Raw genomic sequence first — 230686 nt, 5'->3', positions numbered from 1 at the left:
TGAGAGGCAACATCTTCCAGACGTAGATCGTCTGATAAATGTGCATCAATATAGCGCAGGGCTTTTTTCATTTTACTGTCATGAGGGTTGGTACTACGGTTAGCGCGTACCGGCTCTGACTGCTGCGGGTTATCTTTGATAACAACAAAATTAAGTTGTTTCTTAAGGCAATTTTCGACGATGAGCTTGAGTAAATCCGCTGAAGCAATGACGCGAGAATAGTCCATTTCAGGTACATTACGGAACTCGTTTACCAGCTCTGGATCGGCTTGCCAGCGGTCATCGACGTTCAGAATATCAACGAGGCCTACATCGTTACTTAAGCGTACTTGTCCACAAAGCACGAACCCTACCAGGTGTCCCGCGATGACCAGCGGAATTGAGAAATCGGTAAGCCCGGCATGGCAGCGATAAATGCAGGGTTGATCGGATTTAGAGGCTTCCAACCCTCCACAGCGGTCGCTCATACGACAACGCGTACTATGCTGAGGATGCTGGCGCATCAACTGGCAAAAAGGAGTGAAATTAAAAAGCTCAGAAATTTCATCACCGTGAATATTGACAACCACAACAGCCAGACTGGTGGCCTGTGCAAAATCCTGTGCGATTTTATTAATGAGTTCTGAGTTCAGGGCACTCGCAGAAATCATGATAAAACCTCTCAGTTAATTTATTGTTATAAATAAAACATATTATTCACACATTCATTTTCATCTCGCAATCCAGCGCTCTGATGAAAGTCAGCATTGAACATAACAAAAGTCTCCCATTGTTGGGAGACTTTTTAAGCCGTTCAGGAAACCGGATCACGAAAACAGTTTTTACCTTTCAATAATAAACATCTTTCGTGAAGCTAGCTCTCGTTTTCCTCCAACTTACACGAATTACACGGTAAATTTTTGCCAATAAAATAACGATAAATTGCTGCGCCCGCACAGGCGCCGATGATGGGTGCCACAATCGGCACGATGAAATAAGGGATATCGCGCCCCCCGGTCATCGCAACATCACCCCACCCGGCCATCCAGGCAAACAATTTAGGACCAAAATCACGTGCCGGGTTCATCGCAAAACCGGTAAGTGGACCGGTTGATGCGCCAATAACAGCAACCAGAATACCAATCAGCAGTGGTGCTAACGGGCCTTTGGGAACACCGTTACCGTCATCCGTTAGCGCCATAATCATCCCCATCAGAATGGAGGTAATCACCACTTCGACCAGTGCGGCCTGCCAGACACTCAGTGCGGCGGCAGGATACGTACTAAAAATGCTGGCAAGTTGCAGGCTTTCCAGACTACCGCGTACCATTTGATGGGCTGATTCATACTCAATAAATAAGCTGCCGTACAACAAATAGGCCAGCATAGCGCCACCAAAGGCCCCCGCTATCTGAGCGACAGAATAAGGTAGTACCTTACGACCCGGAAAACAGGCAAACAACCAAAGTGCGATGGTAATAGCGGGGTTGAGATGGGCCCCAGAAATCCCGGCTGTCAGGTAAACTGCAAGCGAGATCCCCAAGCCCCATATGATGCAGATCTCCCACAATCCCAAACTGGCACCCGCGACCTTCAGGGCGCTCAGGCACCCAATACCAAAAAACAAAAATAGTCCGGTACCTAAAAACTCAGCAATACATTGCGCTCTTAGTGAATCGTTCATTGTGACACCTTCTAAGCAGAGTTCGTGTCTTTACCAGCGGACTCCTTGCTGGCAGGAAGATTACTTCAAGGCTTACTATAAAAATCTGTATCGGCAAATTGTTGGCAATCTGCAAGCGACATGCCCTTAAAAATCGTGTTGTGATAGCAAATTCTTGCTATCACCTTTATTAAAGCAGGCAGTAAAACGAGGATTTACCCTATTAAAAGTACATTTTCAAAATAATAAAATATTGCGAACAGCAGAATTCCATTTTCAAACGATCATCACAATTTCATTTTTCTCGCATAGCAAATGATATTTAAACTGTCACTCGGAAAAGTGTAAATATGGAATTAACACAACCAAATAGTCACATTACCCAAACTAAAAATAACCAACAAAAACAAATTGTTATGATGGCACATGGCAATTTTATCTCACCATAACCCCACTATTTTTTCACTCTTACTTTCAACTCAGCCATTCTTTTTCCTCGCTTCTTTTTATAGTCATGAAAATCGGGACAACCCAGGCGAGGTCTTTATGCAACAAGAAGCGTTAGGAATGGTAGAAACCAAAGGCTTAACTGCAGCCATAGAGGCCGCAGATGCAATGGTGAAGTCAGCCAATGTAATGCTGGTCGGCTACGAAAAAATTGGTTCGGGACTGGTAACAGTCATTGTCCGTGGCGATGTCGGCGCAGTCAAAGCAGCAACAGATGCAGGTGCCGCCGCAGCCCGTAATGTGGGAGAAGTGAAAGCCGTACACGTCATCCCACGCCCGCATACCGATGTAGAAAAAATCTTACCGAAGGGAATTAGCTAATGAGCAGCAATGAGCTGGTTGAACAGATCATGGCGCAGGTGATTGCTCGCGTGGCAACGCCGGAACAGCAGGCTATCCCTGAAAATAATCCTCCAACACGAGAAACGGCTATGGCAGAGAAAAGCTGCAGTTTAACGGAGTTTGTCGGTACCGCGATTGGCGACACCGTCGGTCTGGTAATCGCCAACGTAGACAGCGCCCTACTGGACGCAATGAAACTTGAAAAACGGTATCGCTCCATTGGCATCCTTGGCGCCCGTACTGGCGCAGGTCCGCACATCATGGCCGCCGATGAAGCGGTAAAAGCCACCAATACTGAAGTCGTCAGTATTGAGTTACCACGTGATACCAAAGGCGGCGCAGGTCATGGTTCGCTGATTATTCTTGGCGGCAACGATGTTTCCGACGTGAAACGCGGCATTGAAGTCGCACTGAAAGAACTGGATCGCACCTTTGGCGATGTTTATGCCAACGAAGCCGGTCACATCGAAATGCAGTACACCGCACGCGCCAGCTACGCGCTGGAAAAAGCCTTTGGCGCACCGATTGGCCGTGCCTGTGGCGTTATCGTCGGCGCGCCAGCATCCGTTGGTGTCCTGATGGCCGATACGGCCCTGAAATCCGCCAACGTGGAAGTTGTGGCCTACAGCTCCCCTGCCCATGGCACCAGCTTCAGTAACGAAGCCATTCTGGTTATTTCGGGTGACTCTGGCGCTGTTCGTCAGGCCGTTATCTCCGCCCGTGAAATCGGTAAAACCGTACTCGGGACCCTCGGCTCAGAGCCGAAAAACGATCGTCCGTCCTACATCTGATATCAGTGAGGCTGATTCATGAGATCGAAAAGATTTGAAGCACTGGCGAAGCGCCCTGTGAATCAGGATGGTTTCGTTAAGGAGTGGATCGAAGAAGGCTTCATTGCGATGGAAAGCCCGAACGACCCCAAACCGTCGATTAAAATCGTCAACGGTACAGTCACTGAACTGGACGGTAAATCCGCCAGTGAATTTGACTTAATCGACCATTTCATTGCCCGCTATGGCATTAACCTGGCGCGCGCTGAAGAGGTCATGGCGATGGACTCGGTCAAACTGGCCAATATGCTTTGCGACCCTAACGTGAAGCGCAAAGACATTGTGCCGCTGACCACCGCAATGACGCCGGCAAAAATTGTCGAAGTAGTGTCCCATATGAACGTCGTTGAGATGATGATGGCGATGCAGAAAATGCGTGCTCGTCGTACACCATCTCAACAAGCGCACGTCACTAACGTCAAAGATAACCCGGTGCAGATTGCCGCTGATGCCGCTGAAGGCGCATGGCGCGGGTTTGACGAACAGGAAACAACCGTTGCCGTTGCACGTTATGCGCCATTTAACGCCATTGCGCTGTTAGTCGGCTCACAGGTTGGACGCCCGGGCGTATTAACCCAGTGCTCGCTGGAAGAAGCTACCGAACTTAAACTCGGCATGCTAGGCCACACCTGCTACGCGGAAACCATCTCCGTCTATGGTACTGAACCCGTCTTTACCGACGGCGATGACACGCCATGGTCGAAAGGCTTCCTCGCCTCGTCCTACGCATCCCGTGGTCTGAAAATGCGCTTTACCTCCGGCTCTGGCTCAGAAGTTCAGATGGGTTACGCCGAAGGCAAATCAATGCTTTATCTGGAAGCCCGCTGCATTTACATCACCAAAGCTGCGGGCGTACAGGGCCTGCAAAACGGTTCAGTAAGCTGCATCGGTGTCCCTTCCGCCGTGCCGTCAGGCATTCGTGCAGTGTTGGCTGAAAACCTGATTTGTTCCTCTCTGGATCTGGAATGCGCCTCCAGCAACGACCAAACCTTTACCCACTCGGATATGCGTCGTACTGCGCGTCTGCTGATGCAGTTCCTGCCGGGTACTGACTTCATTTCTTCTGGTTATTCCGCGGTGCCGAACTACGACAACATGTTTGCGGGTTCGAACGAGGATGCTGAAGATTTTGACGACTACAACGTTCTTCAGCGCGACCTGAAAGTAGACGGCGGTCTGCGCCCGGTTCGCGAAGAAGACGTTATCGCCATTCGTAACAAAGCGGCACGTGCGCTGCAGGCCGTCTTTGCCGGGATGGGATTACCACCAATCACTGATGAAGAAGTGGAAGCTGCGACCTACGCCCACGGTTCGAAAGATATGCCGGAACGTAACATCGTTGAAGACATCAAGTTTGCACAAGAGATCATCAATAAAAACCGTAACGGTCTGGAAGTGGTGAAAGCCCTTGCTCAGGGCGGATTTACCGATGTCGCTCAGGACATGCTCAATATCCAGAAAGCCAAGTTAACCGGGGATTACCTGCATACCTCCGCCATTATCGTTGGCGACGGACAGGTGCTATCCGCCGTCAATGATGTTAACGACTATGCCGGTCCGGCAACAGGTTATCGCCTGCAGGGCGAACGCTGGGAAGAAATCAAAAACATCCCTGGCGCACTTGATCCCAACGAGCTTGGCTAAGGGGTGAAAAATGGAAATTAATGAAAAACTACTGCGCCAGATAATTGAAGATGTGTTGTCTGAAATGCAGACCAGCGACAAACCCGTCTCTTTCCGCGCATCTACAGCGGCAAGCGCACCTCAGGCTGCGGCGACACAGGGAGACAGCTTTCTGACCGAGATTGGTGAAGCCAAACAAGGCCAGCAACAGGATGAAGTGATTATTGCCGTAGGGCCGGCGTTCGGGCTCTCGCAAACCGTCAATATCGTAGGTATCCCGCATAAGAATATCTTGCGCGAAGTGATTGCCGGTATTGAAGAAGAAGGCATTAAAGCGCGCGTTATCCGCTGCTTTAAATCCTCCGATGTGGCGTTTGTCGCCGTTGAGGGGAACCGTCTGAGCGGTTCCGGGATCTCTATCGGCATCCAGTCAAAAGGTACCACGGTTATCCACCAGCAGGGGTTACCGCCGCTTTCAAACCTGGAGCTGTTCCCTCAGGCACCGCTTCTGACGCTGGAAACCTATCGTCAGATCGGTAAAAACGCCGCGCGTTATGCCAAGCGTGAATCTCCGCAACCGGTCCCTACTCTGAATGACCAGATGGCCCGTCCTAAGTACCAGGCGAAATCGGCCATTCTGCACATTAAAGAGACCAAATACGTTGTGACAGGCAAAAACCCGCAGGAACTGCGCGTGGCGCTTTGATAAAGGATACCTCCATGAATACCGACGCAATTGAATCGATGGTTCGGGATGTGTTGAGCCGGATGAACAGCCTGCAAGGCGAGTCTGCGACTCCGCCCGCGGCGAGTTCATCAGCACATACCGCGAAAGTCACGGATTACCCTCTCGCGAATAAACATCCTGAGTGGGTAAAAACTGCGACCAACAAAACGCTGGACGACTTCACGCTTGAAAATGTTCTGAGCAACAAAGTGACCGCGCAGGACATGCGCATCACCCCTGAAACACTGCGCCTGCAGGCGGAAATCGCCAAAGATGCCGGACGTGACAGGCTGGCGATGAACTTCGAGCGCGCAGCCGAGCTAACCGCTGTTCCTGACGATCGCATTCTTGAGATCTACAACGCGCTGCGCCCGTACCGCTCAACAAAAGATGAGCTGATGGCTATCGCCGACGATCTCGAAAATCGTTATCAGGCAAAAATCTGTGCAGCTTTCGTTCGTGAAGCGGCAGCGCTGTACGTTGAGCGTAAAAAACTCAAAGGCGACGACTAACTCAGGGAAAGGATCATGCGATATATAGCTGGCATTGACATAGGCAACTCATCAACGGAGGTCGCTCTGGCTACTCTGGATGAGTCTGGCGTGCTGAGCATCACCGGCAGCGCGCTGGCAGAAACCACCGGAATTAAGGGCACATTACGTAATGTGTTTGGCATTCAGGAGGCCCTTACGCTGGCGGCAAAAAACGCCAGTATCAATGTCAGCGATATTTCGCTCATCCGTATTAACGAAGCCACCCCGGTCATTGGCGACGTGGCGATGGAAACAATAACCGAAACCATCATCACTGAATCCACCATGATCGGCCATAACCCTAAAACACCGGGCGGCGTCGGGTTAGGCGTGGGCGTCACTATTACGCCGGAAGACCTTCTCAGTCGCCCGGCGGATACGCCCTATATTCTGGTGGTGTCATCGGCATTTGATTTCGCCGATGTTGCTACGATGATTAATGCCTCCGTCCGTGCTGGATACCAGTTGACTGGCGTTATTTTGCAGCAGGACGATGGCGTGTTGGTCAGCAATCGTCTGACTCACCCCCTGCCCATCGTCGATGAAGTCCTTCATATCGACCGTATCCCGTTGGGGATGCTGGCTGCCATTGAGGTCGCTGTACCAGGAAAGGTCATTGAAACCCTTTCTAACCCCTACGGCATTGCAACTGTCTTTAGCCTCAATGCCGATGAGACTAAAAACATTGTTCCGATGGCACGGGCGCTGATCGGCAACCGTTCAGCCGTGGTGGTGAAAACGCCGTCAGGTGATGTGAAAGCGCGAGCGATTCCTGCCGGAAATCTGGAGCTACAGTCTCAGGGTCGTACCGTACGGGTTGACGTTGCCGCGGGCGCCGAAGCGATTATGAAAGCGGTTGGTGAATGCCCAAAACTGGATAACGTGACCGGAGAAGCTGGCACCAATATTGGCGGCATGCTGGAGCATGTGCGCCAGACGATGGCTGAATTAACCAACAAACCCAGTCATGAAATTTTTATTCAGGATCTGCTGGCGGTCGATACCTCGGTACCCGTTAGCGTGACGGGTGGACTTGCCGGTGAGTTCTCGCTGGAACAGGCTGTCGGCATAGCCTCCATGGTGAAATCAGACCGCCTGCAAATGGCGATGATTGCCCAGGAGATCACGCAAAAGCTCAACATTGATGTCCAGGTTGGCGGGGCCGAAGCCGAAGCTGCCATTCTGGGAGCCTTAACAACTCCGGGCACAACACGACCACTGGCTATTCTGGATCTCGGCGCGGGTTCAACCGACGCTTCTATCATCAATCCTAAGGGCGAAATTATTGCCACGCACCTGGCAGGCGCAGGCGATATGGTCACGATGATCATTGCCCGTGAACTGGGCCTGGATGACCGTTATCTCGCTGAAGAGATTAAAAAGTATCCGTTGGCGAAAGTTGAGAGCTTGTTCCACCTTCGCCACGAAGACGGCAGTGTTCAGTTCTTCCCTACGCCTCTCCCACCAACGGTTTTTGCGCGCGTGTGCGTAGTGAAACCCGATGAACTGGTGCCACTGCCTGGTGAACTGGCGCTGGAGAAAGTACGGGCCATTCGCCGCAGCGCTAAGGAGCGCGTTTTCGTTACTAACGCACTCAGAGCGCTACGTCAGGTCAGTCCGACCGGGAACATTCGGGATATTCCCTTTGTGGTGCTGGTTGGCGGCTCATCTCTGGATTTTGAAGTTCCACAGCTGGTCACCGATGCTCTGGCGCATTATCGACTGGTTGCCGGGCGCGGCAACATTCGTGGTACCGAAGGTCCACGCAATGCGGTTGCGACAGGACTGATTCTCTCCTGGCATAAGGCATTCGCTCATGGAAAGTAATCTCACCACCCCAGCCATCGTTATCTTCACCAGTGCTGACTGTGCTGACGTCTGGAATGACGTACTGCTGGGTATTGAAGAAGAAGGGATCCCCTTTGTGATTCAGGAGAGTGGCTCAACTGACGTTATCCACAACGCATGGTTGGCCGCCTGCCAGTCTCCATTGCTGGTCGGTATTGGCTGTAGCCGCGAAAAACTGGTCGTGCATTACAAAAACTTACCCACGTCAGCACCACTTTTTACGCTGACATATCAACAAAATAGCCACGATCGCCGCAGCATTGGTAACAACGCTGCGCGGCTGGTTAAAGGCATTCCGTTCCGGGAATGCCACTCATAACCCACAGGAGAAAAGCAGTATGAATAACGCACTGGGACTGGTTGAAACAAAAGGGCTTGTCGGCGCTATTGAAGCCGCTGATGCCATGGTGAAATCCGCAAACGTGCAGTTGGTTGGTTACGAAAAAATCGGCTCTGGCCTTATCACCGTTATGGTTCGCGGTGATGTCGGCGCGGTGAAAGCAGCCGTAGATGCTGGAAGCGCAGCCGCAAGCGCCGTTGGTGAGGTGAAATCCTGCCATGTTATCCCGCGTCCGCACAGCGACGTTGAAGCCATTTTACCTAAATCCGCATAAGTCGTTGCAACCAAGGAGCACAGCGTGAAGCAATCACTGGGATTACTTGAAGTTAGTGGTCTGGCATTAGCCATCAGTTGCGCGGACGTCATGGCGAAAGCCGCCTCCATCACGCTGGTGGGCCTCGAAAAAACCAACGGCTCAGGCTGGACGGTGATCAAGATAATCGGGGATGTGGCCTCCGTCCAGGCGGCCATTTCCACCGGTGTCAGTTTCGCTGACCAGCGAGATGGACTGGTGGCTCACAAAGTCATTTCCAGACCCGGGGACGGGATCCTGTCGCATAGCGTTGTCCTGGAGCCTGAGCCAACGCCCGAACCCATACCAGCCGTACCGCATGAAGAGATATTTGTAGACCATGATGTACCCGAAGCCCCGCAAGATGCAGAGTTGATTAGCTGCAATTTGTGTCTTGATCCTGCCTGCCCTCGCCAAAAAGGTGAGCCGCGCACACTTTGTCTTCACTCTGGCAAACGAGGTGAAGCGTAATGGATAAACAGCAACTGGAGACCACTGTCGCTAAGGTTCTGGATGAAATGCGCGAGCGCCCGATTCCGCTGGGGATCTCTAATCGTCATATTCATCTGTGCGCTGAAGATTACGGTCGCTTGTTTCCCAATCACCCCATTAGTGAGAAAAAAGGGCTGCTGCAGCCAGGACAATATGCAGCAGAGCAGACTGTCACGCTGGTGGGGCCAAAAGGTCAGTTAAAAAATGTGCGTTTACTCGGCCCGCTGCGCAGTACCAGCCAGGTCGAAATTTCTCGTACCGACGCCCGCACGTTGGGAATTGCTGCTCCGCTGCGGATGTCGGGCAATATTCAGGGCACACCCGGTGTTCGTCTCGTCAGCCCATTTGCTGAACTGGACTTAGCATCTGGGGTGATCGTCGCCCAACGGCATATCCATATGTCTCCGCTCGATGCTCTGATTCTGCGGGTTTCCCATGGCGATAAAGTTTCGGTCGCCATTAATGGCGATGAACGTCGACTGATTTTCGATAACGTCGCCGTACGCGTTTCGCCGGATATGCGCCTCGAAATGCATATCGATACAGACGAAGCCAATGCTGCAGGCGCTGATAATCCCCAGACATTCGCCACACTGGTGACCTCACGATGAACAACGAACTGCTGCAACGCATTATCGAGGAGGTTGTTTCCCGATTAAAAAAACGCGCGGAAAGCACGCTCACTCTTAGCGTCGCGCAGTTACGGGAAATCGATTCACGGACAGTATGCTGCCAGTACTCGTCGCTCCATCTCCAGCAAGTGGATCTGCCATTACTGGAACAAATTGCCGAAGGCTGCCCAGCCAACATGTCGGTGGGAAAGATTCACGACGCGCTGGCATGCGGAGTCCGCGTGAAAATTTCACTACAACACCGATTGTTACCCGCAATCCCCGTGAAAAAACTCGCACGTCTGCCGCTGGAGTTCAATGACGAACGGGGACGAATCATCTTTTTGCATCCTGAGAAGCTTCTCAGCTATGCCGACGTCGCCCAATTAAGGGATGGCGTACTGGTGTTGCGCCGTCGGTGTGTCGTGACGGCTCTGGCTCAGGAAGCAGTCAGTCTGCGAAATGTCCAACTAATTAAGCAGGAGTGAGCTATGCATCTGGCCCGGGTTACAGGCGTTGTGGTTTCCACGCAAAAATCCCCATCACTGGTGGGAAAAAAACTGTTGCTGGTACGTCGGGTAAGTGCTGACGGAGAGCTTCCTGCATCCCCTGTGAGTGGAGATGAAGTCGCTGTTGATTCTGTCGGCGCAGGGACCGGCGAACTGGTATTACTCAGCAGCGGATCCAGCGCCAGACACGTTTTTTCTGGCCCTAATGAGGCCATCGATCTGGCTATCGTCGGCATTGTCGACACGCTTTCTCGTTAGGAGGAATTATGGCGATTTATACCCGCACTGGTGATGCCGGAACAACAGCCCTCTTTACCGGACAGCGCGTGAGCAAAACGCATCCACGCGTGGAAGCCTACGGTACGCTGGACGAACTGAATGCGGCGCTAAGTCTGTGCATTTGTGCAGCGAAAAACCCGCAGCACCGGCAGTTACTTGAGAATATCCAGCTGCAGCTTTTTTGGTTCAGCGCCGAACTGGCAAGCGAAAGCGAAGAACCAACGCCAGAGCAGCGCTACATCAGCTCGGAAGAAATTGCGGCACTGGAAGCTGCCATCGATACCGCAATGGGAAGAGTACCGCCCCTGCGCAGCTTTATTCTACCTGGCCGCAGCGAAGCCGCCAGCCGACTGCACTTTGCCCGTACGCTGGCACGCCGCGCAGAGAGACGACTGGTCGAGCTCTCCACCGAGATCTCCGTCAGACACGTGCTGATGCGTTATATCAATCGCCTGTCCGACTGCTTATATGCGCTTGCACGAGCAGAAGATCATGACGCCCATCAAAACGACATCATTCAGAAAGTGGCTGAGCGCTATCTCGCTGCCGTTCAAGCACCAGCCATAAAGGAGCCGACTATGTCTCTGTCTTTTCAGGAGCTCCACCAACTCACTCGCGCTGCGGTGACGAGAGCAGAAGAACTTCAGGTTCCGGTCGTCATTAGCATTGTTGATGCCAACGGGACCCAAACGGTGGTCTGGCGCATGCCTGACGCATTACTCGTGAGTAGCGAACTGGCACCCAAAAAAGCCTGGACTGCCGTGGCGATGAAAACCGCCACACATGAGCTGACATCGGCAGTGCAACCCGGCGCTGTGCTTTACGGTCTGGAAAGCCATATGCAGGGAAAAGTCGTCACCTTCGGTGGCGGGTACGCATTATGGCGTGAGGGTTTACTCCTCGGGGGTCTTGGCATCAGCGGAGGAAGCGTTGAACAGGATATGGACATTGCAGAAACGGCCATTGCGGCGATTAACGTGAGAACACATCAATGAATACTTCAGAACTTGAAACCCTTATTCGTAACATTTTGAGTGAGCAACTCGCCCCGGCAAAAGCAGAAGTTCAGGGTAACGGTATTTTTCCGTCCGTTGGCGAAGCTATCGATGCAGCGCATCAGGCTTTTCTGCGTTACCAGCAATGTCCATTGAAAACCCGCAGCGCCATCATAAACGCCCTACGCGAAGAACTGACGCCTCATCTTGCTTCACTGGCCGCTGAGAGCGCTGCCGAAACGGGGATGGGTAACAAAGAGGATAAGTTCCTTAAAAATAAAGCCGCGCTGGACAACACTCCGGGTATCGAAGATCTCACCACCACGGCGTTAACCGGTGACGGCGGCATGGTGTTATTCGAGTATTCACCGTTTGGCGTGATTGGTTCTGTCGCCCCCAGTACAAACCCGACAGAGACCATTATTAACAACAGCATCAGCATGCTGGCGGCAGGGAATAGCGTTTACTTCAGTCCGCATCCGGGTGCTAAAAAGGTTTCACTCAAGCTGATTGCCATGATCGAAGATATTGCTTTCCGTTGCTGCGGAATTCGTAATCTTGTCGTCACGGTCACAGAACCCACTTTTGAGGCTACCCAGCAGATGATGGCGCACCCTAAAATCGCAGTTCTGGCGATTACCGGTGGCCCTGGCATTGTTGCTATGGGCATGAAAAGCGGGAAAAAAGTCATCGGCGCAGGCGCAGGAAATCCACCCTGCATTGTTGATGAAACGGCCGACCTGGTTAAGGCGGCGGAAGATATCATCAATGGCGCATCCTTTGATTACAACCTCCCCTGCATTGCTGAGAAGAGCCTGATTGTTGTTGATGCCGTTGCCGAACGACTGGTTCAACAGATGCAGTCTTTTGGTGCGATGCTTCTCAATAGCGTAGAGGTAGACAAACTGCGTGCTGTCTGTCTACCAGAAGGCATAGCCAATAAAAAACTGGTGGGTAAAAGCCCGGCAACCTTACTGGAAGCAGCAGGAATACCGGTTCCGGCAAAAGCACCTCGACTACTGACAGGCATCGTCAAGGCTGACGACCCGTGGGTTACCAGCGAGCAATTGATGCCAATGCTCCCCGTCGTAACGGTGAGCGATTTTGACAGTGCATTAACGTTGGCCCTGAAAGTTGAAGAGGGATTGCATCACACCGCCATTATGCATTCGCAAAATGTGTCACGTTTGAACCTTGCCGCGCGCACGCTTCAGACCTCCATCTTTGTGAAAAATGGCCCCTCTTACGCCGGGATCGGCGTTGGTGGTGAAGGTTTTACAACCTTCACTATTGCGACGCCAACCGGTGAAGGAACAACATCTGCGCGCACTTTCGCACGCTCTCGTCGTTGCGTGCTGACAAACGGTTTTTCTATTCGCTAATGGGGCCGTTATGAATAGCTTTTCACTGCAAACTCGATTGTACAGCGGCCAGGGAAGTCTGGATGTACTCAAGCGTTTCACGAATAAGCATATCTGGATTATCTGCGATGGTTTTCTCGCACGTTCTCCCCTGATTGAAAAGCTGCGCAACGCTCTGCCAGCGGATAACCGCATCAGCATTTTCAGCGATATCACCCCCGATCCCACCATCGGCACGGTAGTTCAAGGGATTGCACAAATGCAGTCCCTGCAACCAGACGTCGTGATGGGTTTTGGTGGCGGCTCAGCACTGGACGCTGCAAAAGCCATCGTCTGGTTCAGCCGACAGTTCGGTATTGAAATTGAAACCTGTGTCGCAATTCCCACCACCAGCGGCACAGGCTCCGAGGTAACCAGTGCCTGCGTGATTAGCGATCCGGATAAAGGCATTAAATATCCATTATTCAATAATGCGCTTTACCCGGACATGGCCATCCTTGATCCAACGTTGGTCGTCAGCGTACCACCTGCCATCACCGCGAATACCGGCATGGACGTGTTAACGCATGCACTGGAGGCTTACGTGTCCACGAAGGCCAGCGACTTCACAGACGCACTGGCTGAAAAAGCGGCTCAAATCGTCTTCCAGTACCTGCCTGTCGCCGTCAGCAAAGGCGACTGTCTGGCAACCAGGGGGAAAATGCACAATGCATCAACGCTCGCGGGAATGGCATTTAGTCAGGCTGGACTGGGGATAAATCATGCGATTGCCCATCAGTTGGGTGGTCAGTTTCATCTGCCGCATGGACTTGCCAATGCGCTGCTGCTGACCCATGTCATTCATTTTAATGCCCGCGATCCGCGAGCTGCGAAGCGCTATGCCCGTTTTGCTAAAGCCTGCCACCTATGCCCGGATAACGCGAACGATACAGCGGCATTGAATGCGCTCATTCATCATATTGAGCTACTGAAAAAACAGTGTGCGTTGCCTTCTTTTGTTGACGCGCTTAAAGACGGAAAGCAAGCCTGGTCACAACGTATCCCATTGATGGTTCAGGCCGCGCTGGCTGACGTCACGCTGCAAACCAATCCTCGTGTTGCTGATGCCAGTGCCATGCAGGAACTGCTTGAGGAATTATTATGAAGACGGCCATGACGGCAGAGTCCACGCTTTATGATGCGCAGACCATTCGCGAACGCGTTCGCGCAGCGGGTGTTGTCGGAGCCGGAGGCGCAGGCTTTCCTGCTCACGTAAAATTACAGGCGCAGGTCGATACCTTTCTGGTCAATGCGGCTGAATGTGAGCCAATGCTGAAAGTTGACCAGCAGTTGATGGCCGTCCAGGCTGAGCGACTTATCCGCGGCGTTCAATATGCCATGACGGCGACCGGAGCCAGTGCCGGGATTATTGCGCTCAAAGAGAAATACCAGAAGGCTATCAATGCATTAACGCCCCTTCTGCCTGCCGGGATCCGCTTACATATTTTGCCTGATGTCTACCCGGCTGGTGACGAGGTTCTGACCATCTGGATGGCAACAGGTCGGAGAGTTCCGCCTGCCGCGCTGCCGGTTAGCGTCGGTGTGGTGGTCAATAACGTCCAGACCGTGCTCAACATCGCCAGAGCAGTTGAGCAGCAGTACCCCGTTACGCGTCGCACCCTGACCGTTAACGGCGCAGTCGCCAGTCCCATCACACTCACTGTCCCTATCGGAATGTCTTTACGTGACGTTCTGGCGCTGGCCGGTGGTGCAACCGTTGACGATCCCGGTTTTATTAACGGAGGTCCGATGATGGGCGGCCTGATTACTTCACTGGATACCCCCGTAAGCAAGACCACCGGGGGCCTGCTGGTTTTGCCTAAGTCTCATGCGTTGATTCAGCGGCGGATGCAGGATGAACGCACCGTGCTTTCTGTAGCAAAAACCGTTTGCGAGCAGTGCCGTTTGTGTACGGATTTGTGCCCAAGGCATTTGATCGGCCATGAATTATCCCCGCACCTGTTGGTTCGTGCGGTTAATTATCAGCAGGCGGCCACACCGCAGCTGCTGCTCACGGCCCTGACCTGTTCAGAATGCAACGTGTGTGAAAGCGTAGCCTGCCCGGTTGGGATTTCACCGATGCGCATCAACCGTATGCTGAAACGCGAGCTGCGGGCGCTCAACCATCGTTATGAAGGGCCGCTAAATCCTGAGGATGAAATGGCGAAATACCGGTTGATCCCGGTTAAGCGCCTTATTACCAAACTGGGTCTTAGCGACTGGTATCACGATGCGCCACTGGCTGAGACTGATTATTCCACAGATAAAACGACGCTGTTGTTACGCCAGCATATTGGTGCCAGCGCCATCCCATGTGTAGAACAAGGCGAACGCGTTGTTCGCGGTCAATGCGTTGCCGATGTGCCGTCCGGTGCATTAGGCGCGCCTGTTCACGCCAGCATTGACGGTATTGTCAGCGAAATCACTGAGCAATCTATCACGGTAATTAGAGGTTAATCATGTCTCAGGCTATAGGGATTTTAGAACTCACCAGCATTGCCAAAGGGATGGAAGCTGGTGATGCCATGTTAAAAAGCGCGAATGTGAATTTACTGGTCAGCAAGACCATCTGCCCGGGAAAATTTCTACTCATGCTCGGTGGTGACGTAGGTGCCGTACAACAGGCGATTGCCACTGGAACATCTCTTGCTGGCGATATGCTCGTTGACAGTCTGGTACTCCCCAACATTCATGCCAGCGTACTCCCCGCAATCAGCGGACTAAACAGCGTGGATAAGCGTCAGGCTGTTGGTATTGTCGAAACATGGAGCGTTGCTGCCTGCATCTGCGCCGCCGACCGGGCGGTTAAAGCCTCCAACGTCACGCTGGTACGTGTCCATATGGCATTTGGTATTGGCGGCAAGTGCTACATGGTCGTTGCTGGCGATGTATCCGATGTGAATAACGCAGTGACGGTTGCCAGTGAAAGTGCGGGTGAAAAAGGCCTGCTGGTTTACCGCTCGGTCATACCTCGCCCGCATGAAAGCATGTGGCGACAAATGGTGGAGGGATAATGGAAAGACAACCCACCACGGATCGAATGATTCAGGAATATGTACCAGGCAAACAGGTCACGCTGGCGCATCTTATTGCTAATCCAGGTAAAGATTTGTTCAAGAAGCTGGGATTACCAGATGCGGTTTCCGCAATCGGTATTCTGACCATTACCCCCAGCGAAGCCTCAATCATCGCCTGTGATATCGCCACGAAATCCGGGGCGGTAGAGATTGGTTTTCTCGACAGGTTTACCGGTGCGGTGGTTCTGACGGGTGATGTTTCCGCCGTTGAGTACGCGCTGAAACAGGTAACCCGAACGCTGGGCGAAATGATGCGTTTTACCGCGTGCCCCATCACTCGGACGTAATCTCATGAAACGTATCATGCTAATTGGCCCCAGCCAGTGCGGTAAAACATCGCTCACACAGTGCATGCGGGGAGAAGCGCTTCACTACCAGAAAACTCAGGCCATAGTCTGGTCTCCTACGACAATAGACACACCGGGTGAATATCTTGAGAACCGCTGCCTGTACAGCGCGCTGCTGGCCAGCGCCTGTGAAGCAGACATTATTGCGCTGGTACTCAATGCTGACGCGCCGTGGTCACCATTTTCTCCCGGTTTTACCGGACCAATGAACCGACCCGTTATTGGCCTCGTTACCAAAGCCGATTTAGCCAACCCGCAGCGTATTTCTCTTGTGGAGAGTTGGTTAGTTCAGGCTGGCGCGCAAAAAGTATTTGTCACCAGCGCGCTGGAGAATACTGGGGTCGATGAGATGTTCATTTTTCTGAATGCAAAGGAACCTTCATGTCTCACAAAATAATGGCCATTAATGCAGGTAGTTCCTCGCTTAAATTTCAACTACTGGCGATGCCGCAGGGTGAAATGATCTGTCAGGGGTTGATTGAACGTATCGGTTTGTCTGATGCGCAGGTCACCCTAAAAACACCAGCGCAGAAATGGCAGGAGACTTTGCCCGTAGCCGATCACCGTGAAGCCGTAACGTTGCTCCTGGAAAAACTGCTCAACCACCACATTATCAGCAGTCTGGAAGAGATCGACGGCGTGGGCCATCGCGTCGCGCACGGCGGGGAATCCTTTAAAGACTCTGCGCTGGTAACTGATGAAACGCTCGCAGAAATCGAGCGACTCGCGGAACTGGCCCCTCTGCATAACCCGGTAAATGCGTTGGGGATCGCGGTATTCCGCCAGCTATTGCCCAAAACGCCAGCCGTTGCGGTGTTCGACACTGCCTTTCATCAAACGCTTGATGAGCCTTCTTTCATCTATCCCCTGCCCTGGCGTTACTATTCAGAGTTGGGTATTCGTCGCTATGGTTTTCATGGTACCAGCCACAAATACGTTAGCTCACAGCTTGCTGAAAAACTGGGTGTACCACTCAGCGCCCTGCGCGTTGTTTGTTGTCATCTGGGCAACGGCAGCAGCATCTGCGCCATCAAAGGCGGACAATCGGTGAATACGTCAATGGGCTTTACGCCGCAGTCTGGCGTGATGATGGGCACGCGAAGTGGCGATATCGATCCATCCATTTTACCGTGGATTGCCCTGCGAGAAGGCAAAACACCGCAGCAGCTCAACCAATTGCTCAACAATGAGTCCGGATTGCTCGGTGTTTCTGGCATCTCACCTGACTACCGCGACGTTGAACATGCCGCAGATACGGGCAATCACCAGGCGGCGCTGGCGTTGACGCTTTTTGCTGAGCGCATTCGTGCCACCATTGGTAGCTATATTATGCAGATGGGCGGTCTGGATGCCCTGGTGTTTACCGGTGGTATTGGCGAAAACTCCGCACGGGCGCGCGCTGCGATTTGTCGTAATCTGAATTTCCTGGGGCTGGCCGTTGATGAGGAAAAAAATCAGCGTAATGCCACCTTCATTCAGACGGAAAATGCGATGGTCAAAGTGGCGGTGATTAATACCAATGAAGAGCTGATGATTGCGCAAGACGTTATGCGTTTAGCGATATCTGAAACTGTGACATTGGGCATTCCTGCATAATACTGCCGCACCGCAAATTGCGGCAAATCATGGTAATAGCGCGATCGCCATGACACTATGCGCCGAAGATTTCTGATCACATAGGTGAAGACGTGGCTGTTGCGCAATGTCCCGCATCGTGCGGAGAACTTATCCAGGGCTGGATTCTGGGCAGTGAGAAATTGGTCTCCTGCCCGGTTGAATGGTATAGCACCGTTGAGGTCACTTCAGGTTCACCGCTGACAGATGAACGTCCACTTTCGCGGGCGATGGTTGAGAGGTTATTGCTGCACTGGCAATACCCGGCACAAATGAGTCAGGATATTCGAATTGATGTCCAGTCAACCATTCCTGTCGCTAAAGGGATGGCCAGCAGCACAGCGGATATCGCCGCCACGGCAATCGCCACGGCGCAGTATCTGGGTCATCAGCTAGACGAATCCACTCTGGCGCAGCTTTGCGTTTCGCTGGAACCTACCGACAGCACCGTTTTCCGCCAGCTTACGCTGTTCGATCACAACGACGCCTCCACGCAAATTGCCTGTGAAGCCCAGCCTCAACTCGATCTGCTGGTTCTCGAAAGCCCGGAAACCTTGCTTACTGCTGATTATCACCGTACTCCACGCCAGTCAGGGTTACTGGCAGGCGCTCCAGCGCTGAAACGCGCATGGGAAAAGGTACAGGAAGCCTGTATCAGTCAAAATCCTTATCGGATGGGTGAAGCCGCCACGCTGAGCGCGATCGCCAGCCAGTTGCTGTTACCTAAACCAAATTTTGATTCACTTTTAGCGCTGGTAGAAGAATGTGATTTATACGGTGTCAACGTTGCGCACAGTGGCAGCGTAGTCGGTCTGATGCTCGACAGAAAGCGTCATGATGTGGACTACATTAAATGGATGCTGACGCAGAAAAAATTGACGGAACACTGGCCGGAACAGCATTTGTTGCGGATGGTAACTGGCGGGGTCGAACTGCAATAAGGGCCGCCGCTAAGCAGCGACCCGGACAAGCATAAAATCGTTACTCGGCTTTCGCTTCGCCGTTTTTCACTTCGCCCATCGCTTTCAGCTTTTTAGAGATGTCGCGGCGCTCTTTAGAGATCTCAGCGTTTTTGATGATGTAATCATCAACACGATCTTCATAATCGCTTTTCATGCTGGCGATAATGCCCTGAATCGCTTCCACGCTCATTCCAGGCTTGATGTAGTCGCTCAGGTTGTCCAGCAGCAGAACACGTTTCTGGTTGTCACGGATCTTTTTCTCAACGTCCTGGATTTCACGTTGCAGTTTGTTTTTACGACGGAACAGACGAACAAATTCCAGCACGTCCTGGAAAGAAGGCTTGGTAGTTTCCATTTTTACACCCCTGATAATGTGAGATTCGGATTCGTTAAAACAACGGCTAAAGTGGGTCAACATTACTTTCATGCCCGCCATACTTCAAGTTGCATCTGCATCGACCATGCATGGTTGAAACCTGAATTATCGAGGGTAAAGCCATTGCAGTTACCAATGGTTTTAGCCTTTTTCAGTATCATACCTCTAATCGTTGCTGAATCGAAGCAGCAGTAGAACCAATCCCCTCATCTGCTCTTTATTTGCGCAGCGCGCGACAGATCAAATGAGAGAGCAACTCCAGCTGTCGCGCCATTTCCATATTTAGCCAAACGTAGCCGTGAATGGGCGTTTCAGCGACATTATCGCCCTTATGCTCAGCAATAAGCTGACGTAACTCCACCACGGTGTCATTGAGTTTTTCCGTATTGGCAAGCACCGGTTGTGGATTACCTTCATACAATGCGTGGGTTATCGTCAGTAGCGCCTGTTGTGTCCTGAGCTGTGTTTCACGCAAAGTATGCGCATTCAACATAACAAAGTGGCTTGTACGGCTGGCCCAGAGCGCATTGATTTGCAGCTCAAGCATGCAGACCAGGTTACGATTAACCGTCTGAATAGCTTCAAAGATTGATTTTTGAATGCGGGTTTCTTTGCTGGCAGGAACGATGAGCCCACGCATTTTGACAACATCACTTAAAAGCTGTTGTAAATGCTTCTCCAGTCGCGGTTGCTCCAGCAGGTTGGGAGATAGCGCAGCCTGATACACCCGATTGTACCCCGTTACGCAATGCGCCAACTGAATTCGCCAGTGTATAAATGCCCGCTGCGGCCAGATACCGGTAAACAGCATAGCCAGTAATGAACCCAGAATAACATCGCCGCCGCGCCATAACGCTGTGTTCATATCACCAGCGGGGGCGCCCACAACGACCGCAAGCGTTATACCAATCAGCAACGCCTGATACGGCTTTTTACCCAGTGCCAGCCAGCCGCAGAGAAACATCGCTACCGCGCACCATATCAGCATTAGCGGAAGTGAAAAGAGTTCCAGACGCAGGGCCACCAGCCCAAGTACCGAACCCAGAATTGTCCCGCCAATACGCTCAAACGCTCTGGGGACAACGTTCCCCCAAAAGGAAATAGGCCCCATAATTACCACCAACGTAATCAGAGGCCATGTACCTTCAGGAATGTTCAACAGGCGAACCAACAGAAAAGTAAAAAGAAACGCCAGCGCAATGCGAACACCATGCACCACACGATAATGACGATACAAACGAATTTCAAAAGGACTCAGTGACTTATCTGCACGCACTCATGCACTCCGTCAGGGAATTGCAAAGAACAGAATTGTACCTGTTTTTTGAGTGAAAACATCACCCTGATGACCAGGACATTCATCCTGATTTACACCAAAAACAGTTACTTCGACTGTACCGGCACGTACATTTCAATGTCCCAGTAGCCGTCCTCCATGCCATTGTTCATATAAACTTCAAAGCAAGGTTTAGCGGCTATCGCATACGTCGAATCCTGCAGCAGGCGCTCAAAGAACTGATACCACGGCGTCGCGAAGTCATGATTTTCAACGCGCGCAACGGCGATAGCATAGTCGCCCCCCGCCAGTTCGGTCTGGATCACCCCTTCGCTGTTTTCTGGGATCTCAAAACCTTCAGGCACAGACACCACGGTATCACAACGCAGTTTTTCCGCCGGAACAACGTCAGGATTGTCGTAATAAACGGCTATCCATTCCAGCGGTACGATCTGCTTACCGTCGACCCACATCATTAACTGCTCGAAACCCTGCTTTACCGTTTGTTCCCACGGTCCAACCATATGGAAACCGGCAATTATGCGTTTCTCAACCTGCTTTATCTCGTACTCCATATAACCTCCGTTATTACACTGTATTTATATACAGTGTAATTTTTAGGTATGACGGCCACAAGGAATCAGTGATTATTATGTGAGCAGATTCGCACTCTTGCCAGTCAGGCACATTAGGAAAAACTACGCCTTGTGGTGGAAGTAATCGCTCAAACGCGAGAAGACGCCGCCTTCGTTGACAGACTCCAGCGTAACCAGAGGCCAGTGCGCCACCAGTTTATCCCGATCGTAGAGTTCAATTTCCCCCACACGTTGATGGGCAGCAATGGGGGCAACCAGTTCTTTCTTATCAAGAACATATTTTGCCTTGATATTAGCGACTTCGGCTTTAGGCAGGGCCATCCAGAAATCCTGCTCTGTGCCAAGGCTAATTTTTTCTTTATCGCCGTACCAGATCCGTTCAATACCAACCTGCTTACCGCTACGTAATACCTGCACAGTATCGAAGTTCTGTTGTCCCCATTGCAGCAGTTTTCGCGCCTGGTCTTCACGCCCTTTCGCACTCTCCGCCCCCATCACAACTGCAATCAGGCGGCGCTGCCCATCAACGGCAGAAGCAATCAGGTTGAATCCAGCGCCGGAGGTATGTCCTGTCTTCAGACCATCGACGTTCATAGTTTTATCCCACAACAAACCGTTACGGTTTTGCTGCGTGATTCCGTTCCAGGTAAGGCTTTTTTCACTGTACATATGGTAGAAATCCGGCTCTCCATGGATGATAGCTCTCGACAGCACGGCCAGATCGTATGCTGAGCTGTGCTGACCTGGCGCATCCAGACCATGTACCGTTTCAAAATGCGTGTCCCGCAGGTTCAGCTTTTGCACATAGTTGTTCATCATCGCGACAAACTGCGGCTGCCCTCCGGCGATGTAATCCGCCAGCGCCACGCAGGCATCATTACCGGAATCAACAATTAGCCCGCGACTCAGGTCGCGCACAGAAACGCGATCACCTTCTTTCAGGAACATTAAGGATGAACCGACGAATACCGGATTATCTTTCGCCCAGGCATCGCGCCCTACGGTGACAATATCTGTCGGACTAATACGCTTGCTGTCGATTGCGCGATCAACAACATAGCCGGTCATCAGCTTGGTCAGGCTGGCAGGGTTGCGCTGCTGGTGTTCATTTCCGGCTGTCAGGATTTGGCCCGTGGTGTAATCCATTAATACCCACGCACCGGCATTAATTGCCGGAGGCTGTGGAGCGAAACTGGCGACGTCGGTCGCGTACGCAGGCGAAAAACTCATCGCAAATAGTGAAGCGGCAATAAACAAACGGCGTTTCAACAGCATGTCCTCAGGAAATGGAGAAATAGCCGTTCTTTTTACGGAAGTTCTGGCGAACAAACATGGATAAATTGCAAGAAAATGTGACATAAGGCACATTTTCTTGCTGTAAGGAAAGGATTTCAGATATCGACCGCGTCTGACGTTACCCTTTGCGCGGTGCTGTCTCTGCGTGATGGCTGCGATGACGATGATAGCCATCTATCATGCTGCGGAAAATTTGCCCCGGTGTGTCACCCAGCGTGCACAGGTAAATATGTGCACAGATGAACAGTAAGCCGACAATCGCCAACACCATATGCAGCACCAGCATCAAAGGCCCAGCCCCTACCACCTGCGGGTAGAGGCATAACAACCCGGTGATGATTAGCAGCGGAATCAGCGCATACATGATGGCCAGATAAGCCAGCTGTTGTAGCGGGTTAAATTTACTCTCTGCCGTTGCGGCAAACGGGTGTGGTTCACCCTTCATGATGCCATACAGATAAAAGCGCGTTTGCAACAAGCAGCGTGATATCAACCCGTTAAACTTCACCCGGTAATGACAACCGTTGCCGCTGGTTGCGTTGATTAGCACAAAACCAACCCAGAAGGCCAACAAGGCGAAACCGCACCAGGTATGTACCTGCACCATCAATGCCACCGGTCCGACAGAGAAGTGACCAAACAGGCCACTCAGCAAAAGCAGGATAAAAAGCAGCGCATTACCCCAGTGCCAGCGGCGGACAGCCAGAGAATAAAGGTAATCCCGATGTTCTTCTCCGGTTGCTGTTTTGGGTGCCAGCATCCGACGTAACAGCGCGTGCATAACCAGGCCCGCAATCATCAGCACAATAACAACGCCTGCATAAATGAGCCACAGCGGCCAGTAGTCCGGCGCATAGTTAAGCTCTGCTCCCCAGATAGAATTCATACTTTACCCTCCTGATGGATCTCTTTACGCCGATAAACACTCACCGGACCGCTACGCGTATCCTGCTGGCGATAAACCTCTTTTTGATTTATCCAGTGCTGAATTTCCGGGTCGTCACGACGACCAAATTTCAGCGCATCCGTCGGACAAACGGAAACGCAGGCGGGCGATTGACCGCTCTCGAGTCGGGTATCTGCACAGAAGTTACATTTGTCGGCAATTCCCGTTTGCGGATTGAGATAACGGACATGGAACGGACAAGCAGCAACGCAGTAGTCACAGCCAATACAGCGAGACTTATCCACTTGCACAATGCCATTTTCGTCGCGAAATGACGCACCAGTCGGACAGACGCTGACACACGGCGCATCTTCACAATGCTGACAGGAAACGCGAACAAACTGGAAGTGGGACAGCACCTCGGGTTCATGTTCGGGTGAACGGATCTGCACCTGTAGACGGCTAAATCCCTCTGGCACATCATTCAGAACTTTGCAGGCAACCGTACATGCCTGACAGCCGATACAGCGTTTCTCGTCATGCAGCATGACATAAGGGTTTGTAGATTGATTCATGATGTTCTCCTTTCTCATGCCCGACGAAGCGTAACGCCAGCGGTGTGGACCACCGTACCGGAAACCGGACTGGTAACATGCGGAAGCAAATTACCGCAATGGATACCGTGCGTTGTCGCTGCGGTTTTGGCTCCCGCCTTGGCGCCAAATCCCATATAAACAAACAGCGTATCGGGCCGAATTCCGGCGGTGACCAGCGCTTTGCCTTTTTCCTTGCCGGTCGCATTTTCCAGCCAGATGTCATCACCGCTTTTGATGCCTTTTTCACGGGCCGTTTGCGGGTGGATCCACACCGCGTTATCCCACATCAACTCGCTAAGCAGTGGCACGTATTGCGTCGCACCGTTGGTATGAACCGCCACTTTTCCCTGGATAAAATAGAGTTCACTGTCGCCTTTAAGCGCAAAATTGCGCGCGCGCGGAATACCGTATCCAGGCAGGAGCGTTTCCAGCTCTTCGGAATAGAGTTCGATTTTTCCTGACGGAGATTTAAAGCGCAGTTGCTCGCCATAGGTACCGTCGCTGTCAACCGCCACCGCGCCCGGATAGCGTTCCACAAACTGACGCACCGCTTCAGGTTCACGCAGCAGCAACGGAACACCCCACTCCCGATACCCTTTCTGACGCAATTCAGCAGATAGCGCATGATCGCCATTAAGCTGGTATAACTGACGCGTTTGCATATCCTGCCATGGGTAGAATTGGCCAAGGCCTAACTGCACGGCCAGCTCTTTCCAGATTTGCCAGCTCGGACGCGCATCACCAATAGGTTCTACTACCTGCTGACGCAGGGCATAGGCTGGATTCAGACCCGACATGTCTGAAACTTCTTCATCGCGCTCAAGATAAGTACATTCAGGCAAAAGGTAGTCGGCATACGCCGCGCTTTCGCTTAGGTAGACATCACAACTGACCACAAGGTCGAGCTGTTCAACGGTTTTGACCAGATCTGGTCGACAGGTTACGGTTTGGAAAGGGTTGTGTCGGGACATAATCCATCCCTTCACCGGATAAGGCGTCTGGTTTAACACAGCATCAATGATGCTTTGCACCACACCACCGCCCGCCGCGATGTACTTAAACTGCGGGGCTACCAGATCGATACGCTGCGCCGTTGGCTTGGGTAATTTGACATCGGGTTTTGCCAGCACCGGAGCGACCTTCTCTCCAGCCAGCTTATTGTAAGTTGCCGCCGCTTTTTTCTGATACAAACCGCCTTCACGCTCAATATTGCCAAGCAGCACATTGAGGGTAAAAATCATGCGCCGCATATCAATTTCTTCTTGCGAAAACGTCGCGCGATGGCCCGGACTGACGATGGCATGAGGCGCGCAGGCGGCCATTTCGCGGGTGACCCGAACAATGACATCAGCAGGCACATCCGCGAGCTGCTGCGCCCATTCCGGCGTGGTCTCTTGTACCGCTTCTGCCAGTTGCTCAAACCCCGTGGTGTAGCGCGCAACGAAGTCCGCGTCATACAGATTTTCATTGATCATGACGTGACACATGGCCATCAGCACCGGTAAATCGCCGCCCGGCTTGAGCGCATGCCATTCATCCGCCTTGCTGGAGAATACGGACAGACGGGGATCGAAACTGACCATCTTCGCCCCCTTCTCCTGCGCGGTCATCAGCTCATGCGTATCAGCAACCTCGATCCCTTCATAGAGGTTATGGCCAAAAGAGACCATATAACGGGTATTGGCGATATCCATGGCTAAATCGCCACCCATCATAACTTTAGCGGCAATGGCTTTGCCGGCAGGACACGTTGATGCATGAGTAAAGGTATTCGGTGACCCGAAAGCTGTCGCGAGGTGAAATAAATGGCCAGACAGCGAGCCAGATTTAGACGAGAAGACGACTCCCTGGGGACCATATTGCGTTTTTATTGCCGTCATTTTTTCGGCAATTTCTTTATACGCCTGTTCCCAGCTAATCACCTGCCAGTCACCGCTCCCGCGAGGTCCTGTGCGTTTCATGGGTTTAACAATGCGATGAGGGTCGTTGACCAGGCTAACGCCGCTGCCGCCGCGAGCGCAGACACGTGTCCCCTGCTGTGGCGCATTAGGGTTTCCCTGAATAAAAACCGTTTTATTATTAATCACCTGAGCCTGAATTGGACAGCGAAAAGAACACATCTCGCACAAACTTGGCGTCAGGGATGTTTTCCCTTTGATGCTCTCTGGAGAATTTCGCGCCAGTGCCCCAGGCGGGAAACTGCCTATCGCACAGGCTGAACAGCCTATACCCACTCCTCGCAAAAAATTACGCCGACTAATGCTCATATAACCTCCTGTTATTAGATATATCCAATAATTATATGGCGTTTGGATTATTTATTTTTTACATCAATCACATTTCATTACAATGCATGACAGCGAATTGACATAAATAAAAACCCATTGTTTATAAAAGATTTTTAAAGTTTCCAGAACACAACTAAGAAGAGGAAAATAACAATAATGGTTATCAGTTAGATTATTTACAACCCCGCAACTTCAAGATGTTTTATTTCCGTAATTTATTTTAACAGTGCGGAATTTATTAATTAATTCCATTAATGTCCTGTTTATCTCAATTTTATTGCGTACACAATCCAGCTTCGATAATGCCATAGCTGATTATCTCGCTATTTTTTGGTATTCTTGAACCAGCGCTAAATTGATCCCGGACATAACTGAACAATGAATGACGGCAAGCAGCAACCTGGTTTTCTCTTCCACGATTACGAGACCTTTGGTACCCATCCGGCGCTGGACAGACCCGCGCAATTTGCGGCTATACGCACAGATAATAATTTCAACATCATCGGTGAACCAGAAGTCTTTTATTGCAAACCCGCGGACGATTATCTGCCGCAGCCTGAGGCGGTGTTGATTACAGGTATCACACCGCAGGAAGCACGTGAAAAGGGAGAAAATGAAGCCGCTTTTGCTGCACGCATCCACGCCCTGTTCACCGTGCCGAAAACCTGTATCCTGGGTTATAACAACGTGCGCTTCGATGATGAGGTGACGCGCAACATCCTGTATCGCAATTTCTACGATCCCTATGCCTGGAGCTGGCAGAACGATAATTCGCGCTGGGATCTGCTGGATGTGATGCGCGCCTGCTATGCCCTGCGCCCTGAAGGCATTAACTGGCCGGAAAACGACGACGGCTTACCCAGCTTCCGCCTGGAGCATTTGACCAAAGCCAACGGTATTGAGCATACCAACGCTCACGATGCGATGGCGGACGTATACGCCACAATCGCAATGGCGCAATTAGTGAAGTCGCGCCAGCCGCGTCTGTTTGATTACCTCTACAGCCATCGTAATAAGCACAAGCTGGCCGCGCTGATTGATGTCCCGCAAATGAAACCGCTGGTCCATGTCTCTGGTATGTTCGGCGCATGGCGCGGAAACACCAGTTGGGTAGCGCCGTTGGCGTGGCATCCGGAGAATCGTAACGCGGTTATTATGGTCGACTTAGCCGGTGATATTTCGCCGCTGCTCGAACTCGACAGTGACGCCCTGCGCGAGCGGCTTTACACGTCTAAAGCGGATCTGGGTGATAACCCGGCCGTACCGGTTAAACTGGTGCACATCAACAAATGCCCGGTACTGGCACAGGCTAATACCCTGCGTCCGGAAGATGCCGACCGTCTTGGCATTAACCGCCAGCACTGTCTGGATAATCTCAAAGTTCTGCGCGAAAATCCGCAGATACGAGACAAAGTGGTCGCGATCTTTGCCGATGCGGAACCCTTTACACCATCAGATAACGTAGATGCCCAACTTTATAACGGCTTTTTCAGCGATGCTGACCGTGCGGCGATGAAAATCGTTCTGGAAACCGAACCACGCAATTTACCGGCGCTGGATATCTCCTTTGTCGATAAGCGCATTGAAAAACTGTTGTTTAATTACCGTGCACGTAACTTCCCGGGAACGCTGGACGAAGCAGAACAGCAACACTGGCTGGACCATCGCCGCCAGGTATTCACACCGGAGTTTTTGCAAAATTACGCCAATGAACTGCAGTTATTGAGCCAGCAATATGCGGATAACAAAGAAAAGTTGATGCTGCTGAAATCACTCTGGCAGTATGCCGAAGAGATTGTATAAATCCCACGTATAAAAAAACGGAGAACATGTCTCCGTTTTTTTTAGTTAAATGCTGCTATTACGCGACATCTTCGTCGTACTGCGGTACCGGGTTGCGGAAGCTTTTGGTCACACAAGCCAGGTAAATCAGACCGATACCGGCCCAGATCAGACCCAGAACCATTGAGCTCTCTTCCAGATTCACCCACAGCGCACCAACGGTCAGCGCACCGCACATCGGCAGGAACAGATACTGGAAGTGGTCTTTCAGCGTCTTGTTACGCTTCTCACGGATCCAGAACTGGGAGATCACCGACAGGTTAACGAAGGTAAACGCCACCAGCGCACCAAAGTTAATCAGCGCCGTCGCCATCACCAGGTCGAAGTTGATTGCCAGCAGAGCAATCGCACCAACCAGAATGATGTTCATAGACGGAGTACGCCATTTCGGGTGTACATAACCGAAGAAACTTTTCGGGAACACGCCGTCACGCCCCATCACGTACATCAGACGCGCTACGCCAGCATGCGCCGCCATACCGGACGCCAGTACGGTAATGGTAGAGAAAATCAGCGCGCCAACCTGGAAGAACTTACCGGCGACGTACAGCATGATTTCCGGCTGTGAAGCGTCTGGATCTTTGAAGCGCGAGATATCCGGGAAGTACAGCTGCAACAGATAGGTGGAGACGATAAAGATCAGGCCACCAATCAGCGCAGTCAGGAAAATCGCACGCGGGATCACGCGCTCAGCGTCTTTGGTTTCTTCTGACAGGTTGCTGATACCGTCAAAACCGGTGAACGAGAAGCACAGGATGGTCGCGCCCGTGATCATCGGGATCACGTGTGCATCACCTGACCAGAACGGACGGCTGCTCGCCAATGTACCAGCACCTTCCCCTTCGAACACGCCATAAACGACCATGCCGAGGATCACTGCAATCAACACCACCTGCAACAACACGATTACGGTGTTGAAATTCGCAACGGATTTAAGGCTGCGCAGGTTGAAGGCGGTCATAAAGGCCACCAGCGCCACCACGAATATCCATGACGGTATCGACGGCACCAGGGCTTCAAAATAAATTTTTGCCAACAGAATGTTGATCATCGGAGCGAACAGGTAGTCCAGCAGTGATGACCAACCCACCATAAAGCCAACGGTCGGGCTAATGGATTTCTGGGCGTAAGTGTAGGCAGAGCCTGCAGACGGATAGCGACGCACCAGTTTACCGTAGCTCAGTGCGGTAAAGAGGATGGCGATCAGTGCAAAGGCGTAAGCTGTCGGGACGTGACCATCGGTCATTCCTGATACGATACCGAATGTATCGAACAGCGTCATCGGCTGCATATAGGCAAGGCCCATCATGACAACCGGAACCAGCGTAAGCGTTTTACGTAATTCCACGCGAGAGGTGTTTGGAGTAGCGTTATGCGACATGGTTATCCCCCATTACGGCGAAAACCGTCGCGTAAGCAAAAAATTGCCCCATTTTTTGTTAATCCTCAGCGACAACAACTGTCGATTTTTAAGTAAGTATCTATCCGGTACGAAGCCCGGCCTCTTTTATGAATGATTGGTTTGATGCAAAAAAATAACCGACGCGTATTAAAACGTCGGTTAATATCATTTTTTGCAAGCGGCGTATTTTGCCCTAAATTGGGGAGAAATAACAAGAGATTGAAGCGACCACAAAAGAATATTTTTTCTTAACTGATTGATTTGTCAGCAGCCGTTTTAACATACACCCCCGCAATAGCACTATTTGCTAAAATTTCATCCCGCCACCAGGCACTGGCCAACCCGGCGGTCTGTTCATTCCAGCCTATCCACACGGGTTCAAAGACAATTTGCGCGACCACTTTTTTCTCAATCAGTGCGCCGCTCTCCAGAAATCGCTGCGCCAGGTAGCGCGGAATATAGCCACATCCCAGACCGCTGATTTGCAGTTCCAGCTTGGTTTTGAAGTCAAAAACGGTAATGGCTTCTTGATCGTCCAGCACCTGGGAACCTGAGACGTTGGCATGCTGCGCATTGTCGCCCACCACAATGGCGCGAAAACGGCGAATGGTACGACGATTTAACGGTTCCTGTTCCTGCGCCAGCGGGTGATGCGGCGCAACCACAAACACCTGTTCCAAAACCCCGAGCCGTGCAAAGCCAAATTCACTCGCTGCAGGGGGTTCATGCATGGCGCCAACGATAATATCCGCCCGGCCCTGAGTGAGGGCATCCCAGGAGCCGCCCAGCACGCCATTGATAAATTTCAGGCGCGTCACGCTGTGGTGTTGATAGAAAGACTCGATGAGTGGGGCCAGCAGTGAAAAGGGAAACGTATCATCTACGCCAATAACCAGTTCATTCTCCCAGCCTTCGTGAAGTTTAATCGCCTGCTTTTCAAGTTCGCGAACGGTGTGCAGCACCTCCCGCCCCTTTTCCAGCAGCATCTGCCCGGTGCGGGTGAACTTAGCCCGGTGTCCGCTGCGATCGAGTAGCTGAATATTAAGATCGCTTTCCAGCTTATGGACGGTGTAGCTAAGCGCAGACGGCGTCTTAAACAATTTTGCCGACGCCGCCGCGAAACTGCCCTCTTTTTCTAATGCATCGAGGATGATAAGAACGTCCAGCAGTGGTTTCATACTCGCCCCCTGGCGGTATACAGCGGCACTCTGCTGGATTGTCACTCCATCGGCATCACCAGCGGGTCAGGATACTGGTACTCAAACCCAAGCTCATTACAAATACGGTTGCCATCAATGACTTTACCTTTACCGTTATCCGTACCGCCGCGAAATTCCGGCGGCTCCATCCCCAACTGGCGGGCCATCTGCGGATAGAACACGTTACGCGCCGGATGCATAGGCGCACATATATTATAGATGTGTCCCCCTTTAGGCGCTTGCAGCAGTAACGTGATGGCAGAAACCACATCGTCCAGATGCACCAGATTGACGCCATGATGTCCGTCTGGTGCCGTCTTGCCGGCAAAGAAGCGACCAGGATGTCTTCCCGGACCGACCAACCCGGCCAGACGCAAAATATCCACCGACGTGCCTGGCAAATTGTGCAACCAGTCTTCAAGTTCTTTCAGGACACGACCGCTCGCCGTGACCGGATTACGCGGCGTCCCCTCTTTCACTGTGCCTTGAACGTCACCATAGACTGACGTCGAACTGGTAAAAATAATTCGTGGGATCCGATACGCCAGCGCGCTGTCGACCAGCTCCTGCATTGCCTGCAAGTAAAATGCTTCCCCAGGACCGCTACGACGCGCAGGCAGCGTAATAACCAGCGCATCGGCGTCCATCAGTGCATCGAGATCGTCAGCCTCACAGACCAGTTCAGGTTCCAGGCGCAGCGAATAACTCTCAATACCGCTCATGCGGGCCGCTTCCACCCCATCCAATGTGGTTTTGCTGCCGGTAACCTGCCAGCCTCTCGCCGCCAGCGACATGGCTAACGGCATGCCTAACCAACCTAACCCGACAATTGCGACCTTTTTCATGCCTTCTCTCCTGACTTTTGGCCTATAACGCAAGGCTACGCCAGCCCACGGTGGCTGACAATTCATAGTATCAATATGAAATGAATTAATGATCAAAAAAAGCCCTTGCTTTCCGTAGCTAAAGTGGTTTAGGTTAAAAGACATCAAATGAATAAACATTCATCGAGAAAATTTATGACACGCGCTCAATTCAAACACCATCATCACCATCATCCTGACTAGTCTTTCAGGCGATGTGTGCTGGGAGACGTTTAAATCTTCCAGCGGTGCATGAGCGTATGAGAAAGCCCCCGGAAGATTTCTTCCGGGGGCTTTTTTTTGTGCGTGACCCAAACTGATTCAGACAGGATAACGAGGAATAAAGAATGTTAGACAACACCCGTTTACGCATAGCTATGCAGAAATCAGGCCGCTTAAGCGATGATTCACGCGAATTACTGGCCCGTTGCGGCATTAAAATTAATCTTCACACCCAGCGCCTGATTGCGATGGCGGAGAACATGCCGATCGATATTCTGCGTGTGCGTGATGACGATATCCCGGGTCTGGTGATGGACGGTGTCGTTGACCTCGGCATCATCGGGGAAAACGTTCTGGAAGAGGAACTGCTCAACCGCCGGGCACAGGGTGAAGACCCTCGCTATTTTACCCTGCGCCGTCTGGACTTCGGCGGCTGCCGTCTCTCGCTGGCTACCCCGGTTGATGAAGCCTGGGATGGCCCGGCAGCGCTGAACGGTAAACGTATCGCGACCTCTTACCCACACCTGCTCAAACGTTATCTCGATCAGAAAGGAGTTTCGTTTAAATCTTGTCTGTTAAACGGTTCTGTAGAAGTTGCTCCCCGTGCGGGTCTGGCTGATGCGATTTGCGATCTGGTGTCCACCGGCGCAACGCTTGAAGCCAACGGTCTGCGCGAAGTAGAAGTGATCTACCGCTCTAAAGCCTGTCTGATTCAGCGCGACGGCGAAATGGCCGAAGCCAAGCAACAACTGATCGACAAACTGCTAACCCGTATCCAGGGGGTTATTCAGGCCCGTGAATCCAAATACATCATGATGCACGCGCCGAGCGAGCGTCTGGACGAGGTCATCGCCCTGCTGCCCGGCGCTGAGCGCCCTACCATTCTGCCTCTGGCGGGCGACCAGCAGCGTGTTGCCATGCACATGGTCAGCAGCGAAACCCTGTTCTGGGAAACAATGGAAAAACTGAAAGCGCTCGGTGCCAGCTCAATTCTGGTGTTGCCGATTGAGAAGATGATGGAGTGATCTGATGCCTGATGGCGCTTCGCTTATCAGGCCTACAAGAATTGTCACAATCATTGATATTACGGGTCTTGTTGGCCGGATAAGGCAGCGCCGCCATCCGGCAACACCCGATGATGGAGTAACGACCATGAGCTTCAATACCCTGATTGACTGGAATAGCTATAGCCCTGAGCAGCAGCGCGAACTGTTGATGCGCCCGGCAATTTCCGCCTCTGAAAGCATCAGCCGCACAGTGGCTGAGATCCTTGAGAACGTCAAAAATAACGGCGACCGGGCGCTGCGTGAATACAGCGCAAAGTTCGATAAAACCGAGGTTGGCGCGCTGCGCGTGACCGAGGAAGAAATCCAGCAAGCCAGCAGTCGCCTGAGCGACGAACTGAAACAAGCCATGCAGGCGGCGGTGCGTAATATTGATACTTTCCACACCGCGCAGATCCTGCCACCGGTGGATATCGAGACCCAGCCAGGCGTGCGTTGCCAGCAGGTTACCCGCCCTATCGCTTCCGTGGGCCTGTATATTCCTGGAGGTTCGGCGCCGCTGTTTTCCACCGTATTAATGCTGGCGACCCCGGCGCGCATCGCCGGTTGCAAAAAAGTGGTGCTGTGCTCACCGCCGCCGATTGCAGATGAAATCCTCTACGCCGCGCAGCTGTGTGGCGTAAAAGAGGTGTTTAATGTAGGCGGCGCGCAGGCTATTGCCGCGCTGGCGCTGGGCACCGAATCTATTCCTAAGGTCGATAAAATCTTCGGGCCAGGCAATGCATATGTGACCGAAGCCAAACGCCAGGTCAGCCAGCGTCTTGACGGCGCGGCCATCGACATGCCTGCTGGCCCGTCCGAAGTGCTGGTTATCGCCGACAGCGGTGCGACGCCGGACTTTGTTGCCTCTGACCTGCTTTCTCAGGCAGAACACGGCCCCGACTCGCAGGTTATTCTCCTGACGCCAGACGCTACGCTTGCCGAAGGCGTTGCCAAAGCCGTTGAACGCCAGCTCGCTGAGCTTTCCCGCGCTGAGACCGCACGTCAGGCGCTCTCCGCCAGCCGCTTAATCGTGGCGAAAGATCTGGCGCAGTGCGTTGAAATATCTAACGCCTACGGTCCGGAACACCTGATTATTCAGACCCGCAACGCGCGTGAACTGGTTGATGAGATCACCAGCGCCGGTTCGGTGTTCCTCGGGGACTGGTCGCCGGAATCCGCAGGCGACTATGCTTCTGGCACCAACCACGTTCTTCCGACCTACGGCTATACCGCGACCTGCTCAAGCCTTGGGCTGGCTGATTTCCAGAAACGGATGACCGTACAGGAATTAACCCCACAAGGTTTCTCTGCCCTGGCCTCAACCATTGAAACACTGGCCGCTGCTGAACGACTGACTGCCCACAAAAATGCCGTCACCCTGCGCGTTAACGCCCTGAAGGAGCAAGCATGAGCACTGACAACTTTCTCAGCGTCACTGATTTAGCCCGTAAGAATGTTCGCGAATTAACGCCCTATCAGTCTGCCCGTCGTCTCGGCGGTAACGGCGATGTCTGGCTCAACGCGAATGAGTACCCAACCGCCGTTGAGTTCCAGCTCAGTCAGCAAACGCTGAACCGCTACCCTGAATGCCAGCCGAAAGCTGTGATTGAGAATTACGCGCAGTATGCTGGCGTCAAGCCGGAGCAGGTGCTGGTCAGCCGCGGCGCAGATGAAGGGATCGAACTGCTCGTGCGCGCGTTTTGCGAACCCGGTAAAGATGCGATTCTGTACTGCCCGCCAACTTACGGCATGTACAGCGTCAGCGCCGAAACGATTGGTGTTGAGTGCCGCACCGTTCCAACCCTTGATAGCTGGCAACTTGATTTGCAAGGCATCGCGGACAAGCTTGATGGCGTGAAAGTTGTTTACGTATGCAGCCCGAACAACCCAACCGGCCAACTGATCAAGCCACAGGATCTGCGTTCGCTGCTCGACATGACGCAGGGTAAAGCTATCGTGGTTGCCGATGAAGCGTATATCGAGTTTTGCCCACAGGCCACGCTGGCAGGCTGGCTGTCTGAGTATCCGCATCTGGTGATATTACGCACGTTGTCCAAAGCGTTTGCGCTCGCCGGTTTACGCTGCGGGTTTACGCTGGCGAATGAAGAGGTTATCAATCTGCTGTTAAAAGTGATTGCCCCTTACCCACTCTCTACGCCGGTGGCAGATATCGCCGCCCAGGCGCTGACGCCGCAAGGGATTTCCGCCATGCGTAAACGCGTAGAGCAGATCCTGGAAGAGCGTCAGTATCTGGTAGATAACCTGAAAACAATTCGCTGTGTAGAGCAGGTATTCGATTCTGAAACTAACTATGTTCTGGCGCGCTTCACCGCATCAAGTAGCGTATTTAAATCTTTGTGGGATCAGGGCATTATCTTACGAGATCAGAATAAACAACCTTCGTTAAGCGGCTGCCTGCGAATTACTGTCGGAACCCGTGAAGAGAGCCAGCGCGTCATTGACGCCTTACGTGCGGAGCAAGTATGAGCCAGAAGTATCTTTTTATTGACCGTGATGGAACCCTGATTTCCGAACCGCCAAGTGACTTTCAGGTCGATCGCTTTGACAAACTCGCCTTCGAGCCGGAAGTTGTTCCCGTTTTGCTGAAACTGCAAAAAGCAGGTTTTAAGCTGGTTATGATCACTAACCAGGATGGACTCGGAACCCAGAGTTTCCCGCAGGCTGATTTTGACGGTCCGCATAACCTGATGATGCAAATTTTCACCTCTCAGGGCGTGACGTTTGATGAGGTACTGATTTGCCCGCACCTGCCAGCAGACGAGTGCGATTGCCGTAAGCCAAAAGTGAAGCTGGTTGAACAGTATCTGGTTGAACAGGCCATGGATATGGCGAACAGCTACGTCATTGGCGATCGGGCGACCGATATTCAGCTCGCTGAAAACATGGGCATTAGCGGATTGCGTTACCATCGCGATACCCTGAACTGGGCGATGATCGGCGAGCAGTTGACCAAACGTGACCGCTACGCACACGTTGAGCGTAATACTAAAGAAACGCAGATTGACGTCAAAGTCTGGCTGGACCGCGAAGGCCGCAGCAAAATCAATACCGGCGTTGGCTTCTTTGACCACATGCTGGATCAAATCGCCACCCACGGCGGTTTTCGCATGGAGATTGCCGTCAAGGGCGATCTGTATATAGACGATCACCACACCGTTGAAGATACCGGTCTGGCGCTGGGCGAAGCCTTAAAGCTGGCGTTAGGCGATAAACGCGGCATCAACCGTTTTGGTTTTGTGCTGCCGATGGATGAGTGTCTGGCACGTTGCGCGCTGGATATCTCCGGCCGTCCACACCTGGAGTACCGCGCGGAGTTTACCTACCAGCGCGTTGGCGATCTGAGCACGGAGATGATCGAACACTTCTTCCGTTCACTCTCTTACACTATGGGCGTCACCTTGCACCTGAAAACCAAAGGCAAAAATGACCACCACCGTGTGGAGAGCCTGTTTAAAGCCTTTGGCCGTACGCTGCGTCAGGCGATTCGTGTAGAAGGCGACACGCTGCCCTCTTCAAAAGGAGTGCTGTAATGAACGTGGTGATTCTGGACACCGGCTGCGCCAACCTGCACTCGGTAAAATCAGCCGTCGCACGCCACGGATACGACCCGGTTGTCAGCCGTGACCCGGACCTAGTGCTGCGCGCCGATAAACTGTTTCTGCCGGGCGTCGGCACCGCGCAGGCGGCTATGGACCAGTTGCACGAGCGCGAACTGATTGAACTGATTAAAGCCTGCACGCAACCGGTACTGGGGATCTGTTTAGGTATGCAACTGCTGGGCCGCCGCAGCGAAGAGAGTAACGGTGTCTCCCTGCTGGGCATTATTGAGCAGGATGTCCCGAAGATGACCGATTTCGGTCTGCCGCTGCCGCATATGGGCTGGAATCGCGTCTATCCGCAGGCGGGAAATCGTCTGTTCCAGGGCATTGAAGATGGCGCCTATTTCTACTTTGTACACAGCTACGCTATGCCGGTAAACCCGTGGACCATCGCCCAGTGCAATTACGGCGAACCGTTTACCGCGGCAGTACAAAAGGACAATTTCTTTGGCGTACAGTTTCACCCGGAACGTTCGGGCGCGGCTGGGGCACAGTTGCTGAAAAACTTTCTGGAGATGTAATGATTATTCCGGCATTAGATTTAATCGACGGCACGGTGGTGCGTCTTCATCAGGGCGATTACGCTAAGCAACGTGATTACGGCAACGATCCTCTCCCCCGTTTGCAGGATTATGCCGCCCAGGGTGCTGAAGTGTTGCACCTGGTAGATTTAACCGGCGCGAAAGATCCGGCGCAGCGCCAGATCCCGCTGATCAAAACGCTGGTCGCTGGCGTCAATGTTCCGGTTCAGGTTGGCGGCGGCGTGCGTACGGAAGCAGACGTGGCGGCGCTTCTTGACGCAGGTGTGGCGCGCGTGGTGGTGGGTTCGACGGCGGTAAAATCCCCCGAGATAGTCAAAAGCTGGTTTGCCCGTTTTGGTGCCGACGCACTGGTGCTGGCGCTGGACGTTCGTATTGACGAGCACGGCAATAAACAGGTTGCGGTCAGTGGCTGGCAGGAAGATTCCGGGGTTTCACTGGAAGAACTGGTTGAGACCTATTTACCCGTCGGCCTGAAACACGTGCTGTGCACCGATATCTCCCGCGACGGTACGCTGGCAGGCTCAAACGTCGCGCTGTATGAAGAAGTATGCGCCAAATACCCGCAGGTGGCGTTTCAGTCATCTGGCGGCATTGGCGGAATCGAGGACGTAGCGGCCCTACGCGGGACCGGAGTTCGCGGCGTGATCGTCGGACGAGCCCTGCTGGAAGGAAAGTTCACCGTTGAGGAGGCCATTCAATGCTGGCAAAACGCATAATTCCTTGTCTGGACGTCCGTGATGGGCAGGTGGTAAAAGGCGTCCAGTTCCGTAATCACGAGATTATTGGCGACATTGTCCCGCTGGCAAAACGCTATGCCGATGAAGGCGCAGATGAACTGGTGTTCTACGATATCACCGCTTCCAGCGATGGACGCGTAGTGGATAAAAGCTGGGTATCACGCGTGGCGGAAGTGATCGATATTCCGTTCTGCGTAGCCGGCGGCATTAAATCCATCGACGATGCAGCGCGCATTCTCTCCTTTGGGGCGGATAAAATCTCCATCAACTCCCCGGCGCTGGCCGAACCGGAACTTATCACCCGTCTGGCTGATCGCTTTGGCGTGCAGTGCATCGTGGTGGGCATTGATACCTGGTATGACGCCGAAACCGGCAAATATCATGTAAATCAGTATACCGGAGATGAAAGCCGTACCCGCGTCACTCAGTGGGAAACACTGGACTGGGTGCAGGAGGTCCAAAAACGCGGCGCGGGCGAAATCGTCCTGAACATGATGAACCAGGACGGCGTACGTAACGGTTATGACCTGGAGCAACTGAAAAAAGTGCGTGATGTTTGCCACGTTCCGCTGATTGCCTCCGGCGGTGCGGGCACCATGGAACATTTCCTGGAAGCTTTCCGGGACGCCGACGTGGACGGCGCGCTTGCCGCCTCCGTCTTCCACAAACAAATTATCAATATTGGCGAATTAAAAGCGTACCTGGCAACACAGGGCGTGGAGATCAGGATATGTTAACGAAGCAACAATGCCGCGAGCTGGACTGGGAAAAAACCGACGGACTGATGCCAGTCATCGTGCAGCATGCGGTTTCCGGTGAGGTGCTGATGCTGGGTTATATGAACCCGGAGGCGCTGGATAAAACGATCGAAAGCGGCAAAGTGACCTTTTTCTCACGGACCAGGCAGCGCCTGTGGACCAAAGGAGAGACCTCCGGTCACTTCCTGAATGTGGTGAGCATTGCGCCTGACTGCGACAACGACACTCTGCTCGTTCTGGTTAATCCGATTGGCCCAACCTGCCATAAAGGCACCTCAAGCTGCTTTGGTGACGCCAGCCACCAGTGGCTGTTCCTGTATCAGCTTGAGCAACTGCTGGCCGAACGTAAAACCGCTGACCCAGCTAGCTCCTACACCGCGAAACTCTATGCCAGCGGCACCAAACGCATCGCACAGAAAGTGGGTGAAGAAGGCGTAGAAACCGCGCTGGCCGCGACGGTGAACGATCGTTTTGAGCTGACAAATGAAGCTTCTGATCTCATGTATCACCTGCTGGTGCTGCTGCAGGACCAGGACCTCGACCTGACGGTGGTGATTGAGAATTTACGTAAGCGTCATCAGTAAGTTGCAGACGTAAAAAAACCGGGCGCTGCCCGGTTTTTTGTTGTCAGGTTCAAACTTACTCAGCTTTGGCTTTGTAACCACGCAGAGCATTTCGCCCCAGCACCACACCGGCACCAATCATCCCACCGAGCAGAACCGCCAGCACGAGGGTTATCGCTTTTTTCGGGCTGTCACGACGAATCGGTAACGTTGGTTTCATCACATAGCGGTAGGCGTGTAACTCAGCCCCTTCAAGCTTAAGACTTTCGATATCCAACAGCTTTTGTTTGGTCTGGAAGTAGTTATCAGACAATATCAAAGGGCGTGTAGATTCGTGCTCAATCATGGACTTCAGGGCATCACTACCCAACAGGAACATACTGTCCTGTGTCACATCCTGCGTCTGCTGAATTTGCGGCTTAGTCACCCCGGCCTGCTCTGCATAACGCAGCGCTTCCTGAATTTGTTTAATTCGCAGATCTTTTTGCTCCTGCGCGACCACTTCCTGAGTTTTCAGAGAGTCTTGCAACGTGGTTGTTTGCAACTTGATATTATCAACCAGGTCAAGCTCCAGCTCTTTAGCAACCTTTTCATCTGTTTGTTGAATGTATTCGGCGAGCTGGCGCTGAGCGTCTTCTGGTGAGCTACCCACATAAGAAACCGCCAACGGCAGCGGTTGACCTTTAACAGACTGCTCAATTGACAGTTTCTGTGGTTCTTCCTGATTATCAAGCGTTTCAGCCAATGCAGAGAAAGAGGTACTGAAACGACCAACCACGTTTGTCTGCAGTTCAGTAACCTTGGGAGCGCTGACACCATACAACACATTGAGGGCGTTGTTATATGTGGCTATCTGACCAACATCCGGTTGAGTAATAATGGCTGTTGAGGTCCATTTCTCCTTAGCAACTGCCAGATAGCCCACAGCAAGCACTATGGCAATAACAATCGCGATAACGATTGTTACTTTCCCACGCCACAAGTGTACCAGTAAATCAATCAGATCAATCTGTTCCGGATCGTGACTGCGTCCGGACATGTTGTTATCACTTACAGACATAGAAACCCTAGATAAGGAAAGACTTAAACTGGAATTAGTTTAGCTATAAACTGAGGCAATGCCATAGGATTAATGATAAAAAAATCAAATTATTTGAGGGATTTTGATTGGTATTTCAATCACTACTGAAAATCGATACGATTAAATAAGAGTGTCAATACTCAAAGAACATCTTCATGTGCAAAAAACCATCAATAATCAGATTTCATCCCCGCTAATCGTTATACTTTACAATTCATTTTATTGAATTCACATCGTGAATGTTTTCAGTTTGACCAGTAAAATTGGTAAGCGTAAAAAAGATAACGATTAGCTTTTTCGCTATCTGGCGGTATCATTTCGCTTTTAGTAGCATCTGATGGTGCTTGGCTATCCTTTAGCCGAACAGAGGAATTAGAATGAATTATTTAGTTACTGGTGCCGCTGGCTTCATCGGCTTCCACGTTAGCAAACGCCTCCTTGAGGCTGGCCATCAAGTAGTCGGTATTGATAATCTGAACGAGTACTATGATGTTAGCCTTAAGCAGGCTCGTCTGGAATTACTGGCACAGCCTGGTTTCCAGTTTCATAAAATTGATTTAGCCGACCGCGAGGGTATGAGTGAACTTTTCGCATCCGGACATTTTGAACGTGTGATTCATCTCGCAGCACAGGCTGGCGTACGTTATTCACTCGAAAACCCGCATGCCTATGCAGACTCAAATCTCACAGGCTTTCTGAACATACTGGAAGGGTGTCGCCATAATAAAATTCAGCATTTACTCTATGCCTCATCCAGTTCAGTTTACGGCCTGAATCGTAAAATGCCTTTCTCTACGGATGATTCCGTCGATCACCCCGTATCTCTGTATGCGGCAACCAAAAAAGCCAACGAACTGATGGCCCATACTTATTCCCATTTGTACGGATTGCCCACAACCGGATTGCGTTTCTTTACCGTGTACGGTCCTTGGGGTCGTCCTGATATGGCGCTGTTCAAGTTCACCAAAGCGATGCTGGAAGGGAAAAGTATTGACGTCTATAACTATGGCAAAATGAAGCGTGACTTTACCTATATTGATGATATCGCAGAAGCAATCATTCGCCTGCAGGATGTCATTCCACACGCAGACAGCCAGTGGACCGTTGAAACAGGTACGCCAGCAGCCAGCATTGCGCCCTATCGCGTCTACAATATCGGCAATAGTTCACCGGTTGAGCTAATGGACTATATCCAGGCTCTGGAAGATGCTCTGGGTATTGAAGCGAAGAAAAACATGCTACCACTACAGCCAGGTGATGTGCTGGAAACCAGCGCAGACACTCAAGCGCTGTATGAGGTAATTGGTTTCAAACCTGAAACCACGGTAAAAGATGGGGTGAAGAACTTTGTTGACTGGTACCGTGATTTCTACAAAGTTTGATTACTGGCCTGATTAGAATAAAAAAGGCCTTATATAAGGCCTTTTTTATGGAGACGAGATTAATCACTACCAAACAAATCGCGGGTATACACTTTATGGGCAACATCAGCTAATTCTGACGTCATGCGGTTAGAAATAATAATATCCGCTTCATTTTTGAACGCATTAAGATCACGCACAACTCGGGAATGGAAAAATTCATCCTCTTCCATGACCGGTTCATAGATAATAACGGGCACACCCTTGGCTTTAATTCGCTTCATGATACCCTGGATCGATGATGCCCGGAAATTATCAGAACCACTTTTCATGATTAAACGGTACACGCCAACTACTTTAGGTTTTCGTGCCAAGATTGAGTCTGCAATAAAATCTTTACGCGTACGGTTAGCATCTACAATTGCGGAGATGAGATTATTAGGCACTGACTGATAGTTCGCCAGCAACTGCTTGGTATCTTTTGGCAAGCAATATCCGCCATAGCCGAATGAAGGATTATTATAATGGTTGCCAATACGTGGATCCAGGCAAACACCCTCAATGATTTGTCGAGCATTTAGACCTAAGCTTTCAGCATAGCTGTCCAGCTCGTTAAAGTATGCTACTCGCATAGCTAGATAAGTATTAGCAAAAAGTTTTATCGCTTCGGCTTCAGTCGAATCTGTAAATAAAGTTGGAATATTTTGTTTTACTGCACCTTCCTGCAATAACGCTGCAAATCGTTTGGCTCGTTCAGAACACTCGCCAATAACAATACGTGATGGATGAAGGTTGTCATAAAGCGCTTTGCCTTCTCGTAAGAACTCCGGCGAGAAAATGATATTATCTGTGCCCAAACGTTCTTTAATTGACTGGGTAAAACCAACCGGGATGGTTGATTTAATAATCATCACTGCCTGTGGATTCACTTCCAACACATCACGGATGACTGATTCCACGCTGGAGGTATTAAAATAGTTGGTTTTAGGATCGTAATCAGTCGGAGTAGCTATAATGACATAATCGGCATTTTTGTAAGCAGCTTGCTTGTCGGTTGTTGCTCGAAAATTAAGATCTTTCGTTGATAGATACTCTTCTATTTCTTTGTCAGCAATTGGTGATTGCTTCCTGTTAAGCATATCCACTTTAGACTGCACTATGTCCAGCGCGACCACTTCGTGATTTTGGGCAATCAAAATGCCATTTGAGAGTCCCACATAACCTGTTCCTGAAATAGTTATTTTCATTAGCTCTGACTTCTTTTGGTTAAGCATTAAAGAGTGAAAAAATCACCATCGTTAAACCCAACGTTATCGTATTGGATCAGTGTGAACACATTATATCGCGATTTAGTGCAGCTATGCCTACCAGACTTGACCGAATGTTTTTTTTGCCCATAAAAAAGCCCGGAGGAGTGCTCCGGGCTTGCACTTTCGCTTGGGTTAAATCAGATTAATCCAGCCATTCCGTATGGAACACGCCTTCTTTATCTGTGCGCTTATACGTATGCGCACCGAAGTAGTCACGCTGGGCCTGGATTAAGTTAGCCGGCAACACTTCAGCACGGTAACTGTCGTAGTACGCCACAGCGGCAGAGAATGTCGGTACTGGAATACCGTTCTGCACAGCGTAAGCCACTACATCACGCAGCGCTTGCTGATAATCGTCAGCGATATTCTTGAAGTACGGAGCCAGCAGCAGGTTCGCGATACCTTGGTTTTCAGCATAAGCATCAGTGATTTTCTGCAGGAACTGCGCACGAATGATGCAGCCTGCACGGAAAATCTTGGCGATTTCACCGTAATTCAGATCCCAGTTGTATTCGTTAGACGCAGCACGCAGTTGAGAGAAGCCCTGCGCGTAGGAGACGATTTTTCCCAGGTACAGCGCGCGACGTACTTTCTCAACGAACTCGGCTTTATCGCCAGCCAGTTGAGCCTGCGGGCCGGACAGTACTTTAGATGCCGCAACGCGCTGGTCTTTCAGAGAAGAGATATAGCGAGCGAATACGGATTCGGTGATCAACGACAGCGGTTCGCCCAGATCCAGAGAACTCTGGCTGGTCCATTTACCAGTACCTTTGTTCGCCGCTTCGTCCAGGATCACATCAACAAGGTATTTACCGTCTTCATCTTTTTTGGTGAAGATGTCTTTAGTGATGTCGATCAGGTAGCTGCTCAGCTCGCCTTCATTCCACTCGGTGAAGGTGGCAGCCAGCTCTTCGTTAGACAGGTTCAGGCCGCCTTTCAACAGGGAATAGGCTTCAGCAATCAGTTGCATATCGCCATATTCGATCCCGTTATGTACCATCTTCACATAATGACCCGCACCGTCAGCACCGATGTAGGTTACGCACGGTTCGCCATCTTCCGCAACAGCGGCAATCTTGGTCAGGATAGGCGCAACCAGCTCATACGCTTCTTTCTGGCCACCAGGCATGATAGATGGGCCTTTCAGGGCACCTTCTTCACCGCCGGACACGCCGGTACCGATGAAGTTAAAGCCTTCCGCGGATAGTTCACGGTTACGACGGATAGTGTCCTGGAAGAAGGTGTTACCACCATCAATGATGATGTCGCCTTTATCTAGATACGGCTTCAGGGAATCGATAGCAGCATCAGTTCCCGCCCCTGCTTTCACCATTAACAGGATACGACGTGGGGTTTCAAGAGACTCGACGAACTCTTTCACCGTGTAATAGGGAACCAGTTTCTTACCTGGGTTCTCGGCAACAACTTCTTCAGTTTTCTCGCGGGAACGGTTGAAGATGGAGACGGTATAACCACGGCTTTCGATGTTGAGCGCCAGGTTGCGCCCCATCACTGCCATACCGACGACGCCGATCTGTTGCTTGGACATTACATACTCCTGTCAGGTGTGGTCACCGCGCATGGACGCGGCTATACTAGGCGCTAGATGTTAACTCATAAACCGTATTAATTGATACAACTTCAAGTAGAAGATTACCCAAATAGCCACAATGGAGATCAACCTAGTGACTTAAAGTAATGACCTATACACTGAGATTGTTTTATTATACATTATATCAAAAGTGTACTTCCGTAAAAATGATTCTCTACCATTAACGCCTAGGTAATGCCTTAGGCTTTCATCCGTTAGAACTTTTATAAGTGCATTTGTTAACGTTTCGACGTCGCCTTTTGGCACTAGAAAACCTGTTTTACCATTTTCAACCGATTCATTGACACCACCGACCTCTGAAGCAATAACAGGTAGTCCTCCTCTCATTGCTTCCAAAATACTACGAGGGAACCCTTCCCAATTCGAAATTAATAAAAAAACATCACTAGATGCCAGTAAATTAGCTACGTCATTTCTTTCACCGAGAAAATCTATTCTGTCATAAATACCCAAAGATTTACTGAAGTTTTCATAGTGAGACATCAATGGACCTTTACCCACTAAAGTCAGACGCCATTTATAGTTAGTAAGGTTACTGAGTGCTAGAAACAATGATTTATGATCTTTTTGTTCAGAAAACCTTGCAATCGAAATTAACTTTATCAATTCATCATTTGTAGCCCTTGTTTTAAAGGAAGAAAAGTTAACTTCAGGCATTCCATTATGGATTACAATCTGAGACACATCATTGCTCACTTTGTATTTTATAGCTAAATCTTTATCTTGTTGTGATACAGTAATTATTTTCCTTGCTAGGCATGACAACATTCTCTCGATCAAGCAATATATAATTTGGCGTTTTTTACCAACCCCATTAGCAAATGACCAACCATGAGCAGTAAAAATAACGGGAATGCCAAGGCCAATCGCAGCTAAGCGACCAACAATCCCTGCTTTTGATGAGTGGAGAGAAATTATATCCGGCTTGATTTTCTTGAGAATAGAACGTATTTTAAAAATGGCTTTAACATCTTTTGGTAACGTAATTTCTCTTACAAGATCATCAACTATATAAACAGGAACATTAATTTTATTCAACTCGTCGACCAGAGCACCTTTTTCGCCTACAATAACGGATACGTTATTTTTCTCAATTTTAAGACGATTAGCAAGATCTCTAACATGTATTTGTGCTCCGCCAATTTCATTGGCTTTTGTAATTATATAGCAAACGTTCATTTTAACTTACCTGATTTATTAATTATCCCATGATAAAGCCCAAGGATAAAATACTTATTCCTGACCCAAAATTGCCCTTTAAATATGCCTTGAAGATTTATTACAACCGCTCGCTTGACTAGATATGGTATAGTTGATACGAATTTATCGCCACATCGCCTTGCACTTAAGATAATATTCCTTGCTTGATAGTAATGTCTAAATGGAGAAGACACTGGTGAAATATGTTTACCAAAAAGAGTTAGAGAGCTCTCTCCTATACGCTGGATGAATTTAGTATTAACATCTATAACAACAATCATATTATTTTTTATACATCGCCTACTAAAATCATTATCTATATGATCAATAAAAAAGTCATCATAAAAACCATTTAATTTATTGAGAACATTTAAAGGAACGATAGAAAAGCTACTAATCACTCTATTTACTTCGCGTAAATTTGTTGGAAGATTGAGTGAGCTTTTTTTTACACTATATCGATATGCTAGACCATCAACCCTAACAGGACAAGCACCAACCATTCCCAAATTATAGTTTTTAATTAAAAAATCATAAGACTGCCATAAGTTTTCTAATGTTTCATGAGAAACATCACTATCTTGATCTAAAAATAAGACAGCTTCAACTCCATCACATTTTTTATTTATTATTTCCACCCCTTCATTATATGCCCTTGACAATCCGATATTATCACACCCAGAATAAAAAATAGTTTCATTATTTACACAACTTTCAAAAATGCTATCTTTCACTTTCTGTCTTGTTATTTCTGACGGTGTATTGTCTATAATTATAATATAATCAACAATACCTGATATTATATTAACATTATGTAGCAAACCATTTATATCTGGATTATACAACACTATTATTGTTGCTTTTTTTCCCACAATCGCCCCCAAATATGTTTATTTTTTTCATAAATAAAAACCTAGTTAACTGAACCAATAAGGAAAGATAAAAATAATCCCAAAAAAAAGTCAATTGCACTGGAGTAAATTGATAACTAAAAAACAGCAGCAACAATGAAAATAGAGCATTAAAATTATAAAAAGAAACTCTTATTGTTAGCCTATACAAGTTATAAGAAATTAATAAACCAAATAAAATAGTGCATATAACTGAGCCCAAAAAACCACCATACAAGTAAGGAAGTAATAGTGAGGTATAGAAAGCATTAAAATAACCCGCATCACCAAGATATATAAATTCCTGAATCTTATCAAAAAAATCAATTTTATCATAAAAGAAAGAACTAAAAATCCCTAAAAAAGCATAAGGACTCCCAAGCTCCATCAATTTATCCACTAAACCAGTATCAATTGAATTTGAAAATAAGGAATAGCCAACAATAAGATAATTTCTAGCATTAGTAAATGCTGTATCTAAAGAACCATTACTTTTAAGCACAAACGCAAGTACTATCGGAGTAAATAAAAGAAGGATATAAAACACCACACGTTTTCTTGTCATTTTTATATCGAAGCAATATAGAAGCAATAGCATTGTCAAAAAAGTGGGGAATAGATAAAATCTTGAAACAAGTATAACCTCTTTTAGCGTTAGAAGAATAAGAGAAATGATTAATATTTTTTTATCACTGAAAACAATTTTTCTAAACACTCCATAACTTATGCCAAAAATAGGTATAATCGTACAATAGAAAAAAAGATATGCTGCAAAAGCACCATAATAGTCTTTTATAGATTTATCGCCAAATAAACTACTTCGATAAACTGAAATAGCAACACCAGTTTTTAAAACATCTATATAATTAGAGATTAAGTATAAAATTATGAAAAAGTTAATAGTTAACATTAGTTTAACTAACTTATGTAATATACTATACTTCGGAGGTGATAAATATGTATTTAATTTAGACAATGGGAAAGAGTAAAGAGAAAAACAAAACAAAATATTTAATAAAGTTATAAATATGAAACCTATGCCAATCTCATAATTAATACTAGACTGAAAGATCCAAAGCAATAGCAAAACCAACACATAAAGAATTAGATATAGTTTTATTGGCCTCAGAGTATACAAAAGAAACTCCTTTCCCATTATTTAGTTTATAAAGAGGATCTTGATATTTTATTTTTTTTAGTTATCGCATGTATAGATTCAAGATACGAATATTTATTTTTTTCATCTGGCTCTAGATATGTTCCTTCAGCCCACTCATTCCATGCATTTATAAAAATATAGGGACAACCACTTATACTTCCTTTGTTATATATTTTTTCAAAATAAAATGAAAATTTTTCAGGAGATGCCCCTGTCATCACAAGAGCACGAGTATTTTTTCGTGCACTATTATCCCAATCGACAAATGCGCCAGGATATTGAATTTCATTTATATCTTTTGCTAATATTTTACGCCACACAAAATCATAATTTAATTTGTTTTCTACAAATTTTGTACCAATTATGGTATTCAAAAATCTTTTAGCACGAGCAACTATTTTTTTAAATTTTTTATTATACCCCCCTAAGTCATGCCCCACTGTACACATTGGTTCAAAATATAAATTAGCATTAAAATCTAGCTTCCTTGTATCATTAATGAACGAAGTATGGCTATTTACGAAATGAATATCTTTAAATGAAGTGTTTTTAGCTAAACGACGCCAGCATGCAATCCATTGATCACATTCATCAAACCCTGCCGAACGATATAATATAAATATTGGTTTCCCATTGTGCTTAAGATAGCGCGGATCTTCAAAAAAAGGCCTGAGATAATTGAAATGTTTTTCCCAATCCTCGACTGTACCATATTCCTGAGCCATTAAAATATCTTTATGGCTTCCATCCCAAGTTCTTGTCCAAGGCTCGTTTGCCCAAGAAAATAAAAACTGCATATCAATATCTTTATTTGCAAGCAAAATTTCCGCAGGTTTTTCTAATAACAGCCTTCCTGCAAACCAATAATGATAAAAACACATCGCATCAATACCATAATTATTTGCCAAATCCGCCTGCCAAATTAATGTTTCTTTGTTGAGTAAATTATAATAATGACGATTTAAAGGCACCCTTGGTTGAGAATGTCCTTTAAATAAAGGTTTTGCTTTTTTAACATTCGTCCATTCTGTGAAACCTTTACCCCACCACTCATCATTTTCAGGAATTATATGATACTGGGGTAAATAAAAAGCTATAACTTTCAATTTTTTTCCTCATCCTAAAATTATACTATTTTATGCTTTAACGCGAACAACACCAATAATATCGATATAGATAATTCAGTAATTACAACTGAAATTGCAACACCGTAGCCGGGGATAAAGTACATTAATGAATATGCAATGGCTATATGTATAAAACTAGCAGAAAGATAGATGGCTCTAATTATTTTTGTTAAATTTTTAGCAATCAACCACCATTGTCCAAAAACAACACCAACGGCAACAATAAATGGCAATGGAGATAAAATCAACAATATATTAGAAGAAACATCATTACTTGAACCAAAATAAATACGTGAAAAAGGGACACCTATTAGCGCCGTACCAATTGATAGGAAAAGCCCAAAAAACATCATTTTGAAGCCATATGACTTTAAAATACTATCTAAGCTATAATCATCATGAACTAATTGACTTACCTTTGGAAAAATAGCTTGTTGCAACGGTGATAATAAACCTTGCACCGCCATCCGCAATTTATCCGCTGCAGAAAAATATCCTGCAATGGTTGGCCCGCCCATTATTCCCGCAAGTATTGTATTGAAAGTTGTATATAAGCTAATAGTTATATTTGAGATAAACATATCAAAGCTATTTTTGCAAAGTCCAACGATAAAATCAGTTTCAACTTTAACTAATTTCACATATTTATTACAAAATATTATATATATAGATATAATTCCAGATAACAGCAATCCTATCGAGTAACTCGCTATAGCAAATGCAATATCGTTTTCCGATTTCACAGTCGCAAATACTGTTATTAATGATATAAATTTGGCACAAGTTGAGCACAGCGCTATTTTATCCATTCTCCCAATACCTTGGAAGAGCCAAACTGGCAAAAGAATATTACCAACAACCCCTACCAAGCCAATTATAATATAATTTAAATATTTCATTTCCCTAGCAAATAGGAAATAACAGAATATTCCGACAAGACAAATCATGAATATAATTATCTTCAGTATCATTGTGGCTGAGTAGATAATATTGATCTTATCTTTATTATTGCTGTTAATTGAAATTAGTCGAGTGGACGTAAAGTTAAAACCAAAATCGACAATGATATTTATATATTGAATTATGGCTAAAACTATCGCATAAATCCCAAAAGACTCACTCCCCAAAACACGGATAAGATACGGCAATGTAATTAAAGGAAATAAATAATTTGTTGCTTGGATAAAGAATAAATAGAGAATATTTTTTTTCATAGCCGTATCAAACTATAAAGCATTATAGATATATGTTATACAAATACAACATGATTTATCTCAAAGATACTTCCGTATTTCACTTAGTCTAATACCCAACCTATCTTTCTCTGATAATAAAACCTTACCATCTAAAATAGGCCATTTAATATTGATATCACTATCATCCCAAGCAAGGCTTAATTCATGTGAAGGAGCATAGTAATCTGTTGTTTTATAAACAAATTCTGCACTATCACTTACAACGTAAAAGCCATGAGCAAAACCATTAGGGATCCAAAATTGTTTTTTATTGTCTTCATTTAAATAAACACCAACCCACTTACCAAAAGTTTTCGAATTCATCCTTAAATCCACAGCAACATCGAATACCTCGCCTTTAATACAACGAACTAATTTCCCTTGCCCATGCGGAGATTTTTGCAAGTGAAGACCACGAAGAACTCCTTGTTGAGAGCAAGAATGATTATCTTGTACGAAATTAGTTGAACATCCTATCGCACGGTCAAATATTTTTTTATTATAACTTTCAAGAAAAAAACCTCGTTCATCACCAAAGACCCTTGGCTCCAGGATCATTAAATCATCTATGGACGTTTTTACAATATTCATTGTTATAGACCTTTAATCATACTTATTAAATATTTTCCATACGCATTTTTGCTAAGCGGTTCAGCTAATCGCACTATATCAGCTGCACCAATAAACCCCTGTCTATAAGCTATCTCTTCTGGGCAAGATACTTTTAGGCCCTGACGTTCTTCTATCGTTGCTATAAAATTACTTGCTTCGATTAGACTTTGATGTGTACCTGTATCAAGCCATGCATAACCACGCCCCATCATTGCAACAGATAACCTTCCCTGTTCCATATAAATTCGGTTAATGTCGGTAATTTCAAACTCACCACGTGCAGAAGGTTTTAAGTTCTTTGCCATTTCAACAACATCGTTATCGTAGAAATACAGCCCAGTTACAGCATAATTACTTTTCGGCTCGAGCGGTTTTTCTTCAAGGCTAACTGCTGTACCACTTTTATCGAACTCAACTACACCGTAACGTTCAGGATCGTTGACATGATAGGCAAATACTGTTGCACCGTTTTCTTTATTTACGGCAGTATCCATTAATTTTGGTAAGTCATGTCCGTAAAAAATGTTGTCACCCAGAACTAGAGCACAATCATCATTACCGATAAACTCTTCACCAATAATAAATGCCTGTGCTAGGCCATCCGGCGTCGGTTGTACTTTATATTGTAAATTTAGTCCCCACTGGCTACCGTCACCCAATAACTGTTCAAATCGTGGGGTATCCTGAGGAGTACTAATAATCAAGATGTCACGAATCCCTGCCAGCATTAGCGTAGAAAGCGGATAATAGATCATTGGTTTATCATAGATCGGCAACAATTGCTTGCTTACGGCCATAGTGACAGGATAAAGACGAGTACCTGAGCCACCAGCTAAAATAATCCCTTTACGCGTTTTCATTTCATCATCTCTTTGTGTACAAAATGCCCTCTCACGGACATTAAAAAAGTTCAAATCGCCGTTGTCGTGAACAACTCATTCAGCATACGTTTTACACCAACGTCCCACTGCGGTAATACCAGATCAAAGTTATTCTGGAATTTATCAGTATTCAGGCGAGAATTTGTTGGGCGGCGTGCGGGTGTAGGATACGCACTGGTCGGCACCGCATTTAACTGGGTCAATGCCAGTTCAATTCCTGCCTTACGGGCTTCATCGAACACCAGTGCAGCATAGTCATACCAGGTAGTGGTTCCACCCGCGACCAGGTGGTAGAGTCCAGCCACGTCGGGTTTGTTCATCGCAACACGGATAGCATGCGCCGTACAGTCAGCGAGAAGTTCAGCCCCAGTTGGCGCACCGAACTGGTCGTTAATCACCGAAAGCTCCGCACGTTCTTTTGCCAGTTTCAGCATCGTTTTCGCAAAATTATTGCCTTTACCGGCATAAACCCAGCTCGTACGGAAAATAAGGTGTGTTGGACAATGTTCCTGTAGCGCTCTTTCACCCGCTAGTTTGGTTTCACCGTAGACATTAAGCGGCGCTGTAGCGTCCGTTTCGCGCCATGGTGTTTCACCGGTGCCAGGAAAAACATAATCCGTGGAGTAATGCACCACCCACGCCCCGATTTCTGCGGCAGCTTTGGCAATTGCCTCCACGCTGGTCGTATTCAGCAACCGGGCAAATTCTATTTCAGACTCAGCCTTATCTACTGCTGTATGGGCAGCTGCATTGACGACAACGTCAGGCCGAATACGACGCACGGTGTCTTCCACGCCCTGTGGATTACTAAAGTCACCACAATAATCAGTTGAATGTACATCTAACGCAATCAGGTTCCCCAGCGGGGCTAGTGCACGTTGCAATTCCCAACCCACCTGGCCCGTTTTACCAAACAGCAGAATATTCATTACTGGCGTTCTCCGTAATTCTGTTCGATCCACGTCTTGTAGGCGCCGCTTTTCACATTTTCAACCCACTGCGTATTCGACAGATACCACTCAACAGTCTTACGGATCCCGCTCTCGAAGGTCTCCAGCGGCTTCCATCCCAGTTCATCGCTGATTTTTGCCGCATCAATCGCATAGCGGCGATCGTGCCCAGGTCTATCCGCTACATATGTGATTTGCTCGCGGTAAGAGCCCTCTTTAGGCACAATTTCATCCAACAAATCGCAGATAGTATGGACAACGTCCAGGTTTTTCTTCTCGTTATGACCACCGATATTGTATGTTTCACCTACAATCCCCTGGGTCACTATGGTGTACAACGCTCGGGCGTGATCTTCGACATAAAGCCAGTCGCGAATCTGGTCGCCTTTGCCATAAATTGGCAATGCTTTACCTTCCAGCGCATTCAGAATCACCAGCGGGATTAGTTTTTCAGGGAAGTGATATGGCCCGTAGTTATTGGAACAGTTGGTGACAATTGTTGGGAAGCCATAGGTGCGCAACCATGCGCGAACCAGATGATCGCTTGAGGCCTTTGAAGCAGAATATGGGCTACTCGGCGCATAGGCTGTCTTTTCAGTGAACAGAGGCAACACATTACCGGCAGCCACTTCATCTGGGTGTGGCAGGTCGCCGTATACTTCATCTGTGGAAATATGATGGAAACGAAATGCCTTTTTTTTATCTGCATCCAGCCCGTTCCAGTAGCCACGAGCAGCTTCCAGCAGTACATAGGTACCGACGATATTCGTTTCGATAAACGCTGCTGGCCCTGTAATAGAGCGGTCAACATGACTTTCAGCTGCCAGATGCATCACCGCATCCGGTTGATGAGTGGCAAAAATACGCTCCATTGCCGCTTTATCACAGATATCCGCGTGTTCAAAATAGTAGCGATTATTTTCGCTGACTTCGGCAAGGGACTCCAGGTTACCAGCGTAGGTAAGTTTATCGACATTAACAACGGTATCCTGAGTATTTTTAATAATATGACGAACTACTGCAGATCCAATGAAACCCGCTCCACCAGTAACTAGTATTTTCACGTTTTAATTCCGAATATCGTTTATATGACTACTATTAACATGCTGGAAAACAATTCACATATCTGGGTATTACCCATGCTACCGCCCCTGGCCTTGCAGCAACCAGAGCACTACTTAATGATAGTGGTGTAACCAGCCCCGCCAGTTATCGCCCAGCGTTCTAAAACTCAAACGCTAATTGTCTTACCAAATGCATCCAGAAACAAGGAAAAATCCAACAAAAAACAGATTAAACCGAGCGGGCTAACCTATTGTAATTATTTACTTTTCATATAAAAAGCGACAGAAACATTCCGATGCATAACGCATAGACTCTGGGATGTTAGCTGCCGCTTTTTTACTAAATAATATTACAAAGACCTGAAAGCTATTCGCTCAGCAATTTCTCAATACCCTTACGAAATTTCGGCCCTTCTTTCAGATTACGTAGACCATACTTAACGAACGCCTGCATATAGCCCATCTTTTTACCACAGTCGTAGCTGTCGCCGGTCATCAGCATGGCATCAACAGACTGTTTTTTAGCCAACTCTGCAATAGCATCAGTCAGCTGAATACGTCCCCAGGCACCTGGAGCAGTTTTTTCCAACTCAGCCCAGATATCAGCAGACAGCACATAGCGCCCTACGGCCATCAGATCGGAATCAAGCGTTTGTGGCTGATCGGGTTTTTCAATGAACTCAACGATACGGCTGACTTTGCCTTCGTTGTCCAAAGCCTCTTTGGTTTGAATAACAGAGTATTCAGACAGATCGCCCTCCATACGCTTAGCCAGCACCTGACTGCGCCCGGTTTCATTAAAACGAGCAACCATAGCAGCGAGGTTGTAGCGCAGCGGATCCGCACTTGCGGTATCCAGAACAACGTCAGGTAATACCACGACAAACGGGTTATCACCAATGATAGGACGAGCACAAAGGATGGAATGACCCAGACCCAGCAACTGAGCCTGACGGACGTTCATGATAGTCACGCCCGGAGGACAGATAGACTGCACTTCAGCTAAGAGCTGGCGCTTAACACGCTGCTCAAGGAGTGATTCGAGTTCGTAAGAGGTGTCGAAGTGATTCTCAACTGCGTTCTTCGACGCATGAGTCACCAGAACGATTTCTTTGATACCGGCAGCTACAATCTCGTCGACAATGTATTGAATCATCGGCTTGTCTACGATCGGCAGCATCTCTTTAGGGATTGCCTTCGTAGCAGGCAACATGTGCATCCCCAGGCCCGCTACCGGGATAACTGCTTTCAAATTAGTCATTCTCTCTCCTACCTCCAAACGGCTGATAAAGTATAGACTTTAGCCGTACGTTAGCCAGTATTGCTGGCTCCATCCTCAACACGAAATAGCCAGGTTAAGGTAAACCGAATGCAAACTCTACACTTCACCAGCACCGAGGTGAACTCGGATTCCTCGGAAACGAACTAATCTCGTCAGTTTTATAGCATTTGCGAAAAATCGAAGTTAACTAAGCCCCAGGCACTCAACAAACAACAGTCACTCAGAGACAAACGTAATGTCATCTTTCTTATCGTGCAAAAATTCGTATTTTAAAGTGCGATCCAGTCCCTGAGACAATGTGTAAGGAGCAACAAAACCGGATGAGTGGACTTTCGTTGCATCAAACTGTGTGGTGGCACAGAACTTCTTCACGCGCACAGAGCTGACAGCATATTTTTTGCCGGTCACTTTACCCAAAATATCAAAGCAATAGCCACCTAACATGCCTAAAGCGTAAGGTAAGTGTGCTGAGGGGATTTTTTTACTTAAGCTCTGTTCAACTTCGGTAACCAGTTGGTTCATATTCAGATCAGGTTTATCAACGTAATTATAAACCTCATAACCAGCAGTCACATTCTTCAGTTTATACTTGATAAACTCAACAATATTACCCACATAAGCCATTGATTTATAATTGGCACCCGCCCCAACCATCATAAACTTACCGCCAGCAATCTGCTTCAGCAGATTATAAACGTTGCCGCGGTTGCGTTCGCCAAAGATAACAGTTGGACGAATGATAGTCAGCGAACGCTCATCAGGCGCTTTAGCATGCCATTCACGAAGAACCTCTTCCGCTTGCCACTTGCTTTTACCGTAGTGGTTGAAGGGATCGTGAGGATGATTTTCATCAGGGTTGGTTTTGTTCAGACCATAGACCGCAACAGAACTGGTGAAAATGATGTTCTTAACATCATTTTTCTCCATAGCGGCCAATACATTGCGCGTCCCCTGAACATTCACATCATAGTATAGTGAAGTAGGACTGACATCATCACGGTGTTCAGCCGCTAACAACACGACTGTGTCATAGCCTGAAAGCGCCTGATCCAGAACTTGTTGGTCGCGAACATCGCCGATTTGCGTGATTTGCGGATAGAAATGACTCTGCTGTTTATCCAGATTCTTGATATCAAAATCCGCAACAGCCGTCTCCAGGAGTCTGGTCCCCACGAATCCGGAGGCACCGATGAGCAAAACTTTATCGTTCATAAATCACTTTGTCTGTTCGTAACACAAGAAACATATGATAAAGATGAGCGTCTTCCCTGAGTAGTCAATGCTGCCCAGCCCCAGCTTTAACAGTAATTGAGTGATTATAATCTTTTAGCCAATGATATCCAGTAAGATTATAGTGGGGTTACCTTCCCTGCCCCGGCAGTCGAAAATTCACCGCTTCGACATTCACCACCTGATGGCTTACCCGGTCAATGTCAACTGAACTTTGCCCGCTTTCGTTTACCGCATGGATATTCGCCAGTGATAGCAAGGTGTCCTGCTTAGCCATAAACTTGCCGCGCACATCCTGGCGTAGATCGAATTGCATCTTGAGCGCGGGTCCTGTTGCGGATTGCTGCATCACTCTGATGTTACGTAAAAAAAGATGCTGCGGTTGGTTGTGCAACTCAAGCGTGGCTCGTTTCATCTCAACGTTGGTAATGGCCACGAACGACGTTGCATTACCTGATGAGATCTGAATGCCGCGTAATTTATATTCAAGTTTCGTGTTATCCAGATGGATATTATTTAACTTAAAGTTCTGCGGGATGGATAAATATCGTCCTTTAATAACACCGTAGCCAATGAGCATACCTGCGCTATTTTCCATATTGATATTATCAATCACGAAATTATCACAGCCATAAATAGCGACCGTCGCATTATCAATACCTGCTTTCTTACTAAAATCTGGGGTAATATTTCGTGCGGTGATATTACGAATGATAAAATGTTTACCGTTCTCTACATGGACTAACTGTCGACAGTCGGTGCCGGTGATATTCGCCACCACAAAGTTTTTTACCGCCAGCTCATCGGGATAGGTATTGTCATAGGTACTGCCCGCCAGTCCGATGCCGATGCCCCAATTCACGTTGCCATTGGTACAGTTGATACGTTCAATGACATGGTCAGAAATGAGGATGTTGCTGTCGTTGATCGCCACATTCCACTCAATGGCATCTCCCTGTAGATCGCTAAAACGGCAGTTTGTAATCTTTACGCCATCCATCCGGTTATGAAAGCCCTGACGCAGGATCCCATAGTTGGCGCGCGTGACGGTAATATCATCGATAACCAGATTGCGCATCAGCCTTGGTGTTTTGCCGCCGATATACATTTGCGTCACTGGGCCAAAACCACTCATGGCAATCCCTTTTATCACACAGTCAGAACCGCGCACATCGAGGGTAACATTCCTCAGGCTCCCCCTCTGCTCACCCACTACCTTACATCCATCCTGCAGAACAAAGCGACCACGGCCATTGCCGCTGATTCTGCCTTGCAGGTGTAGCGTTTTGCCAGGAGGAATAAGGATAGCGGTATTGAGATCCTTACATTCAAGTCCATTTGGTACGACTACCGTTTGTCCTTCTTTGAACGCCTGCCGGAAAGAAGCGACCCAATCCTTTGGGTTGTAATCCTGAATGTTAACACTGTCCGATGATTCAAGCGCCCGGACAACGGGAGAATGCAGTACGACAAGCGCAGAGCCTGCCGTCAGAAAAGTACGGCGTGAGAGTTTGTTCTCTGACATACAACCTCGATTTACATCGTTTGCAGCAGACTGGCTAACTGTTTATTGATCGCTAACTGATTAAATTCAGTTTCAATTTTTTCGCGCGCGCACTGCACAATCGGTTGTACCTGCTCACTGTCGAGTAGGCTAAATGCCGCTAATCTCTCTGCCAGTGCCTGCGCATCGTTTTCCGGTGCCAGCCAGCCAGACTTGCCCGACTCGACCAGCTCAGGGATCCCGCTGTGAACGGTAGAAATTACCGGGATACCTACCGCCATCGCCTCCATCAGCGCCACCGGGATCCCCTCCATATCGCCGTCTCTTCCGGTAATCGACGGCAGTAAAAATACATCCGCCTGTTCAAGCATCTCCTTTACCTGATGGCTGGGCTTAAAGCCGGGCATCTCAATCACGTCATCGAGTTGATATTGCTCGATCAGTGTGCGTAAACGTCGCTCCCAAGGGCCGATACCCAGGATGCGATAACGAAATGAGACGCCCTGCTCTTTTAACTGACGACAAGCTTCGATGGCGACGTGCAGTCCTTTTTTCTCGGTTAACCGGGCGACAGAGATAATTTCCAGCGGTGCAGCTTGTGCTTTCAGTTGGCGAGGGGTAAAACGCGTCATGTCGATACCCATACGCGAAACCGCGATTTTTTGCGGCGGGCATCCCATGTTTTTTAAACGTCCGGCCCAGAGATTGCTGATGGGTAACATCAAATCTCCACGTTGAAACAGCTGCTGATACTCAGGGGTATAGCGGGTAAGCACATCCCGATGCGAAACATCGACGCCGTGAAATACCGTGGCGATTTTTCCGCGGATCATCCCAAGCTCACGCAGCTTAGCGGCCGTTACGCCTGCTGGCCCAAAATGAGCAATAAAGACATCCGCTTCAAACGCCCGCGGATTCCCACCGCAAATGGCCGCCAAAATCAGATTGCGTGCCTCGTCGCCATAGTGTGCAACATTAAGCGCTTTCCAGGTCGCTGCGCGGGTGAGACCGTGCAGAGCCGCCGCCGCCCTATATTTCAGCTTCGCCAGTTTGCTTTCCGGTTCATTCAGCAACCAGCGCGTTTTTTCCCCCAGACGGTAGGTATTAAATGAGGCATGCGTATTTTCAAGATCGCCCTTCTGCAAAGCGACAATCTCCACGTCGTAGCCCATATCAATAAATGCGGTTATCTGATTGAGTACAAAGGTCTCAGAAGAGAGCGGAAATTTAAGCAGGAAAAAACCAATCTTCATTTTTCCCCCTCAATACGCGTTAAAACCGACTGCACCATGCGTACCCCGCGTTCGCGTTCGCGTGTCACAGCGTCCCCAAGTCGTATGTTCAGATCAGGTAACTGTCCGAGGGTATCGGCGACCTTTCCTTCCAGACTGCCATCGAGCAGATGACGAATATCGACAGCCATCTCCGGCAACCCCAACTGTTGCATGATCCCTGCCGATTTATGCTCGTAGTTAATGGCGATGGCCGGCGTCATAAAATTCATCGAGATGATGGCCGAGTGCAACCGAGTACCCACCGTCAGATCGCATGCCCCCAGAATCTTCCCCATCTCCAGATCGTTAAGTTCATCCATCACCACGTGATATCGGGACGAATCGTTAACATACTGGCGCAGGTTTAACGCCACCATGCGATCATCTTTGTTGTAACTATCAATACCAGTGCAGGTTGACAGCGCTATCACCTGGTAACCTTCATCAAGGATGCGGTTCACCACGCCGGCAAAGGCTTGCTCATAGGCCTGCTGCGTTGTCCCCAGACGCTTATCAAAAGGAGCCAGCTCGCGCAATGTAATGGCAACTGTCTTCTGTTTAGCCGCCATGTCTAACCAGTGCTGTACCGCATAACCTGGCTCAAAATCCTCATGATGATTGTCGACAAGCCAGGCCGTATCCACGCCTGTTTCGACTTTATCCGTGGTAATTGCGCTGCGTTTCATCAGATCCAGACTGACGGATTCACGTAAAATCAATGCATTACAGTGGCCAAACACGTAGTTCGCCAGTTGATTAAACTGCTCATCCTGGAATGGCCCCACGCTGTGACCAATCATGTACAACGGTTTTTTCGCCATAAACGAACACAACGCATGTTCAAACTGCGGCACACCATACAGATCGACAAAGAACGATCCGCCGACCTGGATGATGGCGTCATAGCGCGACAACAAACGAACAAAATCGGTAAAGCCCTGTGCGATAGCTATATTGCGCAGATTACCGGAGTCGGTAACACGCGAGAGCAGTACCTGGTGCTGATAGCGACGACGCAGCACCTTCTTCACGCGCCCCATAACACCCGCTGCGTTGTTGTGTTGCTTCATCTGCGAATACAGCGGATCGCCCATAACCGGGCGGTTCAGCAACCACGAAGAGCTCACCGGGTAGCGGCTCATAACATCCACTTCAGTCTCAGGACGCAACGCGTTAATGGCATCCAGCAAACCGCGCAGGATCGCGCTATCCCCTCGGTTCCCGCAGGTATGGTTGCCCAAAATTAATAGTTTCATTATGACCTCTTAAAGCGTTGTTCTTATCCTGCACGGAGCAAGGTTTTCATTTTTTCACTGCGACAGAGCTGGCGTTTTATTTCCACCACCAGCGGATGACGCGACAGCACCATCATTAGCGCAAACGCCAGTGCCCCTGCCGCTATCTGGCTCCCCAACAACACGCCCAACGACAGTTGCCCATGCAGCATTACGCCCAGCGCATAGCTCACCACAAGGGTTGGCAAGGAGAGATACAACGGCAGCCAAAGACTGAGCATGTACTGGCGGTAGCTGGGGCCAAGAACAGGTTTAATCATCACGAAATAGCTGAGGACTGTGTTAATCACCTGGACCAGCAAAAAGCCCAGCGTCACGCCAATTGCCCCGGCCAGATGTCCACCGATGAAAATGGCGGGAATAAACAGAAAGGTTTTGAACACATTGAATTTAAAGCTGATATCGACCCGCGCTTTCGCCATCAGCAGTGAACCGATTGGATTCCCCACCGAGCGCAGCAGCCCAACAATGCACAGCAGTTGCAGGATGGGGATAATGCCGTTCCACTTCTCACCGAATACCAGCGGCACCACGTTATTCGACACCACCATCAGTCCCAGCAGCGCCGGGAAGTTGAAAATCCCAACCACCGACAGCAGCTTGTAAAAATTCACTCGCAGCTTTTCACTGTCGTCCTGGATTTTGGCAAACGCCGGAAACAGCACGCGGGTGATAATCGGGTTCAGTTTGATCGGGGGGACAACCGCCACATTCCAGGCGAGATTGAATCCGCCCGCCACGCCAGCTCCCAACGTGCGGGCTAAAACCAGCGTGGAAAGGTTGGTATTGATGTAATTGATGATGCTGTCTGCCGTCAGCCACGCACCAAAACGCAGATTCGACGAAACGGATGCCAGCGAAAAATGCAGCCCCGGACGGTAAATCCGGCGACCAAAATAGCCGAACAGCAGCGTACGTAGCGTACTGTTTACCAGGTACCCGAGAATGGCCGTCAGTGCGAGCGGCCAGAAATGGGCGCTGACTACGGTAAAGGTAAAACCGGCCAGTACCGAACTGGTTTCAATCATGCCAATTTTGTTGAAGGCCAGCTCTTTTTGCATCAGCGCACGAAACTGCTGCCCGTGCGGTATCACCACAAACGCCAGCGATAACGTTTTGATGAGCGGTGCCAGTTCTGGGTTATTAAGTACGCTGGCAATCGTCTCGCTCAGCAAAAACATCGCTACGCATACCACGATACCCAGCCCCACGTTGAGCCAGTACAGCGTGGTCAGTTCAAGATAGCCAATCTCTTTGCGCTGAATAATTGAGTTGGCAATACCAAAGTCAGACAACGTATCGGCCAGCGCGATGATCACCAGCGCCACGGTTAACAACCCGAACTGGTGGTTATCAATAATCCGTGCCAGTACGGTCATCTGGATAAGACCCAGACCAATGATGATCACCGTGGCAATCGCCGACCACTTTGCGCCGTTCAGCGTTTTTTCTCGTAAGCTCATGTTAATACGCCGCTTTGTTGACAAAGCCTTTGAATACCGTCAGAAAAACAATTTTGATATCGAACCACACGCTCCACTCGCGAATGTATTCGAGGTCAAACTCCACACGTTTTTCCATTTTTTCCAGCGTATCGGTTTCACCGCGCCAGCCGTTGATTTGCGCCCAGCCGGTAATACCCGGTTTCACCTTATGGCGTAACATGTACCCCTCGATAAGCTGGCGGTACTGTTCGTTATGCGCTACCGCATGCGGGCGTGGCCCGACAATAGACATGCCCCCGGTCAGCACGTTAATAAACTGCGGCAGTTCATCGAGCGACGTTCGGCGCAGGAAATTCCCCACAGGGGTAACGCGCGGATCGTTTTGCGTCGCCTGCGTCACAACCGCGTCGTTTTCCATCACTTTCATCGAGCGAAATTTCCAGACTTTGATCGGTTTTCCGTCCATGCCATAACGGGTCTGGCGGAAAATCACCGGTCCTTTGGAGGTCAGTTTTACCAGTAGCGCTATGCCACACAGCACCGGAGAAATAAGCAGCAGGATCAGCGAAGCCAGCACGATATCTTCCGCGCGTTTCAACAGGCGATTGATCCCCGAGAGCGGCGTGTCATACAGCGGCACCACCGGAACGCCGTTCATCTCTTCAATCCGTGAATGCAGAATGTTGAATGTAAAGACATCAGGAATAAGGATCACTGAGCAGGTAGTGTCGGCCAGCGCGCGAACCAGTTTTTTGACGCTGGCGCCATCGCTCATCGACATGGCGATATAAACGTTATGAATACGTGAGGCTTTGGCGTCGTCCACCAGCTGTTGCAGATTACCGGCCCAGTCACGGGAGTTTTTTCCAGGGATAGGATCGTGATAGACCCCCGCCACTTCAAACCCCAGCCACGGTTCATGGCGAAAGCTGTCCAATAGCATTTGTCCGGCGGGCAGGTCCCCTGCCACCGCCACCCGGCGCGTGTTATACCCGCGATTACGCAGCCATCCCGCGCCGTAGCGAATAAACGAACGGCACAACACCAGGCCAACGCTGGATAGCAGATACCACGCCAGCCAGACGGCGAGACGGTTATCAAAATCGTTATTAAAGGCGATCAGACCTGCGCAAAAAATCAGGCTCAGCGTCCAGTTTTGCAGCAACAGCACCAGCTCAGTGGAAATTTTGACACCGCGCCAGGAGCGATAAAAATCCGTTATGCCACCGAGCATCTGAAAAACGACCAGCGTGATCAACGCCACCAGCAGGTGCATGTACAGGAAAGGCAAACCGCTTAATTCGCAGATTACCCACAACCCGCCAAACATGATGGTGATATCTGAAAAGCGTTGCACCATCGAAATTAACGACGCATTGGTTTTGGCGCGTTCGCGCTTCTTTAGATGTGTCATCGTGGTTCCTGTTAGTCACCCTTTGCCCAGAATCGGGCAAAGGAAGCACCAGCATTACTGATTCAGTAACGCCAGAAGAGTGCGCGTTCGCGCTTCCATCAACGGAATATCTCCGCGCGATTCCACGTTCAGGCGCACCACCGGTTCGGTATTGGATGAGCGTAAATTGAAGCGCCAGTCGACAAACGACATGCTGATACCGTCCGTTCTGTCCACCGACAACGCCTCACGGGAAAAATGCTGCTCCACGCGCGCAATCGCTGCCGTCGGCTCTGCCAGCGTACTGTTTATTTCTCCGCTCGCCGGATAGGCCACCATCCGGTCGCGGACCAGCTCGCCCAGCGACTGTCCTTTCAGACACAGCAGCTCCGCCACCAGCAGCCACGGGATCATTCCGCTGTCGCAATAGGCAAAATCGCGGAAATAGTGGTGCGCGCTCATTTCGCCACCATAAATGGCATCTTCGTGGCGCATCCGCTCTTTGATAAACGCGTGCCCGGTTTTTGACATCACCGGTTTACCGCCTGCCGCCGTCACCACATCCACGGTGTTCCAGGACAGGCGTGGGTCGTGGATAATTTTCGCCCCCGGATTCTTCTCCAGAAACGCTTCCGCCAGCAGGCCGACAATGTAGTAACCCTCAATGAACTGACCTTTTTCATCGAACAGGAAGCAGCGGTCAAAATCACCGTCGAAGGCAATCCCCATATCCGCGCCGTGTTCAATCACTGCATGGCGCGTGTCGGCCCGGCATTCCGGCAGCAGAGGATTGGGAATACCGTTGGGGAAGTTGCCATCCGGCGTGTTGTGAATTTTGATGAACTCGACCGGCACGCCCAGCGCCTTGAAACGGACTTCAATGGCGTCAACCACCGGACCTGCCGCGCCGTTGCCGGAGTTGAGCACCAGCTTCATCGGTTTCAGGTTGGCGGGATTGATGTAACCCAGCAGGTGGTCAATGTAGGCATCACGGGTAGTAATGCGCTGGTAGCGGCCACGTTTTGTCTCATCAATCGCCGGGAAGTCATTGGCTTCCGCCAGGCGCTGCACGTCGCGCAGACCGGTATCACCGCTGATGGGCCGTGCCCCTTCCCGCACCAGCTTCATGCCGTTGTAATCCATCGGATTATGGCTGGCGGTGACTTCAATACCGCCATCAATGCCCAGGTGGAAGGTGGCGAAGTAAATCTCTTCGGTGCCCGACATGCCAATATCCAGCACATCCACGCCCGCATCCTGCAGTCCTTTCGCCAGCGCCAGCTTTAGCGTCTCGCTGGTCAGGCGCACGTCACCGCCGAGGACAATCGTTTTTGGCTTCAGGTACTCGCCGTAAGCGCGGCCAATGCGCCACGCGATATCTTCATTCAGCTCTTCGCCCAGCCTGCCGCGAATATCGTAGGCTTTGAAACAGGTTAATTTCGTCATGATTTACCCTTCTTCAGGCAACAGGAGGCCCTGACTCTTAATGAGCCTTTTAATGAGTGTTAAATGCATTTTCCGGCGCGCTTCGCTTATCGGGCCTACGGTGTTGTAGGCTGGATAAGCGCAGCGCATCCGGCATCAGGTACGCCCGTATCTGTCCGCAAACCGCACCACATCATCCTCATCGAGGTAAGATCCGGAGCGCACTTCAATCAGATCGAGCGGGATTTTCCCCGGGTTCTCCAGACAATGGGTCGCCCCCAGCGGAATATAGACAGACTCGTTTTCAGCGAGCAGTTTGATGTCGTCATTGATTGTCACCTTCGCGGTACCAGCCACCACAACCCAGTGTTCAGCCCGGTGATGATGCATCTGCACGGACAATCCCTCACCGGGTTTAACGGTAATCCGCTTCACCTGGTAACGGTCTCCGGCATCAATAGAGTCGTACTTGCCCCATGGACGGTAAACTTCACGGTGAATATGGTGTTCATGTCGTCCGTCAGCTTTAATTTGCTCCACCACTTTTTTGACGTCCTGCACCGCGTTGCGATCGGCGATCAGCACCGCATCTTTGGTCTGCACCACCACCAGATCCTTCACCCCGACGGTCGTCACCAGGCCAGATTCGGCATACACGTAGCTGTTTTCCGTTTTATGGCTAATGACGTCACCATGATGCACATTACCTTCAGCGGTATGGGCGCTGATTTCCCACAGCGATGACCAGGAGCCAACATCGCTCCAGCCTGCGTTCATGGGCATCACCACCGCATCGGCCGTACGTTCCATTACCGCATAGTCCACAGACTCTTCCGGGCAGGCGAGAAACGCCTGTTCATCAACGCGGATAAAATCGAGATCGGGATCAACCGTACTCATGGCGTTTTCGCAGGCCTCAAGAATGTCGGGGCGATATTTTTTCAGTTCTTCCAGATAACGCCCGGCCCGGAACAGAAACATGCCGCTGTTCCAGTAATAGTCGCCGCTCGCCGCGTAAGCCTGCGCGGTTTCCAGATTGGGCTTTTCAACAAACTGCGCCACCTCAAAAGCCACGGCGTCGGTATTGGATGGCGAAACCTCGCCGCGACGTATATAGCCATAGCCGGTCTCCGGCTGGTCCGGCACGATGCCAAACGTCACCAGCTTACCCGCGCTGGCATAGGGCATTGCATTACGAACCGCCTCTCGAAATGCCTCTTCATCGGCAATCATGTGATCGGCCGCCAATACCAACAGCAGCGGATCTTCCCCCGGACTTTGACGTTTTGCCGCCAGCGCGGCCAGCGCTATCGCCGGTGCAGTATTGCGCCCGGCGGGTTCGAGAATAATATTCTCAGTCAGCTTGTGCAGTTGTCGTAGCTGTTCCGCTACGATGAAACGGTGTTGTTCATTACAGATAACCACCGGGCTTTCGCACTCCACGCCGTTCAGACGACAGATCGTTGTCTGCAGCATGGTGAGATCGCCTTTCAGGCACAGAAACTGCTTTGGATATAGTACGCGGGACAGAGGCCATAAACGGCTACCCGAGCCACCGGCCATCACCACCGGAAAGAGTTTGTTTTGACTCATCATGTACCCCGAATATCTGCAATAAATTGGCTCAGCACGTTTTCTTTATCCAACGTGCGTTCGGCATACTCACGTGCCACCGTGTTAATCTTTGGCATGGTTAACGCCTGTTGAATCCCGCCAACCAGCGCACTCACTGATTCAGGCTCGACACACACCGCGATGCCTGGGTGAGCGTCACACAGCTGACCCAACTCGGTCTCAGGTTCGGCGGTAATCACAGCGTTACCGCCAACGGCGAGGATATTGGTCAGTTTGGAGGGCAATACGGCATCCGCCGCACCGCGCTTTTGTACAACCAGATGACAGTCCGCCATCTTGAGCAGCGCAGGCAGCGCATCATAAGATTGCAGCGGAAAGAAGATCACATTGTTCAGGCCGCGTTCGCCAGACATACTCTCCAGCCGTGCTTTACCTCCGCCCTGCCCGACAATCACAAACAGCCAGGGCTGTTCGCTCAACAGGGCCGCTGCGTCGATCACACTCTCCAGCCCTTGCTTTTCACCGATATTGCCTGAGTAGAGAATGATTTTTTTATCATCAGGCAAGCCCAGTTGCTGGCGCAACGCCAGAGCATCGGCATCGTTCACGTCACGAAAACGTGCTACTTCTGACCAGTTCGGAAAGAAAATGACCTTCTGTGCATCAACGCCCTTCTCCTGCGCTTTATTCATCATTGAGCGAGAAATGGTCGAAATATGGTCCATATTCAACAGCCCACTGCGCTCAAAGGCGCTGGCCAGTTTTGCCACCGCGCCACGCTTGCCTTTGCCCGCCATGCCAAGCCCCAGCATGGCATCGACTTCGTAATCCTGAATATGCAGCAGCGTGCGCGCCCCGGACAGCTTCGCCAGCAGGCGCATGCCCGGCGTACAAAACAGCGTCGGCACTACCCCAATGATGCGATCCGGCTTCCAGCGACGCTGCGCCAGCAGCGGGAAGAAACTGCTCAGGGCGAAACTGCCTAGATGCAGCAAGCGCTTGAGCGTAGAAGGCTGCTCAGGCACATACAGCGGACAACGCCAGACGATGGCATCGCCCTCTTCACGACGATAGCGCCAGGATGAATAGCGACCGTTGACCTTCCACTGCGGATAATAAGGCGGCGCAGTGATCACCCGTACGTCATGCCCCTGTTGCGCCATCCACTCCACCATTTCACCGGTGTATTTACCGATACCGGTCAACTCCGGCGAATAGTTGATGCCATACACAAGGATCTTCATAGCCCGGGTACTCCGGCCTGACTCTTCTCACAGAAGTAAGCCCGGCTGTTGTCGTGCACGTGGTCACTGGTCAGAATCTCTTCAATTGCCAGCCAGCGGTACGCGTCATGTTGAACGTCAGGCAGTTGCAGGTCGTTTTCCGACACCCGCAGACGAAATCCCAGCACGATGTAATGCGTTGAGAAATCTTCCCCGGAAAAGTTGTCGTCATAGAAGTGCTGCCAGACCCCGTAAAACTCTGCAGCGGACAGCGGTAAACGTAACCCCAGCTCAGCGTCAGTCAGCCGCTCAAAGGCCGCGCGCAGCGGTTCATCTTTTTGCACCCGACCGCCGGGCACGAACCAGTACCCCTGCGCCGGACGATTGAGGCGCTTGCCAAGCAAAAATTCGCCCTGGGCGTTTTCCACGATCAAATCGATGGAAATCAGCGGAGTTGAACGTACAACGGTGGCAAAATCCTCATGACGTAAAAACATGCTTACCCCCGGTAACGGTGCTGGTTTTCAAGGAACCACTGATATGTACTGGCAAGCCCCGCTTCCAGAGATATCTCGTGATACCAGCCCAACTGATGCAGACGCGTAACATCGAGCAATTTGCGCGGCGTGCCGTCCGGTTTGCTGGCGTCAAACACCACGCGCCCCTTGTAACCCACGGCCTGCGCGATAGTCTGGGCCAGTTCACGGATGGTGCAGTCCACACCGGTGCCCACGTTGATATGCGACAGCATTGGTTGGGTATATTCCTGCAACACTTCCTGAGCCAGCTCCATCACGTGGATACTGGCCGCAGCCATATCGTCGACATGCAGAAATTCACGCATTGGCGTCCCGCTTCCCCACACCACCACATCCGGCGCATTTTGCTCGCAGGCTTCGTGAAAGCGGCGCAGCAGCGCCGGGATCACATGCGAATTGCTCGGATGAAAGTTGTCATGCGGCCCGTACAGATTGGTCGGCATCACCGAGCGATAATCACGGCCATACTGTCGGTTATACGATTCGCACAGCTTGATACCGGCAATTTTGGCAATCGCATACGGCTCATTGGTCGGTTCAAGTGCCCCCTGCAAGAGTTCACTTTCGGCGATTGGCTGGGTAGCTTGCTTGGGATAAATACAGGATGACCCGAGGAACAACAGTTTATTCACGTTATGCAGATGCGCTGCATGAATAATGTTGCTCTCAATCATCATATTTTCATAAATAAAATCAGCAGGATAAGTATTGTTCGCCACAATCCCCCCCACTTTTGCCGCCGCCAGATAAACCTGGTCAATACGTTCAGCGGCAAAGAACGCCTGCACCGCACCGGCGTCCAGCAGATTAAGCTGGTCGCGGGTACGCAGCACCAGTTCTACGTTATCTCGCTGAGCCAGTTGTCTGACGATGGCGGCCCCCACCATCCCGCGATGGCCCGCCACAAAAATACGTTGTGTCTTCATCCTCAGTACTCCAGCGCGATGGCGACCTCGTAACCGTGCGACTTGAGCAGGGAATGTTTCTTCGCCGCATCAAGATCGTTGGCAACCATTTCCGAGATCATCTGGCGCAGTGTGATTTCCGGTTTCCAGCCCAGTTTTTCATGTGCTTTGGCCGGATCGCCCAGCAGCGTTTCCACCTCAGCCGGACGGAAGTAGCGCGGGTCAACGGCAATCATGACATCCCCGGGTTTCACCCCCGGCGCATCGTGTCCGGTCACAGAAACCACGATGCCTTTCTCATTCACGCCCTCGCCTTCAAAGCGCAATTTAATCCCCAGCTGAGCGGCCGCCATTTCCACGAATTGGCGCACGGAAAACTGCACGCCGGTGGCAATCACGAAATCTTCCGGCTTATCCTGCTGCAGCATCATCCACTGCATCCTGACGTAATCTTTGGCATGCCCCCAGTCGCGCAGTGAATCCATGTTGCCCAGGTACAGGCAAGACTCCAGCCCCTGAGCGATGTTGGCGATCGCCCGGGTAATTTTGCGAGTGACAAAGGTTTCGCCGCGGCGCGGAGATTCGTGGTTGAACAGAATGCCGTTACAGGCATACATCCCGTAGGATTCACGGTAGTTGACGGTGATCCAGTAGGCGTACAGCTTGGCAACGGCATACGGTGAACGCGGATAGAACGGCGTGCTCTCTTTCTGCGGGATTTCCTGTACCAGACCGTACAGCTCAGAGGTGGACGCCTGATAAAAACGGGTCTTTTTTTCCAGACCAAGGAAGCGGATCGCCTCCAGCAAACGCAAGGTGCCGATCGCATCAACATCTGCGGTGTATTCCGGTGAATCAAACGACACCGCGACGTGACTCATGGCGCCCAGGTTATAGACCTCATCCGGTTGGACCTCTTTTAAAATACGGGTCAGGTTGGATGAATCCGTCAAATCACCATAGTGCAGATGGAATTTGGGATTGCCTGAATGCGGATCCTGGTAGATGTGGTCCACACGTTCGGTGTTGAATGATGAAGCGCGACGCTTAATACCGTGTACTTCGTACCCTTTTTCCAGCAGGAGTTCTGCCAGGTAAGAACCATCCTGCCCGGTTACGCCAGTAATGAGAGCGACTTTTGACATGTTATAACCTCTTCAGTGATCCCCTCAGGGAGTAACTTTCTCGACGCGTTCGCGCGTGACTACTGCGGGATTTCCCCGACAAATGACATTTGCTGGCAGCGATTTAAATACGCTGCTTCGTGCTCCAACGACGGTGCCATCGCCAATCGTCACGCCAGGCGCGACAAAGACATCTGTCGCCAGCCAGCATTTAGCGCCAACCACAATCGGCGTGGCGTTAATATCAAAATGTTGACTGGCATAATCATGACTCCCGGTGCATAAATAACTTTTTTGCGAAATAACCGCATGGGCGCCAATCGTAATATCACCTAACGTATATAAAACCGCGTCGTCACCCACCCAGGCATAATCTCCCAGGGTTAATTTCCACGGATAAGTAATTTTTACTGAAGGCCGAATGACTACGTTTTTTCCTATTTTTGCGCCAAACATTCGTAATAAAAATGCACGCCAGCGATACATGATCTGTGGTGACCAGCGAAATAATGTTGCTTGCACCGCCCACCATAATTGCACTTTAATAGCACCACCACCGCGAAAACCTCCAGGCACTTTAAATCCGCTTAAGTCCTGCATAATATGCCCTTACGTTTTCCCATATAAGGTTTTTGTTTTGCCGGTTGTGCGCAGACGTAAATATTCTGACAAACCGGTCCAAAAACCTGGCATGTGTAATATCTGGCGCTGTACTTTTTTTGCATCCCGACACAATTCCAGATTATTCGTCGTTGACACTCCGCCCATAGAAAACTCCGATACCAACCCGCTCAGCTTTTTAAAAGCGTAACCGGACTTGTATAATTGGGCTGCCAACGCGTAATCAGACGATATTTTATATTGCAAATCATAATGCCAGACATTCAGCCCTGAGAGCGGAAAGAATATCGCCTGATGACTGGCGGGCAGGCTGTGATAAATATACCAACCTGGTTTTGCCCGGCGCTTAATTTTGTTGCCATTGCCGAAATCCAGCAACGCATCGCCAATGACCATGGTTTGGTCGCTCTGCATTTTTAGCTGGCGGATAAAATGTGCCGCATCCGCATGCAGAATATCCCCGGAGTTGAGGAACAGTGCAAACCGCCCGCGCGCCATCGCGATGCCTTTGTTCATCGCATCATAGATGCCGTTATCCGGCTCGCTGACAAACCGTAACCGGTGTTCCCCACTAAGCCCTTCAAGAAACGCCGACGTACCATCCGAGGAGCCGCCATCAACAACAATCCACTCAAAACTGATATTACCCGCTTGCGCCAGATGTGCCAGCGATGCGTGAGTTTTGACGATCCCTTCCAGATTGCGAAAGGCGACGGTAATGATACTGAGCAGCATGTGAGTTACCTCGCGATATTCAGCGCCTTGCGCAATATAAACGGACACACAATTAAAAATGCGTATTCCGGACTAAATACTGAACCTGTAAAAAACAGTGACAACGGTGTAAAAAGATAAAGCTGCACCCGATAATTCTGATTATCGCCAAACGCATTGATCATCATTTTCATGACCTTCCCCATGTACCACAGGGCTAATATCACCGCGAACCATGAAAAATAAATAATCAGCAGATACAAACCATTGTCTATTGTTTTACCGACATCTGCACTGTTAAAAATTCCGAATGACGCAACGTATTCATAAAGTGAGCCAAATCTCACTACGCCATCAACGTTCAGTAACGAATAACCGACCATCACTAATGGCCCTACGATACGATAATACGATGACGAACCTTCAGTCCCTAAATCACCAAGCCGCGTTGCGATGTACGGAAAAGCAAATATCACCCCAACTAAAAACACGCTTAATGAGATTATCGCCAGCGGTAGCTTCTTTTTTATCGCATCCTTATTCAGGTACTGGAACGCCCACTCCAGGAGATAAAACAAAATAAACGTCATTACTCCTGAAAACGATCCTGATAATATTATCCCTGCCAGAATCATAGCATCGGACTTAGGTGTTTTGATACCAAACTGTTTGATACTGAGCCAAATTGAGATTAACGCCAGAGCGAAGAATGCCGGTTCGAAATAGAGCGCAGTGGTACGTTTCCCACCAAACTTAATAAAGTTCAGAACATAGCTGTTACTGTAAATAAGATATTTCGAAATAACTTCCATTAAACTGCTGCCGCCGCTGAGAATTATCTGCGCCATTTCAACCGCAGCTAACCCCACCACCAGTCCCACTACCAGCCAGAAAAACCGCAAGATCTTAGCGTAGTTATGCGGTGAAATGGTTTTGAAGCGAATACTCCACACCATGCCAATGATCACCACGGTATAAACAAACAGCATCGCTGACGTTACGTACTTACTGGCATCCAGTGATTGACCGAACAGGTAGTTAAACGCCGTCAGCCCGCCCCCTACCCCCAGTGCGATCATTAATTTTTTGATATTGATGCGCTCGACAAACAGCAACAGCAGAACGGGTAAGAAGGTGACGATAGTTATCGGGAAGCTCTCGCCAAGCTGGGCGAGTTTGACGTTAACCAGCAGATAAAGCAGCGGTAGCACCAGATAGCTACAGATTCTGATAGAACGAGACATATTCCTCCAGCATCTGTTGCCCACTGTATGCCACCCGACTGCGTTGACTGAACGCGGTAAGGGACGTGTCAAATACCGCCTGCGCAATGTCTGATTTTTTCAGCTGCACCAGCTGCAATACGTCCGCTTCGCTGAACGTTTTGCCGCCTGATTTGGCCAGCACTTCCTGCGCGGCATCGCTGTGCGTGGCAATTACCGGTACGCCGATGGAAAGCGCTTCACACAGAATCAGCGGGTAGTTATCGACACGGGAGCTGAACACCAGTCCATCCATCCGGTTAAGCGCACTCATCAACGCGCGCTTGTCGCTCTCAAAACCGTGGTTGATGACGTTATCTCCCGCAAATGGCGAAAATTTGCCGAAGGTATGCAGCTCAATTTTGTCCTCAAGCGCGGTAATCGCTCGCACCAGTTGTTGACTGGTTTTGCCGTCATAGCGCAGGTCATGAGCCACCACGGCAATTTTCGGCCGACCGCTCTCCGCAGGCATCGCGGGTAGTTCGGCAAGAATGGCTTCAGTTGCCACATCAATGCCATTATTGATAATGCGGCAGCGTCCCACACCATACAGGCTGTTGAATGCGTCGGCCACATGTTGACTGGGCGAGATAAACTGGCAACCCAGCGCCAGCATGGCGCGAAACATCTGCCGCTTACCGGGCAACTGCTGATGGGCTTTATCGACTTTTACCGGCGGATAGTTGCTGAGCGTTGGGCATTTCTGACAGCCCGTTTTCCAGCCTTCGCAGCCATCGGTAAAGGCACAGCGCCCGGTCACGCTCCAGTGATCGTGCAGCGTCCAGACGAAGGTGATATCCGGTTTATGCGCCTTCACTTTTTGGCAAAAGGTCACCACCTCTTCCAGGTTCAACCAGTAGCTGTGCAACACGTGAAAATGCAGTACCAGCGGGCCGCAGGTGCGGGTAACTTCACGATATAACTTGTTGAGATTGCCAAACATGTCGCGGTTCGCGAAACGAAATAGCGCAATATTCGCCGCCGACGTCAGGCGCGGCGTATATTTGATAACCTGCGGGTAATTCGCATGACTGGCGCTTTTTTTACCACCTTTGCCATAGCCATAGACAAATCGCGACGACAACCCTTTCTCCAGCGCGCGAAGATGCAAATCTAACGCCACGCCTGCCGCCCCACCTTCTGCGAGTCGCACATTAAACTGTAATATCTTCATTTTATTACCTTCACCCGTGCCTTCTCGCCCACCACCAGCGTATTCTCCGGAACGCTATCCACCACAACGCTCCCGGCGCCAATCGTCACGTTATCGCCAATAGCAACGTCGCCGAGCAGAGTGACATTGGCCCCCAACTCAACGCCGTTACCGATGACCGGACAAGATGGATCGTTGGCACCAAGATTGCCGATAGTGACGCCGTGGCGTAGGGTAAAATCATCCCCCGCCACCACGTTTTTATTGATCACTACGCCATAGCCATGATGGATGGTGAAACGGCGGCCGATAGATGCTGCGGCCTGAATTTCATAGCCAAACAGGCATTCAGTGATAAGGCGATACATCACCAGCACCGGGGCAGCCCACAGGTTGTTTATGATATTTTTTTTACGCCAGACGGAGCAAAAATGGGCAATCCGATAGGCCGCCACCATGCAGCAGGGGCGCAGACTCCAGCCGTTCGCGCGTAAATCTTCCAGCATAATTAGCGTCCTCGCAGTCCGTCGGCCAGACGCTTACTGTTGCGAACAGAAAGCAGCGTCAGCAGCGTGCGCCAGTTCATCCGTTTGTTGCGGATCTGATAGAGGGTAAACAGCTGATATTTCTTGCTGGCCCGGTCAAATTTGCCTTTGTGCTTGCGGTAAAACTGAAAGTAGCCGGAGAATTTATTCGGCGATGAGGTAATACGCATCTCGCCGTGATTCACATGCAGGATCTGCGTCGCCTCTTTGACCTTCCACGGTTTGCCATACGCCACCACCATGCGCAGGAAGATGTCGTAATCCTGCGCCGCTTTCAGCGTGGTATCGAACAGGCATGCTTTAAACCGCCATGCCCAGGTAAATACCTGATTACCGATGATGTTGCGCTTATAAAACCTGCGGCGTGAATAAACGGACTTCGGATAGAGCGGCAGACTGGTCGGCTGCGAATACACTTCGCCCTCACAGACATAGTCATTGGCATACAGAAACGCCCGTGTGACCAGTTGATGCCGATACTGCAGGAACACGCTCAGGCGGTTCGGCGTCCATTCATCATCATCATCAATCCCCGTAATGTATTGCCCGTTGGCCTGCATAATGGCCTGATTACGCACCGCGCAGGCCCCAGAGTTGGTGGAATTATGCGTATACGACACGCGCGGATCGTTGAGTTCCTCAACAAACTGCTGCAACTGCTCATATGAGGAAGAGCAATCATCCACAATGATCATCTCCCAGTGAGGATAGTCCTGGCGCAACACCGATTTAATCGCCCGAATGGCCAGCTGCTGGCGGTTCCAGGTTGGCATATAAATTGAAATTAGCGGGTTTTCTGTCGTCATTTTCGTTTCCGGATAGATACGCTTTTGTAGGCCGGATAAGGCGTTTTCGCCGCATCCGGCAGGGTTGGTGATTTATTTCGCATCCGACGTGTATTCGTATTCGTAGTAGCCGTAATCCTGATACCCGCTGGCACGGCGGAAGATCGAGTTGAGGATCACCCCTTTCACCTGAATGCCGTTTTGCTCGAAGCGACTCAGGCTGGTTTCCACCTCTTTCAGCGTGTTGACCGCATAACGCGCCACCATCAGCGTGGTGCCGACATGACGGCCAACAATCGCCGCGTCGGTCACCGCCAGAATTGGTGGGGTGTCAATCAACACCAGGTCATAGTGCGAGCTGGCCCAGGCAATCAGTTCGCCAAAACGCTCGCTCATCAACAGCTCGGAAGGATTGGGAGGGATTTGACCGCGAGGGATCAGATCAAAATGCGGAATCGATGTCGGTTTGGCGCTGGATGAGATATCCCCCTTGCCAATCAGGATCTCAGACAGGCCGTTGACGTTATTGGTCCCCAGCAGTTCGTGGGTATAGCCTTTGCGCATATCGCAGTCGATCAACAGCACGCGTTTGTTGGTCTGGCTGATGACTGCCGCCAGGTTGGCGCATACAAACGTTTTACCAATCGACGGGCTGACGCCGGTCAGCATCAATACGTTGTTACGCGCCTGCATCATGGCAAAGTGCAGACTGGTACGCAGGCTACGTACCGCTTCTATGGCGAGATCCGTTGGATTACCCACGGCCAACAGCTGGCTTTGCTTGTAGCGTTTCACACCTTTAATGGTCTGAACGTTATCACGCGCTTTTTGCCATTCAGACAACGGAATACTGGCATACACGCTGATACCATGCTCTTCCAGCGCCTGCGGGCTTTCAATACCGCGATTAAACAGAGAACGCAGCAGTACGCCCACCACGGAAAGCATCAAACCGAGAATGATACTGCCGAGAATAATCAGCGCCGTTTTCGGCTTCAGCACGCCAGGCTGGGCAATCGCGGGATCGACAATGCGCACATCGCCAACCGTACTGGCCTCGGTAATCTTCAGTTCCTGTTGCTTGTTCAGCAACTGCATATAGACCTGCTGACCGGACTCCACATCACGCGTCAGACGAACAATTTCCTGCTGCGTTTTCGGCATCGCCGTTACGCGCCCGTTCAGCTTACTTTTCTCATCTTCCAGCGCCTGGCGTTTTTCCAGCAGCGTGCGGTACGCCGGATGCGCTTTGGTGAAAAGCTTGGAAATCTCCGCTTCTTTAAAGGTCAGTTCATTCAGTTGCGCATCGATATTCACCATCGAATCCAGCACCGCTTTGGCTTCCAGCGGCAAATCCACGGAGTCTTTATCCTGACGAAAGGCGTTCAACTTGTTTTCAGCAACGTCAAGCCGGTTACGTACCTCAGGCAGTTGCTTTGCCAGAAACGCCAGACTTTTGGCGGCCTCTTCGGATTTACGTTCCACGTTTTGTTGCAGATAGTTGCGGGTAATACTGTCGAGGATCTGGCGGATTTGCTCGCGGTCTTCGCCGGTAAACGTCAGGCTCAATACGCCGGTGTCTTTGCCCGTTTCCGTCACCATCAGGTTATTTTGCAGGGTGTTTATCATGCCCAGCGTGGAGAATTTGCTGACGGTAAATTGGCTCTCCGGGCTGGCATGAATCGCCTCAACCAGCATCGTCACGCCATCGTGTTCCAACACCTTGCCGACTTGCCCCCGGGCACTAAAACCCCCGTCACTCACCAGTTGATAGCTTTTGTCATTCAGCACATTGAGCGTGAAGGTCTGTTCATTCATTGCCTTTGGCAGCGTGAAGGTGGTCACATTAACCGTTTCGTTCTGGCGGCCCATCAGCCGGTCCCAGCCCGCGCCAAAAATAGGGAATGTATCTTTGGTAACGGCGATATCGAGGTTAAGATCGTCTACCGTTTTCCCTAATACCAGACGCGACTGGATGAGCTGAATTTCCGCTTCCGAGGCCGGCGGTTTGTTCGACAACGCCGAGCCAATATCCTGCACCAGTGAATTTCCGGTATTTTGCTCAATTTGCACCAGCGCGTCCGCACTGTAGATGGGTGTGGCGAACAGCGTGTAGACCGCGGCACACAATGCAAAAGCCGTGGTAATGCCTAATACCCACCAGCGGGCTTCCACCACCGTTGCAACCAGACGACCAATATCGATTTCATCATTGCCCGTTACCGGCGCAGCAGACTGTTTAACTTTTTCTGTCATTGTTTTCCCTGCTCTGCGTTCAGTGCCTGAGCCCATTGGCGGGCAGACCGTTCAAGTAATGCGTACACCGCGTCAAACGCATCACGGCTTTTACGATACGGATCGGGAATTTCGCGCTCGCTGTCCCAGTGCCCAAAAAGCATCACTTTGCCGCGCATCTCCGGCACCATTTCACACAGGGCAGAGATATGGCGCTTTTCCATGGTCAGGATCAGGTCATACTCCCGGCACATTCGTCCCGAGATCTGCCGGGCACAATGATTATCCAGTGACAGGTTGTGCGCCTGCGCCACGCTAATAGCACACGGATCCGCGCCTTTCCCCACCAGCGCCCCAAGACCGGCTGAAGAGACCGTTAACGCCGGATGAAATTGCCTTAACAAGCGCTCTGCCGTCGGGGAACGACAAATGTTCCCCACACAGACAACTAAGATTTTGTTAAACATGATGATTACCAGTTGTGAAGGTCGCTGGCCGTGTCCGTCATATAGCGAACACCGCTAATAGTCGGCAGCAACTGATTGATCAAACGGTTCCAGCGAGCAACCGGCGCGGTAGTGACGTACACCACATCGTATGGCTGGAGTCGGAATGATGTTGCCATCACCAGCGACGTCGCATCGGACATATCAAGCTGATAGATATTGGCGATCTTGCCGTTGTTCCCGCCCTCGCCTTTCAATGGTCGAATAACGAAAATGCCGCTGGCGTTGGAGGTGGTCAGGTCGATACCTTCGGCATTGCCCAGCGCTTCGGTGAGCGTCATGCCGCTGAAGTCCATTTTGAGGGTGCTCTGTTTTTTCACTTCCCCCATTACGAAGACTTTCAGATCGTCATTACGCGGAACAAACAGAATGTCGCCAGGATAGAGCAGGCGATTCTGGCTCAGGTCGCCATTTTGCATCAGCGCTTGCAGTGAAATACGTTGCTCCTGCCCTTTATGAGTCAGCACAACGTTGCGCCAGTCTGCTGCCTCGGTGAGACCGCCTGCGGCGTTAATGGCATCAAGAACGGTAAGCGGCACGTTGGTGATGGCCTGCTGGCCGGATTTGTTCACCTGCCCGGAGACATAGGCCTTCTGCGAGCGGAAAGCGGCGATATTAACGTCCACCTGCGGGTCAGCAATGTACTTCGCTAAGCGCCCGGTAATATCACTACGAATCTCTGCCAACGTTTTCCCTACCACGCTGACTTTGCCGATGTAGGGGTAAAACATGGTGCCATCAGGCTGCACCCAGTTGCCGGTATCGCTTGAGCTACGGTACTGCCCAGCTGGCGTGGTGAGTTCAGGATGGTCCCAGACGGTCACATTCAGGACATCCCCCGGGCCGACCCGGTACTGATATCCGGAAATCTCCTGGTCCAGCGACATATTTGGCTGGGCAACATTTGGTCGAGGACGTAATTGTTCGACCAGCCGTGGCGTGAGTGGATAAACATTCACCATGCGATCGATATCAAAATCAGCGTCCTGCTGTTTAATCACATCTTTGCCCATCGTAGACATATTGCTGCCCGGAAGCACGGTACAACCGTTTATCAAGATCACCGATACCAATACTGGCATCAATTTAAGTTTGGATTTCATCATTGATTATTTATCACTTTGGCAGAGTATTTATCACATGCAATCTAAATAGCGACTTCGCCTGTACGTATTTACCTTGCCGTTAATTGAAATGGAATTTAACTGGCATCAGTCCTAAAAAAAATGAATTCATCTACGGTCTCTTGACAGAATAATTTAGGCTTGTTTCAGGCGACCAGACACGCTACCGCCCCTGGCTTCACTAGCTACCAATGCACTGATTAATTTAAATTTTTATCCTCTCCTTTATTTTCATCACATTTACAGCGTTAACGAATCGGGAGTGGCGCCACTGATTGATGAGGAAATATTTATCTTTTGATTATTACCGCAAGAATTGTTGCAGCTATGCGAATATCAGGCAAGATAACAAACCGCCGACACCTGGCTTTTAAGATTAATATTAAGCGTCGGTTTTATATATTTTTAGGATTTTATTGATATTGACAATATTGATATAGAAATATTCCACCTGCGATATTTCCTAAATATATTTAGATTAATAAAATCATTTCCTGTAGTTACATTAAGGCTATTATCCTGCATCAGTTCTGATATAACCGACAGAGAAATCCCTTCTCGCCATTGCATTTTTCGCCAGTTTTACCCATGATCGAATTGTGACAATTGTCATACAACTATGGGTATAGCATTTACTATGGAATGGATTGCCGATCCGTCAATCTGGGCCGGACTGGTCACGTTAATCGTGATCGAACTTGTTCTTGGCATTGATAATCTTGTTTTTATTGCCATCCTCGCGGAGAAACTACCTCCTGCCCAGCGGGATAAGGCGCGTATTACAGGGCTACTGCTGGCAATGGTTATGCGCCTGCTGCTGCTGGCATCAATATCCTGGCTGGTAACGCTGACCACGCCGCTGTTCAGCATTCGCGATCTCAGCTTCAGCGCCCGCGATCTGATCATGCTGTTCGGTGGTTTCTTCCTACTGTTTAAAGCCACTATGGAGCTCAACGAACGGCTGGAAGGGAAAGACAGCGATAACCCCACCCAGCGTAAAGGCGCTAAGTTCTGGGGTGTGGTCGCGCAGATCGTGGTGCTGGACGCCATCTTCTCTCTGGATTCCGTCATTACCGCTGTTGGCATGGTCGATCACCTGGCGGTGATGATGGCGGCAGTCATTATTGCCATCAGCCTGATGTTGCTGGCCAGCAAGTCGCTGACGCGCTTTGTTAACAGCCATCCAACTATTGTTATTCTGTGTCTGAGCTTCCTGCTGATGATTGGTTTCAGTCTGGTGGCCGAAGGGTTTGGTTTCCATATCCCGAAAGGTTACCTGTACGCGGCCATCGGCTTCTCTGTCATGATCGAAGCATTGAACCAGTTGGCTATCTTTAACCGTCGTCGCTTCCTCTCAGCCAACCATACTCTGCGCCAGCGCACCGCCGAGGCGGTAATGCGGCTGCTGAGCGGGCAAAAAGAAGATGCCGAACTGGATGCCGAAACCGCAGCGATGCTGGCGGATCATCATGAAGGTCAGATTTTTGCGCCACAGGAGCGGCGGATGATTGAACGTGTGCTGAACTTCAATCAGCGTACCGTCAGCAGTATCATGACCTCGCGCCATGATATTGAACATATCGACCTCAATGCGCCCGAAGCAGAAATCCGCGCCTTACTGGAAAAAAACCAGCATACGCGTCTGGTGGTCACTGGCGAAGACGAGCAGGAGGAACTGTTGGGCGTGGTGCATGTCATCGATTTACTGCAACAGTCTCTGCGCGGCGAACCGCTCGACCTGCGCGTCTTGATTCGCCAGCCGCTGGTGTTCCCGGAGACCTTGCCGCTGCTTCCGGCGCTTGAGCAGTTCCGTAATGCCCGGACGCATTTCGCGTTTGTAGCCGATGAATTTGGTTCCGTCGAAGGGATTGTGACGCTGAGTGATGTGATGGAAACCATCGCCGGCAATCTGCCAAACGAGGTAGAGGAAATCGACGCCCGTCATGATATTCAGAAAAACGCCGATGGTTCGTGGACCGCTAACGGACATATGCCACTGGAAGACCTGGTGCAGTACGTGCCTATCCCGTTAGACGATAAGCGTGAGTATCACACCATTGCCGGACTGTTAATGGAGTATTTGCAGCGCATCCCGAAAACCGGGGAGGAAGTCCAGGTTGGCGACTATCGGCTAAAAACCCTGCAGGTGGAAAATCATCGCGTGCAAAAGGTCCAGCTGATACCGCTACACAGTGAAGAAGAGATGGATTACGAGGTGTAAGTCACGAGCCGGATGGGGCATTAGCCACCATCCGGCAATATGAATCAGAGCTTATCCAGCAACTTTTTAACATCTTTGCCGTTTCGGGAATCTTTATTGCGATCTGCCCAGTCATTCAGACGACGTTTTGCTTCATCCTGCAGATGCTTACGCAAAAGCTGATCAACTTGCAGACTGTAGTTCAGTGATTGCCACTGGCCATAGACCCTGAGAGGAACCGGGGTGGCCTTCAGGAAACTAATCAACTTACTTTCGCCATCCCAACCGCCCAGCACGCGAATGTTAAACAGCGTGTCGCAATTCTGCTTCACCAGATCTAACGTTCCTTTGCCGGTTAGCGCCAACATCGCGGACTCCCCTGCCATGTTATCCAGCGTCACCTCACCGTTATCCAGCGTCATATCGGTTACAAAATGATCCAAGCGGGTCACGTTATCGAGGTTTTGCTGAGATTTAACATCCCCACCGCTGCGTTCTACAGCCTGTTGAATCATCTGCTGGAAGTTCATCCCTTCCATTCGCGTATCGTTCATTTCGACATGGGCCTGCCCTTGCCAGCTATGGCGAAACGCCTGGGCATCAATATCTGAGCCGGAAAAATCTCCCGCCAGCGACAGCTTGCCGGTGAGTGCGATGGGGTAATCAAAGGCCTTCAGAATCGTGCCAATTTCCACACCTTCCAGGCGCGGATGAAAGACCGCTCGCGGTTCTCCCTTTCTGGCATCCAGCGTGCCGGGCAGTGAGATCAGCCCGCCATCACTTTTTCCCTGCAACTGCGCAATGTTCAGTAAGCCGAACTGGTTGTCTATTTTTGCCGAAACATTCTCAAACGCCATTTTCCGCCACAGCACTTTGTCAGCCTGCAAAGCGATGTCTGCCGAAAAACCCTTGAGTCCCTGATACGAAACGGCATCAACCTGGGAAGCAATGACGGGGCGCGCCAGCGTTGACTGACTCTGACCTTGCTGAACGTCACCTTTTGCTGTCGCCGCTGCGTCATGCTGTACGAGCAGGTTATCCAGATTGAGCTGACCAAATTTCAGGTCGACGGCCCATTCCGGTTTTTCCAACAAGGATACGTGCGCTTGCCCGGAGAACGAAGAGTCATTGGCGGTCAAATTTATCTGGCTAAACGAAAGCTGTTTTTTCTCTTCCAGCCATTGCGCCTGAAGATGTCCCTGACCGTTGATCCCCTGCGGCGGCAAATCGGCCCCCTGCAATTGCCAGCTTAACTGCTCGATATTCGCAGATAAGTTGTGCGGATAATCGGAGGCATCGACCGTACCGTTAAAGGATAACGCGAGATCGCGCTGATCGCGGTTCACACGCCCGGAAAAATCAAACGTGCCGCGGTGCTGGCTATCTTGTTCCATCTCCAGACGAATATCACGAACGGTAACTTGTTCATCGTCTTCATGCTGGAATACCAGAACACTGTCGGCAACGCGCAAACGGGCGATATCAAACGACCATCCTTTGTCTTCCGCCAGATCGGGCAACATATTGTCTTTTGGGGCAACAGGTGCATCTTTGCCGCGTACCGCCTCAGTTTGCGGGGTCAGTTGAATCACTGCGCCTTTGAGCATCACCTGCTTCACGCTGAGCTGGTGGCTCAACAGCGGCCATAACGCAACGTCAAGACGCATATTGTCGGCACGAACCAGAGGTTCGCTGGCACCTTCAGCCGTTAACACCACTCGCCCTGAGAGGATACTCAGTTGCGGCCATACGTGCCAACGCAGGGGCCCATCCAACTGCAGCTGATACCCACTACGTGCGGCAACCTGCTTGACCATATACGCGCGGAAATCATTCGGATTCACCAACAGTACTAACGCAGAAAAGCCAGCCACCAGCACGACCAGAAGAATCATCAGCGTCGTCAGAAATCGTCTCATGCTATCCCCAATGGACTGAAAAACACTCAGTCTTTATCGATCCGGCTGGCAACGGCGCCCTGCTGGTCGCGATACTTCGCATCCTGACGACGGTTGTATGGTCGCGCTGCCGGACCGGAAAGCGGTTCGAAACTTAGCGCGCCAATTGGCATGCCCGGACGCAGAGCCAGCGGTAATTTTCCGGAGTTGTAAAACTCCAGTACAATACAGCCAGACCAGCCCGGATCGATACGGTGTGCGGTGACGTGTACCATCAGTCCCAGACGCGCCAGAGATGAACGGCCATCTAACCAACCGACGAGATCGGAAGGCAACGTCACGGATTCGAATGTTACTGCCAGCGCAAGCTCACCCGGATGCAAGAAGAATGCCTCGCCGTCCTTGAGGACGATTTCATCACTCATCACGCGATCCAGCGCGGCGCTGACTTCATCTTTCGGTCCGCTCAAATCGATATACGCCGCCGTATGACCGCGGAACGTACGGAATTTGTTGCCAAGACGCACATCTACCGTGGCGCCATTGATTCGCTCGACAGGAGGGCGTGGAGTGATCGACAGGCGACCTTCATCCAACCAGGCTTCAATATCTCGGTCACATAAACGCATGGCACTTTCTCCTTTCGTGCTTCAAACCCTTAATGCCAGGTGCGTTAAGGGTGAACCAGGTTATCACTGAACGGTACACAATTCGCTGAACTTATTCAAAGAACTGACTGATTTTAGCCTTCAGAATATCGATGGCGATGCGGTTTTTACCCCCGCGCGGCACAATGATGTCGGCGTATTGCTTTGAAGGCTCAATAAATTGCAGGAACATTGGACGGACGGTTTTCTGGTATTGCGCCATCACCGAATCCATTGAACGACCACGTTCATTCACATCCCGCTTGATACGGCGCATCAGACAAATATCCAGCGGCGTATCAACAAAAATAGAAAAGTTCATCTCATCGCGCAAACGCGCATCCGTCAGCAGCAAAATGCCTTCCAGGATAATGACTTTCTTCGGTTCGATATGAATAGTGTCTGGCGTACGCGTGTGCTCAACATAGCTATAAACCGGCAGCTCAATGGCAGAGCCGCGCTTCAGCGTTTGCAGATGTTGAAATAGCAGGCTGTGGTCCATCGCGTTCGGATGGTCGTAGTTGGTTTTTACGCGTTCTTCCATCGACAGATGGCTTTGATCTTTGTAATAGCTGTCTTCGGGAATAACGCCAATATGTTCGTCACCGACTTGTTCACGCAATTCGCGATAAAGAGTACTGGCAATAAGGCTCTTGCCGGAAGCCGATGCGCCGGCAATGCCGATAATGACGCACTGATGGGACTGATCAGTCATAAATTTAGCGACCTGATTAACCTGGATGTAAGGAAGGGCGGCGCCGAAACGCCAAACGCGGCAATTATAGGGATTTCAGCGGCGCGATGCCACCCCAGGCTGCACCAATACTGTCCCTGTCGCAAATTAAAATGGTCAGATTTAGAACAGCCGCTATATTTATTCACCTGCCTTAGGAATTAATAGCTTGGGAGTGTTAATTTATGAGCAGCTGGCGTATAAATTGTAAATTGTTTGTACTAGCATAATCCCAGATTAAATGTGATGCGTCCGGCATCTCTGCTGGGCGACAACGGCTATTTGGGTAGAGTGGTAATGAGTAAACAATCCCAACATGTTTTAGTTACCTTACCCCATCCTCTACTGCGCCTGGCCAGTTTAGGTCTGGTGGCTTTCATCTTTACGTTGTTTTCGCTGGAACTATCACGTTACGGCGCACAGCTTGCCCCTCTGTGGTTTCCAACCTCTATCATGATGGTGGCTTTTTACCGTCACGCGGGAAAGATGTGGCCTGGGATCGCGCTGGCTTGCTCATTCGGTAGCATCGGCGCCTCTTTACTTTTTTTCCCCGGACAGTCGCTTAATTTCTCCTATACGGTCATTAACATTATTGAGGCTGTTGTTGGCGCAATGTTATTGCGTAAACTGCTGCCCTGGTACAATCCCTTACAAAATTTGAATGACTGGGCGCGCCTGGCATTTGGTAGCGCGGTTGTTCCGCCACTGTTGGGCGGCATTTTGATGTGGTTGTTGCTGCCGAAGGACACGTCGTTAAATACCTTTCTCATTTGGGTACTGTCAGAATCCATTGGCGCACTGGCGTTGGTGCCGTTAGGTTTACTGTTTAAACCACATTACCTGTTGCGCCATCGCGACCCGCGATTATTGCTTGAGACCCTGATTACCCTGCTGGTGACCTTAACGCTCAGTTGGCTGTCCATGATGTACATTCCATGGCCATTTACCTGCGTTATTGTCCTGCTGATGTGGAGCGCTGTCCGTCTGCCGCGTATGGAGGCGTTTTTAATATTCCTCAGCACCGTGATGATGGTTTCGCTGATGCTGGCTGCCGACCCTTCGCTGCTTTACACCCCGAAACCGAACATGATGACGGACATCCCCTGGTTGCCGTTTTTGATGATCCTGTTGCCCGCTAATATGATGACCATGGTGATGTACGCGTTTCGAGCCGAACGCAAGCACATTTCAGAAAGCGAGTCACGCTTTCGCAACGCCATGGAATATTCCGCGATTGGCATGGCGTTAGTCGGTACCGAGGGGCAATGGTTACAGGCCAATAAAGCCTTGTGTCAGTTTCTGGGCTATAGCCAGGAGGAGTTACGTTCACTGACCTTCCAGCAATTAACCTGGCCGGAAGATTTGAACAACGACATTGAACAGTTGAACATGCTGGCACGCGGAGAGATTAATAGCTATTCCATGGAAAAACGCTATTACACCCGTTCGGGCGACGTCGTCTGGGCGTTGCTGGCCGTTTCGTTGGTGCGTCATAGCGACAATACCCCACTCTATTTTATCGCGCAGGTTGAGGACATTAACGACCTGAAGCATACCGAGTGGATTAACAAACGGTTAATGGAGCGCATTACCCTCGCCAATGAAGCAGGGGGGATTGGGATCTGGGAATGGGAACTCCAGCCTGACGTGATCAGCTGGGATAAACGGATGTTCGATCTCTACGAAGTTCCTGCGCATATCAAGCCCAGTTGGCAAGTCTGGTATGAGTGCGTTGTACCCGAAGATCGTGAGTACGCCGAAAATGTAATTCGTGATTCACTGGCCGCACGGGCTCCGTTCAAACTGGAGTTTCGTATCGCGGTAAAAGATGGCATACGCCATATCCGCTCGTTGGCCAACCGGGTACTGAATAAAGACGGTGAAGTTGAACGCTTACTTGGTATCAATATGGATATGACCGAAGTCAAGCAGCTTAACGAAGCGCTGTATCAGGAAAAAGAGCGCCTTCACATTACGCTGGATTCAATCGGCGAAGCGGTGATTTGTATTGATGTCGATATGAACGTGACCTTTATGAATCCGGTCGCTGAGAAACTGAGCGGCTGGCAGCAGGACAGTGCCATCGGCATTCCGCTATTGACGGTACTACATATTACTTTTGGCGAGAACGGTCCGCTGATGGAAAATATCTACAGTGCTGACATGTCACGTACGGCAATCGAACAGGAAGTGGTCCTGCATTGTCGTAACGGCAACAGTTATGACATTCAGTATAGCATCACGCCCCTCAGCACCCTCGACGGCGGCAGCATTGGCTCGGTGTTGGTTATTCAGGACGTCACAGAGTCGCGGAAGATGCTCCGCCAGCTTAGCTACAGCGCCTCGCATGATGACCTGACCCAGTTGGCAAACCGGGTCAGCTTCGAAAACCATCTAAAACAATTGCTGCATTCGGTACACGACACGCACCAGCGTCATGTGCTGGTTTTTATCGACCTGGATCGTTTTAAAGCGGTGAACGACAGCGCGGGTCATGCCGCTGGAGATGCCCTGCTGCGTGAACTCTCAGCGCTTATGCTCAGCATGTTGCGATCCAGCGATATGCTGGCACGCCTGGGCGGCGACGAGTTTGGTCTGTTGCTACCGGATTGTAATATCGAAAGCGCCCGCTTTATTTCAGGTCGCGTCATCAGCGCCATTAATGATTACCACTTCATGTGGGAAGGCCGCTTACACCGTATTGGCGCCAGCGCAGGGATTACGCTCATTGATGAGAAAAACCATGTCGCGACCGATGTGATGTCTCAGGCCGATATCGCCTGCTACGCGGCGAAAAACAGCGGCCGTGGACGCGTCTGCGTTTATGAACCTCAGCAAAGCCAGGCCCATGCCGCGCGTAGTCAACTGACATTGGATGAACAAAGACACACCATTATGCACAACCCAATGCTGATGATCGCCAGAGGTGTGGCTTCCCCGCGTATACCGGAGACGTTTAGCTTCTGGATTATTTCGCTTCGCTTAGGCACCGCTGAGGGTGAAGTCATTGAGGAGCAAGCCTTCCGCGCCGGGCTGGTCGATCCCGCGTTAAGCAAGGCGCTTGACCGTCGGGTATTTAGCGAGTTCTTCCAGAACTCTGCCCAAGCAGTAGCCAGTAAGGGCCTCAGTATTGCCCTGCCCCTTTCCGCCGTCGGCCTGCTCAACACAGAACTTATCGATGAGCTGCTGGAGCACTTGCAACGCAGTCCACTACCGCCGCGATTGCTGCATCTGACCGTTCCGGCAAGCGTCTTCAAAACCAACCCAACGCAGGCTATATCCGCCCTGCATCGACTGCGTCAGTACGGTTGTCGAATTGTATTAAGTCAGGTTGGTCGCGATTTAGAGCTCTTTGACAACCTGAAATATCGCATTGTCGATTACCTGTTGCTCGACAGCGAGCTAAGTGCCAGCGCTCCCGGCAACCTGATCGACGAAATGTGGGTGTCCATTATTCAGGGTCATGCCCAGCGCCTGGACATAAAAACTATCGCCGGTCCGGTGCAGTTGCCACTCATCATGGATACGCTTTCTGGCATCGGTGTTGATATGATTTATGGCGATATTATTGCCGATGCCCAACCGCTGGATCTGCTACTGAATACCAGTAATTTCGCCATCAACTGACGGTTGCCAGCCATCCGTATACCAAATATGTAACAGCGCATAGGAGCGCCAGGGTTTCCAGCGCTCTGCATACCGTCGGATCTGGGCCGGTGTCATGCCGGGAAAACGCTGCTTAATCAGATAGTCATCCGGCAGAAAAACATCTTTCGCCTGCCAACCACGTAGCGCGAAATAGTTGGCGGTCCAGCGCCCTATCCCGGGAAACGTTTGTAGCTGCTTAACGCCTTGTTCGATATCGGCAGGGGCTGTTGTCGCGATCGTTCCTTCAAGGGTTGCATGAGCCAGGTGAATCAACGCTTCGGCGCGTTTGAGCGGCATTCCTAACGCTTTCAGGTGCAGCGGATCGGCATTGGCAAGCGCTTCCGGCGTAGGAAAACACACATACTCGGGCGCATCCTCCAGCGCTTCCCCGTAAGCATGCGCCACTTTCGCCGTCAGTTTCGCCGCCATAGCCACGCTGACTAACTGCCCTAAAATCGCTCGTACTCCTTGTTCAAAAGCATCGACACTGCCCGGCAAACGCAGTCCCGGACGCGCTGCACCGAGGCTGCCCAGCGCGGCGATAATTTGCTGCGGGCAACAGCCAAGATCGAACAAGCGCGTTATTTTTGCCAGACACTCGGAGGCGACCGGCTGTAACCCTGTGCTCAACGTCACGTGTAGCACGTTGGCGTGCAGATCCGGGACAACGCGCACCAGACCACGATGCCCCCCTACGCACAGGCTTCTGACATAGCTCAGTTCCTCTACGGTTTCGACACCTTCAACCGCACGGGCGGCAAGAAACCCCAGCATCCAGGGCCAGTCATAAGGTGGTTGCCAGCTCAGCGTGAACATTCAGTTTTCCTTTTTACGCAAACCTACAGGATAAACGGTATTCAATCAGTATGCCTTGCTTTCATATTCCAGTTGTCGGGGCGTCAACTATTCGTTAAAGTCACGCCCCTTCTTCACTGGCATGGGGATTTTTACGGTGTTTATTGGTTTTGACTACGGTACGGCAAACTGTTCAGTGGCCGTTATGCGTGACGGGCAGCCCCACCTGCTCAAAATGGAAAATAACAGCACGCTGCTACCCTCAATGCTGTGCGCACCAACGCGCGAAGCGGTTAGCGAGTGGCTGTATCGCCATCATGACATCCCAACTACGGACGATGAAACGCAGGCGCTGCTTCGCCGTGCGATGCGCTACAACCGCGAAGAAGACATCGACGTTAACGCCAACAGCGTACAGTTCGGTCTGGCATCGCTGGGTCAGTATATTGAAGACCCGGAAGAGGTGTACTTCGTTAAATCGCCAAAATCATTTTTGGGCGCCAGCGGTCTGAAGCCGCAGCAGGTTGCGCTGTTTGAAGATCTGGTCTGTGCAATGATGCTGCACATTCGCAACCAGGCGCAAAGCCAACTGCCGGAAGCTATCACTCAGGCCGTGATTGGTCGGCCCATCAACTTCCAGGGATTAGGTGGCGATGACGCCAACACCCAGGCGCAGGGTATTCTTGAACGTGCGGCCAAACGCGCCGGTTTTCAGGATGTCGTCTTCCAGTACGAGCCGGTAGCGGCGGGACTGGATTACGAAGCGACGCTGCAGGAAGAAAAACGCGTGTTGGTGGTGGATATCGGCGGGGGTACGACTGACTGTTCACTGCTGCTGATGGGGCCGCAATGGCATCAGCGTGCCGATCGCGAAAACAGCCTGCTGGGACACAGTGGCTGCCGCGTAGGCGGGAACGATCTGGATATCGCGCTGGCGTTTAAACACCTGATGCCACTGCTGGGTATGGGCGGTGAGACTGAAAAAGGTATCGCCTTACCGATTCTCCCCTGGTGGAACGCGGTCGCAATCAACGACGTTCCCGCGCAAAGTGATTTCTACAGCAGCGCCAACGGTAGATTGCTCAACGATCTTGTCCGCGACGCAAGAGAAGCCGATAAAGTCGCTCTGCTGCTTAAAGTCTGGCGCGAGCGTCTGAGCTATCGCCTGGTGCGCAGTGCAGAAGAGAGCAAAATCGCACTTTCCGACCAGACCATTGTAACGGCGGCGATACCGTTTATCAGCGACACGCTGGCAACCGATATCAATCAACACGGACTGGAAGCTGCGCTCAATCAGCCCCTGGCGCGTATTCTGGAGCAGGTCCAACTGGCGCTGGACAACGCACAGGAAAAACCGGACGTGATTTATCTGACCGGCGGCAGCGCGCGTTCGCCGCTGATTAAAAAAGCCCTCGCCCAGCAGCTTCCCGGGATCCCTATCGCGGGTGGCGATGACTTCGGTTCTGTCACCGCCGGACTGGCCCGCTGGGCTGACGTTGTTTTCCGCTAAGCCGCTCGCATGCTGAAAAGTGCGCGTATTGACATCATCCTTGCTGTGGCTTATTTTCAGGAGTGAGGGTTAGGGAGGGTTTCCCCTCCCCCTGGTGTCTTAGTAAGCCGCGAAGCTAATGACTAAGAGTATCACCAGTATGATGACCTGCTTCATCATAACCCTTTCCTTATTTTGGCCCCTTCCTCGGGAGGGGCTTTCCCGTTCCAGCGTCCTGCTGAAATCTCTGGCTTTCCTCCTTTTTGCCTTGTCAGCACTCTATCGCACAATTGCGTATTCGCTATCTTCACCACCGATTGTTGCGTAACGCCTCGCAAAGCCGCGTCAGCATTCAGACGAATCCCGACAGTGTTTCATAATTCCTCCATTTTTCTCCCTTGTTCACTGGCTAAACTAGTATCATTCCGCGAATCGTTTCAGGATGAGAAACTCATAACAATGAAAGGCAGTAATAAATCCCGCTGGGTGATAGCAATCGTGATCGTCGTGGCCGCCGTCGCCGCCATCTGGTTCTGGCAAAGCCGCAGCGCATCCCAGGGAACCGCACCGGGCGCAACCAAACCCGCGCAGCACACTGCGGGGTCAGGACGGCGTGGAATGCGCTCCGGACCGTTGGCTCCCGTGCAGGCTGCCACCGCCACCGAGGAAGCCGTGCCACGTTACCTGACAGGGCTGGGGACCGTTACTGCCGCAAATACCGCCACGGTGCGTAGTCGGGTGGATGGTCAACTCATCGCCTTACACTTTGAGGAAGGACAACAGGTAAAAGCCGGCGACCTGCTGGCAGAGATAGATCCCAGCCAGTTCAAAGTTGCTCTGGCTCAGGCGCAGGGACAACTGGCAAAAGATAAAGCCACGCTGGCGAATGCCCGTCGCGATCTTGCCCGCTATCAACAGTTGGTTAAAACCAATCTGGTCTCCCGCCAGGAGCTGGACGCACAGCAAGCGCTGGTCAATGAGACGTTAGGCACAATCAAAGCAGATGAAGCCAGCGTCGCCAGCGCTCAGTTGCAGCTCGACTGGAGCCGGATAACCGCACCTGTCGATGGTCGTGTCGGCCTGAAACAGGTCGATGTCGGTAACCAAATATCCAGCGGCGATACCACCGGAATCGTCGTCATTACGCAAACGCATCCCATCGACCTGATATTTACGTTGCCTGAAAACGACATTGCTACCGTGTTGCAGGCACAAAAATCGGGGAGCCAGCTGAAGGTCGAAGCCTGGGACCGAACCAATTCGCAAAAGCTGAGCGAAGGCGTCCTGCTCAGTCTCGACAATCAGATTGATGCCACCACCGGAACAATCAAAGTAAAGGCTCGTTTTAACAATCAGGATGATGCCTTATTCCCTAACCAGTTCGTTAACGCCCGCATGCTGGTCGACACACAACAAAATGCCGTTGTGATCCCAACTGCCGCCCTGCAAATGGGTAACGAAGGCCATTTTGTCTGGGTACTGAATAGCGACAATAAAGTGAGCAAACACCTGGTTAAACCGGGTATTCAGGATAGCCAAAAAGTGGTGATTGCCGCCGGGCTTTCTGCGGGCGATCGGGTCGTGACCGACGGGATTGACCGTCTGACGGAAGGCGCAAAAGTCGAAGTCGTTGAGGCGCACGACGCCTCTGTTCAGGACGAGAAAACAGCGCCACGCGGATACGGCAAAAAAGGAGCTAACTCCTGATGCAGGTGTTACCTCCGGACAACACAGGCGGACCATCGCGCCTGTTTATTCTGCGCCCCGTCGCCACCACGCTGCTGATGGTCGCGATTTTGCTTGCCGGAATTATCGGTTATCGCTTCCTGCCAATCGCCGCCTTACCTGAAGTGGATTACCCCACGATTCAGGTCGTTACGCTCTACCCTGGCGCCAGCCCGGACGTCATGACCTCGGCGGTCACCGCACCGCTTGAACGTCAGTTTGGACAGATGTCTGGCTTAAAACAGATGTCATCACAAAGCTCCGGTGGCGCATCGGTCGTTACGTTACAGTTTCAACTGACGCTCCCGTTGGATGTTGCCGAGCAGGAAGTTCAGGCCGCGATTAACGCCGCCACCAATTTATTACCCAGCGATCTCCCTAACCCTCCGGTCTACAGCAAGGTAAACCCGGCAGATCCACCGATCATGACGCTGGCGGTCACATCCAGCGCCATGCCGATGACGCAGGTGGAAGATATGGTCGAAACCCGCGTCGCGCAGAAAATCTCTCAGGTATCCGGCGTGGGCCTGGTAACACTTTCCGGTGGGCAACGTCCGGCGGTCCGCGTGAAGCTTAACGCTCAGGCCATTGCCGCACTCGGTCTGACCAGCGAAACCATCCGTACGGCCATTACCGGTGCCAACGTCAATTCGGCAAAAGGGAGTCTTGATGGTCCAACGCGTGCCGTTACCCTTTCAGCCAACGACCAGATGCAGTCCGCAGACGAATATCGTCAGCTCATTGTTGCCTATAAAAACGGGGCACCGGTTCGTCTGGGCGATGTCGCCACCGTTGAGCAAGGGGCCGAAAACAGCTGGCTGGGCGCATGGGCCAATAAGCAACAAGCTATAGTAATGAATGTTCAGCGCCAACCTGGCGCAAACATCATCTCCACGGCAGACAGTATCCGCCAGATGCTGCCGCAGCTCACCGAGAGCCTGCCCAAATCGGTTAAGGTCAACGTACTTTCCGATCGTACAACCAATATTCGTGCGTCCGTAGCGGATACCCAATTTGAATTGATGCTGGCGATTGCGCTGGTAGTCATGATTATCTACCTGTTTTTGCGCAATATTCCGGCAACTATTATTCCTGCAGTCGCCGTACCGTTGTCGTTAATCGGTACTTTCGCGGTGATGGTATTTCTTGATTTCTCCATCAACAACCTGACCCTCATGGCGCTAACCATCGCGACAGGTTTTGTGGTGGATGACGCTATCGTGGTGATTGAGAACATTTCACGTTATATCGAAAAAGGCGAAAAACCGCTGACCGCCGCCCTGAAAGGTGCGGGCGAGATTGGTTTTACCATCATCTCTCTGACTTTTTCGCTGATCGCCGTGCTGCTCCCACTGTTGTTTATGGGCGATATTGTCGGGCGATTGTTCCGCGAGTTTGCCGTAACGCTGGCCGTGGCGATCCTGATTTCTGCGGTAGTGTCGCTCACCCTCACGCCGATGATGTGCGCCCGCATGCTCAGTCAGGCATCGTTACGTAAACAGAACCGCTTCTCGCGCGCCTCGGAACGGATGTTTGATCGCATTATCGCCGCGTACGGTCACTGGCTGGCAAAGGTACTCAACCATCCGTGGCTGACGCTCAGCGTGGCGCTTGGTACGCTGGCGCTAAGCGTCATGCTGTGGGTCTTTATTCCAAAAGGCTTCTTCCCGATCCAGGATAACGGCATCATCCAGGGCACGCTGCAGGCACCGCAGTCCAGCTCGTTTGCCAGCATGGCTCAGCGCCAGCGTCAGGTTTCAGATGTCATCCTGAAAGATCCGGCGGTAGAAAGCCTGACCGCTTTTGTCGGTGTGGACGGCACTAATACGGCATTGAACAGCGCGCGCTTACAAATCAACCTTAAGCCGCTGGATGAACGCGACGATCGGGTGCAGAAAGTGATTGCACGCCTACAGGATGCGGTTGACAGAGTTCCCGGCGTTGACCTTTATCTTCAGCCCACTCAGGATCTGACGATTGATACTCAGGTCAGCCGGACGCAATATCAGTTCACGCTGCAAGCGACATCCCTTGATGCCCTCAGCACCTGGGTTCCACAACTGATAGCAAAACTAAATCAGCTACCGCAACTGTCCGATGTCAGTAGCGACTGGCAGGACAAAGGGCTGGTAGCATATGTGAACGTCAATCGTGACAGCGCCAGCCGTTTGGGCATCAGCATGTCAGATGTCGACAACGCCCTGTACAACGCCTTCGGCCAGCGACTGATTTCAACCATCTACACCCAGGCAAATCAGTATCGCGTGGTGTTAGAACATGACACCAACAATACGCCAGGGCTTGCGGCACTGGATACAATTCGTCTGACCAGTAGCGACGGCGGCATAGTACCGCTCAGCGCGATCGCCAGTGTTGAACAGCGTTTTGCCCCGCTGTCGATTAACCACCTCGATCAGTTCCCGGTCACCACCATCTCGTTCAACGTGCCAGACGAGTGGTCGCTGGGTGATGCGGTACAGGCCATTCTGGATACCGAAAAAACGCTTAACTTGCCCGCAAATATTACCACCCAGTTCCAGGGCAGCACGCTCGCCTTCCAGGCTGCGCTGGGAAATACCATCTGGTTGATTGTGGCTGCGGTTGTCGCGATGTATATCGTACTGGGTGTGCTGTATGAGAGCTTTATTCACCCAATTACTATTCTCTCCACGTTGCCGACGGCGGGCGTCGGGGCGCTCCTGGCATTAATGATTGCCGGGAGCGAACTGGACGTCATCGCGATTATCGGCATTATTTTGCTCATCGGTATCGTCAAGAAAAACGCCATCATGATGATCGACTTTGCCCTTGCCGCGGAGCGCGAACAGGGAATGTCACCACGCGATGCCATTTTCCAGGCCTGTCTGCTGCGTTTTCGCCCGATCCTGATGACTACACTGGCGGCACTGCTCGGCGCGTTGCCACTGATGTTAAGTACCGGCGTGGGTGCCGAATTACGCCGCCCATTAGGTATTGGCATGGTCGGTGGGCTGCTGGTGAGTCAGGTATTAACCCTGTTTACCACCCCGGTGATTTATCTGCTGTTTGACCGTCTGTCGCTGTATGTGAAAAGCCGCTTCCCGCGTCAGGAAGAGGAAGCGTAAATGAAATTTTTCGCGCTTTTCATTCATCGTCCGGTGGCGACCATTCTTATTTCGGTGGCCATCACCCTATGCGGCATACTCGGATTTCGTCTACTGCCGGTCGCTCCGCTACCGCAGGTGGATTTTCCTGTGATCATGGTCAGCGCATCGTTACCGGGTGCCTCACCCGAAACGATGGCGTCCTCGGTCGCAACTCCGCTGGAGCGCTCGCTGGGGCGCATTGCGGGCGTGAACGAAATGACTTCGAGCAGTTCACTTGGCAGTACGCGTATTATTCTCGAATTCAAATTCGACCGTGACATCAATGGCGCGGCGCGGGACGTTCAGGCCGCAATTAACGCCGCGCAAAGTCTGCTACCCAGCGGGATGCCGAGCCGACCAACGTATCGCAAAGCCAACCCTTCCGATGCGCCAATCATGATCCTGACGCTAACATCGGACACGTACTCGCAAGGTGAATTGTACGATTTCGCATCAACACAACTGGCGCAGACCATCGCACAGATCGACGGCGTGGGCGACGTGGACGTTGGAGGCAGCTCTCTTCCTGCCGTGCGTGTAGGGCTTAATCCTCAAGCGCTGTTTAACCAGGGCGTGTCGCTGGACGACGTACGTAGCGCAATTGACAACGCCAACGTGCGTAAGCCGCAGGGCGCTATCGAGAATGATACCCACCGCTGGCAGGTCCAAACCAACGATGAGCTGAAAACCGCCGCCGAATACCAGCCGATTATCATCCACTACAATAACGGCGCGGCGGTACGACTGGGCGACGTTGCGTCTGTAACCGACTCGGTGCAGGACGTACGCAACGCGGGGATGACCAATGCCAAACCGGCCATTCTGCTGATGATCCGCAAGCTACCGGAAGCCAATATTATTCAGACGGTAGACAGCATTCGCGCCAAATTGCCGGAGCTACAAACGCTGGTCCCGGCCGCTATCGATCTGCAAATAGCCCAGGACCGCTCGCCGACTATTCGCGCCTCGCTGGAAGAAGTCGAACAGACGCTGATTATCTCCGTTGCGCTGGTTATCCTGGTGGTCTTTATTTTCCTGCGCTCCGGGCGCGCGACGCTGATCCCCGCGGTAGCGGTTCCGGTCTCGTTGATCGGTACCTTTGCCGCCATGTATCTGTGTGGATTCAGCCTGAACAACCTGTCGTTGATGGCGTTAACCATTGCCACGGGATTTGTCGTCGATGACGCCATCGTGGTGCTGGAAAATATTGCCCGCCACCTGGAAGCAGGAATGAAGCCGCTCCAGGCGGCGTTGCAGGGTACGCGCGAAGTGGGATTCACCGTGCTCTCGATGAGTCTGTCGCTGGTGGCGGTGTTCCTGCCACTGCTGTTAATGGGCGGATTGCCTGGGCGCTTGCTGCGCGAATTTGCCGTCACGCTGTCGGTTGCTATCGGTATCTCGCTGCTGGTGTCGCTGACATTAACGCCAATGATGTGCGGCTGGATGCTCAAATCCAGCACCCCGCGCGAACAGTCTCGCAAGCGGGGTTTTGGTCGTGTGCTGGTGGCGCTGCAACAGAGTTACGGCACCTCGCTTAAATGGGTGCTACGCCATACGCGGCTGGTAGGCGTGGTGTTGCTTGGCACCATCGCGCTGAATATCTGGCTTTATATTTCCATCCCCAAAACATTCTTCCCGGAGCAGGATACCGGCGTATTGATGGGTGGGATCCAGGCCGACCAGAGCATTTCTTTCCAGGCCATGCGCGGCAAACTTCAGGATTTTATGAAGATCATCCGCGACGACCCGGCGGTGAATAACGTCACCGGTTTTACCGGTGGTTCGCGGGTCAACAGCGGGATGATGTTTATTACCCTCAAGCCACGCGATGAACGCCGTGAAACCGCTCAACAGGTGATCGACCGCCTGCGCGTCGCGCTTTCAAAAGAGCCAGGTGCGAATCTGTTTTTAATGGCGGTGCAAGATATTCGCGTTGGTGGACGCCAGGCCAACGCCAGCTATCAATACACATTGCTGTCCGACGATCTCGCGGCGCTGCGTGAGTGGGAACCGAAGATCCGTAAGGCGCTTGCCGCCCTGCCCCAACTGGCAGACGTCAACTCCGATCAGCAGGACAATGGCGCGGAGATGAATCTGATTTACGATCGCGACACTATGTCTCGTCTGGGGATCGACGTGGCAGCCGCCAACAGCCTGTTGAATAATGCTTTCGGACAACGACAGATCTCTACCATCTATCAGCCGATGAACCAGTACAAAGTGGTGATGGAGGTCGATCGACGTTACACCCAGGACATCAGCGCACTGGACAAAATGTTCGTCATCAACAATGACGGTAAAGCGATCCCGTTATCGTACTTTGCTAAATGGCAACCAGCGAATGCGCCGCTATCTGTAAACCATCAGGGTTTGTCTGCCGCCTCAACCGTGTCGTTTAACCTGCCGACAGGTTCTTCACTGTCAGAAGCGACAGAGGCCATCAACAGAACCATGACCCAGCTCGGCGTCCCTTCCACGGTTCGCGGTAGCTTTGCCGGTACCGCACAGGTATTTCAGGACACCATGAATTCGCAGGTGATCCTGATTATCGCCGCCATCGCCACGGTCTATATCGTGCTGGGTATGCTGTATGAAAGCTATGTCCATCCGCTGACCATCCTCTCCACGCTACCTTCGGCTGGCGTCGGGGCGTTGCTGGCGCTGGAACTGTTCAATGCCCCGTTCAGCCTAATCGCCCTGATAGGGATCATGCTATTAATTGGCATTGTGAAGAAAAACGCCATCATGATGGTCGATTTTGCGCTGGAAGCGCAGAGAAACGGCAAGCTACAGCCGGAAGAAGCTATTTTCCAGGCCTGCTTGTTGCGCTTTCGCCCAATAATGATGACCACGCTGGCGGCGTTGTTTGGCGCGTTGCCGTTGGTGTTATCCGCAGGAGATGGCTCTGAACTGCGTCAGCCCTTGGGGATAACCATTGTCGGTGGGCTGGTCGTGAGCCAGCTCCTGACGCTGTACACCACGCCCGTGGTCTATCTCTTTTTCGACCGTCTGCGTCTGCGTTTTTCGCGTAAAAACAGCAAACCGGTAGCAGAGTTATGACAGAACTTCCCGACAGCACCCGCTGGCAACTTTGGATTGTGGCATTTGGCTTTTTTATGCAGTCGCTGGATACCACCATCGTTAACACCGCGCTTCCCTCGATGGCGGCAAGCCTCGGGGAAAGCCCGTTACACATGCATATGGTCATTGTGTCATATGTTTTAACTGTTGCCGTGATGCTGCCCGCCAGTGGATGGCTGGCGGACAAAGTTGGCGTGCGTAATATCTTCTTCACCGCCATCATCCTGTTTACGCTAGGCTCGCTGTTTTGTGCCGGGTCGAGCACCCTCAACGAGCTGGTGATGGCGCGCGTCTTACAAGGCGTTGGCGGTGCGATGATGGTGCCGGTCGGCAGGCTAACGGTGATGAAAATCGTCCCGCGTGAGCAATATATGGCGGCGATGACGTTTGTCACTTTACCCGGTCAAATCGGCCCGCTTCTGGGCCCGGCGTTAGGCGGAATTCTGGTTGAATACGCCTCCTGGCACTGGATATTTTTGATTAACATTCCGGTAGGCATTGTCGGCGCGATAGCGACGTTAATGCTGATGCCCAACTACACCATGCAAACCCGACGTTTCGACCTCTCAGGGTTCGCGATGCTGGCGGTCGGCATGGCGGTACTGACGCTGGCGCTCGATGGCAGCAAAGGAACCGGCCTCTCCAGTATCACGCTGGCGGCGCTGGTTATCTGCGGGGTATTGGCTATTGCGCTGTATCTGAAACACGCCCATCGTAATCCGCGTGCGCTATTCAGCCTGAATCTGTTTCGCACACCAACCTTCTCGCTAGGTCTGTTCGGCAGTTTTGCCGGACGCATCGGCAGCGGCATGTTGCCGTTTATGACTCCGGTGTTTTTACAGATTGGCCTCGGTTTTTCACCTGTTCATGCCGGGCTGATGATGATCCCGATGGTGCTGGGCAGTATGGGCATGAAGCGCATTGTGGTGCAGGTCGTTAACCGCTTTGGTTACCGTCGTGTACTGATTACCACTACGCTTGGCCTGTCGCTGGTCAGTCTGTTGCTAATGACCACGGCACTGCTGGGCTGGTATTACGCCCTGCCCTTCGTGCTGTTTTTACAGGGAATGGTCAACTCAACGCGTTTTTCATCCATGAACACACTTACGTTAAAAGATCTGCCTGACGATCTGGCCAGCAGCGGTAACAGCCTGCTGTCGATGATCATGCAGCTATCGATGAGTATTGGTGTGACCATCGCAGGCCTGCTGCTGGGCATGTTCGGCCAACAGCATATCGCCATCGACAGCGGAAGTACGCATACCGTCTTTATGTATACCTGGCTGTGCATCGCCTTCATTATTGCGCTGCCCGCCATTATTTTTGCCCGCGTGCCGAACGACACGCAAACCAACGCGGTGATTTCACGGCGCAAAAGGAGCACCTGATGAAGTTCTGGCGGCCCGGTATCACCGGCAAACTGTTTCTGGCGATTTTCGCCACCTGCATTGTGTTGCTGATCAGCATGCACTGGGCCGTACGCATTAGCTTCGAACGTGGTTTTATTGACTATATCAAGCACGGCAACGAGCAGCGGCTGCAAATGCTCAGCGACGCATTAAGCGAGCAGTACGAGCAGCACGGCAACTGGCGATTCTTACGCAATAACGATCGTTTTGTTTTCCAGATCCTGCGCTCTTTTGAACACGACAACGACGATGATAAACCGGGTCCAGGCATGCCGCCGCACGGCTGGCGTACACAGTTTTGGGTTGTCGACCAAAACGCCCGTGTGCTGGTCGGCCCGCGCGGCCCAGTTCCTCGCGACGGCATGCGCCATCCCATACGCGTTAACAGTAGCGAAGTGGGCGCCGTGATTGCCTCTCCTGTGGAACGCTTAACGCGGAATACGGATATCAATTTCGACATGCAGCAAAGACGATCCAGTTGGCTTATCGTTGCGCTCTCCACGATCCTGGCAGCGCTGGCGACGTTTACGCTGGCGCGCAGCCTGCTGGCCCCGGTTAAGCGGTTGGTGGAAGGCACGCACAAACTGGCGGCGGGCGATTTCACCACTCGCGTTACGCCAACCAGTACGGATGAGCTGGGCAAGCTGGCGCAGGACTTCAACCAGCTCGCCAGTACACTGGAAAAAAACCAGCAGATGCGTCGTGACTTTATGGCCGATATTTCTCACGAACTGCGTACGCCGTTGGCGGTGTTGCGCGGTGAACTGGAGGCCATTCAGGATGGCGTACGCCAGTTTACCCCTGACTCCGTTGCCTCGTTGCAGGCTGAAGTCGGTACGCTCACCAAACTGGTTGACGACCTTCATCAGCTCTCCATGTCAGATGAAGGCGCGCTGGCTTACCAGAAAACATCGCTGGACCTCATCCCCCTATTGGAAGTGGCAAGCGGCGCATTTCGTGAACGCTTCGCCAGCCGTGGATTGACCATACAGCTTTCGCTCCCCGACAGCATGACGGTATTTGGTGACAGGGATCGTCTGATGCAGCTGTTCAACAACCTGCTGGAAAACAGTCTGCGCTACACCGATAGCGGTGGCGGGTTGCATATCAGCGCCGAACAACGCGAACGCATGGTGTTATTAACCTTCGCAGATTCCGCTCCCGGCGTAAGTGACGAGCAGTTACAGAAGCTGTTTGAACGATTTTATCGCACCGAAGGCTCGCGCAACCGCGCCAGCGGAGGTTCCGGGTTGGGGCTGGCGATTTGCGTCAATATCGTACAAGCGCATAATGGTCTGATTCGTGCCGCCCATTCGCCTTTTGGTGGGGTTAGCATTACAGTAGAGTTACCGCTGGAACGCGATTTACAGAGAGATGTATGACTGAGTTACCCATTGATGAAAACACACCGCGTATTCTGATCGTGGAAGATGAGCCTAAGCTGGGGCAACTGCTGATCGACTACCTGCGGGCAGCGAGCTATGCCCCTACGCTGATCAACCACGGCGACCTGGTTCTGCCTTACGTGCGCCAAACGCCGCCCGATCTGATCTTGTTGGATCTGATGCTGCCCGGTACCGACGGTCTGACTCTGTGTCGGGAAATTCGCCGCTTCTCAGAAGTCCCCATCATGATGGTAACCGCTAAAATCGAAGAGATTGATCGCCTGCTGGGGCTGGAGATCGGTGCTGATGATTATATTTGTAAACCTTACAGCCCGCGCGAAGTTGTCGCGCGCGTAAAAACGATCCTGCGTCGTTGCAAACCGCAGCGCGAACTGCAACAAATGGATGCAGACAGCCCGCTTATCGTCGATGAAGGCCGTTTTCAGGCCTCCTGGCGTGGGAAGATGCTCGATTTAACGCCCGCCGAATTCCGCTTACTTAAAACGTTGTCACATGAGCCGGGTAAAGTGTTCTCCCGTGAACAGTTGCTCAATCATCTCTATGACGATTACCGCGTCGTTACCGACCGCACCATCGACAGCCATATTAAGAACCTGCGACGCAAGCTGGAGTCGCTGGATGCCGAGCAGTCGTTTATCCGCGCGGTCTATGGCGTGGGGTATCGCTGGGAAGCCGACGCCTGCCGAATTGCTTAAACTCTCCTGCACTTCAGGGCTCCGCTGCTCCGTGAGCCCTGGTAACTAGCAACTCTCCAAATATCGCTCATACTCTTTCTGACAATACTGTCGTCAATAACTGTTTGATATAAAACTTTTAATCAAGGAGTTCATATGGCTGGTTGGTTTGAATTAAGTAAGAGTAGCGATGATCAGTACCGCTTTGTTCTTAAAGCTGGGAACGGGGAAATAATCCTTACCAGTGAGCTTTACACTACAAAAGGCGCTGCAGAAAAAGGGATCGCATCTGTCCAGGCTAACAGCCCTCTGGATGAGCGTTATGAGAAAAAAACAGCGTCTAATGGCAAATTACATTTCAACCTGAAAGCTGCAAACCACCAGATTATTGGTAGCAGTCAACTGTATGCGAATGAACAGTCACGCGAGACCGGTATTGCTTCAGTTAAGACCAATGGTGTCAGTCAGACGATAAAAGATAAGACCTGATAATTACTCGCCCAGCTGGGTAACACAACGCTGTCGCCCGGCGTTTTTCTTTACCTGACTTCCTCGCAGCGCTACAATGCCCGTCCTTAATATGGGGGCACTCCCCTAACCGCCTCATTGAGTGAGGCGAGTCTGACCTGTCATCAGAACGAGAAAATTATGTTTAAACCGGAACTCCTTTCCCCGGCGGGAACGCTGAAAAACATGCGTTACGCTTTCGCCTATGGCGCAGACGCTGTGTATGCGGGCCAACCGCGTTACTCACTGCGCGTACGCAACAACGAATTCAACCACGAAAACCTGCAGCTCGGCATTAATGAAGCCCATGAACTGGGTAAAAAATTCTATGTGGTGGTTAACATTGCCCCACACAATGCCAAGCTGAAGACCTTCATTCGTGATCTGAAACCGGTGGTGGAAATGGGACCGGATGCACTGATCATGTCAGACCCTGGTCTGATTATGCTGGTGCGCGAAAACTTCCCTGACATGGACATTCACCTTTCAGTACAGGCTAACGCCGTAAACTGGGCGACGGTGAAATTCTGGAAGCAGATGGGGCTGACCCGCGTGATCCTCTCCCGCGAGCTGTCGCTGGAAGAAATCGAAGAGATCCGCACCCAGGTGCCGGATATGGAGCTTGAGATCTTCGTTCACGGCGCGCTGTGTATGGCCTACTCCGGCCGTTGCCTGCTTTCTGGCTATATCAACAAGCGTGACCCTAACCAGGGTACCTGCACCAATGCCTGCCGCTGGGAATACAACGTGCAGGAAGGCAAAGAAGACGTGGTGGGCAATATCGTACATAAGTACGAGCCTATCCCGGTACAAAACGTTGAGCCTACGCTGGGTATCGGCGCACCGACAGACAAAGTCTTTATGATTGAAGAAGCCCAGCGTCCGGGTGAGTATATGACCGCGTTCGAAGACGAACATGGCACTTACATCATGAACTCAAAGGATTTGCGTGCCATAGCCCACGTTGAACGCCTGACGCAGATGGGCGTGCATTCCCTGAAGATCGAAGGCCGCACCAAGTCATACTATTACTGTGCACGTACCGCGCAGGTCTATCGTAAAGCCATTGATGATGCCGCAGCCGGTAAACCGTTCGACCCGCAACTGCTCGAAACGCTGGAAGGTCTGGCGCATCGTGGTTACACCGAAGGGTTCCTGCGCCGCCATACGCATGACGACTATCAGAACTACGAATACGGCTTCTCTGTTTCCGAGCGTCAGCAGTTTGTCGGCGAGTTTACCGGCGAACGTAAAGGTGAACTGGCCGCCGTACTGGTGAAAAACAAATTCACCGTCGGCGACAGCCTGGAGCTGATGACCCCACAAGGCAACATCAACTTTACCCTCGAGCAGATGGAAAACGCGAAAGGCGAAGCCATGCCGGTTGCGCCGGGCGATGGTTACACCGTGTGGATGCCAGTACCAGAGGATATCGATCTGAATTATGCATTGTTGATGCGTAATTTTACCGGTGAGTCCACGCGCAACCCGCATGCTAAGTAGTTCATTACGGTTATTTTTCAGCGTTCGGAAGATTCTTAGAAATCGATCACATACCGTTGCGTTCATTAAGGGTATTATCCCCTCCGCTGAAAAACATAACCCATAAATGCTAGCTGTACCAGGAACCACCTCCTTAGCCTGCGTAATCTCCCTTACGCAGGCTTATTTTTTGCCTGCCGTTTAAACTCCCCCGAATATCCCATTTCAAATCACGATTATCAGGCGAAAAAAAACCGGGCATTACGCCCGGCTGATTAGGTGATTAAAGATTAATGTGCAGCTTCTGGCTTGTGCTTTTGCGCACTCTGGAAACCATAGGTCAGCTCATTTTTCTCTTTATCCAGCGCAACGGTCACCTGGCCACCATCCACCAGCGAACCGAACAGCAGTTCGTTAGCCAATGGTTTTTTCAGGTTATCCTGGACCACACGCGTCATTGGACGTGCGCCCATTGCGCGGTCGTAGCCTTTCTCTGCCAGCCAGTCACGTGCTTCCTGGCTCACTTCCAGAGAGACACCTTTCTGATCCAGCTGTACCTGAAGCTCGACGATAAACTTATCAACAACCTGATGAATCACCTCGGTAGAGAGATGATCAAACCAGATAATGTTGTCGAGACGGTTACGGAATTCCGGCGTAAACACTTTTTTGATTTCGCCCATTGCATCAGTACTGTTGTCCTGATGAATCAACCCAATCGATTTACGCTCAGTTTCACGCACACCAGCATTGGTGGTCATGACCAGCACCACGTTGCGGAAATCCGCTTTACGCCCGTTATTGTCGGTCAGCGTACCGTTATCCATCACCTGCAGCAGCAGGTTAAAGACATCCGGGTGCGCTTTTTCGATTTCATCCAGCAGCAGTACCGCATGCGGATGCTTAATAACAGCATCGGTCAGCAAACCGCCCTGATCGAAACCGACATACCCCGGAGGCGCACCAATCAGGCGGCTGACGGTGTGGCGTTCCATATATTCGGACATATCAAAACGCAGCAGTTCAATGCCGAGTGCTTTGGACAACTGCACCGTGACTTCGGTCTTACCGACGCCAGTTGGTCCGGCAAACAAGAACGAACCAACCGGTTTATGCTCGTGTCCCAGACCGGCACGGCTCATTTTGATCGCTTCAGTCAGCGCCTCAATGGCTTTATCCTGTCCGAATACCAGCATTTTCAGACGGTTGCCCAGGTTTTTCAGCGTGTCGCGATCGCTCTGCGAAACGCTCTTCTCCGGGATCCGCGCAATGCGGGCCACAACGGACTCGATATCCGCCACGTTGACGGTTTTCTTGCGCTTGCTGACCGGCATCAGACGCGCACGCGCGCCCGCCTCATCGATCACGTCGATCGCTTTATCCGGCAGATGACGATCGTTAATGTATTTCACCGCCAGTTCGACCGCTGCACGCACCGCTTTGGCGGTATAGCGGACATCATGGTGCGCTTCGTATTTTGGCTTCAGACCGTTGATTATCTGTACGGTCTCTTCTACCGATGGCTCAGTGACATCAATTTTCTGGAAACGGCGCGCTAACGCACGGTCCTTTTCAAAGATATTGCTGAATTCCTGATAGGTTGTGGACCCTATCACACGGATCTTACCGCTGGAGAGCAGCGGCTTGATCAGGTTAGCCGCATCCACCTGGCCGCCCGATGCCGCACCCGCACCGATAATGGTGTGGATCTCATCGATAAACAGAATACTGTTAGTATCCTGTTCCAGCTGTTTCAGCAGCGCCTTAAAGCGTTTCTCAAAATCACCGCGATATTTGGTGCCAGCCAACAGCGAGCCGATATCCAGGGAGTAAAGGGTGCAATCAGCCATGATTTCAGGCACATCACCCTGGACGATACGCCAGGCGAGGCCTTCAGCAATGGCGGTTTTACCGACACCAGACTCTCCCACCAGCAACGGGTTATTTTTTCTGCGACGGCACAGTACCTGAATGGCGCGCTCCAGCTCTTTGTCCCGGCCAATGAGCGGATCAATTCCGCCCACTCGGGCAAGCTGGTTAAGGTTAGTCGTGAAGTTTTCCATACGGTCCTCCCCGCCAGCTTGCTCTTCGTTATTTGGCTGATTCCCAGAGTCAGAAGACTGACTGGGTTCGTCTTTGCGCGTGCCATGAGAAATAAAATTCACCACATCAAGGCGGCTCACTTCATGCTTACGCAGCAGATAAGCCGCCTGAGATTCCTGCTCGCTGAAGATAGCGACCAGCACATTTGCGCCGGTAACTTCATTACGCCCGGAGGACTGAACATGAAAGACCGCGCGTTGCAGTACACGCTGAAAACTCAACGTTGGCTGCGTGTCGCGTTCTTCCTCACTGGCAGGCAATACAGGTGTGGTCTGTTCAATGAAGGCTTCGAGTTCCTGACGGAGCGCCACCAGATCCACAGAACACGCTTCCAGCGCTTCGCGGGCCGATGGGTTACTGAGCAACGCCAGTAACAAGTGCTCGACGGTCATAAACTCATGTCGGTGCTCGCGCGCTCTGGCGAAAGCCATGTTTAAACTGAGTTCCAGTTCTTGATTGAGCATAGGCACCTCCCCCAATGTTTATGCCTGCATTCAGGCTTTTTCCAGCGTACACAGCAACGGATGCTCGTTCTCCCTCGCATATTTGTTCACCATCGCTACTTTGGTTTCAGCCACTTCGGCAGTGAACACACCGCAGATAGCTTTGCCTTGATAGTGAACTGCAAGCATCAGTTGCGTTGCACGTTCTACATCATAAGAAAAGAATTTTTGTAACACGTCAATAACAAACTCCATCGGAGTGTAATCATCATTGACTAATATCACTTTATACATAGATGGCGGTTTTAGCGCGTCGCGCAATTTGTCTTCCGCCAGCAGATCGAAATCCAGCCAGTCGTTCGTCTTACCCATTGTCAGTCGTCATCTTCAGTTACGGTTTCCGGCAGAAAATCTTGCCGCTGACAAGCAGCCTATGCGCACAATCAATCTACCTCAAGTATTAGATAACTATCATCTATTAGTGCCATCCGCGACATCTGTCACATAACCGACAATAGCGTTAACTGCTTCAAATTTTGATGCATTTTTACCCTATTCCGTCTGCATGGCGCTTGACGCCCCGCCTGATTTCTCTAAATTGTAGTCTCGAGAGTTGGCGAGGTTTTGAACAGCCCCCACTCCGCCACCGGTTCATTCCATCTTACTTATATAAGATTTACGAAGGATGTCGAAGTATGGAAACGGGTACTGTTAAGTGGTTCAACAACGCCAAAGGGTTTGGTTTCATTTGCCCCGAAGGCGGCGGCGAAGATATTTTCGCCCATTACTCCACCATTCAGATGGATGGTTACAGAACGCTAAAAGCCGGACAGTCTGTCCAGTTTGATGTCCACCAGGGGCCAAAAGGCAATCATGCCAGTGTCATCGTGCCTGTCATTGAAGCAGAAGCTGTCGCATAGCTCTTCTGTCTCATTGTGTACATCCCGCAGTCAAAATGCCAGCCCTTGCGGCTGGCATTTTTATCTCTGTGGCATTATTCCCGCGCCAGAGCATCTACCGGATCCAGACGTGCCGCATTCCGCGCCGGTAGCCAGCCAAACAACACACCGGTTGCAGTCGAACACAGAAACGCCGTCAACAGCGCGACGGGTGAGAATCCAATTTCCCAGCCCGGCAGAAATAGCTGTAGCGTAAAAGCGATCAGCATCGACAGGCTAATGCCCAACGCGCCGCCAACCAGACACACCAACACTGCTTCAATTAAGAACTGTTGCAGCACGTCACTGGCGCGAGCGCCAACCGCCATACGAATGCCAATCTCACGCGTTCGTTCGGTTACCGAAACCAGCATAATATTCATCACGCCAATCCCACCGACCACCAGCGAAATCACCGCCACCAGCGTCAGGAAGAGTTGTAATGTACGTGTGGTCTTTTCGGCGGTTTTCAAGATGCCGTCCATATTCCAGGTGAAGAAATCCTTCTTACCGTGGCGCAACGTCAACAGTCGGGTCAGTTGCTGTTCGGCCTGGGCACTGTCAAAACCATCCTTCACTCGCACGGTGATCGAGTTCAGCCACGACTGTCCCATAATGCGCCCGGACATAGTGCTATAAGGCAGCCAGACTCGCAGGATCTTGCTACTGCCAAACATCGACTGTTTCTCTTCTGCAACACCAATCACCGTGGCAGGCATATTCCCCACCAGCACGACTTCGCCAACAACTTTCGCTTTATTGGGGAACAACTGACGACGGGTATTGCTGTCGAGCACCACCACCTGAGCGCGCCCCGCCAGTTGCTCGGCGTTAAAGGTGGTCCCTTCGCTAAATGTCATGCCATAGACGTTGAAATAGTCGCCGCTAACGCCATTAGCACTGGCAGCAACGTCGATATTGCCATAGCGTAACCGCAGGTTCTTCGACACCGCAGGCGTTACTGAACTGACCCAGGGCTGCTTCTGTAGCGCCGTCAAATCGTCATACTTCAACGCCTGTTGATATTGCGGATCGTCGTCGCCGAAGTCTTTGCCTGGATAGATATCAATGGTGTTAGTACCAATAGCGCGAATATCTGCCAGTACCAGTTGTTTAGCCGCATCGCCTACCACCACGATCGATACCACCGAAGCAATACCGATAATGATCCCAAGCATGGTCAGTAGCGTACGCATCTTATTCGCGGCCATTGCCAGCCAGGCCATGGTAAGCGCTTCACGAAAACCGCTGACAAACTGGCTCCAGCCGGATGCCGTTTTCACCGTTGGCTCCGCGATATCGCGTCCGCCAGAGGGTTTCTGTGGCGGTGGATTGCGCACAATCTCGCCGTCACGAATTTCAATGACCCGTTCGGCCTGCGCGGCGACCTGGCTGTCGTGAGTAACGATAATTACCGTATGCCCGCGATCGCGCAGCTGATGCAAAATCGCCATCACCTCTTCGCCGGAATGGCTATCCAGTGCACCGGTGGGTTCGTCGGCAAGAATAACCTGCCCCCCGTTCATCAGCGCACGCGCGATACTGACCCGCTGCTGCTGACCACCGGAAAGCTGGGAAGGTTGATAGTCAACCCGGTCACCCAACCCCAGCCGCTGGAGTAATTCCTGCGCACGCGCCAGGCGCTGCTTACGTTCAGTGCCCGCGTAGACCGCCGGTACCTCAACGTTTTGTGCGGCGGTTAAATGCGACAGCAGGTGATAGCGCTGGAAGATAAAACCAAAATGCTCACGACGCAGTTGCGCTAGCGCATCGCTATCCAGCGTAGAGACATCACGTCCGGCAACGCGATACGTACCGCTGGTTGGCTTATCCAGACAGCCGAGAATGTTCATCAGCGTCGATTTACCCGAACCCGACGCCCCGACAATCGACACCATTTCCCCGGCCTGAATGCTCAAGGATACGTCCTTCAACACCTCAACCTGGCCTTCGCCTGACGGATAGCTGCGGCGGATATGGCTCAGCTCAAGCAATGCTGTCATTTTGCAGCTCCAGCGTTGCCCTCACCGGTAATGACTTCATCCCCCTCTTCCAGCCCTTTCACGATCTCCACATCGGTGTCATTACGCGCGCCGATAACCACTTCACGTTCGCGGGTTTCGCCGTTACGCAGCAACCTGACGTTATAACGATTATTGCCGATAGGATCGCCCAGCGCCGACAGCGGGATCGTCAGGACATTTTTGACATCAGTGAGCTGGATATGGACCTGCGCGGTCATATCCAGGCGCAGGATCCCTTTCGGGTTGGGAACTTCGAAGCGGGCATAGTAGAAAATCGCATCATTCACTTTCTCTGGCGTCGGGAGAACATCTTTGAGCTTACCTTCGTAGCGCGTCTGCGGATCGCCCAGCACGGTAAACCAGGCCTTTTGCCCCGGATGCAGGTGAATTACATCAGCCTCAGAAACCTGCGCTTTCACCAGCATGGTGCTCATATCCGCCAGGGTCAGAATGTTAGGTGCTTGCTGGGCGGCAATAACGGTTTGCCCCTGCAGGGTAGTAATTTGTGTTACTTCGCCAGCCATTGGCGCAACGATGCGGGTGTAATCAAGGTTGGTTTTCGCCGTATCGAGAGAGGCCTGATTACGCTTAATTTGCGCGTCAATTGTGCCAATTTGCGCCTGTTTGACCGCCATTTCGGTGGCCGCCGTGTCGAGATCCTGCTGTGAAACGGCCTGAGTTTTCGCCAGCTGTTGTTGGCGGGAGAGAGTGACCCGCGCCAGCTTCCACTCAGCTTCGGCTTGTAAACGCTGGGCGCGCAATTCCATTAGCGTCGCTTCAACCTCTTTGATTTGGTTTTGCGCCTGTTCAGGATCGATAACACCGAGCAACTGATCTTTTTTCACTTTATCGCCAATCGCGACCGACAGCGTTTTTAACTGCCCGCTGACCTGCGCCCCGACGTCAACTTTACGCAGCGCATCCAGCTTACCGGTCGCCAGCACGCTTTGCTGCAGATCGCCAGGACGAACAATTAATGTTTGATACTGAGGTAAAGGCGCATTAAGCGTTCGCCAAAGTGCAATTGCCGCCACAATAAGGATGACGGCGAACAGAAAATAGCGTTTTTTGATTTTTCCCTTGAGCTTCATAAATGTCCCAATTCCCCCAATACGCCCACCAGAGTGGAGTGCTAAACATCAACGTTAAATAAATCGCCGTTGAAAAGCGCAAGAATAACAGAGTTATTGATGAATGGTTAAGATCCGCTGTGCTGAAATTAGTACAAAGGTATCAATCGGATTTATATTATGAGCCAGCTAACTGAAAGCACTTTTCTTTCCACCAAACCAGTCACGCGTTTTGGCCTTTTTTTCAGCCTGAGCAGCGGTCATTTACGGCCCGCACATTGCTGGGATAAACGGAGCTTTCGTCGTAAGTTTATCTGGCGTTCATTATTGATACCCCGCCTCACTCAGGAATGGATGACTGAACTGGCCCAATGGCCGGATCTTGGCCCCCTGCTCGCCCGTCAACCCCGACTGCCGGTTCGTTTGCACCGTCCTTATCTTGCGGCAAACTTCTCCCGCAAAATGCGTTTAGATGCGGTGCGTTTTCATTACCATTTTATCCGCCACGCATTCTTACCCGCTGAATTTAACGCCTTATTAAGCAATGACGGCTTACATCTGGCGCAAACTGAAGGTAAAGACGGCGATATATTTACCATCACCATGATGATGTTTCCGGTACTGGATAAAGAGGGTGAAGCCACCATTCAGGTGCGCAATGGTGGCGGAGACGTGCTAACTAAAATGACGTTTACGTTCTGCGAATATAATGGGAAAAGGACATTATTTATTGGCGGTGTGCAGGGCAATGCGCAACTACCGCACGAAGCAATCCAAAAAGCGACGAAGTCCTGCCATGGAATTTTCCCAAAACGTATTGTGATGGAAACCATTTGCCGTTTAGCCGAACAGTTGAATATTGAAAAAGTTATGGCTGTAAGTAATGAACAGCATATCTTTCGCAGTCAACGCTACCACGATAAAAACAAGGTGATCCATTCTGACTACAACGCTTTTTGGGAGTCGGTTGGCGGTGAGTGCGACAGCAACGGGTACTATCATATTCCGCGCACGCTGGCGCGAAAAAGCGAGGCGGATATTGCGAGCAAAAAACGCGCAGAATACCGCCGCCGCTATCAGCTACTGGACAGAATCCATTCGCAGCTGTCGTCGATGTTTCGCCACTAATCCGCTCTGCCGCGTGCCAGCCACAGCACGCGGGAAAACATTTTTCGCAGCAGCGTTGGCACCGCATCAACACCCCGCCGCCCGGCTTCCATCGCCACCTCAATGGCCAAATCCGGTTTTGACGAACGATGTATCGCCTTGGAGATTATTTTGCGCATATTCATAGGCACATTCTCAGGGATTTGCGCCACCCGGTGAAAGACGTCAGCAAATCCCTGGCGATACATAAAGTGTTCCATATCCAGCGCGGGGAGCATGGTCAAATGCTCACGCTCTTCCTCTCTGTCGTCATTCAATAAGCTACGTACCGTGGCCGCGTACTTTTTCCCGGCTTCATCGCCATCGACCAGCACATGCCACTCTATCCCCATCCGGCGGGCGAATTTAACCAGCGGCTTAAGACCGGACTGGGCAAATTCAATGACTTTAATCCCTTCTGCATCAAAGTGATGTCCGCACTGGCGGGCCAGTTCGTTAATAACCCAGGTTTCCGTTTCACCTTCCACCAGCAGCCAGCAGCGGGCAAACAACGATGACGCACGATTAAAACGAATATGAAATGCGATTCGCCGACCATCTTCTGCACTGATCCCACCCGGCCCCAGCCGCCAGGCAGCGACGCGGGATGATTCACGTACCAGACGAACAACATGCTCAACAGGCGTAAGGGACAGCAGCTCACCGGAGTTGGTGGTCGCCACTCGCTGCAGAGGCAGTAAATTCAACAAGTGCCAGGCCACCGACAGCATGATGGGATGTAAACGCGTTTCCGGATCTTCCACCAGCAGTAAAGGTCGGGCGTCTTTATCGAGCCTTAGCGTGCCTTTGGCCTGCAACAAGGTCGAAAACAGGCCCAACAGAATAACCCGGTGCGTACGTCCGCCGGGTTTATCAATCATGCGGTTAATAATGTCCAGATAGCGCCAGCTTCGTTGTTCGTTATTGGAGCGACGGCGCATCAGACGGTAGCGGGACTGGCCAGCCCCCTGCTCGGAAAAATAGTGCTCCAACAACTGAACCATGGCCGATAACCCCTGGCGGATCTGCCCGTCAGTCAGGTTTTGCGGCCGGGTAGCCAGCTCACGCGCCAGAAAATCCAGTTGGCGGGCGGTGACTTCGACATCCGCCGAGTCCGGCACGGTACCGTTGCGGATCCGTCGCATGAATCGCGCGTCGCGCAGACGCAGTACCGGCATCAGACGCACAAGGTGGCGCGCCTGATCGTTAATGTCATCGAGAGGTAATGGATGGCCGTCGCCGTCAAGAAAACTGCGCAAGGTCAGAACGCTACCGTCATCCGCACACTCGCCTTCCAGGCGATAAAAAATGCGGTGATAGCCATCCTGGCACGGCGTCCAGCTGGCTTCCAGAGGACGATAGCGACGCACCCGGTGACGACCAGGTTGGGATTCACGAAACGTCAGGATAATGTGCAGGTGGTGTTCCCGGCCCTGTATATCACCCGGCGGGAACCAGAAATCCTCGCGGACAAAATGATACAAGTCTGACTCCGGCGACAGCAGCAGGGTCAAGGCATCCAGCAGACTGGATTTACCCCACGCGTTCTCCCCAATCAGCACGTTGCTCTGCTCCAGCATCAACGACAGACGGTTAATACCACGAAATCCAACAATCTCAACGCGTTCGAGAATCATATAGCCTCCGGAAATGCTAACTTTTTCCTTCAAGTTATCAGGAGTATAACGGCAAGCGAGCGCTCAGGACACCCGATATCAATCTGGCGTGAATCGCAAAAGCAAAAAAAACAAGAATATTCTTCTTATGTTTTCTCCTGAATATAATTTCAGAACTTAATCATCGTCCTTTCGCTAATTGAACTATGCTTCATTCACCCAAGATTCAAAAAGGAATCGCAACATATTGCCTTAAATCAAATTTTTTCATCAATTTAACTGGCGAAGGGATGATATTTTTTTCTAAAATACCCGCTCTTTCATCATCGTCCCTTTTAGCGATGAATTACCGGGTAAGGAACACGAACCCGGAACTTTTAATTGAGGTGGTTATGTTCAGGAAATTAGCAGCTGAATTCTTCGGTACGTTTTGGCTCGTTTTTGGTGGGTGCGGTAGTGCAGTGCTGGCAGCCGCATTCCCGGAATTGGGAATTGGATTTGCCGGTGTCGCGCTGGCATTCGGCCTGACAGTATTAACCATGGCATTCGCTGTGGGTCATATTTCAGGTGGGCATTTTAACCCGGCGGTAACCTTCGGTTTATGGGCTGGCGGTCGTTTCCCGGCAAAAGATGTTATTGGTTACGTTATTGCTCAGGTTGTGGGCGGTATTGTTGCAGCTGCGGCACTGTATCTTATTGCCAGCGGTAAAGCAGGTTTTGATGCAACGGCCAGTGGTTTTGCTTCGAACGGCTTTGGTGAACATTCACCAGGCGGTTATTCTATGCTTTCTGCCGTCGTCATTGAAATTATTCTGACCGCAGGTTTCTTATTAGTGATCCACGGCGCGACCGATAAACATGCTCCGGCAGGTTTTGCACCTATCGCAATTGGTCTGGCGTTAACACTGATTCACTTGATCAGTATTCCGGTCACCAACACCTCCGTAAACCCGGCGCGTAGTACCGCAGTAGCCATTTTCCAGGGCGGCTGGGCATTGCAACAATTGTGGTTCTTCTGGGTCATGCCGATTATCGGTGGGGTTCTCGGCGGTCTTATTTACCGCACCCTGCTGGAAAAACGCGATTAATCGCTAACAAAAAGGCCTGGCGAAAGTCAGGCCTTTTTTTCCTCTCTATATTTCCTTTTATTTGCAACTTTACTCCCCTCTTTGCATTGAGTAGTGTGTATACCCGTTATACTTCAAGTTGCAGATGTGTTGACTGCGCTCGCTCCCCCCAGTCACGTACTTATGTACGCTCCCGGGGATTCACTCCCTTGCCGCCTTCCTGCAACTTGAATTATTTAGGTTATAGTGACGCATTTCGTCTTACTTCTCAGCAAGGATCTGGTTTTCATGTTTTCAGGGCTGTTAATCATTCTGGTTCCCCTTATTGTGGGCTACCTTATTCCGCTCCGGCACAGGACTGCATTACAACTTATCAATCGCCTGTTAAGCTGGATCGTCTACCTTATTCTCTTTTTTATGGGTATTAGCCTGGCGTTTCTGGATAATCTCGCCAGCAACCTGTTAGCCATTCTTCATTATTCTGCGGTCAGCGTGACGGTCATTATACTGTGTAATATTGCGGCGCTGTTCTGGCTGGAGCGTTCGCTGCCCTGGAGACACAACCACAAGCAAGAAAAGCTCCCCTCGCGAATTGCAATGGCGCTTGAGTCGCTTCAGCTTTGCGGCGTCGTCGTCATCGGTTTCCTGCTCGGCCTCACTGGGCTTCCCATTCTGCAGCATGCCACCGAAGCCAGCGAATATACGTTAATCTTTTTACTGTTCCTGGTGGGGATTCAACTGCGCAACAGCGGCATGACCTTAAAGCAAATTGTGTTGAACCGTCGGGGGATGATCGTGGCCGTCGTCGTCGTCGCCAGTTCGATGCTGGCGGGGGTTATCAATGCCTTGATCCTCGGTCTACCGCTGAAAACCGCGCTGGCTATGGCATCAGGTTTTGGCTGGTATTCCCTATCCGGTATTCTGTTAACCGAATCGTTCGGGCCCGTAATTGGTAGTGCCGCCTTCTTTAACGACCTGGCCCGTGAGCTGATCGCCATCATGTTGATTCCAGGAATGGTGGGCCGCAGCCGCTCTACCGCGCTGGGATTATGCGGCGCGACATCAATGGATTTCACCCTGCCCGTTTTACAACGCAGCGGCGGTCTGGAAATGGTCCCGGCAGCCATCGTCCACGGCTTTATTCTGAGTCTGTTAGTGCCTCTGCTAATGGCGTTTTTCTCCGCCTGACGCCGGGACAAATACCTCTCTGGCGGTAGTCAGCTACCGCCAAAATTGCGCTAAATCAATCTCCCTGCAAGTAGTAGCAGAAATCCCTTTTATCCCTTCGCGTACAGGCATAATCTTAAACATGTATATTAAATATAACTTTAAAAGGTGTGACCATGTTTTGTGTGCAATGTGAACAAACCATCCGTACTCCGGCAGGAAACGGCTGCTCTTACGCGCAGGGTATGTGCGGTAAAACGGCTGAAACCTCCGATTTGCAGGATCTGCTGATTGCTTCCCTACAAGGTCTGTCTGCATGGGCTGTTAAAGCACGTGAATACGGCATCATCGACCATGAGGTTGATAACTTTGCTCCGCGTGCATTCTTCTCCACGCTGACTAACGTTAACTTCGATTCCCCGCGTATTGTTGGCTATGCCCGTGAAGCTATCGCCATGCGCGACGCCCTGAAAGCGCAATGCCTGAACATCGACGCGAACGCAGCGGTCACCAACCCGATGGCCGATCTGCAACTAGTCAGCGACGATCTGGGCGACCTGCAACGTCAGGCCGCTGAATTTACCCCGAACAAAGACAAAGCAGCCATTGGCGAGAACATTCTCGGCCTGCGTCTGCTGTGTCTGTACGGCCTGAAAGGTGCGGCAGCTTACATGGAGCACGCGCACGTTCTCGGTCAGTACGACAACGAAATCTACGCTCAGTACCACAAAATCATGGCATGGCTGGGTACCTGGCCTGCCGATATGAACGCTCTGCTGGAGTGTTCAATGGAAATCGGCCAGATGAACTTCAAAGTGATGAGCATTCTGGACGCCGGTGAAACCACCAAATACGGTCACCCAACCCCGACTCAGGTCAACGTAAAAGCAACCGAAGGTAAGTGCATCCTGATCTCCGGTCACGACCTGAAAGATCTGTACAACCTGCTGGAGCAGACCGAAGGTACTGGTGTTAACGTTTATACCCACGGTGAAATGCTGCCGGCGCACGGCTACCCGGAACTGCGTAAGTTCAAGCACCTGATCGGTAACTACGGCAGCGGCTGGCAGAACCAGCAGGTAGAGTTTGCCCGCTTCCCAGGTCCGATCGTCATGACCTCTAACTGCATCATCGACCCGACCGTTGGCGCGTACGACGACCGTATCTGGACCCGTAGCATCGTCGGTTGGCCGGGTGTGAGCCACCTCGAAGGCGACAACTTCGGTCCGGTTATCGCTCAGGCACAGCAGATGGCTGGCTTCCCGTACAGCGAAATCCCGCACCTGATCACCGTAGGTTTCGGTCGTCAGACCCTGCTGGGCGCTGCTGATACCCTGATCGACCTGGTGAGCCGCGAAAAACTGCGTCACATCTTCCTGGTTGGCGGTTGTGACGGTGCACGTGGTGAACGTAACTACTTCACCGACTTCGCCACCAGCGTGCCGGATGACTGCCTGATCCTGACCCTTGCTTGCGGTAAATACCGCTTCAACAAACTGGAGTTCGGCGATATCGAAGGCCTGCCGCGTCTGGTGGATGCTGGTCAGTGTAACGATGCTTACTCTGCCATCATCCTGGCGGTAACCCTGGCTGAGAAACTGGGCTGTGGCGTGAACGATCTGCCACTGTCTCTGGTGCTCTCCTGGTTCGAACAGAAAGCGATTGTTATTCTGCTGACCCTGCTGTCTCTGGGCGTGAAAAACATTGTCACTGGCCCGACTGCACCTGGTTTCTTCACACCGGATTTGCTGGCAGTTCTCAACGAGAAATTTGGTCTGCGTTCCGTGACCACCGTTGAAGAAGACATGAAGCAACTGCTGAGCGCGTAAGGAGTAAAGAATGACAATGCCAACTCATCAGTGCCCATGGCGGATGCAGGTTCACCACATCCATCAGGAAACGCCGGATGTATGGACAATTTCGTTGCTATGCCACGATTATTATCCTTACCGCGCCGGGCAGTATGCACTGGTCAGCGTACGTAATTCAGCGGATACGCTGCGTGCTTACACCATTTCTTCAACGCCGGGCGTTAGCGAGTACATCACGTTGACCATCCGCCGGATTGACGATGGCGCAGGTTCACAGTGGCTAACCCGCGACGTGAAGCGCGGCGACTATATCTGGCTGTCGGATGCAATGGGTGAGTTCACCTGTGAAGATAAAGCGGAAGACAAGTTCCTGATGCTGGCCGCCGGCTGTGGTGTCACGCCAATCATGTCAATGCGTCGCTGGTTGGCAAAGTACCGCCCACAAGCGGATGTACAGGTAATCTTTAACGTTCGCTCGCCGCAAGATGTCATTTTTGCCGACGAGTGGCGCGAATATCCGGTGACATTAGTTGCTGAAAACAATGCCACAGAAGGTTTTGTTTCCGGCCGACTGACGACTGAACTGCTGAAAAGCGTACCGGATCTGACCTCGCGTACCGTGATGACCTGTGGCCCGGCACCGTATATGGATCTGGTCGAGAAAGAAGTCAAAGCGCTGGGTGTGACGCGCTTCTTTAAAGAGCAGTTCTTCACACCTGTTGCCGAAGCCGCCACCAGTGGCCTGAAGTTTACCAAGCTACAGCCGGCGAAAGAGTTCTACGCGCCGGTGGGCAGTACGCTGCTGGAAGCGCTGGAAAGCAACAAGGTTCCGGTTGTCGCCGCATGCCGTGCAGGCGTTTGCGGCTGCTGCAAAACCAAAGTGGTTGACGGTAACTACACGGTCAGCAGCACCATGACGCTGACCGACGCAGAAATCGCTGAAGGTTATGTGCTGGCTTGTTCCTGTCATCCGCAGGGTGATTTAGTGCTGGCGTAATTGGCCGGTATCTGATGTGCAATAGGCTGCCTGGCTGTACCGGGTGGCCTTTTTTTATGCTGTCAGGCGTTGCAAAATTCTGATGTTTTCACTCTCCCCGCAAATTATCGACCACACTTACCCTGCGCAGATTAAACATAATCCCTGACTACCACGTCGAACTTTCTACAAGGATCCCCATGAAAAAAGTGGCCATTGTCGGCGTCGGTCCCACCGGGATTTATACGTTTCATGCCCTGGTTGAGCGCGGTGAACCGCTGGAAATAGAGCTTTACGAGCAAGCTGAAGAGGCGGGCGTTGGCATGCCTTACAATAGCGATAACAACGCAGACCACATGCTGGCAAATATAGCCAGCATTGAGATTCCACCGATTTATATCAACTATCTGACATGGCTTCAGAATCAAAGTGATGACTATCTGGCCCAGTTTCAGATTGAACGCGCGTCTTTGCATGAGCGGCAATTTTTGCCCCGCGTGATCCTCGGCGACTATTATCGCGATCGTTTCTTAGCCATTGTCGAGAAAGCGCAACAAGCCGGTTTCACGATTCGCGTACATGAATCAAGCGAAGTCACCGACCTGCAAGCGACCCAGAATGGGGTTTCTTTGTGGATCAACCACGCGTCGCAGCCCGTTGAGGTGGATTTCGCCGCTATCGCCACTGGTCATCTGTGGCCTGAAACGGATGCTCAGGCGCGCAAGTTTTTCCCCAGTCCGTGGACCGGTCTGATGGACGCGCGGATTGGTGCTTGCCGGGTAGGGATTCTGGGCACCTCGCTAAGCGCTATCGACGCCGCGATGGCTGTGGCCAGTCAGCATGGCACCTTCACTACCAATACCGACCATTCACTGCAATTCACACCTAAATCCGACAGTCAAAACCTGAAGCTGACCCTGATGTCGCGCAGCGGGGTACTGCCTGAAGCGGATTTTTACTGCCCCCTTCCGTATGAATCGCTGAATATCGCGACGCCAGAAGCAATTGAAGATGCCATTGCCTATGGACAAAACGGATTACTGGACCGCATCTTTCAGCTTATGGCGCAACAACTGCAAGACGCAGCGCCAGGCTGGTGCCAACAGGTGGCGCTTGCGACGCTTAACGCCGACACGTTCCCCGAAGTCTATTTCGCCGACAGGCTCAGACATGACCCTTTTGACTGGGCGAGACGTAACCTGGTAGAAGTTGAGCGCAACAAGCAAAAACAACATACCGTCGCCTGGCGCTATACCTTGCTGCGCCTGCACGAGGTTATCGAGGAGATAGTCCCTCATCTTGATACCCGCGACGAAAAACGTTTCAGGTGCGGACTGGCGCGGGTATTTATTGATAACTATGCGGCAATCCCGTCAGAGTCAGTTCGCCGACTGCTGGCGCTGCACGAAGCCGGGCTGATTGAGATCCTCGCGCTTGGCACAGATTATGAGCGTATGAATGAACAGGAAATGACGGTAATTTCCCACCACGGTCAGCGCAGCGAATTTGATGTGTTTATTGACGCCCGAGGACAACGGGCATTGCAGAGCAAAGATATCCCGTTCCCAACGCTACGCGATCAACTGCTGGCCTGTGGCGATGAGATCCCGGATATCGGCGAAGATTACACGCTGCAAGCGCCGGAAAACGCCCGCAATCGCATCGCTTTTGGCGGGCTGCCGTGGTTGATGCACGATCGTCCGTTTATTCAGGGACTGGTGGTCAGCGCTGAAATAGGCGCCGCGATGGCAAGGGCATTGACGCAGCGAGCGCTGAGACGTCGGCACAAACTATGGAACAGTGACGACATAGAGTAGCGACAAATTGAACGACGAGGCGGAGCAATGCTACGCTTTCCCGCCTCGGTATAGACTCTCAGATGGTAACTATCGCCAGGCAGAATTCCCGGCAACGGAGTAACGCCCCGCCCCCAAAAACGCCACGGCCAGCGCGCCGATGAAGAAATAAACCAGACTTTCAATCGCCCATGCACCGGTTTTATCCAGTGTCCAGGTTTCGCCCATCCCGACCATCAGCCATGCCACAACCATCGTAAACGCCAGCCCCAACGCCGCCGGACGCGTCAGGATGCCAAGAATAATCAGGCACGGTGCCACGACCTCTCCCAACAGAACTCCATACGCAATAAAGCCTGGGAAACCTTTCGCTATCAACATACCGCTGATGCCATCAATACCCGCAAAGAGTTTATGCAGCCCATGAAACAGCATCAGCCCACCGACGGCAAAGCGTAACAATAACTTGCCAAAATCTTCGTGAGTCAGTACTCGGTTAACTGAATTTAATAGTTTTATAACCATTTGAATTTATTCCTTGTTTCACCATGTCCAAAACAAACTACGCTTAATGCAGGTTAAATGAAACCTGCCGGAAATAAGGGGGAAATGAGAAGCATAACTATTATCTTCATCTAAACTTGTAACCGGTATCACATTAGAGGAGAAGGAAAACCATGAAACAAACGGTTGCCGCTTTTATTGCTAAAACACTCGAACAGGCTGGCGTAAAACGCATTTGGGGTGTAACGGGTGACTCACTTAATGGTCTGAGTGACAGCCTGAATCGTATGGGAACAATTGACTGGATGCCAACCCGTCATGAAGAGGTTGCAGCCTTCGCTGCGGGCGCTGAAGCGCAGTTGACGGGCGAACTGGCCGTCTGCGCAGGCTCGTGCGGGCCAGGCAACCTGCACCTGATCAACGGGCTGTTTGATTGTCACCGTAACCACGTCCCGGTACTGGCAATCGCCGCGCATATTCCCTCCAGTGAAATAGGCAGCGGTTATTTTCAGGAGACCCACCCGCAAGAGTTGTTCCGCGAATGTAGCCACTATTGCGAGCTGGTTTCCAGCCCAGAACAGATCCCACAGGTGCTGGCAATTGCCATGCGTAAGGCGGTGCTCAACCGTGGCGTTTCCGTGGTGGTTTTACCCGGTGACGTGGCGCTAAAACCTGCACCTGAAAGCGCCACCACGCACTGGTATCATGCGCCGCTCCCGGTGGTGACTCCACAAGAAGAAGAGCTGAGAAAACTGGCGCAACTGCTGCGCTACTCCAGCAATATCGCCCTGATGTGCGGTAGTGGCTGCGCCGGTGCGCATAAAGAGCTGGTTGAGTTTGCGGCTAAAATTAAAGCGCCGATTGTTCACGCCCTGCGTGGTAAAGAGCATGTTGAGTACGATAACCCCTATGATGTGGGTATGACCGGGCTGATTGGCTTTTCATCCGGCTTCCATACCATGATGAATGCCGACACGCTGATCCTGCTTGGCACCCAGTTCCCCTATCGCCCGTTCTACCCCACCGACGCCAAAATTATTCAGATTGATATCAATCCGGCAAGCATTGGCGCGCACAGTAAAGTGGATATGGCGCTGGTAGGCGATATTAAATCCACTCTCCGTGCCCTACTGCCTCTGGTGGAAGAGAAAACCGAGCGGCAATTCCTGGACAAAGCGCTGGAGCACTATCGCGAGGCGCGCAAAGGGCTGGATGATTTAGCCAAACCCAGCGATAAAGCCATTCACCCGCAGTATCTAGCGCAACAGATCAGCCACTTTGCCGCTGACGATGCCATCTTTACCTGCGACGTTGGTACGCCAACGGTGTGGGCAGCACGCTATCTGAAAATGAACGGCAAACGTCGTCTGCTCGGATCGTTTAACCACGGGTCGATGGCGAATGCCATGCCGCAGGCACTCGGCGCACAAGCCACAGAACCAGGACGCCAGGTTGTAGCAATGTGCGGTGACGGCGGCTTTAGCATGCTGATGGGAGACTTTCTGTCGGTTGTCCAGATGAAGCTGCCGGTGAAGATTATTGTCTTCAACAACAGCGTACTGGGATTTGTCGCAATGGAGATGAAAGCGGGCGGTTATCTGACCGATGGCACTGAACTGCACGACACCAACTTCGCGCGGATTGCCGAAGCCTGCGGCATTACAGGCATTCGCGTGGAAAAATCCTCAGAGGTTGATGAAGCGCTACAAAGGGCGATGTCGATTGACGGCCCGGTGCTGGTCGATGTGGTCGTGGCGAAAGAAGAGCTGGCGATCCCGCCGCAGATCAAACTCGAACAGGCCAAAGGTTTTAGCCTGTATATGCTGCGTGCAATCATCAGTGGACGCGGTGATGAAGTGATCGAACTGGCGAAAACGAACTGGCTCAGGTAAAACATCCTTATTAAATCACACACAAAATCATTCATGATGCATCAAGGCGGCTAGCCCGAAAATCCCCAGGAGCATAGGTATACTATGTGACTGGGGTTTAAGGGTGCGGCCAACGCCGAGGCAGCCTGAAGGATGAAGTGTAATAAGGAGACACCATGATTGATTTACGCAGTGATACCGTCACCCGGCCGAGTCGCGCCATGCTGGAAGAGATGATGGCAGCCCCGGTCGGGGATGACGTGTATGGAGACGACCCTACCGTTAACGCCCTCCAGCAATACGCCGCAGAGCTTTCTGGTAAAGAAGCCGCTATTTTCTTACCTACCGGTACTCAGGCTAACCTGGTGGCGCTGCTCAGCCATTGTCAGCGTGGCGAAGAGTACATTGCCGGCCAGGGCGCGCATAACTATCTCTACGAAGCAGGTGGCGCAGCGGTGCTCGGTAGCATTCAACCGCAACCTATCGACGCCGCACCGGATGGTTCCCTGCCTCTGGACAAAGTAGCTGCAAAAATCAAAGTGGACGATATCCATTTTGCCCGCACCCGCTTGCTCAGCCTGGAAAATACCCACAACGGCAAAGTGCTGCCGCGCGAGTATCTGAAAGACGCCTGGGAATTCACCCGTGAGCGTAATCTTGCCCTGCACGTCGACGGCGCACGTATTTTTAACGCCATCGTCGCCTACGGCTGTGAGCTGAAAGAGATCACGCAATACTGCGACTCGTTCACCATTTGTCTCTCCAAAGGTTTGGGGACGCCGGTAGGCTCACTGTTGGTCGGCAGCCACGAGTACATCAAACGCGCTATTCGCTGGCGCAAAATGACCGGCGGCGGAATGCGTCAGGCTGGGATTCTGGCTGCAGCCGGACTGTATGCGTTGAAAAATAACGTGGCGCGTTTGCAGGAAGATCATGACAACGCCGCCTGGATGGCGGAACAGCTGCGCGAAGCAGGCGCAGACGTCATGCGCCACGACACCAATATGCTTTTTGTTCGCGTTGGCGAAGAGCACGCTGCCGCGCTGGGCGAGTATATGAAAGCGCAAGGTGTGCTGATTAACGCCTCCCCGATTGTGCGCCTGGTGATGCACCTGGACGTATCACGTGAACAACTTGCTGAAGTCGTCGCCCACTGGCGCGCTTTTTTAACCCAATAAGGAGATGGGCGTGCCGCAACGGATTTTGGTTCTTGGCGCCAGTGGCTACATTGGTCAGCATTTGGTACAGGCGCTCAGTCAGCAAGGGCACCAGGTGTTGGCTGCGGCACGTCGCATTGAACGGCTGGAAAAGCAGCAACTGGCCAATGTCAGTTGCCACAAGGTCGATTTGAATTGGCCAGATAACCTCACCCCGCTGCTGACGGGTGTTGATACGGTTTATTATCTGGTTCATGGTATGGGCGAAGGCGGTGATTTTATTGCCCACGAACGTCAGGTGGCGATGAACGTGCGCGATGCGCTGCGTAATACGCCAGTTAAACAGCTTATTTTCCTGAGCTCATTGCAGGCTCCCCGGCATGAACAATCCGATCATCTGCGTGCGCGACAGATAACCGCAGACACCCTGCGCGAGTCAGGCGTGCCAATGACGGAATTGCGCGCGGGCATTATCGTGGGGGCTGGTTCCGCTGCTTTTGAAGTCATGCGCGATATGGTTTACAACCTACCGGTTCTCACCCCTCCACGCTGGGTACGCTCGCGTACCACGCCTATCGCGCTGGAGAATTTAATGTACTATCTGGTGGCATTGTTGGAAAATCCCACACCACATCACCGCGTCCTCGAAGCCGCCGGGCCGCAGGTGTTGAGCTATCAGGAACAGTTCGAGCATTTTATGGCGGTCAGCGGTAAACATCGCCTGCTCATCCCCATCCCCTTCCCTACCCGCTGGATTTCGGTCTGGTTTTTGAACGTCATTACGTCAGTGCCGCCAACCACGGCCAAAGCGCTGATCCAGGGCTTAAAACACGACCTGCTGGCCGATGACACCGAATTACGTGCGCTGATCCCACAAAAACTGATTGCCTTTGATGACGCCGTGCGCAGCACGTTGAAGGAAGAAGAGAAGCTGGTCAACTCCAGCGACTGGGGTTACGACGCACAGGCGTTTGCCCGCTGGCGTCCAGAATATGGCTATTTCGCCAAACAAGCTGGCTTTAGCGTTGAAACCTCTGCCAGCACAAAAGCGCTGTGGCAGGTTGTGAATCGACTCGGCGGCAAAGAAGGCTATTTCTTTGGCAATATTCTATGGAAGACGCGCGCGGCGTTGGACCTGCTGGTCGGCCATAAGCTGGCAAAAGGTCGCCCCGAACACCCACTATTGCAAGTTGGCGACACCGTTGATAGCTGGAAAGTCATCATCGTTGAGCCGGAGAAACAGCTGACGCTGCTGTTTGGGATGAAAGCGCCGGGACTGGGTCGCCTGAGCTTCACACTGGAAGATAAAGGTGACCACCGATGCATTGATGTACGCGCGTGGTGGCATCCGCACGGTATGCCTGGCCTCTTCTACTGGCTGTTGATGATCCCCGCCCACCTGTTCATTTTCAGGGGGATGGCGAAGCGTATAGCCAAACTTGCAGAACAAATCACAGACTAATGATAAAAAGAGCCTGTATTCTTTCATGTTTCCCATTGCATACAGGCGTAATTCACGGAAGAATGCGCACGACGTTTTTTAAACACAGTGGATTGATATGAAGGTACTGGTTACCGGAGCCACCAGCGGCTTGGGCCGAAACGCGGTTGAGTTTTTATGCAGCAAAGGCGTCAGCGTCAGAGCCACCGGTCGCAACGAAGCGATGGGCAAGCTGCTGGAGAAAATGGGCGCAGAGTTTGTGCATGCGGATTTGACCGAGCTGGTTTCTTCGCAGGCAAAAGTGATGCTGGCCGGCATTGACACGCTGTGGCACTGCTCCAGTTTCACCTCTCCATGGGGAACTCAGGAAGCTTTTGATCTGGCCAACGTTCGTGCTACCCGCCGTCTGGGCGAGTGGGCCGTAGCCTGGGGTGTACGTAACTTTATTCATATCTCCTCTCCGTCGCTGTATTTTGATTATCACCATCATCGCGATATCAAAGAAGACTTCCGTCCCCATCGCTTCGCCAACGAATTCGCCCGCAGCAAAGCGGCTGGTGAAGAGGTGATTGCGCTGCTCGCCCAGGCCAACCCGCAGACTCGCTTTACCGTCTTGCGCCCACAAAGCTTGTTCGGACCTCACGATAAAGTCTTTATTCCCCGCCTCGCCCATATGATGTACCACTACGGCAGCATCCTGTTGCCGCATGGCGGGAGTGCGCTGGTGGATATGACCTATTACGAGAACGCAGTTCACGCGATGTGGCTGGCGAGTCAGGAAGCCTGCGATAAGCTGCCGTCGGGTCGCGCGTACAATATAACCAATGGTGAACATCGCACCCTGCGCAGTATTGTGCAGAAACTTATCGACGAGCTGAATATTGATTGCCGTATCCGCTCTGTGCCCTACCCGATGCTGGACATGATTGCCCGCAGCATGGAGCGCTTAGGCAATAAATCGGCGAAAGAGCCAAAGCTTACGCATTACGGCGTTTCGAAGCTAAATTTTGACTTTACGCTGGATACCAGCCGCGCCCAGGAAGAGTTAGGTTATCAGCCCGTTGTGACGCTGGATGAAGGGATTGAGCGTACCGCGGCCTGGCTGCGCGACCACGGTAAGCTGCCGCGTTAGGCTGATAGCCATTGCAGGGTGGCGCCACAAAAACCTGCCAAATTAACCGTAGGCCTGATAAGCGAAGCGCCATCAGGCATTGGTGTCTGCGTTAACCCTGCCCGTATTTCTCCAGTAACGCTTCGGCAATCGCCTGCGTTTCCGCATCCGCCACGCCATTCCACAATGTCGGGCGGAAGTGCATCTGGAACGCCATAATCACCCGCTGCTGTTCACGCGGCGTCATCTCGGGTTTTACCTCATAGCCATAGCGTGACAGCAGATCGAGCAATGACGCGGTTTCTACCGGCGTATGGGGCGCTCGTCCGGCGAGATAAAATGCCACACGCTGAGCATCCGGCCATGCGCCAATGCCCTGAGCGGCCAGTGCTTGCCACGGAAACAGCGGACCGGGATCGTCCTTACGCTGCGGCGCAATGTCTGCATGAGCAACCACGTTTTGCGGTTTTATGTCGTAGCGGGCGATGATATCTTTCGCCAATGGGATTAACGCCTGAATCTGCGCGGGCTCAAACGGCGCAAAATACTTGCTGCCCGCTGATTTTTGCCAGCCGCGGTTTTCCAGCTCAATACCAATTGAGGTATCGTTAATACGCGTAGCGCCGCGCCAGAAGCTAATCCCCGCATGCCAGGCCAGATCTTTTTCCGGCACCAGTTGCCAGATACGTGGTTTACCATGGTAAAGCGGCGGCACTGCGGGGATCAAATAGTGTGAACTGACGTTTTTATCGGTCAGCGTAGCCAGGGAAGAGTCAAAATCATCGGCCGTGTAATGGATAACCAGTACTTTAATGCGTGGATAAGCAGCCTGGGCCTGACGGCGGGTATCTAACTGATACCCGTCTTTGTCGACAATCCCTTTTTCGCCAGCACATCCCACCAGCAACAGCGTAAATGCCAGCAGACACAACAGACGTTTCATCGGCGAGTTTTCACCGCGGTACCGCTGACGCTCACCATCAGCATGCTACCGTCTTTGCCTACGGTTTCGTAATCGATATCGATACCGACCACCGCATCAGCACCCAGCGCTTTCGCCTGTTCGCCCAGCTCCTGAAAAGCAATTTCACGCGCTTTACGCAGCTCTTTTTCATACGCGCCGGAGCGACCGCCGACAATATCGCGAATACCGGCAAAAAAATCGCGGAAGATATTCGCGCCTAAAATGGCTTCACCGGTAACAACACCGCAGTACTCCACGATGCTCTGTCCTTCCAGCGTAGGGGTTGTCGAAAACTGCATCATTAATCTCCTTTTTGCGCTAAGAGCACGACCTCAAAAGCATTATCAAACCAATACACTATGACACTCAAAGGAAAGCCCGCCAAATAAAACTGCTATCCTTGTTGATGTGTAGCGGTTTCAGGTGGTGCGTTTTTTATTTTTATTTGACTGGCATGCCGCCAGAAATAAAAAAGCCCCCAGATGTTTGGGGGCCTGAAGTTATTATTTTCTAAAATCTAATGGCGCCTGGCCGGACTGAATGTACATTGCTACGTTATCAAATGTAATCATTTTTGATTTACAAAAAATACATTTTGCCCCGAATGGATTTCCTTCAGTAACATCAAAGCTTGATGTTCTGTATTGGGAACCATGGCAACATGGACAGCGAAAGTGAATATGATTAGTAATAATAGTTACCTCAAAGCGCCACAACATTAATTGCGGATGGACCTTTAGGTCCCTGCTCCACACCGAATTCGACTTTCTGGTTTTCATTCAGCGTCTTAAACTCATTACTTTGAATCGCTGAGAAATGGACAAAGACATCTTTGCTGCCATCTGCAGGCGTAATGAAGCCAAAACCTTTTTCAGGATTGAACCATTTAACTAAACCAGTCATTTTAGTAGACATATATTTATTCCTTAATTTGAGCCTTTCGGCAAGCTTGGTTTTTATGACAAAAACTTCGTAGTGCTTAATGAAGAGACTCAAAGAGGGGATAAACGGATTACACCTGAAAATGAGAACTGCTTGAGTAAACTACTTTGTATATCGTCTGTTATTCAAACCGACCGGATCATTAACGCACGGGCACCGAGATTAAGCAACTCTTATTTTAGCCATCCGGAGTCCCTTATAGCCAACAACACGGCATGAGTTTTGTTTAGCCAGGCGTAAAGCGCGGCAAATGGAACATGCAAATGCTCAGATGGTCTATACAGTATAAGAAGCATGAATGGCCGCCAACGCCCCGTTGCAGGTTGATATACTAAAGCTGAAGCTGGCAACGAGCGCCACCAACATGCTTCAGGTCGGGTGTCCGCGAATTTGCTTTAGCAAAAACAATGTGTTAATCGATCATACAATCTTTAGTGAGACCGAATTGTTCATCGTAGAACACAATTAGTAGGAAGCTTATAAGGAAATCATTATGCGCTATTCGAAACTCTCTCTGCTGGTTCCATGTGCACTACTTCTCAGCGCCTGTACGACCGTGACGCCGGTCTATAAAGATAACGGCACGCGTAGTGGTTCATGCATAGAAGGTGGGCCAGACAGCGTGGCTCAACAATTCTATGATTACCGTATTCAGCATCGAAACAATGACATTACCGCCCTTCGTCCGTACCTGAGCGACAATCTGGCTAAACTGCTGACCGATGCCAGCCGTGATAATGCACACCGCGACCTGTTTAACAGCGATCCGTTCTCCAGTCGCGCTACGTTACCAGACAGCGCCAGTGTCGCCAGCGCATCGACTATTCCGAATAGTGATGCACGCAACATTCCACTGCGCGTAGAGCTGAAACAAGGTGACCAAAGCTGGCGTGATGAAGTGCTGATGATCCGTGAAGGTCAGTGCTGGGTCGTTGATGATGTACGCTATCTGGGCGGCAGCGTACACGCGCCAGCCGGGACGTTGCGCCAGTCTGTCGAAAACCGCTAACCGCCCCATTCACCCGCTTAAATCATAACCCCCATAAATTGTCTGGCATTCTGCATAGAATGCCGACATTTATTCTTGCCCACTGGTGACCTCGCTATTTTGTGCTATGTTTAGAGAAGAATGCGGTTTGCATTTAACTTTTAACGCATAAATATTGCATAACTATTCTGTCAAAGGTAGTATCTGCGGCTTCAATAGCTATCAGACTGCCAGTATCGAGTGTCAATGAGTATTCAATTAAACGGCATTAACTGCTTCTACGGCGCACATCAGGCGCTGTTCGATATCACGCTGGATTGCCCTCAGGGTGAAACACTGGTGTTACTTGGCCCAAGTGGAGCCGGGAAAAGCTCGCTGCTGCGCGTACTCAACCTGCTTGAGATGCCGCGCTCGGGCACGCTCTCTATTGCAGGCAACCGTTTCGACTTCACGAAGACCCCGTCAGATAAAGCCATTCGGGATCTGCGTCAGAACGTGGGCATGGTCTTTCAGCAATATAATCTCTGGCCGCATCTCACGGTTGTGCAGAATCTGATTGAAGCACCCTGCCGCGTACTGGGCCTGACAAAAGAGCAAGCGATGGCGCGCGCCGAGAAACTGCTGGAACGTCTGCGCCTCAAGCCTTACAGCGATCGTTACCCATTACATCTTTCCGGTGGCCAGCAACAGCGTGTAGCCATTGCCCGCGCATTGATGATGGAGCCGCAGGTGCTACTGTTTGATGAACCGACCGCCGCGCTTGACCCGGAAATTACCGCCCAAATCGTCAGCATCATTCGCGAACTGGCGGAAACCAACATTACTCAGGTGATCGTCACCCACGAAGTGGAAGTTGCACGTAAAACGGCCAGCCGTGTGGTGTATATGGAAAACGGTCATATCGTCGAGTTTGGGGATGCGAGCTGCTTTGCCAACCCGCAAACCGAAGCGTTTAAAAACTATCTTTCTCACTAAGATTCGGGACAATACAATGAAAAAAGTTCTGATTGCCGCGCTAATCGCAGGTTTTAGTCTTTCCGCTACCGCAGCCCAAACCATTCGTTTCGCCACCGAAGCGTCTTATCCTCCGTTTGAATCTATCGATGCGAATAACAAGATCGTAGGTTTTGACGTTGATCTGGCAAACGCGCTGTGTAAAGAGATTGACGCTACTTGTACCTTCACCAATCAGGCCTTCGACAGCCTGATTCCGAGCCTGAAGTTCCGTCGTTTTGACGCGGTGATGGCCGGTATGGACATCACGCCTGAGCGTGAAAAACAGGTGCTGTTCACCACCCCTTACTACGACAACTCTGCGCTGTTTGTGGGCCAGCAGGGTAAATACACCAGCATCGACCAGCTGAAAGGTAAAAAAGTCGGCGTTCAAAACGGTACCACGCACCAGAAATTCATCATGGATAAACATCCGGAAGTGACCACTGTGCCGTATGACAGCTACCAGAATGCCAAACTCGATCTGCAAAATGGTCGTATTGACGGCGTCTTTGGTGATACCGCAGTAGTAACCGAATGGCTGAAAGACAATCCTAAGCTTGCCGCGGTTGGTGACAAAGTGACGGATAAAGATTACTTCGGTACCGGTCTGGGCATTGCTGTGCGCCAGGGCAATACCGAGCTGCAGCAGAAATTTAATGCTGCGCTGGAAAAAGTGAAGAAAGATGGGACTTACGAGACCATCTACAACAAATGGTTCCAGAAGTAATATTTGATGAATGAATTTTTTCCTTTAGCAAGCGCCGCCGGGATGACCGTCGGCCTTGCCGTTTGTGCGCTGATCATTGGCCTTGCGCTCGCCATGTTTTTTGCCGTCTGGGAGTCAGTAAAATGGCGCCCGGTGGCATGGGCGGGCTCGGCCCTGGTCACCATCCTGCGCGGTCTGCCAGAAATTCTGGTGGTTCTGTTTATCTATTTCGGCTCCTCACAGCTGCTGCTGACGCTGGCCGATGGCTTTACGATCAATCTCGGGTTTGTACAAATCCCGGTTCAGATGCAGATCGAAAACTTCGACGTCAGCCCGTTCCTGTGCGGTGTCATTGCACTGTCATTACTGTACGCCGCTTACGCATCACAAACGCTGCGTGGCGCGCTGAAGGCCGTGCCACTCGGACAATGGGAATCAGGTCAGGCGTTGGGTTTGTCTAAAGCCGCGATCTTCTTTCGTCTGGTGATGCCGCAGATGTGGCGTCATGCCTTACCGGGACTGGGTAACCAGTGGCTGGTGTTGCTGAAAGATACCGCGCTGGTCAGCCTTATCAGCGTGAACGATCTGATGCTGCAAACGAAGAGTATTGCCACCCGCACCCAGGAGCCATTTACCTGGTACATTGTGGCGGCCGCTATTTATCTGGTGATTACGCTGGTGAGTCAGTACATTCTCAAACGCATTGACCTGCGCGCGACACGTTTTGAGCGGAGACCAGGCTGATGCTTGAGTATTTACCTGAATTGTTGAAAGGGCTGCATACCAGCCTGACGCTGACGGTCGCCTCCATCGTGGTTGCTCTGGTGCTGGCGCTGATCTTCACCGTCATCCTGACGCTGAAAACGCCGGTGCTGGTGTGGCTGGTTCGCGCTTATATCACGCTGTTTACCGGTACACCGCTGCTGGTGCAAATCTTCCTGATCTACTACGGACCAGGACAGTTTCCGGCATTGCAAGAATATCCGGTACTGTGGCATCTGCTCTCTGAACCCTGGTTATGCGCCTTAATTGCGCTGTCGTTAAACAGTGCGGCCTACACTACGCAACTGTTTTACGGCGCTATCCGTGCAATCCCGGAAGGCCAGTGGCAGTCCTGCGGAGCGTTAGGGATGAGCAAAAAGGATACGCTGGCGATTCTGTTGCCGTACGCCTTTAAACGCGCCCTCTCCTCGTATTCCAACGAAGTGGTGCTGGTATTTAAAAGTACCTCACTGGCTTACACTATCACGCTGATGGAAGTCATGGGTTATAGCCAGCTGCTGTACGGTCGTACTTATGACGTTATGGTCTTCGGTGCGGCAGGTGTGATTTATCTGATCGTCAACGGTTTGCTGACGCTGATGATGCGCTTAATCGAACGTAAAGCGCTGGCGTTTGAACACCGGAATTAAGCATATGCCTGATGGCGCTACGCTTATCAGGCCTACGGTTCATGCACCTTTTGTAGGCCGGATAAGGTGCTAGCACCGCCATCCGGCAAATATGCATAAAGCAAAATAATGAAGACGGACAACAACCTAAATTGTCCGTCTTTTTTTATACTATAAAAAATATTTAATCATTTTTATTGCATACAAATTCATAAAATGGCATTGTTACTCCACGCCGCAGACACGGTAATAATCATAAGATTGACAGACGGGAGTTCCACCATGAAAAAGTTAGTACTGGCCGCATTACTTGCTACTTTCGCCGCTGGCGCCTCAGCTGCTGATAAAATTAGTTTCGGTGTATCAGCCACATATCCGCCATTTGAATCACTGGACGCGAGCAACAAAATTGTCGGTTTTGACATCGACCTGGCAACGGCGCTGTGCAAACAAATGCAGGCGGAATGTACTTTTACCAATCATGCTTTCGACAGCCTGATCCCCGCGCTGAAATTCAAAAAATATGATGCAGTGATTTCCGGAATGGATATCACGCCCGAGCGTAGCAAACAGGTTGCGTTCACTCAGCCTTACTATGCTAACTCCGCGCTGGTTATTGCCAAAAAAGATACCTATAAAACCTTTGCCGATCTGAAAGGAAAACGCATCGGTATGGAAAACGGCACCACGCACCAGAAATACCTGCAGGACAAACATCCTGAAGTGAAAACCGTGGCCTACGATAGCTATCAGAATGCGATTATCGACCTGAAAAATGGCCGTATTGATGGCGTATTTGGCGATACCGCTGTGGTTAACGAATGGCTGAAAACCAACCCGCAGTTAGGTGTAGCCACTGACAAAGTAACCGATCCGCAATACTTCGGTACTGGCCTTGGCATCGCGGTTCGCCCGGATAACAAAGCCCTGCTGGAAAAACTGAACAGCGCGCTGGCGGCAATCAAAGCTGACGGCACGTACCAGAAAATCAGCGATCAGTGGTTCCCGCAGTAACGTCTGCCCAATCTGAAAAGCCGCGCTCTGCGGCTTTTTTTATCTCTTCGCCTGCGCTTTCAGTCAGTTCTTACGCCATAAACGCTTTCCTGGCATACACTTGTTAAAACGAAAAAAAGTGAGGCAAACGGATGATAGCGTTCCCTGCCAGTTTACTGATCCTCAATGGAAAAAGTGCTGATAATCTCCCCCTGCGTGATGCCATTGCGAAGCTTCGCGATGAAGGCGTGGAAATCCATGTTCGCGTGACCTGGGAAAAAGGCGATGCCCAACGCTACGTTGATGAAGCTCGTCATCTAGGCGTTGCTACGGTGATAGCCGGCGGCGGTGACGGCACCATCAACGAAGTTTCGACAGCGCTGATTCAGTCGCAGGGTGGCAATATTCCAGCGCTGGGTATTTTACCGTTGGGAACGGCGAATGACTTTGCCACCAGCGTTGGTATACCCGACGACCTTGATAAGGCGTTAAAGCTGGCTATCGCTGCAAATGCGACTGCGATCGATATGGTGCAGGTCAACGATAAAACCTGTTTTATCAACATGGCGACCGGGGGATTTGGCACGCGCATCACCACCGAAACGCCGGAAAAACTCAAGGCCGCACTGGGCGGTGTATCGTATTTTATTCACGGATTAATGCGCATGGATACGCTCAAGCCCGACATCTGTGACATTCGTGGGGAGGATTTTCACTGGCAGGGTAAAGCGCTGGTGATTGGTATCGGTAACGGTCGCCAGGCCGGTGGTGGGCAACAGCTTTGCCCTACGGCGCTGATCAACGACGGCCTGCTGCAACTGCGCATTTTTACCGGCGAGGAACTACTGCCAGGACTGCTTTCGGCGTTAACGCAATCCGAAGACAACCCTAACATTATCGAGGGCGCATCGTCGTGGTTTGATATCCGCGCCCCACACGAAATTACCTTTAATCTCGATGGTGAACCACTCAGCGGACAAGAGTTTCATATTGAAATCCTGCCCGCTGCGCTACGTTGCAGACTGCCGCCAGGTTGTCCGCTATTGCGCTAACCCAACAACAATCCGAGGGATCAGGCAATAGTAACTTTGCTGTCCAGATAAACGTCCTGTACGGCGTTAATCAACTTAACGCCGTCGGCCATGGTTTTCTTGAACGCTTTACGCCCCAGAATCAGCCCCATACCACCCGCACGTTTGTTAATAACCGCCGTACGTACTGCATCGCTCAGATCGGTGTCGCCGCCGGCCGCCCCGCCAGAGTTAATTAACCCGGCGCGCCCCATATAACAGTTCGCCAGTTGGTAACGCACCAGGTCAATTGGATTCTCGCTGGTCAACTTGGTATAGACGCGATCGTCGGTGTAGCCAAAATTAACCGCTTTATACCCGCCGTTATTTTCCGCCATTTTCTGCTTAACGATATCCGCTCCGATAGTGGCAGCCAGATGGTTAGCCTGCCCGGTAAGATCGGCGGAAACATGGTAATCCACACCATCTTTTTTAAACGCGGAGTTACGCAGATACGCCCACAGCACGGTAACCATACCCAACTCATGGGCGCGCTCAAACGCTGCTGAAATCTCTTCAATCTGGCGGCGAGATTCCTCAGAACCGAAATAGATAGTTGCCCCTACCGCAACCGCACCCATATTGAACGCCTGCTCTACGCTGGCATACAGCGTCTGGTCAAAGGTATTCGGATAGCTGAGCGTTTCGTTGTGGTTAATTTTAACGAGGAACGGGATACGGTGCGCGTAGCGGCGGGAGACAGAAGCCAGCACACCGTAAGTCGATGCCACGCAGTTGCACCCTGCTTCGATAGCCAACTCCACAATATTCTTCGGATCAAAGTACAGCGGGTTAGCGGCAAACGAAGCCCCAGCAGAATGCTCTACCCCCTGATCCACCGGTAGGATCGACAGATACCCTGTCCCGGCAAGTCGCCCCGTGTTATACAGCGTCTGCATATTACGCAGCACGGCAGGCGGACGATTGTTATCCACCATTACACGATCGACATAATCATGTCCAGGCAGGTAAAGTTGGTCAGAAGGAATGGTCATACAACGATGCTGTAAAAGGCTGTCGGCATCTTTGCCAAGCAACTGCGCAATATCAGTCATAGCTATGCTCCCGTAAGTTCCGGTTTAAAACCGGAATATGGATTGTCCTGACCCGCCTTTTTGCGGGCAGCATTAAGCCTGGTACCGACTGCGCTTTTTTTCCATCTTTAGCGCACTTTTCAGCAACTTCTGCTGGCTCGATTCAGGAAAAAATAATGTTAAGACGGTCAAAGTTTAATCTCAAAGGTATTTTAAAGGTATTATTGAATGGTACTATCAGTGCGTACCTTACCTGTCATGAAGGATTTAAAGATGAAAACTACAGTTAAGCTGTCGTTCATGATGTTTGTAGAGTGGTTTATCTGGGGCGCCTGGTTTGTACCGCTGTGGCTGTGGCTGAGTAAAAGTGGCTTTAGTGCCGGAGAGATCGGCTGGTCCTACGCCTGCACCGCCATTGCGGCGATCCTGTCGCCCATTCTGGTCGGTTCAATCACTGACCGCTTTTTCTCCGCGCAAAAAGTGCTGGCGGTGTTGATGTTCGTCGGCGCTATTCTGATGTACTTCGCCGCCCAGCAAACCACCTTTAGCGGATTCTTCCCTCTGTTACTGGCCTATTCGTTGACCTATATGCCGACGATTGCGCTGACCAACAGTATTGCTTTTGCCAACGTACCGGATGTTGAACGTGATTTCCCGCGCATCCGCGTGATGGGCACCATTGGCTGGATTGCCTCCGGTTTGGCCTGCGGTTTCTTACCGCAAATGCTTGGCTATAACGACATCTCACCGACCAATATTCCCCTGCTTATCACTGCCGGAAGCTCGGCATTGTTAGGCGTTTTTGCCTTCTTTTTACCGGATACGCCGCCAAAAAGTACCGGCAAAATGGATTTCAAAGTTATGCTGGGTCTGGATGCGCTGATCCTGCTGCGCGATAAGAACTTCCTCGTCTTCTTCTTTTGCTCTTTCCTGTTTGCGATGCCACTGGCGTTCTATTACATCTTTGCCAACGGTTACCTGACAGAAGTCGGTATGAAAAACGCCACCGGCTGGATGACACTGGGCCAGTTCTCAGAAATCTTCTTCATGCTGGCGCTACCGTTTTTCACCAAACGTTTTGGTATTAAAAAGGTATTGTTGCTTGGTCTTATTACTGCGGCGATCCGCTACGGATTTTTCGTTTACGGCGGTGCGGAAGAATATTTCACTTACGCCCTGCTGTTTCTCGGCATTCTGCTGCACGGCGTCAGTTACGACTTCTATTACGTCACGGCTTACATCTATGTCGATAAAAAAGCGCCGGTCCACATGCGCACCGCAGCGCAAGGGCTTATCACCCTCTGCTGTCAGGGGTTCGGCAGCCTGCTCGGTTACCGTCTGGGCGGCGTAATGATGGAAAAAATGTTTGCTTATCAGGAACCGGTTAATGGTCTCACCTTTAACTGGGCTGGCATGTGGGGATTTGGCGCGGTCATGATTGCCGTCATTGCCGTGATGTTTATGATTTTCTTTCGCGAATCAGACAAAGAAATCACCGCCATTAAGGTGGACGATCGCGATGTAGCGTTGAAACAAGGGGAAGTAAAATGAAAGCAGAACGTATTCTCGGTGCTCTTTATGGGCAGGCGTTAGGGGATGCGATGGGCATGCCGTCGGAACTGTGGCCAAGAACCCGGGTAAAAGCACACTTCGGTTGGATCGACCGTTTTTTGCCCGGCCCTGCGGAAAATAATGCCGCCTGCTATTTTAACCAGGCGGAGTTCACTGATGACACGTCCATGGCACTATGTCTGGCAGATGCCCTGCTTGAGTGCGACGGCGAAATTGTGCCAGACGTTATTGGTCGCAATATTCTGGCCTGGGCCGAGCAGTTTGATGCCTTTAATAAAAACGTGCTCGGCCCGACCTCGAAAATTGCGTTGAAAGCTATTCGTGACGGTAAACCGGTCGCCGAACTTGAAAACAACGGCGTGACCAATGGCGCGGCAATGCGCGTTTCCCCGCTGGGATGCCTGCTGCCCGCCCGCGATCTTGATGCCTTTATCGATGATGTGGCACTGGCCTCCAGCCCAACGCATAAATCGGATCTGGCTATCGCGGGTGCCGTTGTCGTCGCGTGGGCGGTATCGCGCGCCATCGACGGAGGAAAATGGTCAGAGATTGTCGACGCGCTACCTGCCATTGCCCTGCATGCGCAGCAAAAACGAATCACCACCTTTAGCGCATCGCTTTGTGCACGCCTTGAACTGGCGCTGAAAATCGTCCGTAACGCCGATGGCATCGAGTCCGCCAGCGAGCAGTTGTATCAGGTTGTGGGGGCAGGAACCAGCACCATTGAGTCCGTTCCTTGCGCTATCGCTATGGTTGAGCTGGCACAGACCGATCCTAACCGCTGCGCCATTTTGTGCGCTAACCTCGGCGGCGATACCGACACCATCGGGGCGATGGCAACCGCCATTTGTGGTGCATTACACGGCGTGAGCGCGATCAACCCAGCATTGAAGCAGGAGTTGGACGCGGTGAATCAGCTGGACTTTACCCACTACGCCAACGGGTTAATGCGACTGCGCGAGCAGCGGGAGGCGCTATGAGCAACACGCATCTGCAACAACTTCTCTCGCAGTTACGTACACAGCGGCCAGTAACGGTGGTGGGTGCGGCGGTGATTGATGTCATTGCCGATGCGTATGCCCTCCCCTGGCGCGGCTGTGACATAGAGCTCAAGCAGCAAGGTGTTAACGTTGGCGGCTGTGCACTCAATATCGCCGTCACGCTTAAGCGTTTAGGTATCGATGCCTGCAATGCTCTACCACTGGGTCAGGGAGTGTGGGCCGACATTATCCGCAACCGGATGACAAAAGAGGGACTGCACAGCCGGATCGACAATGCCGAAGGCGATAACGGTTGGTGTCTGGCGCTGGTGGAGCCGGATGGCGAGCGTACCTTTATGTCTTTTAGCGGCGTTGAGAATCAGTGGAATGCCGCCTGGCTGGCACAGCTGGATATCCCGCGTCATAGCCTGGTGTATCTGTCGGGTTATCAGCTAGCGTCCCCGTGCGGTGAATTGCTGGTGCAGTGGCTGGAAGGCCTGGATGAGGTGACACCGTTTATCGATTTTGGCCCGCGCATCGGCGACATTCCCGAGCCCTTACTGGCAAGAATTATGGCCTGTCGTCCGCTGGTGTCACTTAATCGTCAGGAGGCGGAAATTGCTGCCGAGCGGTTTGCATTAAGTCAGGATGTGGAAGGTTTTGGCGCAGAATGGGTGCAGCGTTTCACCGCACCGGTGGTCGTGCGTCACGATAAAGACGGCGCATGGTATTTCAGCGCACAGACATCTGGCTGCGTACCGGCATTTGCAACGGCGGTCGTTGATACTATCGGCGCAGGTGACAGCCACGCTGGCGGCATGCTGGCTGGGCTGGCATCTGGCTGGACGCTAGCCGACTCAGTGCTGTTAGGTAACGCGGTGGCGTCCTGGGTAGTTGGGCATCGCGGCGGCGATTGCGCCCCGTCACGCGAGGAGCTACTCCTCGCACACAAAAACGTATAGATCGCTACGACAGTAACTGATGCTGTATTCAATAGGCCGTTGCTGCTGGTCAAGCGCTACCTGCTTGATCACCAGTACCGGCACTTTGCTATCCATTTGAATGTGCGCCTGGAACTCTGCGTCAGGCATTCTGGCGCTAACACGTGAGCGCGTACGCTGCGGGAAAATATGCTGGCTACGAAAATAGTCATACAGCGAAACACCGATGGCATCCACGTCATGAATTAGATGTGCGGGTACCCAGGACTCTTCAATAGAGACTGCGTCTTCGTCAACGTAACGAATGCGTTTGAGCAGGAAAACATCACTCCCTGCGACAACAGCCAACTGCTGTGCCACCTCTTCCGGGCAAGGCACAATTCTTTTGTTAACCCACAACGTATCCGGTTTTTTACCGCGCAACACCACCTGCTGAGAAAAACCGCGCGCTTCTTTAAGCGAATACTCGAAGATATTGTTAATTTGCGTTCCGTAACCGCGGGCACGTGTTACTACACCTTCTTCTTCCAGGGCCTGCATCGCCTTACGTACCGTAATCCGAGAAACGCCGGTCAACTGGCTGAGGTCGCGCTCGCCGGGCAGGATATTGCCGTGCTCCAGGATCCCACTGCGCACAGCATTCTTCACCGTCTGCGCAAATTTCATATACAGCGGCGTGTTATCCGCCGCTGAAATACGTTCATTCAGTTGTGCGATAAGCTGGGTATGCGCTTGTTCCATTTATCTTTTTCCTGGCCGCCGTTTCTGCAGCCAGTATACCCATTACCACCACGCGTGGAAATGATGCACCGGACCGATTCCTTCGCCAACTTCCAGCGTGTCGGCCTGTGCCAGCGCCGCTGAAAGCCACAGTTTGGCTTCCTGTACGGTATCGGCCCAGCTGTTATGGCGCGGACGCAGGGCTGCCAACGCCGCCGATAGCGTACAACCGGTGCCATGGGTGTTTTTGGTCATCACCCTTGGTGCGGTAAAACGCTGCTCACCATCGCGCGTAAAGAGCCAGTCGGGGCTTTGCGCATCATCCAGATGACCGCCCTTCATCAACACTGCCTCGCAGCCCAGCGCCCGTAGCGCCCTTCCCTGCTCTAACATCTCCTGCTCAGTTTGCGCATGCGATGCCCCGAGCAGTGCAGCAGCTTCGGGTAAATTAGGGGTGATAATCGAAACCTGCGGCAACAAACGGGTACGCAACGTTTCTACCGCCGAGGGCGACAGCAACGGATCGCCGCTTTTCGCCAACATCACCGTGTCCAGCACCACATTTTGTACCCGATGGCGACGTAAACGTTCGGCGACAGCTTCGACAATGTCCGTCTCAGCCAGCATACCGATTTTAGTCGTATCAATACGCACATCATTGAACACAGAGTCCAACTGCGCGGCGACAAAATCAGGTTCAATGCGATACACCGACTGCACCCCACGCGTATTTTGTGCCACCAACGCCGTGATAACGGAACAGCCGTAAGCGCCCAGCGCCGAGAAGGTTTTTAAATCAGCCTGAATACCCGCGCCACCGCTTGGATCGGTTCCGGCGATCGTTAATGCGTTGATCCGTTTCATGCTTGCTCCTGGGCGTTCAGGTTATAGAGGGCGTCGAGAAATGCCGGGACAAAGCTGCCCGGTCCGTTTGATTGTTGTGTGGCTATTTGCCCGGCCTGTTTCATCCAGCTACAGGCGGAGGCGACGTTATCAAGTCGGTCACCACCTAAAGCGCAACTGGCCGCAACAACCGCTGAAAGAGCACATCCGGTGCCCACCACGCGAGTCATCAACGGGTCACCACCGTCCACGCAAACGGTACGCTGACCATCGGTGACGTAATCCACTTCGCCGGTCACCACGACAATGGTCCCAATCTGACGAGCCAGCGCCTGCGCTGCCGGAAGCGCAGCGACAGCCGTATCGGTTGTATCCACGCCGCGTCCCCCACCGTTCATGCCGGCCAGAGCAAGTATTTCCGAAGCGTTGCCACGAATAGCAGCAGGCTGTAGTGACAATAATTCCAGGCAGAAGCGGCGGCGAAACTCAAGCGCGCCTACGGCAACGGGATCGAGCGTCCACGGGGTTTTAGCATTCTGAGCATGCTCAACTGCGGCACGCATCGCCGCGGCCCGTTCCCGAGTTAAGGTGCCGACATTAACCAGCAACGCACTGGCAATGGCGGCGAATCGGCTGGCTTCTTCAGGCTCGATAACCATCGCAGGCGATGCGCCCAGCGCCAGTAATGTATTGGCAGTAAAGCTTTGCACGACCTCATTGGTCATACAGTGTGTGAGCGGGGATAAGATTCTAAATTGGTGCAAAGTGTGAGCCGCGAGCGCGCGGCTGTGCAGGTCAGGCTGCATGGTTCAGCTCCTGCCCGCGCGAAGAAGGGACACGAGCAGTGTCAGACTTCCCTACGCTGGCATTATCCAGATCAGGTTGTACGCCATGTGATAAACCGCATCTGTTACGGGATACACAGGCACTTATAAACTTTTAAAAACATATTTACGTGCATTTATCTGGGTGCTTAAATGGGTACATTCTCAAAAATTGGGTAATTGAAATGAAAGCACCAAAGAAAATCACTAAACAATCCCAGGTTGACGCACTAACACTACCCGCCGATAAAAATGTAATGCGGATCTCTGTACTAAACGGCGCGTTGACGGGTCTTTCGCTGGTTTTACGTCGTACTTCTTCCGGCGGCGTCACTGGCAGCTATATCACCCGCCGAGATGGTAAGGACATATCAATTGGCCCGCGCACGTCCTGGACGCTTGCGGCTGCACAGGAGCGCCATCGGGAAATCATGACCAACATGACGCGCGGTATTGACGCAAGGACAGAAGCGATCACTGTTCCGCACGACCTTAACGCCCTGTTCCGCGCTTATATTAATAATCCTGCTTTTGCGCCTGCTGACTCAACGGTTAAAACATACGTTTGTACCTGGCAAAAGTATTGTAACCGCTTGTCGGCTTACGGCGAAACCACGATCGAAAACTTCACGCGCGCCAGTGCTCACAGTCTTATCCGTACCGTCGCCGAAAAGCACAGCGTAAACAGCGCTAAAAAACTGCGCGACATTCTGTTAGCACTGCGTCACTACCTGGAAAGCCAGTTCGATATAGAAGCGTTTGAAACGCTTATGACGCTGCAAAAACTGTTAGGCAAAAATAACACCGAGCTTGAACGGTCGCGACAGCCGCGCACGAACTATCTGGAAAAAGACCAGCTTCGCGCGTTATGGCGGTATTTGTGCGAAGACGAAACCAGACCTGCGCATCTGGCTGCACGTATGCTTATCTGTGCACCATTGCGTAAAGGTGAAGTTGTCGGTGGGCGATGGGAGGAAGTCGACGAGGATGCGGGCTTATGGCGGATCCCTGGTTCACGTACTAAAACAGGTTTTCCGCTCAACGTGCCGATCAGTCCAGCAATGGAAGAGATATTCGAAGCGGCACGCAGATGCGTTGACGGTGGTTTTATTTTCGGAATCAGTTCGTCGGCGATTAATCACCGCTTGCCGGAAATGCGCGCGGCCTGCGGTAACGCCGAAATGACGGTACATGATTTGCGTCGCACTGCTTCGCAATTGTCGGCTAGCGATGAACTGAACGAACCAGGGAGCGGGTTAACGTTTATTGAGGCGGATTTAATTTTAAACCACGTCAAAGGTGCAAAGAGCCAAGCGAGCGCTATCGCGACCACATATCAACCTGAAACACTACAAAAAATGGTTACTGATGCGATCGCTAAGTACCAGAATTGGTTAGAAAAAGAGATAATAGGCATCCCGTAACATATTGATTTAAATGAAAAAGTTATTGCCTTAGTGAAATGCGATGCCCATACTAAAAACACGTAAATATGCTCATAGAGGTAACTAACGTGTTTTTAAATAAAACTGAAGTCGCACATCGTATCGGGGTAGGTAGAACCAACGTCGATTACATTATCAAGACTGATCCGACATTCCCTAAACCTGTTCAACTCACTCCATCACGCCCGCATTGGCTGGATGTCGCGATCGATGCCTGGGCGCTGGCGCGCAGTGAGATGGCGAACCAAAAACAGGAAAGAGGCCGTGCAGCATGAATCACAAGGGAAATAAAAAAGCCCGTCCTGCCAGACGAGCTTTTTTAATTGGTATCAATCACGCGATCAACGAGATTAATTATATGACCGGTCATATTGCAGAACAAGTTATAACCTGTCGGCGGAGGGTCAATAAATGACAACCGCTATTGATAAGACTACTACGAATACAGAATCCCGTAAAGGCCGTACGTCGGCGGCAGAAATCGCCGAAAAACCCCGCACACGCAGCGCCGACCGGTTCACGTTCGGGCTATGGCGTAAACGTGGAGCGTGCGACGTCAGCGAACAATGCGTCGACGGGCTGGCGTACGTGGCTGAGTTTATCCAGGCAGGTGACGAACTTTTACCCACGCCTGCTACACCCTCAATCGCTCTTTACGAGGTTTTCACTGCGACAGGCCGCCCCGATACGGTGGAAGCGTTAAAATCGCGAGTGGACGCGCTGGGAGCGTCGGCTGCGTGGTTAGAAGGTGAGGATCGCGCACTTATCGCTATCCCGCACACAAAAACGAACGATTTCGACGCCTGGAAGATCTGGAAAGAGATTTTAAAGCGCCTGGAAACGCCGGGGGTAGACATCCGTTTAGTTAACAGCGGCGGAGATGACAACGGTAATCTACAACCCTTCGTTGTTCCGGAAGACTTCATCGTCGACTTTTTCGGCGAAGACGTGATCGACGTAGAAGCCACCGCAGATCGATGGGGCTTTAAAGTTATACAGTCCAAAAAAGACTGTTCAACGGAGCAAGCCGACCCGCGTTTTATCAAAGCAGCACGTCATCAGGGCCAGCCGTTGATTGAAGGGATGGTCGACATCGGCGACTACGGCACCATTTACGCAGCGCCGAACGTCGGGAAAACCACGTTAGCTGTACACATGGCTTTCTGTGTGGCTAACGGCATGAGCCTGTTCGGGCATATGCGCACGTTGCGCAGTCACGTAATTTACGCCGACCTTGAGTTCAACAGCATCGACGACATGCTTACGGCGTCCGCAAGATACCACACGTCGCGTCCAGGCTGGTATCAGATGATCCACCAGACAAACGTTTTGCCCGACCTGGGCAACGACGCCGAAATCGACACCTGGTGCAACGCAATGTTGAAAATAACCAACGGCGAGCCGTGTTTCATTGTCATCGACACGCAGCGTAAAGCGGCGCAGCTATCCACCCGTGCGGGTCAGCCGCTGAAAGAGAACGACAACGACAATATGACCGTTATCGCTAACGCCCTTCAGCGTATCGCACACCGCATGAACGGTGCGGCGTTCAGCCTGCATCACACGACGAAAGCCAACGGCGAAGCAATGGCAGGCGGAGGTGCACTGGAAGCCGGGATCACGTCCGCTTTCTGTCTGACCGTTCCGGACAAGTCGAAACCTGATCAGTTGAATCTGATCGCCACAAAACGACGCGGAAATGGTATGCCGAAGGGTACACCCTACGGCATTCAGATGGTCGAAGTAAAAATCATGGACGACGATGATGCCGACGAAGCTGTCAGACGTCATGAAAAATGGTTTGCCGACTCGATACCGTCAGGAGCAAAAAACACCGCTATCAACGATCAGAAGCGCGCCACGTTCGCGACTGGTCCGCGTACGCACGCCAGAACATTCTTTCCTGGATTGTTCGAAGCATTCGAGGTGAAACAGGGCGCATTGTCCGCAAACGCCGTAAAGCAGGAACAGAGACGCGACGACATAGCAGCCGCGAAAGAGTTTGTTTTAAATGCGCCGTCGCCGGTCTGCGTTGCTGATGTTCGCGAGGCATTCGGGATCTCTAAAAGTTCAGCACAACGCTATATTGAAACCTTGCTAAAAGACGGTTCGATAGCGTGCGTTGAGAAAGCGGAAGGCCGAAAACCTAACAGATACGGGCCATTGTAGTTTTGCGACCCATTTTGCGGTTCACACGTATAGTAAAACACGTCTGAACCGCTACAAACACAACAAGCAGTACACCAACTAATAAAACCACCTTAAGGGGTGGTTTTTTTATTGGTGATTGGGATGTCGATCGACGTTGTAAGCACATTTGCGACCCATACGGTGTGAACCGTTACGAGCCGCGCTATTACTGGCTTCGTAACTTTGTGACTCATACCTATAAAACGTGTGAATCACAAAGTGAACCACAAAAACACTGAGGACGTGTAAAACTCGTTATTACTCGTCTGAAGGGTTGAACAAGCGTAGCGCGTTAGTGTTTGCGGTTCAGATGGTATGAACCGCTAAACCACTGTGATTTAATTCAGTAGTTTTAAACATAAGCGACAACCACAAATAGTGACAACCACTTTCCCCTATACATCACTTCGGCACCGTAAAAACCGGAATCACCTGTTCCGCTTTTTCGAACAGGTCGAACAGGTCATTAACAGGTCAAATACAAATTTCAGGCATCCGCGATGGCCATCGTACGCTTGACGGCGTAAACCACTGCAAAAAAGGACTCACAACGATGCCACGCGCGCCGAAACAACCTGTTAAACAGTCAACCGCTAAAGGTCGGGCTAAAACTCAATTCCAGAAAGGCCAGTCGGGTAATCCGGCGGGCAGACCGGCGGGTCGCATGAACTTCGACCGCATGATCCGGCTATGGGTCGCCGACCACAACGCAGAACACCCCGATGCGCCGCTGGACGCTTCCGGCCTGCTTAAAGATATCGGCAAGCGGGCATCCAGCGCGAAGGCGGAAACCGTGTTTAAAGCATTGCTGTCGCATATGCCGAAGCCGTCGATCGATCCAATCAACATGGACGCGGTCGACTTAAGCGATCTGGACGGTCTGACGGAACGCCTTGTCGAGCAGTTATTCACCGGCGCTAACCCGGACAGCATTAAATTCGCGCTTGATTGCGTGCAGCGCCTTTCCGATATTCGCGCCGCCGAAGCGGAACGACGCGCGCTGGAGGCGTTAAGCAAATGAGAACAGGAACGACAGCAGCACGCCTTAAGAAAGTCCGTCAACGCCTGGCAGCGGCGAACGCGGAGCGGGATCTTGCCAGCGGTAAGCCAACATGGAACACGCATCCGCAGTTCGTCGAAGCGTTGCGCGAATTTAAAATCTATATCGGCGATCCGGTCGACGTGTTAGGCCGCGATTGGGAAGCGTTCTTCCTGCCGTGGGAAGTCATGATCGCCGGATATGCAGATCACGACCTGAAGCGTGAATTTATGCAGCTCCAGAAAGCTGACGCGGAAGAGTTCGACGCGCCATCCTGGTCATTCGGCGAAATGGTCGTCCGCCAGCACAAGGAGGACACCGGCGCATGATCATTAACACCAACCAACCGCACTCAATCAAAACGCACAACGGACTAACCAGGCAGGAACGCGAAGAACGCGCAGCGGCTGCGGCGCGTCATCGGCAATTAGACGCCCTGCGCGCCCGCGTACGGGCTTCAATGGCTGACATGGATGAAACACCGGCGGATCCTGCCGCGTACCGTCAGGCGGGCGTACAGGCCGATGCAACGTGGGAAGCGGTAGAAGGCCGCAAGACAACCGGAAAACGGCAGATCGTGAAAGGGCGTAGCGAATCCGGCGCAGGCGGCAACAAACACGCCGTAGCGCCTTTACGCGGTTTACCTGTACAACCACGCACCGACACCGCCGATCGCACCGTGGCGGACGTCCTACGCACGATCATAACCGCTGAAGGCACCGGAAAACGCCTGACGGTGGTTTATCACGACGGCGAACGCGAACCAATGGCGGATGCCCTGCCGTTCCTGATCGATATTATTTCGAAAGAATTACGCCGCAGTGTTTTACCACACGAAGTCAACGCCGCCGCGTCACACGTCGCTTCAAGCGGCGACCGCTTACCATGTTACGGGATTTAAGTTATTGATATTGATCGATTTTTTGTCTTTACTTGTCCTTAAATTGTCCGTAACTTGTCCCTTGTTGATTCTCGTCAACGTTGATCATGAAACACCCTTGACCCGAAAGCGCACCCCGATGCGTGAGTAGGGTCGCTCAATCCGCCGGAATCCAACCAATGATTACACCCAAAAAAACCGTAACTGTCGTAACACTGGACGCAGGCAGCAGCAACGAAACGGAGATCGAGATCCGCAGCATCGTTGACTGTTCCGTCTTGCCGCCTCCTGGACGTTCGCCAGCCTGCGCACAACTGGCGCGCTGGTTCGCGGATAAAGTCGCAGAGGGTCAAAAATTCCGCCTTTGCAACGCACCCGATGCCCTGATTAAAGAGTTTCGCCGCGCTTCAGAACGGCGAGGCATCAAAGTAAGCGCCGGTATGCCGCGTAATGAATACGGCGAACTGATCGGCCTGAGTCACATTGAACTGAAACAGAAGGAATCAAACTGATGCAAAAGAACAGCGTAGAAGTGAAACGCCACATCCTGAACAGCGCAGGCCAGCCGCATAAATACACCGGCGCAAGTGTCACCCACGTCGAGATGGCCTTCGCTGGCTATATAGCGCAGCACCATCCCGAAGTGCGCACCGACGAAGTAGACGGATGGGTCGCTGCATATGCCGACAAAAACAAACTGGCTTAAGGTGCTGAATATGGTCAACGAAAACGAACTACGCGCCCGCCGCCACCTGATCATTTTGCTGGCTAACGGCGTACATGAAGCCCTGGCAATGGATGCCGACAAGCTGGACGACCGCATGAATGATTTATTCATTGAGAAGGTCGGATGCCGTAACTTCGCCAGCGACGAAGAGGAAGACAGCTACGTCGACGGCGTCGAAAAAATGATGTTAGCCGAAGCATTGCAACGCCTAACCCGCGCTTAAACAGTCACACGGAGACTAACCACCATGACAGCACGACGCTACATTTACCGCCGCAGCCGCGCAGAGATCGCCCGCACTATTCGCCTTGCAATGAAACGGCGAGAAGAACGGCAGCGCGCCGCAGCCGCTGCAACAAACACCAACGAAGCCGCCAATTAAGGCGGCTTTTTCTTTCACCAATAAAGTGACAATCGCTTATGGCTGACTTAACGCAATACCTGGGGGATCGTAAGTGGTCGCCCGTTAATTTCCTGTTTAACGACACGTCCGACACCGTGTTCCGTATCGATGGGACGAACCTTGCTTCCATGACGTTTGACTGTGTGGACAACGAACAGCATCACTGGTCGAACACTATTACTGAATTTCCTGTCGAAGAAAGCGTCAACATCAGCGACAACATTAAGCCGAACCCGCGCGAACTGACGTTAACCGGCTTTATCAGTAACACGCCGATCAGCGGCCTGGTTGACGAACTGGTCAACTTTACCGACCGCTTTTTAAACGGACGCAAGCGCACGCAGGACGCATACAACCAACTGAAGGCGCTGTCGGAACTTAAGATCCCTGTAACCGTGACGACGCGTTACGAAGTCTACGAAAACATGGGGCTTGCGGACGTTTCTATCGTGCGCAGCGCGGAGAACGGCGATGCGCTGGTCGTGGATCTGGTCTTCCGTCAAATCAACATTGTGTCGACGCAAACTGGAACAGTACCAGAGGGCATCGGTAAACCAGGTGCGCAAAGCGACAACGCCACAAAGACCCGCGCAGGTTCGAAGGTAGACGCGGGTAAATCCACCGGCAAAGTTATGAAAGCGGACGATCCGAACGTACCGAAGCCCATCCAGCGTCACCGGTCGGCGCTACTCGCGATGTCAGGTGAAAAAACGGGGTATCACAAATGAACGTCGAACAAATCGCCGCACGCCTTAACACTGGTCCCGCCACACTCGGCGAGCTTGTCCGGGCAGGTGCAAGCGCAGTCGTGATCGCCGATATGGTGCGCGCAGGTGTCGCCGTGGTGCTGCAATTCCACGAGGATAGCGACGCAATGATCATCGGCGGATATGGAACGCCGGCCCCACAATAATTCGCGACCGGTCCCGCCAGTAATCCAGCCCGCATCAGCGGGTTTTTTAGTGCTTACAGTTTAATTATGACTGTTCAATGCATCTACATCATTGATGCTTTGTAGATGTGCATCATATACTCATTACACGTTTATTAAGTGGTTGCCACTTAAACGCAAAAACGCCGCTACTGCGTCAACAGTAACGGCGTCTTCTAATCTCACAAATGAGGTAAGCATCTGTGAAACTGATCGATACTTTACCGCCTGCGCTGGATGTCGTCCATTACAAGCAAACGCCCTTCCCTGTATGCCAACTGCTCTGCGGGGTACAGTGCCATGATTAAAAACGACCGCGACGTCGCACGACTGCGGATCCCTGAAGGTAAAAAGTCCGTCACGCAGCCAGTGAAAACCATCGCGCCCGCTGGCGGGCTGCACCTGCTTAAACGCATCACGCCAGCCGGTAGCGAAGTGCTAACGTGGTTTTTCAGGCACGGCGGCAAGCGTCATACCGTAGGCAACTCAAAAACGGCCTATGCGACCGCCTGCGAGCTTTACGGCGAACTAGTGGCACAAGTGCTACGCAACGAAGTAAAACCGGCTGACGAGCGCCCACGGTGGACAATGGACACGCTGTTCAACAAGTGGATCGACGCCGAAGGGACGCCAGGCGCAGCGGTCGACCTTTCCCGCCTATGGCGTAAGCACTGGTCGCCGGTATGCGGCAACCTGGTAGCGGTCGAAATGAACTACCGGCGCATTGTGGAAATCGTTAATAACGTGCGCGCCGGTATGATTGAGCGTGATGGCAAAGTTCAGGCCAATGCCTTAAGCCGTGGTGCGCGCTTTATCCCGCGCATGTTCGCTTACGGCTTCAAACACGGTATAGCCAACGAACAAGACGAGCCGATCGCAGTACCGCAAACGCTGAAGGCCAGCATCGATAAGAACCAATTACCGCCGAAGACGGAACCACGAAAGGCCACCTTAACGGCGGGACAATTCCGCGAACTGTTCAACCAGCTACCCGACAACGATGCCGGTAACGCGCTGCGGGTCATTATGCTGACAGGTCGGCGTAAGCGTGAAGCCACGGAGATGGCACGGCAGGAACTGCGCGGCGACATTTGGGTCATCCCTGGCAAGCGCACGAAGAACGGCAAGCCGCAGGAAGTGCCGATCCTTAGTAACCTGTGTGCGGTGCTGGCGCGTTCCACCAACGAGATCGGGCGCTTATGGGAAGTCGGCGCGACAACACCGAACCTGGTATTAAACCGGTTGAACGTGATGGCAAGTTACGAAGACGAGAACGGCGAACCGGTAGTCGTACCGTGCACCGTGCACGACCTGCGCCGGTCGTGGGCTGAATTGCTGCGCACTGAATGTAAGTTAGACCGTGAAACTGTCGATCTGATGCTGGCGCATACGCCGCAGAACGCCGATACAACATCGACCACGTACCAGAAGTTACGCATCGATATGCAGAGCGCCGCAGTTGTCGACGGTTGGCAACGTTGGGATGCGTGGTGTAGTGAAGCAATAAGCAAAGCGGAGGGCTTTTAATATGGCACGTTTATTTTTAGCGGTAGTCCTGGCAGTGTTCACGGTATCCGCGTTCGCTGAAACAACAGAACGTTGCCGGATTAACTCGGCGGGCGACACGGTATGCACTGGCAAATACGGCAAGATCACGAAGCGATGCCACACAGACGGCACCGGCGCGGAAACATGCACCACGTATTAACGGCGTGAACAGTCATTCGCAAACCATTAACGACGAAAGCCCGCTTTAAGCGGGCTTCCTACTAAAAATCTGATTAGATTATTGGTTGCATCTACCCATGACATTTTTTAAATTTTTTACCAGACCCACAATAGCAAGGATCATTTCTTCCTATTTTTTTCTCATTATTAACTATAGGTGATATCTGAAAAGAATCTATTGGCTTAGGAATGAAATCAGTAAGCACATTATAATCCTTCATAGCGATTTTAGCTAACACTCGCTCTTCTTTTGTTAATGGCTTATCGAACTTGCAATAGACGACATCTTCTGATCGTCCATCAGAATCTTTACTTTCTGTTGCAATAATTATTAGTTTTTTTATTTCATTATATTTATATTTTGCTGCCAATGCATACATTTGAATACAGGAAAAGCGCTCCTTTCTGTATTTTTCATATGACAAAAACTCATCTTTCGGGAAGAACAGAAATATATAAAACTTCCCTTCCTCATCAATTGACTGAACAATTCTAGAACTTCTTCTATTTGTTGGTACTTGTTTAAACTTATCCAAAAAAGCATGGGACAAATAGTATCTCGATCTTCTACTTTCTGATGCTAGTTGTCTTACTGTTTCCTCATGGCTTAGAAAATCGTTTTCCATTCCCAAACCTACAGTAGCATTAAGAATTGAATCGGAAAAACGCTGAATAGTTTCATCCCAAAAAACACTGCCTTTTTTCAATGCCTTATAGTAATTATACTTAGAAGATTTCTTCAACCCTTCCCATTCATGTTCTGCAATTTGAACAAATGTATTATCTGGAACTATTTTATCATCGACAATTTCACCATGCCCACTCAAGTAAGCCCCCAAAGTATCATCCTCTCCAGGGCTTAATCCAAGATATCCAGAACGAACTACACGTTCTTTCTCTTTTAAGTAAGCAACAAAGTCAGAAATCGTATCCAATTCGGTAAGTAAAAGTTGTAGGGATACTTCGTCTAGCACATGAACGAATGTTTTATTTGGATTAATATCACCCACAGAGAAAGGTAACTCTAGAGTTTCCTTCACGTCAGAAAGGAAAATGTTCATAAACGTGCCTGAACTTCCCTCGGCGATACGTCCAAAATATTTGGATGCTGGCGCTGTACTATTACTTGTTACTGCAACAAGAAAAAAACGCATGTTTTTTTCAATTTCTATCGGAAAAGGATGTTTACATTCCTTGTCCAAAAAAAGACGCCCTTTAGTTTCTTTCAAAAACTTTTCCGCACCATATAATTGAGTTGCGGATTCAGTCACAGATCTTTTGAACCATCTCTTCCATGCGACAGAAACATCAATTCCTTCATGGAACTTAATATCTTTATCAGAGAATATTATTACATTATTTTCAAATACCACCAATAAATCACAGACTTCTTTCCCTGATTTATTTTTTGAATATCCTTCGTCACTATAAACATTAGGGTAAGACCATAGACCTATGAAAGCATTGTTCGCTAGCTCAATTAATCTTTTTTCAGTTTTATTAATTCCTTGCCCTTTCTTAATTACCTTTAACATTGTGCACCTTTGTATAAAAATACAACACGATAACGCGCTAATAAAACCTCAAGAACAGCACCTAGAAGCCTGAAAGGATTCTAGCTATAAGCTCATCATACTGACGTGCTCTCATCACTGTATCTGTTGCAATAGGCTAACGTTTCCAATCTACTTTTCAATGAGCTGGTGCAAAAAAGTGCGTTTACCGGTTGTAATCAAAGATGGGTGTTTTTTTGGGTGCATTAGGACGAAGGATGCCGCCAATACTGGCTATGACATCCCCCAGATCAGGTGGTACGGGTATTTCTCAGCCTTCACCAGGAAGGGCACCCCGAGTCGTTGAAACGCAAATGTAATATGTTGGTTTCAGCAACAGGATACTGTCTGTGCTTAACGATGTAAATTGGCGCACTCCCCACTCCCGCAGTGAAACTACTGGTCAAGGTTGCTGCAATTCTGTACTTTCATTTACACTTTTTACGAAATGACTGGAGTGATCACAAAATAGTGCTTGTCAGACATCCGGTATGCCAGGAATGATACATGACTGATTTTGATGACCCGAAGAGGTAGAGAGGATGGGTATGAAGAATAAAATGTTGCTGGGTGCACTTCTGCTTGCAAGCAGCGTCGTCTGGGCCGCACCAGCTGCAACAGCTGCCCCCACCGGTATCGATAAGTATGAACTGAGCAGCTTTATTGCTGACTTCACCCATTTCAAACCCGGTGACAAGGTTCCACCACTGTATCTCACCGAAGAATACACCATTAAACAGTGGAATCTGCGCAACCTGCCCGCACCGACAGCAGGCACCCACTGGACCTATATGGGTGGCGCGTATGTGCTGGTCAACGATGCCGATGCTAAGATCATTAAAGCCTACGACGGCGAGATTTTTTATCATCGGTAAAAAAACGCACCCAGTATAGTTGGGTGCGTAAATTTCTTGCTTTACTTACTTTTTAATTATAGTCAATAACGACCTTTACCCGACTCATTGTTTCTCCCGCAGTGACTTTCCCTGCATACGTTCTGGTGCGGGCGTAAATATTGATTGGTACTATATTCGCTTTCACATCGCCAGATCGATACAGGTTACTTCTGCCATAACCAATACTCGTTGAACCGTCCATTGATAACTGAAATCCTACCGACCCTGCGCTATTCGCCGCAGTACCATAATCGTTGGTCAGGGTCATTGAATCCTCCGCCAATGGACTCATCGGTTCAAAATAAAATAACAGATTATCAGGCGTAAACTTCAGATTCCCAGCCCCACTGGCCTGACAGGTGAATATTACCGGGTGAAGCTCAAATTTTTTCTTATCAAGATCATTAATATTTATCCTTCCCAGATCAATTTCCTGATTACCAAAATAGCAGGTTGTGATATCGACCATAATCGTGACATTTAAATTATAATTTAATTTTTTTGAACTACAGTTATTCTCATTTCCCTGACAGTATTCAAGGCTCAACTCAGTAACGAGAGGGATCGTCGCACCAGGGGCGATGATCGTTGCGGCCCCGCGGTCTGGGGCCTCAACAATTGAATAGTTCAGAACTAAACCCGCCATATCAAAAAAATCTGACAATGTATACTTTGCTTTATTTGCAACAATATCCTTTGCTTGATAACTCACAGAAAAGGAAACAATGTAATATTTACTGCCTACCTTAAAAGCATATTCACTGCTATGCAAGATGGCCATTGCGGCCTTCAACCATGCCTTCTCCTGTGACTTACAGTCCAGTACAACAGTGCCATCCTGGCCAGAAGCAAAAACACCACCATCAAGTACACCGGACATCGCATCTGGGGTGAAAGAATATGCTCCCGTAATATTTGGTGGAGGAACAAAATCACATTTATCAGCCTGTGCCCAAAAAGAGCATAATGTTAATACCGTTAACAGTATCCATCTCATCATCATTATCCTTTTACTGGCATGAGTATGTCTTACTGGCATCAATTTCCTGATTGAAGGAGATTGTGCAGTAACGTCCTTGTTGTTTATCAATGGCAACTTTGATTTTTGCAGGCACGTCATTAGTACGAATAAACAACATACTGCCTTGCCCAACCAGACCAATGTTTTCGCCCTGTTCGCTTTCGACCTCATAACCAAAGGTTAATGGTGATCCATCCGAGCGCAATGCTTTAAAGTACCAGGGTTTACGCTGGTCGGTATCAAATTGCGCTTTGACCACTGCCCCACGATATGGAGCAACACTTTTACGGTTACCCTGTAATTCTGTTTCGCTATTGGTATTAGAGACATCCAGTGTCAGCATATTCTCACGGTACGCACTCATACCATCATATACCACCGTACCTTTACTGTTTGTCTCCCGATATTTCTGCCCATTGATATAAGCGCCTTCAAGTCCGGGGGCGTCTACGATGGCGAAAGTCTCAGAAAGGTGGTTTGCCAGGTTTATACCGCCAGCCCATGCCACAATCCCACCGGAGATACTGCCACTGCTTTGTTTATATTTTGTGGATTGACTATAACTACCGTTAACCGTTGCAACAGGAGCACGCCACGTCACATTTGCCCCTGCGCTGGTTTCGCTGTCTTGTCGTTGATGGCTCAGGTTTACACCATAGTTAAATTGATCGCGATCGCCTGCGATCCCACTAATACCGGTATTATTTGATGCAAAACCATCATCATCAAATGTGGTCGAGTTAGAGAGATATACCTGTCGCCGTGGCGTGGATATACCATCTCCCCAGTTAAAGGGTATGGAGATAAAGATGTTGAAACGTTTATCTTCATTATGATCTTCATCGTAGGTTTGGCTAGCAGAAAGCGTATAGCTAATCCGTTGCCAACTATTGGTGTAGCTCAGTTGATAATCTTTATTACTACCGCTACGTCCCCAGTAGTCACGCCATAATGTGCTTAATGATACGGATCCCCACCCCTCAGGAAGCGATTGATTGATGTTGGCTGTAAAACTGTTTTTACGACCGAAATCATACTGATAATAATCAGCAATATCGTAGACATCATTTTCATCACGATGATAACTGTTTTTATTATTCGCCCATACGTGATCGTTAAATGTACGATAGTCACGAGAAGAATATCGGTATGCCGCTAAACCAAATCGCGTCCCTGTCTGCGTAAGATATTTATTCCACGCAACCTGGTAACTCTGGCCATCAAAAACGTCACCATTATCCTGTTTACTATGTGACTGCGTGGCGTCAAAAGAAACAGCGCCAATGCGCGTATTCCAGCCTGTTCCCAGCGTAAAGGCATTATAGTTATCCCCTAGCATTGTGCCGCCATACAGCGTTAATAGATTATTAAAGCCATACTGATAACTGGCCTGAACGAAATCACTTTGGTTGCTGGCACCTTCAATATGGCTGCGACCCGCGACAAAATCATACTTTGACACACCAGGCTGCAACATATTGGGTACAGACGAATAAGGAACCAGATAGGTCGTAACGGTACCATCCGCTTCTTTCACGCTAACGTCGAGGTCCGACCCACCGCCTGCTAACTGCAAATCGGCAATTGAGAAGGGGCCCGGCGGTACCTCTTTTTGATAGACAACAAAACCATTTTGTTCAATAGTGACAAGGGCATTACTTTGTGCAATCCCTTGAACTAACGGCGTAAAATTCTGTTTTGAGTTCGGGAGCATCTGCATATCACGATATAAGCGTACCCCGCGAAACCGCACGGTATCAAAAATATCTGATGATGTGTACATATCGCCCGCGCGCAATGTGCCCAAAATTTCCGGGATCCCGCGCTCCAAATAGAGAGTATTACTCTTCCACTCACCATTACTATCATCAGTCTTATTGTAACTGGCATCAGAATGTAGTTGCCAACCTAATAAATTCAATCCGCTATTAAAACGAGCAAAAGTATTTTTACTGTTACCGGAGTCTTTATAATCGCTATAGTATTGGCTCACATAATAGGACGTATACAGCGCATTAATCCCCCGTTCCCAGTTTTCAGGCTCGACGTAACCGTATTCAAGTTCATTGACGAAAGCCTGCGGGACATTGAGATCAAGGCGAAATCGGCTCACATCAAAAGTCGCCCCTCCCCCCTGAAGTGCAGTTTTTATAGGTACACATTGTGCATCTTTATCGACTTTAATCCCTTCAGACTTAATCCCAAGACGATGAACGAGATCCCACGTCAAACACGTGTCATCAGGTTCATCTTTGACATTCAATTCATATTTCCCACGCCATTGGTTGTTAAGATAAATATCTAGATCATAGGTTCCGGAAATCGGTTTTTCACCATCAAATCTAAAGTCACTGACCTTTTCACCCTTTAATCCCCCCATCATAAAATGGGTATCAAATGTTTCTTCTTCAGCAAATAGTTGACCCGAGAACAACAGAAAAAATATCGCGGAAGCAAGTGGAGTTATCCTTAACATGGCCACACCTCATATTATTTAACTCTGATCGTATCGCTAACATAATTACCGCGATCATCAATAATAGTCACAACATACTGATTGCTGCCATTGTTTCTCAGTTGGAGAAGTTGACTGGATAATGGTGGCAATAAAATAGTTTTACCATTTAACTGAACTTTGTTCGCTTCAATCTTGGGGATGGTAATCCAGTTCGCAGTAGCATTATTTAAATTTAACCCGCCATTGCCGCGAGAAAAACTTAACTTTTTAATGCTATTTTGTGTGACCGACTCAATACCCTTAGGTCGGTACAGCATTTTTAATCTGTTCTGCATGGCAAATTTTAGCGTATTCTTCCCATCTTGATTATTTGTATTTGGGGGTATATCCAGCACATTAAAATAAAAAAGACTTTCTTTATCATTTGGTAAGTTATTGGCGATTTTTTTGATTTTTATTTGCTGACCTGAATTACCTTTAACACGGATAACCGGCGGAGTCAGCAAAAATGGTACATCTATTTTTTCCGGAGGTAATGTAGTATCGCCATCATCAATCCAGGATTGTACCAGTGATGCCCTGGTACTCTCATTCATCAACTGAACGACAATTTCTTTTTGATCAGCCGGATAAATAACACGGGTGCCATAAATCACGATATCAGCGTGTGCCGGGAGCGTCAGTGCTATCAGGCCTGAAAGTAAAATCCGTTTCATAATACACTACCTTATTGATAGCGCTATATTGTCGAGTCATCCCGACAATATAGCCATTTAGAATTAATCAGTTTCAACAGTAAATTTTATCGTAGATTTTACATCGCCAGCTTTAACAACCTGAGCCAGTCGCGCCCATCGCGCATCAAATTTCAAGGTGTACTTGACACCTTCATTTCCAATGGACTCACCTTTCAACCCGCTAACATCCACAACCTGGTCGTTCTCGTTGATATTAACGAAACTCGTGGCGGTGTTATAAAAATCAACAGCGAACCCTACGCCGGTAGTATCGCCACCATCATCCTGTAATAATCCCGGATATTCCGAGAATTTAGTTGGTGAAAAGGTAATATTTTTCAACTCTACCGTAGACGGACAAATAATTTCAATTGAATCTGCATCGGTATTCCACACTTTTGTACTGCTAACAGCGCCGATACCAATTTTATACACATCAGAAGTTGAAATTGTACCCATGTCAATAATTGCAGAGTCACCACCATTGGAATTAAAATGACAAGATGACCCTTCTACTGTCGCTTGAATGATTAACTGTCCCTCATCAGTAATTTCAGCAGCATGCGCCATACCGACAGATAAAAATGGTAACATCGCCAAAGAAATAATGGATCTTTTCATAGGTCATTCCTTATTAATTTTAATAAACACATCCTTTTAACAACTTCGAAATCAAAATGTCACGAGAATAATTTTGACGCAATGTGAAATGATGTTTTATTTGATTTAACGCAAATTTCACTAAGCATTATTTAAGCATAAGATAATACTTATTTAAGTAATTCACTATAATAATAAATAACGGAAAGTAAATGTAATAGAAGGGAAAATTAAAGAGGCGGCAGTATTACGCTGGGTAAAACTGCCGTTTGACAAGATTCATTCTGAGGTCATTAATCGTAGGTATTGAGCACTATTTGCCGTGTCGTATCACCCGGTAACATCACACGTTGCGTATTGACACCCCGGTAGTTTGGTTTGTCGCTTCCAACCGTCAATCGAGCCGCATCTGCCTGGCAATCATTTTGAGGCTCACCACCTGTCATATCGATATGGCAGGTGGACTCAACAACATGCCCGATGATTGTTAACTTCCCATCGATTGTATCAGAAGCCAAAGCCTGCAAACTCATTCCATAAGCCAGAGTAATAACTCCCAAGAATAAACTTTTCTTCATTGTGTTCATTATTCCTGTAATGGGTGGGAAACAGCGTACAAGCCGCCTGCACTGAGTATTATCAGTTAACTCCCCTATTTGAACCAATTGAAATTGTAGATTAATGAGATAGATTTGATCAATTATAATGATGCATCGAGGTGATTTATTCGGAAAAAGGCATGAATTATAAACGCAGAATGAACAATATCGTAAGATTTTTAAATTTAATATATTCACCGTATCAATAATACATTGATGCGGTGAATATCTGTAACGCTATAAATTACACCGCGCGGAAGGCAATTTCGCCCGGAATAACCTCTCCCTGCCAGTAGAGCTGCGCAGCCACTCGTCCTGCCAGATCGCGGTAAATAGCAGTAAATTCGCTATCAGGACGGCTAATCACCGTCGGCGTACCACGATCGAGGTCCTCACGCAGAGAAATATGCAGCGGCATCTGTCCCAGCAGTTGAGTGTGATACTGCTCGGCCAACTTCTGTGCCCCACCGGTACCGAAGATCGGTTCATGGTGACCGCAGTTGCTGCAAATATGCATACTCATATTCTCAACAATACCCAGTACCGGCACTTCGACTTTTTCGAACATCACGATGCCCTTTTTCGCATCGATCAGCGCGATGTCCTGCGGCGTAGTGACAACAACCGCGCCCGTTACCGGAATGTTCTGCGCCAGCGTCAGCTGGATGTCACCGGTGCCCGGCGGCATATCCAGTACCAGATAATCAAGATCCGGCCATAAGGTTTCCTGCAACATCTGCAGCAGCGCTTTGCTGGCCATCGGGCCGCGCCATACCATCGCGTTATCGTCAGTGACCAGATAACCAATGGAGTTCGTTGCCAGACCATGAGACATGATCGGTGCCATGTGGGTACCATCTGGCGAGGTTGGACGCTGGTTTTCCGCGCCAAGCATTGTCGGAATAGACGGACCATAAATATCGGCGTCCAGAATCCCTACCTTCGCCCCTTCTGCAGCCAGCGCCAGCGCCAGGTTCACGGCGGTAGAGGATTTACCCACGCCACCTTTACCTGAACTGACGGCGATGATGTTTTTCACACCATTAATACCCGGCTGGTTTTTCACACGCTTCAACGTCGCGATGTTATGCGACAGTTTCCAGTCGATCGCTTTCGCACCGGTAATACGCAGCAGATCGGCGCTACATTGCTCTTTTAATTCCTCAAACGCGCTATGCCAGACAAACGGCATGACCAGCTCAACGTGCAACGTGTCATCCATCCAGGCGACGTGGTGCAACGCTTTAAGCGTCGTCAGATTATGCTTCAGGGTTGAATGCTGAAAATTCGCCAGCGTCCCGGCAACCATGGCGCGCAGGGTCTCTGGTGATTTGGCCTGGGATTGTGCGTTCATCCCGACTCCTTTTTGTTGTTCTGAATATACAATAGTCACCAGGTAGTTTACTCCAACCGCAACAATTATTCATTTACGGATAAATGCCCTTATCGCTTGGCGCAGTAATTACCATTTTGGTACTATCAAAGCCCTTTTCACTACAAAAGAAGTAATTGCCCACTATGACTCAAGTCGCGAAGAAAATTCTGGTAACGTGCGCGCTGCCGTACGCCAACGGCTCAATCCACCTCGGCCATATGCTGGAGCACATCCAGGCTGATGTCTGGGTCCGTTACCAGCGAATGCGCGGCCACCAGGTTAACTTCATCTGCGCGGACGACGCACACGGTACGCCAATCATGCTGAAAGCACAGCAGCTTGGGATCACGCCAGAGCAGATGATCGGTGAAATGAGTCAGGAGCATCAGACTGATTTTGCAGGTTTTGACATCAGCTATGACAACTACCACTCGACGCACAGCGAAGAGAACCGTGAGTTGTCTGAGCTGATTTATACTCGCCTGAAAGAGAACGGTTTTATTAAGAACCGTACAATCTCCCAGCTTTACGATCCGGAAAAAGGCATGTTCCTGCCGGACCGTTTCGTTAAAGGCACCTGCCCGAAATGTAAGTCTCCGGATCAGTACGGCGATAACTGTGAAGTCTGCGGCGCAACCTACAGCCCGACCGAACTTATCGAGCCGAAATCCGTCGTGTCTGGCGCAACGCCGGTGATGCGTGACTCCGAACACTTCTTCTTTGATCTGCCGTCATTCAGCGAAATGCTGCAGGCGTGGACGCGCAGCGGCGCGTTACAGGAGCAGGTCGCCAACAAAATGCAGGAATGGTTCGAATCCGGCCTGCAACAGTGGGATATCTCTCGCGATTCCCCGTACTTCGGTTTTGAAATCCCGAATGCGCCTGGCAAGTACTTCTATGTCTGGCTGGACGCGCCAATTGGCTATATGGGTTCATTCAAAAACCTGTGCGATAAGCGCGGTGACACCACCAGTTTTGACGAGTACTGGAAGAAAGATTCTGACGCCGAGCTGTATCACTTCATCGGTAAGGATATCGTTTACTTCCACAGCCTGTTCTGGCCTGCCATGCTGGAAGGCAGCAACTTCCGTAAGCCGACCAACCTGTTTGTACACGGTTATGTGACGGTGAACGGCGCGAAGATGTCCAAATCTCGCGGCACCTTCATTAAGGCCAGCACCTGGCTGAAGCACTTCGATGCCGACAGCTTGCGCTACTACTACACCGCGAAGCTTTCTTCACGTATTGATGACATCGACCTGAACCTGGAAGACTTTGTCCAGCGCGTTAACGCCGATATCGTCAACAAAGTAGTCAACCTGGCATCCCGTAACGCCGGCTTTATTGCTAAGCGTTTTGACGGCGTTCTGGCGAATGAACTGGCCGACCCGGCGCTGTATAAAACCTTCACCGACGCCGCAGTGGTGATTGGCGAAGCATGGGAAAGCCGTGAATTTGGTAAAGCTATCCGTGAAATCATGGCGCTGGCCGACGTGGCAAACCGCTACGTTGACGAACAGGCACCGTGGGTCGTAGCTAAACAGGAAGGCCGCGATGCCGACCTGCAGGCGATCTGCTCCATGGGTATCAACCTGTTCCGCGTGCTGATGACCTACCTGAAACCGGTTCTGCCAACGCTTGCTGAACGTGTTGAAGCTTTCCTGAACAGCGAACTGAGCTGGGATGCCATTGAGCAGCCACTGCTCGGCCACAAGGTCAACACCTTTAAAGCGCTGTACAATCGCATCGACATGAAACAAGTTGAAGCGCTGGTTGAGGCGTCGAAAGAAGAAGTGAAAGCAGCTGCTGCACCGGTTACCGGCCCGCTGGCTGATGACCCGATTCAGGAAACCATCACCTTTGACGATTTTGCCAAAGTTGACCTGCGTGTAGCGCTGATTGAAAACGCCGAATTCGTGGAAGGTTCCGACAAACTGTTGCGTCTGACGCTGGATCTCGGTGGTGAGAAACGTAACGTCTTCTCTGGTATTCGTTCTGCGTATCCAGATCCGCAGGTCCTGATTGGCCGCCAGACCATTATGGTTGCCAACCTGGCACCACGTAAGATGCGCTTCGGCATTTCCGAAGGGATGGTGATGGCCGCAGGTCCTGGCGGGAAAGATATCTTCCTGTTAAGCCCGGACGAAGGTGCAAAACCAGGCCAACAGGTGAAGTAAATCAAACATCTCAAGCGCTGCAACCGCAGCGCTTTTTTTTGCTACGCAAGTGCTTCCTCTAATCTTAACCCCTGCTCCATTTTCGGACTGCTTCGTTGTTAATATTAGATTTATTCTATACTGCTCTGGTATCAAGGTAGTCCGGGCTCACCAGATTCGTGGACGTTATTATTTAACATCCGATATTCATGAAATGGAGTTTTACATGAAAGCGTTACAAAAATTATTTTCTCTCGCCGTGGCATCGATTGTGGTTTTTTCCCTGGCGGGATGTGGTGATAAAGAAGAGAAAAAAACATTCAATGCCAACATTAATGGTTCTGATATCACCGTCTCTTACACCTATAAAGGTGATAAGGTCCTGAAGCAAATCTCCGAAAGTAAAATTAGCTATGCGTCAGTCGGTGCCAGCAATAAAGAGGAAGCAGCAAAAGTATTCGACGCATTAAGCGCCAAATATCAAAACATTACTGGCATAGAAGAAAAACTCACCTATTCAGATACCTACGCGCAAGAAAATGTCACTATCGATATGGAAAAAGTTGATATAAAAGCGTTGCAGGCCATTTCAGGGATGAAACTCTCTGAAAACGCCGATAAAAACATCAGCATGAAGCAAATGCAAACGGTAATGGAATCGGCGGGTTTTAAAGAAGTGAAGTAAACCATCGGCGACCCGATGTTAATCGGTGTCGCCCATTTTTTCTTTATGGTTTCGCGTTATGTACCCGTGATGTCAAACCACGCAGAAAATAACGCAGGAACTGATCGCCGCATTCGCGATAGTTCTTATGATCAGGGGCACGCATCATGGCGGTAATTTCCGGCATCGACACACGGAATTTCTGCTCGGTCATAATAGCCAGAATATCGTCGGTTTTCAGCGAAAAGGCGATACGCAGCTTTTTCAGCACCGTATTGTTATTAACACGACGCTCCAGCGCCAGTTCCGGTGCAGAATCATCTTTACCACGCAGATGATAAATCAGGCCGTTTAAAAAACCGGAGAGAATGATATCCGGGCAACGAACAAACCCAGCCTCATCTTCTTTTGTCATCCAGGTATCGAAACCTGCGGAGGTGGATTCCATGTCAGCAAGCGCAAGAATACGCACCATGTCGTTATTGTTCGCTTTCAGGGTGTAGCGCAGGCTACGAAGAATATCGTTACTTAGCATAGAGCCTTCAACTGTCGGTGATGCAATGGCGCGCAGTGTATCAGTTTTACAGTCCAATCGCCTCTTTTAGACTTTTAAGATAACGACGACTCACCGGAACGGTCAGTCCGTTACGCAAAATCAGTTCCGCCTGACCGTTGTCTTCCAGACGGATCTCCTGCAATTGCGCCATATTTACCAGATATTGCCGATGACAACGCAGCAGAGGAGTACGGCTCTCCAGCGTCCTGAGCGTCAACTCAGTGAAGCCTTCTTTACCATCGCTGCTCGTCACATACACACCACTCATGCGACTGCTGATAAACGCCACATCATCCATTTGCAGCAAATAAATCCGGCTATGGCCGCTGCACGGAATAAACTTCAGCGCCTGCTGATTTTCTGGCAGCAGTGATACATCCTGCTTGGTACGCTCCTGACGCAAACGGATTAGCGTTTTTTCCAGCCGTGCTTCTTCAATCGGCTTGAGCAGATAATCAAACGCATGTTCTTCGAAGGCTTTCACCGCATACTCATCAAAGGCGGTCAGAAAAACAATGTACGGACGATGCTCGGGATCAAGCATGCCAACCATTTCCAGGCCGCTGATTCGCGGCATCTGAATATCAAGGAACAGAACATCCGGACGCAATTTATGCACCGCGCCAATGGCTTCCACCGCATTCGAACATTCACCGACAATCTCGATGTCGCTTTGCTCTTGCAACAGGATCCGCAGATTCTCCCGGGCTAACGGTTCGTCATCGACAATCAGCACTTTGATCATGCCAGTTCCTCCAGAGGAAGTCGTAAAGTGATTCGGGTAAAGCGGTCAGGTTCACACGCTACGCTGATGCCAAAATCATCGCCAAACCGCTCGCGCAGTCGTTTATCGACCAGATTCATACCCAGTCCACTGGCTTCTGAGGTTGGCTGATACAGCCCGGCATTGTCTTCGATATCCAGCATCAGATATTGCCCTTCGCGATGGGCGGTAATCGATACTTCACCGGTATCCAGTAACTGAGAAGTACCGTGTTTAATGGCATTCTCCACGATGGGTTGCAGAGTAAAGGCGGGTAATTGCTGATGCGAAAGTTCTTCTGGCACCGTCAAGGTCACCTGAAGACGCGACTGGAATCGTGCCTTTTCAATTTGCAGATAAGCATTAACGTGTTCAATTTCATCTGCCAGCGTCACAATTTCCGACGGGCGTTTTAAATTTTTACGAAAGAACGTCGACAGATACTGCACCAGTTGGCTGGCCTGCTCGCTATCGCGTCGGATCACAGCTTTGATGGTGTTGAGAGCATTAAACAGAAAATGGGGATTGACCTGGGCGTGCAGGAGTTTTATTTCCGACTGCGTGAGCATCGCTTTTTGCCGCTCATACTGCCCGGCCAGAATTTGCGCCGAAAGCAGTTGGGCGATCCCTTCCCCCAGCGTACGGTTGATCGAACTAAAGAGGCGGTTTTTGGCCTCATAAAGTTTGATGGTCCCCATTACCCGCTGGTTTTCACCTCGCAGGGGGATCACCAGCGTCGAGCCTAATTTGCATTGCGGGTGCAAAGAGCAACGGTAAGGAACTTCATTCCCATCGGCATACACCACCTCTCCGGTTTCAATCGCGCGTTGGGTATATGACGATGAAATAGGTTTTCCGGGTAGATGGTGATCGTCACCAATACCGGTAAATGCCAGCAGTTTCTCACGGTCGGTAATCGCCACCGCACCGATATCCAACTCTTCATACAGCACCTGAGCAACCTTCATGCTGTTAACCTCGTTGAATCCCTGGCGCAAAATACCTTCCGTTGAGGCGGCAACTTTGAGTGCTGTGGCGGAAAAAGCGGAGGTATATTTTTCAAACATCGCCCGTTTATCGAGCAAAATACGCATAAATAAGGCGGCGCCCACGGTATTGGTCACCATCATCGGCGCGGCAATATTGCTGACCAACCGAAACGCATCATCGAACGGACGCGCAATTAATAAGATGATCAGCATCTGCACCAGTTCGGCAACAAAGGTAATCGCTCCCGCGGTCAGCGGACTAAAGACTTTATCGGTACGACCACGACGGGTAAGCACGCTGTGCACCAGCCCGCCGAGCAACCCTTCCACAATGGTCGAGATCATGCAGCTAAGCGCAGTCATCCCCCCCATCGAATAACGATGCAAACCGCCGGTAAGACCAACTAAACCGCCAACCACCGGGCCGCCAAGCAGCCCGCCCATCACCGCGCCAATAGCGCGAGTGTTAGCAATGGAGTCATCAATGTGCAGCCCGAAATAGGTGCCTAAAATGCAGAAAATGGAAAAAGTAACATAGCAAAGCAGTTTGTGCGGGAGTCGGATAGTCACCTGCATCAGCGGGATAAACAAACGCGTTTTGCTCATGAGCCACGCGATAACGAGGAACACACACATCTGCTGAAGCAGCAGCAACACCAGATTAAACTCGTACATACCCGCCAACCACACATCACTTAAAAGCGCGTAACATACATGGGCTGCGTGTAACTTTCTTTGAAGTGTTGCAAAAAAAGACGAATTTGTGAGAACGATCACTCGAAAGCGCGAGCATGGTTACAAAATCACCCATTCATAGATCAAAAAACAGACAAAACTACCTGGTTCGCAAAAGAGCGTCTAAAGTAAAACTGGGACCTCGCGAGCAAGAGTGAGACGACGATGGCGCTTTACACAATAGGTGAAGTGGCTTTGCTTTGTGATATCAACCCTGTCACTTTACGCGCGTGGCAGAGGCGTTACGGATTACTTAAACCGCAGCGGACAGACGGCGGGCATCGCCTGTTTAACGATGCGGATATCGACCGGATCCGCGAGATAAAACGCTGGATAAACAACGGTGTCCAGGTCAGCAAGGTTAAAATGTTGCTCAGCAATGAGAGCATTGATGTGCATAACGATTGGCGTGAACAACAAGAGACGCTGTTGAGCTATTTGCAAAGTAATAATCTGCATAGCCTCAGACTGTGGATCAAAGAGCGCGGCCAGGATTATCCCGCACAAACGCTCAACACCCATTTGTTCATTCCGTTACGCCGACGTCTGCAATGCCAACAGCCGATCCTGCAGGCGTTACTGGGGATCCTCGACGGCGTACTGATCAACTATATCGCGATTTGTCTGGCCTCAGCGCGTAAGAAACAGGGGAAAGATGCTCTGGTGGTTGGCTGGAACATTCATGATACGACCCGTTTATGGCTGGAAGGTTGGGTCGCCAGCCAGCAGGGATGGCGCATTGACGTCCTTGCCCATTCGCTGAACCAACTGCGACCGGAGCTGTTTGAAGGTCGCACCTTGCTTGTCTGGTGCGGCGAGAACCAAACGCCCGCTCAGCAGCAACAGCTGAACGAATGGCGCGCGTTGGGTCACGATATTTATCCACTCGGTATTTAGAGCCTGGCCCATTAGGGCTATTTTGCTTGCCATTTCGAACCTGGGCAGTGCTCAGAATCCTCACGTACTACGTGTACGCTCCGGTTCTTCCGCGCTGGCCGTGTTCAAACTGTCTGCGCCAATAACGCCTAATGATCCAGGCTCTTAATATTCTATTAACAAACGTGTACAATGCTTGGATTCACATAAGGAGTGCATAATGAGCGCAGCTAAAATCGGTGTCATTACCCTCTTCCTGCTGATGGCCATCGGCGGTATCGGCGGTGTCATGCTGGCAGGCTATACTTTTATTTTACGTGCCGGGTAAGATGCCTCGCTAATTTCTCAAACCCGCGGTCAACAATTACCGCCGCCAGCGCGACCAGCAGCGCTCCCTGAATCACATAGGCGGTATTGAACCCACTCAGCCCGATAATAATCGGCGTACCCAGCGTGTTTGCCCCAACGGTTGAGGCGATGGTTGCGGTGCCGATATTAATAATCACCGACGTGCGAATCCCGGCCAGAATCACCGGGGCCGCCAGCGGCAACTCGACTTTACGCAGCCGCTGCCCCTGACTCATGCCCATTCCGCTGGCAATATCCATCACGCTGGGTGAAATTCCGCCGAGTCCCGCCAGCGTTGCCTGCAAGATCGGTAATACGCCATACAGGATCAACGCGATAATTGCCGGTTCAGGACCAAATCCCATCACCGGTACAGCTATCGCCAGCACAGCAACTGGCGGAAAGGTCTGCCCCACGGCGGCGATGGTTTCCACCATCGGCCGGAATTCCGCGCCCCAGGGCCGGGTTACCGCTATACCGGCCCCGGTGCCAATAAGTACGGCAATCAGGCTCGAAATCCCCACCAGGCCAAAATGGCTCAGTGCCAGCGCCGCAAAACTTTCCTGCTGATACACGGGACGCGGTAGTGCCGGAAATAGCGCACTGAATAAGGCCTGACTATGAGGCAACCCAACTAACAGGACCAGAAACAGGACAATAAGCCATAACAACGGATCAGCAAGACGTTTCACGGGTCGGCATCTCCGAAAGCAAATCACGAAAATGAAGCGTCCCGCAGGACAACCCCTGCGGGGTCACGACCGGCAAGACGTCGCAACCGCGCGCTACGAACACCGACAACGCATCACGCAGCGTCATTTCATCTACCAACGGTTCACCGGCTGTGTGTTCACCGCGACGGATAAAATCCCCTACCGTGCGAAGCGACAACAGACGTACGCCCAGTTCACTACGGCCAAAGAATGTTTGCACGAATTCGTTCGCCGGTGCTGTCAGCATCGACAGCGGCGTGCCTTGCTGCACTACCTTTCCTGCATCCATCAGAACCAGATGCTCCGCCAGCCTTAGCGCCTCGTCGATATCATGCGTCACCAGCACAATGGTACGCCCGAGCAGACGATGAATACGCGTCATCTCCTGCTGCAGCGCACCGCGGGTGACCGGATCCAGCGCGCCAAAAGGCTCATCCATCAGCAGTACCTGCGGATCTGCCGCCAGGGCACGCGCCACTCCGACCCGCTGCTGTTGCCCGCCAGACAGCTGATGCGGGTAACGATGGCGCAAACTTTCCTCAAGACCCAGCAGCGCCATCAGTTCGTCTGTTCGGTCATCAATACGTGAATGCGACCACTTTTGTAGCTGCGGCACCGTGGCGATGTTCTGCGCGACGGTCCAGTGGGGAAACAAGCCAATAGACTGAATCGCGTATCCCATGCGCCGCCTTAACTCCAGTACCGGTAGGCTGCGGATCTCTTCCCCGGCAAAGCGAATCTGTCCGCTGTCATGTTCAACCAGCCGATTGATCATTTTCAGCGTGGTGGATTTCCCGGAACCTGACGTGCCAATTAACACCGAAAAGCTGCCCTCCCCCAACCGCAGATTAAGGTCGTCAACGGCTTTTTGCTGGCCATAGGTTTTACTGACATGGCGAAATTCAATCATTATTCGATACCTCTAGCATCGCGAGCCCTAAATCAAACAGCGCATCAATCAATACCGCCAGTACCACAACCGGGATCACGCCCAGCAACACTAAATCGACGGCGCTACTGAGCAATCCCTGAAAGACCAGCGCGCCAAATCCCCCTGCGCCAATCAGTGCAGCAATCACCGCCATTCCCACCGTTTGCACCATCACTACCCGTAAACTGCGCAAGAAGACTGGCAATGCCAGCGGGAACTGCACCGAGACAAACCGCTGGAAAGTGTTCATCCCCATCGCTCGGGCGCTTTCCAGTACATCCTGCGGCACCTGATTCAAGCCAGCCACAACGCCACGTACCAGCGGTAACAGCGCATACAGCACTAACGCAATAAGCGCAGGCGTCAGGCCGGTTCCGGCGACGCCGAGCGAACCCAACAAAGGAAAGTGCTTCACCAACCCGGCAAGGGGCGCAATTAACAGGCCAAACAGCGCGACTGAGGGAATGGTTTGGATGATATTCAGTACCGCAAAAACCGGCCCCTGACGGGAGACAGAGAAAGCACACCAGATGCCCAACGGCACACCAATAAGCAGCGCGGGCACCACGGTAGCGAACAGAATTGTCAGATGCTGCGCCAGGGCGTCGTTGAAGACATCCTGACGGTTGGCATATTCTTTAAGCAGGGATAGATCGTTAAACATGCCGGAGAACAAAAGCACCAGCGGAAAAATAAACATTTGCGCGTGCAACAGCCAACGCCATGATGCCAGCTCGGTTATGCGACGAATGGCGTCACTGGCGGCCAGCAACAGTAGTCCTAGCCCCAACCAGAACCCGCTGCCCAGGCTGGTTCTGGCCAGTGGACTTCCCGTCTGGGCCAGATACGTTGCCGTTGTTCCTGCGGTTACCAGCGCTGCAATAACCAGCAACTGGCTAATAACAAGCGTCAATATATTGCCGGGCTTTCCCGGTACAAAGCACAGAAGAAACAGCAGCGAACAGGCTACTGCCAATCCCCACGCCATGTCGGGCCGGATATCCCAGAGTTGGCGCCCCTCACCGGAGACCAGGCGATTAGGCGCATAGCTAATGAAAGGCAGCGCTGCCGCCGCGAAGGTAAGAAGTACCAGTAACAACAGCACCCGATTAACTGAAATCTTTGACAAAACACCCACCTGCTGCAAACTCCGTTACTTCATCCATCCTTTTTGCTTCAGGTAGTCTGCTGCAACTTTTTTCGCATCCAGCCCCTCCACGGCAATACTGGCATTCAGCTGCTGCAACGTTTTTTCATCCAGGCTGGCAAAAACCGGTTGTAGCCATTCTCCCATTTGCGGGTAGTCTTTCAGCACCGATTCACGTACGACGGGTGCTGGCGCATAAATGGGCTGGACACCTTTTGGATCGCTTAAAGTTTGCAGACCGAGCGCCGCAACCGGGCCATCGGTGCCATAAGCCATCGCCGCATTGACTCCAGAAGTCTGCTGCGCCGCTGCTTTAATCGTCACCGCGGTATCTCCTCCTGCCAACGACAACAGCTGATTTTGATTCAGTTTGAAATCATAGGCTTTTTCAAACGCAGGCAACGCGTCAGCCCGTTCGATAAATTCAGCAGAGGCAGCAAGTTTGAACGTTCCCCCGTCTTTTAGGTAGCGGCCTAAATCAGCAAGGGACTCAAGCTTGTTCTTTTGCGCGACATCCTGGCGTACCGCAATGGTCCAGGTATTATTGGCGGGTGCAGGTGTTAGCCAGACCAGCTTATTTTGCTCTGCATCCAGCTTTTTCACTTTCTCGAAACCGGCCTGCGCATTTTTCCACGCGGGATCATTTTCATCTTTAAAAAAGAATGCGCCATTACCGGTATATTCCGGATAAATATCCAGCTCACCGGAGGTGATTGCCCCACGCACTACTGGAGTGGTACCCAGCTGTACTTTATTGACGGTTTTCACGCCATGGCTTTCGAGCACCTGCAAAATAATGTTGCCGAGCAGCGCCCCTTCGGTATCTATTTTTGAACCAACCGTGACGGGTGACGCGGCCTGTAAGGGTAGGCTTATCGCGGCTAACAGCACCAGCGAACCCACCGATACTTTTGAGATTATCATGCTGTACTCCTCATCCTTTTGCGGCCCTTTTCAGAGACTTGAGGAAAAAGCATAGTCGAAAAATCAAGCCTTAACCTGGCAATTGGGTGGTAACGCTGAGAGTTATTAGCGGTAAGGCGATAATAAAATAAAAAAATCCGGCAAACCCAATATGAATTTGCCGGATGATACGACTTTGTCAGCCTGATAAGCGTAGAGCCATCAGGCATGCTGCATGACTTTATTCATCTATTACAGCAGTTCAAATTCGCCCTGCTTCACTCTGGCGGAATCCACGCCGATGAAAACGTTAAATTTGCCAGGTTCTGCATCGTATTTCATCTGCTGGTTCCAGAATTTGAGCGCTTCAATATCAATCGGGAAGCTGACGGTCTGAGTTTCACCTGGCTTAAGATTCACTTTTTCAAAACCTTTCAGCTGTTTTACCGGACGACTCATGGAGGCGGTCACATCCTGTAAATACATCTGAATCACCGTTGCACCTTCGCGCTTGCCGGTGTTGGTCACCTGCACGCTGGCCGTCACGGTTCCGTCACGCCTCATCGTCGGAGAAGAGAGCTTCACATCAGAAACCGTAAACGTGGTGTAGCTCAGGCCATAACCAAAGGGATACAACGGACCATTGGCTTCATCAAAGTAGCGCGAGGTGTACTTGTTCGGCTTATCGGCGTTATACGGACGACCGGTATTGAGATGGCTGTAATAGACCGGGATCTGTCCAACAGAGCGCGGGAAAGACATCGGCAGCTTGCCTGACGGATTGTAATCACCAAACAGCACATCGGCGATGGCGTTACCGCCCTCCGTACCGGCAAACCAGGTTTCGAGGATCGCATCGGCTTGTTGATCTTCCTTCACCAGCGCCAGCGGACGACCGTTCATCAACACCAGAACCAACGGTTTACCCGTGGCTTTCAGCGCGGCAATCAGGTCACGCTGACTTTGTGGAATGGTGATATCGGTGCGGCTGGAGGCTTCATGCGCCATGCCCTGCGCTTCACCGACTACCGCGACAACCACATCAGATTGCTTCGCGGCGTTAACGGCTTCATTGATCATCGCCTGCGGCGAACGCGGGTCAACCTTTACCGCTTCTTCATACAGGTTGAGGAAATCGACAATGCCTTTGTCGTTGGTGATATTCGCCCCTTTGGCGTACAGCACTTTGCCCTGTTCGCCGACGGCATTTTTAATCCCCGTCAGCACCGTTACCGACTGATCGGCAACACCGGCGGCGGACCAACTGCCCATCACATCACGCTTGCTGTCGGCCAGCGGACCGACAACCGCCACTGTGGCGGATTTTTTCAGCGGCAACGTTTCCAGACGGTTTTTCAGCAGCACCAGGCTTTCGCGCGCCACTTCACGCGCCTCTTTGCGATGCAAACGGCTTTCTGCGTTGGTGTCCTGTGGGTCAGATTCTTTGGCTCCCAGATGGCTGTACGGATCGTTAAACAGCCCCATATCATATTTCACGTTCAGCACGTGGCGCGCGGCGTCGTCCAGCTCCGCCATCGTCACTTTGCCGGATTTAATCAAGCCCGGCAGATATTTGCTGTAATACTCATCACTCATACTCATGTTGATGCCGGACTTGATCGCCACACGCACCGCATCTTCAGGATCGGAGGCGGTACCGTGCTTAATCAGTTCCTTAATCGCGCCGTGATCGGAAACGGTAATCCCCTTAAAGCCCCACTCATCACGCAGCACGTCTTTTAACAGCCAGGCGTCTGAGGTTGCAGGCGTACCGTTTAGCGAATTAAGACCCACCATCACCGCACCGCTACCGGCATCCAGCCCGGCTTTATACGGCGGCATATAGTCGTTGAACAGACGCTGTGGGCTCATATCGACGGTGTTATATTCCTTGCCACCTTCAACCGCGCCATAGGCGGCGAAGTGCTTGACGCTGGTCATCACCGAATAGCGATCCGCCGGGCTTTTCCCCTGCATCGCTTCCACCATGGTTTTACCCATCGTAGCCGTTAAATACGTGTCTTCACCAAAACCTTCTGAAGCACGGCCCCAGCGCGGATCGCGAGAGACATCGACCATTGGCGCCCAGGTCATATTCAGACCATCATCGGCAGCTTCATACGCGGAAATACGGCCAACGGTTCTGACCGCATCGAGATTAAAAGAGGACGCCAGGCCGAGACTTATCGGGAACACGGTACGCTGGCCGTGCAATACGTCGTAGGCAAAAAAGAGAGGAATTTTCAGGCGACTGAGCTCCATCACCTGATCCTGCATTTTGCGGATATCCTGGCGCGTGACGGTGTTAAAAATTGCCCCAACCTGCCCGTCTTTGATCATCTCGCGGATGGCTTCTTTCGGGTTATCAGGCCCTACGCTTATCAAGCGTAGTTGCCCAATTTTCTCATCCACGGTCATCTGTTTAAGTAAATCGGTAACGAATGCATCCCGCGCTTCTGGCGTCAGAGGATGGTTACCAAACAGCGTGTCCGCCAGCGCTGGTTGCAACGCCAGACTCACCGCGACACCTACAGAACATAGCCATTTCATGTTGATTCTCTCTTTATTTTTTCCCGACGAGGCAGCGAAAATATAACAAAAACCGCAGTTTGCCGTAAGACTAAACGGGAGCGATAAAGAAAGCTAAGGTTATTCTCCTAATTTTCGAAACCAACGCGACTCAGTGGAAGACAACCCAGAGACAATGTGAATGAGAAAGCGTATTGTCATACAAAGCGCTATGCTTGTTTCTGATATTGAGTCCCACCACAAGGAGTGGAGAATGTCTTCCATTACAACAGATAATAAAGCTTTTCTGAATGAACTGACCCGTCTGGTAGGTCATTCACACCTGCTCACAGACCCTGCTAAAACCGCCCGCTATCGCAAGGGATTCCGTTCCGGTCAGGGCGATGCACTCGCCGTGGTGTTCCCTGGCTCGCTTTTAGAACTGTGGCGCGTCCTCAACGCTTGCGTCGCCGCAGATAAAATTATCCTGATGCAGGCCGCCAACACTGGCCTGACCGAAGGCTCTACGCCGAGCGGTAATGATTACGACCGCGAGATTGTCATTATCAGCACCCTGCGCCTTGATAAGCTGCACGTCATCGGCAAAGGCGAACAGGTGCTGGCCTATCCCGGCACCACGCTTTATTCACTGGAAAAAGCGCTCAAACCGTTTGGCCGTGAGCCGCATTCGGTGATCGGATCTTCCTGTATCGGCGCTTCAGTGATTGGCGGTATTTGTAACAACTCCGGCGGCTCGCTGGTTCAGCGCGGTCCGGCATACACGGAGATGTCGCTGTTTGCGCGTATTGACGAGCAGGGTAAATTACAGCTGGTTAACCATCTGGGTATCGAACTGGGCCAGACCCCAGAACAGATCCTTAGCAAACTTGATGACGAGCGTATCAAAGATGACGATGTGCGCCACGATGGACGTCATGCACACGATCACGACTACGTTACCCGCGTCAGAGATATTGAGGCGGACACGCCCGCTCGCTATAACGCCGACCCGGATCGGTTGTTTGAATCATCCGGTTGTGCAGGCAAGCTCGCGGTTTTTGCGGTGCGTCTGGACACCTTCGAAGCCGAAAAAAACCAGCAGGTCTTTTACATCGGTACCAACCAGCCAGAGGTGCTGACGGAGATCCGCCGTCATATTTTGGCAAAATTTGAGCATCTGCCGGTCGCCGGTGAATATATGCACCGCGATATTTATGACATCGCTGAGCAATACGGCAAAGATACGTTTCTGATGATCGACAAGCTCGGCACCGACAAAATGCCGTTCTTCTTCACCCTGAAAGGTCGCACCGATGCGATGCTGGAAAAAGTGAAAATTTTCCGTCCACATTTCACCGATCGGGCAATGCAGAAATTTGGCCATTTGTTCCCCAGCCACTTACCCGCGCGCATGAAAAGCTGGCGCGATAAGTACGAACATCACCTGCTGTTAAAAATGGCCGGTGGTGGCGTGGCTGAAGCGCAAAACTGGCTAAGCGAGTTTTTCGAAACCGCTGAAGGCGACTTCTTTGCATGTACGCCGGAAGAAGGCAGCAAGGCGTTTTTGCATCGCTTTGCGGCGGCTGGCGCGGCGATTCGTTATCAGGCCGTACATGCCGATGAAGTGGAAGATATTCTGGCGCTGGATATCGCGCTGCGCCGTAACGACACCGAATGGTACGAGCATCTGCCTGCAGAGATCGACAGCCAACTGGTGCACAAACTCTATTACGGCCACTTTATGTGCTACGTCTTCCATCAGGATTACATCGTGAAAAAAGGCGTGGATGCGCATGCGCTGAAAGAGCAGATGCTGGAGCTTCTGCACGAGCGCGGAGCACAGTATCCGGCAGAGCATAACGTCGGACATCTGTATAAAGCACCGGAAACCTTAACCCGTTTTTACCGCGAGAATGACCCCACCAACAGTATGAATCCGGGGATTGGTAAAACGAGTAAGCAAAAGTTCTGGAAAGAGTCGTAAACCAGAAAAAGATAAGCGCCACCGGGCATGTTGCCGGGGGCGCTTCGCTTGCCCGGCCTACCGCTACATTAGCTATGTGTATGCCGGATGAGGTGTCTTATTTAATCGTTCTGTGCAGTTTGCTCGCTCGTCGCTGAACCCGCCGCTGCCATCTGCGCCGCTTTTTGCTTTTTATAGCTCAGCGCCGCTGCCGGAACCGGCATCACCTTGCCCGTTTCGATCCAGGTACGTAAACGGCTGGCATCGGCAAAGTGGGTATATTTACCGAACGCATCCATCACCACCAGCGCCACCGGTTTGTTATTGATCACGGTGCGCATCACCAGACAGTGGCCTGCCGCATTGGTAAACCCGGTTTTGGTTAACTGAATATTCCAGTTATCGCGGTATACCAGATGGTTAGTGTTACGGAATGGCAGCGTATAAGCCGGGTTGGCAAAGGTCGCCATATCTTCACGCGTGGTGCTTAACTGGCCAATCAGCGGATACTGCTTGCTGGCGATCAGCAGCTTGGTTAAATCACGGGCGGTCGAGACGTTATGAATCGATAAGCCGGTTGGTTCCACAAAGCGAGTCTGAGTCATGCCGAGCGCTTTCGCTTTGGCATTCATGGCCTTAATAAACGCGTTATAACCGCCAGGGTAATGATGCGCCAGGCTCGCCGCCGCACGGTTTTCTGATGACATCAGCGCCAGCAGCAGCATGTCTTTACGGCTAATTTCACTGTTCAGTCGCACACGAGAGTAGATGCCTTTCATTTCCGGCGTCTGGCTGATATCAACTTTCAGCTTCTCATCCAACGGCAGTCGTGCATCAAGCACCACCATCGCGGTCATTAATTTGGTAATCGACGCAATCGGACGCACAAGGTCCGGGTGGTTCGAATAGATAACTTTGTTGGTATTCAGATCAACAATCATCGCGCTACCGGACGCTATCTCAGGCTGAGAAGCTGCTGCGGTAGTTGCCGTTTTAGCCACGGCTTGGGGTGCAAAAGGAACGGCCAGCACCAGGGCAAGGCTTAATAATGAAACTCGGAATTTCAGCATGATGAGATTTCTGATAATGGTTCACGCACGTCACAACGCACACCGCCAGAGACTAAGTATTATCTCAAGCTAGCTCAGGCATCATAGCGATCCGGCAGGTTTGCCGCCACAGGAGAATCGTCTCGAAATGCTGCGTTGCTGACTTTTACGTCAACAACGCAGCGCAGACAGGTTTATCCGTCAGAATAACCGATAGCCGTAACCCCACAGGATTACCGTAATCGCCAGCAGAACTTCCAGTACCAGCACACCGATCGCCAGCGTCGAACTGGAAAAGCTCAGGCCTTCCTCTTTAGAGATATTCAGGAACGTCGGAATGCCGAGATAGAGTAAATAACCGGTGTAAAACAACGCAATGGTCCCCACCAATGCGCACAGCCAGACCAGCGGATAAAGTGCGACCAATCCGCTTAAAAACAGCGGCGTCGCGACATACCCTGCAAAGACCATGCAATGCGCCAGCGACGGGCGCTGCGGGTAATTACGTGCCATCCACCAGATAACCCGGCCCATGACGGCGACGCCTGCCAGCATCACCCCGTAAAACAGAATTGCCATCGCAAATCCGGTCAACAGAGATAACTTCAGGATATTGCCATCGCCAAAATTCCAGCCGATTTGCGTGGTACCGATAAATGCGCAAACAACCGGGATTGCCGCCATCAGCAGTACATGGTGGGTATAGTGATGCGAAACACTTTCGTTTTCGCTGTTGATCACGTGCATTTCACGATCGGGATGGGAAAACAGCCCCCAGACATGGTTCATACCGCCCCCTTCTTGTCAGCTCCGGACCTCAACACTTCAAGTATAATTCAGCTTTTGATTATTTTATGTACACAGAGAAAATACCGGATCGCTACGGCGAATGTCAGTTAGTAAGCCGTAGGCCTGATAAGCGAAGCGCCATCAGGCATTAGGGAACTGAACGACGTTAAGCGCTACTATGCGTCTTTTCCGGCATCAAGTATTCATAGGGTGTATGCTATTACCGTGGAGGTCATACAACGTATGGATATAACGCATTATGTTGCGCAGTACGGCTATGCTGCGTTAATCATCGGCAGCCTGGCGGAAGGTGAAACCATTACCCTGTTAGGCGGCGTCGTGGCGCATCAGGGAGTCCTGAAATTCCCGCTGGTGGTACTCTCGGTCGCACTAGGTGGGATGATTGGCGATCAGTTGCTCTATTTACTCGGACGTCGTTTTGGCGGCAAAATTCTGCGTCGTTTCTCGCGCCATCAGGCGAAAATTCATTATGCGCAGAAAATGATCCAACGGCGTCCTTACCTGTTTGTGGTCGGTACGCGCTTTATGTACGGCTTTCGCGTTATTGGTCCCTTACTGATTGGCGCCAGTCACCTGCCGCCGAAGATATTTTTACCGCTGAATATTCTTGGCGCGTTTGTCTGGGCATTGCTATTTACCACCCTCGGCTACGTCGGTGGTGAAGTGATCGCGCCGTGGCTGCACAGCCTCGACCAGCATATCAAGCATGGCATCTGGCTGGTGCTGGTTATCGGGATAGTCGCGGGCGTCCGCTGGTGGATGAAACGCCGAAGCACGCGTAAAGCGCAATGAAGATGGCCCGACAGCGGAACACCGGCGGGCCGAACAATCAGGATGCGTGATAACCGCCGCCCAGCGCGCTGGTCAATTGGATTGAGGCATCCAGCCACTGGCCTTGTAAAATCAGACCGTTGCACTGTTCACGTAATGCCGGGATCTTTGCCTCGCTAACCCTGGAGCCCGCAATAATACCCGCATTAAAGCGCGCCTGCGCCAGCCCCACTACGCGCTGAGCGTCATGTTCAATCTGCTGCTGATGCTGATTTTTCTGCGCCAGTGTTTCTACCTGCGATGCCGCACGTGCCACGTCATTCACCGCATCCACCACAGCTTTGTTGTAATTCGCCACCGTCAGATTACTTTGCGCTTTCGTAATATCGAGATTCGCATTCAGTCTGCCACTGTCAAAGATAGGCAGCGTCAACCCGGCGGTTACGCCCATTTGCTGCGCGGAATGGCGGAACAGGTCACTCAGATGTAACGCATCCTGTTGTAAAAATGCCATCAGATTTACATCGGGATAAAACGCCGCTTTCGCCGCATCAATACTGCTCAGCGATGACTCAATGTACCAGTGTGCTGCCTGCAAATCTGGTCGACGGGCCAGCAGCGAATAACCTAGCTGGGACGGAAGCTGACTTTCAACCACGGGCAGTTTGGTCGAATGGAGCTTCAGGGCAACGGACTGCGAGTTGCTCAACGCGCTTAGGCGCGCCTCAATCACCTTCATTTTACCGCTGACATCATTCAGCTGCTGCTCTGTTTTGCTGGAATCGATATCGGTTTCAACACCTTCCACCGAAGAAGTGAGGCCGTTTTGATACAGTTGACGATCGACGGTAATCACATTTTGCTGCTCGCTTTCGATTTGCGTCAGCACGGTTTTCAGTGCGGCCTGCGTCTGCCATTCCCAGTAAAGACGGGAGACACCGCTCGCCAGCAGCTGCCGGGTTTGCTCGCGCTCAGCCTCACGCGCCTTAACGGCTCCAATGCGCGCAGTCACTTCGGCCCGATTCTTACCCCACAGATCCAGATTCCAGCCGGCGGTTAAACCAAAGGTTCCATTGGTGTACCACGGCCCCGTGGTTCCTGCTGCGGGATCAGTTATGGCGAAAGGTCCCATCAGCCCCTCAGCTGACATTCTCTGACGCTCAACGTCTGCGGAGAAGTCGATCTCCGGGCCATCTTGCGCTTCCACGGCCTTAGCCTGCGCCTCCGCCAGTTGAATGCGCTGTTCCGCGACCTGCATATCAGGAGAATTTCGCAAGGTGCTGTCAATCAACGCATTAAGCTGGGGGTCGTGATATGCCTTCCACCACTGGCTGTCCGGCCAGCCATTTTTTAACGCGGCAGGCAATGTGGTATCGACATTTGCGGCAGGCGTCTGCTGTGACAGAGACTGGCGGTCATCATGCATCGGCGCGCAGCCAGACATCAGAACAAAAAGCGGCAACAATGCCGTCGTGACAAACACAGAATTACGATTCATGGAGATATACAGGTAAGAAAAGATGTGCAGAGATTACGACTTGTCGCTGTTGCTTTTTTAGTTACGCGTGGCAATACATCTTTGGCAATAAAAATATATAATCAGAAAAATATACACCTCGTGAATAATATAGATTAAATAATTTTAATAATTAATGGATGGAGATGTTATGTCACAGAATATCTATGACGATCCTGAGTTCTTTGCCGGATATGCCACGCTGGATCGTTCGGTGAAAGGACTCGACGGCGCGCCAGAATGGCCGACAATACAAGCGATGCTCCCCTCTCTTCAAGGCAAAAACATTCTTGATTTGGGCTGTGGATATGGTTGGTTTTGCCGCTACGCGCGCGATAATCAGGCAGCCAGCGTAATGGGACTGGATATTTCACAAAAAATGTTAACCCAGGCACACAGTATGACGCAGGGTAATGGCATCGTTTATCAGCGTGAAGATCTCGAAACGCTAACCCTGTCTCCAAATTCTTTTGACCTGGTTTATAGCTCGCTTGCCCTGCACTATTTGCACGATATAGAACGATTATTCGTAACCATTTACCAGTCATTAACACCAGGCGGTATGTTAGTTTTCTCTGCCGAGCATCCAATTTATACCGCACCGCTTAATCAGGGTTGGATAAAAGATAAAACTGGGCAGCTGTCCTGGCCGGTTAATCATTATCAGCAGGAAGGTGAGCGCATCAGTAACTGGTTTGCTGAAGGCGTCAAAAAACAGCACCGTAAGCTGGCGACCTGGATTAATGCGCTGATTGCCGCCGGATTCGAGATCGTTTGTGTCGATGAATGGGGGCCGTCCGCGCAACAGATTGCTGAAAACCCGGCTTTAGATGAAGAAAAAGAGCGGCCGATGGTGTTTCTGCTCAGCGCACGTAAACCAGCATAACAACGCCTCCAGGCAGAATGATTGATACTTTCCTATACTCAATCTGAACTTACCAAAAAAAGGAAAGTTAATGAAAATTCTGCTGTGGGTAATTCTGATTATTTTTCTGATTGGGCTATTGGTGGTAACAGGCGTGTTTAAGATGATTTTCTGATGTCGTCATTTCGCCCAGGCCTGATAGCAGAAATCTCAGGCTATTATTCTCTCTGATGCCGGATGGCGGCGTAAACGCCTTATCCGGCCTACTGGAACTGAGATCAGGCAGTAATCTCGATAGCCTGAATCGCACGTGCGATATCCGGCGAATTATTTAACGCACGAATTTCCTGAAACAGTTCTGTTGCCTCTGAATATTCTTTGCGCAAATACCCTAACCACTGCTTAATCCGCGCTACATGATACAGCCCGGTGTCCCCCTGCTTTTCAAGGCGGGTATATTTTTGCAACAGCGTCACGACTTCAGGCCACGGCATACGCGGCTCGTTGTATTTCACCACGCGGCTCAGGTTCGGAATATTTAATGCGCCACGTCCGATCATCACCGCATCGCATCCGCTGATGGCCATACAATCCTGGGCGCTCTGCCAGTCCCAGATTTCACCATTCGCGATAACCGGAATGGTTAGTCGCTGACGGATCTCGCCAATCGCCTGCCAGTTGATATGTTCCGCCTTGTAGCCCTGCTCTTTGGTTCGGCCATGCACCGCCAGTTCGCTGGCACCAGCCTGCTGGACGGCATCGGCAATTTCAAACTGCCGGTCGCTGTTGTCCCAGCCCAGACGAACTTTCACCGTCACCGGAAGATGAGCCGGGACCGCCTCGCGCATAGCTTTTGCGCCCCGGTAGATAAGCTCAGGATCTTTCAATAGCGTTGCGCCACCGCCGCTACCGTTCACCAGCTTCGATGGACAGCCACAGTTTAGATCGACACCGTATGAGCCCAGTTCTACCGCGCGCGCGGCATTCTCCGCCAGCCACTGCGGATACTGTCCTAACAGCTGAATGCGAACCAACGTGCCGGATGGCGTCCGGCTGTTGTTATGGAGTTCCGGGCAGAGTCGATGAAATACTTTTGCCGGCAGGAGCTGATCCACCACGCGCACAAACTCGGTGATGCACAGATCGTAATCATTCACTTCAGTCAGCAGCTCGCGCACCAGTGAGTCGAGCACGCCTTCCATCGGCGCCAGTAAAACACGCATATCGTCACCCGCAAAAAAAGAGGCGCTATGGTAGCGCCTCCGTTCGGGAGATTAAAGAGGCTCAGCGCGGCAACAGGCAGTTATCTTTTTTCCAACCGTACAGCCATTCCATACCGCGATAAAACTCCGCCTGCGATTTGTCTTTCCACAGCAGATTACGCACCTGCCGCTCGACGCCTGCGGCGTGGTAGACACGGCCCATTTCACGCGTTGACCAGACGATGCGTGCGGTACGCGGAATACGCACCGACTCATACAGCGCAAAGGCATCAGCCGCATCGCCATCACTCTGCTGTAGCGCTTTACCGAGCGTTACCGCGTCTTCCAACGCCATACAGGCACCCTGCGCCATATATTGCGCCACCGGGTGCGCGGCATCCCCCACCAGCGTGATGCGGTCGGTTCCCCATTTTTCTACCGGCTCGCGGTCGGCGGTGGACCAGCGCCGCCATGACGTCGGTTTATCAAGCATCTGGCGCGGGCGCGGATGAATACCCGCAAAATAGGAGAGCACTTCCTCTTTGCTGCCATCTTTCACGCCCCACTCTTCCTGCTGACGACTGTGGAAGGTCACCACCAAGTTATATTGCTTACCGCCGCGCAGCGGATAGTGCACCAGGTGACAGTGTGGTCCGGCCCACAGCACCGGTGCGTTAATGCGTAAATCCTCCGGCATATCATCGCAATCAATCACGGCACGATAGACCACGTGTCCGGTAACCCGTGGCGCATCGCCAATCAGAGACTGACGAACGACCGATTTTACACCGTCACAGCCCACCAAAATATCCGCCGTCCAGCTGTTGCCGTGCTCATCAAATACCGTGACGTCATTATCTGTCTGGCGAATATCAACCACGTTAGTTGAAGTGCGATACTCAACGTTAGGATGCACCAGCGCCGCTTCCCAAACGCTGGCGTGAATATCAACCCGATGGATAACCGCATAAGGACCGCCAAAGTGATCGCGGAACGCCTGGCCGGTTTCAATGCGGACCACCTCTTTTGCGTTTACCGCATCCATCATCGTGATGTGGTCGGTAAAAACGGCACGCTGACGGGCGACTTCTCCCACGCCAAGGCTGTCCAGAGCAGAGAATGCATTCGGCCCGAGCTGAATACCCGCGCCAATTTCACCAATCTCGTGCGCTTTCTCCAGCAACATCACTTTAATGCCCTGACGGGCCAGCGATAGCGCGGTCGCCGCGCCGCCAATCCCGCCACCCACGATAATTGCGCGTGTCACTTTAGCCATTGTCGTTCTCCTTATCAGGCTGGAATTTTATCTTGTTGATTCTCGGGCGCGGCGGCGATAAACGCCGGAAGCTGAGTACAGGCATCATATACCGCCTTACAGCGCGGATATCCGCTCAGATCGCACCCCATACGTAACGCGTTCGCCCACTGTGGGATCAGACAGCAATCCGCCAGCGTCGGCGCATCACCCACGCAGAACTTCCCCGAATGACTCTGGCGCAGCATCTGTTCCACCGCGCTTAACCCTTGCTGGATCCAATGTGCATACCAGCGTTTTTTATCTTCTTCACTGACCTTTAACTCTTCGCTCAGGTAGCGCAGTACCCGCATGTTATTCACCGGGTGGATATCACAGGCGATGGCATAGACAATTTCCAGCACCTTACTGCGCACCGGGAAGTCGGCAGGCAGCAGTGGCGTTTGCGGAAAGTGGCCATCCAGCCAGTCAATTATTGCCAGCGACTGCCCAAGTGATTCTCCGTCATCGGTCACCAGAGTCGGCACCAGTCCCACCGGGTTCATCCGTCGGTAGGCCAGTTCGTTCTGCTGACCGATGCGAATGTTGACGCCCACCGTCTGGTAATCCAGCCCCTTCAGCGCCAGCGCAATGCGCACCCGATATGACGCCGAGCTATTAAAGAAACTGTACAGCTTCATCATCCACCTCAGACAATCTTCACGGCGATGGGGGTTAAACCGTCTACGTTTCCGGTGATCACATCCCCTTTCACTACCGCCCCCACGCCTTCTGGGGTACCGGTGTAGATCAGATCGCCCGGCTGCAGTTCGAAGAAACCAGACAGATAGCTGATGGTTTCATTCACAGACCAGATGAGGTGGCGAATATCGCTACGCTGATGATCGTCGCCGTTGACCTGCAACCAGATTGGCGCATTGTTAACATCCACACTTTCGCTGGCTTTATGCAGCGGTGCGATGGGCGCGGAGAGATCAAACGCTTTGCCAATTTCCCACGGACGCCCCATCTGGCGCATCTCCATCTGCCGATCACGGCGGGTCATATCCAGACCGGTGGCATAGCCCCAGATATATTCGTGCGCTTTTTCCAGCGGAATATCGCTGCCCTTTTTGCCAATCGCCACCACCAGCTCTATCTCATAGTGATAGTTATCGGTTTGCGATGGGTACGGCAGTTCGAGGATCTGACCAGCCGCCACCGGGACTACCGCATCGGCAGGTTTACAGAAAAAGAACGGTGGTTCGCGATCCGGATCAAAGCCCATTTCACGGGCATGAGCGGCATAGTTACGGCCCACGCAGTAAACACGGCGCACAGGAAATTGTTCATCACAGCCAACAACCGGAACGGTAACAGGCGCTTGTGGTTCAAATACGTATTGCGTCATTTTCTCTCTCCCAAATTAATAGCGTGCTTCGCGGAACAACCCCAGTGCTTCCTGAACCGGTCTGTCCGAAAAACTGAATAAGACGGTATCTTCGTGGGTCTGGAACGACACGCCGTGCCAGGTTGGCACCACAAAGATATCTTTTGGCGAAAAGTTGAAGGTCTCGTTACCAATGGTGACCTGCCCACTTCCTTCCACCACGTGGTAGATAGTGCTGTCGGTGGTACGCGCCATTCGTGAGGAAAAGCCCTGCGGCAACAGTTGCAGGAAGGTTCCCATCGAAGGCATGGGATAACCGCCGGTTACCGGGTTGACGTAACGCATCTTGTAACCGTCCCACTCATCGGCGTCGCCCATGCGGGTCAGGTCATGCAGTGCTTCACGGCTGCGATCGTAGCGATAGTTAAAAATGGGCGATGAGTTACCCTTCTGATGACGCAGCGGCAGCATATTGGCCGCGTAGCGCGGTAAGTAATCCCCTTCCTTGCGCGTGACCGGCTGCTGATCTTCCGGGTAGTCTTCCGCAAAGCCGCAGCCCAGCAGGTTCACCAACGGCAGATCCAAACCGTCCAGCCACACCACCGGTTCACTGCCCGGGTTGCCGTGATCGTGCCAGCGCCACTGCGGCGTCAGAATAAAATCGCCTTCATGCATCTGGGTGCGCTCACCGTCCACAGCGGTAAATGCCCCTTTCCCTTCGACAATAAAGCGCAGCGCAGACTGATTATGACGATGACTCGGCGCAACCTCACCCGGCATAATTAACTGCAATCCCGCGTACAGCGTTGGGGTGATTGAAGACTGTCCACGCAGCATTGGGTTTTCCAGCACCAGCACGCGGCGAATCGCCTCTTTCGCGCCAATCAGATCGCCACTTTCCAACAGCAACGGGCGGATCTCCTGATAGTTCCAGTACGCAGGCGCGCAATGTGCGTTCGGTGTTGGCGGCACCAGGCGGTGCAGCGACTCCCACAGCGGGGTCAGATTCTGCCCGGAAATATGCTGGTAAAACTGCTGACGGCTGTTCTTAACGTCCTGATTCAGTTCAGACATAGGGATTCTCCTTATTCATTCACAACACCTGCGCGTGGCAGAGTATTTGAGGCAGAGGCCGACTGGCGGATAACAACCGTCAGCAGCGTAAGCATTACCGCGCTGATGGCCGCCGGGACGGCAATAATGAAAAACAGGTTATCGAATGAGAAATTCATCGCCATCATCACCCCGCCGGAAAGCGAGCCGACAATCGCGCCGCAGCGCCCCACTGCATTAGACCAGCTGACGCCCGTCGCCCGGCTTTGTGTCGGATAAAGCGTGGCGGTTAACGCATTAAGACCAACCTGAGAACCGCTGATGCCGATGCCGGTGCCAAAAATAGCCAGTGCCATCAGCCACAGACCGTTTTCGCTCAGGCCAATCATGACGATGCACACTGCGCCCAGCGCATAACTCACGGCCAGCACGCGGAAAGGATTGTATTTGTCCATCAGCACGCCCAGCGCCAGTGCCCCCAGCGTTCCTCCAATCTGGAAGGCGGCAGTTACCCAGGAGGCATGCTGCAGATCAATTCCACGATGGTTAAGCAGCGTTGGCATCCAGCTGGAGAGCAGATAAATAATCAGCAGGCTCATAAAGAACACTACCCATAGCATCAGAGTAATAGGCAGCTGTCGCCCAACGAACAGCTGGCGAATGCTGCCTTTAGCTATCGCGGCACCTTCGTTGAGATAAAAATGGGTATTGTCATAACATTCCCGGGTGATGGCGCTAACGGTTCTGGCAATCACGTTTTGCGGCAGTTGACGACGAACCTGCCAGCGCGGGGATTCCGGTAGCGCAAACAGCAGAGCAACAAACAGCATTAGCGGCAGAACGCCTCCCAGCACCAGAATGCCGTGCCAACCAATCACCGGCACCAGCTGTGCGCTGACGATACCGCCCATTGCCGATCCCAGAGTAAAGCCACAGAACATCATGGTGACCAGTGCGCCACGCCGACGCGCGGGCAGGTATTCCGAAGTCATAGTAATGGTATTCGGCATTGCCCCGCCCAGCCCTAAGCCGGTAAGAAAGCGCAAAATAACCAGCGTTTGCAGATCGGGTGAAAAAGCCGAAATTAGACTTAGCGCGCCGAACAGCGCCACGCAGAGTTCTATCACTCGTTTGCGGCCAAAACGGTCGGACAGCGGGCCACAGAGCAGCGCGCCAGCGGTCAGCCCCAGCAGACCAGCGCCAAACAGCGGTGCCAGATCGCCAGCAGTCAGCTGCCAGTGAGTGCGAATATCGGGTGCGATAAAACCAATCGCCGCGGTATCAAATCCGTCGAGCATGACAACCAGAAAACAGCAGATGATAACGCGCCACTGGGTCTTACCGACGGGGGCGGAATCGATCAGTGCTTGTAGATCACGTTGTTGAGTCATAGTGAATGCCTCAGTGCAGGTAGAGTAGATGTCTGTTTTGTTTTAGGTATGTTGCGACTTTGTATGTTTGGAGATGAAATGTACAATGGCTTTTCATGCAGAGGCATAACCTGGAGGTTATAGCAAATGGCAAACTGGGCGCAGAAACTGAAGTTGCAACACCTGCAAACGCTTATCGCGCTGGGCGAACAGGGAAATCTGACGCACGTCGCCCGGATGATGAATATCACCCAGCCCGCGTTGTCGAAATGGTTATCACAGCTCGAAGATGAGATTGGCATCACGCTCTTTGAACGTCACAGTAAAGGCTTGCGTCCTTCCGAAGGCGGCAAGTTGCTACTGCAACATGCCCAACGCCTGATCAATGATATGGAGCGTTCGCAGTATGAAATCGCCCGTTTTAAGCAAGGCGGCCTTGTAGGGAGTCTGAAGATTGGCTGCTCGCCGGTAGCGACCGACTGTGTTTCACAGGCAATACTGGGTTTGCTCACAGAACTGCCAACCCTGCATCTTAATATTGAAGAGAAAGTGATGACCCCGCTGCTGCACGATCTGCTCGCGGGTTCGGTGGATGTCGTCGTCGGTCGCGTCGGCGGTCGGGCGCTTCAGTTGCCGCTCAATTATCAAGTGCTGTATACCGAGCCGGTCTGTTTCGTCGCCCGCCCCGACCATCCCTTAGCAAAATATCCCCTGCTCACCTGGCACGATCTGGCTAACTGGCGCTGGATTGTCTGGCCGACAGGAACCCCTATCCGGATAAGCATTGATAACGCGCTGGTTGATAACGGCGTAATGTTGCCGGAAAACATCATTGAATCGGCATCAATCAACGTCAGTACCAACCTGCTGCAAAGTAGCGACATGATCTCTATTCTTTCTCTACGGCTGGCACAACGGTATGCCGCCCAGGGACAACTGGCTATCCTGAATCTGCCGAAGATTGAACAAAAAGGCAGCGTCGGCGTATTCTGGCGCAACAACGAAACGCCTACTACCGCCCTGAATCGTTTTCTGTTCTACCTGGCACAAGTTTAGCGCGGAGAGTTAGGGCCATCGCCCGATGTTCCAGATATCTATTTCCTCTATGCTTAGAATTCATGATGTGATCGGTAGCACGTTTTTAAGTTTAATTGTATGATGAATCAGTCTCGTCAAGGGTTTCAACTATGAGCAAAGCACTGAACGTTATCTGGCAATATTTGCGCGCATTCGTCCTGATTTATGCCTGCCTCTATGCAGGTATTTTTCTTGCATCGCTACTCCCTATCACCATTCCGGGCAGCATTATCGGCATGCTGATTCTGTTTGTCTTACTGGCTTTGCAGGTGTTACCGGCAAAATGGGTTAACCCCGGCTGCTACGTGCTGATTCGCTATATGGCCCTGTTGTTTGTCCCGATTGGCGTGGGGATCATGCAGTACTTTGACCTGCTGCGCGCGCAATTTGGTCCGGTGGTGGTGTCTTGTACCATCAGTACGCTGGTCGTTTTCCTGGTGGTGAGCTGGAGCTCGCACATTGTGCACGGTGAGCGCAAAATCGTTGGGCAAAAAGAGGCTAAAGCAAAAAAATGATGTCGTATATCTGGTGGTCGTTACCTCTTACGCTGGCGGTATTTTTTGGCGCACGTAAGCTGGCAGCTCGCTTTAAAATGCCTTTGCTGAATCCGCTGCTTGTTGCCATGGTGGTGATTATTCCCATTCTGCTGCTGACAGGTATTCCCTACGATCACTATTTCAAAGGCAGCGAAGTGCTGAACGATTTGCTGCAACCTGCCGTGGTCGCGCTGGCCTATCCGTTATACGAACAGTTGCACCAGATTCGCGCCCGCTGGAAATCAATCATTGCTATCTGTTTTGCCGGGAGCGTTGTGGCGATGGTAACAGGTACAACAATCGCCTTGTTGATGGGCGCATCGCCGCAAATTGCCGCGTCTATCATGCCAAAATCGGTCACCACGCCTATCGCTATGGCCGTGGGAGGCAGTATTGGCGGCATTCCGGCGATCAGCGCCGTATGCGTCATTTTTGTCGGCATTCTCGGGGCGGTATTTGGTCATACGTTACTCAATGCCATGCGTATCCGCACTAAGGCCGCTCGTGGGCTGGCAATGGGCACCGCGTCGCACGCCCTGGGCACCGCACGCTGTGCGGAACTGGACTATCAGGAAGGTGCGTTTAGCTCACTGGCGCTGGTCATCTGCGGCATTATTACCTCACTGGTTGCCCCGTTCCTGTTCCCGATTATTCTGGCAGTGGTGGGTTAATCTTCATTTTTTAGCTATTTATTTGCGATGCGTTGCACATTTTTCATTTAAGTTTCATAAGTTGCATACACAATGAGATTTGGATCACATATAAAGCCATAACAGGCCCGTAAACTACGATTCCATTACATTGTTATGAGGCATCGCCATGCATCCACGTTTTCAAACTGCTTTTGCCCAACTCGCGGATAACTTGCAATCAGCCCTGGCCCCTGTTCTGGCGGATGCACATTTCCCCGCCATGCTGACTGCTGAGCAGGTCTCTTTGCTAAAACGCGAATCGGGACTGGACGAAGACGCGCTGGCATTCGCTCTGCTGCCGCTGGCTGCGGCCTGCGCACGTACTCCGCTGTCCAACTTCAACGTTGGGGCAATTTCTCGCGGCATCAGCGGCAACTGGTACTTCGGTGGGAACATGGAGTTCCTGGGCGCGACCATGCAGCAAACTGTTCATGCCGAGCAAAGCGCTATCAGCCATGCCTGGCTGCGCGGTGAAAAAGGGCTCGCCGCCATCACCGTCAACTACACGCCGTGCGGCCACTGTCGCCAGTTTATGAACGAACTGAACAGCGGACTGGATTTACGGATTCATCTGCCGGGACGTGCGCCACACGTGCTGCGTGATTACCTGCCAGATGCCTTCGGCCCGAAAGATCTGGAGATTAAAACGCTGCTGATGGACGAGCAGGATCACGGCTTCGCGCTGCAGGGCGATGCGTTGACCCAAGCGGCAATCACTGCTGCCAACAGATGTCATATGCCGTACAGCAAATCCCCAAGCGGCATGGCGCTGGAGTGTAAAGATGGCCGTATTTTTAGCGGCAGCTATGCTGAAAATGCCGCCTTTAACCCGACCCTGCCACCGCTGCAGGGCGCGTTAAACCTGTTGAATCTGAACGGTTATGATTATCCAGATATCCAACGCGCCGTGCTGGCTGAAAAAGCCGACGCGCCGTTGATTCAGTGGGATGCGACCTCCGCCACGCTGAAAGCACTGGGCTGCAATAATATTGAGCGCGTTCTCCTGGGTTAATCGACTCAATAACGCCAGTTCGTAGGCCGGATAAGGTGTTTACACCGCCATCCGGCACTATGCAGAATGCCTAAAATCCCCTCAATCAGACTGCTGTTTCTTGCGCTACGTCTTCCGGTACAGTAGCCTGATTGAAATTCCATCCAAATAACGAGTTTTCTGCATGTTAAAGCGCGTGTTTTACAGCCTGTTAGTCCTGTTAGGCTTGCTGCTTTTGACTGTGCTTGGACTCGATCGCTGGATGAGCTGGAAGACTGCTCCCTACATTTACGACGAACTGCAGGATTTACCCTACCGCCAGGTCGGTGTGGTTCTGGGCACGGCGAAGTATTACCGCACCGGCGTCATCAATCAGTATTACCGCTACCGCATTCAGGGCGCATTGAACGCCTATAACAGCGGGAAGGTAAACTATCTGCTGTTAAGCGGCGACAATGCCCAGCAAAGCTACAACGAACCCATGACGATGCGTAAGGATCTGATTGCCGCAGGCGTTGATCCCGCTGACATCGTGCTTGATTACGCCGGGTTCCGCACGCTCGACTCCATCGTGCGTACGCGTAAAGTATTCGATACCAACGATTTCATCATTATTACTCAACGATTCCACTGTGAGCGCGCCTTGTTTATTGCGCTGCATATGGGTATTCAGGCTCAGTGCTATGCGGTGCCTTCGCCAAAAGATATGCTCACCGTGCGGGTACGTGAATTTGGTGCCCGTTTTGGCGCACTCGCCGATCTCTACATTTTCAAACGTGAGCCTCGTTTTTTAGGCCCACTGGTGCCCATCCCTACCATGCATCAGGTACCGGACGATGCGCAGGGGTATCCGGCGGTCACGCCTGAACAATTACTCGAATTACAAAAGAAACAAGGAAAATAAGCATGGAAGGAAAAACGATCTTTATCGTTATTGGCGTACTGATGATTGTTCTCTGGACGTGCAGAGAAGGCCTGAAGGGACTGCGTTCCGGTATCGTCGAGAAAACCGTGAAAGGTTCGCAGACGCCAATGATCATTTCTCGCGCTAAAGAACCCAGCACTTACTGGAGCTATATCATCGTTTATTTCGGTATGGCCATTGGTGCACTGTTCACTGGTATCTGGTTACTCTTTATCAAATAAAAAAACCGATGCAGAATGCCTCTGCACCGGTTTTATTTTTCTCTTCCCAGATTACTTCTTACGCGCGTACTTCAGTGAGTCCAGCGCGACCGCGAAGATGATAATGCCGCCTTTGATAATATACTGCCAGTACGGGTTCACGCCGATGTAGGTCAAACCGTAGTTGATGACGGTGAAGATAATCACACCGGTCACTACGCCAAACACGGTACCTACCCCGCCGCTGAACGACACGCCGCCAACCACGCACGCCGCAATCGCATCCAGCTCATACATAAAGCCGAGGTTGTTGGTCGCTGAGCCGATACGCCCTGCTTCCAGCAAACCACCGAAGGCATAGAACACGCCAGACAACGCATAGATAATCAGCAGGTTCAGCGCAACGTTTACACCGGACACTTTCGCAGCTTCCGGGTTTCCGCCGATGGCGAAAATGTTTTTACCGAAGCGGGTCTTGTTCCACAGCACCCACACAAAAGCCACCGCAATCAGCGCATAGAAAGTGATGTAGGAGAGTCGGAAACTGCCCAGTGCAATAAAGCCCTGCGCAAAGGTTGAGAATCCACTGTCAAAGCCAGAAATTGGCGATGCACCGACGAAGTCGTAGTACAGGGAGTTGATCCCGTAAACGATAATCATCGTACCCAGTGTGGTAATAAACGGCGTTACGTTCAGATAAGCAATGATAATACCGTTCACCAGACCGATAATGGCGCCAATCACGCAGACAATCAGCACCACTACAATGATCGGCATCGTCGCCATTTCCGGGAACACCTTGTTGGCATTCTCCATCGACTGCAACAGAGTTGCCGCCACCACTGCCGCCAGGCCAACCTGACGCCCCGCCGACAGGTCGGTCCCTTGGGTAACAATCAGTCCAGCCACACCCAATGCGATAATAATACGCACCGAGGATTGCGTGAGAATATTACTCAGGTTCAGTAAGCTTAAGAAAGTGGGATCCTGGAAAATAATAATCGCCAGCAAAACCAAAAGAACAACGTAAATTCCGCCTTCTTTCAGGTAAGTAAGAAAACTTTTCTTATTTAACGCACTCATGAGGAGCCCCTAATCTTAAAGGTGCAAAGACGCAAGACGGAGGATTTCGTTTTGCGTTGTTGTTTTAGTGTCAACAATTCCAGCAACGAGACCATTGCTCATCACCAGAATACGATCGGTAATACCCAGCAGCTCCGGCATTTCAGAGGAAATAATAATAATCCCCTTATCCTTTTTCGCGAGTTCGGCAATCAACTGATAAATTTCAAATTTCGCACCAACATCGATTCCACGCGTCGGTTCATCCAGCATCAGAATTTCTGGCTGCGTTAATAACCAACGACCAATAACCACTTTTTGCTGATTACCACCAGAAAGTGAACCGATTTGCGTACGATGACCCGGTGTTTTTACCCTCATGGAGTCAATTACCCACTGGGTATCACTCTTCATGCGGGAATTATCCAACAGACCAACTTTGTTTTTATAGTTTTGGATATTGGAAATTAACGAGTTAAAACCAATGTCCAGATACGCATAAATACCGGTTGAACGGCGCTCTTCCGTGACCAGTGCAAAACCATGGTTGATGGCTTCATTTGCACTGTGGTTATTAATTTTTTTGCCGTGTAGCGTAATCGTACCTGATGATTTCTCACGAATACCAAAAAGCGTTTCAACGATATCCGTGCGTTTTGCGCCTACCAGACCTGCAATCCCAAGAATCTCCCCTTTGTGCAAATCAAACGAGATATCACGAATCGACGGCTGGCGCAGCGAGGTCAGGTTACGCACTTGCAGAATGACTTCACCAGGTTTGTTTTCTTTATCCGGAAAACGTTGGTTCAGTGAACGTCCGACCATCATGGCGATGATCTTATCCATATCCAGCCCTTCCAGCGGCTGGGTCGCAATCCACTGGCCATCGCGCAGAACGGTAATTTCATCGCACAGCTGGAAGATTTCTTCCATTTTGTGAGAGATATAAACAATACCGCATCCACGCTCTTTCAGCTTACGGATGATGGTGAACAGATGGTTAACTTCTTTTTCGGTTAACGATGAAGTTGGCTCATCCATGATGACGATTTTGGCGTCATAGGAGAATGCTTTCGCAATTTCAATCATCTGCATTTGTGAAACTGATAATGTGCCGACACGCGCACGCGGATCGATATCAATATCCAGTTCATCAAATATCGCTTTGGTATCGCGGTACATTTTTTCCTGATCGACAAACATGCCTTTGGTGGGATAGCGTCCCAGCCACATGTTGTCCATTACAGAACGTTGTAATACCAGGTTTAATTCCTGGTGTACCATCGAAATACCATTTTCAAGCGCTTCTTTAGCAGAATGAAAATCGATTTCTTTACCCTGAAATAAAATACTGCCGGAATCTTTTTGATAGATGCCGAAAAGACATTTCAATAATGTTGATTTCCCCGCGCCATTCTCTCCCATGAGGGCGTGAATAGAATGCGGGCGGACTTTTAAATTGACATTATCAAGCGCCTTAACGCCGGGGAAGGACTTGTTGATGCCGGTCATTTCCAACAAGTATTCGCCTGACGACTGAGTATGTGTGCTGACCATAATTATACCTTGTTGGCCTTGCAGAGTGCGTTATTAAGGGCGCAATGAAATTGCGCCCACATACGGAGTATTTATTTGTTGGTGAACTCTGCCAGATTATCTTTATCGACACCTACGTACGGAACGCGAACAATCTTGTTCTCAATTTTCCAGTTAGTGCCATCTGCCGCACCTTTACCGTCAGCCAGGTTTTTCGCCAGATCGAAGGTGGCTTTCGCCTGGTTGTTGGCATCGTTCAGCACGGTACCGGCCATGGCGCCAGATTTCACCAGAGCCAGCGCTTCAGGCAGCGCATCCACACCAAATACTGGTACGCTGGTTTTGTTGTGCGCTTTCAGCGCTTCAACTGCACCCATTGCCATCGCATCGTTGTTAGCGATAACCACTTCAATTTTGTTCGCGTTTGGACCAGACATCCACGCATCCATCTTATCTTTCGCCTGAGCGGTATCCCACATTGCAGTATCTAACTGCAGCTGCTCAGTTTTAATGCCTTTGTCGTTCAGCTCTTTAATCACGTAAGTGGTACGTGCTTCAGCATCCGGGTGTCCCGGTTCGCCTTTCAGCAGAACAAACTGAATTTTGCCGTCTTTGTTCAGGTCCCAGTTCGGGTTAGCTGCCCAGTGTTTGGCAATCAAATCACCCTGAATAATGCCGGACTCTTTAGAGTCGGTACCGACGTAATACGCTTTGTCATAGCTGTCCAGCGCTTTACGAGAAGGTTCTTTATTGAAGAATACGATCGGTACGTTCTGTCCGCGTGCTTTTTCAATGACCGTGCCAGCAGCTGCCGGGTCAACCAGGTTAATCGCCAGTGCTTTAACGCCTTTTGCCAGCAGCACGTCGATCTGATCGTTTTGTTTGGACTGGTCGTTCTGCGAGTCGTTCATCAGCAGCTGTACATCTGGTGCCGCTTTGGCATCTTTTTCAATAGCCTTACGTACTACAGACATAAAGTTATCGTCATACTTATAGATAGTCACACCAATGCGGGTATCAGCAGCGTGCGCAGCCGCGCCGAATAACATGCTTGCCATTACAGCAGACAGGGTCAACACCTTCTTATTCATGGTATCTCCGGTTTTATTATGCAGGGTAGTACTTGAGATAAATGCTCGGCAGGCAGAACGTTACTGAAGTGTTACTGAACGCCGAAGCTCACTTTTAAAAAATATTTCTTCCGTGTCTGGCAACGCTCCAAAAACAGGCTTTAATTTTTGTTTAAGGCACCTATACCTCGATGAAAGTGATTATTCACCGTTACATAGTAGTTACAGCGCAACAAACAGTGTCATCATAGCTATCGCATTGTTAATATACTGTGAATTTACTCACATATTGAAAGCGGTTACATCGCGCAACGTTATGAGTTAGTGATCGGTGCCGCATTCTGCCGCAGCGCGACTGAATGACGACGCACCAGCGTTGGCATAAAACAATGCGACGCCTGCAGATCCAACGTGCCAGCCGCACCCTGTAGCGCAAGCTCCGTCGCCATTTTTGCCATTGAGGCAATGGGATAGCGCACAGTGGTTAGCTGCGGATCGGTGTAACGCGCGATGGGAATATCATCGAAGCCAATGATAGAAAGGTGTAATGGAATAGCGATGCCGTTATCTTTTAGCGCAGTCAGCGCGCCGGCTGCCATATTGTCGTTGTAAGCAAAGACCGCCGTCAGTTGTAAGTTACGCCCCAGCAATTCCACCATCGCGGACTCTCCGCCCTGCATATCGGGCGAACCAGTGCCGACCCAGCTTTCTGCCGCAACAATCCCCTGCTCTTTCAGGGCAGTTAACCACCCTTCTTTGCGCATGGCGTCATCTTCAATACGGTGGCTTGATGCCAGATAACCGATGCGTTGATGACCATTATTTAGCAGCATTCGGGTAGCCATTTTGGCACCGCTGATGTTATCCAGGCAGACGCAACGGTGGGCGTAGCCAGGAACAAGGCGGTTGATCAGTACCATGCCGGGGATTTGATCCATAAACTCGGCCAGTTCCCGATCGCTCAGTGCTTTAGAGTGTACAATCAGCGCGTTACAACGTTGGCGAATCAACACCTCAATGGCATGACGTTCTTTTTCCGCCTCATGGTAGCTGTTGCCAATCAGGACATACTTCTGATGCTGCTGGGCAACCATATCCACGGCTTTTACCAGCGCGCCAAAAAACGCATCTGATACATCCATGACGACAACGCCAATCGTGTCGCTTACCTGCGTCGCCAGTGCTTGTGCGTTGGCATTAGGTCGATAGCCAAGCTGAGTGACTGCCTTCATTACCGCTTCACGCGTATCGGGACTCACCAGCGCACTGTTGTTCAGTACGCGGGAAACGGTCGCTACAGAAACGCCAGACTGCCGTGCCACATCACGAATGGTTACCATATTCACTGCCCTGTTTTAGATTGCGGCTGCCCGCAGACACCCCAGGCTGGGTATTTTGTCAGCACAATGAAACGGACTGCGTGAGTGATGTCACAGGAATGAAAGCGCTTACATCCATTTTGTTAATGAATGTGATCCAGATCGTTATCTGGATGTTCGCGGTAATGATGTCCCCGCAGCACGCAGGGTTAATTGACGCCACAGCCATTCCACCGGGCCCTGGCGGTAAAAACGCAGCCATATGACAGAGAAAAGTAAGTTAATCGCCCAGACCGGGATGACGAAAAACAGCAGCTCCAGCCGGTCAAATTTCATAAATAAACCGGCCTGATAAAACAACGTGGTGCAGATTAAGGTTTGTAACAGATAGTTGGTTAATGCCATGCGCCCCACACAGGCGATAGCAATGACCCATTTGAAGCGACTAAGCTGCGGCCAGAAACCAAACATCAGCGCAGCATAACCAATGGTTTGCAAAGGCGCCCCCAGCTCTCGCGGGGCTTGTAACAGGAAGGCACACCAGCGGTAGGCCCAGTCCAGATGCCACTGAGCGATGATAGCAGGCAGGTTAATCGCCATGCCGATAATAACCAGCAAAACGCCAGTGCGTCGATAATGCTGCAAACTGTACTGCCCTTTTAGCCAGCCGCTACGCATTAATGCCGCGCCGAGCAGCATCATCCCCGCCAGTTGCCAGCCATATTGCGCGCCTAACGCCAGCAAGCTATTGGACATCATATCCACGCGATTGCTGATTGCTTCCATTCCGCCGTTCACTTTCCAGTATTTTTCATACAGCAGCGCTGAAGCATCCGGCGTCCAGGCCCGGCTGGTTTCGCTCCCGGAGATCACACCCAACAGCAGCAATACACCAACGCCCGCCAAATAAAGCACCACGCCGGTGTTAAACAAGCTTTTCACCGACGGCGCATCCCGGATCAGCCGCCAGCAAATCAGGCCGATCAAGCCATATGCCAGCAGGATATCGCCATCCCAGAAGAGTAAACCGTGAATAAATCCCAACAGCACCAGCAACGTAAGCCGCGACTGGATCCAGCGTTTACCACGCGGGAGCAGCATTTGCAGACCAGCACCAAACAGCAGAGCAAACAGCGTGAGGAATTTTACCTGCGCGAAGAGATCGAGCAGCGCCCAGGTCCAGGCGTCAGATAAGGTAATGTCGCCATACCAGGCGGGGTTGAGATATGCCGCCTTCGGCAAGCCAAAGGCGCTAATATTGAGAAGCAGGATACCAAGAATGGCAACGCCACGAATAAAATCCAGCGTGACATTACGCTCCATGGTTCCTGTCCTAATCAGTTGTGATGACGTACTGCGCGCAGAAATTCCTGACGCGTGTTCTGGCTGGACTTAAACAATCCGCCAAGAGAAGTGGTGGTGGTCGCACTAGTCGCATCGCGAATGCCGCGCGCTTTCACACAGTAATGCACCGCATCAATCGATACCGCCACATTATTCGTCCCGAGCAGCGTTTGCAGCGCGGTGAGAATTTGCTGGGTCAGACGTTCCTGTACCTGCGGACGCTGCGCAAAGAACTGCACAATGCGGTTAATCTTCGACAGACCAATGACCGAATCTTTCGGAATATACGCCACCGTCGCTTTGCCATCGATAGTGACAAAGTGGTGTTCGCAGGTGCTGGTCAGCGTGATATCGCGAACCGTGACCATCTCGTCCACCTTCATTTTGTTTTCAATGACGGTGATTTTCGGGAAGTTGGCGTAATCGAGGCCGGAGAAAATCTCATCGACATACATTTTCGCAATGCGATGCGGAGTTTCCATCAGACTGTCATCGCTCAAATCGAGATTGAGCAATTGCATAATCTCGGTCATATGGCCAGAGATAAGACGTTTGCGTGTTTCGTTATCCATCTCTTGCACGGGCGGGCGCAGCGGGGTTTCGAGACCACGCGCAACCAGCGCTTCATGAACCAGTGCCGCTTCTTTACTGAGTGATGACATTTCTTCTTCTCCTGCAGGTGGGGCGCCTCTGCCCTGCATGGGGCAAAGTTTTTAGGCTGTGTCACAGCCAGAACATTGTGCGTGAGGCGGCGCACATAATCCAGTATTCACCGTGATAATTATTGAAATTGGCACAGCCTTTCAGCGTTGCTGATTTCACTTGTCGTTCAGCCCGGTGACGTCGAGTGTTAATGTAAAGTTATATAGATGATGAAGTATGTTTGCTCAATGCGGAAGTGAAAGTTACTCACAGTGCTATGAATAATCTGTATTATGATGAGTTCGCAAACACATTCAGGTTCAACACAACAAGGAGCCACGCATGGAAATGCTTGAAGAGCACCGCTGTTTTGAAGGCTGGCAGCAACGCTGGCGTCACGACTCCGCCACGTTAAATTGCGCCATGACCTTCAGTATTTTTCTTCCACCACCCCGTGATAACGCCGCGCCTCCGGTGCTGTACTGGCTGTCGGGCCTGACCTGTAATGATGAAAACTTCACTACCAAAGCAGGCGCGCAGCGCATTGCAGCTGAGCTGGGTATTGTTCTCGTGATGCCGGACACCAGCCCGCGCGGCGAGCAGGTTGCCAACGATGATGGCTACGATTTAGGTCAAGGGGCCGGATTTTACCTCAATGCCACCCAGCAGCCGTGGGCAACGCATTTTCGTATGTATGACTATTTGCGTGATGAGCTTCCGGCACTGATTCAGTCGCAGTTTAACGTCAGCGATCGCTGCGCCATCAGCGGACACTCCATGGGCGGCCACGGCGCATTGATTATGGCGCTGAAAAATCCCGGGAGATACACCAGCGTTTCCGCCTTTGCGCCGATCGTAAACCCTTGTCGCGTTCCGTGGGGTGAGAAGGCTTTTAGCGCTTATCTGGGCGAAGATAAAACACAGTGGGCAGAGTGGGATAGCTGCGCGTTAATGCTGGCCAGCAAACCCGCAGACGCGATCCCGACGCTAATCGATCAGGGAGACAGCGATCAGTTTCTTGCCGATCAGTTGCAGCCCGCGGTACTGGCCGAAACTGCCCGTCAGACCGCATGGCCAATGACGCTACGCATCCAGCCTGGTTACGACCACAGCTATTACTTCATTGCGTCGTTTATTGAGGATCACCTGCGCTTCCACGCCCAGTATTTGCTGAAGTAATTCCTGAGTTGAGGGCGGAAGCCCTCTTCATTTCTCCATCATTCCTTCACTTTTTCTCCTTTTTTCTTCCCCCACTATCTTATTGATTAAAAAAGCATTTCACTCCAAATCATATCAAACACAAATGATTTCTATTATCATTTGTGTTTACAAATATTCATACTTTTGTACAATCCCCCCGCTTCTTTACTGAAAAGAGTCCTTAAAAGACAAATACATACAATTGTCATGGCCTTTCACATGACGCGCAGTTTGATTCATTTAAATGGAATGATACAAATGACTATACCTCACGTTAAGGCTGTAGCTGCCGCAGTATGCGTCGCCTGCCTCCCATCACTCGGCCATGGCGCTGAACAAGACACCGTGGTCGTTACCGCTACCGGTTTCGAGCAGAAAATTCAGGATGCCCCGGCTTCAATATCTGTTATTACCAAGCAGCAGATTGAGGACAAAGCCTATCGAGATGTCACCGATGCGCTAAAAGATGTCCCTGGCGTCGTCGTCACTGGCGGGGGGAGCAGTAGCGATATCAGTATTCGCGGTATGGCTTCGCAATACACACTCTTCCTGGTCAACGGTAAACGCATCAGCACCCGCGGTACACGTCCTAACAGCGACAACTCAGGTATTGAGCAAGGTTGGCTGCCGCCGCTGGAATCCATCGAGCGTATCGAGGTAATCCGCGGCCCGATGTCGTCGCTTTACGGCTCCGATGCGATGGGCGGCGTCATTAACGTCATCACCAAAAAAGTGTCGAATACTAAAGCCTGGACCGGCTCTTTGCACGGCGATGCCACTTTCCAGGAAGACAGAGACTCCGGCGATATTTACCAGACCAACGCCTATGCGTCTGGACCACTGATTGACGGATTACTTGGCGCGAAGGTGACCGGATTATTCTCCCACCGCGCAGAAGATGAAATCGTAAATGGCTACAATGAACAGCGTATGCGTAGCGGGGGATTAACCCTGAACTTTACGCCAGATGATAAAAACGACATCGATTTCGATTACGCACGTGAATTGCAGGATCGCGACAGTACGCCAGGCAAATCCATGGCAGAGGAAAACTGCCGTAACGGAAGCTGTAAGCCCAACAGTAAAAGCGAAAACAAGTATGTGCACACCACGTACTCAATAACCCACAGCGGTTATTACGACGACTTCAACTCCACCAGCTATGTCCAGCAGGAAGAGACCGACAACCCCGGTCGCCAGATGAAGTCCTACAACACGATTTTCAATAACCAGAACCAGGTATTCCTTGGGGCGCACACCCTGACGTTGGGCGGGCAATACCGTTATGAAAAACTACGCGATAACGGCAACCAGCTGCAAGCTGCTGATGGACTGAACAAACTGACCCGCTGGAGCTGGGCGCTGTTTGCTGAAGATGAATGGGCCGTAACCGATACCTTCACGCTGACCGGCGGTCTGCGTATGGATAAGGATGAAAACTACGGTGACAACTGGACGCCACGCGGCTATGGCGTATGGCATCTGAGCGATCAGTGGACCTTAAAAGGCGGCGTTTCCGCGGGCTATCGCGCACCGGATCTGCGCCAGTCTTCTGCCAGTTGGGGACAGGTCACCGGCGGCGGCCGTCTGAACGGAATCATTGTCGGCAACCCGGACCTGAAACCGGAGAAAAGCCTCAGCGAAGAGATCGGTTTACTGTGGGATAACGGCAACGACCTCAACGCAGGCGTTACGTTGTTCAATACCGACTTTAAAAACAAAATCACCGAAGTTCGCCGTTGTAACAGCAGTTCCGATCCGGCCTGCACCATCGGCGGCACCCATTATGACTTCGTCAGCGATCGCGTTAACGTCGATAAAGCCAATATGCGCGGCGTAGAATCCACCTTCGGCTGGAAAATAACCTCCGACGTCAACTGGACCGCGAACTACACCTACACGGAATCTGAGCAGAAAAGCGGTCAGTTCTCCGGCCAGCCGTTGAACAAAATGCCGAAGCATATGTTTAACACGACGCTGGACTGGCAGGCTACGCAGGATCTCGGTTTCTGGAGCCGTCTGAATCTGCGCGGGAAAACGTCTGAATACCTGAGCCGTACCTCAATGGCACAGGGCACGCCGTCCTATACTCAGGTCGATGTTGGTTTACGTTACTATGCAACCAAGGATCTGTTGATGACCGCTGGCGTGTATAACGTGCTGGATAAACAAATCGATTACGATACCTACGACACCGTTCTTGATGGACGTCGTTACACGGTTGGCATGACTTACAGCTTCTAAGTCTGGCGCAATAAAAAACCCCGGCACTCATCATGCCGGGGTTTTGTTTTTTCTGCCGTAGCTGGTAAGAATTATTTCTTCACGCGCCCCGGGAATTTCATTTCGCTGTAGCGAACAAAACGGGTTCCTTTGGTCAGCTTATAGCCAAACCAGATAATCAGGAACAGCGGGATACCGATATAGGTAGCCATCACGCCGCCCCAGTCAATGCTGTCTTTCAGGAACGCTTCGTAGTTCTGACCCAGGGTGATAATCAGGCACAGCACAAAGGCGAAGATCGGACCCAGCGGGAAGAAGCCAGAACGGTACGGCAGATCCTTCACATCGTGACCCTGCAGCACATAACCGCGACGGAAGCGATAGTGGCTAATAGCAATCCCCAGCCAGGCGATAAAGCCCGTCATCCCGGAAGTATTCAGCAGCCACAGATACACGGTCTGGTTGCCAAACATTGAAGTCAGGAAGCACAGCCCCGCCACCACGGTGGTCGCATACAGCGCGTTACGCGGTACGCCGCCACGAGACAGTTTACCGAAAATACGCGGTGCTTTACCGTCACATGCCAGGGTATAAAGCATACGCGTGGAGGCGTACATCCCGGAGTTACCTGCCGACAGCACCGCCGTCAGGATAACTGCGTTCATCACCGCTGCCGCAGACAGCAGACCCGCATGCTGGAATACCAGCGTGAACGGGCTAACGCTGATGTCTTTTACATCGTTACGCAGCAGGCTTGGATCGGTGTACGGAATGATCAGGCTGATAATCAAAATCGCGAACACATAGAACAGCAGGATTCGCCAGAATACCTGACGTACCGCACGTGGAATGTTCTTTTCAGGATCTTCAGATTCGCCAGCCGCGATACCGATAAGCTCTGTCCCCTGGAAGGAGAAGCCGACTATCATCGCCACGCCAATCATCGCAGCAAAACCACCGGCAAACGGTGCATCACCGGTCGTCCAGTTGCTCCAGCCCACCGGCTGAGCGCCTTTGAAGATACCGAAAATCATCATCACACCGACCACGATGAAGATAATGACGGTGGTAACTTTGATCAGCGAGAACCAATATTCCGCTTCACCAAATCCGCGAACGGAAATGTAGTTCAGCAGGAAGATAACGCCGAGGAACAGCGCACTCCAGATCCAGCCCGGCGTGTCCGGGAACCACCAGCTCATCACCAGCTGTGCGGCCACCAGGTCAACGGCAATCGTTACCGCCCAGTTGTACCAGTAGTTCCAGCCCAGCGCGAAGCCAAAGCCCTCTTCTACGTAGTTCTGACCGTAGGTGGAAAACGAGCCGGAAACCGGCATATAGGCAGCCAGTTCACCGAGGCTGGTCATCAGGAAGTACACCATCAGACCGATCAGAATATAAGAGAACAACGCGCCGCCTGGACCCGCTGCAGAAATAGTTGCACCAGATGCAACGAAAAGACCTGTACCGATGGAGCCTCCAATGGCAATCATCGTCAGGTGACGCGCCTTCAGTTCACGACGTAGCGTGGGCGCTTCTGTGGTTTTAGTTTCGGAAACCATGTGAAAATGCTATCCATCCAAAAAATGAGGCGCGATTGTAGCAGACGAAATGGCATTCTTCCGGCACAAATACGCTGTTATAAGAGACCTTCATGACTGGCCGCGGATTATAAGTAAAGCAGAAAATTTGCGGCGCACAGCGGTTAAGATATAACCGCCGTTCTATAAAGAGATGACCTTACGACTGTAAGCGCCCTATTCGCCCAGCTCGACCTGGTCGCTGTAATGCAAAAATCGCGTAATGGCATTGGAGATGTGTTTTTGCCTGTGATGCACGCGCCAGAGAGTGCGGACTAAACGCGGCAGCGGCACGGGAACTTCGCTCAGCGTTCCCGCCTGCAGCTGCTCCGCAATGACCCGACGCGACAAGCAGCTGATCCCGAGACCATGGCGTACCGCATGCTTAATGGCCTCTGAGTTACCCAACTCCATTGCCATCTGAAATCTCGGCAGATGAGACAACAGCAGGTAATCCACCAGTTCACGCGTACCGGATCCTCGCTCACGCAGGATCCACGGCGAAGCCGCCAGCTGTTCCAGCGTAACAGGCCCCTTTGTGAGCGGTGACGACGGTGCAGCAAACACCACCAGCTCGTCTTCCAGCCACGGTTCAGAGATAATTTCAGTACTGTGACACGGCCCTTCGATCAGCCCGATATCTACCCTAAAATCCAGCACCGCATTGATCACATCCTGACTGTTACCCACGCTCAGCTCGAGCGGCAAATCAGGAAAATCCTGCCGATAGCGGGCGATCATAGCAGGCAAGATATAGTTACCAATGGTGCTACTGGCATAGACCCGAATGGCACCATTATCTTCGCGAAAAAGCTGTTCGATTTCGGTCGTTTGCTCAAGTAACGCCAACGCTCGCGGGTAGAGCAAACGCCCGTGCTCGTTGACCACTAGCCGTTTGCCGACGCGGTCAAACAGTTGCACGCCGAGTTGCCCTTCCAGATCGGTAAGTGCCGCACTCACCGCCGATTGCGACAATGCCAGCATGACAGACGCCTGGGTCGTTGAACCGCTTTTTAGTACCTCAGCAAACACTTCAAGTTGCCGCAAGGTGATATGCATAGTCGTTTTCCACCGGATATCCGTTACTTATACCCTAAATAATTCGAGTTGCAGGAAGGCGGCAAGAGAGAGACAAATTCGTCAGGAACGAATTTGACCAGCCAAAGGCTGGCCTCTGGTGAGGGACATGGATGTCCCTCATTAATCCCCGGGAGCGTACTTAAGTACGTGACTGGGGTGAACGAGCGCAGCCAACGCACATGCAACTTGAAGTATGACGGGTATACCACTTATATAGATTAATTATAAATATATAATCAATTTTATTTTTAAACCACTTCGCCGTACTCTTTTACCCAGATAAAGGAGAAGGATATGACAGAACTCACCTTGCAGACTCATCGTCGTACAGCGTGGCATTTTATTCCGGGGCTTGCCCTAAGTGCAGTTATCACTGGGGTCGCCTTATGGGGTGGATCCATTCCCGCCGTCGCAGGTGCCGGGTTCAGCGCCCTCACCTTAGCAATCTTGTTGGGGATGGTCCTCGGCAACACCGTCTATCCGCACATCTGGAAAAGCTGTGACGGCGGCGTGCTGTTTGCTAAACAACATTTATTACGTCTGGGGATCATCCTCTACGGCTTCCGCCTCACCTTCGCGCAAATTGCTGACGTCGGCGTCAGCGGTATCGTGATTGATGTGTTAACGCTGAGCAGTACCTTTATGATTGCCTGCTTCCTGGGGCAGAAAGTGTTTGGTCTGGACCGCCACACCAGTTGGCTGATTGGTGCGGGGAGCAGCATTTGTGGTGCCGCCGCCGTGCTGGCAACCGAGCCGGTAGTGAAAGCGGAAGCCAGTAAGGTAACCGTCGCTGTCGCCACCGTGGTGATCTTCGGTACCATCGCTATCTTCCTGTATCCGGCAATGTATCCGCTGCTGGCACACTGGTTTAGCCCAGAAACCTACGGCATTTACATTGGTTCCACCATGCATGAAGTAGCACAGGTAGTGGCTGCCGGGCACGCCATTAACCCGGATGCGGAAAACGCCGCGGTTATTGCTAAAATGCTGCGTGTCATGATGCTGGCACCGTTCCTCATCCTCCTGGCCGCACGCGTTAAACAGTTGTCTCCGGCTACGGGCGGTGAGAAAAGCAAAATCACTATTCCATGGTTTGCCATCCTGTTCATTGTGGTCGCGATTTTTAACTCGTTCCACCTGCTGCCGCAGTCGGTTGTGAACATGCTGGTAACGCTGGACACCATTTTGCTGGCAATGGCAATGGCTGCACTGGGGTTAACCACTCACGTTAGCGCACTGAAAAAAGCCGGTGCCAAACCGTTACTGATGGCCCTGCTGCTGTTTGTCTGGCTGATTGTCGGTGGTGGTGCGATTAACGTCGCTGTCCACGCCCTGATGGCATAAACGATCACGACTCACCTCCATTAACCCGCTATACTCTCCCTTTTTGTATTTGAGTATGGCGGGTTAAATTTATGAAATACATCGGAGCGCACGTAAGCGCCGCTGGCGGTCTGGCTAACGCCGCTATTCGAGCCGCAGAAATCGAAGCGACCGCATTCGCCCTGTTCACCAAGAATCAGCGCCAGTGGCGTGCTGCGCCGCTAACCACCGAAATCATTGATGATTTCAAATCTGCCTGCGAGAAGTACCACTACACCTCCGCACAAATACTGCCTCACGACAGTTATCTGATTAACCTCGGTCACCCGGTCAGCGATGCGCTGGAAAAATCACGTGATGCGTTTCTTGATGAAATGCAGCGCTGTGAACTGCTGGGCTTATCCCTGCTGAACTTTCACCCCGGCAGCCATTTGATGCAGATCCCGGAAGATGAATGCCTGGCGCGCATTGCCGAATCCATCAACATCGTCCTCGCTCAGACCCAGGGCGTTACGGCAGTTATCGAAAATACCGCCGGACAAGGTAGTAATCTGGGATTCAAGTTTGAGCACCTGGCCGCCATTATCGACGGCGTCGAAGATAAGTCCCGTGTTGGCGTTTGTATTGATACCTGCCACGCTTTCGCGGCGGGTTACGATTTGCGTTCCGCAGAAGAGTGCGAAAAGACGTTTGCGGAATTTGAACGCATTGTCGGTTTCAAGTATCTACGCGGTATGCACCTGAACGACGCCAAGAGCGTGTTTGGTAGTCGCGTTGACCGTCATCACAGCCTGGGTGAAGGCAATATTGGCCATGATGCCTTCCGTTGGATTATGCAGGATAATCGTTTTGACGGTATTCCGCTGGTACTGGAAACCATTAATCCGGATATATGGGCCGAAGAGATCGCCTGGCTGAAAGCCCAGCAAACAGAAAAAGCAGTGGCGTAACGATCCCCGCGCGCCAGACAAGCTGGCGCGTATCAAGTGAGCGTAACCAGATCCTCTGGCATATGGTTGTACAAAATCCGCCAGAAATGCTCAGCCGTTTTATTCAAACGGGTATCCATTCGGTAAATATAGGCCTGAATTGGCACCATCAACTCCGGCGTGTCCAGACAAACCAGGCGCTTATCCCGTAGTTCGTTCACGATCGTCCACGCTGGCAGCCAGGCGATACCATGACCATCCAATGCCATATTCTTCAATAGCTCACTCATCGAAGACATAAACAGCGTACGCGCTGAAATACTGCCCACCTCCGCCAGGTGACGGTTAACCAATCTTCCCATGTAGGAAGTGCTGGTATAGTTCAGAATCGGCACCTGCGGCTGATAGATATCAAACAACGCCTTACCCTGTGCATCCGCAGCACAGACGGGATAGAGCTCAGACTCAAAAACCTTCAAGCCGCAGAACGGTGACTGCATTAAGTCTTCATCGCGAAAGGAGATAATAAAATCACTTTTCCCCTCGCGCAGCGTATTCACCGCCTGGACTACGTCAATCGCTTCGACGTGGTAAACAAATTCTTCGCCCCATGCCGACATTGAATGTACTAATCTGGGCAACATCGTCAGCGACAGAGAATGTGCCGCCGCTATTTTGATATTGGGAACGCCAAGCAGGTTGTGACCGCTTAACTCATCTAAATTGCATTCCAGCTGTTGTAGCAGGCTACGGGTCTGCGAATGGAATAACTTACCCTCCTCCGTCAGCTGCAGTGGACTTGTCGTACGGTCAAACAGCAGCACCCCAACAGCGGATTCGAGCGCCTTGATCCGCCGACTAAATGCCGGTTGGGATAGGTTGCGCTCCTCTGCGGCCTGAGAAAAATGACGACACGCTTCCAGCGTCAGAAAATCATATAACCATTTTGTCTCGATATTTTTCATGCCTATCACGCGGATGTTTAAATATGTCGATTAGTCTTAAGCATCATGCCTGAATATTCCCGGTGATGATATTCAACATCAGCATCTGGTGATTCGTTTTTTGCATAATACCTTCGTTTTTGACATTAACATGTTTCTTTACCCATCGACCACGACCGCTCATCCACCGCGTAATGTCGGGCCTCTGGCTGATTACCGGCCTGCTGAGGTGGTAAAAGACATCACACTCATGCGTTTTTTGCATTGAACCAAACATTATTGCATTTCTCCTCACGACACTCTGCTGTTAAACATAAGCACCAGATAGACACCAGCTCTGAATATTAAATATCGGTAAATTAGAGGTATATATCGTGAAAGGTTTAATTGGCGTACTTGGTGGTATGGGGCCTGCTGCAACCGTCGATCTTTTTAATAAATTCGTCACCTTTACCGCAGCACAACGCGATCAGGAACATATCCCATTAATTATTTCATCCATCCCTGATATTCCAGACCGAACTGATGCGTTAATGCATCATGGTCATTCCCCACTTCCGGCAATGCGTGATTATATGCACAAACTGGAAGATGCTGGTGCGGAGTGTATTGTGATCCCCTGTAATACCGCCCACTTTTGGTTTAATGAATTAAAAGAGTGCTGTCATACAGAGTTACTCAGTATCGTTGAAACAACCATGAATGAGGTCAAAAACTGCGGAAAATCACGTATCGGTTTACTTGCTACTAACGCCACCCTTTACATGGGACTCTACCAAAAAGGCATAGAATCTCTTGGTTTAACCTGCATCAGTCCTGATTCATCCGGTCAGGAAAAGGTCATGGAAAGTATTTATTGCTTAAAAGCCGGCGACCTTAAGCGGGCACAAACGCTGATGAATGAACAGGCTGAAGTGCTCTTCTCACGCGGCGCACAAATCATTGTACTGGGATGTACTGAAGTCCCCGTCATTCTTGCCGAAGCAGTCAGAAAGTCTCCAGATAAATATATTGACTCAACCGGATCATTAGTTCGCGCCGGTATTAAATGGTACGAAAAACGAGTTGGCAAACATCATCTTCTGGCGCAATAACAGCCGTCACCAGATTAATAAAGCATTAAACAACCACTTATTTTAATAACAAATTATTCTCTGGCGGAGGCCATTATGGTTTGGTTAGAAATTATCGTCGTGTTGGGTGCAATATTTTTTGGTATCCGCCTCGGCGGAATAGGTATCGGTTTATGCGGTGGTCTGGGGCTGGCTATTTTAACGTTGGGATTTGATCTGCAAATTGGCTCGCCACCCGTTGACGTTATCCTCATTATTATGACAGTTGTCGTGGCAGCATCGGCGCTACAGGCCGCAGGAGGTATGGATTATCTGGTTCGCGTTGCCGGTAATTTCATGCGGCGTAACCCTAAATATATCAATATTATTGCACCGATTATCACCTGGTCGATGACCATTATGGCCGGAACAGGGTTCATTGTATTTTCTACCCTGCCAGTGATTGCCGAAGTCGCCAAAGAGTCCGGTATCCGCCCTTCTCGTACGCTCGCCGGATCCGTAGTCGCCTCTCAGGTGGCGATATCCGGTTCGCCGATCAGTGCCGCAATGGCGGCTATGCTGACCATTATGGAAGGCAACGGTATCACTTTTATTCAGGTCATGGCGGTATGTCTGCCAGCTTCGTTTGTCGCCGCGATGGTCGCCGCTTTTATCGCCTCACGTCAGGGATGCGAGCTACAGGATGATGAAGTCTATCTGGAACGCCTGCAAAAAGGATTAGTGCGTAAATATGAAGGGCAAAACAGCACTACGCCGGGTGCCAAACTCTCAGTCGCCCTGTTTATGCTGGCAACGGTCGTCATCGTTATTCTTGCCGCCTGCCCGCAGCTACGCCCTGGATTCGATGCAGGCAACCCAATGAATACCCGGGATATCATCATTATCTGTATGTTGGCTGCCGCTTGCCTGATGGTGGTGTTATGCAAAACTTCAACCGATGCTATTGTCCTGACATCCACGTTTCGATCAGGGATGAGTTCACTGGCGGTCATTCTCGGGATTGTTACACTGGGAACGACCTTCATTGATGCCCACTTAGCGGAGATTAAGGATATCGCAGGCGATATTCTACGGGCTTATCCCATGCTGTTGGCACTGGTGCTGTTTGGTACCTGCGCGCTTCTCTACTCGCAAGGCGCCACCACGCCGCTGATCATCCCTCTGGCCGTTGCGCTCGGCGTGCCTACATGGGCAATTCTGGCCTCCTATGTGGCGGTAACCGGGGTGTTTGTTCTACCAACATACCCGACTTCTCTGGCGGCAATGGAGTTCGACACCACAGGGACAACGCGCGTGGGCAAGTATGTCTTAAACCATCCGTTTATGCTGCCAGGACTGGGTGGGATCATTGCTGGCGTTGCCTTTGGTTTTATCATTGCGCCAATGATTGCCTGACCCGTTTTATTAAGGCTGGATGGATTATTGTGGCGATGCTGCAACGGTATAGGTAAATGCATAAAAAAAGGGGCAGAGAATTCTCTGCCCCTGGTATTGACGTTAAATCAGGCCGCCTTTGCCACAACCTCAGCTTCCGGGCGCTTCAGCACCGCGTAGGAGAGACCGGCTACCAGCGTACCGGCAATAATTGCCAGCAGGTATCCTAACACCGGCGTGATTGCGCCTGGGATTAACAGGACAAACAGCCCGCCGTGTGGTGCCATCAGCTTCGCACCCACCGCCATCGAGATAGCCCCGGTAATCGCACCACCAACGATACAGCAAGGCAGAACGCGCATTGGGTCACGGGCAGCGAACGGGATTGCCCCTTCGGTGATAAAGCACAGGCCCAGTACCAGAGCAGCTTTACCGCCTTCCTGCTGCGCTTTGTCGAACTTACGACGCGCAACCAGAGTTGCCAGACCCAGAGCCAGCGGAGGTACCATACCCGCAGCCATGATGGCTGCCATAGGCGCATAAGTTTGCGTACTCAGCAGACCCACACCGAAAGCATACGCCGCCTTGTTAACCGGACCACCCATGTCGGTACACATCATGCCGCCAAGAATCGCGCCAAGCAGCACCGCATTGGCCGTACCCATGGTTTGCAGCCAGTGAGTCAAACCTTCCAGAATACCCGCCACCGGTTTGCCGATCAGGTAAATCATGGCCAGACCAACCACCAGGCTTGAGAACAGCGGAATGATCAGGATCGGTTTCAGCGCTTCCATACTCTGTGGGAGTTTCAGCTTCGTGCTGATAAGCTTCGCCACATAACCGGCAAGGAAACCAGCAATAATCCCGCCAATAAAGCCGGAACCGGTGCTTACCGCCAGCATACCGCCGATAAGACCCGGCGTCAGACCCGGACGATCAGCGATGGAAAACGCGATATAACCTGCCAGTACCGGCACCATCAGCGCGAAGGCTGAACCACCGCCAATCTGCATCAGCGCCGCCGCCAGCGTCCCCTGCTCTTTAAACGCTTCGATACCAAAAGCGAACGAGAGTGCAATACACAGACCGCCAGCAACCACCATCGGCAGCATGTAAGAAACGCCCGTCAGCAGGTGACGATACGCCCCCGCGCTCTCTTTCTTACTTTCGGTTGCTGAAGTCTGCGCTTTACCGGTTGGCTGGTACGGTGTTGCTTCTTCCAGCGCTTTGTCCAGCTCCTGCTTGGTTTTCTTCAACGCAAGACCGGTAGAGGTGCGGTACATCGGTTTGCCGGCAAACTTCGCCAGATCAACTTCAATGTCAGCTGCCACAATCACCAGATCAGCCTGAGCCACTTCTTCCGGCGTAATGGCATTACCTGCACCAACAGAACCTCGGGTTTCAACCTTCACCCACCAGCCACGTTTTTTCGCTTCTGTTTCAATCGCTTCAGCGGCCATAAACGTATGAGCAACACCGGTCGGACACGCCGTCACCGCCACCACGCGTTTTGGACCACTGCTGGCCACAGGTGCTGTTGCAACCGGGGCGCTGTAGGGTTTTGCATGGCCTTTAGCTTCGCTGAGGAAGAGTTCAGGATGCGCAACCGCACGACCAATGTCGCCCAGCCAGACTTTTTTGCCGTTCAGCGAACTGTCGGCAGGAAGCGTATCGCCCAGAACAATTGCCAGTTCGGCATCATTCGGATTATCAATAATTTCCAGATGTGCTTTCTGTGCCGCCGCTCCAAGCAGGGTTTTCGCCATGTAAGCGCGAGCCTGGCCGAGATTAGCGTCAATAATCAGCAGCGTTTTCATTATGCCTCTCCTGCTGTCAGTTAAACGGTTTTAAGTCGACACGCGCCATCATTGCGGCCAACTGAGGACGATCGGTAATGCCTACATTACTTTGGCTTACCGCCAGGGCGGCAACAGCCGTCGCCAGACGCAGGGTATGTTCGCTGGACTCACGCATCAGCAGACCGTAAATCAGACCGCCAACCATTGAATCACCCGCGCCGACGGTGCTGACCACCTCAACTGACGGCGGTTTAGCAATCCACTCACCTGAGGCGTTAACCCACAGCGCACCTTCCGCGCCGAGTGAAATCACCACATGAGCGATCCCCTGTTCACGCAGCGCATGCGCCGCTTCAATCACATCTTTCATTTCCGGCAGCTTACGGCCGGCCCAGATTTCCAGTTCGCGACGGTTTGGCTTCACCAGCCATGGTGCCGCTTTCAGACCTGCTACCAACGCTTCACGACTACTATCAAAGATAATGCAAGGACACTGACTACGCAGGCGCGTCATCCAGTCGGTGAAGGCTTCCGGGCTCACGCCGGTTGGCAAACTGCCGCTGACGCACACCATGTCGAACTGGCCCAGCCAGCTCAGCGAATCATTCACAAAGCGTTCCCAGTCAGCCGGGGTAACTTCAAAACCAGAGAAGTTAAAGTCAGATACTTCACCGTCTTTTTCGGTCAGCTTGACGTTAATACGGGTACGGCCCTGCACGACCTGAAAACGGTTGGCAATGCCCAGCTCGCTGAACAACTGCTGAAAACCATCCTGGTTGTCTTTACCCAGGAAGCCGCCCACAGTGACATCGATACCTAAATCCTTCAAAACCTTAGCGACGTTGATCCCTTTCCCTGCCGCATGCAGACCGGTGGTTTTAACCAGGTTCACTTCACCGCGTTCAATTTCCGGGCAGAAGCCCACCAGGTCGTAGGCCGGGTTAAGGGTGATAGTAGCAACACGTCTGCTCATTACGCGCCCTCCCCAAGACCTGCCGCGATGGCTTCGCCAATCGCCTTCAGCGCCTGTTCAGCATCTTCACCCTGTGCAGTAAAGCGCAGGTGATGTCCTTTCTTCACGCCTAACGCCACAACTTTCATCAGACTGCGTCCATTCGCCGGCTTGCCGGTTCCATCAAGATTTGTCACGGTAATTTCACTGTTAAATTGTTTAATCGTATTCACCAGCATGGTGCCCGGGCGGGCATGTAAACCATGCTCATTGCGCACAATAAATTCGGCGCTCAGTACATCATCAGTTAAGGCGTCATCGCTGGTCAGCAGCGCCAGCACCGTTGCCGCATCAGCTTTCAACAAACGGTCAGCTTTATTATTCAGCAGCAGATCGCCAAGGCGCTTCAGCACCGCAACCGGTTGATCGTCATTCATGGCGACGGTCACCAGCAGGGCTGCCGCTTCACCTTGTACATCGAACGCTGTTGCTGCACGGCTGACCGCAACGGCGCTACGCACGTTACCTTCAGCACAGTCATTCAGCCAGATCCCCTGACCAAGATTCATCGGCTGCTCATTGATTGCTCTGGCTACAAAGGTGGCGTCAACCGCACCGACTTCTTTCAGCCGCGCCGCGTTGAGTGCCTGCAGCGTCACCAGCGAGTTGGCCACGACATCCAGCGACAGCGTTTCGTTATCAAGCTTCAGCTGTTCACTTTGCTTTTCACCCATCAGCAGCGCACGCAGTTCTTCCGCCGTGGTCGCAGATTTCAGCTGTTCAGCGACGGAGTCATCGCTCAGCACGTGTGTCAGCTGACGCAGTAAACCGAGGTGTTCATCAGAGCTTGCGGCGATACCAATTGCCACATAAGCAACCTGCCCTTCGCCCCAGGTCACGCCTTGCGGAAACTGAAATACCTGCACACCGGTTTTCAGTACCTGATCGCGCGTGTCCGTCGTACCGTGAGGAATCGCAATACCGTTGCCGAGGAACGTGGACGTCTGTTGTTCGCGCGCCAGCATGCCATCGACGTAGCCTTCCGCGACGTTACCCGCCTGCACTAAGGCAGCGGCAACCTGGCGAATAGCCTCTTCTTTATTCCCGGCCTGTTCGCCCGGGTGAATATCCTGAACAGATAACTGGAACATGATTCTCCTCTCCCGCTGAATTGAAACGATTCAGCCAACATGAGAAAAAAGGCGCCACCCGACTCCATCAGTTAAGGCAAGATGACGCTGAAACGTTTCAAGAAGTCTTGCTCTTTTTTCTTCAGCACACAAGTAAAGTTGACAAATTACTTGCTGAATTTAGAGATAACGCACATTTTCTCTGCGAAGGAGTAATAAATGCTGACGCAAAAACGCCGTCAGCTTGTCAGATTCAGCAACGTCAGCAAACAGCATTCTTTGACTGAAATGCTATTTTGATTTTTGATGCCGATTTTGATTTGGCTCCCTGTTTATTTTCTGACAAGCGGCGTAAACTCCGCGTCTCTTCACATCATTGATATCAAAACATGCATAACACCCCCGTAGCCGCCACACCCAAGGCGTTTGATTTAACGTCTTCGGCGTTCCTGCTTGTCGCATTTCTGACGGGTATCGCCGGTGCGTTGCAGACGCCAACGCTCAGCCTTTTTCTGACGGATGAAGTCCACGCCCGTCCCGGCATGGTCGGGTTCTTTTTTACCGGTAGCGCTGTGATCGGTATTCTGGTAAGTCAGTTTCTGGCCGGACGTTCAGATAGAAAAGGCGATCGCAAGAACCTGATTGTGTTTTGCTGCGTGCTGGGGATGCTGGCCTGCGTGCTGTTCGCATGGAACCGTAATTATTTTATCTTGCTTTTTGTCGGGGTATTCCTCAGCAGCTTTGGATCGACCGCCAACCCGCAAATGTTTGCTCTCGCCCGTGAACACGCCGACCGCACAGGTCGGGAAGCCGTCATGTTCAGCTCAATATTACGCGCACAGGTTTCGCTGGCCTGGGTAATTGGCCCGCCGCTGGCCTACGCGCTGGCCATGGGATTCAGCTTTACGGTGATGTATCTCAGCGCGGCGGTGGCGTTTGTTGTCTGCGGCGTAATGGTCTGGCTGTTTTTACCCTCAATGAGTAAAAACGTGCCTCTCGCGACAGGCGCAGTTGAGGCCCCGCGCCGCAATCGACGCGACACGTTGCTGCTGTTTGTTATCTGCACATTAATGTGGGGAACCAATAGTCTCTATATCATTAATATGCCGCTGTTTATCATCAACGAACTGCATCTGCCAGAAAAACTGGCTGGCATCATGATGGGCACCGCAGCCGGACTGGAAATCCCAACCATGCTGATTGCTGGCTATTTTGCAAAGCGTCTGGGTAAACGTCTGTTGATGAGAATTGCCGTCGTTGCCGGATTCTTCTTTTATGCCGGTATGCTGCTGGCTCACTCTCCGGCGATATTGCTTGGCTTACAGCTGCTGAACGCGATTTACATCGGTATTCTCGGCGGGATTGGTATGCTCTATTTCCAGGACCTGATGCCGGGACAGGCAGGTTCAGCCACCACCCTCTATACGAATACCATTCGCGTGGGCTGGATTATTGCCGGATCGCTGGCAGGGATTGCCGCTGAAATTTGGAACTATCACGCGGTGTTCTGGTTTGCGCTGGTGATGATCGTCGCCACCGTCGCGTGCCTGGCGCGCATCAAGGACGTTTAAGGCGCGGTTAGCGCTTCAAGCTCGATGAGATAAACCATGGCCTGGTGCGTCGTCCGCCCGCACATTTCCGCACTGGGCTGTAAACCGCCGCACACCTTTGGTCGTAGCGGCGACGCAAAAATTTTGCAACGCAGGGATTCATCCAACTGAACGCAGGGCGTATTAGCGGGCTTGCCATCAGGCATACCGGGGATGGGACTGGAGATTGAAGGCGCGGTGCAGCATGCACCACAATCCGGACGGCATTCCATACAGTACTCTCTTTATCGTAAACCATCGGATTGTGCGGGAAGGGCACAGTACCACCTTTTTTGCACCAGCAAAAGCATGAATTCCGCTTGCCTGAATGCCCCGGCGCGAGTAGTTTTACGCGATATTTTAGACACTCCCCACTACAGGATTTTTTCGATGCCAAGAGCGAACGAAATTAAAAAAGGTATGGTACTGAACTACAATGGCAAACTGCTGATTGTAAAAGATATCGATATTCAATCACCGTCTGCACGTGGTGCTGCCACGCTGTACAAAATGCGTTTTTCTGATGTGCGTACCGGTCTGAAAGTTGAAGAGCGCTTCAAAGGTGACGATATCGTGGATACCGTCACTCTGAGCCGTCGTGGCGTTGATTTCTCCTACGTCGATGGCAACGAATACATCTTTATGGATAAAGAAGACTATACCCCGTATACCTTCACCAAAGACCAGATTGAAGAAGAGCTGCTGTTCATGCCGGAAGGCGGGATGCCGGACATGCAGGTCCTGACCTGGGATGGCCAGCTACTGGCGCTTGAACTGCCGCAGACCGTAGACCTGGAAATCGTTGAAACCTCACCGGGGATTAAAGGTGCTTCAGCGAGTGCGCGCAACAAGCCAGCAACCCTGAGCACCGGTCTGGTGATCCAGGTTCCTGAGTATCTGAGTGCGGGTGAAAAAATCCGTATTCATATCGAAGAACGTCGCTATATGGGCCGTGCAGATTAAGCTCCTGTCGTTACAGGTGAACCAAAGATAATGACATGTTGTCTCTGGCAAAATGTTCCGTTCACTTTAGTGATATCACTTCTCTGAAACGATACTGCCTGTGAACGTGCAAGGGAGGCGGCGGTGAGCCTCCCTTGCACGTTCACGGGTATCTGCGCTTCAGAGAAATGACTCCGCTGAGGTGAACGGAACCCTATGCCGCAATAAAATATGCTCCATAATGCTTAACTGACTGGCATTACAACGCAGGCTGTCCCTTTTTTCATTTTCAGCGCTGGCTGCTGAAATAAAAATCATCCATCAGCAATGACTCCAGATACTGTTCATCCTCTTGCATAAAACGCACTATCAGATTCACCGCCTGAGGATAAAACCCCTCGTTATCCCGCACCAGACAAGCGTCGCGAAATAACGGTGCCCAGCACAGAATATGATGATGCAAAAAGTAATATTGCGCCGATAGCCTCTCCTCTTTAGCAACCATCCTCGCCATTAATGCCAACTGCACAGCAATATGATCGGAGGGTTCATTCTCTCGCGCTGCCAGACCTTGCTCAATCAGCAGCACATTCATTTGCCGACGTTCTTCTGCCGCTGTCGTGTGTGGATAGTGCCCTGCATAGGGAGAAACACTAGCCGGCGGGGCCAGCAGAAACAGCGAGGCAAAGTCTGCTGCCAGCTCCAGCTGTCGGGAGTCGCGCCGCAAAACCCGGCCCAGGCTGCGCTCAAAACGTTTAACCTCGGCAGACACTCCAGGAACCGCCGCCAGTGAGGCAATCCAAGCCTGGCTATCGCCGTTATCCAGACTGGCGAGCTGTTTTTCATCCAGCTCACGAAATAACAGTTGCGAAAACCACTGGTACACAGCTGCCCGCTGCTGATGAATTTGCTTATGCTGCACTGGTCCCCTCCTCTTTCACAATCTGCGGACCACCGAAAGCCGTCACCTGCGGGGCTTTCTGCTGATAACGCTCGACCTCCACCAGCACGGTATGCGCTGAAGGCCCCTGGGCCAGCTGTGAAGTACCGATATCCGCGCTCAGCACGTTCGGGTCGCCATAAGTGCATAATGTCCCGGCTTTCCCCCCTTCCTGCGGGGAGTACCATGCACCTTCATGAATACGGACCACGCCAGGGGAAAAATCCGGGCTGACAACTACGCCAGCCAGTACCTGACCACGAGCGTTGAAGACGCGGGCGATATCACCGGCTTTTAAGCCACGAGCGGTGGCATCCTGTTCACTGATATAAAGCGGTTCTCTTCCGGCAACCGCATAGGTGTTGCGAAACACCTCGCTAGAGCACAGTTGGGAATGCAGACGTTTATCCGGATGGCAGGATTGCAGATGCAGTGGATATTTATCTTTTTTGCCACTATGGGTACGCTCAAAGGGTTCCATCCACACCGGATGCCCCGGACAATCCTCGTAGGCGAAGCCCGCGATGGTTTTACTGTAGATTTCAATCAGACCTGACGGCGTTCCCAGCGGATTCAGGTCTGGCTGGTCGCGAAACTCACCGTGACGTACCCACGGCTGACCCGGCGGATATTCAATATATCCGTCACCTTGCCAGAACGTTGTGAAATCCGGTAATGAGACGCCGAGCGATGCCCCCATCTTCACGCCTTCTTCATAAAGCGCCTGTATCCACTGCATTTCATCACGGTTTTCACGGTACACCGCTTCCTTGTCAAAGCGCTTACACAGCCCGGCAAATACATCAAAATCATGTCGCGCTTCATATTGCGGTTTGACGATCTGATGCAACGCCATCAGCCCTTTATTCGAATGCGTACCGAACTGCTCAATATCGTTACGTTCAAAGCGGGTGGTAACGGGCAGGACGATATCGGCAAAACGGCACGACGCGGTCCATTGGTGATCCAACACCACCACGGTTTCCAGTTTCTTCCACGCGTCGATCATGCGATTCCTGTCCTGCTGCGCATGAAATGGATTTGCCGCGCTATAGATCGCCATTTTGATGTCAGGCCAGGTTAACGTTTCGCCGTTAAAGGCAACCTTTTTGCCCGGCTCAAGCAGGCAGTCAACGATACGCGAAGTGGGGATATGCTCCGATACGCCGCGAAAATCCGCGTTGTACTTTGCCTGCGGAGGATTCGTGATCCCTCCCAGCCCAGAGAGCACAGGCCCGGCGGATGTTACCGTACCACCGCCGTTGTAGTGCCAGCCAAATCCTACCCCGCCGCCGGGCAAACCAATTTGACCGACCATGCTGGCCAGCACCACCAGCATCCACGGATACTGCTCACCATGGTGCATGCGTTGTACGCACCAACCGCCCATAAACTGTGTCCGGCCTTTCACCAACAGACGGGCGAAGTCTCGGATCTGCTCTGCCGTCAGGCCACAGATTTCTGCCGCCCATTCGGCATTTTTCGGCTGTTTATCGGTTTCGCCCAGCAGATACGGCAAAAACTGCTCAAAGCCGACGGTGTAATCGGTAATAAACGCCGTGTCGTACAGTTTTTCTTCGTACAAGGTATGCGCCAGCGCCAGCATTAACGCGACATCGGTTTGTGGCCGCAACGCCAACTGCTCGCAGCCAAGATAGTTTTGCGACTTGCTACGCACCGGATCAACACTGATAACGCGCATCTTACCCTGCGCTACCGCCTCTTTAATCTGCTGCCAGTAGCCAAACGCATCGTGATCGGGAACCAAAAACTCGATCTGCAGGTTCTTGATCGGATCGCAGCCCCACAGCACGATGGTATTGCTGTTTTGAATCACCAGCGGAAGCGACGTCTGCTGCTCATAAACTTCCAGCGAACCAATCACATGCGGTAAAATGACTTGTGCCGCTGCCGCAGAATAGTCGCCGACGGTTGTCACATAGCTACCATGCAGGCCAAGTCCCCGATCCATCGCCCCGCCCGCTTTATGGTATTTGCCCACCATTTGCCAGTCGGCAAGCCCGGTAAATACGCCTGATGAGCCATAGGTTTTTTGCACCCTCTCCAGCTCTTCGTAAAACAGATCCAGCGCCTGATCCCAACTGACCCGAACAAAACGGTTATCTCCGCGCTGACTGCGATCTGACTTCTCACGCTTACGCAGCCAGTCCAGACGCACCATCGGGTAGCGTACCCGCGACGGGTTGTAGACCACTTCACGCACCGCGTTCAGCATATCGCAGGGGTATTTGTCATGTTTGAACGGACGGGTTTCGGTCCACTCACCGTTGACCACTTTGGCTTCAAAAGCGCCATAGTGCGAACCAGATTGGATCCACTGCTCGGGATTTTCCCCCGCCGCCCACACTTTTGATATCAGCGGATTAGGCGCCAGTGCGCTGGCAGCCCCCACCGCCAGCATTCCGTTGAGAAAACGGCGGCGGGACGGATTAAAGTCATGAATATCCATACATTATCCTTACTTTTTGTTGGTTTCAGACACATCGCTGGCGTGGGTCTGGAGGTATTTCAACAACGTACGTTCCTCCACCGGATTAAGCCGGTAATAGGTCGACATGGCTTTCAGTCCGGCGATCCAGCCGTTAGCGGTATATCGGGTTGTAGGAGGAGTGCTATGACAGGCGCTACAGGTGGATTGCAGCATTTGATCTGAGTATTCCCAGATTGGCGCAAGCGTGTTGATAAAGTCCTGATCGGTGGTCCAGGCGGTGACGCTCACCTGCTGCCATTCCTGATGTGAGTCAGGATCGACCTGGGTGTGTAGCACTTTTACGTTCGCCATCAGGGGCTCATCGAGAACGGCGGAGAAAACGCGTTTCCCCATATACTGGGTGATCACCCGTCCACGCCCTTTGCTTTCTCGCCAGCCCGTGATTTCGAGCTGCACGTTACTGCCTTCTTTTTTCAGCACCTTGACTTCGGTAGCAGGAAATAACAGCGCCTTCCCGACCGGACTCCCTGCCGTTGCCGCCAGTGATTTTTCGCTTAATGAAAACAGTGTGGTCGCATCCGTTGGCGTATCTCCTTGACGCTGTAGCTGCTTATAGCGATCGCGAAAACCGCTGCTCATATCGGGTTTGTGATGGGCTATTCCTTTGTGACAATCGATACAGTTACTGTCTTTTGCTGCCGCTGCAGTCATTTGCGCCGCCGCGTTTGCCGATTGCTTGCCATGATCCATTGCCTCATAGCTATGGCAGGATTTACACGCCGCTGAATTATTCGCGCTCATGCGTGCCCACTCCCGCTGGGCCAGCTCCGGGCGTTTGGCAGCAAACTTTTCAGGAGTATCGATAGAAGGAGAAATAAAGGTGTGATAGAGGTCGTTTAAGGCTTCAGTTTTACGAATAAGCGTTGGAACAACGCCCGGGGGGATATGACAATCCTTACACTCAGCCCGCACGCCAGATGCGTTACGAAAATGCACGCTGGTTTTATATTCCTCTCCAGCCGTGCGCATCGAGTGACACGATAAACAAAATTCGGTGGTACTGGTGTAATGAACGCCTTGCCACGTTCCCCAAATAGCCAGGGCCATTGCCACCGCCCCAGCCAATACGCACCACAATGCGTTCTTTCTTATCCACGACATGCTTGCCTCCATTTTTTAATAGCGACACGCTAAGGGATAATAAAAATCAAAAATAGAGACAGCGATAGCAAGCTATAGGAACAGCCGCTACTCCATGAGGTGTATCAAATAGTAAAAACGAGAAATTCGTAATATAGTGGCCATATATTAATAAGGAATTACTCATGCTTACATTAACGCTCAATAGAGAACTCCGCACTCCGCTGCAATTACAAATTTTCCAATTTTATTTCCAGGCTATTCAGCGGGGAGATTTGCTTTGTGGCGATAAGCTTCCCTCTATTCGCGAGCAGGCTCAGGTATTGAACGTAGCCAAAATAACGGTAGTGATGGCCTATGATAAGCTTATGGCTGCAGGGTTAATCAAGAGCCGACACGGCATTGGCTATGAAGTGATATTCACCACGCCTGTACGTATAACACCAACGCATGTGCCCGTTACCCAGGGTTCTCCGCCCACAAAACCTAAAGCTGCCGGAGTCTCAACCGATGTTTACGCCGAGCCAGGACGAGAGTGCTACTGTCGGATGGGTGTCCCCGATCCCAACGCATTTCCCTGGTCAAGCTGGCGGAAATGGAATAATGCTCCAAGCATACTTAAAGAACAATTATTTACCCGATATCATTCACCAAATGGATTATTTTCACTGCGTGAGCAATTGGTCAGATACCTTAATTTATCCCGCGGAATTAATACCCGAGCAGAGAACATCATCATTACCAACGGGATTCAGGAAGGATTATCACTGCTCAGCCAAATATTTATTATTCATCATGCCGTCAGTCAGCAAAAAAAGTGCCATATTGTGACCGAATCCCCTTGTTATTCTGGCGCATGGCATCTTTTTAATTATTACGGTGCAGACATTACGTCAATTGCCGTAGATAACCACGGGCTGCAAACAGATAATTTACCCGAGTATGAAACCCAGCTTTGTTATGTTACTCCAGCGCATCAGTATCCGATGGGAAGCGTGCTTTCACTGGAGCGCCGTCAGTCATTATTAACGTGGGCGCAACGCGTCGGCGCTTACATCATTGAAGATGATTACGATGCCGTTTTTACCTATGGGGAAAATCCCCTTCCCGCGCTGAAAGCCATGGATTATCACAACCGGGTTATCTACTTGGGGACATTTTCTAAAACGCTGGGGCCAGGCGCACGGCTTGGCTATCTTATTTGCCCTGATGAACTGCTTCCGGCGGTACAGAATATGAAAGCGCTCAATAACAACGGCAGCCAGTGGTTGTTGCAGCAATTTTTGGCCGAACTGATGCAAAATCAGGTGTTTTATACGCATATCAGCAAGCTGGCCTGCAGCTATGCGACGCGCCTCACCCTGTTACGCGATGGCCTTTCCACTCTGTTTCCCGAAGGGAAAATCGCTGGCGCAACGGCAGGTCTGCACCTCTCGTTACGCATTGCCAGACACGCTGAATTCATCACCAGGTTGCAACAATGCTGCCTGTTGGCCGGGATCCGTTTCGACACTCTGCCGGATATAGAAAATGGATCAGAAGCCGCATGGCGCAAAGAGAACAGCGATGCTGTTATGTTTTTTGGGTTTGGTGGATTGCAGATACAGCAGATCAATAAAGTGCTGACAGTGCTGGAGCAGGCGCTCGCTCAGCCTTGATGAAAAACAGGGATCGCGCCTGTCGCGCAATCCCTGTTGTTAGACTTACAGCAGATCGCGGAACTGCGTTTGTTTCAGCGCCAGCTCAACGCCACGGACTTCTGCCAGGCCTTTCAGGCGGCCAATCGCAGAGTAGCCCGGGTTGGTTTTCTTGTGCAGATCGTCAAGCATCTGGTGTCCATGATCCGGACGCATCGGGATAGGACGCAGGTCGCCCGCTTTTTTACGCCGCTGCTCTTCGCTCAAAATGGCAGCCACCACCGATACCATATCCACATCGCCCTGCAGGTGCGCACCTTCATGGAAGGTTTTCGGGTTATCTTCACGACAGGTTGAGCGCAGGTGCGTGAAGTGGATTCGATCGCCAAAGGTTTCGATCATTTTCACCAGATCGTTATCAGCGCGCACGCCGTAAGAACCGGTGCACATGGTGAAACCATTATTAATGCTATCGACCGTTTCTTTCAGCCACTGCATATCTTCGATAGTCGAAACGATACGCGGCAGGCCGAGGATCGGGCGCGGCGGATCGTCAGGATGCACGGCCAGACGTACGCCGACTTCTTCTGCCACTGGCACAATCGCCCGCAGGAATACCGCCATATTATCGCGCAGATCGTCCTTGCTGATGCCGTCGTATTCAGCGAGACGCGCACGGAACTGATCCAGCGTATAGCCCTCTTCTGCACCAGGCAGACCAGCAATGATATTGCGGGTCAGCTTTTCAATTTCTGCATCACTCATAGCATTGAAGTAGTCCAGCGCCTGGCGTTGTTCTTCGGCGGTATAATCCGCTTCAGATCCCGGGCGTTGCAGAATGTGAAGTTCGAAGGCCGCAAAAGCAATCTGGTCAAAACGCAGCGCTTTGGAACCATCCGGCAGTTGATATTCGAGGTCGGTACGCGTCCAGTCGAGGATCGGCATGAAGTTATAGCACACCGTATCGATACCACAGGTCGCCAGATTACGGATACTCTGCTGATAGTTGGCAATCCACGTTTGATATTGACCTGAACGCGTTTTGATATCTTCGTGGACAGGGATACTTTCCACTACCGACCAGGTCAGCCCTTTTTCAGCCAGAATGGCCTGACGCTGCTGAATTTCTTCTACCGGCCACACTTCACCGTTAGGAATATGGTGCAAGGCGGTCACAACACCCGTTGCGCCAGCCTGACGCACATCATCAAGCGATACCGGATCGTTAGGTCCGTACCAACGCCAGGTTTGTTCCATTGTTTCACCTCACAAGTTGTTATACCAAATCAAATCATCTTAATGACGACTACCATACAGGCATCCGTCAACTGATCAACACATTGCCGATGATTGGTTGATCAAGCTCACATTCCCCGGATAAATGAGGCACACCAATTCAATTTGTTGTCATATAACTTTATACTGCCATTGTTAATTTATGGTTAATCAGGTGTATTAAATGAAAACTATTGCCTCAGCGCCACTGGCGGAAAATGTCATGATGCCGCAATACGACCGCCAGCAATTAAAAACGCGGATTGTGCATTTTGGTTTCGGTGCTTTTCACCGCGCCCATCAGGCGTTACTAACCGACAGGGTGCTGAATGCGCAGGGTGGAGACTGGGGTATTTGTGAGATCAGTCTGTTCAGCGGCGATCGACTGATGAGCCAACTGCGCGAACAGGATCATTTATTTACCGTGCTGGAAAAAGGGGCCACCGGCAACCAGCCAATTGTTATCGGCGCCGTCAACGAATGTCTCAACGCCAGGCTGGATTCGCTGGCGGCTATTATCGAAAAATTCTGCGAACCTCAGGTGGCTATTGTCTCGCTAACCATCACAGAAAAAGGCTACTGCATCGATCCGGCGACAGGTTCGTTAGACCTCAGTAATCCACGTATTGCTCACGATCTGCAAACACCGACTGAACCGCACTCTGCCCCCGGAATTATTGTTGAAGCCCTACACCGCCGACGTGAACGCGGGCTACAGCCGTTTACCGTCCTCTCTTGCGATAACATCCCGGACAATGGTCATGTGGTAAAAAACGCCGTCCTTGGAATGGCGGAGAAACGTTCACCAGAACTGGCAACCTGGATTCAGGAGCATGTCAGTTTCCCAGGCACCATGGTCGACCGCATTGTCCCTGCCGCCACTGAAGAGTCACTGGCCGAAATTGCCCGCGAGCTGGGGGTTGCCGATCCTTGCGCAATCAGCTGCGAACCGTTTATCCAGTGGGTGATTGAAGATAATTTTGTGTGTGGCCGCCCACAATGGGAAACGGCGGGCGTCCAGATGGTCGAAAATGTGTTGCCGTGGGAACAAATGAAACTGCGGATGCTGAACGGCAGTCATTCGTTTCTCGCTTATCTCGGCTATCTGGCCGGGTTCCAGCACATCAGCGACTGTATGCAGGACAGCGCATTTCGTGAAGCCGCTTACCGCCTGATGCTCAACGAACAGGCACCTACGCTGCAAATTACCGATGTGGATTTAGACCAGTATGCCCTAAGCCTGTTGGAGCGTTTTGCCAACCCAGCGTTGAAACATAAAACCTGGCAAATCGCGATGGACGGTAGCCAGAAATTACCCCAGCGCATGTTGGAAGGGATCCGCGTACATTTAGCCCGCCAAAGTGAGTGGCCACTGCTGGCGCTCGGCGTCGCAGGCTGGATGCGTTATGTGAGCGGCGTGGATGATTCAGGCACCGCTATTGATGTTCGTGACCCGTTGAGTGAAAAAATTGCCGCTCTGGTTAAACAGAGCACAGAGTCAGAACGCGTCAACGCCCTGCTTTCGCTGCGCGAGATTTTCGCCACCGATCTCGTACAGAATCCGCAGTTTGTCGCGGCCATTCAGCAGGCCTGGCAACGCATTGCCCAATACGGTGCGCATCAGGCTGTCATTGAGACGTTAAAAAGTTAACGATTTCTGCCATTAAGCAGGACGAAGCGCCTCTTCGTCCTCTCACCCCTTCTCTTTTTCCCTGTTTTTCGCCAGGATTGTTAAATGCCATTACGGTAATTTATGATTCTGGAGTAAATGTGACTAAAACCAATCTCATCACCGGTTTTCTCGGCAGTGGCAAAACCACCTCTATTCTTCATTTATTGGCAAACAAAGATCCTGCTGAGAAGTGGGCCGTGCTGGTTAATGAGTTTGGTGAAGTTGGCATTGATGGCGCGTTGCTGGCCGACAGCGGTGCGCTGCTAAAAGAGATCCCCGGCGGCTGTATGTGCTGTGTTAACGGTCTGCCAATGCAGGTTGGCCTCAATACGCTGCTGCGTCAGGGAAAACCCGACCGCCTGCTGATTGAACCCACAGGCCTCGGGCATCCCAAACAGATTCTGGATTTACTCACCGCACCGGTTTATGAGCCGTGGATCGATCTGCGCGCAACCCTCTGTATCCTTGATCCTCGCCTGTTACTGGATGAGAAAAGCGTCGCCAATGACAATTTCCGCGATCAGCTGGCCGCCGCTGATATCATTGTTGCCAACAAAACCGACCGTGCCACGACGGAAAGCGAAAACGCCCTGCAAAGCTGGTGGCAACACTACGGCGGTAATCGACAGTTGGTTCATGCCGACCATGGGCAAATTGACGGACAGCTACTGGATTTACCCCGACTAAACCTGGCGGAGCTTCCTGCAAGCGCGGAGCACGCCCATAGCCATGCCAACAAAAAGGGGCTGGCAGCGTTGAGCTTACCCGCACAGCAGCGCTGGCGTCGTAGCCTGAACAGCGGTCAGGGCCATCAGGCCTGCGGTTGGATTTTTGACGCCGATACGGTGTTCGATACCATCGGTCTGCTGGAATGGTCGCGTCTTGCTCCTGTTGGACGCGTGAAGGGGGTAATGCGTATTAAAGAAGGACTGGTACGCATTAACCGCCAGGGAGACGACTGGCATATAGAGACGCAAAACGTCGCGCCACCGGATAGCCGTATTGAACTCATCGCCGATACCGAGACTGACTGGAATGCGTTACAGAGCGCGTTGTTGAGACTTCGTTTAGACGCTAGCGCGTAAGGTTGCCTTCGTTTTTAGCAATGGTAAACGACGATGAAAACCCGATACCCTTTAATCCTCCTGCTTAATATTGCTGGTCTGGCACTGTTTCTGTCCTGGTATATTCCAGCCGGGCATGGGTTCTGGTCTTCACTCGATACGGGCGTTTTCCGCTTCTTTAATCATAAACTGGTGGAAAGCCCGCTGTTCTTATGGGTTGTTGCTATTACCAATAATCGGGCATTTGATGGCTGCTCATTGCTGGCTATGGGCGCATTGATGCTGCACTTTTGGCTCAAAGAGACGTTGGAAGGTCGCCGACGCATTGTGGCAATTGGTTTGGTTATGCTGCTCACTGCAGTGGTATTAAATCAGCTGGGCCAGGCGCTTATTCCCGTTAAACGCGCCAGCCCCACGCTTATGCTGGATAATATTTATCGCGTCAGCGAACTGCTACATATTCCGACCAAAGATGCGTCGAAAGACAGTTTTCCTGGCGATCACGGCATGATGCTGCTTATTTTTTCCGCATTTATGCTGCGTTATTTCGGAAAAGTCGCAGGAATAATCGGCCTTATTATTGCTGTGGTTTTTGCCTTCCCGCGCATAATGATTGGCGCTCATTGGCTCACTGATATCGTGGTTGGTTCCATGACGGTGGTCTTGATTGGCCTTCCCTGGTGGCTAATGACGCCATTAAGCGACCGATTAGTCACTCTGTTCGTGAATTATCTACCCGGCAAAAACAAACAATTTTTAAACAAATAACGCAGAGTAATTAACATCATCAGGGATACTTCTGATTCCCTGATGATGCCGGGCAATATTTCATCATTCTGATTGTCATTCTCCTGTCATCTTATTCATGTTTAAAATGAGTAGGTTGCGTATTTTTTACCCTGATTGTTCTTAATTTAGACAATGCCGTTTATTCACTTTCTGTATCAATTTTTCTTATAAGAAATCACGTAAAATCACTCGCATTGACCGGAACGATCGGGTAATCTCGAACTCGTTTTGCCTCGCGGGATAATTATTCCCTTTCAGAATAAATTTGTGCGTTCTGCCACAGATTTGACCTTAAGGAATTGTCTCATCGTGCGATGGTAATTAGTCTCGTCACGTTTGGCATTTTTTATAACGATATTTATCGTTAAGGACTTCAAGGGAAAACAAACAAAATGGTCAAATCTCAACCGATTTTGAGATATATCTTGCGGGGCATACCCGCGATAGCAGTTGCGGTTCTGCTTTCTGCATGTAGCACAACGAACACCGCCAAGAATATGCATTCTGAGACGCATGCTGTGGGCAATGGAGATAACTCTTCACTGCAAGCCTCTCAGGATGAATTTGAAAATATGGTACGTAATATCGATGTTAAATCACGTATTATGGACCAGTATGCTGACTGGAAAGGCGTGCGTTACCGCCTTGGCGGCAGCACCAAAAAAGGTATTGATTGCTCAAGCTTCGTGCAGCGTACATTCCGCGAGCAATTTGGTTTAGAGCTTCCGCGCTCAACCTATGAACAACAGGAAACGGGAAAATCCGTTTCGCGCACTAATCTGCGCACAGGCGATCTGGTTCTGTTCCGTGCTGGTTCTACTGGCCGTCACGTCGGTATTTATATCGGTAACAACCAGTTTGTACATGCCTCGACCAGCAGTGGCGTTATCATTTCCAGCATGAACGAGCCTTACTGGAAAAAACGTTACAACGAAGCTCGCCGGGTTCTGAGCCGCAGTTAGTTTCGTTTGGCAGCTATCCCTTGGCTATCCTGATGAGACATTCCAAAAGCACTGCTTCGGCGGTGCTTTTTTGTTTCACCCTGCGACTAAGAAAAATCTCACAACATGAGTCATTTCAGGTTATATTCATACAGAGTAAGCGGTTAAATCAGGTAAAATAAGGATCTATGTTCAGACGCTCTTCTTCATCCGGTCGGAAAATCCTGCTTTCCTGTATGTTAACGGGGCTTATCGTCGCAATACTCGTGAGTACCCTGCAGTTTTTCGTCACCTGGCATAAACGAGAAGTTAAGTACGACACGCTCCTTGCCGATATCCAGAATTACGTCAGCAGCTACTTCACCGACCTCAAAACCACCACCGATGCCCTTCAGCCGCTGGTTGCCAACAGTTGCCAACAAGTCGGCGCTAAGCTGACCTCCAGTGCAGCATTTAGCCTGAACGTTCGCGCTTTCTTGCTGGTAAAAGACGGCATCGCTTTCTGCTCTTCCGCGACAGGTTCCATGTTCACTCCGATTTTGGATTTGATACCAAACCTCGATATCAGCAGAAATATTGATGTGGAATTACTTCCCGGTACGCCCATGATGCCGGACAAACCAGCGATCATGATTTGGCACCGAAACGCGTCGTTCAACGATAGCGGCGTATTTACCTCACTGAATATCAATCTGGCACCTTATCTGCTCTATACCGCCCGGCAGGATGATTTTGACGGTATTGCGATTATCGTCGGTAATACCGCAATTTCGACATTCTCATCGCGAATCATCGATGTCTCCGCTCTTCCTCATACCTCCTGGCGGCAGGCCACTCTTGAAGGGATCCCGCTTAAAATTCGCTTATACGCACAAGAGTGGAGCTATACCGACGTCTGGTATTCTATTTTGTTGGGATGTATGGCCGGGATTATTGCCGCCCTTCTCCTCTGGTACTACATCTACAGCATCCGTTTACGCCCAGGCAAAGATATCCTCAACGCCATCAAGCATAACCAGTTTTATGTGGTGTACCAGCCCGTCGTAGAGATGCAAACGCTGGAAGTGAAAGGCGTCGAGGTCCTGTTACGTTGGAATCACCCAACAACGGGCGAGATCCCACCGGATGCCTTTATTCATTACGCTGAATCACAGAAAATGATCGTCCCGCTGACTCAGCATCTCTTTAAGTTGATCGCCCAGGATGCCCCGGCGCTACAAAAAGTGTTACCCGCTGGCGCAAAATTGGGGATCAATATCGCGCCATCGCATCTGCATGGCGAGACATTTAAAGACGACATCCGGCACCTGCACGCTTCACTTCCCGCAAACTATTTTCAGATAGTGCTGGAAATCACTGAACGAGATATGCTCAATCAGCACGAGGCCACAAAGCTATTTGAATGGCTACATTCCGCAGGTTTTGAAATTGCGATTGATGATTTTGGCACCGGCCATAGCGCGCTTATTTATCTGGAACGCTTTACCGTTGACTACCTGAAAATCGATCGCGGATTTATTAACGCCATCGGGACGGAAACCCTGACCTCTCCGGTTCTGGACGCCGTGTTGACACTTTCTAAACGTCTTAATATGCTGACGGTTGCGGAAGGGGTAGAAACTCCTGAGCAAGCCCGTTGGCTGCGCGATCGTGGGGTGCATTTTTTCCAGGGATACTGGATTAGCCGACCATTAAAGCTTGCTGATTTTGTGCGTTGGATGGCACAGCCCAATAAGCCGACGTGGTGATCGCAGTATGCGATTCATATACTCTCACTCGCCGCTACATCCCTTATCTTTCAGGCATGATGCCCGTCGGGTTGTGGCAGGAAAAGGAAATCGCTTTTATATGATCCCTCGCGTACTGTTTCTGTTTATTACCCTCATCGGGTTTAGCGCCCAGGCGCAATCCATCAAAGAAAGCTATGCTTTTGCCGTACTGGGTGAACCGAAGTACGCATTTAACTTTAATCACTTCGATTATGTAAATCCCGCAGCCCCTAAAGGGGGTCAAATCACCCTGTCCGCCATTGGCACGTTTGACAACTTTAACCGCTATGCGATGCGCGGTAACCCTGGTGCACGTACCGAAACGCTTTACGATACGTTGTTTACGACCTCTGACGATGAACCTGGTAGCTATTACCCGCTCATTGCCGACAGCGCACGCTATGCTGACGACTATTCCTGGGTAGAAATTGCCATTAATCCACGAGCGCGTTTTCACGATGGCTCACCCATTACCGCCCGCGACGTCGCATTCACCTTCCACAAATTTATGACTGAAGGCGTGCCGCAGTTTCGTCTGGTCTACAAGGGAACAACGGTAAAAGCCATCGCGCCATTAACCGTACGCATTGAATTAGCCAAACCGGGTAAAGAGGACATGCTCAGCCTGTTTTCATTACCCGTGATGCCAGAGAAGTACTGGAAAGATCATAAGCTCAGCGATCCCTTATCATCGCCGCCGCTCGCCAGCGGCCCTTATCGCATTACGAAATGGAAGATGGGCCAGTATATTGTCTATTCGCGCGTCAAAGATTATTGGGCCGCTAATCTGCCCGTCAATCGTGGACGCTGGAACTTTGATACCATCCGCTACGACTACTATCTGGATGATAACGTCGCCTTTGAAGCGTTTAAGGCCGGTGCGTTTGATCTGCGTCTTGAAAATGATGCCAAAAACTGGGCGACGCGTTATACCGGGAAAAATTTCGCGAATCACTACATCATCAAAGATGAACAAAAAAACGAGTCCGCGCAGGATACCCGCTGGCTGGCATTTAATATTCAGCGTCCGGTATTCAGCGACCGACGGGTACGGGAAGCCATCACGCTGGCCTTTGATTTTGAATGGATGAATAAAGCGCTGTTCTATAATGCCTGGAGCCGGACCAACAGCTATTTTCAGAATACCGAATATGCCGCGACAAAATACCCCGACGCTGATGAACTGGTGATACTCGCGCCCTTGAAAAAAGATCTCCCCCCTGAGGTCTTTAGCCAAATCTATCAGCCGCCAAAATCAAAAGGCGATGGCTACGATCGCGACAACCTGTTGAAAGCCGATACCTTACTGGAGCAGGCCGGGTGGGTACTAAAGGGTCAGCAGCGCGTAAACAGCGCCAGCGGTAAACCTCTGAGCTTTGAACTGTTGCTCCCGGCGGGCAGCAACAGTCAGTGGGTGCTGCCGTTCCAGCACAACCTGCAGCGCTTAGGTATTACCATGAATATCCGCCAGGTGGATAACTCACAAATCACGAACCGCCTGCGCAGTCGCGACTATGACATGATGCCGAGGTTGTATCGCGCGATGCCGTGGCCGAGTTCGGACCTGCAAATTCTGTGGGCCTCTCAATATATTGATTCCAGCTACAACGCCCCCGGCGTACAAAGCCCGGTGATTGA

Annotated in this window: 212 protein-coding genes, 1 pseudogene and 1 other annotated feature (2 of these 214 only partly in view); of the genes and pseudogenes, 106 read left to right on the top strand and 107 right to left on the bottom strand. The window is 51.2% G+C overall.

Going from position 1 to position 230686, the window contains the following annotated elements:
- Together pocR and pduF are read right to left on the bottom strand one after the other, a co-directional pair.
- A protein-coding gene (gene pocR, locus GHC22_RS08950; RefSeq protein ID WP_003834122.1) for a regulatory protein PocR crosses the window boundary here: on the bottom strand, positions 1 to 650 show its 5' portion. 262 nt of this gene lie to the left of the window's left edge; only the first 650 of its 912 coding nucleotides appear in the window; its start codon is at positions 648 to 650; the stop codon falls past the left edge of the window.
- A 203-nt stretch (positions 651 to 853) separates the two neighbouring features.
- Positions 854 to 1663: a propanediol diffusion facilitator PduF gene (gene pduF, locus GHC22_RS08945; RefSeq protein ID WP_003030258.1), complete on the bottom strand. Its 810-nt coding sequence runs from the start codon at positions 1661 to 1663 to the stop codon at positions 854 to 856.
- A 525-nt stretch (positions 1664 to 2188) separates the two neighbouring features.
- Between pduF and pduA the strand changes: the two genes are divergently transcribed.
- The 21 genes from pduA to GHC22_RS08840 all read left to right on the top strand — a co-directional run bounded on the left by pduA (position 2189) and on the right by GHC22_RS08840 (position 18949).
- A complete protein-coding gene (pduA, locus tag GHC22_RS08940) occupies positions 2189 to 2470 on the top strand; it encodes a propanediol utilization microcompartment protein PduA (RefSeq protein WP_003030255.1) in 282 nt (93 codons plus the stop codon).
- Positions 2470 to 3282 carry a propanediol utilization microcompartment protein PduB gene (gene pduB / locus GHC22_RS08935; RefSeq protein ID WP_003834129.1) on the top strand — a complete coding sequence of 271 codons (813 nt, stop codon included), beginning with the start codon at positions 2470 to 2472 and terminating at the stop codon, positions 3280 to 3282. Before pduA ends, pduB begins: the two co-directional genes overlap by 1 nt.
- An 18-nt stretch (positions 3283 to 3300) precedes the next feature.
- Entirely contained in the window at positions 3301 to 4965 is a 1665-nt protein-coding gene (pduC, locus tag GHC22_RS08930; RefSeq protein WP_003030249.1) for a propanediol dehydratase large subunit PduC, read from the top strand.
- 10 nt (positions 4966 to 4975) lie between these two features.
- A complete protein-coding gene (gene pduD / locus GHC22_RS08925) occupies positions 4976 to 5650 on the top strand; it encodes a propanediol dehydratase medium subunit PduD (RefSeq protein ID WP_003834131.1) in 675 nt (224 codons plus the stop codon).
- A gap of 14 nt (positions 5651 to 5664) precedes the next feature.
- Positions 5665 to 6183, top strand: a complete 519-nt coding sequence (gene pduE / locus GHC22_RS08920) for a propanediol dehydratase small subunit PduE (RefSeq protein ID WP_003030243.1) — start codon at positions 5665 to 5667, stop codon at positions 6181 to 6183.
- A gap of 15 nt (positions 6184 to 6198) precedes the next feature.
- Positions 6199 to 8031, top strand: coding sequence for a diol dehydratase reactivase subunit alpha (locus GHC22_RS08915; RefSeq protein ID WP_071445404.1), 1833 nt, complete (start codon positions 6199 to 6201; stop codon positions 8029 to 8031).
- The gene (locus GHC22_RS08910) at positions 8021 to 8371 is read left to right on the top strand and encodes a glycerol dehydratase reactivase beta/small subunit family protein (protein ID WP_071445402.1); all 351 of its coding nucleotides are present in this window, start codon (positions 8021 to 8023) and stop codon (positions 8369 to 8371) included. The genes GHC22_RS08915 and GHC22_RS08910 overlap by 11 nt, the downstream gene beginning before the upstream one ends.
- 19 nt (positions 8372 to 8390) lie before the next feature.
- Positions 8391 to 8666 carry a propanediol utilization microcompartment protein PduJ gene (pduJ, locus tag GHC22_RS08905; protein WP_001057752.1) on the top strand — a complete coding sequence of 92 codons (276 nt, stop codon included), beginning with the start codon at positions 8391 to 8393 and terminating at the stop codon, positions 8664 to 8666.
- 24 nt (positions 8667 to 8690) lie between these two features.
- A complete protein-coding gene (locus GHC22_RS08900) occupies positions 8691 to 9155 on the top strand; it encodes a BMC domain-containing protein (protein ID WP_032943897.1) in 465 nt (154 codons plus the stop codon).
- Positions 9155 to 9787 (top strand): phosphate propanoyltransferase, encoded by a 633-nt coding sequence (locus GHC22_RS08895; protein ID WP_153752737.1) that lies wholly within the window; start codon positions 9155 to 9157, stop codon positions 9785 to 9787. The genes GHC22_RS08900 and GHC22_RS08895 overlap by 1 nt, the downstream gene beginning before the upstream one ends.
- Positions 9784 to 10275, top strand: coding sequence for a microcompartment protein PduM (gene pduM, locus GHC22_RS08890; RefSeq protein ID WP_008785146.1), 492 nt, complete (start codon positions 9784 to 9786; stop codon positions 10273 to 10275). Before GHC22_RS08895 ends, pduM begins: the two co-directional genes overlap by 4 nt.
- 3 nt (positions 10276 to 10278) lie before the next feature.
- Positions 10279 to 10554 carry a EutN/CcmL family microcompartment protein gene (locus GHC22_RS08885; RefSeq protein ID WP_003030211.1) on the top strand — a complete coding sequence of 92 codons (276 nt, stop codon included), beginning with the start codon at positions 10279 to 10281 and terminating at the stop codon, positions 10552 to 10554.
- Between the two features lie 8 nt (positions 10555 to 10562).
- Complete coding sequence (gene pduO, locus GHC22_RS08880; protein WP_153752736.1) at positions 10563 to 11570, top strand: two-domain cob(I)yrinic acid a,c-diamide adenosyltransferase PduO; 1008 nt, start codon at positions 10563 to 10565, stop codon at positions 11568 to 11570.
- On the top strand, positions 11567 to 12952 hold the full coding sequence (pduP, locus tag GHC22_RS08875; protein ID WP_153752734.1) for a CoA-acylating propionaldehyde dehydrogenase PduP: 1386 nt from the start codon (positions 11567 to 11569) through the stop codon (positions 12950 to 12952). The genes pduO and pduP overlap by 4 nt, the downstream gene beginning before the upstream one ends.
- A 10-nt stretch (positions 12953 to 12962) precedes the next feature.
- Positions 12963 to 14075, top strand: coding sequence for a 1-propanol dehydrogenase PduQ (locus GHC22_RS08870; RefSeq protein WP_153752732.1), 1113 nt, complete (start codon positions 12963 to 12965; stop codon positions 14073 to 14075).
- A complete protein-coding gene (gene pduS / locus GHC22_RS08865) occupies positions 14072 to 15427 on the top strand; it encodes a cobalamin reductase PduS (protein ID WP_153752730.1) in 1356 nt (451 codons plus the stop codon). The genes GHC22_RS08870 and pduS overlap by 4 nt, the downstream gene beginning before the upstream one ends.
- Positions 15428 to 15429: 2 nt before the next feature.
- Entirely contained in the window at positions 15430 to 15984 is a 555-nt protein-coding gene (gene pduT, locus GHC22_RS08860; protein ID WP_003030201.1) for a propanediol utilization microcompartment protein PduT, read from the top strand.
- Complete coding sequence (gene pduU / locus GHC22_RS08855; protein ID WP_008785151.1) at positions 15984 to 16334, top strand: propanediol utilization microcompartment protein PduU; 351 nt, start codon at positions 15984 to 15986, stop codon at positions 16332 to 16334. The genes pduT and pduU overlap by 1 nt, the downstream gene beginning before the upstream one ends.
- A gap of 4 nt (positions 16335 to 16338) precedes the next feature.
- A complete protein-coding gene (gene pduV / locus GHC22_RS08850; protein ID WP_008785152.1) occupies positions 16339 to 16791 on the top strand; it encodes a propanediol utilization protein PduV in 453 nt (150 codons plus the stop codon).
- Positions 16776 to 17990: an acetate/propionate family kinase gene (locus GHC22_RS08845; RefSeq protein WP_048215992.1), complete on the top strand. Its 1215-nt coding sequence runs from the start codon at positions 16776 to 16778 to the stop codon at positions 17988 to 17990. Before pduV ends, GHC22_RS08845 begins: the two co-directional genes overlap by 16 nt.
- A 92-nt stretch (positions 17991 to 18082) precedes the next feature.
- On the top strand, positions 18083 to 18949 hold the full coding sequence (locus GHC22_RS08840; protein WP_003834174.1) for an L-threonine kinase: 867 nt from the start codon (positions 18083 to 18085) through the stop codon (positions 18947 to 18949).
- A gap of 40 nt (positions 18950 to 18989) precedes the next feature.
- On the opposite strand, the gene GHC22_RS08835 is transcribed toward GHC22_RS08840, so the two are convergent.
- The 7 genes from GHC22_RS08835 to phsA all read right to left on the bottom strand — a co-directional run bounded on the left by GHC22_RS08835 (position 18990) and on the right by phsA (position 26263).
- On the bottom strand, positions 18990 to 19325 hold the full coding sequence (locus tag GHC22_RS08835) for a DUF496 family protein (protein ID WP_003834176.1): 336 nt from the start codon (positions 19323 to 19325) through the stop codon (positions 18990 to 18992).
- A 238-nt stretch (positions 19326 to 19563) separates the two neighbouring features.
- A complete protein-coding gene (locus tag GHC22_RS08830) occupies positions 19564 to 20622 on the bottom strand; it encodes an FUSC family protein (RefSeq protein WP_008785155.1) in 1059 nt (352 codons plus the stop codon).
- A 107-nt stretch (positions 20623 to 20729) separates the two neighbouring features.
- Positions 20730 to 21197 (bottom strand): DNA gyrase inhibitor SbmC, encoded by a 468-nt coding sequence (gene sbmC / locus GHC22_RS08825; protein WP_008785156.1) that lies wholly within the window; start codon positions 21195 to 21197, stop codon positions 20730 to 20732.
- A 123-nt stretch (positions 21198 to 21320) separates the two neighbouring features.
- Positions 21321 to 22493 (bottom strand): serine-type D-Ala-D-Ala carboxypeptidase DacD, encoded by a 1173-nt coding sequence (gene dacD / locus GHC22_RS08820; protein ID WP_032941959.1) that lies wholly within the window; start codon positions 22491 to 22493, stop codon positions 21321 to 21323.
- A 139-nt stretch (positions 22494 to 22632) separates the two neighbouring features.
- Positions 22633 to 23400 carry a thiosulfate reductase cytochrome B subunit gene (gene phsC, locus GHC22_RS08815; protein ID WP_153752728.1) on the bottom strand — a complete coding sequence of 256 codons (768 nt, stop codon included), beginning with the start codon at positions 23398 to 23400 and terminating at the stop codon, positions 22633 to 22635.
- Positions 23397 to 23975, bottom strand: a complete 579-nt coding sequence (gene phsB, locus GHC22_RS08810; RefSeq protein WP_153752726.1) for a thiosulfate reductase electron transport protein PhsB — start codon at positions 23973 to 23975, stop codon at positions 23397 to 23399. Before phsB ends, phsC begins: the two co-directional genes overlap by 4 nt.
- A 14-nt stretch (positions 23976 to 23989) precedes the next feature.
- The gene (gene phsA, locus GHC22_RS08805) at positions 23990 to 26263 is read right to left on the bottom strand and encodes a thiosulfate reductase PhsA (protein WP_008785159.1); all 2274 of its coding nucleotides are present in this window, start codon (positions 26261 to 26263) and stop codon (positions 23990 to 23992) included.
- A 399-nt stretch (positions 26264 to 26662) separates the two neighbouring features.
- Here phsA and sbcB point away from each other — a divergent pair, with 399 nt between their 5' ends.
- Positions 26663 to 28087 carry an exodeoxyribonuclease I gene (sbcB, locus tag GHC22_RS08800; RefSeq protein ID WP_153752724.1) on the top strand — a complete coding sequence of 475 codons (1425 nt, stop codon included), beginning with the start codon at positions 26663 to 26665 and terminating at the stop codon, positions 28085 to 28087.
- Positions 28088 to 28145: 58 nt separating this feature from the next.
- Here sbcB and plaP read toward each other — a convergent pair whose 3' ends face one another.
- From plaP to GHC22_RS08780, 4 genes and pseudogenes are all read right to left on the bottom strand, one after another.
- On the bottom strand, positions 28146 to 29507 hold the full coding sequence (gene plaP / locus GHC22_RS08795) for a putrescine/proton symporter PlaP (RefSeq protein ID WP_003834188.1): 1362 nt from the start codon (positions 29505 to 29507) through the stop codon (positions 28146 to 28148).
- Positions 29497 to 29559 (bottom strand): membrane protein YoeI, encoded by a 63-nt coding sequence (gene yoeI / locus GHC22_RS24875; protein ID WP_099045591.1) that lies wholly within the window; start codon positions 29557 to 29559, stop codon positions 29497 to 29499. Before yoeI ends, plaP begins: the two co-directional genes overlap by 11 nt.
- Before the next feature lie 162 nt (positions 29560 to 29721).
- A pseudogene (locus tag GHC22_RS08785) lies at positions 29722 to 30706 on the bottom strand (LysR family transcriptional regulator).
- Positions 30707 to 30747: 41 nt separating this feature from the next.
- Positions 30748 to 31572, bottom strand: a complete 825-nt coding sequence (locus GHC22_RS08780; RefSeq protein ID WP_008785162.1) for an SDR family oxidoreductase — start codon at positions 31570 to 31572, stop codon at positions 30748 to 30750.
- Between the two features lie 174 nt (positions 31573 to 31746).
- On the opposite strand from GHC22_RS08780, the gene hisL reads away from it, so the two are divergent.
- The 9 genes from hisL to hisIE all read left to right on the top strand — a co-directional run bounded on the left by hisL (position 31747) and on the right by hisIE (position 39099).
- Entirely contained in the window at positions 31747 to 31794 is a 48-nt protein-coding gene (hisL, locus tag GHC22_RS08775; protein WP_100250077.1) for a his operon leader peptide, read from the top strand.
- Positions 31770 to 31892: a sequence feature (His leader region), on the top strand. Its footprint overlaps the gene before it by 25 nt.
- Positions 31893 to 31937: 45 nt before the next feature.
- A complete protein-coding gene (gene hisG / locus GHC22_RS08770; RefSeq protein ID WP_003834191.1) occupies positions 31938 to 32837 on the top strand; it encodes an ATP phosphoribosyltransferase in 900 nt (299 codons plus the stop codon).
- 127 nt (positions 32838 to 32964) lie between these two features.
- Positions 32965 to 34269 carry a histidinol dehydrogenase gene (gene hisD, locus GHC22_RS08765; RefSeq protein WP_048235082.1) on the top strand — a complete coding sequence of 435 codons (1305 nt, stop codon included), beginning with the start codon at positions 32965 to 32967 and terminating at the stop codon, positions 34267 to 34269.
- Complete coding sequence (gene hisC / locus GHC22_RS08760; protein WP_048235080.1) at positions 34266 to 35345, top strand: histidinol-phosphate transaminase; 1080 nt, start codon at positions 34266 to 34268, stop codon at positions 35343 to 35345. The genes hisD and hisC overlap by 4 nt, the downstream gene beginning before the upstream one ends.
- Entirely contained in the window at positions 35342 to 36409 is a 1068-nt protein-coding gene (gene hisB, locus GHC22_RS08755) for a bifunctional histidinol-phosphatase/imidazoleglycerol-phosphate dehydratase HisB (RefSeq protein WP_000080054.1), read from the top strand. Before hisC ends, hisB begins: the two co-directional genes overlap by 4 nt.
- Entirely contained in the window at positions 36409 to 36999 is a 591-nt protein-coding gene (gene hisH, locus GHC22_RS08750) for an imidazole glycerol phosphate synthase subunit HisH (RefSeq protein ID WP_153752722.1), read from the top strand. The genes hisB and hisH overlap by 1 nt, the downstream gene beginning before the upstream one ends.
- Positions 36999 to 37736 carry a 1-(5-phosphoribosyl)-5-[(5-phosphoribosylamino)methylideneamino]imidazole-4-carboxamide isomerase gene (gene hisA, locus GHC22_RS08745; protein WP_008785166.1) on the top strand — a complete coding sequence of 246 codons (738 nt, stop codon included), beginning with the start codon at positions 36999 to 37001 and terminating at the stop codon, positions 37734 to 37736. Before hisH ends, hisA begins: the two co-directional genes overlap by 1 nt.
- Positions 37718 to 38494 carry an imidazole glycerol phosphate synthase subunit HisF gene (gene hisF, locus GHC22_RS08740; RefSeq protein ID WP_019077116.1) on the top strand — a complete coding sequence of 259 codons (777 nt, stop codon included), beginning with the start codon at positions 37718 to 37720 and terminating at the stop codon, positions 38492 to 38494. Before hisA ends, hisF begins: the two co-directional genes overlap by 19 nt.
- Positions 38488 to 39099 carry a bifunctional phosphoribosyl-AMP cyclohydrolase/phosphoribosyl-ATP diphosphatase HisIE gene (gene hisIE, locus GHC22_RS08735; protein WP_153752720.1) on the top strand — a complete coding sequence of 204 codons (612 nt, stop codon included), beginning with the start codon at positions 38488 to 38490 and terminating at the stop codon, positions 39097 to 39099. The genes hisF and hisIE overlap by 7 nt, the downstream gene beginning before the upstream one ends.
- Positions 39100 to 39154: 55 nt before the next feature.
- On the opposite strand, the gene wzzB is transcribed toward hisIE, so the two are convergent.
- Positions 39155 to 40138 (bottom strand): LPS O-antigen chain length determinant protein WzzB, encoded by a 984-nt coding sequence (wzzB, locus tag GHC22_RS08730; protein WP_153752718.1) that lies wholly within the window; start codon positions 40136 to 40138, stop codon positions 39155 to 39157.
- Between the two features lie 398 nt (positions 40139 to 40536).
- Here wzzB and GHC22_RS08725 point away from each other — a divergent pair, with 398 nt between their 5' ends.
- Entirely contained in the window at positions 40537 to 41541 is a 1005-nt protein-coding gene (locus GHC22_RS08725) for an NAD-dependent epimerase (protein ID WP_153752717.1), read from the top strand.
- A gap of 59 nt (positions 41542 to 41600) precedes the next feature.
- On the opposite strand, the gene ugd is transcribed toward GHC22_RS08725, so the two are convergent.
- From ugd to GHC22_RS08560, 33 genes are all read right to left on the bottom strand, one after another.
- The gene (gene ugd, locus GHC22_RS08720; RefSeq protein ID WP_153752715.1) at positions 41601 to 42767 is read right to left on the bottom strand and encodes a UDP-glucose 6-dehydrogenase; all 1167 of its coding nucleotides are present in this window, start codon (positions 42765 to 42767) and stop codon (positions 41601 to 41603) included.
- 205 nt (positions 42768 to 42972) lie between these two features.
- Positions 42973 to 44379, bottom strand: coding sequence for an NADP-dependent phosphogluconate dehydrogenase (gene gndA, locus GHC22_RS08715; protein WP_153752713.1), 1407 nt, complete (start codon positions 44377 to 44379; stop codon positions 42973 to 42975).
- A gap of 141 nt (positions 44380 to 44520) precedes the next feature.
- The gene (locus GHC22_RS08710; protein ID WP_153752712.1) at positions 44521 to 45621 is read right to left on the bottom strand and encodes a glycosyltransferase family 4 protein; all 1101 of its coding nucleotides are present in this window, start codon (positions 45619 to 45621) and stop codon (positions 44521 to 44523) included.
- A complete protein-coding gene (locus GHC22_RS08705) occupies positions 45618 to 46514 on the bottom strand; it encodes a hypothetical protein (RefSeq protein WP_153752711.1) in 897 nt (298 codons plus the stop codon). The genes GHC22_RS08710 and GHC22_RS08705 overlap by 4 nt, the downstream gene beginning before the upstream one ends.
- A complete protein-coding gene (locus tag GHC22_RS08700; protein ID WP_153752710.1) occupies positions 46480 to 47688 on the bottom strand; it encodes an O-antigen polymerase in 1209 nt (402 codons plus the stop codon). The genes GHC22_RS08705 and GHC22_RS08700 overlap by 35 nt, the downstream gene beginning before the upstream one ends.
- Before the next feature lie 8 nt (positions 47689 to 47696).
- Entirely contained in the window at positions 47697 to 48797 is a 1101-nt protein-coding gene (locus GHC22_RS08695) for a glycoside hydrolase family 99-like domain-containing protein (RefSeq protein WP_153752709.1), read from the bottom strand.
- A gap of 20 nt (positions 48798 to 48817) precedes the next feature.
- The gene (locus GHC22_RS08690; protein ID WP_153752708.1) at positions 48818 to 50032 is read right to left on the bottom strand and encodes an oligosaccharide flippase family protein; all 1215 of its coding nucleotides are present in this window, start codon (positions 50030 to 50032) and stop codon (positions 48818 to 48820) included.
- A 60-nt stretch (positions 50033 to 50092) separates the two neighbouring features.
- Positions 50093 to 50644 (bottom strand): dTDP-4-dehydrorhamnose 3,5-epimerase, encoded by a 552-nt coding sequence (gene rfbC, locus GHC22_RS08685; protein WP_153752706.1) that lies wholly within the window; start codon positions 50642 to 50644, stop codon positions 50093 to 50095.
- A 2-nt stretch (positions 50645 to 50646) separates the two neighbouring features.
- A complete protein-coding gene (rfbA, locus tag GHC22_RS08680) occupies positions 50647 to 51525 on the bottom strand; it encodes a glucose-1-phosphate thymidylyltransferase RfbA (protein ID WP_153752704.1) in 879 nt (292 codons plus the stop codon).
- A gap of 50 nt (positions 51526 to 51575) precedes the next feature.
- On the bottom strand, positions 51576 to 52475 hold the full coding sequence (gene rfbD, locus GHC22_RS08675) for a dTDP-4-dehydrorhamnose reductase (protein ID WP_153752702.1): 900 nt from the start codon (positions 52473 to 52475) through the stop codon (positions 51576 to 51578).
- A complete protein-coding gene (rfbB, locus tag GHC22_RS08670; protein WP_153752700.1) occupies positions 52475 to 53560 on the bottom strand; it encodes a dTDP-glucose 4,6-dehydratase in 1086 nt (361 codons plus the stop codon). Before rfbB ends, rfbD begins: the two co-directional genes overlap by 1 nt.
- 367 nt (positions 53561 to 53927) lie before the next feature.
- On the bottom strand, positions 53928 to 54821 hold the full coding sequence (gene galF, locus GHC22_RS08665; protein WP_153752698.1) for a UTP--glucose-1-phosphate uridylyltransferase GalF: 894 nt from the start codon (positions 54819 to 54821) through the stop codon (positions 53928 to 53930).
- 237 nt (positions 54822 to 55058) lie between these two features.
- Complete coding sequence (locus GHC22_RS08660) at positions 55059 to 56054, bottom strand: SDR family oxidoreductase (RefSeq protein ID WP_153752696.1); 996 nt, start codon at positions 56052 to 56054, stop codon at positions 55059 to 55061.
- A 148-nt stretch (positions 56055 to 56202) separates the two neighbouring features.
- On the bottom strand, positions 56203 to 57597 hold the full coding sequence (gene wcaM / locus GHC22_RS08655) for a colanic acid biosynthesis protein WcaM (protein WP_153752694.1): 1395 nt from the start codon (positions 57595 to 57597) through the stop codon (positions 56203 to 56205).
- 11 nt (positions 57598 to 57608) lie between these two features.
- Positions 57609 to 58829 carry a colanic acid biosynthesis glycosyltransferase WcaL gene (gene wcaL, locus GHC22_RS08650; RefSeq protein ID WP_153752692.1) on the bottom strand — a complete coding sequence of 407 codons (1221 nt, stop codon included), beginning with the start codon at positions 58827 to 58829 and terminating at the stop codon, positions 57609 to 57611.
- A complete protein-coding gene (gene wcaK / locus GHC22_RS08645) occupies positions 58826 to 60106 on the bottom strand; it encodes a colanic acid biosynthesis pyruvyl transferase WcaK (protein WP_057067819.1) in 1281 nt (426 codons plus the stop codon). The genes wcaL and wcaK overlap by 4 nt, the downstream gene beginning before the upstream one ends.
- 23 nt (positions 60107 to 60129) lie before the next feature.
- Positions 60130 to 61608, bottom strand: coding sequence for a colanic acid undecaprenyl disphosphate flippase WzxC (gene wzxC / locus GHC22_RS08640; protein ID WP_057067821.1), 1479 nt, complete (start codon positions 61606 to 61608; stop codon positions 60130 to 60132).
- 1 nt (position 61609) lies between these two features.
- A complete protein-coding gene (gene wcaJ, locus GHC22_RS08635) occupies positions 61610 to 63004 on the bottom strand; it encodes an undecaprenyl-phosphate glucose phosphotransferase (protein ID WP_057067823.1) in 1395 nt (464 codons plus the stop codon).
- Between the two features lie 54 nt (positions 63005 to 63058).
- Complete coding sequence (cpsG, locus tag GHC22_RS08630) at positions 63059 to 64429, bottom strand: colanic acid biosynthesis phosphomannomutase CpsG (RefSeq protein ID WP_153752691.1); 1371 nt, start codon at positions 64427 to 64429, stop codon at positions 63059 to 63061.
- 135 nt (positions 64430 to 64564) lie between these two features.
- On the bottom strand, positions 64565 to 66001 hold the full coding sequence (gene cpsB / locus GHC22_RS08625) for a mannose-1-phosphate guanyltransferase (RefSeq protein WP_153753968.1): 1437 nt from the start codon (positions 65999 to 66001) through the stop codon (positions 64565 to 64567).
- Positions 66001 to 67227 (bottom strand): colanic acid biosynthesis fucosyltransferase WcaI, encoded by a 1227-nt coding sequence (wcaI, locus tag GHC22_RS08620; protein ID WP_125362649.1) that lies wholly within the window; start codon positions 67225 to 67227, stop codon positions 66001 to 66003. Before wcaI ends, cpsB begins: the two co-directional genes overlap by 1 nt.
- A complete protein-coding gene (locus tag GHC22_RS08615) occupies positions 67224 to 67703 on the bottom strand; it encodes a GDP-mannose mannosyl hydrolase (protein ID WP_048224447.1) in 480 nt (159 codons plus the stop codon). The genes wcaI and GHC22_RS08615 overlap by 4 nt, the downstream gene beginning before the upstream one ends.
- 2 nt (positions 67704 to 67705) lie before the next feature.
- Positions 67706 to 68671, bottom strand: coding sequence for a GDP-L-fucose synthase (locus GHC22_RS08610; RefSeq protein WP_153752689.1), 966 nt, complete (start codon positions 68669 to 68671; stop codon positions 67706 to 67708).
- A gap of 2 nt (positions 68672 to 68673) precedes the next feature.
- Positions 68674 to 69795, bottom strand: a complete 1122-nt coding sequence (gene gmd / locus GHC22_RS08605; RefSeq protein ID WP_100272155.1) for a GDP-mannose 4,6-dehydratase — start codon at positions 69793 to 69795, stop codon at positions 68674 to 68676.
- Positions 69796 to 69819: 24 nt separating this feature from the next.
- On the bottom strand, positions 69820 to 70374 hold the full coding sequence (gene wcaF, locus GHC22_RS08600) for a colanic acid biosynthesis acetyltransferase WcaF (protein ID WP_153752687.1): 555 nt from the start codon (positions 70372 to 70374) through the stop codon (positions 69820 to 69822).
- Between the two features lie 9 nt (positions 70375 to 70383).
- On the bottom strand, positions 70384 to 71130 hold the full coding sequence (wcaE, locus tag GHC22_RS08595; RefSeq protein WP_153752685.1) for a colanic acid biosynthesis glycosyltransferase WcaE: 747 nt from the start codon (positions 71128 to 71130) through the stop codon (positions 70384 to 70386).
- 5 nt (positions 71131 to 71135) lie between these two features.
- Positions 71136 to 72353, bottom strand: a complete 1218-nt coding sequence (gene wcaD / locus GHC22_RS08590; RefSeq protein ID WP_153752683.1) for a colanic acid polymerase WcaD — start codon at positions 72351 to 72353, stop codon at positions 71136 to 71138.
- Positions 72328 to 73545 (bottom strand): colanic acid biosynthesis glycosyltransferase WcaC, encoded by a 1218-nt coding sequence (gene wcaC, locus GHC22_RS08585; protein ID WP_153752681.1) that lies wholly within the window; start codon positions 73543 to 73545, stop codon positions 72328 to 72330. The genes wcaD and wcaC overlap by 26 nt, the downstream gene beginning before the upstream one ends.
- On the bottom strand, positions 73542 to 74030 hold the full coding sequence (gene wcaB, locus GHC22_RS08580; protein WP_153752679.1) for a colanic acid biosynthesis acetyltransferase WcaB: 489 nt from the start codon (positions 74028 to 74030) through the stop codon (positions 73542 to 73544). Before wcaB ends, wcaC begins: the two co-directional genes overlap by 4 nt.
- 2 nt (positions 74031 to 74032) lie before the next feature.
- Positions 74033 to 74875: a colanic acid biosynthesis glycosyltransferase WcaA gene (wcaA, locus tag GHC22_RS08575; protein ID WP_000206145.1), complete on the bottom strand. Its 843-nt coding sequence runs from the start codon at positions 74873 to 74875 to the stop codon at positions 74033 to 74035.
- A gap of 72 nt (positions 74876 to 74947) precedes the next feature.
- Complete coding sequence (gene wzc / locus GHC22_RS08570; protein WP_103285528.1) at positions 74948 to 77110, bottom strand: tyrosine-protein kinase Wzc; 2163 nt, start codon at positions 77108 to 77110, stop codon at positions 74948 to 74950.
- Entirely contained in the window at positions 77107 to 77556 is a 450-nt protein-coding gene (gene wzb, locus GHC22_RS08565) for a low molecular weight protein-tyrosine-phosphatase Wzb (protein ID WP_032949610.1), read from the bottom strand. The genes wzc and wzb overlap by 4 nt, the downstream gene beginning before the upstream one ends.
- A gap of 5 nt (positions 77557 to 77561) precedes the next feature.
- Positions 77562 to 78701, bottom strand: a complete 1140-nt coding sequence (locus tag GHC22_RS08560) for a polysaccharide export protein (protein ID WP_003834266.1) — start codon at positions 78699 to 78701, stop codon at positions 77562 to 77564.
- Between the two features lie 655 nt (positions 78702 to 79356).
- Between GHC22_RS08560 and GHC22_RS08555 the strand changes: the two genes are divergently transcribed.
- Positions 79357 to 80940, top strand: coding sequence for a TerC family protein (locus GHC22_RS08555; protein WP_032943936.1), 1584 nt, complete (start codon positions 79357 to 79359; stop codon positions 80938 to 80940).
- Between the two features lie 44 nt (positions 80941 to 80984).
- On the opposite strand, the gene asmA is transcribed toward GHC22_RS08555, so the two are convergent.
- The 3 genes from asmA to udk form a co-directional block, all read right to left on the bottom strand.
- Positions 80985 to 82838: an outer membrane assembly protein AsmA gene (gene asmA, locus GHC22_RS08550; RefSeq protein WP_048215954.1), complete on the bottom strand. Its 1854-nt coding sequence runs from the start codon at positions 82836 to 82838 to the stop codon at positions 80985 to 80987.
- Positions 82839 to 82864: 26 nt separating this feature from the next.
- On the bottom strand, positions 82865 to 83446 hold the full coding sequence (gene dcd / locus GHC22_RS08545) for a dCTP deaminase (RefSeq protein WP_003834269.1): 582 nt from the start codon (positions 83444 to 83446) through the stop codon (positions 82865 to 82867).
- A gap of 91 nt (positions 83447 to 83537) precedes the next feature.
- Positions 83538 to 84179 (bottom strand): uridine kinase, encoded by a 642-nt coding sequence (gene udk / locus GHC22_RS08540; protein ID WP_153752677.1) that lies wholly within the window; start codon positions 84177 to 84179, stop codon positions 83538 to 83540.
- 315 nt (positions 84180 to 84494) lie between these two features.
- Here udk and GHC22_RS08535 point away from each other — a divergent pair, with 315 nt between their 5' ends.
- A complete protein-coding gene (locus tag GHC22_RS08535) occupies positions 84495 to 87824 on the top strand; it encodes a diguanylate cyclase (RefSeq protein ID WP_153752676.1) in 3330 nt (1109 codons plus the stop codon).
- Here the strand turns inward: GHC22_RS08535 and alkA are convergent.
- On the bottom strand, positions 87792 to 88661 hold the full coding sequence (gene alkA / locus GHC22_RS08530) for a DNA-3-methyladenine glycosylase 2 (protein ID WP_153752674.1): 870 nt from the start codon (positions 88659 to 88661) through the stop codon (positions 87792 to 87794). The genes GHC22_RS08535 and alkA overlap by 33 nt on opposite strands.
- 136 nt (positions 88662 to 88797) lie before the next feature.
- Between alkA and yegD the strand changes: the two genes are divergently transcribed.
- Entirely contained in the window at positions 88798 to 90150 is a 1353-nt protein-coding gene (gene yegD, locus GHC22_RS08525; RefSeq protein ID WP_032943940.1) for a molecular chaperone, read from the top strand.
- A 99-nt stretch (positions 90151 to 90249) separates the two neighbouring features.
- On the opposite strand, the gene GHC22_RS08520 is transcribed toward yegD, so the two are convergent.
- The gene (locus GHC22_RS08520) at positions 90250 to 90309 is read right to left on the bottom strand and encodes a type I toxin-antitoxin system Ibs family toxin (protein ID WP_100280300.1); all 60 of its coding nucleotides are present in this window, start codon (positions 90307 to 90309) and stop codon (positions 90250 to 90252) included.
- Between the two features lie 279 nt (positions 90310 to 90588).
- Here GHC22_RS08520 and GHC22_RS08515 point away from each other — a divergent pair, with 279 nt between their 5' ends.
- The 8 genes from GHC22_RS08515 to yegQ all read left to right on the top strand — a co-directional run bounded on the left by GHC22_RS08515 (position 90589) and on the right by yegQ (position 103559).
- Positions 90589 to 91836, top strand: a complete 1248-nt coding sequence (locus GHC22_RS08515; RefSeq protein ID WP_048235011.1) for an MdtA/MuxA family multidrug efflux RND transporter periplasmic adaptor subunit — start codon at positions 90589 to 90591, stop codon at positions 91834 to 91836.
- Positions 91836 to 94958, top strand: a complete 3123-nt coding sequence (locus GHC22_RS08510) for an MdtB/MuxB family multidrug efflux RND transporter permease subunit (protein WP_153752672.1) — start codon at positions 91836 to 91838, stop codon at positions 94956 to 94958. The genes GHC22_RS08515 and GHC22_RS08510 overlap by 1 nt, the downstream gene beginning before the upstream one ends.
- A complete protein-coding gene (gene mdtC / locus GHC22_RS08505; protein WP_137377507.1) occupies positions 94959 to 98039 on the top strand; it encodes a multidrug efflux RND transporter permease subunit MdtC in 3081 nt (1026 codons plus the stop codon).
- Positions 98036 to 99448 (top strand): MFS transporter, encoded by a 1413-nt coding sequence (locus GHC22_RS08500; RefSeq protein WP_153752670.1) that lies wholly within the window; start codon positions 98036 to 98038, stop codon positions 99446 to 99448. The genes mdtC and GHC22_RS08500 overlap by 4 nt, the downstream gene beginning before the upstream one ends.
- Complete coding sequence (gene baeS / locus GHC22_RS08495; protein ID WP_153752669.1) at positions 99448 to 100851, top strand: two-component system sensor histidine kinase BaeS; 1404 nt, start codon at positions 99448 to 99450, stop codon at positions 100849 to 100851. The genes GHC22_RS08500 and baeS overlap by 1 nt, the downstream gene beginning before the upstream one ends.
- On the top strand, positions 100848 to 101570 hold the full coding sequence (gene baeR / locus GHC22_RS08490; RefSeq protein WP_032943946.1) for a two-component system response regulator BaeR: 723 nt from the start codon (positions 100848 to 100850) through the stop codon (positions 101568 to 101570). The genes baeS and baeR overlap by 4 nt, the downstream gene beginning before the upstream one ends.
- Before the next feature lie 135 nt (positions 101571 to 101705).
- The gene (locus GHC22_RS08485; RefSeq protein ID WP_048224506.1) at positions 101706 to 102038 is read left to right on the top strand and encodes a YegP family protein; all 333 of its coding nucleotides are present in this window, start codon (positions 101706 to 101708) and stop codon (positions 102036 to 102038) included.
- A 159-nt stretch (positions 102039 to 102197) separates the two neighbouring features.
- On the top strand, positions 102198 to 103559 hold the full coding sequence (gene yegQ, locus GHC22_RS08480; RefSeq protein ID WP_043016896.1) for a tRNA 5-hydroxyuridine modification protein YegQ: 1362 nt from the start codon (positions 102198 to 102200) through the stop codon (positions 103557 to 103559).
- Positions 103560 to 103828: 269 nt separating this feature from the next.
- Here the strand turns inward: yegQ and clpA are convergent, their stop codons facing one another.
- Together clpA and clpS are read right to left on the bottom strand one after the other, a co-directional pair.
- Positions 103829 to 106105: an ATP-dependent Clp protease ATP-binding subunit ClpA gene (gene clpA / locus GHC22_RS08475; RefSeq protein ID WP_003036804.1), complete on the bottom strand. Its 2277-nt coding sequence runs from the start codon at positions 106103 to 106105 to the stop codon at positions 103829 to 103831.
- Between the two features lie 30 nt (positions 106106 to 106135).
- Entirely contained in the window at positions 106136 to 106456 is a 321-nt protein-coding gene (gene clpS, locus GHC22_RS08470; RefSeq protein WP_003036810.1) for an ATP-dependent Clp protease adapter ClpS, read from the bottom strand.
- 323 nt (positions 106457 to 106779) lie between these two features.
- On the opposite strand from clpS, the gene cspD reads away from it, so the two are divergent.
- Positions 106780 to 107004, top strand: a complete 225-nt coding sequence (gene cspD / locus GHC22_RS08465; RefSeq protein ID WP_003036813.1) for a cold shock-like protein CspD — start codon at positions 106780 to 106782, stop codon at positions 107002 to 107004.
- Positions 107005 to 107078: 74 nt separating this feature from the next.
- Here cspD and macB read toward each other — a convergent pair whose 3' ends face one another.
- Both macB and macA read right to left on the bottom strand, forming a co-directional pair.
- On the bottom strand, positions 107079 to 109025 hold the full coding sequence (gene macB, locus GHC22_RS08460) for a macrolide ABC transporter ATP-binding protein/permease MacB (protein ID WP_153752668.1): 1947 nt from the start codon (positions 109023 to 109025) through the stop codon (positions 107079 to 107081).
- On the bottom strand, positions 109022 to 110137 hold the full coding sequence (gene macA / locus GHC22_RS08455; RefSeq protein WP_128612007.1) for a macrolide transporter subunit MacA: 1116 nt from the start codon (positions 110135 to 110137) through the stop codon (positions 109022 to 109024). Before macA ends, macB begins: the two co-directional genes overlap by 4 nt.
- A gap of 159 nt (positions 110138 to 110296) precedes the next feature.
- Between macA and GHC22_RS08450 the strand changes: the two genes are divergently transcribed.
- Positions 110297 to 111244, top strand: coding sequence for a VirK/YbjX family protein (locus GHC22_RS08450; RefSeq protein WP_153752667.1), 948 nt, complete (start codon positions 110297 to 110299; stop codon positions 111242 to 111244).
- Here the strand turns inward: GHC22_RS08450 and GHC22_RS08445 are convergent.
- A complete protein-coding gene (locus GHC22_RS08445; protein ID WP_003834292.1) occupies positions 111241 to 112899 on the bottom strand; it encodes an ATP-dependent endonuclease in 1659 nt (552 codons plus the stop codon). The two genes, GHC22_RS08450 and GHC22_RS08445, sit on opposite strands and share 4 nt — an antisense overlap.
- Positions 112900 to 113270: 371 nt before the next feature.
- On the opposite strand from GHC22_RS08445, the gene aqpZ reads away from it, so the two are divergent.
- The 5 genes from aqpZ (at position 113271) to GHC22_RS08420 (ending at position 119716) form a co-directional block, all read left to right on the top strand.
- Positions 113271 to 113966, top strand: coding sequence for an aquaporin Z (gene aqpZ, locus GHC22_RS08440; protein ID WP_003840208.1), 696 nt, complete (start codon positions 113271 to 113273; stop codon positions 113964 to 113966).
- Positions 113967 to 114233: 267 nt separating this feature from the next.
- Positions 114234 to 115133: a lysine exporter LysO family protein gene (locus GHC22_RS08435; RefSeq protein WP_016150624.1), complete on the top strand. Its 900-nt coding sequence runs from the start codon at positions 114234 to 114236 to the stop codon at positions 115131 to 115133.
- Between the two features lie 155 nt (positions 115134 to 115288).
- Entirely contained in the window at positions 115289 to 116941 is a 1653-nt protein-coding gene (hcp, locus tag GHC22_RS08430) for a hydroxylamine reductase (RefSeq protein ID WP_008785224.1), read from the top strand.
- A gap of 10 nt (positions 116942 to 116951) precedes the next feature.
- Positions 116952 to 117920 carry an NADH oxidoreductase gene (gene hcr, locus GHC22_RS08425; protein WP_003027256.1) on the top strand — a complete coding sequence of 323 codons (969 nt, stop codon included), beginning with the start codon at positions 116952 to 116954 and terminating at the stop codon, positions 117918 to 117920.
- A 179-nt stretch (positions 117921 to 118099) separates the two neighbouring features.
- Positions 118100 to 119716 carry an FAD-NAD(P)-binding protein gene (locus GHC22_RS08420; protein ID WP_153752666.1) on the top strand — a complete coding sequence of 539 codons (1617 nt, stop codon included), beginning with the start codon at positions 118100 to 118102 and terminating at the stop codon, positions 119714 to 119716.
- Positions 119717 to 119785: 69 nt separating this feature from the next.
- Here the strand turns inward: GHC22_RS08420 and GHC22_RS08415 are convergent, their stop codons facing one another.
- The gene (locus tag GHC22_RS08415) at positions 119786 to 120220 is read right to left on the bottom strand and encodes a DoxX family protein (protein ID WP_003834302.1); all 435 of its coding nucleotides are present in this window, start codon (positions 120218 to 120220) and stop codon (positions 119786 to 119788) included.
- 152 nt (positions 120221 to 120372) lie between these two features.
- Between GHC22_RS08415 and poxB the strand changes: the two genes are divergently transcribed.
- From poxB to GHC22_RS08395, 4 genes are all read left to right on the top strand, one after another.
- Positions 120373 to 122091 carry a ubiquinone-dependent pyruvate dehydrogenase gene (gene poxB / locus GHC22_RS08410; protein ID WP_032943955.1) on the top strand — a complete coding sequence of 573 codons (1719 nt, stop codon included), beginning with the start codon at positions 120373 to 120375 and terminating at the stop codon, positions 122089 to 122091.
- A 155-nt stretch (positions 122092 to 122246) separates the two neighbouring features.
- Entirely contained in the window at positions 122247 to 123248 is a 1002-nt protein-coding gene (gene ltaE / locus GHC22_RS08405; RefSeq protein WP_153752665.1) for a low-specificity L-threonine aldolase, read from the top strand.
- Between the two features lie 10 nt (positions 123249 to 123258).
- Positions 123259 to 124689: an SDR family oxidoreductase gene (locus GHC22_RS08400; protein ID WP_153752663.1), complete on the top strand. Its 1431-nt coding sequence runs from the start codon at positions 123259 to 123261 to the stop codon at positions 124687 to 124689.
- Positions 124690 to 124786: 97 nt separating this feature from the next.
- A complete protein-coding gene (locus GHC22_RS08395; RefSeq protein WP_003834312.1) occupies positions 124787 to 125800 on the top strand; it encodes an NAD(P)-dependent oxidoreductase in 1014 nt (337 codons plus the stop codon).
- Positions 125801 to 125891: 91 nt separating this feature from the next.
- On the opposite strand, the gene GHC22_RS08390 is transcribed toward GHC22_RS08395, so the two are convergent.
- The 4 genes from GHC22_RS08390 to cspG form a co-directional block, all read right to left on the bottom strand.
- A complete protein-coding gene (locus GHC22_RS08390) occupies positions 125892 to 126722 on the bottom strand; it encodes an N-acetylmuramoyl-L-alanine amidase (RefSeq protein WP_032943958.1) in 831 nt (276 codons plus the stop codon).
- Positions 126719 to 127042 (bottom strand): heavy metal-binding domain-containing protein, encoded by a 324-nt coding sequence (locus tag GHC22_RS08385; RefSeq protein WP_001160725.1) that lies wholly within the window; start codon positions 127040 to 127042, stop codon positions 126719 to 126721. Before GHC22_RS08385 ends, GHC22_RS08390 begins: the two co-directional genes overlap by 4 nt.
- 204 nt (positions 127043 to 127246) lie before the next feature.
- Positions 127247 to 127435, bottom strand: coding sequence for a cold-shock protein (locus tag GHC22_RS08380; RefSeq protein WP_153753967.1), 189 nt, complete (start codon positions 127433 to 127435; stop codon positions 127247 to 127249).
- Between the two features lie 10 nt (positions 127436 to 127445).
- Positions 127446 to 127658, bottom strand: a complete 213-nt coding sequence (gene cspG / locus GHC22_RS08375; RefSeq protein ID WP_020996661.1) for a cold shock protein CspG — start codon at positions 127656 to 127658, stop codon at positions 127446 to 127448.
- Between the two features lie 520 nt (positions 127659 to 128178).
- Here cspG and GHC22_RS08370 point away from each other — a divergent pair.
- The 7 genes from GHC22_RS08370 to yegS all read left to right on the top strand — a co-directional run bounded on the left by GHC22_RS08370 (position 128179) and on the right by yegS (position 133811).
- Entirely contained in the window at positions 128179 to 128694 is a 516-nt protein-coding gene (locus GHC22_RS08370) for a lipoprotein (protein WP_003834409.1), read from the top strand.
- A 225-nt stretch (positions 128695 to 128919) separates the two neighbouring features.
- Entirely contained in the window at positions 128920 to 129648 is a 729-nt protein-coding gene (artP, locus tag GHC22_RS08365) for an arginine ABC transporter ATP-binding protein ArtP (RefSeq protein ID WP_003027295.1), read from the top strand.
- A 16-nt stretch (positions 129649 to 129664) separates the two neighbouring features.
- A complete protein-coding gene (gene artI / locus GHC22_RS08360; protein WP_003027298.1) occupies positions 129665 to 130396 on the top strand; it encodes an arginine ABC transporter substrate-binding protein ArtI in 732 nt (243 codons plus the stop codon).
- A 6-nt stretch (positions 130397 to 130402) separates the two neighbouring features.
- A complete protein-coding gene (gene artQ, locus GHC22_RS08355) occupies positions 130403 to 131119 on the top strand; it encodes an arginine ABC transporter permease ArtQ (protein WP_003027301.1) in 717 nt (238 codons plus the stop codon).
- Positions 131119 to 131787: an arginine ABC transporter permease ArtM gene (artM, locus tag GHC22_RS08350; RefSeq protein ID WP_003840185.1), complete on the top strand. Its 669-nt coding sequence runs from the start codon at positions 131119 to 131121 to the stop codon at positions 131785 to 131787. Before artQ ends, artM begins: the two co-directional genes overlap by 1 nt.
- Positions 131788 to 132048: 261 nt before the next feature.
- Positions 132049 to 132780: an arginine ABC transporter substrate-binding protein ArtJ gene (artJ, locus tag GHC22_RS08345; RefSeq protein WP_003027308.1), complete on the top strand. Its 732-nt coding sequence runs from the start codon at positions 132049 to 132051 to the stop codon at positions 132778 to 132780.
- Between the two features lie 131 nt (positions 132781 to 132911).
- On the top strand, positions 132912 to 133811 hold the full coding sequence (gene yegS, locus GHC22_RS08340; protein WP_153752661.1) for a lipid kinase YegS: 900 nt from the start codon (positions 132912 to 132914) through the stop codon (positions 133809 to 133811).
- Between the two features lie 20 nt (positions 133812 to 133831).
- Here yegS and fbaB read toward each other — a convergent pair whose 3' ends face one another.
- Positions 133832 to 134884: a class I fructose-bisphosphate aldolase gene (gene fbaB, locus GHC22_RS08335; protein ID WP_003834421.1), complete on the bottom strand. Its 1053-nt coding sequence runs from the start codon at positions 134882 to 134884 to the stop codon at positions 133832 to 133834.
- A 252-nt stretch (positions 134885 to 135136) separates the two neighbouring features.
- Here fbaB and GHC22_RS08330 point away from each other — a divergent pair, with 252 nt between their 5' ends.
- The 3 genes from GHC22_RS08330 to GHC22_RS08320 are packed head-to-tail and all read left to right on the top strand — an operon-like array spanning position 135137 to position 138377.
- Positions 135137 to 136414: a nucleoside permease gene (locus GHC22_RS08330; protein ID WP_008785233.1), complete on the top strand. Its 1278-nt coding sequence runs from the start codon at positions 135137 to 135139 to the stop codon at positions 136412 to 136414.
- Positions 136411 to 137415: an ADP-ribosylglycohydrolase family protein gene (locus GHC22_RS08325; protein ID WP_137377500.1), complete on the top strand. Its 1005-nt coding sequence runs from the start codon at positions 136411 to 136413 to the stop codon at positions 137413 to 137415. Before GHC22_RS08330 ends, GHC22_RS08325 begins: the two co-directional genes overlap by 4 nt.
- On the top strand, positions 137412 to 138377 hold the full coding sequence (locus tag GHC22_RS08320; RefSeq protein ID WP_153752660.1) for a PfkB family carbohydrate kinase: 966 nt from the start codon (positions 137412 to 137414) through the stop codon (positions 138375 to 138377). Before GHC22_RS08325 ends, GHC22_RS08320 begins: the two co-directional genes overlap by 4 nt.
- Here GHC22_RS08320 and GHC22_RS08315 read toward each other — a convergent pair.
- Genes GHC22_RS08315 through thiM form a run of 3 tightly spaced genes read right to left on the bottom strand, consistent with a single transcriptional unit; the run spans position 138351 to position 140725 of the window.
- Positions 138351 to 139097, bottom strand: a complete 747-nt coding sequence (locus GHC22_RS08315) for a GntR family transcriptional regulator (RefSeq protein WP_008785236.1) — start codon at positions 139095 to 139097, stop codon at positions 138351 to 138353. The genes GHC22_RS08320 and GHC22_RS08315 overlap by 27 nt on opposite strands.
- Before the next feature lie 42 nt (positions 139098 to 139139).
- Positions 139140 to 139940, bottom strand: a complete 801-nt coding sequence (gene thiD / locus GHC22_RS08310) for a bifunctional hydroxymethylpyrimidine kinase/phosphomethylpyrimidine kinase (protein ID WP_048224552.1) — start codon at positions 139938 to 139940, stop codon at positions 139140 to 139142.
- Complete coding sequence (gene thiM, locus GHC22_RS08305) at positions 139937 to 140725, bottom strand: hydroxyethylthiazole kinase (protein ID WP_153752658.1); 789 nt, start codon at positions 140723 to 140725, stop codon at positions 139937 to 139939. Before thiM ends, thiD begins: the two co-directional genes overlap by 4 nt.
- Before the next feature lie 203 nt (positions 140726 to 140928).
- Here thiM and GHC22_RS08300 point away from each other — a divergent pair, with 203 nt between their 5' ends.
- From GHC22_RS08300 to GHC22_RS08245, 13 genes are all read left to right on the top strand, one after another.
- Positions 140929 to 142167 (top strand): tyrosine-type recombinase/integrase, encoded by a 1239-nt coding sequence (locus GHC22_RS08300; protein ID WP_153752656.1) that lies wholly within the window; start codon positions 140929 to 140931, stop codon positions 142165 to 142167.
- Between the two features lie 89 nt (positions 142168 to 142256).
- Positions 142257 to 142463 (top strand): AlpA family transcriptional regulator, encoded by a 207-nt coding sequence (locus GHC22_RS08295; protein ID WP_176442220.1) that lies wholly within the window; start codon positions 142257 to 142259, stop codon positions 142461 to 142463.
- A gap of 136 nt (positions 142464 to 142599) precedes the next feature.
- Complete coding sequence (locus GHC22_RS08290; protein WP_153752654.1) at positions 142600 to 144357, top strand: AAA family ATPase; 1758 nt, start codon at positions 142600 to 142602, stop codon at positions 144355 to 144357.
- A 574-nt stretch (positions 144358 to 144931) separates the two neighbouring features.
- Positions 144932 to 145399: a DUF5681 domain-containing protein gene (locus tag GHC22_RS08285; RefSeq protein ID WP_094762023.1), complete on the top strand. Its 468-nt coding sequence runs from the start codon at positions 144932 to 144934 to the stop codon at positions 145397 to 145399.
- Positions 145396 to 145746 carry a hypothetical protein gene (locus tag GHC22_RS08280; protein ID WP_153752652.1) on the top strand — a complete coding sequence of 117 codons (351 nt, stop codon included), beginning with the start codon at positions 145396 to 145398 and terminating at the stop codon, positions 145744 to 145746. Before GHC22_RS08285 ends, GHC22_RS08280 begins: the two co-directional genes overlap by 4 nt.
- On the top strand, positions 145743 to 146318 hold the full coding sequence (locus GHC22_RS08275) for a hypothetical protein (protein ID WP_153752650.1): 576 nt from the start codon (positions 145743 to 145745) through the stop codon (positions 146316 to 146318). The genes GHC22_RS08280 and GHC22_RS08275 overlap by 4 nt, the downstream gene beginning before the upstream one ends.
- A gap of 158 nt (positions 146319 to 146476) precedes the next feature.
- Positions 146477 to 146809, top strand: coding sequence for a hypothetical protein (locus GHC22_RS08270; protein WP_128361329.1), 333 nt, complete (start codon positions 146477 to 146479; stop codon positions 146807 to 146809).
- A complete protein-coding gene (locus GHC22_RS08265; RefSeq protein ID WP_153752649.1) occupies positions 146809 to 147003 on the top strand; it encodes a hypothetical protein in 195 nt (64 codons plus the stop codon). Before GHC22_RS08270 ends, GHC22_RS08265 begins: the two co-directional genes overlap by 1 nt.
- Positions 146978 to 147247 carry a hypothetical protein gene (locus tag GHC22_RS08260; protein WP_141195438.1) on the top strand — a complete coding sequence of 90 codons (270 nt, stop codon included), beginning with the start codon at positions 146978 to 146980 and terminating at the stop codon, positions 147245 to 147247. Before GHC22_RS08265 ends, GHC22_RS08260 begins: the two co-directional genes overlap by 26 nt.
- Before the next feature lie 24 nt (positions 147248 to 147271).
- Positions 147272 to 147406 (top strand): hypothetical protein, encoded by a 135-nt coding sequence (locus GHC22_RS24800; protein ID WP_254922078.1) that lies wholly within the window; start codon positions 147272 to 147274, stop codon positions 147404 to 147406.
- A 38-nt stretch (positions 147407 to 147444) separates the two neighbouring features.
- The gene (locus tag GHC22_RS08255) at positions 147445 to 148155 is read left to right on the top strand and encodes a phage baseplate protein (RefSeq protein ID WP_094762017.1); all 711 of its coding nucleotides are present in this window, start codon (positions 147445 to 147447) and stop codon (positions 148153 to 148155) included.
- Positions 148152 to 148340, top strand: coding sequence for a hypothetical protein (locus tag GHC22_RS08250; RefSeq protein WP_104446716.1), 189 nt, complete (start codon positions 148152 to 148154; stop codon positions 148338 to 148340). Before GHC22_RS08255 ends, GHC22_RS08250 begins: the two co-directional genes overlap by 4 nt.
- 318 nt (positions 148341 to 148658) lie before the next feature.
- Entirely contained in the window at positions 148659 to 149885 is a 1227-nt protein-coding gene (locus GHC22_RS08245) for a hypothetical protein (RefSeq protein WP_153752647.1), read from the top strand.
- A 272-nt stretch (positions 149886 to 150157) separates the two neighbouring features.
- On the opposite strand, the gene GHC22_RS08240 is transcribed toward GHC22_RS08245, so the two are convergent.
- Positions 150158 to 151621: an SEC-C metal-binding domain-containing protein gene (locus GHC22_RS08240; protein WP_153752646.1), complete on the bottom strand. Its 1464-nt coding sequence runs from the start codon at positions 151619 to 151621 to the stop codon at positions 150158 to 150160.
- A gap of 560 nt (positions 151622 to 152181) precedes the next feature.
- Between GHC22_RS08240 and GHC22_RS08235 the strand changes: the two genes are divergently transcribed.
- The gene (locus GHC22_RS08235) at positions 152182 to 152514 is read left to right on the top strand and encodes an RcnB family protein (RefSeq protein WP_003834436.1); all 333 of its coding nucleotides are present in this window, start codon (positions 152182 to 152184) and stop codon (positions 152512 to 152514) included.
- 52 nt (positions 152515 to 152566) lie between these two features.
- Here the strand turns inward: GHC22_RS08235 and GHC22_RS08230 are convergent, their stop codons facing one another.
- From GHC22_RS08230 to apbC, 6 genes are all read right to left on the bottom strand, one after another.
- A complete protein-coding gene (locus tag GHC22_RS08230) occupies positions 152567 to 153574 on the bottom strand; it encodes a fimbrial protein (protein WP_131820873.1) in 1008 nt (335 codons plus the stop codon).
- The gene (locus GHC22_RS08225; protein WP_153752643.1) at positions 153546 to 156032 is read right to left on the bottom strand and encodes a fimbrial biogenesis outer membrane usher protein; all 2487 of its coding nucleotides are present in this window, start codon (positions 156030 to 156032) and stop codon (positions 153546 to 153548) included. Before GHC22_RS08225 ends, GHC22_RS08230 begins: the two co-directional genes overlap by 29 nt.
- A 14-nt stretch (positions 156033 to 156046) precedes the next feature.
- A complete protein-coding gene (locus GHC22_RS08220; protein ID WP_048215930.1) occupies positions 156047 to 156730 on the bottom strand; it encodes a fimbria/pilus periplasmic chaperone in 684 nt (227 codons plus the stop codon).
- Positions 156731 to 156793: 63 nt separating this feature from the next.
- On the bottom strand, positions 156794 to 157372 hold the full coding sequence (locus tag GHC22_RS08215; protein WP_153752641.1) for a fimbrial protein: 579 nt from the start codon (positions 157370 to 157372) through the stop codon (positions 156794 to 156796).
- 272 nt (positions 157373 to 157644) lie between these two features.
- Positions 157645 to 157938 carry a DUF2574 family protein gene (locus GHC22_RS08210; RefSeq protein WP_228553240.1) on the bottom strand — a complete coding sequence of 98 codons (294 nt, stop codon included), beginning with the start codon at positions 157936 to 157938 and terminating at the stop codon, positions 157645 to 157647.
- Between the two features lie 256 nt (positions 157939 to 158194).
- Entirely contained in the window at positions 158195 to 159304 is a 1110-nt protein-coding gene (gene apbC / locus GHC22_RS08205; protein ID WP_043016929.1) for an iron-sulfur cluster carrier protein ApbC, read from the bottom strand.
- A gap of 164 nt (positions 159305 to 159468) precedes the next feature.
- Here apbC and metG point away from each other — a divergent pair, with 164 nt between their 5' ends.
- The gene (gene metG, locus GHC22_RS08200) at positions 159469 to 161502 is read left to right on the top strand and encodes a methionine--tRNA ligase (RefSeq protein ID WP_032943974.1); all 2034 of its coding nucleotides are present in this window, start codon (positions 159469 to 159471) and stop codon (positions 161500 to 161502) included.
- Between the two features lie 205 nt (positions 161503 to 161707).
- Positions 161708 to 162166, top strand: a complete 459-nt coding sequence (locus GHC22_RS08195; RefSeq protein ID WP_057066540.1) for a YehR family lipoprotein — start codon at positions 161708 to 161710, stop codon at positions 162164 to 162166.
- 43 nt (positions 162167 to 162209) lie between these two features.
- On the opposite strand, the gene GHC22_RS08190 is transcribed toward GHC22_RS08195, so the two are convergent.
- Genes GHC22_RS08190 through GHC22_RS08180 form a run of 3 tightly spaced genes read right to left on the bottom strand, consistent with a single transcriptional unit; the run spans position 162210 to position 165128 of the window.
- Positions 162210 to 162680: a DUF1456 family protein gene (locus GHC22_RS08190; RefSeq protein WP_003834454.1), complete on the bottom strand. Its 471-nt coding sequence runs from the start codon at positions 162678 to 162680 to the stop codon at positions 162210 to 162212.
- Between the two features lie 46 nt (positions 162681 to 162726).
- Complete coding sequence (gene btsR / locus GHC22_RS08185; RefSeq protein ID WP_003840155.1) at positions 162727 to 163446, bottom strand: two-component system response regulator BtsR; 720 nt, start codon at positions 163444 to 163446, stop codon at positions 162727 to 162729.
- A complete protein-coding gene (locus GHC22_RS08180; RefSeq protein ID WP_020996665.1) occupies positions 163443 to 165128 on the bottom strand; it encodes a sensor histidine kinase in 1686 nt (561 codons plus the stop codon). Before GHC22_RS08180 ends, btsR begins: the two co-directional genes overlap by 4 nt.
- Before the next feature lie 225 nt (positions 165129 to 165353).
- Here GHC22_RS08180 and mlrA point away from each other — a divergent pair, with 225 nt between their 5' ends.
- Both mlrA and GHC22_RS08170 read left to right on the top strand, forming a co-directional pair.
- A complete protein-coding gene (gene mlrA, locus GHC22_RS08175; protein ID WP_153752640.1) occupies positions 165354 to 166085 on the top strand; it encodes an HTH-type transcriptional regulator MlrA in 732 nt (243 codons plus the stop codon).
- A 199-nt stretch (positions 166086 to 166284) separates the two neighbouring features.
- Complete coding sequence (locus tag GHC22_RS08170) at positions 166285 to 166392, top strand: protein YohO (RefSeq protein WP_003027354.1); 108 nt, start codon at positions 166285 to 166287, stop codon at positions 166390 to 166392.
- Here the strand turns inward: GHC22_RS08170 and GHC22_RS08165 are convergent.
- The 5 genes from GHC22_RS08165 to bglX all read right to left on the bottom strand — a co-directional run bounded on the left by GHC22_RS08165 (position 166373) and on the right by bglX (position 172656).
- The gene (locus tag GHC22_RS08165) at positions 166373 to 167104 is read right to left on the bottom strand and encodes an ABC transporter permease (protein ID WP_048234924.1); all 732 of its coding nucleotides are present in this window, start codon (positions 167102 to 167104) and stop codon (positions 166373 to 166375) included. The two genes, GHC22_RS08170 and GHC22_RS08165, sit on opposite strands and share 20 nt — an antisense overlap.
- Positions 167088 to 168035, bottom strand: a complete 948-nt coding sequence (locus tag GHC22_RS08160) for an ABC transporter ATP-binding protein (RefSeq protein ID WP_153752638.1) — start codon at positions 168033 to 168035, stop codon at positions 167088 to 167090. The genes GHC22_RS08165 and GHC22_RS08160 overlap by 17 nt, the downstream gene beginning before the upstream one ends.
- On the bottom strand, positions 168028 to 169194 hold the full coding sequence (locus GHC22_RS08155) for an ABC transporter permease (RefSeq protein ID WP_304518541.1): 1167 nt from the start codon (positions 169192 to 169194) through the stop codon (positions 168028 to 168030). The genes GHC22_RS08160 and GHC22_RS08155 overlap by 8 nt, the downstream gene beginning before the upstream one ends.
- A gap of 15 nt (positions 169195 to 169209) precedes the next feature.
- A complete protein-coding gene (locus GHC22_RS08150) occupies positions 169210 to 170127 on the bottom strand; it encodes an ABC transporter substrate-binding protein (RefSeq protein WP_153752634.1) in 918 nt (305 codons plus the stop codon).
- Between the two features lie 231 nt (positions 170128 to 170358).
- Positions 170359 to 172656 (bottom strand): beta-glucosidase BglX, encoded by a 2298-nt coding sequence (gene bglX, locus GHC22_RS08145; protein ID WP_153752632.1) that lies wholly within the window; start codon positions 172654 to 172656, stop codon positions 170359 to 170361.
- 232 nt (positions 172657 to 172888) lie between these two features.
- Here bglX and dld point away from each other — a divergent pair, with 232 nt between their 5' ends.
- Complete coding sequence (gene dld, locus GHC22_RS08140) at positions 172889 to 174598, top strand: D-lactate dehydrogenase (protein WP_153752631.1); 1710 nt, start codon at positions 172889 to 172891, stop codon at positions 174596 to 174598.
- A gap of 101 nt (positions 174599 to 174699) precedes the next feature.
- On the opposite strand, the gene pbpG is transcribed toward dld, so the two are convergent.
- Positions 174700 to 175647, bottom strand: coding sequence for a D-alanyl-D-alanine endopeptidase (gene pbpG, locus GHC22_RS08135; protein ID WP_048234922.1), 948 nt, complete (start codon positions 175645 to 175647; stop codon positions 174700 to 174702).
- Between the two features lie 180 nt (positions 175648 to 175827).
- On the bottom strand, positions 175828 to 176415 hold the full coding sequence (locus GHC22_RS08130; RefSeq protein WP_003834475.1) for a Yip1 family protein: 588 nt from the start codon (positions 176413 to 176415) through the stop codon (positions 175828 to 175830).
- Between the two features lie 243 nt (positions 176416 to 176658).
- Here GHC22_RS08130 and GHC22_RS08125 point away from each other — a divergent pair, with 243 nt between their 5' ends.
- On the top strand, positions 176659 to 177228 hold the full coding sequence (locus tag GHC22_RS08125) for a DedA family protein (RefSeq protein ID WP_003834476.1): 570 nt from the start codon (positions 176659 to 176661) through the stop codon (positions 177226 to 177228).
- 37 nt (positions 177229 to 177265) lie between these two features.
- Here GHC22_RS08125 and mdtQ read toward each other — a convergent pair whose 3' ends face one another.
- Positions 177266 to 178705 carry a multidrug resistance outer membrane protein MdtQ gene (gene mdtQ, locus GHC22_RS08120; RefSeq protein WP_128316785.1) on the bottom strand — a complete coding sequence of 480 codons (1440 nt, stop codon included), beginning with the start codon at positions 178703 to 178705 and terminating at the stop codon, positions 177266 to 177268.
- 169 nt (positions 178706 to 178874) lie between these two features.
- Here mdtQ and GHC22_RS08115 point away from each other — a divergent pair, with 169 nt between their 5' ends.
- Positions 178875 to 179609, top strand: coding sequence for a bifunctional 2-polyprenyl-6-hydroxyphenol methylase/3-demethylubiquinol 3-O-methyltransferase UbiG (locus GHC22_RS08115; protein WP_008785256.1), 735 nt, complete (start codon positions 178875 to 178877; stop codon positions 179607 to 179609).
- 257 nt (positions 179610 to 179866) lie between these two features.
- Here GHC22_RS08115 and dusC read toward each other — a convergent pair whose 3' ends face one another.
- The 6 genes from dusC to GHC22_RS08085 all read right to left on the bottom strand — a co-directional run bounded on the left by dusC (position 179867) and on the right by GHC22_RS08085 (position 185858).
- On the bottom strand, positions 179867 to 180811 hold the full coding sequence (gene dusC, locus GHC22_RS08110) for a tRNA dihydrouridine(16) synthase DusC (protein WP_003834483.1): 945 nt from the start codon (positions 180809 to 180811) through the stop codon (positions 179867 to 179869).
- A 61-nt stretch (positions 180812 to 180872) separates the two neighbouring features.
- Entirely contained in the window at positions 180873 to 182066 is a 1194-nt protein-coding gene (locus GHC22_RS08105) for a 3-hydroxybenzoate 6-monooxygenase (RefSeq protein ID WP_153752629.1), read from the bottom strand.
- A 14-nt stretch (positions 182067 to 182080) separates the two neighbouring features.
- A complete protein-coding gene (gene maiA / locus GHC22_RS08100; protein WP_003834489.1) occupies positions 182081 to 182725 on the bottom strand; it encodes a maleylacetoacetate isomerase in 645 nt (214 codons plus the stop codon).
- Positions 182726 to 182733: 8 nt separating this feature from the next.
- Positions 182734 to 183435 (bottom strand): fumarylacetoacetate hydrolase family protein, encoded by a 702-nt coding sequence (locus GHC22_RS08095; RefSeq protein ID WP_032943989.1) that lies wholly within the window; start codon positions 183433 to 183435, stop codon positions 182734 to 182736.
- A gap of 15 nt (positions 183436 to 183450) precedes the next feature.
- Positions 183451 to 184488, bottom strand: a complete 1038-nt coding sequence (gene gtdA, locus GHC22_RS08090; RefSeq protein ID WP_048234914.1) for a gentisate 1,2-dioxygenase — start codon at positions 184486 to 184488, stop codon at positions 183451 to 183453.
- 11 nt (positions 184489 to 184499) lie between these two features.
- Positions 184500 to 185858, bottom strand: a complete 1359-nt coding sequence (locus GHC22_RS08085) for an aromatic acid/H+ symport family MFS transporter (protein WP_071444685.1) — start codon at positions 185856 to 185858, stop codon at positions 184500 to 184502.
- 126 nt (positions 185859 to 185984) lie between these two features.
- Between GHC22_RS08085 and GHC22_RS08080 the strand changes: the two genes are divergently transcribed.
- The 6 genes from GHC22_RS08080 to GHC22_RS08055 all read left to right on the top strand — a co-directional run bounded on the left by GHC22_RS08080 (position 185985) and on the right by GHC22_RS08055 (position 190279).
- Entirely contained in the window at positions 185985 to 186893 is a 909-nt protein-coding gene (locus tag GHC22_RS08080; protein WP_153752627.1) for a LysR substrate-binding domain-containing protein, read from the top strand.
- A 131-nt stretch (positions 186894 to 187024) separates the two neighbouring features.
- Complete coding sequence (locus tag GHC22_RS08075; protein ID WP_003834497.1) at positions 187025 to 187429, top strand: CidA/LrgA family protein; 405 nt, start codon at positions 187025 to 187027, stop codon at positions 187427 to 187429.
- On the top strand, positions 187426 to 188121 hold the full coding sequence (locus GHC22_RS08070; protein ID WP_003027380.1) for a CidB/LrgB family autolysis modulator: 696 nt from the start codon (positions 187426 to 187428) through the stop codon (positions 188119 to 188121). Before GHC22_RS08075 ends, GHC22_RS08070 begins: the two co-directional genes overlap by 4 nt.
- Positions 188122 to 188269: 148 nt before the next feature.
- Positions 188270 to 189154: a cytidine deaminase gene (gene cdd, locus GHC22_RS08065; protein ID WP_153752625.1), complete on the top strand. Its 885-nt coding sequence runs from the start codon at positions 188270 to 188272 to the stop codon at positions 189152 to 189154.
- A gap of 163 nt (positions 189155 to 189317) precedes the next feature.
- Complete coding sequence (sanA, locus tag GHC22_RS08060) at positions 189318 to 190037, top strand: outer membrane permeability protein SanA (protein WP_003027383.1); 720 nt, start codon at positions 189318 to 189320, stop codon at positions 190035 to 190037.
- A gap of 2 nt (positions 190038 to 190039) precedes the next feature.
- A complete protein-coding gene (locus GHC22_RS08055) occupies positions 190040 to 190279 on the top strand; it encodes a DUF2542 family protein (protein WP_003834502.1) in 240 nt (79 codons plus the stop codon).
- Between the two features lie 51 nt (positions 190280 to 190330).
- Here the strand turns inward: GHC22_RS08055 and mglC are convergent, their stop codons facing one another.
- The 6 genes from mglC to folE form a co-directional block, all read right to left on the bottom strand.
- Positions 190331 to 191341 (bottom strand): galactose/methyl galactoside ABC transporter permease MglC, encoded by a 1011-nt coding sequence (gene mglC, locus GHC22_RS08050; protein ID WP_003027393.1) that lies wholly within the window; start codon positions 191339 to 191341, stop codon positions 190331 to 190333.
- Between the two features lie 15 nt (positions 191342 to 191356).
- The gene (gene mglA / locus GHC22_RS08045; protein ID WP_003027396.1) at positions 191357 to 192877 is read right to left on the bottom strand and encodes a galactose/methyl galactoside ABC transporter ATP-binding protein MglA; all 1521 of its coding nucleotides are present in this window, start codon (positions 192875 to 192877) and stop codon (positions 191357 to 191359) included.
- A gap of 71 nt (positions 192878 to 192948) precedes the next feature.
- Entirely contained in the window at positions 192949 to 193947 is a 999-nt protein-coding gene (gene mglB / locus GHC22_RS08040) for a galactose/glucose ABC transporter substrate-binding protein MglB (RefSeq protein ID WP_003027399.1), read from the bottom strand.
- 293 nt (positions 193948 to 194240) lie between these two features.
- The gene (galS, locus tag GHC22_RS08035; protein ID WP_153752623.1) at positions 194241 to 195266 is read right to left on the bottom strand and encodes an HTH-type transcriptional regulator GalS; all 1026 of its coding nucleotides are present in this window, start codon (positions 195264 to 195266) and stop codon (positions 194241 to 194243) included.
- Between the two features lie 144 nt (positions 195267 to 195410).
- Positions 195411 to 196568 (bottom strand): DUF418 domain-containing protein YeiB, encoded by a 1158-nt coding sequence (gene yeiB / locus GHC22_RS08030; RefSeq protein WP_048215912.1) that lies wholly within the window; start codon positions 196566 to 196568, stop codon positions 195411 to 195413.
- A 14-nt stretch (positions 196569 to 196582) separates the two neighbouring features.
- Complete coding sequence (folE, locus tag GHC22_RS08025; RefSeq protein WP_003027410.1) at positions 196583 to 197251, bottom strand: GTP cyclohydrolase I FolE; 669 nt, start codon at positions 197249 to 197251, stop codon at positions 196583 to 196585.
- Positions 197252 to 197573: 322 nt separating this feature from the next.
- Between folE and fghA the strand changes: the two genes are divergently transcribed.
- Both fghA and GHC22_RS08015 read left to right on the top strand, forming a co-directional pair.
- Positions 197574 to 198410: an S-formylglutathione hydrolase gene (gene fghA, locus GHC22_RS08020; RefSeq protein WP_008785267.1), complete on the top strand. Its 837-nt coding sequence runs from the start codon at positions 197574 to 197576 to the stop codon at positions 198408 to 198410.
- Positions 198411 to 198689: 279 nt separating this feature from the next.
- A complete protein-coding gene (locus GHC22_RS08015; protein WP_153752621.1) occupies positions 198690 to 200675 on the top strand; it encodes a ligand-gated channel protein in 1986 nt (661 codons plus the stop codon).
- 71 nt (positions 200676 to 200746) lie between these two features.
- On the opposite strand, the gene lysP is transcribed toward GHC22_RS08015, so the two are convergent.
- A complete protein-coding gene (gene lysP / locus GHC22_RS08010) occupies positions 200747 to 202216 on the bottom strand; it encodes a lysine-specific permease (protein ID WP_003834517.1) in 1470 nt (489 codons plus the stop codon).
- Positions 202217 to 202411: 195 nt separating this feature from the next.
- The gene (gene yieE / locus GHC22_RS08005; protein WP_003834519.1) at positions 202412 to 203293 is read right to left on the bottom strand and encodes a DNA-binding transcriptional regulator YeiE; all 882 of its coding nucleotides are present in this window, start codon (positions 203291 to 203293) and stop codon (positions 202412 to 202414) included.
- Positions 203294 to 203608: 315 nt separating this feature from the next.
- Here yieE and GHC22_RS08000 point away from each other — a divergent pair, with 315 nt between their 5' ends.
- Both GHC22_RS08000 and nfo read left to right on the top strand, forming a co-directional pair.
- The gene (locus GHC22_RS08000) at positions 203609 to 204658 is read left to right on the top strand and encodes a YeiH family protein (RefSeq protein ID WP_071444678.1); all 1050 of its coding nucleotides are present in this window, start codon (positions 203609 to 203611) and stop codon (positions 204656 to 204658) included.
- Positions 204659 to 204729: 71 nt separating this feature from the next.
- A complete protein-coding gene (nfo, locus tag GHC22_RS07995; protein WP_153752619.1) occupies positions 204730 to 205587 on the top strand; it encodes a deoxyribonuclease IV in 858 nt (285 codons plus the stop codon).
- Positions 205588 to 205619: 32 nt separating this feature from the next.
- Here nfo and hypT read toward each other — a convergent pair whose 3' ends face one another.
- Positions 205620 to 206531 carry a hypochlorite stress DNA-binding transcriptional regulator HypT gene (gene hypT / locus GHC22_RS07990; RefSeq protein ID WP_020996669.1) on the bottom strand — a complete coding sequence of 304 codons (912 nt, stop codon included), beginning with the start codon at positions 206529 to 206531 and terminating at the stop codon, positions 205620 to 205622.
- Positions 206532 to 206884: 353 nt separating this feature from the next.
- Here hypT and GHC22_RS07985 point away from each other — a divergent pair, with 353 nt between their 5' ends.
- Positions 206885 to 207604, top strand: coding sequence for an aspartate/glutamate racemase family protein (locus GHC22_RS07985; protein ID WP_048234902.1), 720 nt, complete (start codon positions 206885 to 206887; stop codon positions 207602 to 207604).
- Between the two features lie 75 nt (positions 207605 to 207679).
- Positions 207680 to 208978 (top strand): anaerobic C4-dicarboxylate transporter, encoded by a 1299-nt coding sequence (locus tag GHC22_RS07980; protein ID WP_008785273.1) that lies wholly within the window; start codon positions 207680 to 207682, stop codon positions 208976 to 208978.
- A 107-nt stretch (positions 208979 to 209085) separates the two neighbouring features.
- Here GHC22_RS07980 and fruA read toward each other — a convergent pair whose 3' ends face one another.
- The 3 genes from fruA to fruB are packed head-to-tail and all read right to left on the bottom strand — an operon-like array spanning position 209086 to position 212859.
- On the bottom strand, positions 209086 to 210774 hold the full coding sequence (gene fruA / locus GHC22_RS07975; RefSeq protein WP_048215908.1) for a PTS fructose transporter subunit IIBC: 1689 nt from the start codon (positions 210772 to 210774) through the stop codon (positions 209086 to 209088).
- Between the two features lie 16 nt (positions 210775 to 210790).
- A complete protein-coding gene (gene fruK, locus GHC22_RS07970) occupies positions 210791 to 211729 on the bottom strand; it encodes a 1-phosphofructokinase (protein ID WP_003834544.1) in 939 nt (312 codons plus the stop codon).
- Entirely contained in the window at positions 211729 to 212859 is a 1131-nt protein-coding gene (gene fruB, locus GHC22_RS07965; protein WP_003834546.1) for a fused PTS fructose transporter subunit IIA/HPr protein, read from the bottom strand. The genes fruK and fruB overlap by 1 nt, the downstream gene beginning before the upstream one ends.
- A gap of 368 nt (positions 212860 to 213227) precedes the next feature.
- Between fruB and setB the strand changes: the two genes are divergently transcribed.
- Positions 213228 to 214409 carry a sugar efflux transporter SetB gene (setB, locus tag GHC22_RS07960; RefSeq protein ID WP_003834548.1) on the top strand — a complete coding sequence of 394 codons (1182 nt, stop codon included), beginning with the start codon at positions 213228 to 213230 and terminating at the stop codon, positions 214407 to 214409.
- Here the strand turns inward: setB and GHC22_RS07955 are convergent.
- Positions 214406 to 214660, bottom strand: a complete 255-nt coding sequence (locus tag GHC22_RS07955; protein WP_008785278.1) for a YkgJ family cysteine cluster protein — start codon at positions 214658 to 214660, stop codon at positions 214406 to 214408. The two genes, setB and GHC22_RS07955, sit on opposite strands and share 4 nt — an antisense overlap.
- A 157-nt stretch (positions 214661 to 214817) precedes the next feature.
- On the opposite strand from GHC22_RS07955, the gene yeiP reads away from it, so the two are divergent.
- Positions 214818 to 215390 (top strand): elongation factor P-like protein YeiP, encoded by a 573-nt coding sequence (yeiP, locus tag GHC22_RS07950; protein WP_003027452.1) that lies wholly within the window; start codon positions 214818 to 214820, stop codon positions 215388 to 215390.
- Between the two features lie 268 nt (positions 215391 to 215658).
- Here yeiP and torD read toward each other — a convergent pair whose 3' ends face one another.
- The 3 genes from torD to torC are packed head-to-tail and all read right to left on the bottom strand — an operon-like array spanning position 215659 to position 219922.
- Positions 215659 to 216291: a molecular chaperone TorD gene (torD, locus tag GHC22_RS07945; protein WP_153752617.1), complete on the bottom strand. Its 633-nt coding sequence runs from the start codon at positions 216289 to 216291 to the stop codon at positions 215659 to 215661.
- Positions 216281 to 218779, bottom strand: coding sequence for a trimethylamine-N-oxide reductase TorA (gene torA / locus GHC22_RS07940; RefSeq protein ID WP_153752616.1), 2499 nt, complete (start codon positions 218777 to 218779; stop codon positions 216281 to 216283). Before torA ends, torD begins: the two co-directional genes overlap by 11 nt.
- 9 nt (positions 218780 to 218788) lie before the next feature.
- Positions 218789 to 219922: a pentaheme c-type cytochrome TorC gene (torC, locus tag GHC22_RS07935; RefSeq protein WP_153752614.1), complete on the bottom strand. Its 1134-nt coding sequence runs from the start codon at positions 219920 to 219922 to the stop codon at positions 218789 to 218791.
- Positions 219923 to 220086: 164 nt separating this feature from the next.
- Between torC and GHC22_RS07930 the strand changes: the two genes are divergently transcribed.
- Positions 220087 to 221559, top strand: coding sequence for a PLP-dependent aminotransferase family protein (locus tag GHC22_RS07930; protein WP_153752612.1), 1473 nt, complete (start codon positions 220087 to 220089; stop codon positions 221557 to 221559).
- A gap of 45 nt (positions 221560 to 221604) precedes the next feature.
- Here the strand turns inward: GHC22_RS07930 and uxuA are convergent, their stop codons facing one another.
- Entirely contained in the window at positions 221605 to 222795 is a 1191-nt protein-coding gene (uxuA, locus tag GHC22_RS07925; RefSeq protein ID WP_153752610.1) for a mannonate dehydratase, read from the bottom strand.
- Positions 222796 to 222997: 202 nt separating this feature from the next.
- On the opposite strand from uxuA, the gene GHC22_RS07920 reads away from it, so the two are divergent.
- The 6 genes from GHC22_RS07920 to GHC22_RS07895 all read left to right on the top strand — a co-directional run.
- Positions 222998 to 224464 carry a mannitol dehydrogenase family protein gene (locus tag GHC22_RS07920; RefSeq protein ID WP_128316799.1) on the top strand — a complete coding sequence of 489 codons (1467 nt, stop codon included), beginning with the start codon at positions 222998 to 223000 and terminating at the stop codon, positions 224462 to 224464.
- A gap of 119 nt (positions 224465 to 224583) precedes the next feature.
- Positions 224584 to 225570 (top strand): GTP-binding protein, encoded by a 987-nt coding sequence (locus GHC22_RS07915; RefSeq protein WP_003834563.1) that lies wholly within the window; start codon positions 224584 to 224586, stop codon positions 225568 to 225570.
- A 33-nt stretch (positions 225571 to 225603) separates the two neighbouring features.
- Positions 225604 to 226317 carry a phosphatase PAP2 family protein gene (locus GHC22_RS07910; protein ID WP_153752608.1) on the top strand — a complete coding sequence of 238 codons (714 nt, stop codon included), beginning with the start codon at positions 225604 to 225606 and terminating at the stop codon, positions 226315 to 226317.
- Between the two features lie 413 nt (positions 226318 to 226730).
- Positions 226731 to 227300 carry a bifunctional murein DD-endopeptidase/murein LD-carboxypeptidase gene (mepS, locus tag GHC22_RS07905; protein WP_003834567.1) on the top strand — a complete coding sequence of 190 codons (570 nt, stop codon included), beginning with the start codon at positions 226731 to 226733 and terminating at the stop codon, positions 227298 to 227300.
- A gap of 167 nt (positions 227301 to 227467) precedes the next feature.
- Positions 227468 to 229027, top strand: a complete 1560-nt coding sequence (locus tag GHC22_RS07900; RefSeq protein ID WP_008785287.1) for a cyclic di-GMP phosphodiesterase — start codon at positions 227468 to 227470, stop codon at positions 229025 to 229027.
- Between the two features lie 100 nt (positions 229028 to 229127).
- Positions 229128 to 230686 carry the 5' portion of an extracellular solute-binding protein gene (locus tag GHC22_RS07895; RefSeq protein ID WP_153752607.1) on the top strand. The gene runs 256 nt beyond the window's last position, so only the first 1559 of its 1815 coding nucleotides appear in the window; the start codon lies at positions 229128 to 229130; its stop codon lies beyond the right edge, outside the window.

The sequence above is a fragment of the Citrobacter sp. H12-3-2 genome (genome assembly GCF_009649895.1).
GTDB lineage: Bacteria > Pseudomonadota > Gammaproteobacteria > Enterobacterales > Enterobacteriaceae > Citrobacter > Citrobacter portucalensis.
The sequence above is the reverse complement of the archived record's forward strand: the minus strand, read 5'-3'. Positions and strand labels throughout refer to the sequence as shown.

Bases quoted from the DNA above. Each gene is read 5' to 3' on its own strand.
- wcaK (WP_057067819.1), bottom strand. From the start codon at position 60,106: ATGAAACTATTAATTTTGGGCAACCATACCTGCGGGAACCGAGGGGAT.
- mdtQ (WP_128316785.1), bottom strand. From the start codon at position 178,705: ATGAATCGTAATTCTGTGTTTGTCACGACGGCATTGTTGCCGCTTTTT.
- mlrA (WP_153752640.1), top strand. From the start codon at position 165,354: ATGGCGCTTTACACAATAGGTGAAGTGGCTTTGCTTTGTGATATCAAC.
- mglB (WP_003027399.1), bottom strand. From the start codon at position 193,947: ATGAATAAGAAGGTGTTGACCCTGTCTGCTGTAATGGCAAGCATGTTA.
- torC (WP_153752614.1), bottom strand. From the start codon at position 219,922: ATGTCGTGGATAAGAAAGAACGCATTGTGGTGCGTATTGGCTGGGGCG.
- GHC22_RS08085 (WP_071444685.1), bottom strand. From the start codon at position 185,858: ATGACTCAACAACGTGATCTACAAGCACTGATCGATTCCGCCCCCGTC.
- pduM (WP_008785146.1), top strand. From the start codon at position 9,784: ATGAACAACGAACTGCTGCAACGCATTATCGAGGAGGTTGTTTCCCGA.
- yegQ (WP_043016896.1), top strand. From the start codon at position 102,198: ATGTTTAAACCGGAACTCCTTTCCCCGGCGGGAACGCTGAAAAACATG.
- GHC22_RS08105 (WP_153752629.1), bottom strand. From the start codon at position 182,066: ATGGCTAAAGTGACACGCGCAATTATCGTGGGTGGCGGGATTGGCGGC.
- wcaB (WP_153752679.1), bottom strand. From the start codon at position 74,030: ATGCTGGAAGATTTACGCGCGAACGGCTGGAGTCTGCGCCCCTGCTGC.
- GHC22_RS08660 (WP_153752696.1), bottom strand. From the start codon at position 56,054: ATGAACGATAAAGTTTTGCTCATCGGTGCCTCCGGATTCGTGGGGACC.
- apbC (WP_043016929.1), bottom strand. From the start codon at position 159,304: ATGAACGCACAATCCCAGGCCAAATCACCAGAGACCCTGCGCGCCATG.
- sbmC (WP_008785156.1), bottom strand. From the start codon at position 21,197: ATGGAGTACGAGATAAAGCAGGTTGAGAAACGCATAATTGCCGGTTTC.
- GHC22_RS08610 (WP_153752689.1), bottom strand. From the start codon at position 68,671: ATGAAGACACAACGTATTTTTGTGGCGGGCCATCGCGGGATGGTGGGG.
- GHC22_RS08500 (WP_153752670.1), top strand. From the start codon at position 98,036: ATGACAGAACTTCCCGACAGCACCCGCTGGCAACTTTGGATTGTGGCA.
- GHC22_RS08125 (WP_003834476.1), top strand. From the start codon at position 176,659: ATGGATATAACGCATTATGTTGCGCAGTACGGCTATGCTGCGTTAATC.
- alkA (WP_153752674.1), bottom strand. From the start codon at position 88,661: ATGTTCACGCTGAGCTGGCAACCACCTTATGACTGGCCCTGGATGCTG.
- GHC22_RS08510 (WP_153752672.1), top strand. From the start codon at position 91,836: ATGCAGGTGTTACCTCCGGACAACACAGGCGGACCATCGCGCCTGTTT.
- fruA (WP_048215908.1), bottom strand. From the start codon at position 210,774: ATGAAAACGCTGCTGATTATTGACGCTAATCTCGGCCAGGCTCGCGCT.
- thiM (WP_153752658.1), bottom strand. From the start codon at position 140,725: ATGCAGCCTGACCTGCACAGCCGCGCGCTCGCGGCTCACACTTTGCAC.
- artM (WP_003840185.1), top strand. From the start codon at position 131,119: ATGCTTGAGTATTTACCTGAATTGTTGAAAGGGCTGCATACCAGCCTG.
- cspG (WP_020996661.1), bottom strand. From the start codon at position 127,658: ATGTCTACTAAAATGACTGGTTTAGTTAAATGGTTCAATCCTGAAAAA.
- GHC22_RS08895 (WP_153752737.1), top strand. From the start codon at position 9,155: ATGGATAAACAGCAACTGGAGACCACTGTCGCTAAGGTTCTGGATGAA.
- GHC22_RS08845 (WP_048215992.1), top strand. From the start codon at position 16,776: ATGTCTCACAAAATAATGGCCATTAATGCAGGTAGTTCCTCGCTTAAA.
- udk (WP_153752677.1), bottom strand. From the start codon at position 84,179: ATGACTGATCAGTCCCATCAGTGCGTCATTATCGGCATTGCCGGCGCA.
- cspD (WP_003036813.1), top strand. From the start codon at position 106,780: ATGGAAACGGGTACTGTTAAGTGGTTCAACAACGCCAAAGGGTTTGGT.
- GHC22_RS08160 (WP_153752638.1), bottom strand. From the start codon at position 168,035: ATGATTGAATTTCGCCATGTCAGTAAAACCTATGGCCAGCAAAAAGCC.
- GHC22_RS08690 (WP_153752708.1), bottom strand. From the start codon at position 50,032: ATGAAAAAAAATATTCTCTATTTATTCTTTATCCAAGCAACAAATTAT.
- GHC22_RS08330 (WP_008785233.1), top strand. From the start codon at position 135,137: ATGAAAACTACAGTTAAGCTGTCGTTCATGATGTTTGTAGAGTGGTTT.
- yeiP (WP_003027452.1), top strand. From the start codon at position 214,818: ATGCCAAGAGCGAACGAAATTAAAAAAGGTATGGTACTGAACTACAAT.
- gmd (WP_100272155.1), bottom strand. From the start codon at position 69,795: ATGTCAAAAGTCGCTCTCATTACTGGCGTAACCGGGCAGGATGGTTCT.
- mdtC (WP_137377507.1), top strand. From the start codon at position 94,959: ATGAAATTTTTCGCGCTTTTCATTCATCGTCCGGTGGCGACCATTCTT.
- GHC22_RS08240 (WP_153752646.1), bottom strand. From the start codon at position 151,621: ATGTTAAAGGTAATTAAGAAAGGGCAAGGAATTAATAAAACTGAAAAA.
- GHC22_RS08245 (WP_153752647.1), top strand. From the start codon at position 148,659: ATGATTAAAAACGACCGCGACGTCGCACGACTGCGGATCCCTGAAGGT.
- poxB (WP_032943955.1), top strand. From the start codon at position 120,373: ATGAAACAAACGGTTGCCGCTTTTATTGCTAAAACACTCGAACAGGCT.
- GHC22_RS08325 (WP_137377500.1), top strand. From the start codon at position 136,411: ATGAAAGCAGAACGTATTCTCGGTGCTCTTTATGGGCAGGCGTTAGGG.
- ltaE (WP_153752665.1), top strand. From the start codon at position 122,247: ATGATTGATTTACGCAGTGATACCGTCACCCGGCCGAGTCGCGCCATG.
- wcaM (WP_153752694.1), bottom strand. From the start codon at position 57,597: ATGTCAGAGAACAAACTCTCACGCCGTACTTTTCTGACGGCAGGCTCT.
- GHC22_RS08180 (WP_020996665.1), bottom strand. From the start codon at position 165,128: ATGTACGAGTTTAATCTGGTGTTGCTGCTGCTTCAGCAGATGTGTGTG.
- uxuA (WP_153752610.1), bottom strand. From the start codon at position 222,795: ATGGAACAAACCTGGCGTTGGTACGGACCTAACGATCCGGTATCGCTT.
- GHC22_RS08115 (WP_008785256.1), top strand. From the start codon at position 178,875: ATGTCACAGAATATCTATGACGATCCTGAGTTCTTTGCCGGATATGCC.
- GHC22_RS08260 (WP_141195438.1), top strand. From the start codon at position 146,978: ATGCCGACAAAAACAAACTGGCTTAAGGTGCTGAATATGGTCAACGAA.
- hisC (WP_048235080.1), top strand. From the start codon at position 34,266: ATGAGCACTGACAACTTTCTCAGCGTCACTGATTTAGCCCGTAAGAAT.
- GHC22_RS08395 (WP_003834312.1), top strand. From the start codon at position 124,787: ATGAAGGTACTGGTTACCGGAGCCACCAGCGGCTTGGGCCGAAACGCG.
- pduO (WP_153752736.1), top strand. From the start codon at position 10,563: ATGGCGATTTATACCCGCACTGGTGATGCCGGAACAACAGCCCTCTTT.
- GHC22_RS08555 (WP_032943936.1), top strand. From the start codon at position 79,357: ATGGAATGGATTGCCGATCCGTCAATCTGGGCCGGACTGGTCACGTTA.
- wcaI (WP_125362649.1), bottom strand. From the start codon at position 67,227: ATGAAGATCCTTGTGTATGGCATCAACTATTCGCCGGAGTTGACCGGT.
- GHC22_RS08445 (WP_003834292.1), bottom strand. From the start codon at position 112,899: ATGATTCTCGAACGCGTTGAGATTGTTGGATTTCGTGGTATTAACCGT.
- wcaD (WP_153752683.1), bottom strand. From the start codon at position 72,353: ATGTCTCGTTCTATCAGAATCTGTAGCTATCTGGTGCTACCGCTGCTT.
- wcaF (WP_153752687.1), bottom strand. From the start codon at position 70,374: ATGCAGGACTTAAGCGGATTTAAAGTGCCTGGAGGTTTTCGCGGTGGT.
- hypT (WP_020996669.1), bottom strand. From the start codon at position 206,531: ATGAAAAATATCGAGACAAAATGGTTATATGATTTTCTGACGCTGGAA.
- GHC22_RS08285 (WP_094762023.1), top strand. From the start codon at position 144,932: ATGCCACGCGCGCCGAAACAACCTGTTAAACAGTCAACCGCTAAAGGT.
- pduV (WP_008785152.1), top strand. From the start codon at position 16,339: ATGAAACGTATCATGCTAATTGGCCCCAGCCAGTGCGGTAAAACATCG.
- GHC22_RS08485 (WP_048224506.1), top strand. From the start codon at position 101,706: ATGGCTGGTTGGTTTGAATTAAGTAAGAGTAGCGATGATCAGTACCGC.
- dusC (WP_003834483.1), bottom strand. From the start codon at position 180,811: ATGCGTGTTTTACTGGCGCCGATGGAAGGCGTGCTCGACTCACTGGTG.
- mglA (WP_003027396.1), bottom strand. From the start codon at position 192,877: ATGGTCAGCACACATACTCAGTCGTCAGGCGAATACTTGTTGGAAATG.
- GHC22_RS08320 (WP_153752660.1), top strand. From the start codon at position 137,412: ATGAGCAACACGCATCTGCAACAACTTCTCTCGCAGTTACGTACACAG.
- btsR (WP_003840155.1), bottom strand. From the start codon at position 163,446: ATGATCAAAGTGCTGATTGTCGATGACGAACCGTTAGCCCGGGAGAAT.
- hisG (WP_003834191.1), top strand. From the start codon at position 31,938: ATGTTAGACAACACCCGTTTACGCATAGCTATGCAGAAATCAGGCCGC.
- galF (WP_153752698.1), bottom strand. From the start codon at position 54,821: ATGACTAATTTGAAAGCAGTTATCCCGGTAGCGGGCCTGGGGATGCAC.
- artI (WP_003027298.1), top strand. From the start codon at position 129,665: ATGAAAAAAGTTCTGATTGCCGCGCTAATCGCAGGTTTTAGTCTTTCC.
- rfbA (WP_153752704.1), bottom strand. From the start codon at position 51,525: ATGAAAACGCGTAAAGGGATTATTTTAGCTGGTGGCTCAGGTACTCGT.
- GHC22_RS08225 (WP_153752643.1), bottom strand. From the start codon at position 156,032: ATGTTAAGGATAACTCCACTTGCTTCCGCGATATTTTTTCTGTTGTTC.
- gndA (WP_153752713.1), bottom strand. From the start codon at position 44,379: ATGTCCAAGCAACAGATCGGCGTCGTCGGTATGGCAGTGATGGGGCGC.
- wzzB (WP_153752718.1), bottom strand. From the start codon at position 40,138: ATGTCTGTAAGTGATAACAACATGTCCGGACGCAGTCACGATCCGGAA.
- yeiB (WP_048215912.1), bottom strand. From the start codon at position 196,568: ATGGAGCGTAATGTCACGCTGGATTTTATTCGTGGCGTTGCCATTCTT.
- GHC22_RS08435 (WP_016150624.1), top strand. From the start codon at position 114,234: ATGTTTTCAGGGCTGTTAATCATTCTGGTTCCCCTTATTGTGGGCTAC.
- clpA (WP_003036804.1), bottom strand. From the start codon at position 106,105: ATGCTCAATCAAGAACTGGAACTCAGTTTAAACATGGCTTTCGCCAGA.
- GHC22_RS08275 (WP_153752650.1), top strand. From the start codon at position 145,743: ATGATCATTAACACCAACCAACCGCACTCAATCAAAACGCACAACGGA.
- GHC22_RS08415 (WP_003834302.1), bottom strand. From the start codon at position 120,220: ATGGTTATAAAACTATTAAATTCAGTTAACCGAGTACTGACTCACGAA.
- GHC22_RS08450 (WP_153752667.1), top strand. From the start codon at position 110,297: ATGAGCCAGCTAACTGAAAGCACTTTTCTTTCCACCAAACCAGTCACG.
- rfbC (WP_153752706.1), bottom strand. From the start codon at position 50,644: ATGAATATTGTAAAAACGTCCATAGATGATTTAATGATCCTGGAGCCA.
- mglC (WP_003027393.1), bottom strand. From the start codon at position 191,341: ATGAGTGCGTTAAATAAGAAAAGTTTTCTTACTTACCTGAAAGAAGGC.
- GHC22_RS08255 (WP_094762017.1), top strand. From the start codon at position 147,445: ATGGCTGACTTAACGCAATACCTGGGGGATCGTAAGTGGTCGCCCGTT.
- metG (WP_032943974.1), top strand. From the start codon at position 159,469: ATGACTCAAGTCGCGAAGAAAATTCTGGTAACGTGCGCGCTGCCGTAC.
- wzxC (WP_057067821.1), bottom strand. From the start codon at position 61,608: ATGAGCTTACGAGAAAAAACGCTGAACGGCGCAAAGTGGTCGGCGATT.
- GHC22_RS07955 (WP_008785278.1), bottom strand. From the start codon at position 214,660: ATGGAATGCCGTCCGGATTGTGGTGCATGCTGCACCGCGCCTTCAATC.
- folE (WP_003027410.1), bottom strand. From the start codon at position 197,251: ATGTCATCACTCAGTAAAGAAGCGGCACTGGTTCATGAAGCGCTGGTT.
- bglX (WP_153752632.1), bottom strand. From the start codon at position 172,656: ATGAAATGGCTATGTTCTGTAGGTGTCGCGGTGAGTCTGGCGTTGCAA.
- GHC22_RS08515 (WP_048235011.1), top strand. From the start codon at position 90,589: ATGAAAGGCAGTAATAAATCCCGCTGGGTGATAGCAATCGTGATCGTC.
- fruK (WP_003834544.1), bottom strand. From the start codon at position 211,729: ATGAGCAGACGTGTTGCTACTATCACCCTTAACCCGGCCTACGACCTG.
- GHC22_RS08270 (WP_128361329.1), top strand. From the start codon at position 146,477: ATGATTACACCCAAAAAAACCGTAACTGTCGTAACACTGGACGCAGGC.
- GHC22_RS08130 (WP_003834475.1), bottom strand. From the start codon at position 176,415: ATGAACCATGTCTGGGGGCTGTTTTCCCATCCCGATCGTGAAATGCAC.
- GHC22_RS07930 (WP_153752612.1), top strand. From the start codon at position 220,087: ATGCTTACATTAACGCTCAATAGAGAACTCCGCACTCCGCTGCAATTA.
- fbaB (WP_003834421.1), bottom strand. From the start codon at position 134,884: ATGACTGATATTGCGCAGTTGCTTGGCAAAGATGCCGACAGCCTTTTA.
- GHC22_RS24800 (WP_254922078.1), top strand. From the start codon at position 147,272: ATGACAGCACGACGCTACATTTACCGCCGCAGCCGCGCAGAGATCGCC.
- GHC22_RS08420 (WP_153752666.1), top strand. From the start codon at position 118,100: ATGAAAAAAGTGGCCATTGTCGGCGTCGGTCCCACCGGGATTTATACG.
- GHC22_RS08535 (WP_153752676.1), top strand. From the start codon at position 84,495: ATGAGTAAACAATCCCAACATGTTTTAGTTACCTTACCCCATCCTCTA.
- GHC22_RS08300 (WP_153752656.1), top strand. From the start codon at position 140,929: ATGAAAGCACCAAAGAAAATCACTAAACAATCCCAGGTTGACGCACTA.
- gtdA (WP_048234914.1), bottom strand. From the start codon at position 184,488: ATGTCTGAACTGAATCAGGACGTTAAGAACAGCCGTCAGCAGTTTTAC.
- GHC22_RS08390 (WP_032943958.1), bottom strand. From the start codon at position 126,722: ATGAAACGTCTGTTGTGTCTGCTGGCATTTACGCTGTTGCTGGTGGGA.
- GHC22_RS08015 (WP_153752621.1), top strand. From the start codon at position 198,690: ATGACTATACCTCACGTTAAGGCTGTAGCTGCCGCAGTATGCGTCGCC.
- GHC22_RS08080 (WP_153752627.1), top strand. From the start codon at position 185,985: ATGGCAAACTGGGCGCAGAAACTGAAGTTGCAACACCTGCAAACGCTT.
- GHC22_RS08215 (WP_153752641.1), bottom strand. From the start codon at position 157,372: ATGAAAAGATCCATTATTTCTTTGGCGATGTTACCATTTTTATCTGTC.
- wcaL (WP_153752692.1), bottom strand. From the start codon at position 58,829: ATGAAGATTGGTTTTTTCCTGCTTAAATTTCCGCTCTCTTCTGAGACC.
- GHC22_RS07980 (WP_008785273.1), top strand. From the start codon at position 207,680: ATGGTTTGGTTAGAAATTATCGTCGTGTTGGGTGCAATATTTTTTGGT.
- GHC22_RS08870 (WP_153752732.1), top strand. From the start codon at position 12,963: ATGAATAGCTTTTCACTGCAAACTCGATTGTACAGCGGCCAGGGAAGT.
- GHC22_RS08280 (WP_153752652.1), top strand. From the start codon at position 145,396: ATGAGAACAGGAACGACAGCAGCACGCCTTAAGAAAGTCCGTCAACGC.
- artQ (WP_003027301.1), top strand. From the start codon at position 130,403: ATGAATGAATTTTTTCCTTTAGCAAGCGCCGCCGGGATGACCGTCGGC.
- lysP (WP_003834517.1), bottom strand. From the start codon at position 202,216: ATGGTTTCCGAAACTAAAACCACAGAAGCGCCCACGCTACGTCGTGAA.
- GHC22_RS08700 (WP_153752710.1), bottom strand. From the start codon at position 47,688: ATGGGAAAGGAGTTTCTTTTGTATACTCTGAGGCCAATAAAACTATAT.
- fghA (WP_008785267.1), top strand. From the start codon at position 197,574: ATGGAAATGCTTGAAGAGCACCGCTGTTTTGAAGGCTGGCAGCAACGC.
- cpsG (WP_153752691.1), bottom strand. From the start codon at position 64,429: ATGACGAAATTAACCTGTTTCAAAGCCTACGATATTCGCGGCAGGCTG.
- dld (WP_153752631.1), top strand. From the start codon at position 172,889: ATGTCTTCCATTACAACAGATAATAAAGCTTTTCTGAATGAACTGACC.
- GHC22_RS08910 (WP_071445402.1), top strand. From the start codon at position 8,021: ATGGAAAGTAATCTCACCACCCCAGCCATCGTTATCTTCACCAGTGCT.
- pduT (WP_003030201.1), top strand. From the start codon at position 15,430: ATGTCTCAGGCTATAGGGATTTTAGAACTCACCAGCATTGCCAAAGGG.
- GHC22_RS08315 (WP_008785236.1), bottom strand. From the start codon at position 139,097: ATGGAACAAGCGCATACCCAGCTTATCGCACAACTGAATGAACGTATT.
- GHC22_RS07920 (WP_128316799.1), top strand. From the start codon at position 222,998: ATGAAAACTATTGCCTCAGCGCCACTGGCGGAAAATGTCATGATGCCG.
- hisD (WP_048235082.1), top strand. From the start codon at position 32,965: ATGAGCTTCAATACCCTGATTGACTGGAATAGCTATAGCCCTGAGCAG.
- phsB (WP_153752726.1), bottom strand. From the start codon at position 23,975: ATGAATCAATCTACAAACCCTTATGTCATGCTGCATGACGAGAAACGC.
- thiD (WP_048224552.1), bottom strand. From the start codon at position 139,940: ATGAAACGGATCAACGCATTAACGATCGCCGGAACCGATCCAAGCGGT.
- wcaE (WP_153752685.1), bottom strand. From the start codon at position 71,130: ATGCTGCTCAGTATCATTACCGTCGCCTTTCGCAATCTGGAAGGGATC.
- GHC22_RS08385 (WP_001160725.1), bottom strand. From the start codon at position 127,042: ATGCAGTTTTCGACAACCCCTACGCTGGAAGGACAGAGCATCGTGGAG.
- cpsB (WP_153753968.1), bottom strand. From the start codon at position 66,001: ATGAGTCAAAACAAACTCTTTCCGGTGGTGATGGCCGGTGGCTCGGGT.
- hisA (WP_008785166.1), top strand. From the start codon at position 36,999: ATGATTATTCCGGCATTAGATTTAATCGACGGCACGGTGGTGCGTCTT.
- pduF (WP_003030258.1), bottom strand. From the start codon at position 1,663: ATGAACGATTCACTAAGAGCGCAATGTATTGCTGAGTTTTTAGGTACC.
- setB (WP_003834548.1), top strand. From the start codon at position 213,228: ATGCATAACACCCCCGTAGCCGCCACACCCAAGGCGTTTGATTTAACG.
- GHC22_RS08190 (WP_003834454.1), bottom strand. From the start codon at position 162,680: ATGCTAAGTAACGATATTCTTCGTAGCCTGCGCTACACCCTGAAAGCG.
- asmA (WP_048215954.1), bottom strand. From the start codon at position 82,838: ATGAGACGATTTCTGACGACGCTGATGATTCTTCTGGTCGTGCTGGTG.
- baeR (WP_032943946.1), top strand. From the start codon at position 100,848: ATGACTGAGTTACCCATTGATGAAAACACACCGCGTATTCTGATCGTG.
- GHC22_RS08210 (WP_228553240.1), bottom strand. From the start codon at position 157,938: ATGAACACAATGAAGAAAAGTTTATTCTTGGGAGTTATTACTCTGGCT.
- pduA (WP_003030255.1), top strand. From the start codon at position 2,189: ATGCAACAAGAAGCGTTAGGAATGGTAGAAACCAAAGGCTTAACTGCA.
- pduJ (WP_001057752.1), top strand. From the start codon at position 8,391: ATGAATAACGCACTGGGACTGGTTGAAACAAAAGGGCTTGTCGGCGCT.
- clpS (WP_003036810.1), bottom strand. From the start codon at position 106,456: ATGGGTAAGACGAACGACTGGCTGGATTTCGATCTGCTGGCGGAAGAC.
- artJ (WP_003027308.1), top strand. From the start codon at position 132,049: ATGAAAAAGTTAGTACTGGCCGCATTACTTGCTACTTTCGCCGCTGGC.
- ugd (WP_153752715.1), bottom strand. From the start codon at position 42,767: ATGAAAATAACTATTTCAGGAACAGGTTATGTGGGACTCTCAAATGGC.
- GHC22_RS08230 (WP_131820873.1), bottom strand. From the start codon at position 153,574: ATGCCAGTAAGACATACTCATGCCAGTAAAAGGATAATGATGATGAGA.
- maiA (WP_003834489.1), bottom strand. From the start codon at position 182,725: ATGAAGCTGTACAGTTTCTTTAATAGCTCGGCGTCATATCGGGTGCGC.
- pduE (WP_003030243.1), top strand. From the start codon at position 5,665: ATGAATACCGACGCAATTGAATCGATGGTTCGGGATGTGTTGAGCCGG.
- GHC22_RS08725 (WP_153752717.1), top strand. From the start codon at position 40,537: ATGAATTATTTAGTTACTGGTGCCGCTGGCTTCATCGGCTTCCACGTT.
- baeS (WP_153752669.1), top strand. From the start codon at position 99,448: ATGAAGTTCTGGCGGCCCGGTATCACCGGCAAACTGTTTCTGGCGATT.
- fruB (WP_003834546.1), bottom strand. From the start codon at position 212,859: ATGTTCCAGTTATCTGTTCAGGATATTCACCCGGGCGAACAGGCCGGG.
- GHC22_RS08220 (WP_048215930.1), bottom strand. From the start codon at position 156,730: ATGAAACGGATTTTACTTTCAGGCCTGATAGCACTGACGCTCCCGGCA.
- torA (WP_153752616.1), bottom strand. From the start codon at position 218,779: ATGGATATTCATGACTTTAATCCGTCCCGCCGCCGTTTTCTCAACGGA.
- GHC22_RS08150 (WP_153752634.1), bottom strand. From the start codon at position 170,127: ATGATAATCTCAAAAGTATCGGTGGGTTCGCTGGTGCTGTTAGCCGCG.
- mepS (WP_003834567.1), top strand. From the start codon at position 226,731: ATGGTCAAATCTCAACCGATTTTGAGATATATCTTGCGGGGCATACCC.
- dcd (WP_003834269.1), bottom strand. From the start codon at position 83,446: ATGCGTTTATGTGACCGAGATATTGAAGCCTGGTTGGATGAAGGTCGC.
- GHC22_RS07910 (WP_153752608.1), top strand. From the start codon at position 225,604: ATGAAAACCCGATACCCTTTAATCCTCCTGCTTAATATTGCTGGTCTG.
- GHC22_RS08885 (WP_003030211.1), top strand. From the start codon at position 10,279: ATGCATCTGGCCCGGGTTACAGGCGTTGTGGTTTCCACGCAAAAATCC.
- wcaJ (WP_057067823.1), bottom strand. From the start codon at position 63,004: ATGACACATCTAAAGAAGCGCGAACGCGCCAAAACCAATGCGTCGTTA.
- pduD (WP_003834131.1), top strand. From the start codon at position 4,976: ATGGAAATTAATGAAAAACTACTGCGCCAGATAATTGAAGATGTGTTG.
- pduC (WP_003030249.1), top strand. From the start codon at position 3,301: ATGAGATCGAAAAGATTTGAAGCACTGGCGAAGCGCCCTGTGAATCAG.
- GHC22_RS08070 (WP_003027380.1), top strand. From the start codon at position 187,426: ATGATGTCGTATATCTGGTGGTCGTTACCTCTTACGCTGGCGGTATTT.
- yieE (WP_003834519.1), bottom strand. From the start codon at position 203,293: ATGCATATCACCTTGCGGCAACTTGAAGTGTTTGCTGAGGTACTAAAA.
- GHC22_RS08195 (WP_057066540.1), top strand. From the start codon at position 161,708: ATGAAAGCGTTACAAAAATTATTTTCTCTCGCCGTGGCATCGATTGTG.
- hisIE (WP_153752720.1), top strand. From the start codon at position 38,488: ATGTTAACGAAGCAACAATGCCGCGAGCTGGACTGGGAAAAAACCGAC.
- hisH (WP_153752722.1), top strand. From the start codon at position 36,409: ATGAACGTGGTGATTCTGGACACCGGCTGCGCCAACCTGCACTCGGTA.
- dacD (WP_032941959.1), bottom strand. From the start codon at position 22,493: ATGCTGTTGAAACGCCGTTTGTTTATTGCCGCTTCACTATTTGCGATG.
- pduP (WP_153752734.1), top strand. From the start codon at position 11,567: ATGAATACTTCAGAACTTGAAACCCTTATTCGTAACATTTTGAGTGAG.
- galS (WP_153752623.1), bottom strand. From the start codon at position 195,266: ATGGTAACCATTCGTGATGTGGCACGGCAGTCTGGCGTTTCTGTAGCG.
- GHC22_RS08095 (WP_032943989.1), bottom strand. From the start codon at position 183,435: ATGACGCAATACGTATTTGAACCACAAGCGCCTGTTACCGTTCCGGTT.
- nfo (WP_153752619.1), top strand. From the start codon at position 204,730: ATGAAATACATCGGAGCGCACGTAAGCGCCGCTGGCGGTCTGGCTAAC.
- GHC22_RS08075 (WP_003834497.1), top strand. From the start codon at position 187,025: ATGAGCAAAGCACTGAACGTTATCTGGCAATATTTGCGCGCATTCGTC.
- pduS (WP_153752730.1), top strand. From the start codon at position 14,072: ATGAAGACGGCCATGACGGCAGAGTCCACGCTTTATGATGCGCAGACC.
- hcr (WP_003027256.1), top strand. From the start codon at position 116,952: ATGACAATGCCAACTCATCAGTGCCCATGGCGGATGCAGGTTCACCAC.
- GHC22_RS08915 (WP_071445404.1), top strand. From the start codon at position 6,199: ATGCGATATATAGCTGGCATTGACATAGGCAACTCATCAACGGAGGTC.
- GHC22_RS08000 (WP_071444678.1), top strand. From the start codon at position 203,609: ATGACAGAACTCACCTTGCAGACTCATCGTCGTACAGCGTGGCATTTT.
- pduU (WP_008785151.1), top strand. From the start codon at position 15,984: ATGGAAAGACAACCCACCACGGATCGAATGATTCAGGAATATGTACCA.
- GHC22_RS08615 (WP_048224447.1), bottom strand. From the start codon at position 67,703: ATGTTTTTACGTCATGAGGATTTTGCCACCGTTGTACGTTCAACTCCG.
- GHC22_RS08235 (WP_003834436.1), top strand. From the start codon at position 152,182: ATGGGTATGAAGAATAAAATGTTGCTGGGTGCACTTCTGCTTGCAAGC.
- GHC22_RS08560 (WP_003834266.1), bottom strand. From the start codon at position 78,701: ATGATGAAATCCAAACTTAAATTGATGCCAGTATTGGTATCGGTGATC.
- wcaA (WP_000206145.1), bottom strand. From the start codon at position 74,875: ATGACGACAGAAAACCCGCTAATTTCAATTTATATGCCAACCTGGAAC.
- rfbD (WP_153752702.1), bottom strand. From the start codon at position 52,475: ATGAATATTCTGCTGTTTGGTAAAACGGGCCAGGTGGGTTGGGAATTG.
- yegS (WP_153752661.1), top strand. From the start codon at position 132,912: ATGATAGCGTTCCCTGCCAGTTTACTGATCCTCAATGGAAAAAGTGCT.
- wcaC (WP_153752681.1), bottom strand. From the start codon at position 73,545: ATGAAGATATTACAGTTTAATGTGCGACTCGCAGAAGGTGGGGCGGCA.
- GHC22_RS08835 (WP_003834176.1), bottom strand. From the start codon at position 19,325: ATGGAAACTACCAAGCCTTCTTTCCAGGACGTGCTGGAATTTGTTCGT.
- GHC22_RS08710 (WP_153752712.1), bottom strand. From the start codon at position 45,621: ATGAACGTTTGCTATATAATTACAAAAGCCAATGAAATTGGCGGAGCA.
- hcp (WP_008785224.1), top strand. From the start codon at position 115,289: ATGTTTTGTGTGCAATGTGAACAAACCATCCGTACTCCGGCAGGAAAC.
- GHC22_RS07900 (WP_008785287.1), top strand. From the start codon at position 227,468: ATGTTCAGACGCTCTTCTTCATCCGGTCGGAAAATCCTGCTTTCCTGT.
- macB (WP_153752668.1), bottom strand. From the start codon at position 109,025: ATGACAGCATTGCTTGAGCTGAGCCATATCCGCCGCAGCTATCCGTCA.
- wzb (WP_032949610.1), bottom strand. From the start codon at position 77,556: ATGTTTAACAAAATCTTAGTTGTCTGTGTGGGGAACATTTGTCGTTCC.
- pduB (WP_003834129.1), top strand. From the start codon at position 2,470: ATGAGCAGCAATGAGCTGGTTGAACAGATCATGGCGCAGGTGATTGCT.
- GHC22_RS08170 (WP_003027354.1), top strand. From the start codon at position 166,285: ATGAGCGCAGCTAAAATCGGTGTCATTACCCTCTTCCTGCTGATGGCC.
- wzc (WP_103285528.1), bottom strand. From the start codon at position 77,110: ATGACAGAAAAAGTTAAACAGTCTGCTGCGCCGGTAACGGGCAATGAT.
- GHC22_RS08055 (WP_003834502.1), top strand. From the start codon at position 190,040: ATGGAAGGAAAAACGATCTTTATCGTTATTGGCGTACTGATGATTGTT.
- GHC22_RS08265 (WP_153752649.1), top strand. From the start codon at position 146,809: ATGCAAAAGAACAGCGTAGAAGTGAAACGCCACATCCTGAACAGCGCA.
- aqpZ (WP_003840208.1), top strand. From the start codon at position 113,271: ATGTTCAGGAAATTAGCAGCTGAATTCTTCGGTACGTTTTGGCTCGTT.
- GHC22_RS08780 (WP_008785162.1), bottom strand. From the start codon at position 31,572: ATGAAAAAGGTCGCAATTGTCGGGTTAGGTTGGTTAGGCATGCCGTTA.
- GHC22_RS08370 (WP_003834409.1), top strand. From the start codon at position 128,179: ATGCGCTATTCGAAACTCTCTCTGCTGGTTCCATGTGCACTACTTCTC.
- pbpG (WP_048234922.1), bottom strand. From the start codon at position 175,647: ATGCTGAAATTCCGAGTTTCATTATTAAGCCTTGCCCTGGTGCTGGCC.
- sbcB (WP_153752724.1), top strand. From the start codon at position 26,663: ATGAATGACGGCAAGCAGCAACCTGGTTTTCTCTTCCACGATTACGAG.
- hisF (WP_019077116.1), top strand. From the start codon at position 37,718: ATGCTGGCAAAACGCATAATTCCTTGTCTGGACGTCCGTGATGGGCAG.
- hisB (WP_000080054.1), top strand. From the start codon at position 35,342: ATGAGCCAGAAGTATCTTTTTATTGACCGTGATGGAACCCTGATTTCC.
- macA (WP_128612007.1), bottom strand. From the start codon at position 110,137: ATGAAGCTCAAGGGAAAAATCAAAAAACGCTATTTTCTGTTCGCCGTC.
- GHC22_RS08290 (WP_153752654.1), top strand. From the start codon at position 142,600: ATGACAACCGCTATTGATAAGACTACTACGAATACAGAATCCCGTAAA.
- artP (WP_003027295.1), top strand. From the start codon at position 128,920: ATGAGTATTCAATTAAACGGCATTAACTGCTTCTACGGCGCACATCAG.
- cdd (WP_153752625.1), top strand. From the start codon at position 188,270: ATGCATCCACGTTTTCAAACTGCTTTTGCCCAACTCGCGGATAACTTG.
- sanA (WP_003027383.1), top strand. From the start codon at position 189,318: ATGTTAAAGCGCGTGTTTTACAGCCTGTTAGTCCTGTTAGGCTTGCTG.
- phsC (WP_153752728.1), bottom strand. From the start codon at position 23,400: ATGAATTCTATCTGGGGAGCAGAGCTTAACTATGCGCCGGACTACTGG.
- phsA (WP_008785159.1), bottom strand. From the start codon at position 26,263: ATGAGCATTAGTCGGCGTAATTTTTTGCGAGGAGTGGGTATAGGCTGT.
- GHC22_RS08250 (WP_104446716.1), top strand. From the start codon at position 148,152: ATGAACGTCGAACAAATCGCCGCACGCCTTAACACTGGTCCCGCCACA.
- plaP (WP_003834188.1), bottom strand. From the start codon at position 29,507: ATGTCGCATAACGCTACTCCAAACACCTCTCGCGTGGAATTACGTAAA.